Origin of the sequence: Paenibacillus sp. FSL K6-2393 (assembly GCF_038002545.1) — a bacterium.
Lineage (GTDB): Bacteria > Bacillota > Bacilli > Paenibacillales > Paenibacillaceae > Paenibacillus.
On sequence record NZ_JBBOCU010000001.1, the window covers coordinates 461,370 to 692,055 of the forward strand.

At 47.4% G+C, this 230,686-nt stretch carries 182 protein-coding genes and 1 riboswitch (2 of these 183 only partly in view); of the genes, 141 read left to right on the forward strand and 41 right to left on the reverse strand.

Features of this window, described 5'->3' with window-relative positions; all coding sequences use genetic code 11:
* Positions 1-1,503 carry the 3' portion of an adenine deaminase C-terminal domain-containing protein gene (locus MHI14_RS02030; RefSeq protein ID WP_341129787.1) on the forward strand. It extends 237 nt beyond the left edge of the window, so only the last 1,503 of its 1,740 coding nucleotides appear in the window; its start codon lies off the left edge, out of view; the stop codon is at positions 1,501-1,503.
* 293 nt (positions 1,504-1,796) lie between these two features.
* Here the strand turns inward: MHI14_RS02030 and MHI14_RS02035 are convergent, their stop codons facing one another.
* Positions 1,797-1,970 carry a hypothetical protein gene (locus MHI14_RS02035; protein ID WP_289390576.1) on the reverse strand — a complete coding sequence of 58 codons (174 nt, stop codon included), beginning with the start codon at positions 1,968-1,970 and terminating at the stop codon, positions 1,797-1,799.
* Positions 1,971-2,192: 222 nt separating this feature from the next.
* Here MHI14_RS02035 and MHI14_RS02040 point away from each other — a divergent pair, with 222 nt between their 5' ends.
* The gene (locus tag MHI14_RS02040; protein WP_133386173.1) at positions 2,193-2,930 is read left to right on the forward strand and encodes an HAD family hydrolase; all 738 of its coding nucleotides are present in this window, start codon (positions 2,193-2,195) and stop codon (positions 2,928-2,930) included.
* 59 nt (positions 2,931-2,989) lie between these two features.
* Here the strand turns inward: MHI14_RS02040 and MHI14_RS02045 are convergent, their stop codons facing one another.
* The gene (locus MHI14_RS02045) at positions 2,990-3,352 is read right to left on the reverse strand and encodes a cupin (protein WP_341129788.1); all 363 of its coding nucleotides are present in this window, start codon (positions 3,350-3,352) and stop codon (positions 2,990-2,992) included.
* Positions 3,353-3,712: 360 nt separating this feature from the next.
* Between MHI14_RS02045 and MHI14_RS02050 the strand changes: the two genes are divergently transcribed.
* From MHI14_RS02050 to MHI14_RS02060, 3 genes are all read left to right on the forward strand, one after another.
* On the forward strand, positions 3,713-4,192 hold the full coding sequence (locus MHI14_RS02050; protein WP_341129789.1) for a Dps family protein: 480 nt from the start codon (positions 3,713-3,715) through the stop codon (positions 4,190-4,192).
* 127 nt (positions 4,193-4,319) lie between these two features.
* A complete protein-coding gene (locus tag MHI14_RS02055; protein WP_341129790.1) occupies positions 4,320-5,531 on the forward strand; it encodes a nitric oxide synthase oxygenase in 1,212 nt (403 codons plus the stop codon).
* A gap of 155 nt (positions 5,532-5,686) precedes the next feature.
* On the forward strand, positions 5,687-6,154 hold the full coding sequence (locus MHI14_RS02060; RefSeq protein WP_249912742.1) for an NUDIX hydrolase: 468 nt from the start codon (positions 5,687-5,689) through the stop codon (positions 6,152-6,154).
* A 209-nt stretch (positions 6,155-6,363) separates the two neighbouring features.
* On the opposite strand, the gene MHI14_RS02065 is transcribed toward MHI14_RS02060, so the two are convergent.
* On the reverse strand, positions 6,364-7,722 hold the full coding sequence (locus MHI14_RS02065) for an MFS transporter (protein WP_339311204.1): 1,359 nt from the start codon (positions 7,720-7,722) through the stop codon (positions 6,364-6,366).
* A 255-nt stretch (positions 7,723-7,977) separates the two neighbouring features.
* Here MHI14_RS02065 and MHI14_RS02070 point away from each other — a divergent pair, with 255 nt between their 5' ends.
* The 4 genes from MHI14_RS02070 to MHI14_RS02085 are packed head-to-tail and all read left to right on the forward strand — an operon-like array spanning position 7,978 to position 11,764.
* Positions 7,978-9,087 carry an ABC transporter ATP-binding protein gene (locus MHI14_RS02070; RefSeq protein ID WP_062836830.1) on the forward strand — a complete coding sequence of 370 codons (1,110 nt, stop codon included), beginning with the start codon at positions 7,978-7,980 and terminating at the stop codon, positions 9,085-9,087.
* Positions 9,077-9,910 carry an ABC transporter permease gene (locus MHI14_RS02075; RefSeq protein ID WP_017691799.1) on the forward strand — a complete coding sequence of 278 codons (834 nt, stop codon included), beginning with the start codon at positions 9,077-9,079 and terminating at the stop codon, positions 9,908-9,910. Before MHI14_RS02070 ends, MHI14_RS02075 begins: the two co-directional genes overlap by 11 nt.
* A complete protein-coding gene (locus MHI14_RS02080) occupies positions 9,885-10,694 on the forward strand; it encodes an ABC transporter permease (RefSeq protein ID WP_062836831.1) in 810 nt (269 codons plus the stop codon). The genes MHI14_RS02075 and MHI14_RS02080 overlap by 26 nt, the downstream gene beginning before the upstream one ends.
* Positions 10,691-11,764, forward strand: a complete 1,074-nt coding sequence (locus MHI14_RS02085) for an ABC transporter substrate-binding protein (protein WP_341129791.1) — start codon at positions 10,691-10,693, stop codon at positions 11,762-11,764. The genes MHI14_RS02080 and MHI14_RS02085 overlap by 4 nt, the downstream gene beginning before the upstream one ends.
* Positions 11,765-12,098: 334 nt before the next feature.
* On the opposite strand, the gene MHI14_RS02090 is transcribed toward MHI14_RS02085, so the two are convergent.
* The 5 genes from MHI14_RS02090 to MHI14_RS02110 form a co-directional block, all read right to left on the reverse strand.
* The gene (locus MHI14_RS02090) at positions 12,099-12,599 is read right to left on the reverse strand and encodes a hypothetical protein (RefSeq protein ID WP_017691802.1); all 501 of its coding nucleotides are present in this window, start codon (positions 12,597-12,599) and stop codon (positions 12,099-12,101) included.
* Between the two features lie 252 nt (positions 12,600-12,851).
* On the reverse strand, positions 12,852-13,853 hold the full coding sequence (locus MHI14_RS02095) for a cation diffusion facilitator family transporter (protein WP_091036009.1): 1,002 nt from the start codon (positions 13,851-13,853) through the stop codon (positions 12,852-12,854).
* 143 nt (positions 13,854-13,996) lie between these two features.
* Entirely contained in the window at positions 13,997-14,593 is a 597-nt protein-coding gene (locus MHI14_RS02100; RefSeq protein ID WP_341129792.1) for an SMI1/KNR4 family protein, read from the reverse strand.
* A gap of 421 nt (positions 14,594-15,014) precedes the next feature.
* Positions 15,015-15,785 carry a DODA-type extradiol aromatic ring-opening family dioxygenase gene (locus MHI14_RS02105; protein WP_341129793.1) on the reverse strand — a complete coding sequence of 257 codons (771 nt, stop codon included), beginning with the start codon at positions 15,783-15,785 and terminating at the stop codon, positions 15,015-15,017.
* A 7-nt stretch (positions 15,786-15,792) separates the two neighbouring features.
* A complete protein-coding gene (locus tag MHI14_RS02110) occupies positions 15,793-16,458 on the reverse strand; it encodes an alpha/beta hydrolase (protein WP_341129794.1) in 666 nt (221 codons plus the stop codon).
* Between the two features lie 227 nt (positions 16,459-16,685).
* Between MHI14_RS02110 and MHI14_RS02115 the strand changes: the two genes are divergently transcribed.
* Positions 16,686-17,051 (forward strand): glyoxalase superfamily protein, encoded by a 366-nt coding sequence (locus MHI14_RS02115; protein ID WP_249912737.1) that lies wholly within the window; start codon positions 16,686-16,688, stop codon positions 17,049-17,051.
* 67 nt (positions 17,052-17,118) lie between these two features.
* On the forward strand, positions 17,119-17,658 hold the full coding sequence (locus MHI14_RS02120) for a helix-turn-helix domain-containing protein (protein ID WP_017691808.1): 540 nt from the start codon (positions 17,119-17,121) through the stop codon (positions 17,656-17,658).
* A gap of 292 nt (positions 17,659-17,950) precedes the next feature.
* Here MHI14_RS02120 and MHI14_RS02125 read toward each other — a convergent pair whose 3' ends face one another.
* The 5 genes from MHI14_RS02125 to MHI14_RS02145 all read right to left on the reverse strand — a co-directional run bounded on the left by MHI14_RS02125 (position 17,951) and on the right by MHI14_RS02145 (position 22,400).
* Positions 17,951-18,670 (reverse strand): 3-ketoacyl-ACP reductase, encoded by a 720-nt coding sequence (locus tag MHI14_RS02125; protein WP_133386164.1) that lies wholly within the window; start codon positions 18,668-18,670, stop codon positions 17,951-17,953.
* A gap of 77 nt (positions 18,671-18,747) precedes the next feature.
* The gene (locus MHI14_RS02130; protein WP_341129795.1) at positions 18,748-19,647 is read right to left on the reverse strand and encodes a DUF4097 family beta strand repeat-containing protein; all 900 of its coding nucleotides are present in this window, start codon (positions 19,645-19,647) and stop codon (positions 18,748-18,750) included.
* Positions 19,644-20,237 carry an HAAS signaling domain-containing protein gene (locus tag MHI14_RS02135; protein WP_341129796.1) on the reverse strand — a complete coding sequence of 198 codons (594 nt, stop codon included), beginning with the start codon at positions 20,235-20,237 and terminating at the stop codon, positions 19,644-19,646. Before MHI14_RS02135 ends, MHI14_RS02130 begins: the two co-directional genes overlap by 4 nt.
* Entirely contained in the window at positions 20,230-20,559 is a 330-nt protein-coding gene (locus MHI14_RS02140) for a PadR family transcriptional regulator (protein WP_091036026.1), read from the reverse strand. The genes MHI14_RS02135 and MHI14_RS02140 overlap by 8 nt, the downstream gene beginning before the upstream one ends.
* Positions 20,560-20,855: 296 nt before the next feature.
* Positions 20,856-22,400: an FAD-dependent oxidoreductase gene (locus MHI14_RS02145; protein ID WP_341129797.1), complete on the reverse strand. Its 1,545-nt coding sequence runs from the start codon at positions 22,398-22,400 to the stop codon at positions 20,856-20,858.
* A 369-nt stretch (positions 22,401-22,769) separates the two neighbouring features.
* On the opposite strand from MHI14_RS02145, the gene MHI14_RS02150 reads away from it, so the two are divergent.
* On the forward strand, positions 22,770-25,592 hold the full coding sequence (locus tag MHI14_RS02150) for a glycoside hydrolase family 3 C-terminal domain-containing protein (protein ID WP_133386161.1): 2,823 nt from the start codon (positions 22,770-22,772) through the stop codon (positions 25,590-25,592).
* A gap of 96 nt (positions 25,593-25,688) precedes the next feature.
* Here the strand turns inward: MHI14_RS02150 and MHI14_RS02155 are convergent, their stop codons facing one another.
* The 3 genes from MHI14_RS02155 to MHI14_RS02165 form a co-directional block, all read right to left on the reverse strand.
* On the reverse strand, positions 25,689-26,528 hold the full coding sequence (locus MHI14_RS02155; protein WP_036612816.1) for a methyl-accepting chemotaxis protein: 840 nt from the start codon (positions 26,526-26,528) through the stop codon (positions 25,689-25,691).
* Between the two features lie 216 nt (positions 26,529-26,744).
* Positions 26,745-27,254, reverse strand: a complete 510-nt coding sequence (nrdG, locus tag MHI14_RS02160) for an anaerobic ribonucleoside-triphosphate reductase activating protein (RefSeq protein ID WP_091036035.1) — start codon at positions 27,252-27,254, stop codon at positions 26,745-26,747.
* Positions 27,251-29,212, reverse strand: coding sequence for an anaerobic ribonucleoside triphosphate reductase (locus MHI14_RS02165; protein ID WP_133386160.1), 1,962 nt, complete (start codon positions 29,210-29,212; stop codon positions 27,251-27,253). Before MHI14_RS02165 ends, nrdG begins: the two co-directional genes overlap by 4 nt.
* 479 nt (positions 29,213-29,691) lie before the next feature.
* Here MHI14_RS02165 and MHI14_RS02170 point away from each other — a divergent pair, with 479 nt between their 5' ends.
* Positions 29,692-31,329 carry an ATP-binding response regulator gene (locus MHI14_RS02170; protein WP_133386159.1) on the forward strand — a complete coding sequence of 546 codons (1,638 nt, stop codon included), beginning with the start codon at positions 29,692-29,694 and terminating at the stop codon, positions 31,327-31,329.
* Positions 31,330-31,485: 156 nt separating this feature from the next.
* Positions 31,486-32,424 (forward strand): aldo/keto reductase family protein, encoded by a 939-nt coding sequence (locus MHI14_RS02175; protein WP_047840782.1) that lies wholly within the window; start codon positions 31,486-31,488, stop codon positions 32,422-32,424.
* Between the two features lie 135 nt (positions 32,425-32,559).
* Here MHI14_RS02175 and MHI14_RS02180 read toward each other — a convergent pair whose 3' ends face one another.
* Complete coding sequence (locus MHI14_RS02180; RefSeq protein ID WP_133386158.1) at positions 32,560-33,672, reverse strand: GGDEF domain-containing protein; 1,113 nt, start codon at positions 33,670-33,672, stop codon at positions 32,560-32,562.
* A gap of 272 nt (positions 33,673-33,944) precedes the next feature.
* Between MHI14_RS02180 and MHI14_RS02185 the strand changes: the two genes are divergently transcribed.
* From MHI14_RS02185 to MHI14_RS02300, 24 genes are all read left to right on the forward strand, one after another.
* Positions 33,945-34,340: a Fur family transcriptional regulator gene (locus MHI14_RS02185; protein ID WP_036612807.1), complete on the forward strand. Its 396-nt coding sequence runs from the start codon at positions 33,945-33,947 to the stop codon at positions 34,338-34,340.
* A complete protein-coding gene (locus MHI14_RS02190) occupies positions 34,316-35,122 on the forward strand; it encodes a winged helix-turn-helix transcriptional regulator (protein WP_091036048.1) in 807 nt (268 codons plus the stop codon). The genes MHI14_RS02185 and MHI14_RS02190 overlap by 25 nt, the downstream gene beginning before the upstream one ends.
* A gap of 237 nt (positions 35,123-35,359) precedes the next feature.
* Positions 35,360-36,823, forward strand: a complete 1,464-nt coding sequence (locus MHI14_RS02195) for a catalase (RefSeq protein WP_289392915.1) — start codon at positions 35,360-35,362, stop codon at positions 36,821-36,823.
* Between the two features lie 209 nt (positions 36,824-37,032).
* A complete protein-coding gene (locus MHI14_RS02200) occupies positions 37,033-37,449 on the forward strand; it encodes a BlaI/MecI/CopY family transcriptional regulator (RefSeq protein WP_091036054.1) in 417 nt (138 codons plus the stop codon).
* Between the two features lies 1 nt (position 37,450).
* Complete coding sequence (locus tag MHI14_RS02205) at positions 37,451-38,311, forward strand: M56 family metallopeptidase (RefSeq protein WP_036667841.1); 861 nt, start codon at positions 37,451-37,453, stop codon at positions 38,309-38,311.
* Between the two features lie 50 nt (positions 38,312-38,361).
* Entirely contained in the window at positions 38,362-38,775 is a 414-nt protein-coding gene (locus MHI14_RS02210) for a DoxX family protein (protein ID WP_091036057.1), read from the forward strand.
* A gap of 199 nt (positions 38,776-38,974) precedes the next feature.
* On the forward strand, positions 38,975-39,676 hold the full coding sequence (locus MHI14_RS02215; protein ID WP_091036060.1) for a pirin family protein: 702 nt from the start codon (positions 38,975-38,977) through the stop codon (positions 39,674-39,676).
* Between the two features lie 44 nt (positions 39,677-39,720).
* Positions 39,721-40,056, forward strand: coding sequence for a hypothetical protein (locus MHI14_RS02220; RefSeq protein WP_091036061.1), 336 nt, complete (start codon positions 39,721-39,723; stop codon positions 40,054-40,056).
* Positions 40,057-40,304: 248 nt separating this feature from the next.
* The gene (locus MHI14_RS02225) at positions 40,305-41,258 is read left to right on the forward strand and encodes an ABC transporter permease (RefSeq protein WP_289390560.1); all 954 of its coding nucleotides are present in this window, start codon (positions 40,305-40,307) and stop codon (positions 41,256-41,258) included.
* Positions 41,255-42,223 carry an iron chelate uptake ABC transporter family permease subunit gene (locus tag MHI14_RS02230; RefSeq protein WP_283945790.1) on the forward strand — a complete coding sequence of 323 codons (969 nt, stop codon included), beginning with the start codon at positions 41,255-41,257 and terminating at the stop codon, positions 42,221-42,223. The genes MHI14_RS02225 and MHI14_RS02230 overlap by 4 nt, the downstream gene beginning before the upstream one ends.
* Positions 42,217-42,975, forward strand: a complete 759-nt coding sequence (locus MHI14_RS02235; RefSeq protein WP_091036066.1) for an iron ABC transporter ATP-binding protein — start codon at positions 42,217-42,219, stop codon at positions 42,973-42,975. Before MHI14_RS02230 ends, MHI14_RS02235 begins: the two co-directional genes overlap by 7 nt.
* Positions 42,976-43,018: 43 nt before the next feature.
* Positions 43,019-44,005 carry a siderophore ABC transporter substrate-binding protein gene (locus MHI14_RS02240; protein WP_133386154.1) on the forward strand — a complete coding sequence of 329 codons (987 nt, stop codon included), beginning with the start codon at positions 43,019-43,021 and terminating at the stop codon, positions 44,003-44,005.
* A gap of 175 nt (positions 44,006-44,180) precedes the next feature.
* Positions 44,181-45,776, forward strand: a complete 1,596-nt coding sequence (locus MHI14_RS02245; protein WP_091036071.1) for a spore germination protein — start codon at positions 44,181-44,183, stop codon at positions 45,774-45,776.
* Between the two features lie 4 nt (positions 45,777-45,780).
* Positions 45,781-46,980: a Ger(x)C family spore germination protein gene (locus MHI14_RS02250; RefSeq protein ID WP_091036074.1), complete on the forward strand. Its 1,200-nt coding sequence runs from the start codon at positions 45,781-45,783 to the stop codon at positions 46,978-46,980.
* Complete coding sequence (locus MHI14_RS02255; RefSeq protein ID WP_091036077.1) at positions 46,973-47,194, forward strand: hypothetical protein; 222 nt, start codon at positions 46,973-46,975, stop codon at positions 47,192-47,194. Before MHI14_RS02250 ends, MHI14_RS02255 begins: the two co-directional genes overlap by 8 nt.
* A 56-nt stretch (positions 47,195-47,250) precedes the next feature.
* Positions 47,251-48,453, forward strand: coding sequence for a GerAB/ArcD/ProY family transporter (locus tag MHI14_RS02260; RefSeq protein ID WP_165980304.1), 1,203 nt, complete (start codon positions 47,251-47,253; stop codon positions 48,451-48,453).
* A 130-nt stretch (positions 48,454-48,583) separates the two neighbouring features.
* Positions 48,584-49,414, forward strand: a complete 831-nt coding sequence (locus MHI14_RS02265; protein WP_091036083.1) for a uroporphyrinogen-III synthase — start codon at positions 48,584-48,586, stop codon at positions 49,412-49,414.
* 138 nt (positions 49,415-49,552) lie between these two features.
* Complete coding sequence (locus MHI14_RS02270; RefSeq protein WP_289390558.1) at positions 49,553-51,052, forward strand: cobyrinate a,c-diamide synthase; 1,500 nt, start codon at positions 49,553-49,555, stop codon at positions 51,050-51,052.
* A gap of 181 nt (positions 51,053-51,233) precedes the next feature.
* Positions 51,234-51,953: an SDR family oxidoreductase gene (locus MHI14_RS02275; RefSeq protein ID WP_133386153.1), complete on the forward strand. Its 720-nt coding sequence runs from the start codon at positions 51,234-51,236 to the stop codon at positions 51,951-51,953.
* A 42-nt stretch (positions 51,954-51,995) separates the two neighbouring features.
* On the forward strand, positions 51,996-52,634 hold the full coding sequence (locus tag MHI14_RS02280) for a ThuA domain-containing protein (RefSeq protein ID WP_036667831.1): 639 nt from the start codon (positions 51,996-51,998) through the stop codon (positions 52,632-52,634).
* Positions 52,635-52,706: 72 nt separating this feature from the next.
* Positions 52,707-53,087: a phasin family protein gene (locus MHI14_RS02285; protein ID WP_091036091.1), complete on the forward strand. Its 381-nt coding sequence runs from the start codon at positions 52,707-52,709 to the stop codon at positions 53,085-53,087.
* Positions 53,088-54,758 (forward strand): ABC1 kinase family protein, encoded by a 1,671-nt coding sequence (locus MHI14_RS02290; RefSeq protein WP_091036093.1) that lies wholly within the window; start codon positions 53,088-53,090, stop codon positions 54,756-54,758. It abuts the gene before it with no gap.
* 509 nt (positions 54,759-55,267) lie between these two features.
* Positions 55,268-56,719 carry a SulP family inorganic anion transporter gene (locus MHI14_RS02295; RefSeq protein WP_341129798.1) on the forward strand — a complete coding sequence of 484 codons (1,452 nt, stop codon included), beginning with the start codon at positions 55,268-55,270 and terminating at the stop codon, positions 56,717-56,719.
* A 1,364-nt stretch (positions 56,720-58,083) separates the two neighbouring features.
* Positions 58,084-59,691 (forward strand): DEAD/DEAH box helicase, encoded by a 1,608-nt coding sequence (locus MHI14_RS02300; RefSeq protein WP_074092592.1) that lies wholly within the window; start codon positions 58,084-58,086, stop codon positions 59,689-59,691.
* 481 nt (positions 59,692-60,172) lie between these two features.
* On the opposite strand, the gene MHI14_RS02305 is transcribed toward MHI14_RS02300, so the two are convergent.
* Together MHI14_RS02305 and MHI14_RS02310 are read right to left on the reverse strand one after the other, a co-directional pair.
* Entirely contained in the window at positions 60,173-61,105 is a 933-nt protein-coding gene (locus MHI14_RS02305) for a hypothetical protein (RefSeq protein ID WP_091036100.1), read from the reverse strand.
* Positions 61,106-61,107: 2 nt separating this feature from the next.
* The gene (locus MHI14_RS02310; RefSeq protein ID WP_165980303.1) at positions 61,108-61,251 is read right to left on the reverse strand and encodes a hypothetical protein; all 144 of its coding nucleotides are present in this window, start codon (positions 61,249-61,251) and stop codon (positions 61,108-61,110) included.
* Between the two features lie 262 nt (positions 61,252-61,513).
* On the opposite strand from MHI14_RS02310, the gene MHI14_RS02315 reads away from it, so the two are divergent.
* The 20 genes from MHI14_RS02315 to MHI14_RS02410 all read left to right on the forward strand — a co-directional run bounded on the left by MHI14_RS02315 (position 61,514) and on the right by MHI14_RS02410 (position 94,966).
* Positions 61,514-63,307 carry a vWA domain-containing protein gene (locus tag MHI14_RS02315; protein WP_341129799.1) on the forward strand — a complete coding sequence of 598 codons (1,794 nt, stop codon included), beginning with the start codon at positions 61,514-61,516 and terminating at the stop codon, positions 63,305-63,307.
* A gap of 280 nt (positions 63,308-63,587) precedes the next feature.
* Positions 63,588-66,977, forward strand: coding sequence for a tubulin-like doman-containing protein (locus MHI14_RS02320; protein WP_091036105.1), 3,390 nt, complete (start codon positions 63,588-63,590; stop codon positions 66,975-66,977).
* A 13-nt stretch (positions 66,978-66,990) separates the two neighbouring features.
* Positions 66,991-69,426, forward strand: a complete 2,436-nt coding sequence (locus tag MHI14_RS02325; RefSeq protein ID WP_341129800.1) for a transcription initiation factor TFIID — start codon at positions 66,991-66,993, stop codon at positions 69,424-69,426.
* 85 nt (positions 69,427-69,511) lie between these two features.
* On the forward strand, positions 69,512-70,795 hold the full coding sequence (locus tag MHI14_RS02330) for a vWA domain-containing protein (protein WP_133386147.1): 1,284 nt from the start codon (positions 69,512-69,514) through the stop codon (positions 70,793-70,795).
* A gap of 19 nt (positions 70,796-70,814) precedes the next feature.
* Positions 70,815-71,462 (forward strand): beta-mannanase, encoded by a 648-nt coding sequence (locus MHI14_RS02335; protein WP_076209731.1) that lies wholly within the window; start codon positions 70,815-70,817, stop codon positions 71,460-71,462.
* 90 nt (positions 71,463-71,552) lie between these two features.
* Positions 71,553-72,812 carry a TRAFAC clade GTPase domain-containing protein gene (locus MHI14_RS02340; RefSeq protein WP_024632789.1) on the forward strand — a complete coding sequence of 420 codons (1,260 nt, stop codon included), beginning with the start codon at positions 71,553-71,555 and terminating at the stop codon, positions 72,810-72,812.
* Complete coding sequence (locus MHI14_RS02345; protein ID WP_341129801.1) at positions 72,809-76,012, forward strand: GAP1-N2 domain-containing protein; 3,204 nt, start codon at positions 72,809-72,811, stop codon at positions 76,010-76,012. The genes MHI14_RS02340 and MHI14_RS02345 overlap by 4 nt, the downstream gene beginning before the upstream one ends.
* Positions 76,013-76,497: 485 nt before the next feature.
* Positions 76,498-77,382 (forward strand): ABC transporter ATP-binding protein, encoded by an 885-nt coding sequence (locus MHI14_RS02350; RefSeq protein WP_341129802.1) that lies wholly within the window; start codon positions 76,498-76,500, stop codon positions 77,380-77,382.
* A gap of 239 nt (positions 77,383-77,621) precedes the next feature.
* Complete coding sequence (locus MHI14_RS02355) at positions 77,622-78,101, forward strand: glutathione peroxidase (protein WP_047840764.1); 480 nt, start codon at positions 77,622-77,624, stop codon at positions 78,099-78,101.
* Between the two features lie 512 nt (positions 78,102-78,613).
* The gene (locus MHI14_RS02360) at positions 78,614-79,975 is read left to right on the forward strand and encodes an FAD-dependent oxidoreductase (protein WP_341129803.1); all 1,362 of its coding nucleotides are present in this window, start codon (positions 78,614-78,616) and stop codon (positions 79,973-79,975) included.
* Between the two features lie 375 nt (positions 79,976-80,350).
* On the forward strand, positions 80,351-81,202 hold the full coding sequence (locus tag MHI14_RS02365) for a formate/nitrite transporter family protein (protein WP_341129804.1): 852 nt from the start codon (positions 80,351-80,353) through the stop codon (positions 81,200-81,202).
* 441 nt (positions 81,203-81,643) lie between these two features.
* Positions 81,644-83,707, forward strand: a complete 2,064-nt coding sequence (locus tag MHI14_RS02370) for a molybdopterin-containing oxidoreductase family protein (RefSeq protein ID WP_341129805.1) — start codon at positions 81,644-81,646, stop codon at positions 83,705-83,707.
* A gap of 192 nt (positions 83,708-83,899) precedes the next feature.
* Positions 83,900-85,123 (forward strand): MFS transporter, encoded by a 1,224-nt coding sequence (locus tag MHI14_RS02375; RefSeq protein ID WP_339312676.1) that lies wholly within the window; start codon positions 83,900-83,902, stop codon positions 85,121-85,123.
* A 210-nt stretch (positions 85,124-85,333) separates the two neighbouring features.
* Complete coding sequence (locus MHI14_RS02380) at positions 85,334-86,248, forward strand: class I SAM-dependent methyltransferase (RefSeq protein WP_341129806.1); 915 nt, start codon at positions 85,334-85,336, stop codon at positions 86,246-86,248.
* Positions 86,249-86,518: 270 nt separating this feature from the next.
* Positions 86,519-88,066 carry a response regulator gene (locus MHI14_RS02385; RefSeq protein WP_341129807.1) on the forward strand — a complete coding sequence of 516 codons (1,548 nt, stop codon included), beginning with the start codon at positions 86,519-86,521 and terminating at the stop codon, positions 88,064-88,066.
* A gap of 341 nt (positions 88,067-88,407) precedes the next feature.
* The gene (locus tag MHI14_RS02390; protein ID WP_235193717.1) at positions 88,408-89,268 is read left to right on the forward strand and encodes an ABC transporter permease; all 861 of its coding nucleotides are present in this window, start codon (positions 88,408-88,410) and stop codon (positions 89,266-89,268) included.
* 15 nt (positions 89,269-89,283) lie between these two features.
* On the forward strand, positions 89,284-90,153 hold the full coding sequence (locus tag MHI14_RS02395) for a carbohydrate ABC transporter permease (protein WP_076209737.1): 870 nt from the start codon (positions 89,284-89,286) through the stop codon (positions 90,151-90,153).
* Positions 90,154-90,180: 27 nt separating this feature from the next.
* Positions 90,181-91,830, forward strand: a complete 1,650-nt coding sequence (locus MHI14_RS02400) for an extracellular solute-binding protein (protein WP_249912710.1) — start codon at positions 90,181-90,183, stop codon at positions 91,828-91,830.
* A gap of 92 nt (positions 91,831-91,922) precedes the next feature.
* Complete coding sequence (locus tag MHI14_RS02405; protein ID WP_341129808.1) at positions 91,923-93,698, forward strand: sensor histidine kinase; 1,776 nt, start codon at positions 91,923-91,925, stop codon at positions 93,696-93,698.
* Positions 93,677-94,966, forward strand: a complete 1,290-nt coding sequence (locus MHI14_RS02410) for an ABC transporter substrate-binding protein (RefSeq protein WP_341129809.1) — start codon at positions 93,677-93,679, stop codon at positions 94,964-94,966. Before MHI14_RS02405 ends, MHI14_RS02410 begins: the two co-directional genes overlap by 22 nt.
* Positions 94,967-95,111: 145 nt before the next feature.
* Here the strand turns inward: MHI14_RS02410 and MHI14_RS02415 are convergent, their stop codons facing one another.
* The 3 genes from MHI14_RS02415 to MHI14_RS02425 form a co-directional block, all read right to left on the reverse strand.
* Complete coding sequence (locus MHI14_RS02415; protein WP_341129810.1) at positions 95,112-96,824, reverse strand: ABC transporter ATP-binding protein; 1,713 nt, start codon at positions 96,822-96,824, stop codon at positions 95,112-95,114.
* Positions 96,825-97,066: 242 nt separating this feature from the next.
* Entirely contained in the window at positions 97,067-98,095 is a 1,029-nt protein-coding gene (locus MHI14_RS02420; protein ID WP_341129811.1) for an ABC transporter substrate-binding protein, read from the reverse strand.
* A 110-nt stretch (positions 98,096-98,205) separates the two neighbouring features.
* A complete protein-coding gene (locus tag MHI14_RS02425) occupies positions 98,206-99,852 on the reverse strand; it encodes an AraC family transcriptional regulator (protein WP_341129812.1) in 1,647 nt (548 codons plus the stop codon).
* Positions 99,853-100,380: 528 nt separating this feature from the next.
* On the opposite strand from MHI14_RS02425, the gene MHI14_RS02430 reads away from it, so the two are divergent.
* Both MHI14_RS02430 and MHI14_RS02435 read left to right on the forward strand, forming a co-directional pair.
* The gene (locus MHI14_RS02430; protein ID WP_091012843.1) at positions 100,381-101,370 is read left to right on the forward strand and encodes a LacI family DNA-binding transcriptional regulator; all 990 of its coding nucleotides are present in this window, start codon (positions 100,381-100,383) and stop codon (positions 101,368-101,370) included.
* Positions 101,371-101,532: 162 nt separating this feature from the next.
* Positions 101,533-104,925, forward strand: a complete 3,393-nt coding sequence (locus MHI14_RS02435; protein WP_341129813.1) for a GH36-type glycosyl hydrolase domain-containing protein — start codon at positions 101,533-101,535, stop codon at positions 104,923-104,925.
* Positions 104,926-105,007: 82 nt separating this feature from the next.
* On the opposite strand, the gene MHI14_RS02440 is transcribed toward MHI14_RS02435, so the two are convergent.
* Positions 105,008-106,204 (reverse strand): methyltransferase domain-containing protein, encoded by a 1,197-nt coding sequence (locus MHI14_RS02440; RefSeq protein ID WP_341129814.1) that lies wholly within the window; start codon positions 106,202-106,204, stop codon positions 105,008-105,010.
* Between the two features lie 264 nt (positions 106,205-106,468).
* Between MHI14_RS02440 and MHI14_RS02445 the strand changes: the two genes are divergently transcribed.
* Together MHI14_RS02445 and MHI14_RS02450 are read left to right on the forward strand one after the other, a co-directional pair.
* Positions 106,469-106,969, forward strand: a complete 501-nt coding sequence (locus MHI14_RS02445) for a GNAT family N-acetyltransferase (protein WP_091036161.1) — start codon at positions 106,469-106,471, stop codon at positions 106,967-106,969.
* Positions 106,970-106,995: 26 nt separating this feature from the next.
* Positions 106,996-107,784: an SDR family oxidoreductase gene (locus MHI14_RS02450; RefSeq protein ID WP_091036164.1), complete on the forward strand. Its 789-nt coding sequence runs from the start codon at positions 106,996-106,998 to the stop codon at positions 107,782-107,784.
* A gap of 118 nt (positions 107,785-107,902) precedes the next feature.
* On the opposite strand, the gene MHI14_RS02455 is transcribed toward MHI14_RS02450, so the two are convergent.
* Both MHI14_RS02455 and MHI14_RS02460 read right to left on the reverse strand, forming a co-directional pair.
* Positions 107,903-108,451 (reverse strand): GNAT family N-acetyltransferase, encoded by a 549-nt coding sequence (locus MHI14_RS02455; RefSeq protein WP_124116580.1) that lies wholly within the window; start codon positions 108,449-108,451, stop codon positions 107,903-107,905.
* 32 nt (positions 108,452-108,483) lie between these two features.
* Positions 108,484-108,747, reverse strand: a complete 264-nt coding sequence (locus tag MHI14_RS02460) for a DUF2164 domain-containing protein (RefSeq protein ID WP_076253656.1) — start codon at positions 108,745-108,747, stop codon at positions 108,484-108,486.
* Between the two features lie 259 nt (positions 108,748-109,006).
* Between MHI14_RS02460 and MHI14_RS02465 the strand changes: the two genes are divergently transcribed.
* Together MHI14_RS02465 and MHI14_RS02470 are read left to right on the forward strand one after the other, a co-directional pair.
* Positions 109,007-110,740 (forward strand): glutamine--tRNA ligase/YqeY domain fusion protein, encoded by a 1,734-nt coding sequence (locus MHI14_RS02465; protein WP_341129815.1) that lies wholly within the window; start codon positions 109,007-109,009, stop codon positions 110,738-110,740.
* A gap of 262 nt (positions 110,741-111,002) precedes the next feature.
* Positions 111,003-111,560, forward strand: coding sequence for a stalk domain-containing protein (locus tag MHI14_RS02470; protein WP_341129816.1), 558 nt, complete (start codon positions 111,003-111,005; stop codon positions 111,558-111,560).
* A 217-nt stretch (positions 111,561-111,777) separates the two neighbouring features.
* On the opposite strand, the gene MHI14_RS02475 is transcribed toward MHI14_RS02470, so the two are convergent.
* The gene (locus MHI14_RS02475; RefSeq protein ID WP_341129817.1) at positions 111,778-112,971 is read right to left on the reverse strand and encodes an MFS transporter; all 1,194 of its coding nucleotides are present in this window, start codon (positions 112,969-112,971) and stop codon (positions 111,778-111,780) included.
* A gap of 162 nt (positions 112,972-113,133) precedes the next feature.
* On the opposite strand from MHI14_RS02475, the gene mobA reads away from it, so the two are divergent.
* Positions 113,134-113,763: a molybdenum cofactor guanylyltransferase gene (gene mobA / locus MHI14_RS02480; protein WP_341129818.1), complete on the forward strand. Its 630-nt coding sequence runs from the start codon at positions 113,134-113,136 to the stop codon at positions 113,761-113,763.
* Here the strand turns inward: mobA and MHI14_RS02485 are convergent.
* Positions 113,733-114,704 (reverse strand): AraC family transcriptional regulator, encoded by a 972-nt coding sequence (locus MHI14_RS02485; RefSeq protein ID WP_341129819.1) that lies wholly within the window; start codon positions 114,702-114,704, stop codon positions 113,733-113,735. The genes mobA and MHI14_RS02485 overlap by 31 nt on opposite strands.
* Positions 114,705-114,952: 248 nt before the next feature.
* Between MHI14_RS02485 and MHI14_RS02490 the strand changes: the two genes are divergently transcribed.
* The 6 genes from MHI14_RS02490 to MHI14_RS02515 all read left to right on the forward strand — a co-directional run bounded on the left by MHI14_RS02490 (position 114,953) and on the right by MHI14_RS02515 (position 123,461).
* Positions 114,953-116,956, forward strand: coding sequence for a beta-galactosidase (locus MHI14_RS02490; RefSeq protein WP_341129820.1), 2,004 nt, complete (start codon positions 114,953-114,955; stop codon positions 116,954-116,956).
* 290 nt (positions 116,957-117,246) lie between these two features.
* Positions 117,247-119,037 carry a sensor histidine kinase gene (locus MHI14_RS02495; RefSeq protein ID WP_133386125.1) on the forward strand — a complete coding sequence of 597 codons (1,791 nt, stop codon included), beginning with the start codon at positions 117,247-117,249 and terminating at the stop codon, positions 119,035-119,037.
* The gene (locus MHI14_RS02500) at positions 119,034-120,143 is read left to right on the forward strand and encodes a response regulator (RefSeq protein ID WP_341129821.1); all 1,110 of its coding nucleotides are present in this window, start codon (positions 119,034-119,036) and stop codon (positions 120,141-120,143) included. Before MHI14_RS02495 ends, MHI14_RS02500 begins: the two co-directional genes overlap by 4 nt.
* 147 nt (positions 120,144-120,290) lie before the next feature.
* Positions 120,291-121,571, forward strand: coding sequence for an ABC transporter substrate-binding protein (locus tag MHI14_RS02505; RefSeq protein WP_339311118.1), 1,281 nt, complete (start codon positions 120,291-120,293; stop codon positions 121,569-121,571).
* A 181-nt stretch (positions 121,572-121,752) separates the two neighbouring features.
* Positions 121,753-122,637, forward strand: coding sequence for a carbohydrate ABC transporter permease (locus MHI14_RS02510; RefSeq protein WP_017691891.1), 885 nt, complete (start codon positions 121,753-121,755; stop codon positions 122,635-122,637).
* Positions 122,634-123,461: a carbohydrate ABC transporter permease gene (locus tag MHI14_RS02515; protein WP_133386124.1), complete on the forward strand. Its 828-nt coding sequence runs from the start codon at positions 122,634-122,636 to the stop codon at positions 123,459-123,461. The genes MHI14_RS02510 and MHI14_RS02515 overlap by 4 nt, the downstream gene beginning before the upstream one ends.
* Before the next feature lie 159 nt (positions 123,462-123,620).
* Here the strand turns inward: MHI14_RS02515 and MHI14_RS02520 are convergent, their stop codons facing one another.
* Entirely contained in the window at positions 123,621-125,114 is a 1,494-nt protein-coding gene (locus MHI14_RS02520) for an aminotransferase-like domain-containing protein (RefSeq protein WP_341129822.1), read from the reverse strand.
* Positions 125,115-125,249: 135 nt separating this feature from the next.
* Between MHI14_RS02520 and MHI14_RS02525 the strand changes: the two genes are divergently transcribed.
* On the forward strand, positions 125,250-125,858 hold the full coding sequence (locus MHI14_RS02525) for a LysE/ArgO family amino acid transporter (protein WP_341129823.1): 609 nt from the start codon (positions 125,250-125,252) through the stop codon (positions 125,856-125,858).
* A 208-nt stretch (positions 125,859-126,066) separates the two neighbouring features.
* Here MHI14_RS02525 and MHI14_RS02530 read toward each other — a convergent pair whose 3' ends face one another.
* The 3 genes from MHI14_RS02530 to MHI14_RS02540 all read right to left on the reverse strand — a co-directional run bounded on the left by MHI14_RS02530 (position 126,067) and on the right by MHI14_RS02540 (position 130,630).
* Positions 126,067-126,903, reverse strand: coding sequence for a methyl-accepting chemotaxis protein (locus MHI14_RS02530; protein WP_036612668.1), 837 nt, complete (start codon positions 126,901-126,903; stop codon positions 126,067-126,069).
* 380 nt (positions 126,904-127,283) lie between these two features.
* A complete protein-coding gene (moaA, locus tag MHI14_RS02535; RefSeq protein ID WP_341129824.1) occupies positions 127,284-128,285 on the reverse strand; it encodes a GTP 3',8-cyclase MoaA in 1,002 nt (333 codons plus the stop codon).
* A gap of 119 nt (positions 128,286-128,404) precedes the next feature.
* The gene (locus MHI14_RS02540; RefSeq protein WP_341129825.1) at positions 128,405-130,630 is read right to left on the reverse strand and encodes a methyl-accepting chemotaxis protein; all 2,226 of its coding nucleotides are present in this window, start codon (positions 130,628-130,630) and stop codon (positions 128,405-128,407) included.
* A gap of 524 nt (positions 130,631-131,154) precedes the next feature.
* Here MHI14_RS02540 and MHI14_RS02545 point away from each other — a divergent pair.
* From MHI14_RS02545 to MHI14_RS02595, 11 genes are all read left to right on the forward strand, one after another.
* Complete coding sequence (locus tag MHI14_RS02545) at positions 131,155-131,979, forward strand: ABC transporter ATP-binding protein (protein WP_341129826.1); 825 nt, start codon at positions 131,155-131,157, stop codon at positions 131,977-131,979.
* Positions 131,960-132,772 carry an ABC transporter permease gene (locus MHI14_RS02550; RefSeq protein ID WP_091036204.1) on the forward strand — a complete coding sequence of 271 codons (813 nt, stop codon included), beginning with the start codon at positions 131,960-131,962 and terminating at the stop codon, positions 132,770-132,772. Before MHI14_RS02545 ends, MHI14_RS02550 begins: the two co-directional genes overlap by 20 nt.
* Positions 132,769-133,707 carry an ABC transporter permease gene (locus MHI14_RS02555; RefSeq protein WP_249912692.1) on the forward strand — a complete coding sequence of 313 codons (939 nt, stop codon included), beginning with the start codon at positions 132,769-132,771 and terminating at the stop codon, positions 133,705-133,707. Before MHI14_RS02550 ends, MHI14_RS02555 begins: the two co-directional genes overlap by 4 nt.
* 83 nt (positions 133,708-133,790) lie before the next feature.
* A complete protein-coding gene (locus MHI14_RS02560) occupies positions 133,791-134,855 on the forward strand; it encodes an ABC transporter substrate-binding protein (RefSeq protein WP_433582208.1) in 1,065 nt (354 codons plus the stop codon).
* Positions 134,856-134,874: 19 nt separating this feature from the next.
* Positions 134,875-136,248 (forward strand): aspartate aminotransferase family protein, encoded by a 1,374-nt coding sequence (locus tag MHI14_RS02565; RefSeq protein WP_341129827.1) that lies wholly within the window; start codon positions 134,875-134,877, stop codon positions 136,246-136,248.
* A 109-nt stretch (positions 136,249-136,357) separates the two neighbouring features.
* The gene (locus MHI14_RS02570) at positions 136,358-137,647 is read left to right on the forward strand and encodes a M20 family metallo-hydrolase (RefSeq protein WP_341129828.1); all 1,290 of its coding nucleotides are present in this window, start codon (positions 136,358-136,360) and stop codon (positions 137,645-137,647) included.
* A 4-nt stretch (positions 137,648-137,651) separates the two neighbouring features.
* The gene (locus tag MHI14_RS02575) at positions 137,652-138,533 is read left to right on the forward strand and encodes a nitrilase-related carbon-nitrogen hydrolase (RefSeq protein WP_289390531.1); all 882 of its coding nucleotides are present in this window, start codon (positions 137,652-137,654) and stop codon (positions 138,531-138,533) included.
* 50 nt (positions 138,534-138,583) lie between these two features.
* A complete protein-coding gene (locus MHI14_RS02580; RefSeq protein WP_341131667.1) occupies positions 138,584-139,951 on the forward strand; it encodes an NAD(P)-dependent oxidoreductase in 1,368 nt (455 codons plus the stop codon).
* Between the two features lie 693 nt (positions 139,952-140,644).
* Positions 140,645-141,940 (forward strand): NAD-dependent dihydropyrimidine dehydrogenase subunit PreA, encoded by a 1,296-nt coding sequence (gene preA / locus MHI14_RS02585; protein WP_341129829.1) that lies wholly within the window; start codon positions 140,645-140,647, stop codon positions 141,938-141,940.
* Entirely contained in the window at positions 141,937-143,382 is a 1,446-nt protein-coding gene (hydA, locus tag MHI14_RS02590) for a dihydropyrimidinase (RefSeq protein ID WP_133386117.1), read from the forward strand. The genes preA and hydA overlap by 4 nt, the downstream gene beginning before the upstream one ends.
* The gene (locus MHI14_RS02595; RefSeq protein WP_062836929.1) at positions 143,382-143,609 is read left to right on the forward strand and encodes a hypothetical protein; all 228 of its coding nucleotides are present in this window, start codon (positions 143,382-143,384) and stop codon (positions 143,607-143,609) included. Before hydA ends, MHI14_RS02595 begins: the two co-directional genes overlap by 1 nt.
* Before the next feature lie 16 nt (positions 143,610-143,625).
* Here MHI14_RS02595 and MHI14_RS02600 read toward each other — a convergent pair whose 3' ends face one another.
* From MHI14_RS02600 to MHI14_RS02635, 8 genes are all read right to left on the reverse strand, one after another.
* Entirely contained in the window at positions 143,626-145,266 is a 1,641-nt protein-coding gene (locus MHI14_RS02600) for a PucR family transcriptional regulator (protein WP_341129830.1), read from the reverse strand.
* Between the two features lie 378 nt (positions 145,267-145,644).
* Entirely contained in the window at positions 145,645-148,869 is a 3,225-nt protein-coding gene (locus MHI14_RS02605) for an efflux RND transporter permease subunit (protein ID WP_341129831.1), read from the reverse strand.
* 33 nt (positions 148,870-148,902) lie between these two features.
* Entirely contained in the window at positions 148,903-149,850 is a 948-nt protein-coding gene (locus MHI14_RS02610) for a TetR/AcrR family transcriptional regulator (protein ID WP_124116559.1), read from the reverse strand.
* 213 nt (positions 149,851-150,063) lie between these two features.
* On the reverse strand, positions 150,064-150,195 hold the full coding sequence (locus MHI14_RS02615; protein ID WP_276324001.1) for a hypothetical protein: 132 nt from the start codon (positions 150,193-150,195) through the stop codon (positions 150,064-150,066).
* 300 nt (positions 150,196-150,495) lie between these two features.
* Complete coding sequence (locus MHI14_RS02620) at positions 150,496-150,810, reverse strand: DMT family transporter (RefSeq protein WP_017691901.1); 315 nt, start codon at positions 150,808-150,810, stop codon at positions 150,496-150,498.
* Complete coding sequence (locus tag MHI14_RS02625; RefSeq protein ID WP_091036235.1) at positions 150,810-151,151, reverse strand: DMT family transporter; 342 nt, start codon at positions 151,149-151,151, stop codon at positions 150,810-150,812. Before MHI14_RS02625 ends, MHI14_RS02620 begins: the two co-directional genes overlap by 1 nt.
* Positions 151,148-151,771 (reverse strand): TetR/AcrR family transcriptional regulator, encoded by a 624-nt coding sequence (locus tag MHI14_RS02630; protein WP_341129832.1) that lies wholly within the window; start codon positions 151,769-151,771, stop codon positions 151,148-151,150. Before MHI14_RS02630 ends, MHI14_RS02625 begins: the two co-directional genes overlap by 4 nt.
* Before the next feature lie 126 nt (positions 151,772-151,897).
* On the reverse strand, positions 151,898-153,373 hold the full coding sequence (locus MHI14_RS02635; protein WP_341129833.1) for a phospholipase D family protein: 1,476 nt from the start codon (positions 153,371-153,373) through the stop codon (positions 151,898-151,900).
* Between the two features lie 267 nt (positions 153,374-153,640).
* Here MHI14_RS02635 and MHI14_RS02640 point away from each other — a divergent pair, with 267 nt between their 5' ends.
* The 10 genes from MHI14_RS02640 to MHI14_RS02685 all read left to right on the forward strand — a co-directional run bounded on the left by MHI14_RS02640 (position 153,641) and on the right by MHI14_RS02685 (position 168,191).
* Complete coding sequence (locus MHI14_RS02640) at positions 153,641-154,585, forward strand: MerR family transcriptional regulator (protein ID WP_133386113.1); 945 nt, start codon at positions 153,641-153,643, stop codon at positions 154,583-154,585.
* Between the two features lie 265 nt (positions 154,586-154,850).
* On the forward strand, positions 154,851-156,401 hold the full coding sequence (locus MHI14_RS02645; protein ID WP_341129834.1) for a phytoene desaturase family protein: 1,551 nt from the start codon (positions 154,851-154,853) through the stop codon (positions 156,399-156,401).
* Entirely contained in the window at positions 156,398-157,861 is a 1,464-nt protein-coding gene (locus MHI14_RS02650; protein WP_341129835.1) for a phytoene desaturase family protein, read from the forward strand. The genes MHI14_RS02645 and MHI14_RS02650 overlap by 4 nt, the downstream gene beginning before the upstream one ends.
* A complete protein-coding gene (locus tag MHI14_RS02655) occupies positions 157,858-158,730 on the forward strand; it encodes a phytoene/squalene synthase family protein (RefSeq protein ID WP_237177388.1) in 873 nt (290 codons plus the stop codon). The genes MHI14_RS02650 and MHI14_RS02655 overlap by 4 nt, the downstream gene beginning before the upstream one ends.
* On the forward strand, positions 158,730-159,497 hold the full coding sequence (locus MHI14_RS02660; RefSeq protein ID WP_341129836.1) for a carotenoid biosynthesis protein: 768 nt from the start codon (positions 158,730-158,732) through the stop codon (positions 159,495-159,497). The genes MHI14_RS02655 and MHI14_RS02660 overlap by 1 nt, the downstream gene beginning before the upstream one ends.
* A complete protein-coding gene (locus MHI14_RS02665) occupies positions 159,466-160,227 on the forward strand; it encodes a lysophospholipid acyltransferase family protein (RefSeq protein ID WP_341129837.1) in 762 nt (253 codons plus the stop codon). Before MHI14_RS02660 ends, MHI14_RS02665 begins: the two co-directional genes overlap by 32 nt.
* A gap of 1 nt (position 160,228) precedes the next feature.
* Complete coding sequence (locus MHI14_RS02670; protein WP_341129838.1) at positions 160,229-161,377, forward strand: glycosyltransferase; 1,149 nt, start codon at positions 160,229-160,231, stop codon at positions 161,375-161,377.
* Positions 161,374-162,855 carry a phytoene desaturase family protein gene (locus tag MHI14_RS02675; protein WP_341129839.1) on the forward strand — a complete coding sequence of 494 codons (1,482 nt, stop codon included), beginning with the start codon at positions 161,374-161,376 and terminating at the stop codon, positions 162,853-162,855. Before MHI14_RS02670 ends, MHI14_RS02675 begins: the two co-directional genes overlap by 4 nt.
* A gap of 328 nt (positions 162,856-163,183) precedes the next feature.
* On the forward strand, positions 163,184-164,251 hold the full coding sequence (gene fni, locus MHI14_RS02680) for a type 2 isopentenyl-diphosphate Delta-isomerase (protein ID WP_341129840.1): 1,068 nt from the start codon (positions 163,184-163,186) through the stop codon (positions 164,249-164,251).
* Positions 164,252-164,942: 691 nt separating this feature from the next.
* Entirely contained in the window at positions 164,943-168,191 is a 3,249-nt protein-coding gene (locus tag MHI14_RS02685) for an S-layer homology domain-containing protein (protein WP_341129841.1), read from the forward strand.
* A 127-nt stretch (positions 168,192-168,318) separates the two neighbouring features.
* Here the strand turns inward: MHI14_RS02685 and MHI14_RS02690 are convergent, their stop codons facing one another.
* Positions 168,319-168,753 carry a hypothetical protein gene (locus tag MHI14_RS02690; protein ID WP_289390518.1) on the reverse strand — a complete coding sequence of 145 codons (435 nt, stop codon included), beginning with the start codon at positions 168,751-168,753 and terminating at the stop codon, positions 168,319-168,321.
* Positions 168,754-168,968: 215 nt separating this feature from the next.
* Between MHI14_RS02690 and MHI14_RS02695 the strand changes: the two genes are divergently transcribed.
* Both MHI14_RS02695 and ychF read left to right on the forward strand, forming a co-directional pair.
* A complete protein-coding gene (locus MHI14_RS02695) occupies positions 168,969-169,439 on the forward strand; it encodes a GNAT family N-acetyltransferase (protein ID WP_341129842.1) in 471 nt (156 codons plus the stop codon).
* A gap of 192 nt (positions 169,440-169,631) precedes the next feature.
* Positions 169,632-170,732, forward strand: coding sequence for a redox-regulated ATPase YchF (gene ychF / locus MHI14_RS02700; protein WP_062836948.1), 1,101 nt, complete (start codon positions 169,632-169,634; stop codon positions 170,730-170,732).
* Between the two features lie 140 nt (positions 170,733-170,872).
* Here the strand turns inward: ychF and MHI14_RS02705 are convergent, their stop codons facing one another.
* On the reverse strand, positions 170,873-171,727 hold the full coding sequence (locus MHI14_RS02705) for a carbon-nitrogen hydrolase family protein (RefSeq protein ID WP_341129843.1): 855 nt from the start codon (positions 171,725-171,727) through the stop codon (positions 170,873-170,875).
* 522 nt (positions 171,728-172,249) lie between these two features.
* On the opposite strand from MHI14_RS02705, the gene prfA reads away from it, so the two are divergent.
* The 46 genes from prfA to MHI14_RS02935 all read left to right on the forward strand — a co-directional run.
* Entirely contained in the window at positions 172,250-173,317 is a 1,068-nt protein-coding gene (prfA, locus tag MHI14_RS02710; RefSeq protein ID WP_091036276.1) for a peptide chain release factor 1, read from the forward strand.
* 24 nt (positions 173,318-173,341) lie between these two features.
* Positions 173,342-174,226, forward strand: coding sequence for a peptide chain release factor N(5)-glutamine methyltransferase (prmC, locus tag MHI14_RS02715; RefSeq protein WP_341131668.1), 885 nt, complete (start codon positions 173,342-173,344; stop codon positions 174,224-174,226).
* Between the two features lie 85 nt (positions 174,227-174,311).
* Positions 174,312-175,532, forward strand: coding sequence for an FtsW/RodA/SpoVE family cell cycle protein (locus tag MHI14_RS02720; protein ID WP_341129844.1), 1,221 nt, complete (start codon positions 174,312-174,314; stop codon positions 175,530-175,532).
* Positions 175,533-175,760: 228 nt separating this feature from the next.
* A complete protein-coding gene (locus MHI14_RS02725; protein WP_133386102.1) occupies positions 175,761-176,981 on the forward strand; it encodes an FtsW/RodA/SpoVE family cell cycle protein in 1,221 nt (406 codons plus the stop codon).
* Positions 176,982-177,899: 918 nt separating this feature from the next.
* Entirely contained in the window at positions 177,900-178,565 is a 666-nt protein-coding gene (gene spoIIR / locus MHI14_RS02730; protein WP_341129845.1) for a stage II sporulation protein R, read from the forward strand.
* A gap of 181 nt (positions 178,566-178,746) precedes the next feature.
* Positions 178,747-179,985 (forward strand): L-threonylcarbamoyladenylate synthase, encoded by a 1,239-nt coding sequence (locus MHI14_RS02735; protein ID WP_445670322.1) that lies wholly within the window; start codon positions 178,747-178,749, stop codon positions 179,983-179,985.
* Between the two features lie 175 nt (positions 179,986-180,160).
* Positions 180,161-180,721, forward strand: a complete 561-nt coding sequence (locus tag MHI14_RS02740; RefSeq protein WP_017691925.1) for a manganese efflux pump MntP — start codon at positions 180,161-180,163, stop codon at positions 180,719-180,721.
* A gap of 58 nt (positions 180,722-180,779) precedes the next feature.
* Entirely contained in the window at positions 180,780-181,352 is a 573-nt protein-coding gene (locus MHI14_RS02745; protein WP_036612575.1) for a low molecular weight protein arginine phosphatase, read from the forward strand.
* Positions 181,353-181,448: 96 nt separating this feature from the next.
* Positions 181,449-181,530, forward strand: a riboswitch (ZMP/ZTP riboswitch).
* Positions 181,531-181,671: 141 nt separating this feature from the next.
* Positions 181,672-182,265, forward strand: a complete 594-nt coding sequence (locus MHI14_RS02750) for a TIGR01440 family protein (protein WP_076254013.1) — start codon at positions 181,672-181,674, stop codon at positions 182,263-182,265.
* 256 nt (positions 182,266-182,521) lie between these two features.
* The gene (glyA, locus tag MHI14_RS02755) at positions 182,522-183,769 is read left to right on the forward strand and encodes a serine hydroxymethyltransferase (protein WP_165980299.1); all 1,248 of its coding nucleotides are present in this window, start codon (positions 182,522-182,524) and stop codon (positions 183,767-183,769) included.
* A gap of 423 nt (positions 183,770-184,192) precedes the next feature.
* Positions 184,193-184,822 carry a uracil phosphoribosyltransferase gene (gene upp, locus MHI14_RS02760; protein WP_017691929.1) on the forward strand — a complete coding sequence of 210 codons (630 nt, stop codon included), beginning with the start codon at positions 184,193-184,195 and terminating at the stop codon, positions 184,820-184,822.
* A 38-nt stretch (positions 184,823-184,860) separates the two neighbouring features.
* Positions 184,861-186,018, forward strand: coding sequence for a non-hydrolyzing UDP-N-acetylglucosamine 2-epimerase (gene wecB, locus MHI14_RS02765; RefSeq protein WP_341129846.1), 1,158 nt, complete (start codon positions 184,861-184,863; stop codon positions 186,016-186,018).
* Between the two features lie 186 nt (positions 186,019-186,204).
* Entirely contained in the window at positions 186,205-186,459 is a 255-nt protein-coding gene (locus MHI14_RS02770; protein WP_024632723.1) for an AtpZ/AtpI family protein, read from the forward strand.
* On the forward strand, positions 186,452-186,829 hold the full coding sequence (locus MHI14_RS02775) for an ATP synthase subunit I (protein ID WP_062836961.1): 378 nt from the start codon (positions 186,452-186,454) through the stop codon (positions 186,827-186,829). The genes MHI14_RS02770 and MHI14_RS02775 overlap by 8 nt, the downstream gene beginning before the upstream one ends.
* A gap of 45 nt (positions 186,830-186,874) precedes the next feature.
* Complete coding sequence (atpB, locus tag MHI14_RS02780; protein ID WP_091036293.1) at positions 186,875-187,693, forward strand: F0F1 ATP synthase subunit A; 819 nt, start codon at positions 186,875-186,877, stop codon at positions 187,691-187,693.
* 78 nt (positions 187,694-187,771) lie between these two features.
* Entirely contained in the window at positions 187,772-187,996 is a 225-nt protein-coding gene (gene atpE, locus MHI14_RS02785; protein WP_017691934.1) for a F0F1 ATP synthase subunit C, read from the forward strand.
* 113 nt (positions 187,997-188,109) lie between these two features.
* Positions 188,110-188,598 (forward strand): F0F1 ATP synthase subunit B, encoded by a 489-nt coding sequence (gene atpF / locus MHI14_RS02790; RefSeq protein WP_036612568.1) that lies wholly within the window; start codon positions 188,110-188,112, stop codon positions 188,596-188,598.
* Positions 188,595-189,143, forward strand: a complete 549-nt coding sequence (locus MHI14_RS02795) for a F0F1 ATP synthase subunit delta (RefSeq protein ID WP_091036296.1) — start codon at positions 188,595-188,597, stop codon at positions 189,141-189,143. Before atpF ends, MHI14_RS02795 begins: the two co-directional genes overlap by 4 nt.
* Before the next feature lie 16 nt (positions 189,144-189,159).
* Complete coding sequence (gene atpA / locus MHI14_RS02800; RefSeq protein ID WP_047840700.1) at positions 189,160-190,674, forward strand: F0F1 ATP synthase subunit alpha; 1,515 nt, start codon at positions 189,160-189,162, stop codon at positions 190,672-190,674.
* A gap of 129 nt (positions 190,675-190,803) precedes the next feature.
* Positions 190,804-191,676 carry an ATP synthase F1 subunit gamma gene (gene atpG / locus MHI14_RS02805; protein ID WP_076209796.1) on the forward strand — a complete coding sequence of 291 codons (873 nt, stop codon included), beginning with the start codon at positions 190,804-190,806 and terminating at the stop codon, positions 191,674-191,676.
* A gap of 95 nt (positions 191,677-191,771) precedes the next feature.
* On the forward strand, positions 191,772-193,175 hold the full coding sequence (atpD, locus tag MHI14_RS02810) for a F0F1 ATP synthase subunit beta (RefSeq protein WP_047840699.1): 1,404 nt from the start codon (positions 191,772-191,774) through the stop codon (positions 193,173-193,175).
* Between the two features lie 62 nt (positions 193,176-193,237).
* The gene (locus MHI14_RS02815) at positions 193,238-193,642 is read left to right on the forward strand and encodes a F0F1 ATP synthase subunit epsilon (RefSeq protein ID WP_091036299.1); all 405 of its coding nucleotides are present in this window, start codon (positions 193,238-193,240) and stop codon (positions 193,640-193,642) included.
* A 607-nt stretch (positions 193,643-194,249) separates the two neighbouring features.
* A complete protein-coding gene (locus tag MHI14_RS02820; protein ID WP_017691941.1) occupies positions 194,250-194,507 on the forward strand; it encodes a DUF1146 family protein in 258 nt (85 codons plus the stop codon).
* A gap of 521 nt (positions 194,508-195,028) precedes the next feature.
* A complete protein-coding gene (gene murA, locus MHI14_RS02825; RefSeq protein ID WP_082762960.1) occupies positions 195,029-196,375 on the forward strand; it encodes a UDP-N-acetylglucosamine 1-carboxyvinyltransferase in 1,347 nt (448 codons plus the stop codon).
* A 469-nt stretch (positions 196,376-196,844) separates the two neighbouring features.
* Entirely contained in the window at positions 196,845-198,185 is a 1,341-nt protein-coding gene (spoIID, locus tag MHI14_RS02830) for a stage II sporulation protein D (RefSeq protein ID WP_341129847.1), read from the forward strand.
* A gap of 39 nt (positions 198,186-198,224) precedes the next feature.
* Positions 198,225-198,380: a hypothetical protein gene (locus tag MHI14_RS02835; protein ID WP_341129848.1), complete on the forward strand. Its 156-nt coding sequence runs from the start codon at positions 198,225-198,227 to the stop codon at positions 198,378-198,380.
* 849 nt (positions 198,381-199,229) lie between these two features.
* The gene (locus tag MHI14_RS02840) at positions 199,230-199,967 is read left to right on the forward strand and encodes a M23 family metallopeptidase (RefSeq protein WP_133386097.1); all 738 of its coding nucleotides are present in this window, start codon (positions 199,230-199,232) and stop codon (positions 199,965-199,967) included.
* A 170-nt stretch (positions 199,968-200,137) separates the two neighbouring features.
* Positions 200,138-200,425, forward strand: coding sequence for a sporulation transcriptional regulator SpoIIID (gene spoIIID / locus MHI14_RS02845; protein ID WP_024632710.1), 288 nt, complete (start codon positions 200,138-200,140; stop codon positions 200,423-200,425).
* 219 nt (positions 200,426-200,644) lie between these two features.
* On the forward strand, positions 200,645-201,643 hold the full coding sequence (locus tag MHI14_RS02850) for a rod shape-determining protein (RefSeq protein ID WP_133386096.1): 999 nt from the start codon (positions 200,645-200,647) through the stop codon (positions 201,641-201,643).
* Between the two features lie 102 nt (positions 201,644-201,745).
* A complete protein-coding gene (locus tag MHI14_RS02855) occupies positions 201,746-202,630 on the forward strand; it encodes a flagellar hook-basal body protein (protein ID WP_341129849.1) in 885 nt (294 codons plus the stop codon).
* 352 nt (positions 202,631-202,982) lie between these two features.
* On the forward strand, positions 202,983-203,822 hold the full coding sequence (locus MHI14_RS02860; protein ID WP_133386094.1) for a flagellar hook-basal body protein: 840 nt from the start codon (positions 202,983-202,985) through the stop codon (positions 203,820-203,822).
* A gap of 12 nt (positions 203,823-203,834) precedes the next feature.
* Positions 203,835-204,059 (forward strand): DNA-directed RNA polymerase subunit beta, encoded by a 225-nt coding sequence (locus MHI14_RS02865; protein ID WP_133386093.1) that lies wholly within the window; start codon positions 203,835-203,837, stop codon positions 204,057-204,059.
* A 487-nt stretch (positions 204,060-204,546) separates the two neighbouring features.
* The gene (gene fabZ, locus MHI14_RS02870) at positions 204,547-204,978 is read left to right on the forward strand and encodes a 3-hydroxyacyl-ACP dehydratase FabZ (RefSeq protein WP_036613058.1); all 432 of its coding nucleotides are present in this window, start codon (positions 204,547-204,549) and stop codon (positions 204,976-204,978) included.
* 110 nt (positions 204,979-205,088) lie between these two features.
* On the forward strand, positions 205,089-206,810 hold the full coding sequence (locus tag MHI14_RS02875; RefSeq protein WP_341129850.1) for a phospho-sugar mutase: 1,722 nt from the start codon (positions 205,089-205,091) through the stop codon (positions 206,808-206,810).
* Positions 206,811-207,027: 217 nt separating this feature from the next.
* On the forward strand, positions 207,028-209,049 hold the full coding sequence (locus MHI14_RS02880; RefSeq protein ID WP_341129851.1) for a DUF5693 family protein: 2,022 nt from the start codon (positions 207,028-207,030) through the stop codon (positions 209,047-209,049).
* Positions 209,025-210,206: a polysaccharide pyruvyl transferase CsaB gene (gene csaB / locus MHI14_RS02885; protein ID WP_341129852.1), complete on the forward strand. Its 1,182-nt coding sequence runs from the start codon at positions 209,025-209,027 to the stop codon at positions 210,204-210,206. Before MHI14_RS02880 ends, csaB begins: the two co-directional genes overlap by 25 nt.
* A 7-nt stretch (positions 210,207-210,213) precedes the next feature.
* Positions 210,214-210,972, forward strand: coding sequence for a WecB/TagA/CpsF family glycosyltransferase (locus MHI14_RS02890; RefSeq protein WP_341129853.1), 759 nt, complete (start codon positions 210,214-210,216; stop codon positions 210,970-210,972).
* 398 nt (positions 210,973-211,370) lie between these two features.
* Positions 211,371-212,498, forward strand: a complete 1,128-nt coding sequence (locus MHI14_RS02895; RefSeq protein WP_036667762.1) for a glycosyltransferase family 4 protein — start codon at positions 211,371-211,373, stop codon at positions 212,496-212,498.
* A 163-nt stretch (positions 212,499-212,661) separates the two neighbouring features.
* Positions 212,662-216,633: an S-layer homology domain-containing protein gene (locus tag MHI14_RS02900; RefSeq protein ID WP_341129854.1), complete on the forward strand. Its 3,972-nt coding sequence runs from the start codon at positions 212,662-212,664 to the stop codon at positions 216,631-216,633.
* A gap of 206 nt (positions 216,634-216,839) precedes the next feature.
* Positions 216,840-217,181, forward strand: coding sequence for a hypothetical protein (locus tag MHI14_RS02905; RefSeq protein ID WP_036612519.1), 342 nt, complete (start codon positions 216,840-216,842; stop codon positions 217,179-217,181).
* A gap of 519 nt (positions 217,182-217,700) precedes the next feature.
* Complete coding sequence (locus MHI14_RS02910; protein ID WP_341129855.1) at positions 217,701-221,321, forward strand: S-layer homology domain-containing protein; 3,621 nt, start codon at positions 217,701-217,703, stop codon at positions 221,319-221,321.
* A gap of 132 nt (positions 221,322-221,453) precedes the next feature.
* Positions 221,454-224,105, forward strand: coding sequence for a hypothetical protein (locus MHI14_RS02915; protein ID WP_341129856.1), 2,652 nt, complete (start codon positions 221,454-221,456; stop codon positions 224,103-224,105).
* 135 nt (positions 224,106-224,240) lie between these two features.
* Positions 224,241-224,834 carry a hypothetical protein gene (locus tag MHI14_RS02920; RefSeq protein WP_339298311.1) on the forward strand — a complete coding sequence of 198 codons (594 nt, stop codon included), beginning with the start codon at positions 224,241-224,243 and terminating at the stop codon, positions 224,832-224,834.
* Positions 224,835-224,982: 148 nt separating this feature from the next.
* Positions 224,983-225,255: an alpha/beta-type small acid-soluble spore protein gene (locus tag MHI14_RS02925; protein ID WP_017691962.1), complete on the forward strand. Its 273-nt coding sequence runs from the start codon at positions 224,983-224,985 to the stop codon at positions 225,253-225,255.
* 255 nt (positions 225,256-225,510) lie between these two features.
* A complete protein-coding gene (metK, locus tag MHI14_RS02930) occupies positions 225,511-226,713 on the forward strand; it encodes a methionine adenosyltransferase (protein WP_315937583.1) in 1,203 nt (400 codons plus the stop codon).
* 208 nt (positions 226,714-226,921) lie between these two features.
* A protein-coding gene (locus MHI14_RS02935) for an S-layer homology domain-containing protein (RefSeq protein ID WP_341129857.1) crosses the window boundary here: on the forward strand, positions 226,922-230,686 show its 5' portion. It continues 57 nt past the right edge of the window; 3,765 of the gene's 3,822 nt are visible here — the first part of the coding sequence; its start codon is at positions 226,922-226,924; its stop codon lies beyond the right edge, outside the window.

The following is a 230,686-nucleotide window of genomic DNA, read 5'->3' on the forward strand; positions in this document are numbered from 1 at the left end:
GGTCTGATTGGCTGCGGGGTAACATCCATTGTCGCAGAACCGCATGAGATGGCTAATGTATTTGGGCTGGAGGGTGTGCAGGAGATGATGACTGCGAGTCGGGAGACGACGGTGGACATGTTCTATGCGATTCCAAGTTCCGTTCCGGCAACCCCAATGGAGACAACAGGTGGTTCGATTGAAATCGAAGATATGGACGTGTTGCTCGCCACTGGCGAGATCATTTGTCTGGGCGAGATCATGAACTATGTCGATGTCATCCGTGATCCGGAGTGTAAGACAAACCAGATTTTACAGCATATCCGCAAAAACTATCCCGATCTGGTGATCGAAGGTCATACACCGAAACTGCTTGGACTCGATCTGCATCGACTGATCTACGCAGGTATCGATTCTGACCATACTCATCAGAGCATTGAGGGATTGCAGGCGCGGATTGCGGCAGGCATGTTTATTGAAATTCAGGAGAAATCAATGACACCGGAAGTCATGGAGTACCTGATTCAACATGATGTGGCACAGCACTTCTGCTTTGTAACAGATGATGTGATGCCGGATTCACTGGTGGAGCATGGTCATCTGAATCATATTGTACGTAAAGCGATTCAGATGGGGATGCGTCCGGAAGATGCGATCTACGCCGCAACATCTACCCCTGCTTCCCGAATGAAAATGACCGATCGTGGCAGCGTAGCCCCAGGCAAAGTGGCCGATTATGTGTTGGTATCCAACCTGGAGGAGCTCGCTATTGATCAGGTGTACAAAAACGGCCGCAAAGCTTATGACGATTACGAACCGTATAAGCAGGAACGCATAACCGGGCAGTTCCCACCTCACTTCTATAAGAGTGTACAGTTGGAGAAGTTGGGCGTAGCAGATTTTGCAATTCAGTTGTCAGACCCAAAAGTCAGTGGATCAGGTGTTGATTTCGCTGGTGAAGGTGAGTACCCATGCCGTGTCATGATGGTGAAGGATGGTTCTACTTTTGTAGAAGAACATATTGCACCGGTTCAGTCTTCGGATGGTGAATTGTTATGGGAAGAAAGCGGATATGCGCAGATCGCGACCTTTGAACGTTATGGCGTGAACGGCAATCGTGCACATGGTCTGATTGGTGGAGACACCATCAAGCGTGGGGCCATTGCAACGACATACTCACACGACAATCACAACCTGCTGGTTGTAGGACGTAATCGTGAAGATATGATATTGGCAGCTAACACGGTAATTTCGAGCCAAGGTGGCTTCTGTGTGGTGGAAGACGGTAAGGTACTGTCCCATCTGGAACTTCCCGTAGGTGGCATTTTGACGGAAGAACCACTTGCAGTGGTGTCCCATCAAGTGAAGGAACTGAGAGCAGCGATGTTGTCTCTTGGATATGTACATTACAACCCGATCATGTCGATCAGTACTCACTCCCTTGCGGTAAGTCCGGCGCTGAAAATTACGGACCATGGCCTGATTGATGTGAATGCAGGTAAGGTTGTATCGTTAGTCATCTAATTAGAATACACACATTCTGTGATGTATCTCCAATTAGATCGTTTGATAGTGGAGTAAATTTGGATTAGAAAAAGAAGGGCACCTCAGTTCACTACGATTTATGTTGTGGAAGGGGGGTGTTCTTTTTATATAAAAGAGCCACCAGCTTTCTTTCAAAAGCTACCCGCTCGATTTCGCCTATCCTTATTTGACCCGCGAGAAGAATTTGCCCTCATAAAATAAAAAAATCGCTAATTTAGCGATTTTCATTGGGCTATGTTTGTAGCTCTTATACAAATTGCTTCATCGTCAAATTATAATAATTTCTCCGGGTTTTTCACTTTAATTGAAACAACCTCTCCGCAATCCAAACAAACCGTGAATACTCTTTCGGAGCCAAGCGCCAATTTCTTATCCATTGGACGAAGATTGATAAAATCCGTTGCTTGTACGAAAGACGTTCCTCCACAATCAGTACATTTCTCCATATATTCATCCCACCTTTTAATCTTTAATAGGTTCTTTAATATATTATATTCCATTAACTGGAACAAGACAATTGCTTATATACCTGTTTGTGTAGGCTTCGCTCATATGCAAAGATCTGATCGTCTATAGTACGATGTTTCATTGTTTGGACGGGACAAATGAATACATATATAGTAAGAAGAGAATGTTTGGACTCAAAAGCAGGAGGATAGACAACCATTATGAATGAAATAAATAATGCTAAAACCATATTTTTCGACGTGGATGACACCTTATATGATCACTTGCAGCCGCTTCGTGGCGCGTTGCAGGACGTTCTCGGCCTGCCGGATGATTTTCCTTATGCTGAGGCGTATCACCGCTTTCGTTATTACAGTGACTGGCTGTCTGCACAAGAAGATCTGTCCGCTGTACCAGAACCGGATGCAGTAGAGCGAATGCGCCGTCGGAGGTTTGAGATGACGATGGAGGAATTTGGACTTCCCCTACAACTGGGACAGGCTGAAAAACTGCAAGCACAGTATCTGAGCAGACAGTTCGAGATTGTGCCTTTTGAAGGAGCGTATGAGCTGATCAGAAAGCTTCAGGCAGAAGGCCATACTGTTGGTCTAATCACCAATGGAGAAGGAGAACATCAGCGGCGCAAGCTTGAAGCACTGGATGTGCTTAGTCTCGTGGACGAGCATTTGATCTTCATCTCCGGTATGACTGGTTATGCGAAGCCAGATCGCAGGTTGTTTGAATATGTGAGTCAGCAGGCCGGGACAGATGCCCGTTCCAGCTATTACATCGGAGACTCGTGGCGTAATGATGTGGTAGGTGCAGTGGATGCGGGCTGGACAGTTATCTGGTTCAACCATCGGGAGGCGCTGCCGGAATCTGATCATCAACCTCATTTTGTAGCACGTAGCTATGAGGAAATCAGTTCTATTCTGACATTTGAACCTGTTCGAGTTTAAGGAGATTTATGTTTAAAGGAGCAGTCCTGTTACCGGCTTAGGTGCAGGTCTGCTTTTTTTTATACAATAACTTCTAAAGGCGTCAATAATGAAGTGTCTAACTCTTCGCTTTCAATTACAATTGCCATGAGTCCAGTTTCTGTTTTGGTTTCGTGCCATTCATGTTTATCCCAGAGAACCGCTTCGCCACAACGAACCTTGATGTATTCATTTGCTTCACCTCTAACCCAACCCTCTCCACTTACGATCAAAAGGAGTTGAGGAACCACAGCTTGGTGATAACCTACTACTCCACCTTCAGCTAAATGCATACATCCGATATGAGCTGCTTTGTTGGTCTGCGTAATACGTGACATTACAAAATTAGAATCAAATTTGGTTATCTTTTTTCCTGACTCTTGTTTAAATTGAAACATCCTCATGTTTACCTCCGCAATAGTGACTAAGTTAACTTCCTATAATGGTAACTATCTTTATGATGGGTATCATCCTATTTCACTAATTTATGGATAATCCAATCAGATGAGTCTATCATAGCTCCAATCGTTTAGGAACAATTTGCTCACATTCATCATTTTGTTAATTGTCTGTGCCAACGTTTCTATGAAGCTCTGCTTCATGAAATCTTCATTCGAAAGAGTAGTTCAGAGCCTTCCCAAATAATATATACGGTGTTATAATTAAAACAAGATTTAGATTAAGTCTAAATTAAAATAACGAATTAAAGCAATCCATAACAATCATTCAAATTCTATTTTTATATTCGAGAGGGGATAAATTCCATGAACACAATCCAAACTAGAAACAACACTTTTGCTAACAACGCCACAGCACTTCAAGAGGTTCTGAACCGTCAGATCGCAGGCTGGTCTGTACTGTACACGAAAATGCATAACTTCCACTGGTATGTTCAAGGACCTCATTTCTTCACACTGCATGCCAAATTCGAAGAGCTGTACAACTTGGCTACGGCGAATATGGACGAAGTTGCAGAACGTTTGCTTGCTATTGGTGGACGTCCGGTAGCTACGATGGGTGAACAGTTACGTCTGTCTCCAATTGAAGAGGCACAAGGCCAGTTGTCAGCTGAGCGTATGGTAGAGTCGGTGATTACTGATCTGCGTACAATGGTGGAAGTGATTCATCAAGGCATTCACGAAGCGGGAGAAGCAGAGGATAACGCAACGGAAGATATGCTGATTGGATTCACCGCTGCCCTGGATAAAGAGGTCTGGATGTTAAACGCATTTCTGGGCAAATAAGCAAAGTCACCCTACATCCTGACAACGATATGTAGAGTCCGTGAACAAAGTGTCCGTTCGCTTACAAATCCGGTGCGCTTGCCGTATAATGATGGCATTCATGATGTACAGAATGGTGGAATGAACAATGCGGTCAGACCTGGAACAATTGCAGGAAGAAGCTGAACGGTTTATATATACATGTTATGAAGAGCTGGGTCATTCGCGTGAAGACGCGCAGGCCCGGCTTGTTGCTGTTATGGGAGAGATCGAAGTAACCGGTACTTATGTGCATACCACAGAGGAATTGGAGCAGGGTTGTAAAATGGCATGGCGGAACAGCAACCGCTGTATCGGGCGGCTGTTCTGGGATAAACTTCGGATCGTGGACGCCCGTCACGCCGATACGGCAGGAACGGCAGCGGAAGCTGTGCTGAATCATATCCATGTAGCATCCAACGGTGGCAAAGTAATCCCGATGATTACCATTCTTCCACCGGATGGGCCGAATGGAACTCCGGTACGCCTCTGGAATCATCAGCTTATTCGTTATGCGGGATATGAGACAGAGCTAGGCATTGTTGGAGACCCTGCTTCGGTGGAACTGACCAAGGCGGCGATGTCACTTGGCTGGCAAGGGGCAGGTAGCTCATATGATGTGTTACCGCTTATTATTCAGGCACAAGGACAAGCTCCAGAGTGGTATGTTGTACCCGAAGAAGAGATTGTGGAAGTGATGATCGAACACCCGGAGCGGGATGAGATTGCGGGGCTTGGCATGCGCTGGTACGGTGTGCCGATGATTGCTGATATGCGACTGGAGATTGGCGGCATATCTTATCCAGCAGCGCCATTCAATGGTTGGTATATGGGTACAGAGATCGGCGCCCGTAATCTGGCGGATACGTTCCGGTATAATATGCTGCCTGCGGTGGCGGCAGCATTTGGATTGAATACGTCGAGTGAAACGACATTGTGGAAGGACCGGGCGTTGGTGGAGCTGAATGTGGCTGTGCTGCATTCGTTCAAAAAAGCAGGCGTGAGCATTGTGGATCACCACACGGCGGCAGCGCAATTTGCTATGTTTGAACAGCGGGAAGAGAAGGCTGGTCGAGAGCTGACCGGGGATTGGGTGTGGCTGATTCCGCCAGTGTCTCCGGCGACAACGCATATTTTCCACAGCTCCTATCGCAATGAGATTGTGAAGCCAAACTTTTTCCGTCAGGATCAGGCGTATACCCTGAAAGATGGCGTGGCATCTGCCGCAGAGCCGCGAAGTAGCGAGCAGCAGAATGCACAGGTAGTGAATCCCCAGCCACAGGCCGGAGATGCACCAATGAAATGCCCGTTTGCACATTAAATTGTGCAGACGGGTTATTTTTTGTAATCCTTTTTTATCCAAAAGAAGGACTTAAAATAGGAAAAAAATGAAAAGATTCTTTCTCTATATGGAAATATATAACACGCCTATAATGAAGCCATGACTTTGACTTCACATAGGGGAGGGAACAATCCATGGGTTATATTGAAACGTTGCGAGGAATGGTTGGCAATGCTCCTGTTATTTTGGTGAGACCGAGTATATTGATCTTGAATAAGACAGGTGAGATTTTATTGGTTCGACATCTGGATGATACGTGGGGAGTACCGGGTGGAAATATGGAACTCGGCGAATCGGTGGAAGAGTCTGCAATGCGAGAGGTCAGAGAAGAGATTGGGATAGAGATCAAGAAACTTCATCTGTATGGCGTCTTCTCAGGAAAAGAGTTATACACGAAATTAAGAAATGGGCATGAATACTACAATGTGGTCATTGGTTATATCTGCACGGAGTATGAGGGAGAACTGAAGCCAGATGGGGTTGAAGTTCTTGAAGCAAAGTTTTACAAACCAACAGAATTACCTGACACGACCGATCCTTACTTAAAAAGAAAAATCCAAGAAAATGCAGTGCACATTGCAACATTATTGGGCAAATCATAATTGAGAGGTTGCCATCGAGATGGTTTCTCTCACGAGTTGTAGAGCTAACGAACCGAGCGCGCCTTATAGAACGGATTACTATGGAACTTTTAATTTAACGAAGTAGAAATTGAAGCAATAACACTTGTGCAGTTCGTTAGAAAAAAAGTATGCCAAAGAGGGATGTCCTCCGTCATGTTCGTGACTTGTGGGACATCTCCCTTTTGCTTTTACACCCGTCTTGTCTTATACCGACTTCGCATAGCGGCCTGAACTACAATGGCAACAGCAATCAACACCAGATTGAACACAAACACGGAGTAAAGCGATCCAACTTCCATAAGCAACGCAGCAACCAGTGGAGATACGATGGAGCCGATCTCGGCAGCTGAGACAATTTTGCCTATGACAGAACTTCGACTCTCGTCCGGGATATGATCACCAATATGAGCAAAGAACGAATCCATGTAACATGCTCCGCCCACCCCGCCAATCAACATGCCAACGTAGACCCATAGATGGGAGGACGTGCTTAGAAATACAGCAACTTCGATTCCAATGAGAAACATGCCGAGCATACAGAGTAACAGACGATCGCCCATCCGGTCAGAGAGATAACCAACAAAGGGAGCAGCAGCAAGAGTAGAGATCCCGGATACAGTGAAGGCGAGACTGGTTGCAAACGGGTCCCAATGCATGATGTGAGCTGCATACAGTGCGAAGTAGGTGAGAAACACCGCATAGGCACTCATCTCCAGAAAATGCACCGTACCGTAGCCAAGTAGTTGTTGCCGCTGTGTGAGCCTTGTAGACAAATCTTGAGTATGCTTTGCATCAGACCGTGATGAAGATAAAGGAAGTTCAGTCGATACAGTAGTATTAGGGTGGGAGTCACTTGTGGTGGAATCTACAACAACTTCATCCGTGGAGAGCACTGAATTTGTTAAGTTGTCCAGAGGTTCTTGTGTCACCGTCGCAGAAGGATCTTCTATTAGATGATCACTTAACGTACTCCCAGACTCATGAGTAGCTCTAGCTGGTGCCGTCGTCTTCATCCCCATCGCAGCGACCACGGCCATCAGACAACATACGGTAACGAGTAAAAAAGGCACCGACAAGGGCCAATGCAATGCGAGCCAGCCACTAATGACTGGGCCAAGTACCATACCGCCGCCCTCACTGCTGCTGATATATCCATTGTACAGGCCGCGGTTGTCTACATTGCCCCCATCTCCGATGATGGAACGCACGACCACGGTAAGGCCGGTGGAAGCGAGTCCTTGCAGCAGTCGGAGCAGGCCGAATAATACCGCAGCAGAAGACAATGCGAAGCCGCCCATACAGACAGCGAGCAGGATCAGCATCAGGATGAGCGCATTTTTCCCTCCGAGCTTTCTATAAATTGCCGCTGCAGGAATGCCCCCAATTACTTTTCCTACATAAAAGAGTGCAAAAATAACCCCCATCATCCAGCCGGACAGGCCGAATTCCTCGATAAACAAAGGAAACAGGGGCAGGATCATGAATCCGCCCATCTGACTGAGGAAACAAATGGTCATCAGCAAAGGCAGGTTACGACGAATATCCAAGAGCCAAGACTCCTCTCACACATAAAATGGAATCCTAAAAATCCTTCAATTACTACATATGGGTACGTATTATCGACATTACCTGTAATGTATGCAGAATTTTAAACAATAAGAAGAAATGACATGCGGCGTTTACATCAAAACCATTGCGGATATACCTGAATCATATATAATAGATGGGTTATCTATAAGGATGCATGAATGAAAGTGTACAGAATTAAGAGGTACCTCAAGTATAAGGGGGCGATGTGAAGCATGTCAGAACAACAACCGATTATCCGCTTTGAAGCGGTGACTCAGCAATACGATCAGGATGAAGCCGTATTGAAGGCAGTCAGCTTTGAGATTGAGCGGGGTAAATTTTATACGCTTCTTGGCCCATCGGGCTGCGGGAAAACAACGATATTGCGGTTGATTGCCGGTTTTGCGGAGCCGACACAGGGCAGTATTTATTTTAATGGTGCGCTTATCAACCGGGTGCCTGCCCACCAGCGGCAGGTGAATACCGTATTTCAGGATTATGCGTTATTTCCACATTTGAATGTATTTGAGAACGTAGCTTTTGGTTTGCGGATCAAAAAGATGAAAACGGCTGAAATTCGCAGCAAAGTGTTGGAAGCCCTCAAATTCGTCAATCTGTCCGGTTATGAGAACCGTGAAATTGGCGAAATGTCTGGTGGACAACGACAACGTGTTGCGATTGCACGCGCCATTGTGAACGAACCTGAAATTCTGCTGCTGGACGAGCCGCTCTCAGCACTCGATCTGAAGCTGCGGACCGAAATGCAGTATGAATTACGGGAGCTGCAACAGCGACTGGGCATCACGTTTATCTTTGTTACACATGATCAGGAAGAAGCCTTGGCGATGTCCGACGAGATCTTTGTCCTGAATGGCGGCGTGATCCAACAGAGCGGTACACCGAATGATATCTATGATGAGCCGATTAACCGCTTTGTGGCAGACTTTATCGGGGAATCGAACATTGTATCGGGCAAAATGAAGCAGGACTTTGTGGTGGAATTCGCTGGCGCACAGCACGAGTGTGTCGATCAGGGTCTCCAGCCGGACGAGCCGGTAGAGATTGTCATTCGCCCAGAGGATCTTGAGATTACAACCGAAGAACAAGGTAAGCTGAAGGTCAATGTGGACTCCCAGTTATTCCGCGGAGTGCATTACGAAATATCCACGTACGACGATGCGGGCAATGAGTGGCTTGTTCATTCAACCAAGAAAGCTGTTGTCGGCGCGCGGATTGGACTGTATTTCGATCCGGAAGCGGTACACGTTATGCGCTTTAACGAGACCGAAGAAGAGTTCGACAAACGACTCGAAGCCTATCAAGAGGCCGCTCATGCAGACTAAGGCCAGCACACGCAATGCGTATCTGATTCCATATGTACTATGGATGGTGTTGTTTGTTGTGGCGCCGGTTCTGCTGGTCATCTATTATTCATTCTTCGATGTGGAGGGTAACTTCACGTTTGGCAACTACGCCCGCTTCTTTACGCCGGTGTACTTGCAGATGACGCTCAGTTCGTTCTGGTATGCATTTCTGATTACGGCGTTCTCGCTGCTTATCTCGTATCCAACGGCGTATATGCTGACCCGGACGAAGCACAAGCAGCTGTGGTTGCTGCTGATCATTCTGCCAAGCTGGATCAATCTTTTGTTAAAAGCGTACGCCTTCATCGGCCTGTTTGGCACGTACGGTCTGACCAACTCCCTGCTTGAAGTCGTGGGTATTGGCACACAGCAGATTTTGTTCACCGATTTCAGTTTTATCTTTGTCTCGGTGTACATCTTCATTCCATTCATGATTCTGCCGATCTTCAATGCGCTGGAAGAGATGAATCCATCGTTGATCTACGCGGCGCGGGATCTGGGTGCCTCATCTTGGCTGACCTTCCGCCGGGTTATCTTTCCGCTGACGATTAGCGGTGTGAAATCAGGCTGTCAGGCTGTATTTATTCCAGCGCTGTCTCTGTTCATGATTACCCGCCTTATTGCGGGGAACCGTGTAATTACGCTGGGAACAGCGATTGAACAGCATTTTCTCGTCACCCAGGACTGGGGGATGGGTTCAACGATTGCCGTCTTTTTGATTATTGCGATGGCGATTATTATGTTCCTGACTGGATCAGGCAAGAAGGAGGTGCGTAATGGGAAGAAACGGAAAGCTGTCTAACGTCTATCTAGCCGTTGTATTCGCCATATTGTACGCACCGATTGCGTATCTGATCTTCTACTCCTTCAACAGCGGCGGTCACATGCGCAGCTTCGAAGGATTCACACTTGAATGGTACAGAGAGGTGTTCGCTGATACTCGGCTACTCATCATTGTGCTGAATACATTTATCATTGCGCTCCTGTCATCAGCGATCTCAACGATCCTTGGTGTTGCAGGAGCACTGGCGATCTACCATGTGCGTCGCAAACGGACCAAGAACACGCTGCTGTCACTCAATAACGTGCTCATCGTGAGTCCCGATGTCATCATTGGTGCATCGTTCCTGATCCTGTTTACCATGATTGGTATCAAACTGGGCTTCACTTCGGTCCTGCTGTCTCATATCGCATTCAGTGTACCAATCGTTGTGATCATGGTACTGCCGAAGCTGCAGGAGATGAGTCCAACACTGATGGATGCAGCACGTGATCTGGGCGCTGGTTCATGGCAGATTCTGACGCGTGTGGTGCTGCCATACGTGAAACCGGGTATTTTTGCCGGATTCTTCATGGCGTTGACGTACTCACTCGATGATTTCGCAGTAACATTCTTTGTTACGGGTAATGGATACTCCACACTCTCGGTAGAGATATACTCCAGAGCAAGGCAGGGTGTTTCGTTGTCCATCAATGCTCTGTCTACCCTGTTATTCCTGCTCACGGTGCTGCTGGTGGTTGGATATTACTTCATTAACCGCCGTGCAACACGGATACCACCCGGAGGAAAGGGGCTGCGACCATGAAGCAACTGGTACGGACATTTGCGCTTGTTTTTGTCGCCGCGTTTGCCCTGATGATCCTGGCTTCGTATCTGAATAAGAGTCAGGGGTATTCTGGCGGAAACACGCTGACCATCTATAACTGGGGCGATTATATCGACCCGGATCTGCTCAAGGAATTTGAGGATGAGACAGGCATTAAGGTCATCTATCAGACGTTTGATTCCAATGAAGCGATGCTGACCAAGATTGAGCAGGGCGGTACTACGTTTGATGTGGCGATTCCTTCCGAATATGCGATTAGCAAAATGAAAGAGGAAGACCTGCTCGTTCCAATTGATCACAGCAAATTGACTAACCTGGACAACATTGATCCGCGGTTCTTGGACTTGTCCTTTGACGAAGGCAACAAGTACTCGATCCCTTATTTTTGGGGAACAGTGGGGGTTGTGTTCAATCCCGAACTGGTGGATGGATTGACGTTTGATAGCTGGAACGACCTGTGGGACCCGCGTCTGAAAAACCAAATCCTGCTCCTTGATGGCGCACGCGAAGTCATTGGGATGGGATTGAACAGTCTCGGGTATTCTCTGAATGATACCAACGAAGACCATTTGCAAGAAGCGCTGAAGAAGCTGTCTACATTGACACCAAACGTCAGAGCAATTGTGGGTGACGAGATCAAGATGTTACTCGCCAATGAGGAAGCGGCAGTTGGACTTGTATGGTCCGGGGATGCATCCGAGATTATGGATGAGAACGACAAGCTGGATTACATGGTGCCAGAAGAGGGATCAAACCTCTGGTTCGATAACATGGTTATTCCCAAAACAGCGAGTAATATTGAAGGGGCACACCAGTTTATCAACTTCATGCTGGACCCAGATCATGCGGCCCGGAATGCGGAATACGTGGGTTACTCCACGCCGAACGCCGAGGCACTGAAGTTACTGCCAGAGGACATCTCGGAGGATGAACGGTTCTATCCAGACGAGACACTGACAGGTAAGCTGGAGGTCTACGATAATCTGGGTAAAAAAATGCTCTCGCATTATAACGACCTGTTCCTGGAGTTTAAAATGCACAGTAAATAACCGCCAATAACGTGTGCACAGTTCGTTAGATTATGAAAAAAACAAAAAGGGTTGCTGCTCGTCATTTCATTTGAATGACGAGCAGCAACCCTTTTTTATTACCTACTTCAGAGCAAAAACGCTTGAAGTGCCATGTAAGATGAACATTACAGGGCACACGTTAACGGAGCGGGCAGAAATAAGCTATAGAAGCGGAGCGTTCGCCTTTATCACCGGATTTTCCCATTGTAAAAGGGAAATCAAAAAATCCGGGGATAACAGCGATCGAAAGATTATTCTGCACGTGGAGTGGCTCAGTGTGAACCCGTACCTTATTCATCTTATATGAATGACACTACATGCGCTTTTTGCGACCCACCATGATCCAAGCCCCACCCATAATCAGCACAATCGCCACGAACGGTTGAATAAAGCTCAAACTGCTCAGCATCGTACCAATCGACATCACGGCAAAGAACAGCAGGGAGATAACCGTTAGAATGTTGATGGGGATCAGCAACCATTTGTTCCGACCACCGAACCAGTATAATTCGAACAAACCAACAGCTACAGCCAGAATGAAGCCCGGCCACATCGTACCCCAGTTGTTAAACAGCATAGCGATCTGACAGACGATACCAACAGTGAGTAACAACCCACCGGGAACCAGTAGTCCAACCCCTCTGCCAATCATGGAGAAGTACAGCCAGTGGAAGAACAGTCCTAGTGGAATCACGAACAACGTGGGCCAGAAAGTCGCAAAGATCGTACCCGGACCGAGTGAACCTCCCTGGTTCAGAATCAGGTACACGCCCAGCAAAATGAGAACAGGCGCAAGGATCGTACGTTTAGCCATAATATCTCTCCTTCTTAATACAAGATCAATTTCCGAACGGTTGTATGTAGAGCAATACTTTCGTTATTCACAGCATACCATGAACTGGAAAAGTCTATCCTCCGTCTTTGGAGTTAAAGTGAACCTAGACCAAAGTCTAGGTAAGTATTTGGGCAACTACTTCTTTGTAGATGAGCGTGTAGTTGAACATGCTAAAAACCCACTCTGTTGAAGAGTGGGTTCTGTCATTCTATTTATCCAAAACGAAGCTTGTTATTTCACCACATCCGAATGTTTCTTGCCCCAGCTGTTCACACCGTCATCCTCAATAATGGAGATGGCAGCGTCGGCAATATCGGGGTTCGTCATCAGTTTCTCCTGAATACGGAACTTGATGTCATCCGCATCAGCTAGGCTGAGTCCTTTGGTCAACTCAATGAGACCTTCCACATGATAATAACGGCCTTCCTGAATAATACGCATCATCTGAATGTCAGCAACATGTGTATCTGCCAGAATGGTTTGGGACACTTTGTCCTCAATATCCTGTGGAGCCGCAACACCAATCAATCCGATCATATTATCGTAACCAACCCGGAAGGCTACAGCGATCATCAGACATCCAATAATCGTTGTCACAATGCCATCGAGCAATGCAAAATTGGTTAATGCAATGACTACAACGGAGATCAAGGCGAGTGTTGCACCGAGTACTGCTACAACATCTTCGTAGAATACGAGACGGGTTGGTGGCGCAGCACGGCCTACATTTTTGATAGCAGCAGGGACCAAGGCAAATCCGGCGGCTTTGGGTGCGCGTGCTTCTTTGAGGATTTCCTTCATGGCTTTGATCAGGATGGCCCCGTCAATGACAATGTTCAGAACAAGCACTCCGATGTTAATCCAGAGACCGCCGGTATGACCAACAGGATGCTGGAGCAGGTGAATCCCCTCATGAATGGTCTCATAGGCCATAATCGTCACGACAATAACGGCGATCATACAGAAAATGTTGATGACCCGTCCGAATCCGGTCGGGAAGCGGCGTGTAGGTTTTTTCTCGGACAACACACTTCCGACAAAGACAAACCCTTGGTTAATGGCATCAGCGAGTGAATGCATCGCCGAAGCGAACATGGCACCACTGCCACTGAATAGGAAGGCTCCTCCTTTGCACACAGCAAGTACGGCATTACCTGCCATCGCTACGGCGGAGGATGTGTTTCCTTTTTTGACGAGAGACATAAAGCTCTCAGACTTTGGTTGTTCAGCCACTTCGTATGTTCCTCCCAGATCAATGTATTAGGTGTAGAAAAGGCAGTTTATCTATACAGCATGTGCATTTCCACTAAATGTTATTATAACCGCTTTGACATATCCCAGCATTATGCAAAAAAGGTCATATCATCATGCGCATTTCAGTACTCAATGGCCTCCAAGGCACGTAGGTTCCGGTTGGACTGTTCCAACAGTTCCGTAAACGTCCCAGCGACATAATATACAAAATCCGGATCATGTACGTACATAATAATCTGCCCATATGTTCCTTGCTCTGTCGGATCAAAGTCGAACATCAGATACAGCGACCCGCCTCCAAGCTTGCCAAACGTAACCCATTTCTTTTGAAAAAGGTAGGGTTTGATTCGAGGATCAAGCTCACGGATCTCTTCTTCGGTAAAATAATCATCCATGCGGTTCTCCACCAGCGTGGACTGCTCCTTTTGAATCTTTTCCAGGGATAACAGGTAAAATGGCTCGGACTCTCGTCCTTCCTCGAGGCTTGGATACAAGACGTGAAAGGCATAACCACTCCCATTTTTACGTTTATAAAACGCACGAAAATCAGCAGGTAATCGAATACCGTGTTCCTGCTCGAATGCGTCAAGCTGCTCATCTGTCACGCCTTCAAACTCGCGATACGCCTCCATGAGCTCCCGGTTCTCCTCATCCTGTACCTTCTCCTCCAGCAACATATCCAGTTCATCCATCAATTCATATATACGCTGTTCTGGCATCCAATTCCCTCCGTATGAGCTATTCAGATAATATAGTGAGTGATATGCGAGCAAACTGTGCCTGATTTCACCTCATATTATAGATATAATCCGGAAAAGCACACAAGAAACCGGAGTCCTTGCTTACATACTACAATGGTCTCATTATTCAAGGACGGTAACAACAAATAAAGCGTGAGCAACAGGGGCATTCCCTGTAACTCACGCTAATTATTTATCTACTATATAAATAAAACTAATCTTTTACACGAAAACGTAGAGGGCAGAAAGAACCTGAAGAAGCGAAGTGTTCGCCTTTATCCCCAGATTTTCACCTTTATATAAAGTAAATAAAAAAATCTGGGGATAACAGCGATCGGAAGGTTGTTCTGTCATCGGAGTAGCGAGTGTAAATACTTTAGTTCGTTTTATATAGTCCTCTTTAATCAAACTTCCAGCAGGACAAACTCAGGTTGCCATACTGATAGGCTTTGAACAGGAGCGATGCCTGTTTGTTCTGATGCCCCGCACCCATAGCGAGCAACAGTGGTACAAAATGCTCCGGCGTAGGCACGGCGGCTTGAGCTGAAGGTGCCAGTGTATCATAGGAAAAGAGAGACTCCGTATCCCAACTCACCAGCTTGTCATGCAGCCAGTTGTCAAACTCTGATGCCCACGGGTCAACACCGTTACTTTCCCAGTTCAATCGACGTAGATTGTGGACGGTTCCGCCGCTACCGATCACGAGAATGTCTTGCTCACGTAAGGAAGCGAGCGCTTGTCCAACCTGATATTGCTGCTCACCTGTCAGATAGCGATTCACGGACAAGGCAATTACAGGAATATCCGCATCTGGGTAGAGCAGGCGTAGAACGACCCAGGCGCCGTGATCCAGGCCACGAACATCATCCGTTTGTACTGGAATCCCGGCTTCTGCGAATAGGCGCTCTACCTCGGCTGTGGTCTCTGACTGTCCTTGAGCCGGGTACTTGATCTGATACAGCTCGGGTTGGAAACCACCGAAATCATAGATGGTCTCGTAATTGGCTACCGAGGATACAAGCTGAGTGGTGGATTCCCAGTGAGCAGAGAACAATACGATTGCTTTAGGTTTTGGCAGTTCCTGTCCGAGTTTCTGCAGAAATTCGGTGTACACATTCTCCTCCAGTGCAAGTGACGGGGCACCGTGAGCAATAAACAGAGATGGCATCATTTTGAATTCAGTCCTTTCGGTCTTCGGTAGTCAGATTTGCATCCGTCCGAAGCCAGTGTTGAAATTGTTGATATAGATCGGGGGTCACCTGGTGTCCACCGTTGTAAGGTACATATGTGACGTGATTGGTGTGTTGACGGAAGAAATTGGCGTTATCTTCGCCCAGTTGCAGCGGGAATAGATGATCCTGATCTCCATGTGAGATGAACACAGACAGCTCCGAATCGGGTTGCAGCTTGTAATCATCTTTCACAAATTGCGGGATGTACCCACTCATCGCTACAATGCCTTTAATTGCATCTTTCATCACCAGCGATAGGGTCATTGCCATAATAGCGCCCTGGCTGAATCCGGCGATATAACGCCGCGTGGGATCAATCGCATATTGGGCGGACAGATCAACAATCAACTGTTGCAGTCCCAGCACGGAGGCATCATACAATTCGCGGATGGGGTTGCCAATGCTTTTAATCTGAAAATAAGCATAACCACTACCCTGAACGATAGGCCCACGGATGGCAACAATAATAAAATCAGACTGCATAGGCTCCATTAAACGAAGCATATCCTGTTCATCTGATCCCATGCCATGTAAGGCGAAGATTACAGGGTAACGTTGATCTGCATTGTAATGGGACGGTAAGCGGACTTCATGTATATAAGAAGAATTCATTGAAAACACCACCTGATGAGGAATGAGTTAATATATCGCTTTGATGATAAAGTTCACTAATATGAAATAAATATTCTTATTTATGAACAAAATTTATCATGGTTTCATTGTAGGGTCAATACTTTTTTTGTATGATGAATATATGTTGTTTATTAAAAATCTTGAATGTATCTACAATAAATGCCGCTGCGAATGGTTTATATCTTATTCCCGAGGACGTGATCAGGATGTTAAAAAGTATCGTGCCTATTTTGAGAATATTTGATGAAAATAAAGCTAGAGAGTTCTACCTTGAATATCTAGGGTTTCAATTGGATTGGGAACATCGATTTGAGCAAGATATGCCCTTATATATGCAGGTTTCGCTCGATTCCATCGTGATTCATCTGTCCGAACATCATGGAGATTGTACACCTGGAGCTGCCTTGCGCGTGGAAACAGATAACTTGGATACATTCCATGGTGCACTTCGTCAGAAAAAGTACAAAAATGCGAGACCAGGTATAGAGGAGACCCCTTGGAATTCAAGAGAAATGACCGTGACAGATCCGTTTGGTAATCGGATTATATTTGTTGAGGCAAGCGCCGAATAGTTAACCTGAAGAAGCGACGCGTACGACTGGTGTCTTAGATAGATCAATAGAAGGGGAGGGACGCAATATGGATATTGGCTTGGCTATTCGTACGATCCGCAAGCAGAAACAGATTACGATCATGCAGATGTGTGAGGGCACGGGGTTGTCCAAAGGTTTTATCAGCAACGTGGAAAATAACAAAACGTCACCTTCCATTGCTACGCTTGAGAGTATTGCGGATTATCTGGAAGTGCCACTTCCCTATTTACTGCTGACACCGGAGCAACGGATGAATGTGGTACGCAAGAACGAGCGCAAGGAAACAACGGCGGGAAGCGGACAGATCAAAGTGCAGCAGCTTACAGCCAAAGGTGCGATGCGTATGTCCATTGTGGAGTTACCGCCAGGTGCTTCAACCGGGGTGAGCAAACATGCCGGAGAGGAAAGCCATCTGGTGTTGCAGGGCAAGATTCGTGCGGAGCAATGCGAGGATGTGGAAGTTCTTGAAGTGGGTGATTCGTTTACCTGGAATGCGATCGTGCCCCATGAAGTGACCAATATCGGTGAGGAGCCTGCGGTGGTGCTCATTGCAGTGTCCAAAGAATTGGGTCTGGATCATTTATAGAATAAAAAAAGGACGGCTCCCAAGTCATGAACATGCGAACCTGCATACATGTACAATGGGAAACGTCCTTTTATATTTCTAACGAACTGAGCGAGCCCTATTAGGTGATTTAAAGCAGATATCGAGATGTAACGAATCTCAGACGCTTTAGTTCACTGCTGTGCGTGTATTTGGCTACATTTCACAAGACTTCTGGCGAAATAACGTCGCAGAGATTCGTTACGTTTCTCATTTCCTGCAAAAGAGCACAATAAGGTGCGAGAGATTCGTTAGAAAGGTCAGAAGCACCTGTCTATTGTGGATTAGTCGTCCAGATGCCTGCTGCTTTAACGAAGACACGGTCGGACAGCTTGAGCGTTGCGAGTGCAAGTTCAGCTACATCTTCCGCTTGCATCATGCGATCTTCGTCGCCAATTTTCAGTCCGGCATTGGTCGCAAGCTCCGTATTAACGGTGCTTGGTGTCAGTGCTGTTACACGAATGTTGGACTTGCGCACTTCCTGCATCAGAGATTCGGTCATGCCAAGTAGCGCAAATTTGGATGCACAGTATGCCGAACCTGTAGCGAATCCGCGTTCACCTGCAGTGGAAGCAATATTGATGATACTGCCGCTACTTTCCTTGATCATGCTTGGAAGGACAGCACGTGTGACGTAATATGTACCCATAACGTTAACATGCAGAATGCGTTCCCACTCTTCCGGGTCCATATCCAGCAATGTGCCGAAGCTTGCGATACCTGCATTATTGATGAGAATATCCACCGCGCCGAGTTCCATCTCAATGGCTGCTACAGCGGCTTCCGCCTGTGTGCGATCCGAGATATCTGCTACAGCACTGGTTACTTTCACACCGTATTCTTGACTAAGTGACTGTTGCAGAGCCTGAAGATCGGAAGCGGTACGTGCGATAAGGCCAAGGTGCACACCTTCTTTGGCAAGGGCTTCAGCGATGGCACGACCGATACCTTTTCCGGCACCTGTGATGACAGCTGTTTTATTTTTAAGTTCCATGTGGATAATTCCTCCTTAGAATTGGACTGGCATTTGATTATACTATATTACCCACAGTTCGGAAATTTGCTTCATCACTATTTGGTAATCTCGATGCTGCCAGAGGAGGTACGGGCCTTGATTACTTCCCGGCTTACCATTGGGGATTCAGGTACATCCACACTTCCGGAAGTAGCCTTAGCATCGTAGATCCCGTCAAAATCAGGTGCAGCTTGAATGAAAATATCTCCTGATGTTCCAGACGCATTAATTGGGGCGGAATGGGACTGTTCAATATGAATGCTACCCGAAGTGAATTGAACATCGGCTGCGCCGTTTAATTCAGTGATTTCAATATCTCCTGATTTAATCTTACTGTTTACTTGACCAACTACCTGATCAGCAGTGAAGCTTCCCGATGTCTGTTTCACGGTCATGTCTCCATTAATCATGGAAGCGGTAATGTCCCCCGAAGTCAGAGCCAACTCAATATTGGGTACCTTGATGTTTGCCAGACGTATGGAACCTGAGGTGTTATTCAGCTCAAGCTGATTGGCACTCAGATCCGTTAGATCCCAGTCACTTGAAGAAGAGTCCAACTTAACCTCATTTAATTGGTGTCCTTCAGGCAGGGCAACGGTTATTGTGGAGTCTTGATCATTCCAGTACAAGGTGAAAAATTGCAATCGATCACGTTCTGTCTGCGCCAGTTGGAATGTGCCGTTGGATAAGGTGGCCTGTTCGAAGCTTTTGACTACAGCAGGGTCCCATTTGCCATCCACTTCGATATAACCATTCGAATCCGGGCTTACAACAAATTCAATATCTGCACTGAAATTAGCACTCATGATAATGTTCTGCAATTCATCTGCTTTGAAATCCCATCGTTTGGAATAATGCTCCCGTTCATCCCCGAACTGAACGCCATAGATGGATGTCCCAAGTAAACCTATTCCGATACATATCACGGCAAGCGCAAGCCATTTTTTAGTGCTCATGCGGAAACATCTCCTTTCATCGTGTTTTTATTCCATCTAATATATTGAAGAGTGACGATTTTGAAGGCTCTAAAGACATAATTCGATGTGATGGCAAACAAAATGCCGACACCGAAAGCGCCAATCGCAACGAAGATCTCTGCTTTATCGAGTTGGCTCAGGAATAAGAAATCCACAACCGCTGCCACAGGAGCCAATACCAGCAAGGAAAGGCTGGCAATAACAAGCCATACCGACCACATCATGAGACCAAGGGGGATGCCAAGAATCAGATTCAGGAATAACAGGCCGATGGCTGTGAAAAATTTGCGAGTGGCTCTGGTGCTGTTTCTGGATGACCGCATTTCGCGATACGTCGGTGCATAGAACGCATCTGAACCCGGCGTATGAATGTCATAACGATCACCGAGTGCTTCCTTGGCGATTTCTTCCGGCTGTCCGAGTTCCCGAGCGATCTCTTCTTCCAGCCTGCCTTCTCGTAGTCCAAGCTCGAAATGTTGATCATAGTCGGCGAGCAACTCAGCCCGTTCGAATGGGTCCATTGGCCGTAGATGAACTTCCATGGCTTTCATAAATTGTTGTCTATTCATTAGGGGTTCCTTCCTCAATCAGATTTGCGACATTGCGCACAAATTCATTCCATTCTGTCGTCAGTGCCGTCATGTAGTCGCGACCTGTATCGGACAGTCGGTAATACTTGCGCGGCGGGCCTTCAGTTGATTCTTGCAGGTAGGTGGTGCAGTAACCGTCATTCACAAGCCGGCGAAGCAAGGGATACAGTGCACCTTCAGCAACTTCGATATGTTTGGAGACAGCCTGAGCCAGTTCGTAGCCATACCGATCCTGGCGGTTAATTAATACCAGGACGCACAGCTCCAATACTCCTTTTTTGAACTGGATGTTCACATTCACACAGGTTCCTCCTTCGTAGCTTCATTTATAGCTATTGTATATTGTTCAGTAGTGGTGAAGTCATCATAGCATCCAGTACTGTTTAATGCAAGGTAGTGATTTTAAAATAGTTCCGTATCACGATTGATCGATAATAAGTTCGTTTAATACTGATGCTTAGCTGAAGCTGTCTGTTTAGCTATAATTCAGCATACGCAAAAACCGGATCGGTTACTTCCGTCTGGAGGCGGATTCCGATCCGGTCTGTGAGATGAACTTTTGTTTCTTTGGTTTACAGGTTAATCGCTAAATGTCGGTTATCCTTGTGCATCCAGAACTTTAAGGTCTTCCACAGCAGGGCCCTCAATGACATGGCCTGCATAATCGAAGCGGGAACCATGGCATGGGCAATCCCACGAACGCTCGCCCTCGTTCCATTCGACTTCGCACCCCAGATGAGTACAGGTGGTATCCACCAGAAACAGCTTGCCACTGGTGTCCTTGTAGGCGCCAGCACGTTTGCCATTATGACGAACGACGGCTCCTTCGTCTTCGCCAATATCACTAACGTTTTTGTGCACAATACCTACTTTACCGGAGATTAATTCCTTGGCTACATTCACATTTTCCACAATAAAATGTTTCATGCCAGGATCGGCCTTGAATCTTGCCGGATCGAATACAGCGGCATGAGGATTGTCACGTCCACTGATGCGATCCGCAAGAATGTGTCCTGCCATCGTGCCAGTTGTCATTCCCCATTTGGCAAACCCGGTCGCCACATAGACACGTTCATGTCTTCCGGTAATCGGTCCAATGTAAGGCACCTTGTCAATAGAGATCAGATCCTGGGCTGACCAGCGAAAAGGAATGTTGCGAATGCCAAATGTCTCCGCTGCGAACTGCTCCAGACGTTCATAATGACCGAAGGTGCAGATGCCTTGTCCGGTTTTGTGATTTTCGCCGCCAAAGAGGATAAGTTCCTTACCGTCATGCAAGACGGTACGCAAGGAACGGTACGGTGTATCGTCCGAGATGTACATGCCGCCCGCATAGGGTTTCTCCGGTTCGACTAATACAGCGTAGGATCGTTCGGCGTGTAATCGTGTGAAATAAAACCCGGGATCATAGACGGGAAAATGAGAAGCCACGACAACATGTTCCGCTGTTACGGATGGGCCATCTCCATAAGTTCTGACATGTAGTGAAGCGTCTTCCTCTACATCCGTAACTGTCGTATGCTCGTAGATCTGTACCCCTTGTTTCACAGCGGAATCGAGCAAGTAGTGCAGGTAGGCCAGCGGATCAAAGCGTGCCTGACCCGGCATGCGGATACCCGCTCTGGCGGGAACTGGAATAGGGAGTGGATCTACCCACTCACCAGGGATATTGAGTTTGCCATAGGCGGTCAGCTCGATCTCCAGTTTTTTAATGTTTTCCTCTGATTGAATATAGACGTAGGCATCTTCCTCTGCCCACTGGCAATCAATCTGTTTTTCCTTCACCAGATTGCGCATCCACTTGGCAGCATCGGCATTGCCTTCATAGTACATCCGAGCCTGTTCTTGTCCGAAGTGATGCATAATTTCATCAAATATGACGCCGTGTTGTGTAGATACCTTGGCAGTGGTATGACCGGTCGTGCCATCCAACACTTTTCCAGCCTCCAGCACGACTACACGCATACCCGTCTGCGCGAGCAGATAGGCTGTAGTAATCCCGGCGATACCGGCACCGATAATCGCTACATCCGCGGTGATATCTTCGGTCAGTTTCGGATAGCTATCGAATTCATGCGTAGCACGCCACAGTGATTCGGGGACCGGGGGCAGACCCGTCTTGGGCTGCTGATTGTCGCTCATTTGTTTTCCTCCTTGATCGTCTTCAATCTATCGAATGGGATGTTGTTCAGCGCACATCGTTGTACTCTTATTCATGATTGCCAGACTATGCCAGGAAAAAACGGTGTTGTTCAGATTTTGCAGAGGGGATGTTCACAATTTCCTGCGCAGAACCTCTGTTTTTTTTGTTAAACATGCTATATGATAAGATTACCGAAACCGTTTTAGGTTTTGAAAAGGAGATCAAGTTTTATACCTGTAAACGTTGATTATAAAAGGATTAATCTATCCATCTGAAGTAAGATTTTATCTGAATTAATCTCCGTTTTTTCATAAGATATGTATTCGCTATCATTTTAATTAACTACCGATAACCAAAGGAGATTCCATATGACGACCAACCAAACGAAATATCCGTTTCAGGATACAGCACTAGAGTTAGACACCCGTGTGAAGGACCTTGTATCCCGCTTGACGGAAGATGAAAAAATTGAATCCATGCTGCAATATCAGCCAGCAGTAGAACGCTTGGGTGTGCCTGCATACAAACACGGAACAGAAGCGGCACACGGCCTGGCCTGGCTTGGAGAAGCAACATCTTTCCCACAACCGGTGGGGCTAGCATGCACATGGGATGCAGATCTGATGAAGGAGATTGGCTCCGTGCTCGGAGACGAGGCGCGTGTATTTTATAAACGAAATCCGGCAGTGAACGGTCTTACGCTGTGGGCACCTACAGTAGATATGGAACGTGACCCGCGCTGGGGACGGAATGAAGAGGCGTATGGTGAAGATCCAGAACTGACAGCCGAGCTGACAACAGCATTGGTCAAAGGAATTCAAGGCGACCATCCGAAGTATTACAAAGCGGTTGCTACTTTGAAGCATTTTCTTGCGAATAATAACGAAGTGGATCGCGGAAGTGGTTCGTCCAGCATTGATCCGCGCAACATGCGTGAATATTATCTGAAAGCGTTCGAGAAGCCATTTAAGGAAGGCGGCGCACAGTCCATGATGACGGCGTACAACTCCATTAATGGTACGCCAGCGTTGTTGCATCCATTTGTGAACGAGATTGTTAAAGGCGAATGGGGCATGGATGGTTTCATTGTCAGCGACGCAGGCGATGTGATGGGCATTAAGAACGATCATAAATATTATGATTCCCATACACCAGGTACGGTAGAGTCTGTTAAAGCTGGAATTGACAGCATCACGGATGATGCCGATCTGTCCAAACAGGCACTGCGTGAAGGATTGGAACAAGGTACACTCACGATGGATGACATCGATAAGGCGTTGTTCAATACGTTCCGTGTGCGTTTCCGTCTGGGCGAGTTTGATCCGGAAGAAGGCAACCCGTACGCTGCTATTGGTGAAGAGTCCATGATGACAGAGAAAGCAAAAGAACTGTCGCTCAGAGCCGCAAGAGAACAAGTCGTATTGCTCAAAAACGACAAAGGCACACTGCCGCTGGACAAAACAAAAGCTGGTAAAGTGGCTGTGATTGGTCAATTGGGCGGAACCGTCTATCGTGACTGGTATGCAGGCACCATGCCGTATAACGTATCCCCACTTGAAGCGATCCGTGGCAAAGTAGGCAGTGATAAAGTATCGTTCAAGGATGGTAATGACCGTATTACGTTAACTTCTGTAGCCAATGGGAAGAAGATTGGACTGGCAGATGGTGAAAAATCACCTGTCATTGCTTCGGGAGAAGCGGAGACGTTCATGGTGTCCGACTGGGGCTTCGGAAGTTATACCTTGCAGGCGGAAAGCAACGGCAAATATCTGACCACAGATGAAGAGACCGTAACGGCTTCCGCAGATGAAGTGTACGGCTGGTTCGTGAAGGAAGTATTCCACCTGTTGCCACAAGAGGATGGTAGTGTAGGTTTGACCACATGGAATGGCAAAACGGTGACTACACCTAATGGCGGAAACGATGCATTTGCGGTGTCTGAAGAACTGAAGTCTTTCGGTGCTACAGAGACATTCAAGCAGGATGTGATTGTGAATGGACTTGAGGAAGCGGTAGCAGCTGCCAAGGCTGCGGAAACGGCGATTGTCTTTGTTGGTAACAATCCGCTCGTAAATGGTAAAGAAGAAATTGATCGTCCAAGTCTGGATCTGGCCGAATCTCAGCAACGTTTGGTTGAGGCGGTCTATGCCGCGAACCCGAATACGGTTGTGGTCATCGTGGGTAGTTATCCATTCACATCGAATTGGGTTCAGGAGAACATCCCGGCGGTATTGTACACTTCACACGCAGGACAGGAACTGGGTAACGCAGTAGCAGACGTACTCTATGGCGACTATGCGCCAGCAGGCCGTTTGAACATGACATGGGTACAATCAGCAGATCAACTGACCGACATCAAGGATTACGATATCATTCAATCCGGTCGGACATATCAATATTTTGAAGGTAATGTATTGTATCCGTTTGGACATGGTCTGACGTATGCAACGTTTAAATACAGCAATTTGGAACTTAGCCCAGCTCAAGTGGGTACAGAGGGCAACCTTACGGTAACTGTAGATGTGAGCAATACGGGTTCAATCGCCAGTGACGAAGTTGTACAGTTGTACGTTCGTGCAGGCAAATCCCGGGTGAAACGTCCACTCAAAACGTTAAAAGGATTCCGTCGTCTTCATATCGAAGCGGGAGCTACAGCGAAAGTCAGCTTCACCTTGCCTGTTCAGGAACTGGCAATCTGGGATGTAACTCGTGATCGGTATGTCGTGGAAAGTGGAACTTACTCCATCATGGTTGCCAAGTCATCCTCTGATGTCCAACTGGTTGCAGACCTGACGGTAGAAGGAGAGACGATCCCTGCCCGTAATCTAGGTGTGGCTACTCGTGCCGAGAATTATGATGCTTACCTGGGTGTTGATCTGGATGAGAGCAAAGAGGGCGGAAGTGCTGTCCGTGTAGTTGGAGAGCAAGGATGGATTGCTTTCAAGGATGCCGATCTGGGTAGTGGGGCAGCAGCAATTGAAGCGCGTGTCTCCGCAGAACAAGCAGGTGCTGTGTTAGAAGTTCGACTCGGTTCACCAGACGGTACGCTCGCAGGACGTGTGGAACTGGCGCAAGGTGAAGCCCAGCAGTGGTCTACCGTGAAGGCTGAACTCACAGGTGCATCAGGTGCGCAGGATGTATACATTGTGTTGTCTGCAGGCGTGCGCATCAGTCACTTCAAGATTCGTTAAGTCAAATAACTCATGAAAAAGCCTCCGAACTTATTCGGAGGCTTTTGTTTATTGTTTGCTATCAAACGCATTTTTTATTGTCCATTAAACGTATTTTTATTTTCCGTCAAACGTAATCATTTTTTGCACAAATTGCTTCAATTGTTTGTTGGTTTCATTCAGCTGCTCAATTGTGCTCATGAAATTGTTTACGAGTTCAGCCTGTTCTTGGGAGCTGGCCGTGATCTCACCAAGTTCATTCTCCATGCCTTGAATGGATTGCCGAACAGAGAGAAGAGAATCTTCAATACGGGCCGTTGCTTCTTTGGTATCCACAGACAGTTTGCGAATTTCTTTGGCAACAACGCCAAAACCTGCACCTGCTTCACCTACACGAGCAGCTTCAATGGCTGCATTCAAGCCGAGCAGATTGGTTTGTTCGGAGATTTCACGAATGAAGCTGGCGACTTGAGTTACATTGCCTGATTTCTGTACGGCTTGTTTGGAATTATTCCGGATCTCTTCGGTTGTGGCACTGAGTTCCTCGGAGTGTGCAGCTACATGCTGTACACTGTCAATTAACTGGTTGGTCAGATTTTCGGTAGCATCCATGAGCTGTTGCAGCTGGTCCTGGTCATCCATACTGTAGAGCAGGTTGAACAGGGCGATGACTTCACCTTTTTCATTTTTAATGGGGATAAAAGCCACGTCAAAAGGAACACCGAATAAATCTTTAGGGTAGTGATCGAATCGTTTGACGGTACCGCCGTTGAGATCAGCAAAATTTCGATTTCCATCCAACAGAGGGTCGCCGGGTTGATAATTCAGTTGCTTTAACGATTCCCCTGCTGAGAAATATAGGAATTTCTCATGATCAATAACGGAGAGGGTTACATCCTGACGAATCGTATCTCGAAAGAAAGGCATACATGTAATTAATGCTTGAACAATATCCATATAAAAGATGATTCCTCCCTGCTTACCTTATGTAAACGGTTAAATTTTAAATGCTAACTTAGTAACTACCTATATTATATATCGTCATGCAATAGAGAAGAAAATAGAGAGAATGGATAAAACCTATTTCTTAAAGCAGACCGCTATACGCCAACAAGACACGAGTCCGCTGGGGACCCGTGCCTTGTTAGTTGGTGAGGGGAATATAACCAATGTTTACAGCATACTGAGCTGTATTGTAACGATGGTTCGAGTGGCTAGTGTTGCACTGACATCAATCAAACGTTGATTCCGACTGCCGCGGAAGGGAAGGGAGACATCACGCTCCGCTTCAACGTATCGCCCGTCAATAATCACATCACACAACTGGGCAAGCTCCGCTCTCGCAGGGTCGGTAATCAGTTCTTCATATTCAAATCCCGTGTAGGCCCATACCGTCAGATCAGGACGTGCAGCTCGGAGCTGCTGGACCCAAGACGTACATTCTGCTGCCGAGAAAAAGGGATCACCACCACACAACGTAACGCCATCCAGCAATGGATGGCTCGTCACTTCATGCAGAATCTGCTGCTGCCGCTCCTCTGTAAAGGGCTCACCCGCTCGAAAGCTCCACGAATCCGGACTGAAGCAGCCTGGACAGGCGTGACGACATCCGCTGATGAACAACACAGCACGCAGGCCTGTCCCTTCATTCACCGATTCCGGGATGTAACCATATAGATTCACCGGTGCTTCACCCGATCCCGCACTTCGGCTTGCTTCGCAGCATTGAAGCGTACTTTGTAATCTCCGGTTAGATAGCCAGTTACGCGGCGTAACCGCTGGAAGTGCACATGGTTCTCGTGGGCTTCACAGCCTGGGCATACATCCCCAATGACGCCTTCATAACCACATGCAGGGCAGCGATCAATCGGATGATTAATAGAGAAATAACCGATATCCTGCGCCAGTGCATACTGCACAATTCGCAGGAAAGCTGCGGTGTTGGCCCGAACGTTTCCGTCAAGCTCCACATAGGAGATTGCACCCGCGTTACATAAAGTGTGGAACGGGGCCTCCAGTTCAATCTTCCGATAAGCTGGAAGAGTGTGGTATACCGGGATATGGAATGAGTTCGTATAATACTCACGATCATTAACCCCGGCAATGAGGCCGTATCGTTCTCTGTCGATCTTCGTGAATTTGCCGGACAAGCCTTCAGCAGGTGTGGCAAACAGGGTGATATTCAGGTTATGCTGCTCGCTCATCCGGTCACAGAACTCTCTCATGGTCCGAATAATGTTGAGCGCTTCGTGGTGTACATGTGGGTCCTGCCCATGATGGCGCCCATAGAGAGCTGTCATACATTCCGCAAGACCGATAAAACCAAGAGATAATGTTCCATGCTTTAATAGATCGGCAACCGCCTCGTTCGGGCCAAGCTGTTCTCCACCTTCCCATACACCCTCCCGCATCATGAAGTCCGATGCTTTGGCAGGCTGTGCTGTCTGAATTCGGTAGCGATGCAGCAGGCCGGAAGTGGCATTATGCATAACCGACTCCAAAGCAGTGTAGAATCCCGCACGGTCAGCGACAGCTCTGGCACCTTGGCAGATGCCAAACCGGATGCCGAGTTTCACGAGGTTAATGGTGTTGAAGGACAGATTACCTTTGCCACTTTGACGATTGCGACCAAACCGGTCAGCCAGTGTACGTGTGCGGCATCCCATAGTTGCGATGATCGTATCCGGATCTTCCGGATGATAGAAAGGCAGATTGAACGAAGCATCAACATTGACAAAGTTGGGATACATCCGCCGGGATGAACAGGTGACTGCGAGGCGGAACAAATCATAGTTTGGCTCTCCATGAGCCTGATTGATCCCCTGTTTACATTGGAAAATATGTTGAGGGAACACGGGAGTCTCCCCGTTGCCCAGGCCACGGATGGTTGCTTCGAGCAATGAACGCGATACCAACCTTCCTTCCGCTGAAGTACATAATCCATAGTTCAGTGAAGTGAATGGAATCTGACCACCTGCCCGGCTGCTCATTGTATTCAAGTTATGAATCAGTGATTCAGCAGCTTGTCCTGTCTCCAGCTCAGTCTCTTCATAGGCGAAGGCATATGCGCGCGGGCACTGATTTTTCGCTTCGATGCTGTCCAGATAAAGCAGTTCATCCTCAAGCAGGGCATGCTCACCAAAGAGGCGTTGCCCTTTGCGATAATGTTTGCGGAACGATCGCTGTACATAAGGGGCCAAATCCCAGTCAATTTTATTGGCCGATACACCGCCATATTGACTGTTCTGCTGGGATTGGAAGATGATCGCAACCAGGGCCATTGCAGACATGATCGTCTGAGGTGTGCGAACCGATCCGTTGCCTGTATTAAAACCCGCAGCAAGGAGACGGTCAAACGGGATAAAGATGCAGTTGGTCGTTCCAAGTGCATACTGATCCAGATCGTGTACATACAGATCCCCATTCTCCACAGCTTGGGCAAGCTCTTCTGGCAACACATGACGCAGAGCATGCCACTTGGCGGTCTCCGAACCGAGCCTGCTCATCTTACCGCTGAAGGAGTCCCCGTTCAGATTTGCATTTTCCCTCAGCGTATCGGCGTCTTCTGCGCCAATAATGCGTCTTCCCAGGTCGGATAATAGATCGGATGCCGGTGGAGTGGCATACTCAAGCATGTTCATGTAAGGTTCCTCCTAAAATGATTTGGTTATCATTTAATTCACGTTAAATACTATATGTAGATTCGTATTATCCATTTATAAACTATATGTGGTTTTTTGGGTGTGATAATGGTCACACAACGTAGTGGGCAAAGTGGACTTTCCTTTAATTGCTGCGGATAAAGGTTTCCAAAGTCTGAGTAGAAGCGTATAATTTCTAGTTATCTTGCAAGGATAATATTCGAAGTTGGACAAGATGGACTTTAATCAAGCTGAAAAGGCGATTTGCAGTACATTTTCAGTCTTTAACTATCAGTTCAAGACCTGCTTTTGTCCGAAAACGGGCTATCGGCAGGCAGTATGATTCTCTTTTACTTCTACGGTGTTAATCATATAAGTATAGATTGTGACAGCTATTCGGATTCTTGATGAGCCCTTGTACGTGATTAACATTCTGATATACAGATTAGAAAGTGCAGCTAAGACAAAAGGGGTGGATCATGGGGACGGCAGAAGGCATTACGAGAGGCTTCTATGAAGATATAAAGGAAGCTGCGGCCCATATCGTAGACGTATTAAGCGGTATATTGAAGGTCAATACCATCTTTGTTGCCACGAATGACGGTGTGACCAATGTCATTTTGGAGGCCTTTAATCGTACGGAAGAGTTAGTTGTTAAAGGCAGTGCACTTCCTTTTACGGATTCATATTGCAGCCTGGTATTAAGAGACAACGGTAGTGTTCTTACGATCCCGGATACATGTGAACATCCGATGACACGATCCATGGGCGTTACGAGCGGACTTGGCAATCGCTTCTTCGTGGGCGTGCCTATTATGAGAAGATCGGGCGAAACATTTGGTACCATATGTCTAATGGATGATCCTGGTTATGTGATCAGCGAAACCGATATGAAGACACTGAAGGCGATGGCTGTATTCCTGGGCTATGTTGTCGATTTGGAAAGCACGTTGCATGTTCAGGAGCGGAAATTGAGTGATTCGGAACAAATGCAAGAACAGCTCCAGGCAGAGAAAGAACGTGCCGAATCTGAGGCCATGACCAAAACACAGATGTTGAAATTGATGAGTCACGAGATTCGCAATCCCTTGAATGGTATTTTGGGACTGACAGATCTGATGCGCACACCGGATATGCCAGAGGAGCAGTCCGAATATGTGAACATGATTGAGACAAGCGGCAATATTCTGCTTTCCTTGCTGAATAATATGATGAATTTCAACATTAATGAAGCAGGTAAAACGGTTATACATGATGATCCGTTTGATCTGGTAGGCACCATTGAGAATACCGTGTATCTCTATGCCGGCATTGCGACGGGCAAGAACATTGAGCTGGGATTAAATCTCGAACTGAATGTATCACAAGTGTTCGTTGGTGATGAAGTCAAGATCGGACAGTTGCTTGCACACGTCATTCAGTATGCTCTCGATTCAACGCGTGAAGGTTCCGTTCTGATCACAGCAGTGGTGAACGGAGAAGAATTGGAGGAGACTGGTACACTTCAGCTCAAGGTGAAGTACACGGGTCAGATGTTATCGGAGAAGAAGACACAAACCTTTAACAGCCAAGATGAAAATTTGAATATCCAAAAACTGATTGGAAGCAATCTGGGTTTAGCTGTAAGCCAGAATCTTGCCATTCTCATGCATGGCCGTATTCAGGTGAGCAGTGTGAAGGAAAATGAGACGGAATTCAATATCTCCCTTCCGTTGCGCAGATACTGGGAGTTACCTCAACTCGCAAGTATTCAGCAGCGGTTAAAAGGGAAAAAGGTGTTACTCGCCAAGGACCCTGACATTTTGCAAGGCGTCTCTTCCCTGATGCGTAGGTGGGAGATGGATGTACACATGACCTCGGGTTTAACATTAGCGCATGATTGGATCAAGGAAGGATTCATGCCTGATGTAGCCGTGGTGGATATGGGATTACTGGAAGGCGGAGCGGTTGATTTTGTACATGAACTGAAACAGCTACTGGAAAATCTGCCCGTCATTGTTCTTGTTCCTTATGGTATGCACATTGAATTGCATGAAGCAGAAGCCTTTGATGCTGTTCTGACAAAGCCAGTCAGACAAGCTGATCTGTTGAATGCATTGAGCATTACTTTGCCTTAAATCATGATCAGAGGATAAATCTTTATTCGGCGCACCTGTTATAGGTGCGCTTTTTTTCATTTTCCATTTTCTGAGCCAAAGCCCTTTTATTCCGAGCTGGTTACGTTACAATAGAAAGTGAACTTCATCTTTATAACCAACAGAGGAGGATGTACATTGGATTATCGCAGATTAGGTGGAAGCGGACTGAAAGTTAGCGAGATCAGCCTGGGAAGCTGGCTGACGTATGGAGGGTATGTGGAACGTGAGAATGCGGTGAAATCAATTGAAACTGCATTTGATGAAGGCATTAACTTTTTTGATACAGCCAATGTATATGAACGGGGTGCAGCAGAAGAACTGCTTGGGCAGACGCTCAAAGCTTATTCCCGTGACTCTTATGTACTTGCAACCAAAGTATTTGGCAAAATGGGTGATGGTCCGAATGACCAGGGGCTGTCTCGCAAACATATCAAGGAGCAATGTGAAGCCAGCTTGAAGCGCCTGGGCGTTGAATATGTGGATATCTATTACTGCCATCGTTATCATACCGAAACACCAATTGAAGAAACACTCCGGGCGCTGGATGATCTGGTACGTCAAGGCAAAGTGTTATATGTCGGCGTCAGCCAGTGGACTGCGGCTCAGATGGAAGCTGCGTTGGGTACAGCAGACCGTCTGCTCCTGGATCGTATCGTGGTCAATCAGCCGGTGTACAACATGTTTGACCGTTATATCGAAAATGAGATTATCCCGCTCGGCGAGCGTAAAGGCATAGGACAAGTCGTATACTCCCCGCTTGCTCAAGGTCTATTGACCGGGAAATATACGTCCGTTTCCGATATCCCAGAGAATAGCCGTGCGGCCAAGCTAGGATGGGACGAAGGAAAGATCAATGCGGATCGCATCGGGAAAGTTCGTCAACTGATTGAAGTGGCGGACAAGCTGGATCTGAAGGTTGGCCAACTGGCCCTTGCCTGGATTCTGCGCCAGAACAATGTATCCAGTGCACTTGTCGGGGCGAGTCGTCCCGAGCAGGTAAAAGAGAACGCGGCTGCATCTGGCGTGAAGCTGGATGCTGCCATTGTTGAGGAGATTGAGAGCATCCTTGCTTAATCTCCTGTCAGCACACAAGCTGAGATGATATGCACTGATCCATAAAGCAAGGGATGTCCTGTGTGCCTGAATAGGCGAACGAGACATCCCTTTTTTGGAGAACGTTGAAAGGTTAGCTTATTGAAAGGCAAGATCTTACTGTGTAAGAGGCAAGGAACGAAAATTTAAGGCACACACACGGTTACGCCCTGTATTCTTGGCTTCATATAAAGCACGGTCGGCCTGTTCGAAGAAGTCGTCATCGTCATGAGCATCACAATGATCCGGATACACGGCCACACCAATGGAGATGGTTAGACGTGTTGTGTGTCCGTCGGGCAGAGCAAAATGGTATTTCTCTACTGCCTGCCGGATAGATTCGGCGGTAGCCACGGCCTGACGGTGTCCACAGTCGAGCAAGAGAATGGCGAATTCTTCCCCACCGTTTCGTGACACGATATCAGCAGAACGTGCGTGCTCAACGAGCAGTTGTCCAAGTTGCTTCAGGACCGCATCACCGGCGGAATGACCAAAGGTGTCATTTACCTTTTTGAACCGGTCAATATCAATGGCAAGCAAGGAAAGCTTTTGTTGGTAATCCCGCGCACGATGGAGTTCCAGTTGAAGTGATTTTTCGAACTGTCGTCGATTGCTCAGGTTGGTAAGATGATCGGTAGATGCTCTTTTTTCCAATAGAAATAACATTTCATTGGATTTATTAATGAATTCTGCGATGAAATAGATAAATATTCCACCAGCAAAGGAAATGGTCATTTGTAACGGATATATCTTCATTAATGAATTCATGCTGTCTGTATTCAACATAAGGATGATAAAGATTAATGTTATGCCAAGCAGATTCATTGTAATTATTTTGGTCAGTCTGGACCAGGGAGCATAGGCGAAGTATACACCGGACAGTCCGATCAGAGTCATGACAAATCCTGCATCTATAGCAGAGGATGATAAGCCGAACATCAGAATACGAAGGACCGAGATCATGAGTCCAGTAACGACCGAAGCCACTCCTCCCAGATATACCGCTGCGGTGACGATGGCCAGATGCCGTAGATCTACAATCGTAGTCTCGTTCAGAGGGAAGGAATAGTTCATGAGTACTGTGCCATATATACCGAATAATAAGCCGCCGATCAACTGAACACGTAACGAGGGAAAAGGCAATCGGATACTATAGAACTTCGCGATGATCCCGGACACATACATAAACGTAATCATGACACAGATATTAATGAAAAAAGTGCTAAACAACCGACATTCCCCCTTTTTACGCACATCCCTATATTTTATCTGAAAAGTGGTGCTGTAGCGAACCATATTATCCCAAATTTATGAGGGGATTGCTGGGAAAGATGTTTTATTTGCATATACAGGATGTTAGAGTGATATTGACTTCAATATACAATGAGATTTATACTTAATCTAAATCAAAATTTATTCCTTCTTTTTGGGAAGACCATCATAAGTAGAAGATCAGTGTCTGATTTCATATAAAATGGATCAATAATAAAGGAGAAATGGTTGTGAGAACTTTAAATCTGACGATACAACGGCAAGCGGTATATGATGTGGTGCGTCATTCGGAGGATCACCCGACAGCTGCTGATGTCATGAATCGACTCGTGGAACAAGGATATAATCTGGCCTATGGTACGGTGTATAATTCTCTTCGTTATCTGACGGACAAAGAATTGATACGGGAACTTAAACTCGGAGAGACAGCAAGTAGGTACGATGCCCGTATGGATGATCATCAGCACATTATGTGTGAAGTGTGCGGCAAAGTGGACGAGGTGATGACGGAGGTTCCTCCACAATGGATGAAACAGGTAGCTGAAGAAACTGGATATGCAATCGATCATGCTCATGTGGTCTTTGGAGGTGTCTGCGGGGAATGCAGAAACAAACGGATCAAGTAAAAATAAAACTGCCTGGCCGTCGTTTACCCCTTAGGGTTAAACCCGCCTTGTCCGATGCAGCGCCCCTTATGGACAATTGTCCTGTTACACGGCGTGTTATTCTGATCAGCCCGATGCCGGGGCAGGTTCATGAACTGGTAAAGGCCTTAACGGATAGCTGCTTTGATGTACTGGTGTTCCATCGCTGGGAACCGGATCTGCATGAGCGTCTTGTCTTTGATCTGTTGATCTATGACCTATCTGTTGCCGGAACGATCGATGCATTTGCCGGCATTAGCAGCCGATTGAATCGTGAGGCTGAGCATACAACCCCTTGTCTGTATCTGGTCGGTGAGAAGATGATTGGCAGCGCGAGTGGACCGATGCTTCAGGAGGAATTGCTGGTGTGGCCTGCACGCCCGCAGGAAGCTCTATATCGGGTGCAGCGTATGATTGGCAACAGCCCTGCTCTGCCCAAACGTGGGTTTTTGCCTGAGGAAGGGCAGCGTATCGGATTTAAGGATCTGTGGCTTGATCGGGAACGGATGAGTGTGCAGCGCGATAATAATCGGATTCATCTGACCAAGACCGAGTATGATCTGTTACTCAAGCTGATTGATGCCAAAGGTGCAGTCATTTCCCGTGAGGAGATGCTCAGCGATATTTGGGAGACAGACTTTACGGGTGGAAGTAATGTGGTTGATGTTCATATCAAAAGCTTGCGCAAAAAATTGGGCGATAACGCATCTTCGCCGCAATATATCGTAACAGTAAGAGGAGTGGGCTACCGCCTGGCGGATTAGTCCGCTTTTTTTTGCCCAAATTTATCGTTCACTTAGATACATGTTCATAGTTCATTCATGAAGTGTTGAAGAACCTCATCTTAATCTCATGTGAACCTCATGCAAGAGCAGAGTGGGACATGTTAGAATCAATTTAACAGTTAGATCAAGTCTAAATGTATATTTAAACCGAAGCCGAATATGATTTTAATAGTAGATATATAGCAGCCGTGAGACCCATTAGAGGAGGACGACATGATGACAGAACGTATGACTACGAATCAGGGAGCACCTGTAGGTGACAACCAGAATTCCCGCACAGCAGGCAGAAGAGGGCCAACACTGCTTGAAGACTACCATCTCATTGAGAAAATAGCCCACTTTGACCGTGAACGTATTCCCGAAAGAGTTGTACATGCAAGAGGAGCAGGTGCTCATGGTGTATTCACGCTAGAGCAGAGTATGAAGGAGTATACAACAGCGGACTTCCTGCAAGATCCGGGTACGGAGACGGATGTGCTGGTTCGTTTCTCAACCGTTATTCACGGTACGGGGTCACCAGAGACTGCACGAGATCCACGTGGATTTGCCGTCAAGTTCTACACACGTGAAGGCAACTATGATATTGTCGGCAACCATCTGCCTGTGTTCTTCATTCGTGATGCCATGAAGTTCCCTGACATGGTGCATTCCTTGAAGCCAGCTCCGGATACCAACATTCAGGACCCAGCTCGCTATTGGGATTTCATGACCCTCTCGCCGGAATCAACCCATATGATGACCTGGTTGTTCTCTGACCTGGGTACACCGGCAAGTTATCGGGAAATGGATGGATTCGGCGTACATGCTTTCAAATGGATCAATGCACAGGGACAGGTCCACTATGTGAAGTACAAGTGGGAGTCTGCACAGGGGGTTCGCGGCTTTTCACGTCAGGAAGCTGCCGAGGTACAGGGGCAAGACTTTAACCATGCTACCCGGGACCTGCATGAACATATCAAGAACGGGCAATACCCGCAGTGGAAGTTACAGGTACAGCTCTTGAAGCCGGAGCAAATGGATGATTTTTCTTTTGATCCGCTCGACCCGACCAAAACTTGGCCTGAAGATGTATTGCCGTTCCATACGGTAGGGACCATGACCCTGAATCGGAATCCACAAAACTTCTTTGCTGAAGTGGAGCAGGCTGCCTTTTCACCTAGTGCACTTGTACCTGGAATTGAACCTTCCGAAGACAAATTGCTGCAAGGACGTCTATTCTCTTATCCAGATACACAGCGTCACCGGCTTGGAACGAACTATTTGCAAATTCCGGTGAATTGCCCGTACGCACCCGTTCGTAATCATCAGCGTGATGGACTCATGAATGTGAATCAGGACCCATCTCCGGTGAACTATGAACCCAACAGTTCAGGAAACAGCCCGCAGGAAGATCCGGCATATCGGGACAGTCAGGTTCCATTGCAAGGGCATGTTACACGAGAAAAAATCGAGAAAACGGATGATTACACGCAGGCAGGGGAGCTTTTCCGTTCATTTACTCCTGTAGAGCAGCAACATTTACTTGATAATCTGATCAATGACCTTAAGGGCGTATCTGTTGATATTCAAATGCGTGCCCTGTGCCACTTCTTCCGGGCGGATGGACAGCTTGGCGGACGTTTGGCTCATGGACTCGGCGTGGATATTTCTGCACATATGCCGTCACAGGATGGCAAATAAAGTGCAGTTTGACCCTGTACTCATAACATCATACTGACTGATATTTGGTGAAGACCGGGAAAACCGTGAGCGTGCGGAATTTCCCGGTCTTTGGCCTTTTTTACTGAAATGGAAAACAAATTTACAAATCATTTACATAAAATAGCTGACATAGAGGTTGACTTCTCATTTGTTGGCACTACAATGGGTAGTGTGAGGGGTGTCATAACATGAGAATACACAATTTCAAAGTGGGTGAGCGTGGGCTCAACCGATTTTTTGGTCCGCTGGAGGCCAAGATCATGGACATTTTATGGTCTCGTCCTGGCAGCAGCATCCGTGAAGTGCAGACCGCACTTGAACAAGACAAAGACGTCAATTTTAATACAGTCATGACCGTGATGAACCGGCTCGTAGACAAGGGACTTCTCGGAAAGTCACAAAAGGGCAGAACATCTTTGTACCAACCGGTACAGAGTAAGGAGGAGTTTATGAACGACCAATCCAAGGAACTGTCACATGAGTTGGTGGATGAATTCGGAGCTCTGGCATTGAATCATATGCTGGATGCGCTGGACGAAGCAGATGCGGGTCTAATTGAACGCCTGGAACAGAAGATCAAACAATGGAAAAAGGATAGCGATTAAGATGTGGAAGACCCGCTCGAAACTTTTGTTTACCGTCGGGTTTGGCATTCCGTTACTCGTGTTCATGCAGATGTTCATGTACGCGATGTACAAAATTTTTGGCTGGGATATCCCGTTTAACCTGCTATGGCTCTGCAATCATTGGATGAGTCGACTGGGTTGGTTATCCGTGGGACATTTCCTGCTGGCACTGGTATTGCTGACTTTTGCGGGAACAGGTTGGTTGCTAATGGTGCGTATGATGAAAACCAGAGCCGCCGTACGTAAACTTCGCTCCATGGAGGTGCGTGCATTGTCTCGCGAACTGGAGTCCAAGTATCACCATCTCGGACAGCCAGGATTCATTGTGGTGGACAAGCATTCTCCGGTTGCATTCACAATTGGTTTATGGAGACCATGTATTGTACTCTCCACAGGGCTTCTGACGATGTTGGATGCAGAAGAGGAGACTGCAGTTGTGTACCATGAAGTCCATCACCTGTGGCACCGTGACCCACTGAAGACAACACTGCTATCGGTATTTGCAATCATGATGCCGTATATTCCCGTATTGAAGCATACTTCGAAACATTACAATATTGTTAGAGAAATTCTGGCAGACAATGAGGCCATTGAGCGTACAGGCAATGTGGCAGGCATTGGCAGTGCTTTGCTCAAGCTGCTCCGTGCTTGTCCTGAACCTTGGGGAGCCAAAGAACTGACCGTTCAGTCCTCATTTGCGGATACGTCGGTGAATGTCCGAATTTCACGTCTGCTGGACCCAGAACAGGACGTGACGCTGAGGTTGCCACGTTATGCTGTTCTGATGTCGGCTACTGTTTTTCTATTGCTGTCTATCTTGTTTGTTTGGTCCATCGGATAAATTAATTTGGCTAAATGTGAAGTCGAATATAACGAGGAAGGAAGATGAACATGAATAATAAAAGTGTAGAGATTGGATTATTTTTCTCAAGGATTATGATCGGTTTGATCTTTGTATTGCACGGCTGGAGTAAATTCGAAGGTGGAATCAGCGGTACAGTAGGTTTTTTCGAAAGTATCGGTATTCCCGGATTTCTTGCATCCGTTGTAGCCATTATTGAGTTGGTGGGTGGTGCAGCGATGATTCTGGGTCTGGGAACACGTGTGTTTGCTGCCCTGTTTGCCATCGTGATGGTTGGCGTTCTGTTTACAGCCAAAATGGGTGAGCCGTTCCTGAGTGGTACCGAGTTAGATTACCTGCTGCTGGCGGGTTCCCTGACACTGCTCTTCACAGGAAGCCGCTTCCTGGCCGTGGATTATCTGTTCTCCAGACAGGGGAGCGCTCGCCAGAATGTGAGTGCTTGAATTGACTAACGATTGCTAAAAAATAATGAAGTGCAGGATGAGTCCTGTAACGAGGTTCTTTATTGGCCAGGCCGGTTCGGGAATTGATTTGCGAACCGGGCTGATCAGTAGAGAGCTTTTTTCGTTTGGACGACATGCCTGAGGTTTGTTACAATGAGAATAAGTATGCTACTAAGAAAAAATAAGGAGGATGCATTTTATGATTAACGTCATTCCATCCGATGCCCGCTCCAGCTTCGATCGAGGCTGGCTCCGGGGGAGTCACAGCTTTTCTTTCGGAGAATACCAAGACCCGGAGAATACGGCGTTTGGACCCATGAGGGTAGCGAACGACGATGTGATCGCGCCTGGTCGCGGTTTTGGGGCTCACCCGCATAGTGACATGGAGATTGTATCCATCGTACTCAGCGGCAAGTTGCGACATGAAGATAACCTGGGGAATGTAGCCGTTACAAGCTTTGGTGGTATCCAGCGGATGTCAGCAGGCAGTGGCATGATTCATACCGAACATAATGCATCCGATACCGAAGAAGTACGTTTGCTTCAGCTCTGGTTCATGCCAAAGACAAGAGGGTTGGAGCCCTCCTATGAGACCACATCATTTGATCCAGCGGCATTGGCAGGAGCACTCGTGCCGATTGTATCCCCAGAAGGGGGCCCAAGAGTTGCGACCATTCATCAGGATATGACGATCTACCTTGGCCGATTAGCCAAAGACGAAACGTTAACCTTTAATCAGGATTCGGGCCGCCGGATGTACATTTTCTCCATCGAAGGCAAGCTGGGATTGGATGGAGAGTACCTGTTGAACGAAGGCGACACGGCTCGTGTGGAACAGCGGGATTCAATCGAACTGCAAGCAAACGAAGATACGTTCTATATGATTATTGATTTGCCGTAGATGGCTGATGAAATGAACTCCAAGATGAAGGAGGATATACACGTATGGCGCAACAGGAATGGTTTATGGTCAAACATGCGGTGACCGGGCGAGGATTAGCTAATAGCAAAACAGATTCCCTATCCTATCGGTTCCAACAGGAGGGTACAGGTTTCATATTTACCGTTACGGGTCTGGACGAGCAGATTGTGGAACAGATTATGGAGCTTAGACAGGAACTGAACGTATTTCGATTCGTCCAACGCAAGAATCAGCCCCTTTTGAAACACTGGTACTACGTAGAAGGTGAGCGGGTTGTGTACGACAGGGAGAGTCACACGCTAAGCATCTATGCGAAGTCGGAGATTCGTTATGTGCCTGAAGATTATTTTGCGGATTAACTACACGTTATAATAAATATTAAGCCTTCCACATGGAAGGCTTTTTTTCCTTATATATCATCAATCTTATAGTATATGTATTTCAGGTTGTTTCATGAAATTTAAGAAAAAAGAGCAACGGAAGGTTGACATGATGAATTTAATATCGATATAATTCACTTAATTGATAATGAGTATCAATATCAAATGATGCGAGGTAGAGCAACTACGAATGTTTTACGGCGATCGGTAAGGGGATTAGTAGAGAGATGAAGTTACGTTATATGTTGATCGTACTGGCTGTACTGTCTATCGTATACATATTTATTGGAAATTCAGACATTTCACCATTGGATATATTTCATTTGTCCTCAGTCCAGCTACAGGTATTACAAGTTAGCCGGTTTCCCCGCCTGATCAGCATCCTTGTCGCCGGAATCAGCATGAGTGTAATCGGACTGATTATGCAGCAGCTGACACGCAACCGATTTGTTTCCCCAACTACAGCAGGAACGATGGATTCAGCCAGATTGGGTATTCTTGTGACGTTAATGTGGTTCCCGGGAGCATCCCCTCTGCAAAAAATGTTGGTCGCTTTTGCCTTTGCTCTGGCGGGAACACTGATTTTCATGCGAATTCTGGAGAAAGTCAAGTTCAAGGATACGATATATATCGCTCTGCTAGGTCTTATGTTTGGCAACATTGTAAGCTCCGTCACGACATTTTTTGCTTACAAAAACGATCTGATCCAGAACATCTCGTCTTGGTTACAGGGTGACTTCTCCACCATCATGAAGGGACGTTATGAACTGATCTATATCAGTATCCCGTTGCTCATTATTGTGTACCTGTTCGCTAATCGTTTTACACTTGCAGGAATGGGCGAAGATTTCTCAACCAACCTTGGACTGGCGTATCGACGAGTTGTGAATGTCGGCCTGATCCTGGTGGCGATGGTTTCAGCAGTAGTGATTATTACTGTAGGTACAATTCCGTTTCTGGGCCTTGTCGTGCCAAATATCGTAACACTGTACAAAGGGGATAACTTACGTGATACATTGCCTCATACGGCAGTGCTTGGTGCGATCTTTGTTCTGGTCTGCGATATTCTGGGTCAATTAATTATTTATCCTTATCAACTTTCGATCAGTCTGACGGTGGGAGTTGTGGGAAGTGTATTATTCCTGTATTTACTGCTTCGAAGAAAGGCTTATGGATCATGAGAATGAAATATACGGCGAATACATGGAAGTTGGTCTTGTTAATTGCAGCGGCAGTGCTGCTGATTGGCGTATTTCTGGTCATTCAATCCGGAGGGAACTGGGATTACATATTGCCTCGAAGAGGGAAAAAGATTCTCGCCATTGTATTGACAGGTGCCTGCATTGCGTACTCTACAGCTATTTTCCAAACGATAACGAACAATCGAATTCTGACACCTGGCATCATGGGCCTCGATTCCTTGTATATGCTATTTCAGACGTTTGCCGTGTTTGTGTTTGGAAGCACACATATCAGCTTTGTGAACAAAAACCTTAATTTTGCAATATCTGTCCTGCTCATGACGTTGTTTGCTCTACTACTGCATCAGTTCATGTTCCGCAGGGAACAGGGGCGTAATATTTATCTGTTGCTGCTGGTGGGTCTTATCCTGGGTACGCTGTTCCAGAGCATGTCTTCATTCATGGAGGTACTGATTGACCCTAATGAGTTCCTTGTGCTGCAGGGCAAGATGTTTGCGAGCTTTAACAATGTGAATACGGATCTGCTGATCATCTCAATCGCTGCGATTATTCTTATCCTGCTGTACGCGCAGAAGTTTACCAAATATCTCGACGTACTGTCTCTCGGCAAAGATCACGCAGTGAATCTCGGGGTGGATTACGATTACATTGTGAAGAGGCTGCTGCTGGTGGTGATGGTTCTGGTATCGATCTCCACAGCGCTGGTGGGTCCAATTATGTTTTTGGGGCTGCTGGTTGTGAATCTGGCGCATCAGGTATTCCGGACACATCGGCATAAAGTGCTGATCTGGGGTTCGGTCATGATTGCAGTCGTTGCATTGGTTGGCGGACAACTCATTGTAGAGCGGGTGTTTACCTTTGCTACGACCGTTAGCGTCATTATAAATTTTATAGGCGGCGTGTACTTCATCTATTTACTGCTAAAGGAGAATAAGTCGTGGTAGAAGTCAGAAATGTTACAAAACAATACGGCGGCGTCCGGGTAGTGGATGACGTATCACTGAACATTGCCAAGGGAAAGATTACATCATTTATTGGTCCAAATGGAGCTGGGAAAAGCACCTTGTTATCCATGATTACCAGGTTAATCAGCAAGGATACAGGACAAGTCCTGATTGAAGGGCGCGAGATTGAAAGCTGGAAGAACAAGGACTTGTCGCGCAAAATATCAGTCCTTAAACAGTCCAATCACATCAACATTCGGTTAACTGTGGAGGATCTTGTGGCTTTTGGCCGGTTCCCGTATTCACAAGGAAGGCTCACACCTGAGGATCAACAGTGGATTCAGGAGGCCATCGACTATATGGAACTGGCCCCCTTCCGCAAGAAGTATCTGGATGAACTGAGTGGCGGACAGCGGCAGCGGGCATATATCGCCATGGTGATTGCCCAGAACACCGAGTATATTTTGCTCGATGAACCTTTGAATAACCTGGACATGAAACATTCTGTTCAGATTATGAAGGTGCTGCGCAGAATGGTGGATGAACTCGGCAAAACAATTGTCATTGTCATTCATGACATCAATTTTGCTTCTTGTTATTCTGACTATATTGTTGCGCTCAAGGATGGACGCGTAGTGAAAGAGGGAAAGACGGAAGACATCATCGATACGGATGTATTGCAGAGCGTCTATGATATGCACATCCCTGTGCAATGGATCGATGGACGTAAGATTTGTGTATATTTTGCGTGAGTGAGTAAGGTAGTCCAATATAGAGATCGAGAGGTGTTTATTCATGAAAAAGGGTTGGTTGTTTACGTTATTCGTGGTGTTGTCGGTTGTCCTGGCAGCGTGTGGTGGGAATAAGGCAGCGGATAATACAGGTGCAAGCAGTGGCACAGGATCAGAAGCTACTGCACCAGCAGATCAAGCAAGTGAAGAAGTGGTCATCAAACATAAACTGGGCGAAACAACCGTGAAGAAAAATCCGGAGAAGGTCGTTGTTTTTGACTACGGTGTACTGGATTCACTGGATCAGCTGGGCGTAGAAGTTGCAGGTGTTCCGCAGGAAGGCGTACCTCCTTATCTGGACAAGTATAATGATGCGAAGTACACCAATGTTGGTGGCTTGAAAGAAGCTGATTTTGAGAAGGTTAACGCGATGAAACCAGATTTGATCATAATCTCGGGACGACTCCAGGATTCGTATGAAGAACTGAGTGAGATTGCACCAACCATATATATGGCGGTAGATACGGCAGATTATATGAATTCTCTGACCAATAACGTGAAGACCCTCGGGGACATCTTTGGTAAAGAAAAAGAAGCAGAAGAAGCCATTGCATCGATCGAAACATCCGTTAAGGCACTACATGATAAAGTAACGGCTACAGGTAAAAATGCGCTAATCGTCCTGACAAACGAAGGCAAACTGAGCGCCTATGGTGCCGGTTCCCGTTTTGGTATTATTCATGACGTATTTGGTTTTACTCCATCAGATGCAAACATCGAAGTATCCACACATGGGCAGAGCGTTTCATTTGAATATGTCATGGAGCAGAATCCAGATTACCTCTTTGTCGTTGATCGCAGTGCCGTGGTTGCAGGTAACGGTGAGGCATCCCCGGCAAAACAAGTGATCGAGAACGATTTGGTGAAGAATACAACAGCATATAAAGAAGGACATATTGTTTATCTGGATCCGAATTACTGGTATTTGTCTGGTGGTGGGTTGGAATCCATTCAAGAAATGATTAAGGAAGTGGACGCAAGCATCAACTAAAGTGAATTAAACAATGCATGTGCTGGGTGTCAGGAAGGTCTCTGTTCAATACAGAGGCCTTTTTGCTGTATGAAAACTCAGAGAATTTAATCGTAATTTTGCAAAAAAGACCACATAATTCCCAGCTGTCTGGCACAAGCTACCTTGTATAAAAACAAGAACGGAGGGGCGGCATATGGCGGACAAAACATCTGGGAAAGACAAGTCCCGGCAACCGGGACGAGCTTCAGAAGAAAAAAAACATATTCCTTTGGGACTGCCGTCCCCGCCTTTTCTTCGGCAGCCGATTAGTGCAGTACATGAAACTCAGATTAAGGCGGTAAAGGAGATATTCTCCGATTGCTCGGATGTGGTTTTTCGCAACGTCATGATTACGCCTGAAGTGAAAGGACTTCTGGTCTATATCGAAGGCATTGTCAATTCGGCTGATATCCAGGAACACATGCTGCGTCCGATTATTCGAGGGCTGGTGCAGCAACGTACAGATGAACCTGATGTTCCACTGGATGATACAACCGTTGAGCTGACACAGGTGAAGCGAGTGGATACTTGGGCTGCTGCGACAGAAGGGGTGCTGGCATCCTCTGCCCTTCTGGTGGTCGATGGAAGTAACAAAGCCTGGATGTTCAATGTCAAAGGTGGCGTCAGACGTGGTGTGGAGGAACCGCAGACAGAATCCGTGATTCGGGGACCGCGGGAGGGATTTACCGAAACGCTCCGTGTGAATACGGCCTTATTGCGGTTCAAGTTGAAAACACCTGCTCTCAAGATGGTGAGTATGACCCTTGGAACAGACACCAAGACAGATATTGTGCTGACCTACCTGGAAGGTATTGCCGATCCAAAAACGATTCAAGATGTTAAGAAACGTCTGGAAAAAATCAATATTGATGGCATCCTGGAGACGGGTTATATCGAGGAATTGATTGAAGATCATCCGTATTCCCCTTTCCCTCAGATGCACTATTCGGAGCGGCCGGATACCGTTGCAGGCAATCTGTTGGAAGGACGCTTTGCCATTATGGTAGATGGAACCCCATTCTCGCTGATTGCTCCAGTCACGATGTGGCAGATGCTGCAAGCCAGCGAGGATTATTACGAGCGATTCTTCATCAGTAATCTGGTGCGGTGGATTCGCTTCCTGTTCGTAGCCATCGCTCTATTTCTGCCGGCGCTTTATATCTCCATCACTACATTTCATCAGGACATGTTGCCCACCACGCTGATTCTGAGTATTGCGGGTGCACGGGAAGCTATTCCTTTTCCGGCTTTGGTGGAAGCCCTCATCATGGAACTGTCGTTCGAAGCTCTCCGGGAAGCGGGGGTCAGGTTACCCAAGACAGTGGGTCAGGCAGTCAGTATCCTCGGTGCACTTGTGATCGGACAGGCCGCAGTTCAGGCGGGTATTGTATCGGCACCGATGGTTATTATCGTATCCATGACAGGAATAGCTTCCTTCACGATCCCGCGATTTAACTTCGCGATTACGGTGCGTCTGCTCCGATTTCCGATCATGTTACTGGCAGGTATGCTTGGATTATATGGCATCGTCATCGGCTTGGTCCTGATCTCGGTGCATCTGACACAGATGACTTCGTTCGGTGTCCCATATCTCTCCGGTCTTAGCCCGTACAGTAAAACAGATACCAAAGACATTCTCATTCGTGTGCCATGGTGGAAAATGATCAATCGTCCTTCTACGGTACATCGGGATCAGAAACGGATGACCGAAAAGATCAACGGTTCCCCTGAAGCTGAGGAAGGGTGGTGAACCCATGCAGTTCATATATAAGTACCGGGCAGTGATAGCGCTGTTGTTATGTACCACTTTTATTTCAGGTTGCTGGGATCGTAAGGAGATTAACGATGTTGCCTTTGTGATTGGTATTGCTGTCGATAAGGAGGGGGACAATTACAGATCCAGTCTTCAGATTGCTCTGCCGGGACAATCCGGTTCTTCCGGTAGTGAAGGAGGCGGAGGCGGCACGAGTGGGGATAAATCCTGGTTTATGTTATCCAATACAGCCAAATCATTGCATGGTACGTCTATTGAAGGTCAAAAGGAACTCTCACGAACAATCTATTATGCGCATCGCCGTACGATGCTTATTGGTGAGGAGCTTGCCAGGGATGGAGTCGCCTCCATGCTTGATCTGTTTACGCGGTATCCGCTGAACCGATTCTCTGCATTGCCAGTGGTCACAAAAGGTTCAGCATATGAGGTCATGGATACGGATGCACCTATAGAGAAGTTTCCATCCGAGATGGTGCGGGAACTGTGCTTCCTCAATATGCGTAATCCACGTTCACTTAAAACGTTTATAGATGCCATTCTTAGTGAGGGTGTCGATCCATTCCTGCCTGTCGCTTCGAAAGTGAGCAATGTTCCAAAAGGGTGGAAGGACGCCAAAACAAACATCAAGCTGGATGGGTTGGCCATTTTCAAGAAAGATAAGCTGGTTGGCATGATCGACAAAGCTCCAGCTGATGCCCTCATTCTTGCTATGGGCGAGGCCAATGCGCCGGAGATTATGGTTAAAGCTCCTGGCGGAGATGGAGATATGTTCATCAAGTTGAACGAGAACAACGCTTCACTACATCCCAGTATCAAGGCTGACAAGGTCACCGTGAATATTGAATTGTATGCCAAGGGAGTTCTCGTAGATAACGAATCCAATTATGGTGACCGGCGTGAGAATGAAATTCTGAAGTTACATGAAGCCATTCACGAGAAAATAAAATTGGATATCGAGGAAGGTGTCCGGTTGGTTCAGGGAAAATATCATGCGGACATCCTTGGAATCGGTCGATCCATTCATCAACATCTGCCGGCCAAGTGGGACACGATGAAAGATCGCTGGGATGACATATACCCTGAAGTCGAGGTGACGGTTACTCCCCATGTCATTATTGAAAACGTTGGGGTGAGCAATAAACCAATTGGCGTCGGAGAGGATGAAGTTGTACATGATTAAACCACTCTTATTTACCTACCTGGCCATGGTAATCGCGGTCATTTTGATGGATTTCAGACATTTGAAACAGGCAGCTGCCATTAATCGCTGGCTATCCTATAGTTTGATTGCATTGGGTACAGGCATTTGGTTCTATGTGACTAATCTAAGCAAAACCTTATTTGTGTCGGTATGGATAAGCCACGTTATCCAGCGCTTACTGCCACTGCCCTAGGTTGTGGACAGGATGCATTAAGTTTGCGGAATCACGAGAGGGAGAGGAGGTATTTCATGAATCAGAGAGTGACACACCGTCAGATGATCCTGCTCGTGCTGCTGCTCAGTGTTTCAGGTACGTTAATTCAGCCACATGCGCAAGCTATCTACTATGCGGAACAACACGCTTATCTCTCGTATATACCCGTAGTCGTAGTGATGATCGTATCGATGTGGATGTTAAGTCGTGTTCAGCGGAGATTTCCTGAGAAGGATCTGTTCGAGTCGCTCATCGGAAGATTCCCCTTACTGGGAAGATTAATGGCGTTTCTGTATATTCTGTTTTTTTTCTTTGTGTTTGCAAGAGATATTCGGTTAACAGGTGACTATATCAGTATCACATTGCTGGAGACAACACCAATCTCTATCATTGTGATGTCACTGATGATTATGGGCGTTTTTATCGTTCGGGGCGGACTGGGCTCCTTGATTGGAATGACGGAATTGTACGTCACTTTGTTCTTGTTGAACTCGGTAATTGTACCTTTCATGCTCATTCAACAAGTCGACATGGACAACCTGATGCCCTATTTTCATGTCGATGTTGCAGGCGTAGGTAAAGGGAGTTGGTACATATTTTCATTTTATGGCGAGATGATTGCATTGCCCTTTGTCATCAAGGGTAGTGATTTTCGTTTTAAGTCTGCCCTGGGGGGAATTATCCTCTCGGCACTGCTCATGATGCTGATTGTTGTGGAAACCATCACTTCTATTGGCGTTCCGATTGCTTCAAGACTGGTATACCCTTCCTATGAGCTGGCAAGACAGCTGCAAATTAGTGATTTTCTGGACCGGTTTGACCTTGCGCTCGCAGCGGCAACCTTGCCTACCATGATCACAAAGATTGCATTTGACCTGTACTTTGTCTGCTGGGGATTGAAGCGAATGATTCCGAACGTATCGGGAAAGGTATTGACAGGCCCGATTGCCCTCGTCGGATTTGTCTGTGCATTCTGGTTCTTCCGAAATGCCATTCAGCTCAATCGTTTTACTCGGGAATGGACATGGATTGCCATTATTTTTGAAGCGTTGTTCCCCATTGTGCTGTTTCTTTTCCTTCGTCCTCGCAAAAAGGATAAAAAAGAATCTACCCAACAGAGATCGGGAGACCTTTCAAAGAAAGAGAAACATGAGCCGGAACAAAAATCGGCTGATTCGGAGAAGGACGGAGAGAAAAGACGGAAAGATTCTCATGGCGGAGAACTCCAGCCTTCCTGATACATTCCATCAAAAATCCTTATAGATGAACGGGCAAAAAGAGGGGAAGCACAGTTTCCCTTCACAGAAGTACCCTGTATACTGTAGTCAGACTGATGAACATTCGGCTGAACTAACGGGGGGAACATGAATGGCTCAACATTTGGCAGGTGTGCGTGTAGCATTAACAGGACCACGAAAATCGAAAGAAATGTCCGTACTGGTTGAAAAAATGGGTGGAATCCCGCTTGTGCGACCGGCACAGGGGACCGTATTCCTGGATGATCGGAGTATCAGGGATGGGCTGGTATCTTGGATCTCAGACCCGCCAGACTGGGCGGTGTTAACTACGGGTATGGGATTGGATGCATTGTTTGAAATGGCTGAGGATATGGAAGTGGCAGGCCAATTGTTGGATGTATTATCGCAATCCTCCATTGCGGCAAGGGGATACAAGACGGTGAATGCGCTCAAAAAGCGCAAGTTAACACCGCTGGTACGAGACGATGATGGTAGTACGGACGGGCTCATTCGAGAATTCGCCCCACATGATCTCGCAGGGAAAAAGGTTATGTTGCAGCTTCATGGGGAGACAGCTCCCAAACTTGTCGCATGGTTGGAAGAACAAGGCGCACTCGTCAGACAAGTGCTTCCTTACCGCCATGTACCGCCAGAAGAGGCAGAGCTGGAACAGTTATTGAATGAAATTCTAAATTTCGAGGTAGATGCTGTTGCGTTCACAAGTGGACCGCAGGTCAGATTTCTGACGCAATATGCGGCCTCCCAGGACAAGCTTGAGCCGATGCTTGCAGCCTTTAGACAAGGCGTAATCCCTGCGTCTGTAGGTAAAGTTACAGCAAACTCCATGCGTGAAGAAGGCATTGAGGCACTGGTCATTCCGGAGGAAGAGAAGATGGGAGCACTCATCGTTGAGCTTGGACGTTACTTTGCAGCAGGGCGTGCGGCCAAGATTAGAGATTAGTGGCCTGCTTTTAGATCAGTTCGACAAAAAGCTTTTATTGTGTAAACATTCATTTCATGAATAAAGAGTATGCATTAAGCTTAACCGCATCGCTATATGATGCGGTTTTGTTATTTCGAAGAAAAGGTGGAAATGACGATGCCCATTGCAGATCGTAACGCCAGACCCCGACTGATCATTGCAGGCACCGGAAGTGGTGCAGGAAAAACGACAGTAACCTTGGGGCTAATGAGGGCACTCGCTCAGCGTGGGTTGAGTGTACAAGGGTTCAAATGCGGCCCGGACTATATTGATCCGACATACCATACCGCCGTCACGGGCAGACCGTCACGTAATCTGGATGCATGGATGACATCGCCTGAGTATGTGAGATATACGTTCGAGAAGGCATCGGTGGGACACGATATTTCCATTATAGAAGGCGTTATGGGCCTCTACGATGGCAAAGATCCGCTCAGCAATACAGGCTCAACTGCAGAGATTGCTCTGGTCACACAAACCCCTGTAATCCTGGTTGTGGACGTACGCAGTATGGCTCGCAGTGCGGCCGCGATTGTACTGGGTTTTCAACAGTTGGAGCCTGAATTAAATATTGCCGGAGTGATTGTCAATCGGTGTGGAAGTGCGGGTCATTATACCATTGTGCAAAAAGCCATTGAGCAGATGTGCGGCATTCCGGTGGTTGGCTGGCTGAAGCGGGACGAGGGCATGTCCATTCCTGAGAGACATCTGGGACTGGTGCCTGCCATCGAGCGCGGTGAACTGGAACCATTATTCCAACGTGCAGCCGATGTGTTAATGGAAGGCACCGATCTGGATCTTCTGCTGGAGCTGGCAGCAAGCGCCCCGCCTTTGAATGCAGAAGAAGTGAGTCCTGCGACTACTACCCACATGGATTCAGCTAATACTGAACCAGGCTCGAATTACGATCCACATTTCAATTCAGTGATCCACGTTAATAATCGACATGTATCATATGCGGTACAGCCTGTCATTGCCGTTGCGCGCGATGCCGCATTTAATTTCTATTATCCCGATAATCTGGAATTGCTCGAAGCAGCCGGGGCCCGATTACAATATTTCAGTCCGCTCGCTGGTGAAGGTATTCCAACGGATGTGGATGGCATCTATTTGGGCGGCGGATTTCCTGAGGAATTTGCAGCAGATATTTCCGGTAACCAAAGGTTTCTGGAAGGACTTCGACAAGCAGCACAATCCAACATGCCTTTATTTGCCGAGTGTGGTGGTTACATGGTGCTCGGGGAAACGTTGACCGACCGAGAGGGCGTTACTTTCGACATGGCGGGTATTATCCCCGCACAGGTGCAGATGCAGAAGAAGCGCGCTGCGCTTGGCTATCGTGAAGCGAGTAGCGTTCAGGATTCCTTTTTGCTGAAAAAGGGTGAAGTACTTCGGGGTCATGAATTTCATTATTCGACAATGACCTATCGTGATGAAGAAACGATCCCTTATGCGTATGAGACAAAGGGGTTGCGTGGATTGAAGCAAGAGGGATATGCCGCAGGCAACATCGTGGCGGGGTATACGCACGTTCATCTGGGCTCTTATCCGGCAGCTGCTCGAAGATGGGTGGAACATTGTTTAGCCTATCGGCAGGATCGATATATGCAGAGATAATATCAGCTTTTTATAGCTCAAATAGATAGCTGAATTCAATAAGCAAAATGGCTCTAATCTCGCTTTTACCTCATGAGTCTTTGGTCGTGAAGTTGGCGATCCCATTCTGAATTAAAGGTTTTCAGATGAATATGTGGAATGAATAAAAGACAGAATCATTATGCGAGGGAGGGACATCATGATGAGAACCGTATGTGTAACGGGAGCTGCTCGGGGATTGGGATTGGCTTTGACGGCACAGATGCTGAAGAGAGGGTATCTCGTGTATGCGGCCGGTCTGGACGTGGAAGATTCCGAGGGGATTCGTATGCTTGCAGAAGGATATCCGGACCATCTGCGCGCCATCGAACTGGATATCGCGGACGACCTGTCGGTAGCTCTGTTCACGGAGACATTGAAGCTGGATACGAATCATTTGGATATGCTGATCAATAATGCGGCTATACTAGGAAGTATTACGGATCATATCCGCGGGCCGATGAATATGGCGGAGATGGCTGAAGTATTTAATGTGAACACCTTAGGCACACTGCGTGTGACTCATTCCCTGTTACCCCTCCTTCTTCAAGGACAGGTCAAGCTGATTGTTGATATCTCTTCCGAGGCTGGAAGTATAGAGCAATGCAGTCGGGATGGGTGGTATGCCTATTGTATGTCCAAAGCTGCTTTGAACATGCAGGCCCGTCTTGTGCACAATGGTCTGAAGGATGAAGGCGGACAAGTGATGCTTGTGCATCCCGGTTGGGTACAGAGTTATATGAGGGGCGAATTGGATGTTGCTGCGGATCTCACGCCCGAGCAATCTGCACAGCATATCGCAGTACTTATCGACCGCCATGAACAGTTTAAAGGAGATCAACCCGCATATGTGGACTACAAGGGTGAGAAGCTCCCCTGGTAGTTGATTGATACAGTGAGGTGAACAAGAAAGGAGATTGATTGAATGGATCATCGTAAAAAAGCATTACTACTTGGCGATTATACACATCCGGATTGGCACCCGCTTCAAGGTGTGGATGCGGAGATTAGCCGAATTTTCCATGATACTATGACTGTGCAGTGCAGTGAGAATCGGAATATGCTGCTGCAAGAAAATATAACCGGGTTTGATGTATGTATCTCATACATGGACGATTGGAAAGGGAAAGTCTCTCCACAGCAGACAGCAGGTTTGTTGTCCTATGTAAGTAATGGAGGTGGACTGGTCATTATACATAACGGCATTTCGCTCCAAAATCGTTATGAGCTCAAACAGATGATCGGTGCCAAGTTCCTCCATCATCCGGCGTATGCACCGCTTGAATTCACTGTAACGGCGGAAAGCCATCCCGTGACGGAGGGCATTTCCAATTTCACAATGGAAGAAGAGCCGTATCAGTTCGAATTTGGTTCTTTTGCCGAGACGAAAATATTGCTGGAATATCAATCCGAGGAAGGACCAAAGCCTGCGGTTTGGGCTCATCGATATGGTGTTGGGCGTATTGTTTATCTGATGCCGGGTCACCATGTGCCGTCTTTTGCACACGAAACGTACCGGAAGTTACTTCTGCAAGCAGGCAAATGGGCTGCGCGTTACGTCTGATCGGACAGACATCTTTGCATGCAGAGTATAAGGGGTATAATATAGAGATCAACGAAGAGGAGGATGACAAAAATGAGCGATTTGTTCAAAAAGGCGATCTCGTTAGGGCTTGGTCTTACTGTCGTAAGCAAAGAAAAAATTGAGAAAACCGTGGATGATTTGGTCAAGCGCGGGGAACTTGCGCCCGGTGAATCCAAAGCTTTGGTTGAACGTCTGCTGGAACGGGGCGATGAAGAACAGGGCCAGTTCAAGAGAATGATTCAGGAACAGGTCAAGCGAGTGCTTCAGGAAGCTGGTGTGGCATCCGAAAGTGATGTAACCAGTCTGGAACAGCGCGTTGCTGTCCTGGAGAAAAAACTTGCGGAACTGGGCCAATCACCACAACTCCAACCTGATGAATCCCCAGCTCCACTTGAAGTTCCTCCTCCTCTCAAAGGAAACGAGATCGAGTAGATGGCAGTGCGAATCAAACATGTCGGCAGATACCGTGAAATTGCCATGGCGCTAGTGCGTCATGGCTTCGGTTATATGGTCGAGGAGCTGGGTTTGTTCCAGCTGCTGGCTCTGCCCAGACGGTGGATGTCGCGTGAAGCACACACCACCAAAACGCTGAGTGAACGCATCAGGCTTGTGCTGCAGGAGCTGGGGCCAGCTTTCGTTAAGCTGGGGCAACTCGCAAGCACAAGGGCAGATCTATTGCCTGAGTCTGTCATTCGTGAGCTGGTGAAGTTGCAGGATCAGGTCCCGCCGTTCTCTTCCGAGACGGCACGGGGTATTTTGGAACAGGAATTGGATACACCGCTGGAGGAGATCTTTTCCCGGTTCGAGGATACCCCTGTAGCTGCGGCCAGCATTGGACAGGTGCATCTGGGCAAACTTCGAAGCGGTGAGTCGGTAGCCATCAAGATTCAGCGGCCGGGTATATCGCGTATTGTGCAGCGTGACCTGGATATTTTGCGTGAACTGACAGCCATGGCCGAGAAGCGCTGGGACTGGGTGAAGCAATATCAGATTCCGCAAATGGTCGAAGAATATGCTCAGGCACTGATGGCCGAGCTGGATTATACGGTCGAAGGCCGCAATACGGAAAAGATTGCACAGCAATACCAACAGGACAACAAGGTGAAAATCCCGGCAATTTACTGGGATCAGACGTCGTCCCGTGTGCTCACGATGGAGTATATCGAAGGTATCAAACTCAATGATCGTGAAGAACTGGTCAGACGCGGTCATGATCTGAACAATATTGCTGAGCGGCTGGTAGACTCATTATTGAATCAGATCTTTATTCATGGATTCTTTCACGCTGACCCACATCCGGGCAACCTGATGGTATTGAAGGATGGACGTCTTGCCTTTATAGACTTTGGTATGGTGGGCAGTCTGAGTGATGAGATGAAACAGCAGCTTGCTTCGCTTATTATTGGGTTAATGCGCAAAGATACGGACAGTATGATCCGGGCAATTGAGAAACTTGGCATGATGCCAGATGACATGGATCTGCGTGGGCTTCATGTGGATTTGGACAAGTTGCGTAACAAATATTACGATATTCCCTTTTCCAAGATTAGTGTGGGTCAGGCGCTGAATGACTTGTTCGGCGTAGCCCAGAGGCACCGGGTTGTCATGCCTGCCGATATTCTGCTGCTCGGTAAATCGTTGCTGACGATGGAAGGTGTGATTGAACATCTTGATCCTTCCCTGAGCATTGTAGATATGGCTGAACCCTTTGGCCGTAAGCTGATCAAGGAACGTTTTAGTGCCGGAAGAATCAAGAATCGATTGTTCCGCAGTGCGGCTGATATGGCCGAGAGTGTCATTGGTCTGCCAGGGCAGTTAAGGCAATTATCATCCATTATTAGCAAAGGCAAGCTGAGGCTGGAGATTAGTGTCCCTGAACTGGATGCACTCATGCGCAGAATGGACCAGATTAGTAATCGACTGTCCTTCAGTATCGTGTTACTTGCCTTTTGTATTATCATGGTGGGCTTGATTATCGGTTCGTCGATCAGTCATCAATCCACGATGCTGTGGGATATTCCGGTCATTGAGATTGGTTTCCTGGTGGCGATTCTGATGGTGGCGTTCCTGCTCTATTCGATATTCAAATCAGGAAGATTCTAGCATAGTATTACATGAACACCCGTAAAGAGACTTTCTTCAAAGGATCTTTGCGGGTTATTTTTTGTGAGTAGAGAATTGGTGAGTAAATTATAGAAAGATTAAGATAATAGAAGGAAAGGTTCTATTTTTTCGCCTTAACTGTATTAGTACATATCCGGTCCTGTGACTATAATAATAGGTCAGTACATTAACGGACCCGGTTTTTCTGAGAGGGGAAAACCTATTGGCATCAGGATCAACTCCTGATGTGGCATGAGTAAGACAACTGAAGGTAATGGAACAATAGCGGTACACATTGGAACGGAAAAAACGTGAGTGCACATTAACCGTCAAGGATATACGGATGGTGAAGAATGATGCAATTCAGGCAACAGCATAGGCGAATGATGCGGAGAGGAATCCGTTGTTTTGTGCTGTCCTGGGTAGTTGGTTAGTGTGAACGGCTTCTGTTACTCTTCAGTAAGATTGTCCATTATGAGGAATACACGTAGGAGGAACGGCAAGAACATATGAATACTTTAAAACAACAATGGTTTGGCAACATTCGCGGAGACGTGCTGGCAGGCATTACGGTAGCGCTGGCGTTAATTCCGGAAGCCATTGCTTTCTCCATCATTGCAGGTGTTGATCCGATGGTCGGATTATACGCTTCGATTACGATTGCGATTGTGATCTCGATTGCTGGTGGAAGACCAGGCATGATCTCGGCGGCAACAGGTGCCATGGCGGTACTGATGGTTGGACTCGTCAAGGATTATGGCGTGGAATATCTTTTTGCAGCGACGATTTTGACGGGCATTATCCAGTTTCTACTGGGCATATTTAAGGTTGGGCGATTTATTACGTTTGTGCCTCATTCGGTACTGACCGGATTCGTGAATGCACTGGCTATCCTGATCTTTATGGCGCAGTTAACCCACTTCACGGGAGCGAACTGGATCATGTATGCGATGGTGGCGGGCACGTTAGCGATCGTTTATATTTTGCCACGGTTTTTCAAAGGCGTTCCGGCTCCACTGATTGCAATCATCGTGATGACGATTATTACCTTGGTGTTTCATCTGGACGTAAGAACGGTCGGAGACATGGGGAATATAACGAGTACTCTGCCGATGTTCCACTTGCCGAATATTGCATGGACTTGGGACACGCTAATGATTCTGCTGCCTTATTCATTCACTATGGCACTGGTTGGGCTATTGGAATCGCTGCTGACCGCAACCATCGTAGATGAGATGACCGAGACCAAGAGCAGTAAGAACCGTGAGGTGCGTGGTCAGGGTATCGCAAATTTCGTGAACGGCTTGTTTGGCGGCATGGGCGGCTGTGCGATGATTGGGCAGTCGGTCATTAATGTGAAGTCTGGGGGACGTGGAAGATTATCTACGTTTACTGCGGGTGCGTTTCTGGCAATCCTGTTGCTGTTATTTAGCGGTGTGGTGAAACAGGTACCGATGGGGGCGCTCGTCGGTGTAATGTTTATGGTGTGTATCGGAACATTCGACTGGAGTTCTATCAAAAATATTGCTCGCGTGCCGCGCGCGGAAGCCTTTGTCATGATCGTGACAGTGACAATTGTGGTCTATACCCACGATCTGTCGATCGGGGTTATGGTTGGCGTTGTGCTCAGTGTGCTGCATTTTGGCTGGAAACAGACCAAGATTCGCGTACAGGCGAGCCAAGAGCAAGGGCAGAAAGTATATCGGGTTCACGGACCGTTCTTCTTTGGTTCTTCGTCCCGCTTTGTAGATGAGTTCGATGCAGAGGCCGATCCGAAGGAGATCACAATTGATTTTGGAGGATCACATATCTGGGATAATACTGCGGTTGTGGCTATAGGCAAAGTGAAATTCAAATACGCGAAGCTGGGCAAAACGGTGCACCTGCGCGGTTTAAACGAGGAAAGCTCCCGTATTCTTGAACAGAGTGGGTTTGCCACAGCGGGCGGGCACAGTTCGTAACTTGGTTGTACAAAGATTGTTGTACAAAGGTACAATGTCGAAACGTAGTTACGCAGACAAGCTGAAAAATGAACGGCTTAGTAAATCTGGAATTAAGGATCTAAACAAGCAATGAAGTTATGAAGGCTACTGTCCTAAAATAGTGGTGAGCAGACATGCAACAGCCCTATGAAGTAGATAACATAAAAAGATACTTTTAATCAGCGGCGCACTTTTTCCCTAATGTAAGTCGGGGAGAGGGCGCCGCTGTTTTTTTTATTAGAGTGTGTGGTGTGTACAGTGAAGGAGAAAAAAGAACGAAGAAGAAGTAGTAGTTCTAATGGTGGTAGTGGTAGTTGTAGTAGAAGTTCTAGTAGAAGTTCTAGTAGAAGTATAGGTAGTGCTGGTTGTTGTTAGTTCTAGTATTTGTAGTTGGTGTTCTGGTTCTAGTAGATGTTGTTATTGCTGTAATCGATGTTATTGTGTTGGAGCTTGTGTCCTCAGTGTTTGTAAATTCTAACGAACCTGACACGTCTTATATGGGGTTATTTGCTATTGTCGTTATTCTAACGAATCTCAGACATCTTATTTTGCTGATTCCACCCATACTGATGATGTTTCGCGTGTATTTCCGAGTAATAAGGTGACGGGAGTTCGTTAGAAAATTCAAACGGCTTTGATTGGCGTAATAGGGTGTCCTGGATTCGTTAGAATTAGGGGTACGTGGGAATTGCATCGTTAGAGCTATTTTTGAACCGCGAGAAATCTTGAATCTTGATCTCAATGTAGAGAGTTGTGTAAGGACCTTTCAATTCCTGAAACTTTTGCAAAATAGCTCTCTTTTTATCTGTTTTCAGGATGACATAGAAGCATAACAGCTATCTCAACGATATCACTAAACTATCTTGGGTTATGAACATCACGATCCATTACATACTTCTCAAAAAGTACCATTAGACATATACCCCCGCTATGCCCTCCGCCTGACCACATGCAGTTCAATCCTCAACCCTCAACCCCATTCTACAGAGTCAGGGTCATACTTCAAGCTAGCGCTTTAGCTTGTTTCACTCATCACCATGCTCAGAGGTGCTTCTGTAGTTGCTCTCAAAACCATCCTCAAACTCACTTGGTCGATACAACTTACGCTGATCTTGGGATTTTGTGCTACAAGTTAGGGGTGTAACGCTGTATCCCCTTTTGTTTTGCTTGACTAACGTGTAAACTACAGGGTATGGAGAAGAAGAGCAACGAGTGGATTGCTTTTTAAAAAATTCATTTCATAATCATGATTGATATAAGGAAAACTAGTCTTGATGGCAGATACTGATACTAAGGTCATTATGAAATGGACTTATCTAAATGAATATACAGAGGTGTAACGATTGGCAAACTTTGAACAACTGGGCATTCGCCCGGAATGGTGCGAGATCCTGAAACATCAGGGCATCGCCGTGCCGACTCCGGTACAGGAGCGTTCGATTCCGGTACTGCTGGGTGGACGCGATATTATCGCCGAGGCACAGACAGGAACAGGGAAAACGCTGGCATTTTTGCTGCCGATTATTCAGAAAATTAACGTATCCGACCGTTCGCCACAAGCGCTGATTATTGCGCCTACGCGTGAGCTTGCGCTGCAAATTACGGAAGAAGCGAAGAAGCTTACTGCTAACGACGATAAACTGCACGTGCTTGCCGTATACGGCGGGCAGGATGTGGACAAGCAACTGCGTAAATTGCAGAACGGTACCCAGATCGTTATTGGTACACCGGGTCGTCTCCTGGATCACCTGCGCCGTGGCACGTTGAAGCTTGATAATGTGAAAAAACTGGTGCTGGATGAAGCCGACCAAATGTTGCACATGGGCTTCCTGGACGATGTGGAGACGATTCTTAGTGAGCTGCCACATAAACGTCAGACAATGCTGTTCTCGGCAACGATGCCAAAGGGGATTCGCAACCTGGCGAAGACCTACATGAAAGATCCGGAAGATGTAAAAGTATCTTCCCAATCTGTTATTCCGATCAAACAGATTCGCCAGCAAGTTCTGGAATGTACGGATCGCGGTAAGCTCGAAGCGCTTCGCGGCATGATTGATACGTATCGCCCTTACTTGGCGATTATTTTCTGCCGGACCAAGCGTCGTGCATCCAAGCTGAACCAAGATCTGCGTGAAGCAGGTTATGCAAGTGATGAACTTCATGGAGATCTGTCCCAATCCAAGCGTGAGAACGTAATGAAAGCGTTCCGCGATGCCAAACTGCAAGTGCTCGTTGCTACAGATGTAGCTGCACGTGGACTTGATGTTGAAGGCGTAACGCATGTATTTAACTACGATATGCCGCATGATGCGGAAAGTTATATCCACCGGATTGGTCGTACGGGCCGTGCAGGCGGTACAGGTCTTGCTGTAACGTTTGCAACAGAGCATGACAGACCGGAACTTGCACGTATTGAACAAGGTATTGACCAGAAGCTGTCCCGTATCCAGTGGACGAGCGAAGGTCCAATTGCTTCAACTGGAGCAGCTAGACGTTCCATCAACAGTCAAGGAGATGACGAACGTTCAGGCGGACGCTCTTCCGGAACTGGTAGTGCCCGTCGCGGTGCAGGCCGTAACGATCGCAGAGATGGCGGACGTGGGGGTCGTGGTTCCCGTGGCGGCGAAGGTGGACGCAGTGAAGGCGGACGCAGTGGTGGTCGTAGCGGTGGCCGCAGCAGCGACAGCAGTCGCGGTGCAGCAGGCCAAGGTGGACGCGGTGCGGGTCGCAGTGGCGACGAGCGCAGCGCAGGTCGTGGTTCCGCGCGCAGCAGCGACAGCAGTCGCGGTGCAGCGGGCCAAGGCGGCCGCGGTGCAGCTAGCAGCGGCTGGGCTGGCCGTAGTGCCGACAAGCGCACCTCCGGGCGCAGCAGCGAAGGCTCTCGCCGTCCGGAATCCGCAGGACGCGGACCGGCGAAGGGTGACCGTCGCGATTCTCGTCGCGGACGGTAAAGCCTTGGCGCAAGCGGCGATGCAGCCGCAATTGCGCAGGCACCATGCCATGCCACAGGGTTTGGCATGGCACATATGAGAGGGTTCGGGTACACATGTACCGAACCCTCAGATCAAGGGTCGCGACGGAACCACGTCGCGGCCCTTTTTCAACAGGATAGTTGATCATTTGCGCTTATTGTTTTTGTCGTCTGCGAGTGCCTGTTTGCGCGCCTGCTTCATTCCATGGGAAATGCCATTTGGGTATTTTTTCTTTGTGTCCGTGTACTGCGCATAGCACTTGGCAGACTGCCATAAACTTCAAAACACCTCATCCTAGACCTAAGGATGGGGTGTTTTTGGATTAATTCTTATATCATTAGAATCATAACCTTTGATCTGTGGTGCTGACGCGCATGCAGGGGTGGTTGAAATTCCATTCGTCTATATACACGGAGTGAGTTTGCACTAAATTACGTTTTTCTTTCTCAATATATCATTCCTATACATGAACATCTGCGTATTGATCCCGATATTTCTCGTTATACACCCGGCCTACCGACTCCGCCAGTCCCCCGCGTGCCTTGCTCGGATAGCGTTCAATCGTATGATAAAGTCTCATGAATCGATCCTTGGGCATAAAGCGGGCGTAGCGGGTAATAAGACTAGGGAATAACTCAATATATTTGCTCTTGCGCACAGCAGCAGCAGCTACCGCTGTAAGAATCTGAATTCCGTTGTGGAGCTGTAAAATGTTCACTTCATAGGTAGCGATATAACGAATCGCATCTTCCCGGATCAAATCCGGCTTAAGCCGTGCAATCTCACCGATATATTCAGCCAGCAGCCGCTCGAAGCTGCGTAGCAGCAAGGGCTTGAGCTGCAGATCCATATCACTGCGCAGGACAAAGGATTGTAACAGCGCAACCTGTTGCAGTCGAATCCGGTCATTGTAGACGAGGGAGCCGATCTCGCGGAGCATCTCATAGGCGAGTGCTTCATCCTGCTTTCGGGCTTCGGCGACCAGAGCCCAGTTGCGGTTGATGCCCTGGCGGATGAGTTCCTCGTCCTGTTGCAACATGCGCTTCAACTCGCGCTGCTGCTCTACCTCGAACGAACGTTTCTGCATGAAGATTAGTAAGGCCAGAAGCAGCAGGGAAACGCTGGCTGCCGCCATGGTCTGATCTATGGTCTCACCGAAATAGGTGGCAGCTGCACCGAACAATATCGTAATGAACAGGTCGCGTGCAATGCGGCGTTTCACACGGGAAGTTGCCTTCGCTTGGACGGAATTTAGGGTACCCCGGCCACAGGCCGTGCACTCCTCTTCCCACAGGCAGGTATACTGTCCACAACGGGTGCAGACTTGCAACTTTTCATAGGCATATGTCGTTCGTTGAAATGGTCGTATGGATACAACTAGTTTAGTACTCATGCTCAATCACGCTCACCATTCAGAATAGTGTAGAGGGTACGATCCGTGTCTTCGCGGGAGACCGGTTTCCGCCGATGAAGCTGGAGTGCAATTACCTTTATGATGACAAAAAGAAACAATATGGCGAGGCATCCGTATGTAACCATAATCCGTTCCCTTCTATGGCTTGGTAAACAAGCGCTGTTATATTGCAGTTTGCTGGCAATAACTATATCATATTTCCATAGTTGGTACTTTTGTGCCAGTTACAGGCATGAAATCGTCGATTTTTGTCAGTCATTACAAAACTGTAACTCAAGATAGGGGTGCTTTTCAGAATTTATTAGTAGACTGTTAAGATTTCCTTAAGGCTTGACGCCTATAATAAACTATTCCCATTTTAATCTCAAACGTGAAGGAGTACACCCAATGCTGCGGACACGCAAAATACGCTGGCTCAGTGGAACGATGGTTCTGCTGGCAATTCTAACGCTACTGTTACCTCAAGCGTTGCTGCCACAAGCTGCAGCGGCTCAGGCACAGACGAGCGGAATCGATGCGGTACTTGTAGCCGATGTAAGTAACTCAATGAATACAAGTGACCGTGACAAGATCAGTAATGAAGCCATGAAAATGTTTATTGATATGCTCCCAGTCCAGGGGGACAAGGTAGGGATTGTCGCTTATACCGATCAGGTGGAGCGGGAAAAGGCTATGCTGGAGATTCAGTCCGATGCGGACAAGAGCAGCCTGAAAGATTTTATTGATCAGCTCGGCCGGGGGCCATATACCGATGTCTCTGTTGGTGTCGCTGAAGCCGTGAACATACTGAATCATGGTGCAGACCCATCCCACTCGCCAATGATCGTGCTGCTGGCGGATGGCAACAATGACTTTAACAAAACCAAAGGCCGTACACAGGCACAATCCGATGCTGACCTGGCAAAAGCCGTGAAGGAAGCACAGGATCAGGGTATCCCGGTGTATACGATTGGACTGAACGCGGATGGCAAGTTGAACAAGGGTGCACTCGCAAACCTGGCCCAGCAGACCGGAGGCAAGTCATTCATTACCGATACGCCGGATGATCTGCCACAGATTCTGAGTGAGATCTTCGCCGATCATGCCAAATTGAATGTCGTGAAACTGCCCTCTGTAACGGGAAACGGCAGTTATCAGGAAGTTACCGTGAACGTGCCAAACGACAGTGTGCTGGAAGCAAACATTTCGATCATGTCCTCAAAGCCGGTAGAAGTACAATTGACAGACCCTTCCGGACAAGCCGTGGATTTGAACTCGGATGCAGCCAAGCTCTCAACGTCGAAGAGTTATTCACTCGTGAAGCTGTTGAAACCCCAAGAGGGAGACTGGAAACTTCGGGTAAAAGGGGCTCCGAAAGACAGCATCGATATCAACCTGTTGTTCAACTATGATCTTCAGCTTGTTGTGGACCCAATTAAGACCAAGTCCTATACCAAAGGGGACAAGGTTGATCTTGCTGCCAAACTGGAGAATGGCGGTCAGCCACTTCAGGATAATGATCTGTATGCAGATATGAAGGCCACGTTAGTTGTAAAAGATGTGGATACAGGCAAGAGTGAAGAACAATCGCTGGAAAACACAGGTTCTGGCTTTGCTGGTACATTTGAAGTACCGGACAATCATAACTATGAATTAGTCATCCGTGCGGAAGAAGACAGCTTCTACCGTGAAAGTGAGCCAATCACGATCAACGCGAGCGGAGCAGCCGGAAGTGGATCTCAACCAACAACGTCAGGCGGTGAACAGGACAAGCCGTTTCCTTGGTTACCTGTCATTCTGGGTGTTATAGCCCTGATTGTGGTCGGTGTTGGTGCCTGGTTCCTAATGGGCTGGCTGAAACGCAAAAACCGGGGATTTGTGGGTCAGATGATTGTGGAGATACGTGATGAGAACACGGGAGACAAGTCATATCCACAATATAAAAAGCTGGTATCCTTCCGGGGCAGATTCCATCTGCATCAGTTGTTGCAACTGGACCCTGAGTTGAAGGAAACCGAAAAATATGTATTTACGCCCAGCAATGGGGATCGAATTATAATCCGTAACACCGCAGGCGGTACGCTGGAGAAATCCGGTCGTGCAGTCGATGCAAGCTCAGGCGTTGAACTGAAGAACGGTGACCGACTGAGCATCCCGCTGCAACAGGCGGACAAGACCATTTTAATTGAGTATCTGGTGTAAGTTGATTGTTTGGTTTAAAAGGAATGCAAATTTAAGTTGGATATAATTGTTTACACGAGAACGGAGAGGACAGAGAAAACCTGAAGAAGCGAAGCGTTCGCCTAAGAGCTTTCTGAAAGAAAGCTGCATCGGAAGCATACGCTTATCCTCAGATTTTCCCCTTTAGAAAAGGGAACCAAAAAAATCTGAGGATAACAGCGATCGGAAGGTTACTCTGTCATCGGAGTGGCAAGTGTAATGAGTTTGTGCCCAACTGGTCTAACTAAAGGGAGGACATGGAATGAAGCCGATTGTTAGAGAACATATTCAGCAACTGGATGTATCACTTGGCGGAGGTATTGTCAGTGAGAAGATCAGAGTTGATACGATTGATAACCCCATTCTGATTATTGGTCTGGGGGGAACGGGGATTGACGCGCTGCTGCGTCTCAAATATCAGATTAACCGTCGTTTCAAGCTGCCACAGGACCCAGTTTCCAAGAAAAAAATGGACAAGCCGGACAATGTGGAGTTCCTGGCTTTTGAGACAAACGAACAGGATCGCGCCAAAAAGTATAAAGGGATCGGACTTGATCCGATCAATGAATTCGTATTGCTGTCCAATGCCGAGATCGGCGGACTTCTACAGAACCGCAGCGTGCTGGAGCCTTATATTACGGACTGGCTGTCTCCAGAACTGAGCATCACGGACGGCATGAACGGCGCCGCAGGTGTGCGTCAGGCTGGACGTCTGCTGCTGTTCACGAAGATTAATCAGGTCGTACAGGCCATCGACAAAAAGATCAAAACTTTATCCGTAGGCACCAACAAAAAATTGATGGTGTTCCTGCTGACAGGTCTGTCCGGCGGTACAGGTAGCGGCTGTTTCCTCGATATTTCCTATATTGTACGCGGCATTATTGAACGTGATCACGGCTCTGCCGGGATTGACCGTGTCAATACGCTTGGGTATCTGTTCACGCCAGACGTGAACCTGTCCAACAAAAGCTTGAGTGAACACACTCGTGAATACATTCGCAAGAACGGATATGCTGCGCTCAAAGAGCTGGATTACTGGATGAACGTGGATAGCCGCGGTGAGCGATTTACTCAGAAGTACGGCAATATTTTAACAGTTAACTCACCACTGCCGCCATTTAACCTGTGTCACCTGATCTCAGCGACGAATACCGAAGGCAAATTGCTGGAGAACGCCTACGACTACTGCATGAACGTCACGGCCGAGAACATTACCAACTTCATGGCAAGTGAGGAGAAGCAGTCGGGTGAGGAGTTTGCGATCCATGACTATATCAGCAACATTCGTACCAACATTGCACAGATGAACAAGGTGTACCCGGCGAACTATGATTACAACATCATTGGTGCATCATCGGCTGTACTGCCGATTGAAGAGATGACCACCTATCTGGCGTATCGCATGTTCGACAAAATGAACACGATGTTCTCCAAAGCACCGAATCAGGAGGATACCGAGAAGTTTGCCCGCAAGCTGGGCATTGATCTCGAAAGTGTGGTCAAATCCTTTGAAGCGCGCGTGCCAGAGCCGCTGCCTGGTTATCAGAACAGTGAGCGTTTATCCTATGGCAACGTGGTGAAATCACAGGTTGTGAATATGGATACCGAACTGGAGCAGAACTTCCTGGCTCGTGCTCGTGAAGAATATATCAAGGCGAAGAAACAGCTGCCGGGTGAGATTGCGGGTCAGTTCACTGAACAGATCCGGCGTATGTTTTTGCATCCCGAACAAGGTCCGTTCTATGTCTCTCGTCTAATTTATACGGAAAAAGGTTTCTGTGTACTGAAGATGATTCAGTCGTACATCGAAACGCTGCGTGAGAATGCCTTCCGCATTCCGCGTGATATTGAAGCAGCTCAGGAGCAGTCCGAAGAGAAACTGGGCGATGCGAAGAGTGCTTTTGTCTCCAAAGAGAAGAAAAAGAATGCTTATATTGAAGCAAAAATTCATGAGTACTGGCTGCACGCCGACGTGGAACGCAACGATCAGATGATCGAGTTCTATGAAGATCTGTATGAGTTGCTGAACCAGGAAAACAGCCGCATTTATAACGTATTTACCGAAACGCTGAACGCCCTTAGCTCGATATTCGCCAAGAATGGTGATTTGCTGACACGCGGTGAAGAACAAGCCGATCACAAAGGCAACAAAACATATTACTGGAACGTCGTAAGTGTACCGGATATCGTCAGTGTGGTGGACGGGCTGCTGGATAAGCGTGATACGGATGATCTGATTCGTGACTTCTCCCGTGAATTGCTGGAAAACTCCAGCCAGTGGGTGAAAGAGAACGAGATTGATATCGTCAGCTCCATCTCCGACTTCCTGAGTGAGAAATTCGGTGATCTGATTACGCGTTCCATGGAAGATTTCCTGGTGATCAAATATGGTCAGGATGAGTCGGTTGAGAAATTCGTGGAACGTTTCATTGCTGGCAAGCTGGATGATGAGGCCGTTCCGGTGTTTAATCTGAGCAACAGTACAGGCAGTCTGCATTTCCCTTCATGGGGATTTGTATCGGTACCGGCACAGGCGCCAGGCATTCTGAAAGGGATTCGTAATTATCAGAACAATGCGGTGGGCAAGTCTCATTTTACCGTCAAGGAAAGTGAAGTGCGTAACCGGATATTCTGGCTGAACACCCGCAACGGGGTACCACTCTTTGTGTATACACCGCTCAAGGTATATGAGGAAAGTTATGAACGTACCATTTTGGACAAAGAAGGCATTGGTCGTCACTTGGTGCAAACGGAGAAAAATAACTGGACCTATCTGCCGTCTCCGATTCCGGAGAAATCATGGGGAGATGTGTACGAGAACGCCCGCGTGAAGCAGTATAACGCCCGTGTACGTAACGAGTTTGAGCAGGCGCTCGGATACAACATTGTGACAGCCAAATCCATTGATGAGAATACAAGCAACCGGTATGCGATTGTGACAACAGAAGCGTTTGATTTGTCTGCCAAACTGGGAGCCTACGACATGCGTCTGACGTCCACCACGCCGAACCTCGGCGAAGTGAAGCGGGCCGTGATCGAGCTGAAACGTCTGCAATCCGAAGGGTTACCGCGTGTAGGCGTTAAGGATATTTTCGGAAGTATTAATGAAGATATGGCCAAAGAAAACCTGGTACGCTCTCCGCAGCTGATCGCACGTGTACGTGAGGAACTGGCAAAGATGAATGCCATCTCGGCCAAAGTCGCCGAACTCGAAGGCATTCTTGCCCAGTACCAAGACGAGGAGCAGTGGTATGACCGCTTCATCGAAGCGTTATATACCGACACCATCGTCAAAAAAGGGGCACTCTACGTCTATGACCGTGACCCGGAAGAAGACGCATGGGAGCCATTCGCAAACCTGATGAAGAGCCGTAACTTTGCCGAGTATGAAGTGTTTGGCAACTTCCGCGGTCTGGCGGAGAAGGATCGCAGTACATTGCTGCGCAAAGCCTCCCGCCGCGATAACGATCTGACAGCTTCAGAGGATATCACCCCACTGCTGACAAAGCTTGATGATCTGGCTGCGCTGTTCATGGAATCACGTGATCGTCTCGAATACGAGCGGGTAGAGCTGGCTAACGGAGAAGACATCTATCAGTTCTACAGAACGATGTCGTCCAAGCTGAACGACATTCGCAGAAGGCTGAAGTAAGATGGCGGCCGGGATGGAGTTCAATTCGAACAATACCCTGAAGCGTGATCTGGAGAAATATGCCGAGCAGTATGCAATAGAGCAGGAGCGTCAAGGCAGCCTGGGTGATGGTCGCAGCAGTATCCATTACCCGGCGCTGTTCCTGTTTGTGGGTGATCTGGTTGCACCTGCAGTGTCTGCCGTGCAGGAGATCAATCGGCTGAAATGGGATAATGGAGACGGTGTGGTCTACGTTCAGGTTGGTACAGAAGATCAGAAAGAGCATCCGGTTGAAACGAGGAATGGTGGCTCGTCCGATGATGGTCAGGTGACTCGTCACCGCTTGCCTTTGTCCGCTGGGCAGACGGAGCGTCCGTCCAAAACACGGCGTAAGGACGTACATCGTAGTTTCCACGAATCGGATCAGGCGCTCTTTGACCTGAATCGTACGCTTCGGCGGGTCAGTAACCGAATTGCCGAATATGGACGGTTATACTCGTCATTTGATCGGATTTACGTTACGGTGGTAACCAGAGCGGATGATCCGTTAAATGTATTGTTGCCAGAGCTCACCAAGCTGACGGAGACCATTTTGTCCCAAGCCTTCAAGTCGGTGCAGACGGATCTGCATGTATTGGTCAGCGAGATGGAACAGGTGGATTCCTTCGGGTATGCCAGCGCAGCAGGCCTCGCTTTTCTGCGGGAACTGGATTATATGCAGTCGCTGGACTACACGTTCAGCGGCAATCTGCTGGTGACGGAGGATGGTATCTCCATTCCCGTTACACATCCCGCGTCACCGTTGTTTGATCTTGTATATCTGTTGTCCGACAAAAATGAGCGTGGAACCGGCGTTCCCGGTGGTTGGATCGAAAATGCCGAGATTATCTGCCGCATCTGCCTGCTGAAGAACAGGAAACAGGATGGGAATCACTCGGGTACCGTTTCAAGCACAGGAGCGAACACGTACAACAATACATCCTTTAAAAACAATATTCGTACCACCTCTGATCAGCATGGTTATGCAAGCGCGGGTTTTGCCGAGATTAGGCGGCCAAACAAGCCGATTGCACTGGCGGTGTTATATCACATGTATCGGTATCTGCTTGCACGCATGCGGCAGGAGCCGGATTGGAGCATCAAGGACAAGCTCGCTTTCTTTGGACTGGACGCGGCCTCGGTAGAACGCAAAGTCGAAGGTCTGCTGCCCAATGAAGATCTGGTTAGTGGCATGAGCGGCATCATGACGCATAACGTCAGTTTCTCTGATCTGAAGCCGCTCTCCCTTCGTGAAGCAGAGAGAGCGTTGTTTGGACAAGGAGCTGAAGCGTACTTCCGCGATAACGTTGTCCGTCTTGTCGAAGAGCGTGTGCGCGAGCGTAGCTCTAGCGGTTCCCTGCGCCGTCAGGCTGAACATTCCCGCGCGGAGCATCCAGAGGTTGGTTACTTCCAGTGGGCGGCCTGGAGTGACAGTGAGCCTGGCAGTGTACGTGAAGCGCTGCTCGGATTGATTCGGGATAAATCGATGCAGCTTGAATCGGCACGTGCTCTTCTGGAGCAACGTCAGCAAGAGCGTGTGGAAGATCAGTCGTTCAAACGAGCGTTGTTCCGTGATAAACAGAATGTACGCAATCTGATTGACTGCATGCTGGAGCGAGTATATGTACCCAAGGTAGAATTATTGCGACTGGATAATGAATTACATCTGCTGCGCATCTACGATACGGAGATGGAAGAGCTTCACCGTTTTAGTCGCCACGTCACAGCAGCACTTGAAGCGCTGGAACGCACACTGCGCGAGACAGCTGCCCAAAGTATCGCCGCTGCGGATGAATACATCGGCCAGAACGTGATGGAGTACTACGGTAAAGTGACGGAAGAGCTAATCATCGACCTGGAAGCCAAGCGCGGACGGGACGTATGGTTTGAGGACCGTTACATGGGTGACATGAACCGGCTCGCAACGGAAGGCGATGACCGTCTGTTGAAACGGCTGATGGAGGTATGTCACTCGTTGCTGCTTACGGCCGAGCCGTTGCGATTGCCATTTGAAGAAGAGCTGTTGCAACGGGCCAATGTAACGATTGCCTACGGAGACAAAGACGTATTAACCCGGGATGATCTGTTCCGCAGGTTATACCATACGCTGGAGGATCAGGCGGTCGTTCGGGTAAGGGTATTCGATTATACACAGGAACATCGGTATGAAGAGAAGTATTTCTTTGGTGACCATCATAGTGCTTTCATGGACTACGCGGCGCATGCCGAAGAGACGTCACGCATCTACAAGCTGGGTGTGGTGTACGAAGAACGCAGCAGTGGTGTAGAGAAGCTCAATCTGATGGGAGGTTTCCATCTGGAGGATCTCATGGTGTATCGGAACGGTAAGGTATATTACGACTCGTATACGGAAAATGGCTATGAACTTCACCCCGCAGGTCTGGTGGAGAAGTTGTCACCCATCCGTTAAGATGTCTGGCGGTGTCCTATACCCAGCACCAATTTTGTATTAACTCAGCCTGCTTAGGGCTGGTATGGAAAGGATGCATGTAGACATGCAGCGAAAAATCAATCTTCTCCTGGTCCTGTTCAGCCTGATTGGCGGGGCAGTGGGCTTTGCGGCAGGAGAAATCATGCTGCGTCAATGGCTTGGGGAGATGCCACGTCTGTTGCTGATGGGATTATACTTTGGCGTACTGGCGTTGAGTGTGGGATTGTTCTGTTTGATCGCAGAGATGATCTCACCCAAGCTGAATGGCGCTTCATGGAAGCTCCGGTATCTGGGACTGTCGTGGAAACTGCTTGTTCCGGCAACACTCGCTCTGTTGTTTGTTGTTGGACTCGCCCTGCAATTGTTGTATCAGATCAATCCGGGCGGTGTGAAGCAAGTGAAAGACATCGTACTAATGATCGACAACTCGGGCAGCATGAGCGAGACAGATCCGGATAACGGACGCTTTGAAGCCGCCAAGACACTGATTAGCCAAATGGAGAGTGACAAACAGGTGGCTGTCATTACGTTTGATGACCAGCCGCAGTTGTTGCAACCGTTTATTGCGCTGGATAGTGAAGCGGCCAAGAATGAGGTTTATAGCAAAATCGATGGCATTGTTACAACTTCGGGCGGCACCAATTTTGATGCCGTTTTGCGGGAAGGCATGGAACAGATTCAGGGCAAAGACGACCCGAAACGCGGTACAGTTGTCATCTTGTTATCTGATGGCTTCAGTGAAGCGGATACGGCAGATATTTTGTCCCAGTATACCAGTGAACAGATATCGATCAATACGGTCGGCCTAAGCCTGGTGGACCCATCAGGTACGGATCTGCTGCGTAATATTGCCCAGCAAACGGGTGGCATGTACTATGATGTACCGGATTCCGGTGGTCTGAATCTGGCATTCCAGCAGATCTACGATACGATTGATGAACGGACGCTGGTAACGGAGCGTACAGGCATGATGGAGCATAGCGTTTATCTGGCGATTTTCCGTGTTGTTGCCGTACTGCTAATTGGAGTAGCACTGGGTGTGTCACTCGGACTTGTGTTTGATAATCGTCATCTCGCGCTCAGCTTTGGTATTGGTGGTGCGGTATCGGGTCTACTGGCAGGGTTGCTACTGGAATGGGGCCTCGACGGTTCGAACGTGGGTGATACCTTTGTACGACTCGGAGCGATGCTCATCTTGTCAGGTGTATTAACCCTCTTCTCATGGATTGTTCCGATTAAGGAGAATACGCCGCGGAAGAGCCGAGGTCGTCGTGAAGCTGGCGGCGGAACTTCTTCTGCCGAAGGGTTTGGTCAGAGACCAAGAGATACACGCAGCAAAGGATTCTAACGTCGGGAGGTCAATGGAAATGCGGTTTACGGATGCAGACCCTTCGACACCCTTGATTCGAAAACTGACACTTGCGGTGGACGAAGGACGTTGTACACTTCGCTGGCTCTGGCCGGAACGGGTAGAAGCTGTGTATGTGGAACGGCTGGAGCTGGATATGATGAGCGATGATCGTACCGGGGAAGAGCCTGCACAGGGCAAGCTGAAGCTGTACACGAGAGAGGAATATAAGGCGAGCAATGGTTACACGGATCGGATCACAGGTTTTGGTGCCATCAAATACACGGTGTATGTGTGTCAGATGGAGGAAGAGGGACCTGTACTGATCCGTCAACGAGACGAGGACAACATGGTGATTGCAAGCGCAGGGAAGGCGGATATCCGCTTTTCCATTCGCTACAAGAGCGGTTTTTTTCAGAAACGAAAAAGTGTGTTGATCACCGTCACAGCGGAAGTACCTGTTCCAAAGGAAGCCCTCTGTTATGTTCGCAAGCAGGGAGGAGTTCCGCTGAATAAAGAAGATGGTACGGTGTATCCTTTTGTGAGTGATTTTGCTCCCGGAAGAAATGAGATGCCGCCCGTTGAAGTTGCCAAGGATGATTATGTGCGATTATTCTTCACGGACGGACCGAAATATGGAGCCGCCTATCGGCTTATATCAGACTAGATAGTTGGACTAGCGATTGGAAGGTTACTCTGTCATCGTAGTGCAAGTGTAAATCACCTTAGTCTGACTGATCAGGGGAGGGGAGTGGCTATGAGCTTTTTTAGTCGGTTTTTGAAGAGACAACAGCCGGAGGAACGTCCGCTGTTTTACGATATTGTATGCCCTTATTGTTTCAGTAAGTTTTCACCGGAAGAGGTGGTGTTCCGCGCCGCCCATCACCGCGATGATGATGAGGACTACGCACTCGGGGAAGATGCAAAGTTGAATCGGTATCGTGAAAGATTCGGACTCGACACGGTATTTGATATGGAGGCCGTATTGGCTCCGCATGATGTACCGGAGGAACATCGTATTTATTCCGATAACATCGTGATGGGTCTTAACGATCGGTATGGTGTCGTTACACGCCGCCGGTTGTGTCCGCAATGTCATAACGAGCTGCCTGTTACGGCAGGTAAAGCACCGAGTAACATCATTTCTATCATTGGTGCATCCCAGGTGGGAAAATCCGTCTACATGACTTCACTAATTCATACATTGCAGCATTATACGGCCGATCATTTTGACGCCGCTTGCATGCCATTGAATGCGGAGATCAGCCGCCGGTTCCGTGCGGATTATGAAGAACCCTTGTTCGAACGGGGAGATCTGCTGGATTCCACACAGAAGGAAAAGTTGCAGGAGCCGTTTATCTTTCAGTTTGTGTTCAAGGACGAAGATAAAGCGCCGCTGACACTGGTTTTCTTTGACGTTGCGGGTGAAGGTATGGTGGAGCAGGACTATCTCGGACTTCACGGGCAACACATCAAGAACTCGGCAGGTATCCTGTTCATGGTGGACCCACTTCAGATTCGTTCGATTCGGGACAAAATCCGCATTAACCTCGGCAATGAGCCGGGAGAGTGGACACCAAGATATGATGAGCCACGTGACGTGGTACTGACGATGTTCGGAGATTTTATCGCGTATCAGGATAAAGCCAAGACCAATATTCCAACAGCCGTTGTGCTTACGAAAAGCGACATGCTGCATTCCCTCAAGGATGAAGAGGGGGATTATATCAAATCGAACAGTAATGTCTTCCGCAACATGGTGCATCGCGATTGGTTCGACTTAACCGAGTTTGAAAATATCGACGGGGAGATCCGGCGTTTTATCGAGAAGGTTGATCGTCCGTTCAAGGGTACGATGGATGTGTACTTCAAGGATACAGCCTATTTCGCAGTCTCTGCGCTGGGCAGCAATCCGGTGGATATGAAATTGCAGGGTGTGGTTAGCCCGATTCGCGTGGATGAACCCTTCCTGTGGTTGCTGTACAAGCTGAAGTACATTGAGGGGAGAGTGGGATGATGCGTTCTTCCGTAACCCCGCCCATTGAACAACAATTGTATACCCGAGAGCGGCGCGGGGTGTTTCGCACAACAGAGGGGTTTGATACGGTTGCGGCATCGCCGGGACTGGACCCTTCTTTTATCAAAAAAGTGCTTCACCCCTACTGTGTCTATGACGCTCCAGCGGAGCTCACAGGCCGTAGCGAGAAGGACGAGACGAAGTTTCCGGCTTCCATTCACCTGCTTCATCTGGAGAGTGGGGAGACGATCCTTGGGCAAAATGTGTACCAGTCTGCGGATTTCACGGGGCTGCGCAGTGCCTTTTTTGCTCATAATTACGTCTTGTCTCCCGAACGCTCGGAAGAACAGATGAAGCAAGGCGGCTGGCTGGATGCCGTGTTCGCCACGTCCTATGACATCGAACAAGGTACAGTACTGCCGGCGCTTGCTGAATTGCCCATCTCACCGGGAAGTGGTCCTGATTCATCACCAACCCAAGTGCTGAGCGCCTTGAAAATGAACGAAGTGCTGTTCAAGCGCTTGCTCTACGCCGTAATGCAGTCTGTAGCAACACGTAGAAAAGTATACATTGCGCTGGACCTTCCCGCAGAGGAAGTGACCGCAGGGGCCAAAGGATTGCTGCGTTTGCTGTACACGGCTTTACCATACGCATTCCGGCGGCAGCTGGGATTCATGACGTTTGCCAAGGAGCCGCAGGCCAAGAAGGGCATCCACGTCCAGTTTGTAGAGCGAGGAACGTTACGTCCGAAAGACCGGAATACGGAGAAGGATTTCACCTTTGATCTGGTATCTGGCAGAGTGACACATGCGGATGCATCTGTGGCGAAGTTACCTTACGCGGAATTCGCCTGGGCTTTATTGCAGGAACCTCGTGCTGCGGATGCGTTCTATACGTTTGCGGATGAGATGCTGTCCGGCATGGAGCCTGGACGGGAACTTTCCATTGAAGCCTATGGCGAACTTGCGGTATTCTATGGTCTTGAACAAGGCATGGAAGACCTCTATCTAGATAGCAAAAGTCATGTCCTGAGTGGCTTGCTGACCTATCTGAAGCCGGATGGTGGATCGCAGCAACGTTCCCGTCTGAACGAGCTGTTCCTGACCTTGCTCAGCAGGGAACTGGACAGCGTGAAGCGTGAGAACGTACCCGAAGAAGATGTCGCAGCTCGCATTGGAGAATATTTCAGTGTTGCCGCACCCGTGGTACAATCCCGGATTGTGGACTATTTCATCTATGGTGTGAATAATGCTCGCGCCCAGAAGCGTATGCGTGCTGTACAGGAATTGTATGCTGTGCTGGATCGGGATCCGCAGCTGAATCGAGCTTTCTTTGATAAAGTGCTGGCCAATGAATCGCTCACCAAGCTGTTGTTCGAGCCTTATCTGGACAATCAGCTGAAACGCACGGAATCGGCAGCGAACGTTGTGGAAGTGATCCGAAGATGGGTTACGTCCCATCCATCTGCGATCCACTACAGCTTCTTGCAGGAGCGGACAGCCAATGAGCTGCGTGAACGGTTATGTTCTGCGCCTAATCCGGTACAGTCTGCGAATGGAGCCCTCCAGCGTGTTAGCATACTGGATCGGGTATCCGCTGATGTCACCTATGATATAGGCATTACGGCACGAATTGGTCAATCTGAAGCTACAGCCCGCCCTAATCGCAAAGGGGGATCTCCGTCTGCCAGTCAAGATTCGGCATATCAGGAGGAGTTAACCCGCCTTGCAGACAAGCTTGCTTATGTCATTAACCTGTTTATGATTCAGGATCTGGATCTGGATCGGGTTAACCGTGAACAGCTATTAAGCATTGATATTTTGCAGCATGGCAATGAGGTTCGGGATTGGGCGGCACGTCAGGGCTCTGATGTATCCGCTCGAACGAACATGATGCTGGCTGCAAGAGCGTGGCTTAGTGGCGAGGGGAATGAAGAAGAGGCATTGGAGGCACTTTCCCTGGCAGAACGCAATGAACTTCAACGCTGGACGCGTCGCTGGCTTGCCGGAGAGCTGCAGGCTCATCCGGGGATCGCGGCATATGAAGCTTTGCCGATGGCTTTTTATCGGGGAGGAAGCGGCAGCAATCGGTTGGATTATCCTGGCCTGATTGAATTCATCCGCACCAATGCAAGTCGTGCTGAAGGGCTGTATCCATTCTTCGAATGGTCAGGAGATCATCGAATGTTTGTCCGGGGTTCCAATGCGCATAAAGGATATGCGGATGCCATCGTGGCGTATTTCAAAGCCCATGATCGTGAAGCATTCAAGTCGAAGTCAGCTTTCAAACCGTATTACGTGAGAGCCAGCAAGACAATGAAGCCGGTCTATGACCGTGCGAAGACGGAATTGTCCTCTCCACTGGTGCGGATGCTAACGGGTAAAAGGAAAAATCTGTTCGGATTACTCCTATTGATCCTGGTTCTGGGTATTGCTGGCGGTACATATGCATGGATGAAAAATTCTGTAGAGCCGCCGGCGGCATCCCCTCCATCCACCCAGGATCCTGCCATTCCGGCTGAACCTGAGGTACAGCTCGCGGAGCAGATTGCTTATATGATTCCTGCGAGTGAACAGGAGGGTACGCAATCACCTGCTCAACTGGTGATCCGTTTCAGGAACGATACGGGAAGCACTGAGTTTGAGCAAGGCAAACTTCAATTGACGATGAAAGATGGCAGTACTCAGGAGTTGGATACCACAGGCAAGTGGGAGAGCTTTAATCGGAATGAGGAGCCAGATAACCAAGTTCCTTCCGATAGTAGTTCAGGAAGTACTTCCGAAGGGAGTACGGATGGGGCGTCAGCGGGAAACGCGGGGAACGTAGAGCAGACGGAGGATGGCGATCAGCAGGTAGATCTTTCAACATCGGGTGATTCCACTTCAGATCCTGCTACCGATACAACAACGGATACAACAGGTACGAATGAATCGTCTAATGCTGCGAGTGGAGACACGGATCAAGGTACGGATGCCGATCAAGCTACTGGTTCCACATCGCCTGACACATCTGTATCCAATGAACAGGATGCGGATGCGACGACTTCTTCACAGATGTCTATTGGAGAGGTAGATCGTCTCTATCCGTATGGACTGCAGATCGATCTTCCAGCAGATATTGATGCCGAGAATATTGCCAGTGTGCAGAGCACTCAGGGTGGGATGACTGTAATCCAATTGATGCCACAGCCGAAGCTGTAAGTTATTTTATATGAACATGTTGCATAGATTCATTAAGTGTCTTTTGATCCAATAATGAAAATGCTGACTTCATACCTTATTAAACGATCGTATGTGAGATGACCTTGAACTTGAATTTCAAGGTCATCTTTTTTTATTTGATATGGCGGATATAGCAAACGCATGAAAAAACTCACACATTCACAATTCAGACACAAAGTTTGCGATTCAAGAGTTTGAAAAACAGTCAGAAGTGATAAAGTGCGCGGAATGAATGAGAAAAGGTCTCATGTTTACTTGAGAAAAGAGGGGGGATTACTGCTACAGAAAGACCAAATAAAGCACGAAAAGAGAAGAAAATTTGGTTTTTTATGTTGACAAATGATAATGATTATCAGTATCTTTAGTGTAGAAGATATTTGCGTCGGAAATCACAGAATTACAATTTCGTTTTTATTGTCATAGCCGGATTACATAACCGGGATAAATGAGAGAGGGATGATCGCATGTTTCGTCTGGAGACGACCAAGCTGGATATCGCTTATGAGGAAAGACTAATTGTAGAGGATCTGAATATTCAGATTCCCCAAGGAAAAATCACAGCACTTGTTGGAGCCAATGGTTCAGGGAAGTCAACCATCCTGAAAACGATGGCACGTATTATGGCTCCAAAAGCAGGTAATGTATTGCTCGACGGGAAGTCCATTCATAAACAGTCCACACGTGAAGTTGCCAAGCAACTTGCGATTTTGCCACAGAATCCAACAGCCCCTGAAGGTCTTACCGTTACTGAACTGGTATCGTATGGTCGCTTTCCTTATCAAAAAGGATTTGGCTCCATGCGTGCGGAAGACAAACGCATGATTGAATGGGCTATCGAAGTGACAGGCATGACAGAATTCCACGATCGTCCGATTGATCAACTGTCCGGTGGACAGCGTCAACGTGCCTGGATTGCCATGGCCCTTGCTCAAGAGACAGATATCCTTTTCCTGGACGAGCCTACAACGTTCCTGGATATGGCTCACCAGCTTGAAGTACTGCAACTGCTGGAGCAGCTGAATGCCACAGCTAACCGTACCATTGTTATGGTTGTACATGACTTGAATCATGCTTCCCGTTATGCACATCACATGATTGGTATCAAAAAAGGTAAAGCCATTGCTCATGGTTCACCTGTGGAAGTTATGAACTCGGATGTGCTTCGTGAAGTATTCAACATTGAAGCAGATATCGTGATTGATCCGCGTTCGGGTGTACCACTCTGCTTGCCTTACGCGCTTGCAGGTGAACGCCAACAAGCGAAGCCGCCGGAACAAATGGTCATGAACAATGCGATGGTTCATGCTGGAGGACGGACAGAACCACGTGTTCAAGCGACAGGAAGTTAACGAAATGGGCCATATGTGGTCCTTACATTATAGAATGAAGCCGCTGTGCGCTATCGCACGCGGCTCTTTTGCATTCAGGGGGAATTTGCAACTCATGGGAGCAATGGAATATGGCAGACCCGGGATTTGGTAATCGCATCGGATCAGGTCTATAATAATAGGACAGGCTGTGGGTTCATTGGTTATACCAACGTGCTCGCAACAGCCCAAACCAACATATGTCATGGGAGGAATCAGTCATGTCCGTATATTCATATCAGGCGGTAACCACCGCGAACCAAGAAGTCTCACTGGATCTGTATCAAGGTAAGGTATTGGTCATTGCTAATACAGCCAGCAAGTGTGGGCTGACCCCGCAATACGGTGAATTGCAGAAGCTCTATGATCGTTATCGCGATCAAGGCTTGGTTGTACTGGGTTTCCCTTGTAACCAGTTTGGAGGGCAGGAGCCAGGTACAAGTGAGGAAGCGGAATCATTTTGCCAGATTAACTATGGTGTGAATTTCCCGGTGTTTGCCAAGGTAGATGTGAATGGTGAGGACACTCATCCCCTGTTCCAATACCTGAAGGAGCAACAACCTGGCGTAGGTGAAACAAGCGACATCCAATGGAACTTCACCAAGTTCCTTGTTAACCGTGAAGGTGAAGTGGTAGGTCGTGTTGAACCAAAAGAATCTCCGGAGACAATGATTGCAGATATCGAGAAATTGCTCGGTTAATACTTGAACGTTTGAGAAGCCTGTCCTTGCATGTGCAAGGACAGGCTTCTTTGATTATTTTATATAGAGTGGCTACATTCTCTTCACAGGTAGGGGTTGGCTTCAGGTGCAATTTGTGAGCGTTTACCAATTTAAAAATTAACACTGTAGCGGAAATGGAATGCATTTATGTTGTACAAGTAAAAGATGAATGTGGGAGAGAACTCTAACTTTATACGTCCATACTGCGTTTATACAGGGATTGAGGAAGCCATTACATAGCATAAACCGACCCATATCCGGGGACAATGAATTCAATACAATGAAGGGAAGAAAGGCTTAAATACAGGGAAGTAACCTCTTTCGACAAAATTTTTTTGCACAACCTATTGCAATGTGAAAAAGATCACATTATAATGAGTGTATAAAGTGAAATAAATCACATACACAGTTTCGAATAAGAAGTGAAATATTTCACAACCGAAATAACGTTATATTCAAACTCATTTATATATTTCGAGGAGGAACTTTTAATGAAAATCGCAGTTATCGGATGTACACACGCAGGGACCGCAGCCATCGTAAATACCGCCAAATTGTACCCGGATGCTACCATCACCGTGTATGAGCGCAATGACAATATCTCCTTCCTATCTTGTGGCATTGCGCTCTACGTAGGTGGGGTTGTGAAAGACCCTGACGGTTTGTTCTATTCTTCGCCTAATCAACTGGCAGAGCTTGGTGTTGAGACCAAGATGCTTCATGAAGTAACAGCAGTAGATGCCAAGGGCCATACCCTTCAGGCTAAAAACCTGAAAACTGGGGAAGAATTTGAAGATACGTTTGACAAACTGATCGTGACAACGGGGTCATGGCCTGTCGTTCCGAAGCTTGAAGGCATCGAGATGGATAACATTTTACTTTGCAAAAACTACAATCATTCCAACACGATTATTGAAAAAGCCAAAGATGCCAAACGTGTTACTGTTGTAGGTGCAGGATATATCGGCGTAGAGCTGGTGGAAGCTTTCCAGATGAACGGTAAAGAAGTTACCCTGATCGACAGTGTGGACCGGATTTTGAACAAATACCTGGACCCTGAGTTCACGGATGCGATCGAAGATACGTTGACTGGACGCGGCATCAAGCTGGCTCTTGGTCAAACGGTACAGAAGTTTACTGGTGAAAATGGCAAAGTGACTAAAGTGATCACGTCCAAAGGAGAGTTTGAAACCGATCTGGTTATTCTGTGCATTGGTTTCCGTCCAAATACAGAGCTGCTCAAAGGCCAAGTGGATATGCTGCCAAACGGCGCAATCATCGTGGATAAATATATGCAAACCAGTCAAAAAGACATCTTCGCTGCGGGTGACAGCTGTGCTATTCATTACAACCCAACAGGCAAAGCATCTTACATTCCGCTGGCAACCAACGCCGTACGGATGGGTACACTTGTAGCCCGCAACCTGGTTCGTCCTACGACACCATACATGGGTACACAAGGAACATCCGGTATCAAAATTTATGAGCAAAATATCGCAGGTACAGGAATGACGGAAATGTCTGCTGCTGACGAAGGTTTGATTGTGGAAGCTGTCTTACTGGAAGACAGCTACCGTCCGGAGTTCATGCCAACCGCTGAGAAACTGTTGCTTAAAGTGGTATATGAGCAGGCTACTCGTCGGATCGTTGGAGCACAGGTGATGTCTCAGGTTGATCTGACCCAATCGATTAATACGATCTCGGTCTGCATCCAAAACAACATGACCGTAGATGAGCTGGCCTTCATCGACTTTTTCTTCCAGCCACATTACAACAAACCATGGAACTTCCTGAACACGGCTGGTCTGCAAGCACTGCCACCGGTAGAAGTAAAAGAACCAGCAATGGTGTAAGCAAGCAGAATAGATGGTTGAACAGCGAGCATGATAAACGCCATACAAAGATAAGTCATGCTTGTCCGTAAATATGAGGTGTACAATAACTGCCAGGATTACGAAACAAGGCGGACGATTATAAAGGAAAAAGAAGACTGGCGAGTATATCGTCAGTCTTTTTTGTGATTTTTTAGCTTCAAAAGGTCTTACTATACTTTGCTGTCATAACTATTCCAGGACACTCTTAAAGCATATTTTTAAATGACATTGTGATAATTTGCACAAAGTTATGTTGATGACCGAGATACAATTAGGATATGGTATTCAACGCATAACTAATGAATTTCAAATGGTTTTATCCAATGATGAACAATGAAGGAGAGGATGAATGATATGGCAGCAAAAACACCTCTTGAGGTTGCACAATATACGGCGCAAACAGGCATGAAGAAGGCTCAATATCCGGCGTCTTCTGTACTGGTGCTTAGTTTTCTGGCAGGGGCTTTTATTGCGCTGGGTTTTCTACTGGATATTCGGGTGATTGCATCTGCTCCTGCAGAGTGGGGAAGTCTGGTTAATCTGATTGGTGCAGCAGTGTTCCCGGTGGGACTAATCATGGTGCTCATCGGTGGTGGCGAGTTGCTGACAGGTAACATGATGGCAGTTCCACTCGCGACGATTGCTCGAAAGTTATCCGTAGGTAATATGTTGAAAAATCTAACCTTAGTAACGATGGGTAACTTTGTTGGAGCTTTGTTTGTCGCATACGCGTTTGGACATGTGCTTGGTCTGACCGGAGAGGGTGTATATCTGGCGAAAGTGGTGGATATGGCTGGACACAAGCTGCATGACGGATTCCTGCAGGCTTTTATCTCAGGCATCGGCTGTAACTGGCTGGTCGCGCTGGCGGTGTGGTTATCTTATGCATCGGATACGATGAGTGGCAAGGTACTGGGCATTTGGTTTCCAACGATGGCGTTTGTCGCGATTGGATTCCAGCACGTTGTGGCCAATATGTTCCTCATCCCGGCGGCAATCTTCGAAGGACATTATTCGTGGGGCCAATATGTGATGAATTTCATTCCGGTATGGCTCGGGAATCTGACTGGTGGTGCTCTGTTTGTAGCTGCAGCCTATTGGGTGGTGTACCTGCGCCAAGCTGAGCCGAAAGTGAAACCGGAGGTAGCCACGTCGAACGAAGCTGTGGAGACGGAGGCCAGAGCGATGTGGAGCAAGCAGGCGTAGCGGGGCATATATACACGTATGTATACATGGGTAATGGAACATTCATGTAGAAGAGAAGACGATTCTGGTCTTGCTCGGTTCATGGCGAATATGCTGTGATGGAGCAAGGCGGGATCGTTTTTTTGTATGGGGTCCTTGTTGGAGTTTAACGCAAAATAAATTCGCCATGACAAGGTTCGGGGGAACGAAACCTGTTCATGGCGAATTTCGGGAGTGGTCCATGATAGGGCATGAGGAGGAAGTGGGGAAACACTAGCCTAATGCCTTATTTTTAATTTACCCCTGAATTCTGAAGTTGAATCAAACTCAAAAATATTTTTTTGATAATATTTTGACGCCGCTATAGCGGTGAATATGAAGCAAAAACATACTGTTCTCTTTACGCGCTAACCTCGAAGAAGATATGATATAGGGATAGCTTTTAAAGAGGGGAGCCTTACGATGATTGATCAGGAGAATGGTGTATTTGCGGCGGTGTGCCCGCTCGACTGTCCGGACACTTGTGGTCTGTTATTACATAAAGAGAACGGCAAAATTGTGAAGGTGGCAGGCAATCCGGATCATCCGATAACCAAGGGTGCCATCTGTAATAAAGTTAGAAATATGACTGAGCGGGTGTATCACCCCGAGCGTCTACAATATCCGATGAAACGTGTAGGAGCCAAAGGTGAAGGCAAGTTCGAACGAATCAGTTGGGATGAAGCGATTCACGAGATTACGACCAGATTCACTGCATTGTCCGAAACTTACGGCCCGGAGAGCATCCTGCCCTACAGCTTTTACGGTAACATGGGCATTCTCGGCGTAGACGGCATGGACCGACGTTTCTTCAATGCGCTTGGTGCGAGTGTACTGGAGCAGACGATCTGTAACTCTGCTGGAAATACCGGCTGGAAATATACGATGGGCGCCAACCGGGGTACGGTGCCGGAAGATACGGAGCATGCGGATCTCATCCTGGTATGGGGCGGTAATATCGTCAGTACGAATATGCACCAGGTCGTTTTGGCGGAGAAAGCCCGTAAGAAAGGCGCCAAGATCGTCGTCATCGACGTTCATCGCAATCGTACGGCTCAATGGGGCGACTGGTTTATTCCTTTGTATCCGGGCACGGATAGCGCACTGGCGCTGGGATTGATGCATGTGCTGTTCGAACGGAGACTAACGGATGAAGCGTTTATGCAAAAATATACAGTGGGTCATGAGGCACTACGTGATCATGTCCGCAGTTACACCCCTGAACGTGTTGCACGCATTACGGGCGTGCCGGAGGAAACCATTGTGGAGCTGGCCGAACTATACGGCAACGCACAGGCAGCCCATATTCACATCGGCAATGGCCTCCAGCACCATGATAATGGGGGAATGAACGTGCGTAGCGTTGCTTGTCTGCCTGCCATTACAGGGCAATGGCTGAAGCAAGGCGGCGGTGCTGTTCGCACGAACAGCTACGCGAGCACGAATAGCGACGCGCTGGAACGTCCGGAGCTGCGGCAGAATCCGGAGCCGCGAGTAGTGAACATGAGTCGGATTGGTGAAGCGTTGCTGGAAGCAGAGCAGCCAATCCGGGCGATGATGGTCTACTGCAGCAATCCACTGGTGGTGGCACCGGATACTGAGCGGGTGGAGCGAGGTTTTGCACGGGAAGATCTGTTCACGGTTGTGCATGATCTGTTCATGACGGATACGGCGAAATATGCAGATATCGTATTGCCAGCCACATCTTCATTTGAAGCGACGGACCTGTACACCTCCTATTGGCATCAGTACGTTCATCTGCAAGAGCCGGTAATTGCACCGATTGGGGAGAGCAAGAGCAATGTGGAACTGTTCTCACTGCTTGGGCAGGCTATGGGGTACGATCCTGCAATCTTCGGAGAAACGCCGGAACAGATGATTGAGGACGCACTCCAGGACACAGGTAACCCCTACATGAATGGAGTCACGTTGGAGGGACTGAAGCAACACCGATTCGTGAAACTGGATATGTCGCCACATGCTGCGTTTCTGGATCAGCTACCCACACCTTCAGGCAAAATTGAATTATATTCGGAGACGATGGAACAGCGAGGTCTTCCGCCGCTCCCTACCTATAACGCTCTGGTTGAAGGATATGATGGGGAGAATCCGGCTGGACCTGTCGATACGTATCCATTGATGTTCCTATCGCCGCCAAACCATAATTTCCTGAACTCCACCTTTGGTAATTCAGCCAAACATCAACGTTTGGAAAAGATGCCTCTATTGCAAATGCACCCCGAAGACGCTGCCCGCAGAAACGTGGAGGATGGAGATGCAGTGGTGGTATGGAATGATCGTGGGCGCATCGAACTTACCGCCAAGGTGAGTGAAGCTATGCTGCCGGGAACCGTCATCAGCCAAGGTTTATGGTGGGATGGTGATGGCAAGAAGCAGCGAGCCAATTCACTCACGTCCAACCGATTGTCTGACATGGGTAACGGGGCGACCTTCTTCTCGGCCACTGTCGAAGTGAAGCGTCAATGAGTGTGCTTGCAGCATGATTTTTTTGAGGTAAGATGAACAAAGGATAAAACTTGAGCAGGATCTAAAGAGCAATACATGTGACACTTCATAAAACCTTCGCTCTGGCTGGTTATGGTTATGCCGTCAGGGCAAAGGTCTATTTTTTATGGTTATTTGTTTGTGCAGAGGTACTAAGGAGAATGAATTAAGATGATGAGATGGCTGGATAACTATCCAAAAGAAGTGAGAATATTTTTATTAGCAAGTCTGGTTAACGCAACAGGCAGTGCCTTGATGTGGCCGCTGACCACGATGTATGTGTTTGATGAGCTAGGACGGACGATGGCTAACGCGGGTTTTGTAATCCTCATTCAGTCCCTGGGTGGTATCTTCGGACAACTGCTTGGAGGTTCGTTGTATCACCGGGTGGGCGTGAAGAAGCTGATCATTGGCTCACTGGCGCTTAATGCGTTAGGTTTGTTTGCGTTGCCGTGGATTAGTGCGTACTGGGTCGTATTTATATGTGCCATGGGCTGGATTGGTCTGTTTAGTTCATTGTCGCTGCCAGCGATTCAGGCCTTTATTGGCTTCAGGTTTGCGGAGCGACGCGGTGAATTATTCAATATTATCTATGTGGCGAACAATATCGGGGTGGCGATTGGTACGGCGCTGAGTGGTTTCCTGGCTGACTTTTCCTATCACCTCAGCTTTGTACTGAACGGAGTGACCTCAGCCGGATTTGCGATATTCTTCTGGTATTATCTGTCGCGAGTCGAACCGGATCAGGCAGAAGTGCATCTGACCAAACGCAAAACCGTTTCCGATGGGCCGGGCGTCTGGGCTCTGCTGGGCAATACCCGATTATATCTGTTTATGAGCTTGGGCGTGCTGTTCCTGTTATTCGGCAATTCCATCTGGAACACAGGTGTGTCCCCATATATCATTTCTGAGGGTATGGAAAAAAGAATGTACGGTCTGCTCTGGACCCTGAACGGGGTGCTGATCTTTGTGGGCCAACCCTTCACCAGCTGGGTTAAACGGACCATGGCCCGTACCTCCACTGCCCAGATGACCGCGAGTGCGGTATTCTATGGCATGGCCTACATTGTCATGATTACCATGTACAGCTATCCTGGCATGGTGCTCGCCATGGTACTTGCCACGTTTGGGGAGATGTTGATCTCCCCTGCAACACCTGCATTTATCTCGGAGCATGCCGGCAGGGCGGCACCTTTTTACATCGGGATATCGGGTGGAATCGGTGCGGTTGGACGGGTTATAGGCCCCTATGCGATGGGGGTCATGTATGACAAGCAGGGACTTATTCCGGTAGCGTGGCTGGCAACAGGCACAGCGGCGATTGCGGTACTTGGTTTTGTGCTGCATGCGGTGTTGAACCGTAATCGTGAAGTGAAGGAGTATGGGATGGACGCCTAGCCTTTGTGGGCTGAATCGTATGATGAAGGGAGAGGACAGGTTATAGTGGAGGAGAAAAGAAAGCTACTTTAACCTGTCAGATCATCCCGTTGATTTATATTGACAAAAAAATCTTTTTATGCTATAATTTACATATTAAATCTCTTCGTATATACTAAGGTTCTCCTGGCCAGGGGGAATCTTATTTTTGTTTGTACGGGAGGAATAGGTATGAAGCAAAATGAATCCAGTATTACATCTTTGATTTCGGCTTTTGGCCGAGCCTATCATTGCCAATATGATACACCTCTTATTTTCAATGATTTTATAGCCAGTGCGCTTATCACTCCTCAAGAGTTTTCAGATATCAGCAATAACATGGTTAGAGGCATTCATTTTTTCAACCCGGATATGGCGCACCAGCTCAAGGACGACCCGGAAAAGGTTCTAAAATGGATTACCCAGGTACAATTATCTCCAATAACTCTGGCTCGGGCCGTTTACTGTGAGCATGTACTTTTGCATGAAGTCGCGTTGGGATTAAAGCAAGTAGTCATTCTTGGCGCCGGGATGGATACGTTTGCTTTGAGGCATCCGGAATTGGAGGACACGCTGGATATCATTGAAGTAGATTATCCGGCTACACAGCAATTCAAGAAGGAGCGGCTGAATCAGGCCGAGCTGACTATTCCGGACAATCTTCACTTTGTACCCATGGATTTTACGCGTGAGCTTTCGAATGACAGCTTGACTCTTGAAGGTTTGAAGAAACGGAAGACGTTGGCTAGTCTCCTGGGTGTTTCGTATTATTTGCCCAAAAATGATCTGTTTAACGTGATTCGTCATGTGTTTGCGAGCCTGCCAACCGGAAGCTCTATAGTTCTGGATTATGCAGATGAGCATCTTTTTGAGGAAAAAGGACTGTTTAATCGGGTTGAAAATATGGTTAAATTGGCTGCAATGGGTGGTGAGCCGATGCAATCCGGGTACGCATACGCGGAGATGGAGGCCTTGCTTGATGAAGCGGGGTTGCTTATCTATGAGCATCTGACTCCGGAGGCGATTCAGGAACAGTTTTTCCAGGATCGAACCGATCATCTAAGGGCATTTGAAACGATACATTTTATTCACGCGGTAAAAAAATAAATCGATCCGGGCATGTATGGTCACTTATATAGCCCGCATTTGCATAACAACGACCAACCTTCACCCTGTGGCAGGGTGAAGGTTGTTTGGTTTGATCAAAGGACCAGCACAAACCATGATTCTGTAGCCAATAATATCACACGTGATACAAATGTTTAGAAATCAGACTTGTTAGAGTGCATTCCCATGTCATTCAACGTTCTCCCCTCTATTTGTGCATAATGCCCATATAATAGAATGGAACTGGTTAAAGGCAGGGGGACGCATACGATGTACAAGGTTTTGCTGGTTGATGATGAATTTATGATCTCGGACGGGATCTCCAGTGTGGTGAACTGGTCCCGATTAGGAACAGAACTGATCGGCATTGCCCAAGATGGATTGGAAGCGCTTGCTTCAATTGAGCGGCAACGCCCGGATATCATCATCTCGGACATCCGTATGCCGGGAATGGATGGGTTACAGCTGGTTGAAGCTGTGGCAGAGAAGTATCAGCATATCTCGTTTATCATGCTCACGGGTTTTACGGAGTTCGAATATGCGAAGACCGCCATGCAGTATGGGGTGAAGCACTACTTGCTCAAGCCCTGCAGTGAAGAGCATCTCGTACAGGCTATTAGTGAATTGGTCAGTGAGAAGCGGGAGTTGACCGATCAGGAGCGTTTTGTACAGACGATCCAATATAATCTGGAGCGTGTACTGCCACATGCCAAGGAATATTTTCTGAAAGAGCTGGTCACGAACAGAACATACGGGGTCAAGGAATGGAAGTATTTCGAGGAATTATTCGATGTACAGTTTCAGGATCAACGTGTGCGGTTGCTGCTGGTAGAGATCGAGGGGGATCATGAGTATTTGCACTTGTTCGCAGTCAAGAACATTGCCGAGGATATTTTTCACAATCCGATCTTAAGTGCCACGGTTGGAGGTCATGTGTTACTGATGATGGAGGACAAGTTGTCTGAAACACAGTTGTTCCATAATATCGATGAGATTCGTGCCACATTTACCCGATATTACCATGATGATCTCACGATTGCGCTGAGCGAGCCAGGAGATCTTTCGCAGGCACGCCATTTGTACATGCAGACGCTGGTTTATCTCAATTACCGCTTTTACCTCGGTGAGGGCAGTCTCATTATGGAGCGGGATGTCTACTCTCCCGGAGAGCGCATTATTCCTGAATTCGAATACGATCCGGAACGGATGGTTACTGCAATCAAGGCGGGGCACTGGCAGGAAGTGGGATCAGAGCTGAACCGGATGTTTCAGATGCTTGCCAGCTTGCGATACGATATATCCCAAACAAAGTCCTATCTTATTCAGATGTTTATGGAGATGATTCGACTCAGCGGCTCTGCCGAGATGAAAAGGTATATGGACCAGTTGCCGGGCATGATTGAATCCAGCACGCTGCATTCTTTTCAACAGTTTCTGCTTGCCGTCGCCAAGGAAATCACGCTGCGCCGCTACGAACAACACCGCTCCAGACAATCGCAGATGGTAGGTAGTGTGAAACAGTTGGTAGAGAAACGCTACAAGGACGAGACATTAACACTCCAGTCCATTGCTGGGGAAATATACATGAATCCAGACTACATCGGCAAAATGTTCAAAAAAGAAACCGGTGAGAAATTTACGAACTATGTGTTAAGCTACCGAATCCGTAAAGCGTTGGAGCTTCTGGAGCAGGATGGGAACTGCACTGTATCCTCGCTTGCCGAACAGACAGGCTTTGGTGCCAACTGGCCGTATTTCAGCAAAATGTTCAAGAAATACACGGGATTCTCCCCTTCCGAGTATAAAAAAGTACCCTAGGACAGCCTTGCTGTCGCTTCTACATAGCTTCCTGATATCCGATCTATATCCGATCTACATCTAATCTGTGATCGGGCCCTGTACGCCATTCATCGGCAGCAGGGTCTTTTTTTGTCGGACGGAACTCGGTTTTGAACATCCATTTAACGGAAATGAGCATGGGAAGAAAAGGCGCTCGCTTCTATCATTAGAAGTGTCATGTTAGTGAATCAATACCGAGAGTGGAGGTTGAGTGGATGGAGCTGAATCGAAGCCGGGGGATCGAACCTGGGCGTTTGAAGCCAGCTGGCAAATGGAGTTCGGTGAAAAAGGAACTTGTCCGCAACAGATACGTCTATCTGATGCTCGTTCCTGTGGTAGCCTACTATCTGATTTTCAGCTATGGGCCAATGTACGGGCTACTGATGGCATTTCAGGAATCCTACAACCCGATCAAAGGAATCTTGGCAGGCGAATGGGTCGGATTTGACAACTTCACCATGTTTTTTGAAAGTTATTATTTCTGGCGACTGATTAAGAACACACTGATTTTGAGTTTTTACAGTATTGTGTTTGGTTTCCCGGCTCCGATTCTACTAGCACTGTTGCTGAATGAAGTCCGGAAAAAGTGGTTCAGAGGCGCAGTACAGACCATTAGTTATATGCCGCATTTCATCTCGGTTGTCGTCGTGGTTGGAATGTTGAAAACGTTCTCATCTCTGGACGGTGGGTTATTTAACGTCATTCGTGACTTTTTCGATCTGCAGCCGATTATGTTTTTGGCGGAAAAAGATATGTTCCGTCCGATGTACATCCTGTCCAACATATGGCAGGGAGCAGGCTGGGCCTCGATTATCTTTTTGGCAGCACTTAGTGGGATTGATCCACAGTTGTATGAGGCTTCCAAAATTGATGGTGCAGGCCGCTGGAGACAGCTATTACATATTACACTGCCGGGCATTATGCCAACGATTGTGATCATGTTAATTCTGCGTATGGGGGCGGTCATGAACGCGGATTTTCAGAAAATATTGCTGATGCAAACGGCACCGACCTATGAGACATCGGATGTCATATCCACCTTTGTTTATCGATCCGGTATTTTGGAGGGGAACTATACGTATTCAACCGCCATCGGACTATTTAACGGCGTCATTAATTTCGCGCTGCTCATTATCGCGAACGCGATCAGCAGAAAGCTTAACTCAACCAGTCTATGGTAATCGGAAGGTGAAGCGATGAAACAGTCTATAGGGGAACGACTTTTTGATGTATTTAATACACTGCTGCTCTTGGTGATCATGGTTTTATGTTTTTACCCGATGCTGTACGTGTTCAATTCCTCAATCAGCGACCCGGACCAGATGCTGCGTTCCCGTTCACTGATGCTCATTCCTGAAGGTTTTCAGCTGGGAGCGTACAAGTCGGTATTTCAAGATACTCGCATCTATACGGGATATATGAACACCTTGTTCTATGTTGTGGTGGGTACCGCCATCAATCTGCTCATGACTTCGCTGGCCGCCTATGGGCTGTCACGCGGTGATCTGATGGGCAGAAAAACGCTGATGAAGTTAATTACGTTCACGATGTTCTTCGGCGGGGGTATGATTCCGACTTTTCTGTTGATTCAAAATCTGGGCATGGTGGACACCCGCTTTGCGCTTATTATTCCGGGTGCCATCAGCACATTCTATTTCCTCATTATGAAAACAAACTTCGAAGGCATTCCGATCAGTCTGATCGAATCGGCGAAGCTTGATGGCGCCAATGACTTTCTGATTTTGTTCCGAATTGTACTGCCTTTGTCAAAGCCAATCCTGGCGGTCATGATGCTGTATTATGCGGTTGACCATTGGAATGATTATGTCGGACCGATGCTCTACCTGCGCAGTCAGGAGTTATATCCGATCCAGATTATTATGCGTGATATTCTGATCAGCAGCAGTACAGAGGCTATGGGCGCTGGCGCTGATACCGGCTTTGCCATTGGGGAGAACATCAAATATGCAACCATCATTATCTCCACGCTGCCGATTATGCTGGTATATCCGTTCATCCAACGTTATTTTGTTCAGGGCGCTCTAATCGGTGCTGTGAAACAATAAAAAATGTATCCTATGGAGGCGAATTACGTGAAAAAAAGAATGGGGTCCATCCTGTTGTCATCGCTACTTACCATGTCTTTACTGGCGGGCTGTACGGGTGATAATGAACCAGGTAACGCAGAGCCAGCAGAAGGAACAGAACCTGCGGTGCAGGCATTAACCGAGATTCCGCTACCGATTACAAGTGAGCCATTTACCATTGACTACTGGCGCGCCAATGATGCCAAACTGACAGCTTCCTTGAACAATTTTGGCGATATGGCGTCTTACAAGGAAAAGGAGAAATTGACGGGAATCAAAGTGAAGTTCACACATCCTCCGCTTGGACAACAACGTGACCAGTTCAATCTGTTGATCTCCACGAAAGAACTACCGGATGTCATTTATTATAACTGGGCGGATGCCGTTGGCGGACCGGAAAAAATGATCAAGGATGGTCGAATCATTCGATTGAACGAACTGATCGACAGTTATGCACCGAACTTAAAGCGGATTATTGAATCCGATCCGGATGTGAAGAAACAGATTGCACTCGACGATGGCACGATCTATATGTTTCCGCTGCTCAAGCTGGATGCATTGAAGCTGAATGCCACTTCCGGTTTAATTATGCGCCAGGACTGGCTTGATAAATTAAATCTCAAAGTACCTACCAACATTGATGAGTGGTATACGGTGCTTAAGGCATTCAAGGAACAGGACCCCAACGGCAACGGCAAGCCAGATGAGCTGCCATTCACCGGAAACTGGGGACCGGGTAACCTGACTAAGCTCCATGATTTTGCCGCGGCCTTTGGTGTAATTGGTGGCTTCCAGATGAATGGAGACAAGGTGGAGTTTGGACCGATTCAGCCGGGCTACCGTGATTTCTTGGAGACCATGGCCAAGTGGTACAAGGAAGGGCTGATTGATCCCGAGATCATGACCAATGACGGTAAAGCTTTCGATTACAAGGTCACCAGCAATCTGGCAGGCGCATATCAGGGTGGTGTGTTCAGCGGCATGGGGAAATACTTCAATCTGATGAGAGATACGGATCCGAACTTTAACGTGACTGGTGTACCGTGGCCTGTATCTCCGGATGGAACGTCCTATGCGACATTTAATCTGGACGCTAAAGTGTTGACTTATGGTGAGGCCATTACGGCTTCCGCAGACGAAGACAAATTGAAATATATTGTTCAGTGGATGGATTACAACTATAGCGAAGAGGGTAGTGATCTGTTCAACTTTGGTATCGAAAATGACAGCTACGTTCGTGATGGGGAAGGTGTCAAATTCACAGATACCATCATTAATAATCCGAACGGTCTGACGTATGATCAGGCACTCGCTTCCTATGCCTTATCCATTATGGACGGTCCGATCAATCAGGATAGCCGTTACCTGGATGCATTATTATTTGACGACGGACAACGTGCGGCGAATGCGGAATGGATGAAAGCAAGCTCTGCATTAACGCTTCCTCCAATTCGTTTGTCAACAGATGAGGTGACCACAAGTACGTCCATCATGAGCCAGGTGAATACGTATTTGAATGAAACGATGACTGCCATCATTAGCGGACAGAAGCCGATCACCGAATTTGACACGATGGCCGAAACAATCAAGAGCATGGGCATTGACCGGGCGATTGAGGTTCATCAGGCGGCCTATGACCGATATCAGTCCAAATAATACGTGAGGCATCGAGCGCTAAAACTTTGGGAAAACCTTCCTGCATGTGATATACCTAGTAGTATCACGTGGTTCAAAGGAGCGCTTTGGTCATGACAGCCTACCGCAAACTCAGCATCAAAATGAAAATGTTTCTGATGATTATGTTCATGATGGCGTTTATCATCATCCTGGCGTTTGGGTCCTTGTATTATACGTACTCGGTGTATGACAAACAGCTGTTTGATAAGTCATCCCGACTTCTGAACCTTTCTTCGTCTACAGTGGATGTTGAACTTCAGAAGTTGGAAGCGTTATTATTAAACATGATCTCCGATACTCAGATTCAAAGAGCCTTGAAGTCGTTGCTGGATGACGATAGCGCATATTCAAGCTTTATTGAACGAAAGAAGATCACGGATCGGCTATGGGAGCATATTAGTGGGGCTGCACGTTATGTGCAGTCCGTTCATTTGATTGATTCCAGAGGAAGAGTCAATAAATATGGCGAGACACTGACCGTATCCCAGGAAAAATATGATCGGATGATTGCGGCTGCGGAGCAGGCCAATGGTGCAGTACGCTGGTTATACCCGGATGACGATGACCCGATGCTGGTTATGGTCCGTCAGGTGAGAGCCTACGAACCGATGACCCTGGAACCGGTAGGCATACTGTTTCTGCGTATTAATATCGAGCGACTCGTTGAGGAGTATGCGGGCATTGATAGCCAGGACAGTGACATTATTTTAAAAGCAGGCAGTGAGGTGGTCTATCCTTATCGCCAGCTTCCAGAAGCGGTGTCCACGGGGCTGAATCCACTTCCAGGCAGTGGGGGATATGAGATCAAAAATCTGGATGGGAGGGAGATATTTCTTTCCCAGAAGAAATCCGCATACACCGGCTGGGTGTATTATAATATGGCCTCTTATGATGCAATTTTTGAACGTATTATATGGTTGAAAAATAGTTTGATCGTCGTTTATCTTATCGCCATTCTGGTTGTTCTCGCGCTTGGTATGGTGTTCGCACGAAGTCTGACAAGGCCCATCAGGCAGCTCATCAGTCAGATGAAGGAAGTACAGTATGGGGATCTGGAGAATATGGATGCCAATCTGTCTATTCCAACACATCAGCACATGGATGAACTGGGGTTATTACAGCGTACGTATCGACTGATGATTACACATATTAATACATTAATCAAAGAAAATTACGCAAGCCAGCTGGTCATTAAAGAAACGGAGTTCAAGGCGCTGCAGGCGCAGATCAATCCTCACTTTCTGTATAATGCGCTGGACTCGATCCATTGGCTCGCCAAAAAGAACAGGCAGGAGCAAATCTCCAGTATGGTGCTGTCACTTGGCTATTTGCTGCGTTCCTCCATCAGCTTCAAGCAAAATATCATTACCATTGCCGAAGAACTGGAGATCGTCAATCATTACATCACCATTCAGACCTACCGTTTCCGGGAGCGGCTGGATTTCCGTATGGATGTGCCTGCTTCTTATCTGGGTTGTGCCATTCCCAAGTTGACCCTACAGCCGCTACTGGAGAATGCCATTCAATATGGTTTGGAACCACAGGTTGGATCATGTCTGATTCGAGTGTATGCCGAGATATCAGGTGGCAAGCTGGCCCTTATCGTGGAGGATCACGGTCCCGGCATGGAACCCGAATATGTGGAACAGGTGCTGCGCGGTGAAGTGAAAACCAGAGGCACAGGTATTGGTCTGCTGAATATCAGGGAGCGGGTACGTCTGGCTTTTGGCGAAGAATATGATGTTCTGCTGGAGAGCAATCCGGGGCTTGGAACGAGAGTAACGGTGCTGCTGCCACCCCCATCACCAGGTAAGGAGGAGAAGCTATGGGAAGATGGATGCGAATGATAGGCATGCTCTGCCTTATGCTGACTCTTCCTGGCTGCGTGAACCAGTTGGATCAAAGGCCAGGCATGATTGTGGAAGAAGAGCCGATAACGCTGCGAATCGCTTGGTGGGGTGGGGAGTTTCGCAACAATGCAACGATAGCTGTTATCGACCTGTATGAGAAGTTGAATCCACATGTAAACATTGAATACGAATATAGCAGTTTCAACGAATACTGGAGAAAACTTGCCCCACATGCAGCAGGCAATGCGTTGCCCGACATTATCCAGATGGACATCTCCTATCTGTCCCAGTACAGTTCGCTGCAACTCTTGGAAGACATGACGCCGTACATGCAGAGCGGGCTGATTGACACGACAGATATTGAGAAGGAACAGCTGGAGAGTGGTAGCCTGAATGGAAAAACCTATGGTCTCAGTTTGGGGGTTAACGCCATGCTCAGCATCTATGATCCGGAAGTGTTAAAGGCCAATGATATTGAATTGCCAACGGATACGTGGACATGGGCGGATTTTGACCGGATGGGCGAGCAATTGCTCGGAAAAGGCATCTATCTGGGAACCTATTTCACGCCGGAACAGTTTTTCGCGTATTACTTGAGACAGTACGGTTCCAAGCTGTACGCGGAGGATGGAAAGGGATTGGGTTATGAAGATGATGGGTTGTTTATTGAATACTTTGGCAGGATGCAGCAGCTCGCGGAGAAGCAGCTTATTTTTGCACCTGATATCTGGACATCAGATATTGGCCAGCCTGATAACGACCCGTTTTATCTGGGAGAGGCTTTGTTTAGCTGGGGGTATTCCAACCAATTTATCAGCACCGCTCAGCGTTATGGTAAACCCTTAACCATCTCCCCAATGCCTGGGCCAAACAGCCAGGATGGATTGTTTTTGAAGCCAGGCATGTTTTTCTCCATGGCGGGCAATTCCAGACATAAGGAGGAGGCGGCCAAGTTCATCAGCTTTTTTGTTAATGATTTGGATGTCAATCTGCTGCTCAAAGGAGAGCGGGGTGTGCCCGTCTCATCCAGTGTCAAAGAGCGGATGAAGCTGGTGGTTGAACCGGAGCTGGCGCAGGTGTTTGACTATATTGATTGGGTTGCGGATAACAGCACTCAGATGGACCCTCCTGATCCCGTAGGTGCGCCAGAGGTCACTGCGGTATTGCGAGAGTTGTATGATCTGCTACTGTTTGGCAAAATTACGCCTGAGCAGGCGGCGGTGGAATTTCGTGAGCGAGCGAATGCCATTTTGGGTGGTAAGTGATATAAATTGAACTAAACGTCATTTACACTTGCCACTCCGATGACAGAACAACCTTCCCTCTTGTACAGAAGGAAGGTTGTTTTGCTGTTGTAGTGACTTATTTGTATAACTCATATATTGAACTTAAAGCGTTTAAGCCCTGCCTTTAACCAAACTGGGCTTGATGCAGTCGGCTGTACGAGCCTTTGCGCGCGAGTAGTTCTTCATGACTTCCTTGTTCAGCGACGGTGCCGTTCTCCACGACTACGATGCGATCCGCGTGTCTTATGGTTGCCAGACGATGGGCGATCACCAATGTCGTACGTCCTTGGGCCAGCTCGGACAACGCCAGTTGAATGGCAGCTTCCGTCTCGGTATCGAGTGCGGAGGTAGCTTCATCCAGAATGAGAATTGGCGGGTTTTTCAGGATCATTCTTGCGATGGATAGACGTTGCTTCTGTCCGCCGGACAGTTTCACGCCACGTTCACCAATCATGGTATCGAGTCCATCTGGCTGGGATTGTACCAGCTCTTCCAGTTGGGCCCGGCGAATGGCTTGCCAGATTTCCTCATCGGAAGCATTCAGCTTGCCGTATGCAATATTTTCACGAATCGTTCCGTCAAACAGGAAAATATCCTGCTGCACAATCCCGATATGGGAGCGCAGTGATTCCAGCGTCATGTCCTTCACCGGAATGCCATCAATGGAGATATGTCCCGCATCCACATCGTAGAAACGTGGGATCAGACTGCATAACGTCGTTTTACCTCCGCCCGAAGGTCCAACCAGAGCAACCGTCTGGCCTGCCTGAATATCCAGATGGACCTGAGACAGCGTAGGTTTGTGTTCTCCATAAGAAAAGGTAACGTTATGGAAGGTAATATCGCCTTTGACATTCGGAATCGGTTTCGCCTGAGGAGTATCTTCTACATCTGGTACAGCCTCAAGCAACTCCAGGTAACGTCTGAATCCGGCGATGCCTTTGGGATACGTCTCGATGACGGAGTTAATCTTCTCAATCGGTCCGAGGAATACATTGGATAACATCACAAAAGCGATGAATTCTCCGTATGTCATACTGCCTTGAATGACAAACCAGGTTCCACATACCAGTACAAACAGCGATACAAATTTCATCAGGATAAAACTGAGTGAAGAGTTCCAGGCCATAATGCGGTAGGTGATCAATTTGGTGAGTCTGAAACGTTCGTTGTTCTCAACGAAACGTCCTACTTCATGCTTTTCATTGGCAAAAGCTTGTACCACACGGATGCCGCTCACATTGTTCTCTACCCGTGCATTATAATCGGCGATATCCGCAAACATGCGCTTGAACGCCTTGGACATTTTGCGACTGAAATACAGTGACAGGTAGATCATCAGCGGAACGATGATGAACGTCATCACAGCGAGCTGCCAGTTGATCCCCAGCATAATCCCGAAAGCTCCGGCCAGTGTCATGAAGGCGATGAATAAGTCCTCGGGTCCGTGATGTGCGATCTCACCAATATCCATCAGATCGTTGGTCATGCGGGAGACCAGATGTCCGGTCTTATTGTTATCGAAGAAACGGAAGGACTGCTTCTGTACTCGCTGGAACAGTTCACGCCGCATATCGGATTCGATGTTAATGCCAAGCTTGTGGCCCCAATAGGTCACTGCATAATGGAAAAAGGAACTGAGCAGGTAGATGCCGAGCAATCCGACACACGCAGCCAAGATCATGGACCAATTGCCAGCCGGAAGCAGTTGATCGACCACCCGGTTAACGGCGAGTGGAAAGGCCAGCTCCAGCAGAGCGGCGGCGATGGCACAGGAGAAGTCCAAGATAAAGAGCCTTTTGTAAGGGCGATAATAAGACATAAAACGGCGAAGCATATGTAAGTCCTCCTCGATATGACACAAATGCCCGAGCAGGCTAATCAGGGCGTGTCTCAAAACTCGCTGAAGTGCATCTTTTACCGCCTTTTCGCCCCCTGCTGCGTCACTTTCCCTTGACGTGCCTCCCGGCACGCCTGCGGAAAACTTTCTTGCTTGGAACGAAAATTCGGCAAAATCTGCTTCCTTCGGAGTTTTCAGACGCGCCCTAGCCTGTCCGGACACCTGTATTCATGCTTATGTTATTTACGGTTTTGCTCGGCACGTTCTACGATCATATCGGCGAATTCCTCAGCCTGACCTTGAATCGCAATCGGGTCGAAGTACCAGTAACGGTCTTCCAGCAGCTCATACACCTGATTGTTTTTTACAACCGGCAGGGATTGCCAGATGGAGTCACCTTGGTAATTTTTATTGTTCTCTCCAACGGTTAAGAAGATATGATCCCCTGCATAATCACCAACAACTTCACGCGAAATTTCTTTCCATTGGGTATCACCCATCAGTTCTTTTTTGGTGATTTCGAGTGGGGCAAGTTGCAAAGCACGGTAAACCGCTTGTCCTCCTCGACCAAAATTGTCTCCATATCCATAATAACTTTTGTCGGATACTTCAAGGATGGAGAAGGTTTCCTCCGGTTTAATGACTGTTTTCACTTTAGCGCGAGCGGCTTCAATCCGTTCATCGTACGTTTTCAGCCAAGCTTCGGCTGCTTCGGATTTGTTCATCAGCTCTCCGAATCCCCGGATTTCGTCATGCACATTGGTGAATGTACCATACGGAATGACCACGGTAGGTGCGATTTTTTTATAACTTTCAATCTCTTCGGCTTGATCAGAGTAGGTAATGATCAGATCCGGGTTCAAGGCAACAACCTTCTCCATGGATACTGCCGCCCGATCACCGATACTCTCTATGCCCGCCACCTGATCCGCATAGAACGGGTTTTCCAAATAATATTGAACAGCACCAACAGGTTTCACACCCAGTGCAAGCAGATCACTTACGTACATATCGGTAACGATTCGTTTCGGTTCAGCCGGAATTTCAACATCTCCGCTTAATGACTTGTAGGTCCGTGTAGCATTTGAATTGTCTGAACCGGACGACGTGTCTGTGTTCGTCTCTGAAGAGGCTGTTGTCGTTTCGGTTCCCGCTGCCGATGTCTGTTCAGTGGCGGTTGAGCCTGTTCCGCTGCTACATGCAGCCAGAATCATAATGATGGCGAGCATAAGAAGCAAGCCGGAAAAGCGTTTTTTTGCAGCAAACATATTTTTGTTCCCCCTGTGTATAATCAATAATGATTATTATTCTCATTAATAACATAGAGGAAGATGGGATATTTGTACATGGACAACTATGATCACTACTGCATGGACAATTATGATGTCAGGTGATGCATGATATGCTGCAATTGCTCCATAACGGACAAGGGATCGAATCCATAGAACATGTCGGCATCAATCTCGTATACACGTCCTTCACGAACGGCGGAGAGGGTCCCCCAGGATTCCTGATTCAGCAGGTTATCCAGCATTTCTCGTTCGGCAGGTTCCTCAGGGAAGGCGACAAACATGTGATCTGCTGCATACAAGTGAATCTCAGACAACGGAACATGAACGTACCCCGTGAGTAACTGCCCATCCTGCTCCATCCGTGACGGTGGGGTGAAGCCCAGCGATTGATACAGCACATGAGAAGCTCTGCCCCAGCCATGGCCATAGATATATGCACCGTCCTCTCCAATCATAAACATGCAAACAGCTGACCCACGTGTCCCTTCCATCCATTGATCCAATGTATGATTGGCCTCTTGTTCAAGTTGATGATATCGATTTAACAACGTCTGTGCATTGGACTCAAGCCCGGTGATTCTGCCCAAATGAAGAAGCTGCTCCTGCCAATCGAGTTCCTCAAAGGGCATCAGAATGGTCGGTGCGATCAGACGTAGTTCATCGGAAGCGGGATGCGGTGCATATCCGACAATGACATCGGGCTGAGCGTTTGCAATCAGATCCGTATGTTTAACCAGCTCGTATTCGGAATGTTGCTCAAATTGCTCATGACCATCATAACCATGTTCACCACGTTTTTCTTCCATCCAGCTGGCGACGGCACCCATGTGGGGAGTGAGGCCCAATGCCAGAAGTGAGGCTGTATAATTGTAAGTCAAAGATACAATCTTTTTGGGCATTTTCCGGTAGTGTGTTGGTGCCGATCCAACCATCTGTTTGAATTTGCGGCTCAGATAGAATGTGTCCCTGTAGCCTGTCAGTTGTGCAATCTCCTGTAGTGTAGGGTTCGCGAACAACAGATGTTCTTGAGCCATCCTGATTCTGAGACGAGTCACATATTCAACAAACGTAAGACCAGTATGTTTCTTGAACTCCCGTGAAAAATGCTCAGGGCTCACATTTGCATCCCGTGCCAATTGTTCGCGGCTTAACGGATGGGTATACATCTGATGGATATGTCTGAGCACGGCATCGAGCCAGGAGTGATCTTCATGAGCAGAGTGAGCCACATGATCCCGCAAAATATCCAGTAACTCATAGAAAAGCATATGTGGCCTGAATGGGCTGGAATCATGGCCCTTCGAACTTGCTTGAACCAGCTCTAGTGCCCTATCGGTGAGAGTACGACTCGCAATGGGAGCTGGTATCCCGAACGGCCAGAATAGCTGTTCATTTTCAGTGAAATCAAAAGCAATAGCAATGCCCTGTATTGGCGACAGAGTGCCGCGCTTGTTCTCGTGCTGAAGCAGGCTTCCAGCTTGCCGAACGACTGCACAGCCTGCATTTAATGTCAGTTTACCCTCTTCACTAATCAGCCTGGCCTGGCCAGCAGTAATGACGTATAGTACGTGAAGTGTGCTCCACATCTCATCTATGCGGGAGAATGCCTCGCGGTCGTGAAGCTGCACCAGATGGCACAGCTTGAAAAGGGCAACAGGTACGGACTGAATCTTCTGCAAGGAAATGGGACGGGACAGCGATTTTTTATGGTAAATGGGCTTGGAAATATTCATTAGATAACTGTCTCCTTACATAAGTCAGCAAAGGCATTATTCGTCTCATGCCCCTGGTGTACTGGCGTAATTCTCGGATCTCGACTATTATGCAGTATATACTATAAACGAAGTGACGTGGATGGACAGATTGAACAAATCAACTTTTTCTATGAAAAATAGATAAAGTGGTTGAAATCGCTATCAACACCGACTATAATGAAAATGTCGAAACGTTTCAATCTGACGTTTACTGCTAGTTTCATTGTGTTAGGCACAAACTGTTCAGGGGGCGTCAGATTGAAAGACGCGTCATAACCATCATTAATGGTACGGATTGGAATGAGGTACTTCAACAGTGGTACCGGAAGGATCGAAACAAGGATTTTTTTTGAGAATACCTCGAAACGTTTCGATTGACATCCATAGCTATGATATGTACAAAGATTAATGAACGATAATGAAGGATTTAGTGGTTGTTCTAACCATGTATCGTATAGAATGTAGATAACCTTGAATTTGTTTTAGTTTAGAAGGAGCGAACGTGGAATGGCAACGATTAAGGATGTGGCAAAGCTGGCAGGTGTAGCACTCTCGACTGCTTCCTATGCGCTGAGCGGGGATAGCAAGGTTAGTGCCAAGACCAAGGCTAAAGTGCTTGAGGCAGCACGAGAACTGAATTACCGCAAGAACGGCTTTGCCATGGACCTGAAACGGAGCCGGACGAACACGATCGCTTTGATCCTGACCGATCTGTCGGGCCCGTATTACTCGGAGTTGATCCGTAGTGTACAGGATGTAGCCCTCGCGAACGGGTATGACCTAATTGCTTGCAGCTCCATGGGTGGACGGGATTCAACGGCAGTGCGATTCTTGCGTGAAAAAAGAGTAGATGGAGCCATCATCCTGGCGCATAACATTCATGATGATATTCTGGTAGAATCTGCCGGTCATCGTTTTCCGATCATTGTGATGGATCGTCAGCTGTCGAGTGACCATTTGGTCAACGTGCTGGTGGATGGAGAGCAGGGCGGTTACCTTGCAACCCGCCACCTGATTCAGGCAGGACATCAGAAGATCGCTTATATCAGTGGCCCATCCAACTCGTATGACAACGCGCTCCGTTACCAAGGGTATCTGCGAGCGATGCGGGAAGCGGGACTTGAAGAAAAGTCCAAATGGCGTCTGAACGGTAACTTTGTGCGTGAGGGCGGATACAGTGCAACCAAAATGATGATCATGCAGGGCGAGCTTCCCTCAGCGGTATTTTACGGTAACGATGAGATGGCGATTGGCGGCCTGAAAGCATTGGAAGAGCGTGGTATATCGGTGCCGAATGATATTTCCGTGATCGGTTTTGACGATATTCAGTTGTCCGAATATGTGCATCCACCGCTGACAACGATACGCCAGCCGAAGCATGAAGCCGGGTCGCTCGCCGGACATCTGTTATTCCAGATGCTCAATGGCGAAGCGGTTGACCCTTCATATACGTTAACGATTAATATGATCGAGCGCAGCTCTGTACGTTCGGTTTAGACCGAGTCTGAACAACAAAGAACTGCCTGCATGCTGGAAGTAAAAGTTTAATGATGGGGTTATCGTCCGGACGGGCTGTAAAAAGCCGGTTTGAAGAGGCCCCTATTCTTTTTCAAAATTATCGAAACGTTTCGATTTTAACTAATTCAAGGAGTGAACCTTATGACAACGATGATTAATGAACCGATCCGCTTAAGTGCCGGAGAGTTATCTTTTACCTTTTTGAACAGTGGCGACCTATACCAGGCTACATCCGGTACAACCATGCTGAACCAGTTGCTCAGCAACCAGATTGATGGATCTCTGAACAACCTGTACCTGCGTGTACATGAGGGGGAGAATATCAGCTCGTTCCCGTTGCTCGGTGTACGTTCGAACAGCAAGGTGATTACAAGCAAAGCACAGTCCAGCAACCAGTTGATCTGGGAGGGCACAGTCCAGCTGGAAGGTAGCGAACAAGGCATTGGCTATCAGGTCGTATTTACGGCTACACCGCAAGGTGTATGGTTCTGGGATGTGAAGCTCACAGGACAACAACATAACGTAGACGTGGTGTACGGACAGGATGTAGGTCTTGCTGATCCAGGTGCGGTACGCAGCAATGAAGCTTATCTTTCACAATACATTGACCATACGGTGTTTGAAGATGAAGCGAAAGGTTATGTCGTTTGTTCCCGTCAAAACCAGCCTCAGGGCGGTGCATTTCCTTATATGCAACAAGGTTCCCTGACGAAAGCAGTCGGTTACTCCACAGATGGATTCCAATTCTTCGGTCTGTCGTACAAGGAAACGAATCAACCAGAGAGCTTGAAGCGCCCAACGCTGGCAAATGAGACGTATCAGTATGAATTTGCCTACACGGCGCTGCAATCTGAACTGCTGAATCTGAACGGAGAAGCACAGGTGGTCTTTTATGGACTAGCGAAGCCTAATCATGCGGAAGGAATCTCTGCACTGGAATTCGGAGATGAAGTTACAGCAGCATGGAATGAAGTACAGGCTCTGACTGTGGAAAACGGAGATACGTTGGAACAGGTAAAACTCTCCTCTTTCTTGGGCGAACCGCTGGTTACACTTGATCTGACACAAGATGAGATTCATGATCTGTTCCCTGATCGTCATCAGGAAGAGCACAGCGGTGAGGAACTGTTATCCTTCTTCACAGGCAGCTATGAACATATCGTTCTGAAAGCAAAAGAATTGCTCGTAGAGCGTCCGCACGGTCACATTCTGATGAGTGGTGGCAACGTGCAACTTGGAGCACAGGTTATTACGACAACATCGTATATGTACGGTATTTTCAACTCACAACTCGTTATTGGTAACACCAATTTTAATAAAATGATCAGTAATGCCCGCAATGCATTAAACGTGCCGAAAACGGCGGGACAACGCATTTATGTGGAAATGGACGGACAATATCGTCTGCTGACGATGCCTTCCCTGTTCGAAATTGGCTTTAACTATGTACGTTGGATCTACAAAACGGCATCCGATACGATCATCGTGACCAATTACACAGGCGCACATACTACGGAAGTAAGCATGAACGTACGCTCCACAAGTGGCGCGGCATACCGTTACCTGGTAACAAACCAGATTACGATGAATGTGAATGAATACGAGTATCCACTGCATATGACGCAGGACGGCGATACATTGATCTTCAAGGCTGATCCACAAGCGATTAGTGCTGGAACGTATCCGGATCTGCAATACCGTATGTCGGTGGATGGCGCGACTGTAAATGTAGGTGACGAAACGTTGCTGGCAAGTGGTATCCGCAGTGGTTCCGCATCACTGGTTACCCTTAGTCTGGAAGCGAGTGCTGAATGGACGCTGAAGGTACAGGGGGTATTGGAAGGTCAAGCGGATAGCGGAGTGGTAGCAGGTTCAAGCCTTACTTTTGAAGAGGAAGTGCAGGCATACCGCGAGTTCTTCGCAGGTGTGATGAACGGGTTCCGTTTGTCCCGTGGAGAAGGTCAGAGTGCTGAGGATCTGTTCAAAGTAAATGCGCTGGCTTGGTGGTACACCCACAACATGCTGGTTCACTACTCCGTGCCTCACGGTTTGGAGCAGTACGGCGGTGCAGCTTGGGGTACACGGGATGTATGCCAAGGTCCGGTGGAGTACTTTATGGCAACGCAAAAATATGAGCAAGTTCGCGATATCATCAAAATGGTTTATACCCACCAATATGAAGATGATGGCAACTGGCCGCAATGGTTCATGTTTGATAAATACTTTGCGATCCAACAGGAAGAGAGCCATGGCGACATCATCGTATGGCCGCTGAAAGTGCTGGCGGATTACCTGACAGCGACTCGCGACTATGCAATCCTGGATGAGAAAGTACCTTATACGGTTAAACATAGCTTCGGGTTCACGGAAGAAACAGCAACGGTACTGGATCACGCGAAAAAAGAGATTGAATATATTCGTTCGCACTTCCTGCATGATACGTTCCTGTCTTCCTACGGAGATGGCGACTGGGATGATACGCTCCAACCAGCCAATGCACAGCTGAAGCAATACATGGTGAGCAGTTGGACGGTGGCATTGACGTATCAGTCCGTGAATGTGCTCTCGCAAGCGCTGAAATTCAAGGATGCGGACTTTGCACAGGAGCTGGACGTGCTGGCTCAAGGCATTCGTGAGGACTTTAACCGTTACATGCTGGGCACAGATGTGATTCCAGGTTTTGTATACATGGAAGAAGCCGACCAAGCGAAGCTGATGCTTCATCCAACGGATACAGAGACAGGCATTCAATATCGCCTGTTGCCAATGACGCGCAGCATGATCGGTGAATTGCTGAATGCGGAGCAAGCAGAATCGCATTATGCATTGATCCGTGAACAGTTCCTGTGCCCGGATGGCGTGCGTCTGATGAATCGTCCGGCTCAGTATGCTGGCGGAGTAAGCACACACTTCAAACGTGCAGAGCAAGCATCCAACTTCGGTCGTGAGATTGGTTTGCAATATGTACACGCCCATATCCGTTACGTAGAAGCGATGGCGAAGCTCGGTAAGACAGATCAGGTGTGGAATGGTCTCGCGATGATCAACCCGGTTGGTATCGGCGAGGTTGTACCTAACGCAGAGATTCGCCAAGCGAACTCATACTTCAGTAGTTCGGACGGTAAGTTTAATACGCGTTACGAGGCACAGGAGCATTTTGACCAGCTTCGTAAAGGTACTGTACAGGTGAAAGGCGGATGGAGAATCTACTCCAGCGGCCCTGGAATCTACATGAACCAGCTGATCTCCAATGCACTTGGCATTCGTCAAGAGGGCGGCGATCTGGTCATTGACCCGGTATTGCCAGCTGAGCTGAACGGCATGCAATTCGAATTTGAATATGCAGGTGAGCCGGTGACGTTTATCTATCACTTGAACGAAGGTGCTGTGAGCCGTGTAGCGGTGAATGGCAAGGACATTCCTACCGAGCGTACAGCGAACCGTTACCGTCAGGGCGGTGTAAGCATCTCGCTTGATGAGTTCAGACAAGCACGGAGTGCAACTGAGCGCACGATTGTTGATATCTATATGTAATCTCATAGCATGATGTACACCAAGGTCATCCTCCTTTATTCAAAGGCGGGATGGCCTTTTTGCCATACGCTCTTACGATTGCTTACCGCAGTGGAACTGCCAGCAACGTATGTAACAGCTCATTATGCCGCACATGCTTTGTTACGTAGCCCTGTTGTTCCAACCAGCCGCATAGCTCACTGAGTAGAGGGAAGTGACGTTCGCGCAAGGCGCGCAGCTGTTCCTCGTGTCCTGTGGTTTCTGCCTGTCGAATATAGGAATCACGGTGAGTCGCATCAACAAACATCAGATCGGTTAGACCGATACGTCCGCGCGAGGTTAATACCCGCTGCATCTCCTGTAAGGCCAGTAGTTGCTGGTCTGGACTCAGATGATGGAAAGCAAAGCTGGATACAACAAAATCGAAGGAATGATCGGCAAAAGGCAGCGCCAGAAAATTCCCAAGTTTTACATGCATCTCGGGATATTTGATACGACATCTGCGCAGCATCTCCCGGGATTGGTCGATTGCAGTCATGTCTGCGCCGTGCTGTAGCAGTTTCCCAGCCAGATTACCTGTGCCTGTACCAATATCGAGTCCTTTCTCACCAAGGGCGGGAGAGATCCATTGAGCCGTCTGTTCGAGCGCTTCCTCATAGTTGTGATACAGATAAAAGGAAGACTGTACCGTATCATTGGAATCGCTTGGCGCGGAATGATCTGCATCCTGGTGTGGATGTGAAACTTCATTCTCATCGCTTATAGGCGAGGGGGTGGCTGAATGATGCCTGCCCTCTATGCTGGGGTGTTCAGTACTGACTCTGCCTTCTGCCTGCACTCGTTGATCATGGATGGCTGCCTGCGTGTCATAATTCCACCGATCATGCCAGTTCTGCCGGGCTTCGCGCAGGCGACGCGCACTGTCCGCGAGATCGTGTAGATGGCTGACATCCAGCGGTCCGTCCTGACGATTCAGGTCAATCATGCGCTGGGTTGTATCCATCATACGTTTCAACTCAATCCACTGGGCATACATGACGGCCTGTTGCAGCTCCAGATATTCTTCCAGCCGCTGCTGATTCCCTTGATCAATCTCTCCGAGCGCGTGTGTTATATCCTGTAGGGACATGCCAATCTCACGCAGCGCAGCAATGGTCTGAAGCCGCCAGATATCATTCTCGGTATAGGTACGATACCCGTTACTGGACTGTTTGGCGGGGAGAATTAATCCTTTTTCTTCATAAAAACGAATGGCTCTTGCCGATATACCAAGCCTGCTTGCTGCCTCTTTGATATTCATCATGCATCCCCTCCTTATCGGACCAGTATAAACCATGACGTTACGGCAAGGTTAAGTGTTTTTCTCATTTTGCTAAAAGGTTCAAGACCGAGCGGAATTTTAGTCAAAGCTGAGGCTATGCTACAATATATAGAACGAACATATGTAAACAATGAAGCAAACGAACAACTTATTTCTAAGTTTCTCAACGTTCTTAAATCTCTTAACTTTCCTGACGTTGTAATGTACAGCGTTGTCGACTATAGCACGAAAGGTTGAATTATTATGCTTACCAGCCATACATTTACGATTCGTCCATCGGAGATTAAAGATGCAGCCCAGCTAATGGGGTTGGATGCCCTGGTATGGGACAAATACACCTCTCCTGCACCGATGCAATGGCGTTCTAGACAACAATATCTGCAGCATTGCCCGCCAGGCAGTCAATTGATTGCGGTGCAGGGAGAGCGGGTATGTGGTTATGTGGGCTTTCAGCCAGCCACAGGTATGCCGGTCAACCGTCATGTCTACGAGATTCATATTGCAGTTCATCCTCATGATCGGCGTTGTGGCATTGCCACAGCTTTGATGGATGCCATCAAGCAGCATGCGGCCCAACAAGGTGTTCGCAAGCTCAGGCTGCGCGTGCTCTCCAGCAATCCGGGAGCCATCACGTTTTATACACAGTGTGGATTTGTGAAGGAAGGCAGGTTGGTTTCCGAGTTTTATATCGGAGGCAAGTATGTGGACGATATTCTTATGGGTTATTTTATCCAGACCAAATAGAAACTAGCTGAGGAGGAGGAACAACGATGGACATGGGACTTCAAGGTAAAAAAGCGCTGGTGTTGGCTTCCAGTCGCGGGCTGGGCAAAGCGGTAGCCGCTCAATTGGCAGCAGAAGGTGCTGACGTCATGCTTGCCAGCCGGAGCGAAGAAAAGCTCGCAGCAGTGAAGCAGGAGCTTCTGGCGCTTGGTGGTGGTGGACGTGTGGAATATTGTGCAACCGATGTGACACGGAAGGAAGATATTGAGGCTTTGATTCACAAGACAGCGGAGCTGTTTGGGCAGATTGATATTCTGGTGAACAATTCGGGTGGCCCGCCATCGGGTTCATTTGAGTCACTGACGGATGAAGATTGGGAGCGTGCATTTGAATTAAATGTACTCAGTTATGTAAGGCTGATTCGCGCTGCTCTTCCTTATATGAAAGAAAGCGGAGGACACATTGTGAATATCGCTTCAACTTCGGTGAAGCAGCCCATTCCGGGTCTGGTGCTGTCCAACACGTTCCGTACCGGCGTGTTTGGATTGGCGAAGACCTTGTCTCAAGAGCTGGCTCCATACGGAATTTTGATCAACACGGTGGCGCCAGGTCGTATTGCAACAGACCGCATTCGTGAGCTGGATGCAGCACGGGCAGAGCAGAACGGAGTCAGTGAGGACGAAGTCTCTGAACAGTTCCGCAAGGAGATTCCACTGGGCCGTTATGGTCAACCAGAGGAGTTTGCCAAAGCGGTGGTGTTCCTGTTATCCGGGGCCAATACGTACATTACCGGAACCTCATTGATCGTGGATGGTGGCATGGTCCGAGCCCTATAAAAGTCATTGAATACAATAACATAAATACCCTCTGTCACCACAATACGTGGAGATCGAGGGTATTCGTGTTGATCTATTATGTTGGGAGAGATCACTCCCGATTCATTATGTAAGCGAATTAGCGCAAGAGTTCCCATTCATGCTGAAGCATGCCGTATACTGCATGGTTCACGTAACCTTTAGGCAGCTTCTCTGCCTGGCGAATGACACCTTCGAGAACAAATCCGAGTCTTTCTGGGATAGCACGACTCCGTTTGTTGTTTGTTGCCGAGCGAATCTCGACGCGATTTAGATCCAGTGTGACTAGTGCATAATCAACCAGAACGCGACAAGCACTTGTCATCAAGCCCTGACCCTCAAAACCTTTTCCAAGCCAATATCCGATGCTTACCGAGCGGTTGGTCCAGTTAATTTCGTGGAATCCGATGACGCCTGCGAGATCGCCTTTTAACCATACGCCGGCGGTGAAGCCGCCATTTTCAGCACCTTGTTTTAACGCGTTAGTAATGAAGTTTGAGGTGTGTTCCACTTCTGTCACATGATCCACCCACGGCAACCAATGTCTCAATTGATCCCGCGAGCGATCCGTCAGTTCAAACAGCGGTTTGGTATGTTCCATGGCCAGTGGCCGGAGTTCGGTATATTCATCCAATGAATAGGTAAACATGAATGCAACCTTCTTTCTTTATAAATTAGTGATTAACGGGAAGTCTTGGGTAACTTTTGCTCCAGTGCAAACAGGTCTTCTTCCATTGAGGCCATGCGTTGATTGACTGTTGTGCGTGCGTCACGGAGTGCCTGATTATATATGTAGGGAGCGAGCTGTGTCATGAACAGGTCGAGGACACCCCAAGCGGCCAGATCGCCGAGTTCTTCGCCACGTTCTTCTTCGAAATACGACTGTATGGTGCGAATGGCTTCATCCTGCTGTTCTTTGGTCAGTTTAAGCGAGTTCGATGGAATGGGAAACCCTCCCTTTAATTTGTTTTTACTATCATGCTACATGATTCGAGCGAACCCGTCAAAATGGTTTTGGGCCTATTTATGCACGGCTGATCCTGACTTTGGTGCCGTTCTTTATTGAACTCCTCCCCCGTTAAAGGTATATTTAAATGAAACGCGTACGAAACTTTCCAAGAAAATAGATTTTTTCAGGAAATGACTTCGTTATTAAGGAATTATAGCCGGAATTGCTGCAATTCCCGAAGGCTCCAATCCATTCATGAAAGGTTTGATACCTGTGGACAATCGTACAACCCCACCTAACTTTATCAAAAATATTATTACCGAAGATCTCCGGTCTGGGAAAGTCCAGGAAGTTATTACCCGTTTTCCTCCGGAACCGAACGGTTATCTGCATATCGGCCATGCCAAGGCGATCTGGATTAACTTTACGCTGGGCGGCGAATTTGGCGGCAAAACGAATCTGCGCTTTGATGACACGAACCCGGTCAAGGAAGATGTAGAGTACGTTCAATCGATTCAGGAAGACGTGAAATGGCTCGGATACGAGTGGAATGAGAAACGTTTTGCCTCGGATTATTTTGACGAGATGTACAACCGTGCTGTCTTGTTGATTGAAAAAGGTAAAGCCTACATCGACGACCAAAGCGCCGACGAAATCCGTCAAATGCGCGGAACGCTAACGGAGCCGGGCAAGAACAGCCCGTACCGTGATCGTTCGGTGGAAGAGAATCTCGACCTGTTCACACGTATGCGTGCAGGCGAATTCAAGAACGGGGAGAAAGTGCTGCGTGCCAAGATCGATATGTCTGCACCGAATATCAATCTGCGCGATCCGGTGATTTACCGGATTTCACACGCACACCATCATAACACGGGTGACAAATGGTGTATCTATCCAATGTACGCCTTCGCTCACCCGCTCGAAGATGCGATTGAAGGTGTAACGCACTCCCTTTGTTCGCTGGAGTTTGAGGATCAACGCCCATTCTACGATTGGGTTATTGCGGAATGTGAGATGGAGAGTAAGCCGCGTCAATACGAATTTGGCCGCCTGAACCTGTCCCAGATGGTGACAAGCAAGCGGAAGCTGAAACTGCTCGTGGACGAAGGCCATGTGGATGGATGGGATGATCCACGTATGCCGACAATTTCGGGTCTGCGCCGCCGGGGATATACACCGGAAGCCATTCGTGATTTTGTATTCGAAACAGGCATTTCCAAGAGCCAAGGGGTTATCGACCTGCAAACGCTGGAGCACTTTGTACGTGAAGACTTGAAACTGAAAGCTCCGCGCACGATGGCTGTCTTGCACCCGCTTAAAGTGGTTATTACCAACTACCCTGAAGGACAAGTGGAATGGCTCGAAGCAGAGAACAATGTGGAGAACCCAGAGATGGGTAATCGCCAAATTCCGTTCTCCCGTGAGATTTATATTGAACAAGACGATTTCATGGAAAATCCGCCGAACAAATACTTCCGTTTGTTCCCTGGCAACGAAGTTCGTCTGAAACATGCATACTTCATCAAATGTAATGATGTGATCAAGGACGCAGAAGGCAATGTGACCGAGATTCATTGTACCTATGATGTAGAGACGAAGAGCGGCAGTGGATTCACAGGCCGTAAAGTTAAAGGTACGATCCACTGGGTAGAAGCGACTCAAGCGGTACCTGCTGAATTCCGTCTGTATGAGCCTTTGATCTTGGATGAAGCACCGGAAGCAGAGGTGGAAGTGGCAGTAGCTGGAGCTGAAACTGAGGTTGTGGAAGAGCAACCGGAGAAAACGTTCCTGGATCAACTGAACCCGAACTCCCTTGAGGTTGTTCACGGGTATGTGGAGCAAGAAATGAAGGAAGCGAACGCGCAGGATAAATTCCAATTCTTCCGTCATGGTTACTTCAGTGTAGATCCAAAACATTCCGAGCCAGGTCGTCCGGTATTTAACCGGGTTGTATCCCTGAAAAGCTCATTCCAACTGCCGAAGGCATAATGTGAAGCGTATAGGTAGGATGATAGGTTAGCAGTAAACTTAAATCTATGAACGTAAAAGGCGTCTCCAGGGCAATAAGCCAATGGAGACGCCTTTTTCTTGTGCGCCTGCAATTGCTAAAGAAGGTTGTACTGGTACAAGTCCTGGTTCTGTGTGGATACACAAGAAAATAATTATTAATACAACGGGATACTAAAATGAACATTTTTCCAACTTTCGACGTTTAAGTTAATGTGAACAATAATTCCAAGGAGGAATCAAGATGAAGCGATTTGTTTCTTTATTGTTGATGTTAACTTTAGTTGTCTGTGTAGGATCCGTTGCATCTGCTGCTTTGGACCAATCCCTAATGGATCTCCCTTTTAAGGAACGTGCGGCAAATGTGTATAATTCATCACTAAAAAAAGTTGAACTAAGTGTCATTAAGGAAGGAAAGTCAACAAAAACAACTTATAATTCCATTTATATCCCAGTGAAAGATGTTTTTAAACGATCCGGAGCAACGTTTGAATGGGATGGAAAGAAAAAAATCACCACGATTAAAAATGAAGGACAAGAACTGATTCTTAATTTCTCTGGCAAAGAAATCACAGCGGGTAAAAATCAAGTTGTGCTCCCTCAAGAGTGGGTACAGTTGAAAAACGGGGTCTCGAGTATTGATGCTTTTGTCTTAGTATATATTTTTGAATATGCTGCTGACGATTCCGATCAGGAAAGATTGGAATGGGAAGAAAAACTCAATTTTTTGGAAATCAATGAAACGACCGGACTTCCAGGATTAGATAAGTATATGCATGTGTTTGTTCAGTTTAATGATTAGTTAAAATCGTGTATTTTCTTTTGTTCAACTTTAAAATCTATAGAGAAACTAGCATAGTATTCATATTGTGATAGAACGAACTACAGCTCCGCTATATCCCCGGATTTCACCCTTTGAAAAGGGAATCAAGAAAATCCGGGGATAACAGCGATCGAAAGATTGTTCTGTTCTCGTAGTGCTCCAGTGGAAATCTCTTTCAACTTTTTCAAACAAAAGATTATCTGTCCTCATCCATATTACCCATCTCCGTCAATACAACTGGCTGATAGCCGTTACGTCGATTCGATAACCACATGATGCCAAATCCGACCGCGCCGATGAGCGAGAAGAATACGCCGATGCTATACATGATTTCCGCACCGAAGCTCTGGAACAACCAGCCGCCGAACAGACCGGCAATCACGCCGGAGAGACCGCCCCAGGCCATCGTATACACCGCTTGACCGGAGGAACGGTAAGGTCTTGGAATAAACAGCATGGTCAGTTGCGTACCCACATAGAAGTACCCACCAAACGTAATGGAGTGCGTCAACTGAATGAATACAATCTCCAGCGGGTTGTTAGCCAGTGCCATGAGCTGCCAGCGCAGTGCAAACAGCAAACTGATCAAAATGAGAGATGCCAAGAGCATGCTCATCTTGCGTTTGAGTAGGCGGTCGAGCAGCAGGAATACGCCGACTTCGAGAATGGATGAGGTGAAGATGGCCCAGCCGACCATCTGTTTGTCGCCACCCATTTCTACAATATATAGTGACATAAAAGTACTGTTCATCGCATTAGGCACCGATACGAGTACACCCAGGCCGATAAATGCCATAAAATACGGATTGAACATGACTTTGCCAAACCGCCGAAAAGTAACCACGGGTGTATCCGAAGCAATCGGCTGTCTGGGTAGAAATACGGATAATACAAAGGTGGTGGCAATCATGCACGCAAATATAATGGATACACTGCCGATGCCAAAACGGTCAATGAGCGGTCCGGCTGCGACGGCAGTCAGTGCCCAACCGAGTGAACCCCAGAGCCGGAATGACCCAAATTTTTGGGTTGTACCATCGATATATCCGAGAATCAGGCTGTTCGTTTGGGCGAATAATGGACTTTGAAAAAAATAAAAGAAAATCATGGCTACATAGATCCATGTATAAGTGGGCGCATAGAATACACCCTGGGCGAGCACAAATGTACCTCCCATCATAATCATCAGAATGATGCGAATGTTGCGAGATTTATCGCTCCAGAAACCCCAGAATGGGTTGGCAAACAAGGATACAAAGGGTCCAATCGCCATGAGACTGCCAATCTCCAGCTTGGTCATGCCGATCTCTTGCAGGTAAAGCTGCAGGAATCCGGCGAAGATCGAGATGGCTCCATATATGAAAAAGTTATATAGTTTCAGAGAAACCAATGAGGGATTGCCTCTTGAAGGTGCAGGTCTGTCCAATTAAGCCATTCCTTTCAAATGCATATTGTTCAATGTATCATTTGTTGAAAGGGGATTCAATGCATAGTGAACGTTTTGAAATTGATGCAGTCAAACACATATCGTGATCTGAAGGAGGATAACAACATGAACACGAGGGAATGGACAGGCATCATATTGGCAGGAGGTTTATCCAGCCGCATGGGGACCAACAAGGCCATGCTGGAACTGAACGGTTCCCTCGTACTGCAACATGTCACGAAGGCCATGAGACCCGCCGTATCCCGTATCATCGTGGCTGCCGGACCCAATGTGACAACCTACGGTGCAATGGGCTACGACTGCGTTCATGATCACTATCCGGGGAAGGGGCCACTCGCCGGTCTTCACGCGGCACTGGAAGCTTCCGATACAGACTGGAATCTGGTATGCGCCTGCGATATGCCGCTCCTGCAAACGTCTTTTTTTGATGGAATAAAAAAGCTGGTCGAATCGCATAATTCTTATTCTGCTATCGTTCTACGCGTGGATGGACATGTCCACCCTCTTGCAGCGGCTTACCACAAACGAGTGCTCCCTGATCTTGAGCAGCGTCTGATTCAGGATCATCTTCGAGTCATGCGATGGCTTGAAGAGATCGGTTGCCGATATGTCGAAGCCGAAGAGCTTGAGAGAGCGGGTGTTCATCAAGTTGCGATGCAATTGAGTAATATGAACACGCCGGAAGAATACAAGCGTATCCGTAATCAAGTTTCTGGGCTCGATTCCGATCTGTAGGATACAGGATCACCTGATGCATCTGCATGATGATTGCGATATTGAAGCGGGCTTTGGCCTGTCCAACGTTTGAATTGTCTGCTGAAATGGGACAGATGGGTGTAACCGAGCTTCCACGCAATTTCCCCGAGCGACAGCTCTGGCTGTTCGATCAGTACTTTGGCCTCCTGCAACTTCAAGCTGGACAAGTAAGCCCTGGGCGACCGCCCGTACACCTTGCGAAAGACCTGTAGACCATATCCCGGGCTGATGCCAAACGAGGATATAATCTGCTCTACTTTGACCGTGGATACACTGCTTTCCTTGGTTCGAAGCTGGGCATGGAATGCCTGCTTGATTGCCTCCGCTATAGCTCCCGCATAATGCATGGCTGTTGGAGCTGGTGCATGTGAAGCAGCAACGGAAGTGGGGGTCTCCGGTTCATTGTCAGCGGCTTGGGACAACAGGGCGAACAGTTCAAACATGCGGGCCTGCATGATCATTTTGTCAGTAGACGTGTAGGCTTCAGATACGTTAATCATCCCCATCCAACTCTCCAGCACAACGCGCAACTTCCTATTATCTGCCGTACCTGCTGCGTAGATTTGGCTATGCTGTGACATCAGCTTCAGGGTGAAGACTGGATCATCCACATTAAAGTGAGCGCTAAAATAAGTCATGCCTCCCGTGGATACACATTGATTTGTATGTTTGAACCCTGGAGGAATGAGAAGAATGGAACCTTCCTCCACGGTATAGGTAAAACCATGAATCACACTCTCCTGCGTACCTTCGATGATCAACATAATCTCAAAGCCCGGATGTGATTCCTCCGGCATCGCCCATCCATAGGGTACTTGTTGGCTGTGCGCACCATAGAATTTGATGTTACAGTCGATAATAGGAAGCCAGTGGGCCAGCGTATGGTGAGGCATTTCTCGGAGCTGTGATCGCATATCCATCATATTCACCTCGGAAAAGGGTAAAAACAACTTGCCTTATACAATCGGCACCCGTAGTATACTTCATTATAATCAGTTTAACGCAAGCATGGATAATCCATGGCACGTATCAGCGTTTGAAGTGGTTGCTGAACAATCCAAGTTCTTCAATCGATAATAATGTAAACGCTACCATTATGGATTGGAATATGTCAACTCTTGCACACGTCAAGATCATTATATTTTCCACCTAAAAAGGAGATTAAATCATGGACAAATTATTATATGGTGTAGCTTACTATGATGAATATATGCCTTACGAAAGATTGGACAAGGACATTCAGATGATGAAGGATGCAGGTATCAATGTGGTCCGCATTGCAGAATCAACCTGGAGTACCCATGAACCGCAGAATGGCGTATTTGACTTCTCTTCCGTAGACCGTGTGCTGGATGCCATGCATGAGGCGGGGATTCAGGTTATTGTAGGAACACCAACGTATGCTGTTCCAACATGGATGGTTAAGGAACATCCGGACGTGCTGGCTACCACCTCACAGGGACCTGGCAAATATGGTGCAAGACAGATTATGGACATTACTCATCCAACCTATCTATTCTATGCCGAGCGAATCATACGCAAGCTGATCTCTCGGGTGAGCACACATCCAGCGGTAATTGGATATCAGACAGATAACGAGACGAAGCATTACAATACGGCCGGAGATAATGTCCAACTGCAATTCGTAAAATATATGCGTAACAAGTTCAGCTCCCTGGATGAGCTTAACAAGGAATTTGGTCTCGATTACTGGAGCAATCGAATCAATAGCTGGGAGGACTTCCCGTCTGTGGTAGGAACGATCAATGGCAGTCTTGGTGCTGAATTTGCCAAATTCCAGCGACAGCTGGTAACCAACTTTTTGGCTTGGCAAGTGGGAATCGTGAATGAATACAAACAGGAAGGACAGTTTGTTACCCAGAATTTTGACTTTGACTGGCGTGGGTATTCCTACGGCATTCAAGGGGATGTGGACCATTTTGCCGCATCGAAACCTTTTGACATTACCAGTGTGGACATCTACCATCCTTCCCAGGATGATCTGACGGGCATCGAGATTTCATTCGGAGGGGATGTAGCGCGTTCCACCAAACAATCAAATTACCTTGTACTGGAGACCGAAGCGCAGGCGTTCTGGCATTGGGTTCCCTATCCGGGACAGCTACGTTTGCAGGCATTCAGTCATCTGGCATCGGGAGCGAACATGGTCGCTTACTGGCACTGGCATTCGTTGCACAATTCGTTTGAGACGTATTGGAAAGGTTTGCTCAGTCATGATTTCGAACCGAATCCGGTGTACAACGAAGCAAAGACCATTGGCAGGGATTTTGCCCGACTCAGTCCAAAGCTCGTTAATCTGAAGAAAAAGAATCGGGTAGCTGTGCTGTTCAGCAATGAGGCGCTCACATCGATTAAATGGTTTGGATTTAACTTCACCAGTGACAAGAACTACAATGACGTGGTGCGCTGGATGTACGATGAATTGTACAAGATGAACATTGGCTGTGACCTGATCGATCCATCGGTTGAGAGTTATGCGGGGTATGATGTGCTCGTTGTACCTGCTCTGTATGCAGCTTCGGATGCATTGTTGGAAAAATTAAATCAATTCGTACAGGATGGCGGACATATCGTCTACTCGTTCAAAAGCGGATTTGCAAATGAGCATATCAAGGTACGCTCTACCCGCCAGCCCGGCCTGATCAGTGAGGCATGCGGGATCAGCTATAACCTTTTTGTAGAGCCCAAACATGTCTCGCTGCGCGATGATCCATTCGAGGTTGGTCAGGAGCAGAACCAGATTCACACCTGGATGGAACTGATTACACCAACAACGGCTGAAGTACTTGCTTGGTATGATCATCCACATTGGGGCGAATATGCGGCAATTACCCAGAACACCTATGGAAAAGGCAAAGCAACCTATGTCGGATGTTATACCAGTTCTGCGGTGATCCGTAAGGTGTTGGAACGTGTCATGAAGGAAGCGGGCGTATGGGGAGCTGAGCAGGAGCTGGCTTTTCCTATCATTGTGAAGACAGGTGTGAACGATCAAGGAAGCACGATTCGCTACTATTTCAATTACGCGGATGAGGCAACATCCTTCGTGAACGCCTATGGCGAAGGGACCGAACTCCTGGCAGGAACCCCGATAGCTGCGGGAGAGAAGATCGAACTTGAGCCATGGGGCATACGGATTATCGAACAATAATAGGAAATAATAGAGTAGGCAATGGATGCTGAACTATAAATTTACACAAAAACGGAGATGACAGAAATAACCTAACGAAGCGAAGCGTGCGCCTTTATCCCCGGATTTTCCCTTTTCAAAAAGGGAATCAGAAAAAATCTGGGGATAACAGCGATCGAAGGTTGTTCTGCCATCGAAGTGTCCGTGTAAATAGCATTAGTTGTAACATTTCCAAACGAATATAAAGACCAAAGCGCCCTCGGCTTCCATGCTGGGGCGTTTGTCTATTTTAGCTCAGGAGTGGATGCGCTGTGTTTACCGAATGTTATCGGAAGCTGACAGATCCTTTCAAACGCAGCATTCGCAATAAATTGATTCTTACCATGACGCTGCTGGCCGTTCTGCCTGTCATTGCCATGACCGCTATGGCAGCCGAGAATACCCGCTCTTCCATGGAAGAGGAGATTATGGAGACCAACCGAGCCAATATGAACTGGGCCTCCATCTATCTGGGTGAACAGTTCGCTCGCATGAACAATATTATCTATTCGATTCAGATCAGTGACGAATTGCATCAATATCTGGCGTTGAACGAGGAAGCGCCGGCAGCCAGCCGATTCGACGAACAGAAGGCCATGTTCAATATGCTGAACAGTGTATACTATTCTGCCGGCAATTATGTATTTGGCGTTGAACTGTATCTGAAAGAATTGGACACCCTGTTCACCTTCAACTCCATGGATTCTCGCATCAAGGCGGTATCGGAAATACCGGAGGGGTATCATGAGCTTTTTGCACAACATAAAGATTTTACGATTATCAATGATCCGGACGATCCGCAAAAGTTTCACATGACCCGTAGTATGAACCGCTTCGAGGATCAGGCACAGATCGGGGCCATCAGTCTGGAGGTCAAGTGGGCTGAGTTCAACCAGACCCTGGAGCTGCTGGATAGCCGGGGAGACTATGCGGTATACATTGCTGATAGCGCGGGTAGTCCGGTCTATCAACCAAACCAAGAGATTCAGCCGTCTGCGGAAGCAATGGAGAAATTGGCAAGCACGAAAGAAAGTTCGGGCTTCATACGGACAGCCAAAGAATATGTATTCTTTCACTCCATCGAGCCGTCAGGATTGCGTGTGATCAAGATTGTACCTGCCCATGTCGTTAACGAAAGTGCTTTGGACACGATGAAATACGGACTGGTTGTGGGTGGCCTGGCAACCGTCATATCTGTGGGACTGGCTGCGCTCGTGGCCTGGCGTACATCAAAGCCCATTGTCAGACTGGCGAATTCCATGAAGGGTATTCAGCTGATCAAGGACAGGGAAGTGGTACGAAGCGGCCGGGTAGATGAGATTGGTCTGCTGGAGAAAAATCTGCACGGCATGGCTAGTCGTATTCGGGAACATATTCGCGACAACTACCTAATGAATCTTGAGAAGCAGACGGCCGAGCTCAAAGCACTGCAATCCCAGATCCATCCGCATTTCCTGCAAAATACGTTGCAGATGATTGGCGGCATGGTCTACTCGCAAAAACCGGCAGACAGTTACAAAGTCATTCGAGCCTTAAGCGAGATGTTTCGTTATATTGTGCGCGCGCCGGATGGACTTGTCCCTCTACAGTCTGAACTCGATCAGTTGGAGCATTATATGCTGATTCAGAAGCAACGTTTTGCCGGCAGGCTTGAATATACCCTGGAGATTACCGGGGAACTTCGGGCATGTTATATTCCCAAGTTGTCTTTGCAACCCATTGTGGAGAACGCATTTTTACATGGATTGGAGAAGAAACCGGGCGAGTGGAAGCTGGGCATTGAAGTCGTCTGTGAACCTACAGATGTAACCATTCGAATTCGTGATAACGGCGTGGGTATGGATGCTGAGAAACTAACGGAGATGCAATCCAGACTGGAGCGGCTTACCTTGCAGGCAGATCGGGTGTGGAGTTCAGGTACAAGTATTGGACTGGTCAATGCTGCCTCACGAATTATAATGCATTTTGGACCTGAATATGGGATGAGCATGGAAAGTGAATACGGACAGGGGACGAGCGTTACGGTACGAATCCCCTGCAATACAGGAGGCGAAGCCTTGTGAACAAAGAACTGTACAGAGTGCTGCTAGTAGACGATGAACCGTGGAACCGGGATATTTTGCGCAACCTGGGAGATTGGAATGAACTCGGCATGACCGTTGCAGGTGAGGCAGAGGATGGTGAGCAGGCCATACAACTGGTCAAGCAGCATCAGCCTCACATTATCATTACGGATATGCGCATGCCCGGTACAGACGGTGTGGAGCTGTTACAGACGCTGAGCGGACAGTACCCACAGATCAAGGTGATCGTGGTGAGCGGATATGACGACTTCAATTATGCAAAACATGCAATCCGCCATCGGGCTGCAGATTATCTGCTCAAACCGGTGAATCCGGATGAACTGAATGGTGTACTTGCCAAATGTGCAAAAGAGTTGGAAAAGGTTGAATCAGCGCCTGAATCATGGGAATCGTATCCTTCTACGTTCGCAGGTGAGTTCTCCCTGTTTCAGCAGCAGGCTCGCTTGCGGTTTAATGACCTGAACGTTCAGAGTCTGCGTGAGTGGTTCCAACAATTGCAGCAGAAGCTGGAACGATGCGAGATTAACAGACCTCGGCAGCTTGGAAGGGTGGCTCATGAACTACAGGCTTTGTTGGATGAACTGTGCGTCTCCAATGGCTTGTACGAGCGGCCCGAAGCAACGGCGCTACCTCCTTCAACAGCGCTGGCTTCCATCGAATCCACGATCACATGGATTTCGACTCCATACTACCAGGCTTTGGAGCAGCTGATTGCGCAGCGTAAATTCAAGAACAAGCTGAACCTGAATGAGGTAAAGCAATACATTGAGCAGCACTGTATGGAGATGATTACGCTGGAGCAACTCGCCCAGATCTTTTTTGTCAGTAAGGAATATCTCAGCAAGGTATTCAAGAAAGAGTATGAGGTGAACGTGACTGACTATGTTATCCAATTACGTATGACGAGAGCGAAGGAATGGGTGATGGATGAACAGATTCCGTTCAAGCATGTTGCCGAGATGGCGGGTTATGAAGATGTGTCCTACTTCTATCGGGTTTTCAAAAAGCATTTCGGAATATCTCCAGGGGAGATGCGGAAGGGACAACCTCGTATGTCAGGCAATTCAAGCAGTAGCACGGAATGAGCCGTTCGAGAGAGCATTTGTGGCAGGATTAAGGTTTAAAATAATCCAATACACAAGTCTAATTTTGTCCAATGAAGCGCTTTCATTCTCTGATATATAATGAGCCTATGAAAGACAAACCAGTTACACACCGGGAGGTCATAAGAGATGAAAGTATGGAAAAACGTAGCAAGTGCGGTACTGGTCAGTGTTCTGCTCGCAGGTTGCGGTTCCAATGCAGGAACGGACAATGGGCAGGAGGAGTCGGCGTCAGGCAGCACGGTATCACTCAAAGTATTCGTTGCACAACCTCGGCTGAAAGAACATTACGATAAATATATAGAACAGTTCAAAGCCAAGGAGAAAGCAGAGAAAAACATTGAGGTGAACGTGCAACTGGAGATGCCGCCTGCGGACAATGCGCCTCAGATTCTGAAGACACGACTCGCCTCCAATGATGCACCGGATGTGTTCGCCTTGCATGCGGTCAATGAGATTCCACCGTTCAGCAAAGCTGGTTATCTGGAAGACCTGTCGGGCCAACCTTTTGTCGATAAGCTGCTGGATTCGGTTAAACCTTCCATAACGGATGCGGAGGGCAAAATCGTAGCTGTTCCATTGGAAACAGTATCATGGGGCTATCTGTACAATAAAGATATTTTCAAAGAGCAAGGACTGGAAGTGCCAACGACGTTAACGGAAATGAAAGCGGTCGTGGAGAAACTCAAAGCAGCCAACATTACACCGTTTGAACTGTCCTACAAAGAAGCCTGGATTCCGCAATTATTCCTGCCACTTACCGTGGGTGCATTAACTCAGTCTGAGCACAAAGACTTCGTGGAGAAGATGAATCAGGATCAGGGCTCCTTTTCCGATATGAAAGCATTGTTCGATATCTTCGATCTCGTCAATGCCAATGGAACAGACAAAGCGCTGGAAGTGGGTGGAGATGATGGTTCAGCAGCCTTCGCATCAGGAAGCGCCGCGATGTGGATTCAGGGACCATGGTTTGCCGAAACGATTCTGAAGTCCAACCCGGACTTTAACTTTGGTGTAGCACCAATGCCGATCAATGACAATCCGGATGATACCAAAATCAATCTGAGCACCTCCACTTCACTGGCAGTATCGTCATCTAGCAAAAACAAAGAAGTGGCACTCGATTTCGTGAACTATATTCTCGATGACAAGGATTCAAGCGCATTCTTCGAAGCGCTCAAATTCAATCCGATTGCCAAGATCCATGACTTCAAGAGCTTCCCGTGGGTAGACGATGCCCAGAAATATGTGAGTGAAGGTAAAGCTTATGAGGACCCATCCCTTCCTCAAGCGGTGAAAGACGAGTCAGGCAAAGCGTTGCAAGGCTACTACTCTGGACAACTAAATCAACAGCAGGTTATCGATGCGCTCGACAAGGCGTGGAAATCCTACAACAAGGTCAACAAGTAAGGAGTTGCGAGAAATTTAGTACCTGCTTTTGTTGGCAAAATCTCAACGGTTTTGGGAGTTTTGTCAACAAATTAGCGGTACTTTATTTCGTCGCAGTCTCCAAGCAGATGATATGGCAGGCAGAACGTTCTTTGTTCCCTCGTTTACAATCATCCGCTTCGAGTGAAAAGGGGGAGAACCAATGGCTACGAATGTGTTCAAGAAGTATCTGTCACTGCTCGCGTTCACTGCGCCTGCCTTTGTCATCTATGCGATTTTCCTGCTGTATCCCACGTTTAGTGGCATGTTCTATAGTCTGACGGATTGGAACGGACTCAATCGGGATTACAGCTTTATCGGTCTGGGCAACTTTGTGGAATTGTTCAAAGAAGATCCCGACTTTCTGAACTCCCTGTGGTTCACGATGAAATATGTAATATTTATGCTGATTCTGCAAAATGGAATTGCCTTGTTACTCGCCGTGTTGATAGAGTCACGGACGCGCAGCAAAGGGCTTTTCCGGACGCTGTTCTTCATGCCTAACATGATCAGTACAATCATCAGTGCTTTCATGTGGACATTCATCTTCTCTCAGGTGTTACCACAACTCGCAGAGAAACTGGCTTTTTCGTTCCTCGACCAGCAGTGGCTGGGTGATCCGAAGTTTTCATTTTACTCCATTCTGATCGTATCGCTCTGGAACGGTGTAGGGTATATGATGATCATCTATCTGGCCGCTCTCCAGGGGGTGCCAAAAAGTCTCAAGGAAGCGGCTGTTATTGATGGGGCCAACGCATTCCAGGTACTGCGCAATGTGGTGTTGCCGATGATTACTCATGCCGTGACCATCTGTTTCTTCCTGACATTGAACGGAGCATTCAAAGTGTTTGAAGTGGTGTATGGACTGACTGGTGGTGGACCGGGTCGGGCCACGCAGGTTATCACGATGAACATCTATGAAGAAGCGTTCTCCAATAACTTCAGATACGGCTATGCGAGTGCCAAATCGGTTGTGCTGTTCATCATCGTGCTCATCTTTACACTCATCCAGATCACCGTCATGAAGAAGAAAGAGGTGGAAGCATGAGGATGCAACGACTGAACAGTTATCTGATTCGACTGCTGCTGATTCTGGGTTCTCTCGTCGCCATGCTGCCGATCTATATGGCGGTGGTGAACTCTTTCAAAACACAGGGTGAGATGTTCGAATCTTTTATCGCGCTGCCGACAACGCTTCACTGGGAGAATTATTCGGACGCGTTTAACAAAATCAATCTGTTGGGCAGTTCGATGAACTCGGCGATTGTATCCTTTCTGGGGATCGGGGGAATTGTCTTCTGTGCCTCACTTGCGGGATACAAGTTGTCACGTACCTCCGGCCGCTTGAGCAACCTGATCTTCTTCCTGTTTGTTGCATCCATGCTGGTACCGTTCCACTCAATCATGATTCCGCTGACACGGGTAGCCAAAGGCATGGGGGTGCAAGGAAGCACCTACGGATTGGCCCTGATCTATATCGGGCTTGGTGTGAACATGGCAATCTTCCTCTATCACGGGTTTGTGAAGTCCATTCCGCGTGAATTGGAGGAGTCGGCTCAGATTGACGGATGTAATGAGTTCCAGACGTTCTTCCAGATTATCTTCCCGCTGCTGCTTCCGATCACAGTCACCATCGCAATTCTGGACTTCCTGTGGATCTGGAATGACTTCTTGCTGCCACTGCTCATGTTGACCGATGTGAATCGTTATACGCTGATTCTGTCCACGAACATGCTGTTTGGTGAATATAACAAGGAATGGCCGTTGATTCTGTCCTCCCTGGTACTGACTGCGATTCCGGTTATTCTGATCTATGCGTTCTTCCAGAAGTTTATCATGGAGGGGATTGCGGAGGGTGCGGTCAAAGGGTAAAACATTCAAAGGTATCCCGCAGCGCAGCTGGTATTTGCCCGTACTGGTATTCGGACAAACTTACGAAACTTACGCGAATAGCCTTGATCTGAAGGACATGGTCCTTCCAGGTCAAGGCTGTTTTTTTGTGGTGAAATCAGGAAACAGTATTCGTCGAAGTCAGGAGCTAGAGTCTATAAGTCTGTGGACGGCCTCTGCGAGGCATTGTATTCCACGTTCCATCTCATCAGGTGAAGCATACGCGTATGAGAGCCGAATGTGACTCGCGTCTAACCGGTCATACAGATAGCCCGGGTGGATAAGTACATTTTGCTCCAGACAGGTATGGAACAATTGGCGGATGGAGAGAGGGGATACAGTGAATTGCAACCAGATATAAAAGCCCCCAGCGGGTATTTCCCACTCCGCTATGCCATGAAAGTGCTGTTGCAACAGATCCAGCATGAAGTCTCTTCGTTTGCGTAACTCAGGGCGAAGGCGTTCCATATGTCCTGCATGATGTCCTTCGGCGAACCACAGGGCAGCAGCTTCTTGGGCGAGTGAACTGGTGCCATAATCGGTCTGCATCTTGATATCTGCGAGACGGCGAATGACCGGCTCTGGCCCAACTAGCCATCCGAGGCGCAGACCGGGACTGACTGCCTTTGACAGGGTACCCATATACAGCACCCGTCCTTCCTGATCACGCGCCTTCAGTGATGACGGAGGAGGTGTATCCAGCCATAGATCACCGTAGGCGGCATCCTCCAGTATGGAGATGCCTAGTGTTCGAGCGGTGGTCATGAGTTCTTCCCGGCGGTGATCACTCATGACAGAGCTGGTGGGATTGTGAAAGCTCGGGATCGTGTAGAGAAGCGAGATATGATCTTGATCTTTGACATGCTGCGCAGCATCCTCCAGGCGTGCAATGTGTAGGCCTTCGTTATCCATCGGGATACCACTCATTTTCAACCCTGCTGACTGAAAGGCGTGAATGGAATAGAGATACGACGGTTTTTCCAGCAGAACCGCTGATCCGCGAGGGAGCAGTCCGACCGAAATCAAGTGCAGCGCCTGAAGAGAACCGGATACAATCAGTATGGAATCTGGAGAGGCCTGAATGCCGGTAGTCTGCAAATGGACGGATAAAGCCTCACGAAGCTCCAGGCTTCCTTGAGGTTCCAGGTAGTTCAGTGTACGAGAACGATGGGACAGGGCATACAGAATGTCGTTAAAAGCATCCTGAGGCATCAGCTCCGGGGCAAGCTCCCCTGTACCAAGACGTATGATGCCAGGCCTGAATTCAGCCTGATTAATCTGCTGGATCTCGGGCAGGTTGGGATAATACCAACCCTCCTCGATGGCTTCATTCCAGTTGGGCATCGCTCCGTGAGCCATGCCATGCCAACCGGAGCCGGAAATATAAGTTCCCCCGCCATGTCTGCCTTCAAGCAGACCCGCGGCGGCCAGATTATCAAGGGCAGTGACCAATGTACTGCGGTTTACTCCCATGGACTCAGCCCATATTCGCTGTGATGGGAGACGGTATCCTGCGGACCATTCGCCCGTTGTGATTTTCTGCCGGATATAGGCTTCAATCTGGCGATATAAGGGCAAGTCGAGAGAAGGATTTGGCTTCCAACCCATGTTTAGCCGGGAATCAGAGCGTTCCATAACCGGCAGAATCACCTCCGTTTTTCTTTGTAACAAACACTATATCATTTGGTTGGGTCTGATGCCATCCAAGTGGTTGGTTACGTCAGTTATCATCTGCCCTAATATGGAGGACAGAGATAAGGGGGAAGAACGATGGAGGTTGTTATTCATGCAGTGGTTCTGGCGTTTGGCCTGATCTTGCCACTGGGTGTGCAGAATGTATTTATTTTTAACCAGGGCATGAGCCAGAGGCGTTATATACATGCCCTGCCTGCTGTAATAACGGCAGGGGTCAGTGATACGTTGTTGATCGGGGCAGCCGTCGGAGGGGTGTCGCTCATTTTGCTGCAATGGCCTTTGCTGGCGAATGTGTTGTATGGCGCAGGAAGCTTGTTTTTGCTGTATATGGCATGGAGTATCTGGAGGTCATCCGAATCTGTGGAAGGTTCGGGGACGGTAATGTCAGCGGGGCGACAGATTGCGTTTGCCGCATCGGTGTCTTTACTCAATCCGCATGCTCTGCTGGACACGGTTGCTGTGATTGGCACCAGTTCACTTCAGTATGACGGGGTGGAGCGCGTCTATTTTGCCCTGACAGCCGCGGTAGTATCTTGGATATGGTTCTTGGGACTTGCAGGTGCAGGCAGGGTGATTGGGAGAACGGATCGAACTGGACGCATCAGTCTGGTGTTTAATCGGTTGTCCGCTGTGGTCATGGTTGGGCTGGCATGTATGATGCTGTGGAAGCTCATCTATTCCTAGAAGGACTGCGATGTGGCTGGTACAACTTGTTAAAATAAAAAACTCCCCGTGACGTTAATCGCACGAAGAGTTCAATGTGGATGCTGAAATTGGTGATCAGCATAGTCTGGTGATCTATTGAGTTGGAACATGTAGTGCTTGATAACGCTTTGGTGTAGCGTCTCTTATATATGGTTGCTCATTTGAGTTAAGGTCATCGTAATCGGATTTATTCTGCCTTCAGTAACATGGATTCAATAAACACTTTCAGATCACGGCTTACACTGTTCAACTGATCAATGACCTCGCTGAACTCGGTTACCAGCACCGCTTGTTGGTTGCTAGACTGTGAGATGGATGTGATCTCTTGCTCCATCTGCTGAATGGAATGCTGAACATCCTTCAAAGAACGTTCGATATTCACCGTAGCTTCTTTGGTACCTGTAGAAAGTTTACGCACTTCAGATGCAACGACGCTAAATCCGGCGCCTGCTTCGCCGGCTCGGGCTGCTTCGATGGCCGCATTCAGCCCCAGTAGATTGGTCTGTTCTGAGATTTCACGGATGAATGCGGCGACCTTATTAACTTCGCCTGAATTCTGTACAGCCATGCGGGTATTATCCAAAATCTGCGTGGAAGATGCCGTCAACTGCTCGGACTGGGCAGCTACCGTCTGCACCATATCTGTTAATTTTCCGCTGATACCGCCGATCAATTCAGTGAAGTACTCCAGTTTTTCCTCATTCTGAAGAGAGAAACCAATGGCAAGTGTACCCACGATATTTCCTTGCTCATCCCGAAGTGGGGTGGCCGCCGAGTTGATTGATGTGCCATAGAATTTTGCATCAATTCGGTTCGCTGAAGTTTCCCCATGTATAAGTGCCCGGCGGAGTGTAGGGTCATCGAGAGAAACGGGGTCTCCTGCCTTGATGCCCAGATCAAGCTCGTTGCTGGGAACATAATACCAGAACTTCTCCGTGTCAGTTACTGCAATCATGATATCGTGTTCTTTGAGCATAATTTTAAAATACGGACTCGCTGCAACGAGTGCTTCAACAATGTTCAATAAGGTTCAGCTCCTATAGTGTATGTGTGCATATCATCTAGATGTATGTATATACATCGTCAGAATTATCGGAATCTTGAAGACCTAACAAGGGCAATAAGGTATATTAATTAAATTTTTAACAAATGAAACAGGAGAATTGATGATTTTCAGGAATTTATGAAAACATAACGAAAAAGCAGGCGAGAACAATCAAGTTCTCGTCTGCTTTGCTATCCACTTATCTGTGCAATGCTCCATTTCCCGTGATCATGCTGATTTACGTAAGGGTTCACCTCATCAGCGTTACCTCATGAGTTGTGTGTAGAGGTCATCCTGACGGTACAAATATGTACCGTACGTACGCAGTAATACGCGGTTGTGTTATATGCGTACTGTTGTTATCCGCCAATCTGGGACATGCGCCGTACAGTCGGCGTATGAGATTGCATTTTTTGTTCCAAAGCCAGAGCCATCTCATGGTTCTTTGGTTTCGTACCTAACGCTTTGAGGAAAAGTGCCGCCATGGCATCTGGATCATCCACGAAGCGACGAACATTATACTCATCCGACCAGTAGAGGCAGGCTTTGATATGTCCGTCAGCGGTCAGCCGAAGTCGGTTACAATTGTCACAGAAATGATCACTCACGGGATGAATCAATCCAAATGTGCCTTCGGAGCCCACAATTTTCATATTGCGTGATGGGCCATTGCCCGCAGGGCCTGTTGTATTTTCTACCGTCCAGCCTGCTTCAGCACATACATCTGTCACGGCTTCCAGCGGCAAATAAGATTTGCGCCATGAATCCGAAGCCTGTCCAATCGGCATATATTCAATAAAACGCACATGAAGAGGTTGATTAATCGTCATTGCAATAAAATCCTTGATCTCATCATCGTTAATGCCCTTCATCAGCACGACATTTAGCTTGATCGGAGCAAGGCCAGCGGCTGTTGCAGCTTTAATGCCTTTCAGTACCTTGTTCACATCTCCGCCCCGGGTAATCATGGAGAAGCGATCAGCCCGCAGTGAATCCAGACTGATGTTAATTCGGTTCAATCCAGCGTCTTTCAATGCCTGAGCTTGTTTATCTAGTAGAAGAGCGTTGGTTGTGAGTGCAATATCGTCAATCCCGTCGATCGCCGAGATCATGCCGACGAGCTTGTGCAGATCCTTGCGCACCAGCGGTTCGCCCCCAGTGAGCCTAACTTTACGCATACCCATCGGAGCAAGCACCTTCAGCACCTGTGCGATCTCTTCGTAGCTCATAATCTCATCATGTGGAGCAAACTCCATACCCTCTGCAGGCATGCAATACACACAGCGTAAATTACAGCGGTCCGTAACAGAAATACGGATGTAGTCATGTATCCGGCCAAATGAATCCTGAAGCAGTTCCATGCAGACCACCCTTTCATCGGTTCAGATTGGAAATCTTCTATTATAAATGATACGACAATTTCAAAAGGAACAGTTGCATCAAATTTTAGCTATTTCTCCAATCCGCGTCAACGATAACGTCAGATGACAGCATTTTTGGCGGGGTGGTTCAGGTGGAATTGTCCCACGAGTTGTTGCAGAAAGACCGTGATGGCTTCCACGTTATGCGAAGAATGCTGAACCTGTAACATATCACGGATCAGCTCCATCATCTCAGCTTCTACCTCAGCAGAAGTCGCCCGATTTTGATGGCTGATTGCAGCAATATTCTCCATCAGCATGACCACTTGATCCACGACTTGTGTGCGCTCAGGTTCTTCAGCCGTAGCATTTTGCAGAAGTTGCGAAGCGGCCTGAACCAGTGTTGTTCCTTCAGCCAGTACCTGATCACCCTCTGTGATTAATTGAGATGCAGCTCCTGCTGCCGTTGAGATTCGGTCCAGAATCTGATGGATATTTTCCGTAGAAGAACGGGATAATTCGGCCAGCTTGCGGATTTCCCCTGCTACGACCGAGAAGCCTTGACCATGTTCGCCCACGCGTGCAGCCTCAATGGTAGCATTGAGAGCCAGCAGGTTGGTCTGAGCTGAAATTTCATCAATGACAGCCAGTGCACGGTAAATCTCTTTCATGGTATCCATGAAGGACAGGATGGTACGGTTGGTATCGGACACCGCTCCTGAGATTTGGGTCATTTTGTCGCCGATTCGTTCCACTTCCTGCTGAGCCACGCTGATCTGTTCGGTAGCAGAGGTCTCCAGTTGTTGCAGCGTTATGCGCATGTGATCAGCAGCAATCTTGGCCTGGTCGAGATCTTCCAGTTGGGTGCGAATGGCCTGAATCATCGAACCAAGCTTGTGGTTCACACGCTCAGTCGTACCCTGGGTTGTCTCTGTTGAAGTTCGCATCTGATACTGGTTGTCCATAACGTCTACCGTGGCAAGTTGTACCTTCAGCATAATGCCTTCCAGAGAGTCAATCATGTTGTTGATCCACTTCGCCAGTTCACCCGATTCGTCTTGGGCAAAAGCAGACGTGTCTAGACGTTGGGTCAGATCCCCCCTGCCTTCGGCGTTAATTCGAATAAATCGGCTGATGCGGCGTAAGTCTTCATGAACCCGTCGATATTGGCTACGATGCAGCTGTAATGCAGTGAAGAATCCGAATAACACATTAAAAGCGGCCATTGCTGCCGCACTCCAACCACTACCAGTGAGGGCATAGACAAGAGCGGCTCCTGCAACGCCTGACAAAAGCGTGAAGAGACTGTGCTGCTTGAACTGGCGCCAGCCGATGCTTCGTATCCGATACACTTCCTCCAGATCCCCTTCACACATCATGCCCCAGCGATCAGGACAGTGTGGCAGCTGGAAGGTGATGCCTTTACCGATCACAGAAATATGGCGATAATCCGAGTAGCCGGGAAAGGCTACGAACAGATTGGAACCATTCTGAATGGTGTTTGCTACTCCGGGGTGTAGTTCTCCAGTCGATGGATCAGTGAACATGAGTTCCAGTTCGGTATGCTCCTTGACGGAAACGATACCCCATTCGGTGGTGACACCATCTTTGAGGTTTTCCCCATGCGTAAAGGTGCGGTCTTCGAAGCGGCTTCGGGATAAGGCGGTACCGGGTTGCAGATGGGGCCGTAATATTGACTCAGCCATAAAGAGATAATTGTCACCAGAATCGGGATAGATATGACCTGATTCTCGTTGGATCAGGTCACCGAGTACATCCCCGGGTACTCGGCTGCATAATGAACCGACATATCGACCTTCCTGCAGGATTGGGGAGATAAACAGCAAGGTGACATCATCGTGAAAATTGGACGAGCGTGGACCAATATCCAACGTCAGTGGATCAGAATATGGACCATACAAGCATTTTTTGCCATGACGATCTGCTCTGGAGTATTTCAATCCTGGTCCAATTAAAGCTTCGTAATCTTCATAAATCTGTCCAATATGTTTCTTATATGTAGAGAATACCACCTGATTCTGTTCGTTCAGCATGAATAGCTCCGTACTGTCTACGGCTCGAATATAACTGGATTGAAACCATGCATCTAGTTTGCTTAGTTGCTGTGAACCTTGTAATACATCCTGTAATTGGACCGACTGTATCTGTTGAAGCAAACGATCCAGGTGATTCCATTGTTCATCTGCCCAGTCCATCATAAGCTGCCGTCTCGTTTCGGCAATCCCCTCAAAAATCTGTTCCACATCTTCTTTCATATGTGCGTTCAACCGATACGATCGCCACAGCGGCAATCCTTTTCTCCATCCCAGCCAATCAAACATCATGACCACCCCGATTTCTGGATTTGAAAGCTTCGTTCTACTGATCTTTGGATAGACCTATATATGTGATTTTCAAAGTGATATGTGACAGAGGAATCCAACCTGCGTGGTGATTGATCCGGAACAGTGATACCGCCTTCATCATTCAGGATCGTTGACTCACGTTGAGGTGGAAGCCCTTGTACGTCTATTCAATCTTTATACAAGAAAACGAACAAGAATACGAGGGGATATGTCATATTTTCCGAATATTTAATCAATAAATACAAATGATTGTGCGCTTGTTGTTAGGTGAATTGAATGTTAGCTATCTACGAAGAAAACTCACATGGATGTATCTGAGAATCCATCTCATTTTACATTGTGTAACATGAACAGGCCCATACTCAAAACACACTGTATAATGTAATCCCCGCCCAAAGCGATATAGTATTATCTAACAAGCAAAACCTGTTACGTTCGTGTATATAAACCTCCCATTCAGCCTTGGTGTGTAATGAAAATAACTTCCACAAAGGAGAATGCCCATGTCCTCCGCACCCTCAGCTACAGTCCCCGAAGCCTGCCATATTGATGTAGATCATGTGTCCGTTGTTTTTGGCACAGGTACACAACAGGTCACTGCTTTGTCGGATGTTACATTCCAGATCCAGTCCAATGAGTTTGTCTCTCTGCTGGGCCCTTCCGGCTGCGGCAAGTCGACCTTGCTCCGGCTGGTGGGTGATCTACTTCAACCTACCTCAGGCAACGTACGCATTGCAGGTCAGGAGCCTGAGCGGGCCCGGCTACAGCGACAGTTCGGCATTGTCTTCCAGACACCAGCCTTGTTCGATTGGCGCACCGTTCGTCACAATGTGGAATTGCCCTTGGAACTGCTGGGTACCCGCCGTAAGGAGTGCCGCCGCATTAGTAGTGAACTGCTTGAAATGGTAGGACTAACTCGCTTCGCCGACCATTATCCATGGCAACTCAGTGGAGGGATGCAGCAACGTGTATCCATTGCACGAGCCCTTGCGCTTGATCCGCCATTGCTGCTCATGGATGAACCCTTTTCCGCCCTGGACGAATTCACCAAAGAAAAACTTCAATTGGAGCTGCTTGAGATCAAGCGCTCAACAGGCAAGACCTTCCTCTTTGTCACACACAGCATCCCCGAAGCCGTATTTCTGTCCGACCGGATCATCGTACTCTCGGCGCATCCGGGGCAAGTGCACTCCATTCATTCTGTTAATCTGCCTTCTGACCGCCATAGTGAACTGAGAGAAACGGAAGCTTTCTACCACATGATCACAACCATTCGCAATTGCTTCTACGAGGAGCGTGATGAATCTCATGTCCCTGAGGTTCTTTAAACCAGGATATCGATCTTGGATCGTCATCTGGATTGTATCCGTATTGATGCTGTGGGAAGGAATCGCCTGGATGCTCCAACTGTTCCTGTCACCCCAGCAGGCGGCGTCTCGCCTTCCTTATCTGCATGATGTCCTTGTAGCCTTGTTTCGTTACTCGGGTACGCTGGCAGAGCAGGGGGCTGTCACCTTTGGCAATGCAGCCATTGGTTTTGCAGGGGGAACGCTGCTTGGTCTGGGTCTGGCTCTACTCATGAGTGGGGCTATCTGGCTGGAGCGCACGTTATCGCCATATGTTGTCTCCTCACAGATGGTTCCGGTTATTGGTCTCGCACCAATCGTGTACGGCATCATCCACAACGCGGAGTGGGCCCGAATTGTTATGGCGGCGTATGTCACCTTCTTCCCGATCATTATCCATACGTTAAAAGGATTGAAAAGTGCAGCACCAGAGCATCTGGAACTTATGCGTTCCTGTGGAGCTTCACTGACCGCACGATATATCAAATGTCTGCTGCCCTCAGCACTACCGGGACTATTTTCTGGTATGAAAATAGCTGCTCCGCTCGCGGTGACTTCCTCCATCGTTGTGGAATTGATGGGCGCTCCCGACGGACTCGGCGTCCTGATGGTCAGTTCGTTATATTACGGCCATGCCCAAGTTGGCATGTTCTGGGCCACCATCATGCTTAGCATTGGCATTGGCCTGATCTCGTATCTGGTCATCAGTCTGGCTGAACGTTGGCTAACCCCCTGGCAGCCTGAGTTCAGGGCCAAAGGAGGTGATGCCACATGAGTGAAGGTAGAGTTTTGCAACGGAAGCGTGATGAAGGTGTGGCAATTGCTGCTGTAACTGGAGCAGCTACGCCCCTCACGGGTTCACAGGTGACATCTGCCCCTGGATCGGAAATTCATGGACAACAGGGACAAGCCGAAAAGGCCAGATCGGGAACCAGCGTTCGCGGGCGCTCAATTGTACTGAGCATGCTTCCTTGGGGGGCAGGTGTGATGTTTCTCGCTCTCTGGCAGCTCAGGCTGTTTCATTGGATATTCTCGCTGGAAAGCTACCAACTGCCTGTGCCTTCCGCGATTGCGGCATCGATACAGGAAAATGCTAATATGCTCTTTCGTTATGCGGTGTACAGCGGAGCCGAAATGCTGGGAGGTTTCTTGCTCGGCTCACTGCTCGGCGCTCTGGCAGCGGCAGGTGCATCGTTCTTCCCAACAAGCGGCAGGGCGGCGGTTACGGTTCTGTCTGCACTGAACGCTGTTCCGATCGTGGCTCTTGCCCCAATTATGAACAATTGGTTTGGAGACGGGATCTGGTCCCGTATTGCTGTTGTCACGGTGATTACGATGGCAGCAATGGCTGTCAGCCTGTTCAAAGGACTGACTTCCATTCAGCCGCAGTACAGTGATCTGCTGAGTGGCCTTGCTGCGAGCAGGATGCAGTTTTTTTGGAAACTAAGACTGCCTCACGCGCTGCCTTCCCTCTTTGCAGGACTGAAGATCAACATGTCCACCAGTATTATCGGGGCCATTGTGGGTGAATTTTTCATAGCCTCACAAGGGCTCGGATACTTGCTCTCGGATCAGATTCGACTGGCGAACATGCCCTTGGCCTGGTCCTGCATTGTCATCGCCGCCGCGCTCGGTATTGTGTTGTATGAAGCGGTTGTCCTGGCAGAAAAACGACTCATTCCGTGGAATCGTGCACGCACAGATCACTAACGTACATCAGGGTAACAACCATAGATTCATAGATCGTAATACCTGATTGAAAAATCGTATATAAACAGGGGGTTGTTCTGTACATGTACAAAACGTTGAAGCCGGGTTTGCTGGTATTGGTCCTGTTGGTTGTTACGATGCTGGGCGCATGTTCTACGAAGTCCGAGCCGGCTACTGAGCCTGTTGCTGCGAGTTCAGGAGGAGCGGGCGAAGCAGATCAACCTTTAACCAAAGTGAAAATCCAACTGAAATGGGTGCCTCAGGCGCAATTTGCCGGGATTTACGCAGCGAAGGAAAAAGGTTTTTTTGCAGATGAAGGCATTGATGCCGAGATTATTCCAGGTGGGCCGGATATCGTGATTGAGCAGCAGGTGGTCAATGGCGCGGCCGATGTGGGGATCACGGGAGTAGACAGTCTGTTGGTCAGCCGGGATAACGGTCTGCCGCTCGTCTCGCTCGCCCAGATCTCACAGAAGAGCAGTTATCGCTTGATTGCCAAGAAGTCTCTAGGTATTACCGATCCCGCTCAGATGAAAGGAAAAAAGGTCAGTACCTGGTTCGGCAGTCAGCAGTTTCAGGTGCTCGCGTTCATGGAGAAGAATGGCCTGGATCCAAAGAAAGACATTGAACTGGTGAAGCAGGGGTTCACGATGGATCAGTTTTTCAATGATCAGGTAGATGTGGCGACGGCAACGATCTACAACGAATATCACGTGGTGCTGGAAAGTGGAACAAAAGAATCCGATCTGGATGTATTCAACATTGAAGATGCCGGTGTTGGCATGCTGGAGGATACGCTGATTGCCAAGAAGGAATGGGTAGACAGCAACCGTGAGCTTGCGGTTAAAGTGACCCGTGCCATTTTGAAAGGCTGGAACTACGCCATTGATCAACAGGATGAGACGGTGGATATCGTGATGAGTAATGTGACGGAGGGCAGCACCACTCGTGAACATCAGGTCACGATGCTCGAAGAGATTGCAAAGCTGATTCGCCCGGAAGGATTTACGGAGCAGCAAGTCGGTAGTTTTGTGGATGAGTCATTTACCCGAACTGCGGATATTGCACTGAATTATGGTTTGATCAAAAAAGCCGCAAATCTGGATGAGGCGCTGGAGAAAAGCATCTATGAAGAAGCGGTGAAATAAGCGTTGAGGAGGATGACGAATGAGTTCTGTAGATCAGCAGCCGCAGCCGCTTGGCGGTACGAAGGAAGAATGGCTGGAGAAGGATCGCAAATACGTGTGGCATCACATCTCGCCTCATAACGATCATCCGATGATTGCAGTAAGCGGGGAGGGCAGCTGGATCACCGATCAGGATGGTACACGTTATCTGGATGCGATGTCCGGACTCTGGTGTGTGAATGTGGGGCATGGGCGGGAGGAGATTGCGAGAAGTGCCTACGAACAAATGAAAGCACTCGCTTATGTCCCGATGACGCAGAGTCACGAACCGGCGATTTTGCTGGCGGAGAAGCTGAATGACTGGCTGGAGGGGGAATATCGAATATTCTTCTCCAACTCGGGTTCAGATGCAAATGAGGTGGCTTTCAAAATAGCCCGTCAGTATCACCATCAGAATGGTGAGCCTACTCGGCACAAATTCATCTCCCGTCACCGTGCCTATCACGGCAACTCCATGGGCGCGCTGGGCGCGACCGGGCAAGCCGCTCGCAAGATCAAGTACGAGCCGCTCGGCGTAGGTTTCTCTCATGTTCCGCCACCGTATTGTTACCGCTGTCCGTTTGGACGGAACAAAGATGGATGCGGACTCGAATGTGCAACCATCTATGAAGAGGTGATTCGTTGGGAAGGTCCTGAGACGGTTGCCGCAGTAATTATGGAGCCGGTGATCACAGGAGGCGGCATGATTGTGCCCCCGCCGGATTATATGCGCACCGTGCAAGAGATCTGTCAGCGCTATGGAGTGCTGCTCATTGTAGATGAGGTAATCTGCGGTTTTGGCCGCTCGGGGCAGAAGTTTGGTCATCAGAACTATGGCGTACAGCCAGATATTGTAACGATGGCAAAAGGCATGACCAGTGCTTATTCGCCGCTCTCAGCAACGGCCGTGCGAGCCGATCTGTATGACACGTTCCGGGAACCCGGACCGGATGCCCATTTTCGCCATGTGAATACCTTTGGCGGGAATCCCGTTTCCTGCCGGGTGGCACTGACGAATCTGGAGATTCTGGAACGAGAGAATTTGGTCAGCCGCGCGGAGGAACTGGGTTATCTGCTTCGTGAGAAGCTGGAACCTTTGCTAGAGCTGTCCATTGTGGGGGATATCCGTTCATTCGGATTCGCCTGTGGGGTGGAATTGATTGAAGCAGATGGTTCTCCTGCGGAAGCGGATAAAGTAATGAAGGTGCTCGCCAGTTGTAAAAGGGATGGCATTCTGATTGGCAAGAACGGTGATACCGTGCCGGGGTTTGCAAACATTTTGACGATCTCCCCACCGTTTGTAACCACCGAGGAAGAGCTGGATCTGATCGCGGGTAGCTTGCTCGTTGCACTACGTAGTCTGGACGCAGGTTAGTTGCCATAGATGGATAATACACAGGTACGACAGACGTTTACGGTTTAGCAAGCGAGCTGGAGATTTTCATATCATTACGCGATAAATAAGCGAAAGGAGGCGAGGGAGGATGCAGACCACAACAGGCAAACTCATTAATGAGCTTCGGTTGAATGAACGAATTGAGCAGTTATCACGCATTGGCCGAATCGCGGAGACGGGTGTCTGCCGACTTGCCCTGACCCCGGAAGATATGGACGGCATCATTCAGGTTCGTCTCTGGATGGAAAAGGCCGGTCTGACGACACGACTTGATGCCTTCGGCAATCTGATTGGTCGTCTGGAAGGCGCGGATCAGGCGCAGCCGATCCTCATGATTGGTTCCCATATCGACTCTCAGCCCTATGGCGGTCGATATGATGGAGCGATTGGTGTGCTCGGCGCACTCGAAGCGGTGCAATGCCTGATCGAAAATGGCATTCAGCCCCGTATGCCGATTGAGGTGATTGCTTTTTGCGATGAAGAGGGTTCCCGTTTTAACAAAGGCCTGTTCGGCTCACGTGGCATAACCGGTCAGTTGGAAGAAGGCGAACTGGATCGGCAGGATAAAAACGGAGTGACCCGCCGGGAGGCACTGGAAGCCTTCGGCTGTTCTCCTTCGGATTTTGAAGAAGCGATCTATCCGCCAGGTTCCATCGGCAGTTATCTGGAGCTGCACATTGAGCAGGGGCCTGTACTGGAAGCACTCAATGCTCCTGTGGGTCTGGTGACGGGCATCTCGGGCCCGCTATGGCTTACGGTGACGATGAAAGGTATGGCGGGTCATGCTGGCTCCGTTCCAATGGCAATGCGACATGATGCTTTGGTAGGCAGCGCCAAAGTCATTGCGGCTTTTGACGACATGGTGAGAGAAGACCCGGAAGCTCCAACCGTAGGTACGGTGGGTAGTCTGAGGGTGTTTCCAGATTCGCGGAATATCATCCCGGAGGAAGTCAGTTTCACGGTTGATTTACGAGATATGCAGATGGAGCGCAGGAACCGGCTTGAAGCCCGATTGATGAACATTTTGGATGACGTGAGTTCCCGATATGGTCTAACCTACTCGCTGACAGAGGATACGAACAGTGAGCCGCGGTATTGTGCAGAGCCAATCATGTCGGTGATTCGTTCAGCCGCGGAAGAGATCGGGGTTACTTTGCCAGAACTGATGAGTGGTCCGTTCCATGATGCGTTGGCCCTTTCTTTTGTGTGTGATTATGGCATGATCTTTGTCCGCAGCAAGGACGGCATCAGTCATCATCCCAGCGAATATTCCTCCCCGGAGGATATTGGATTGGGTACGGAAGTATTGTATCGCACTATTCGGAGGATGTGCAGTGGAGAGAATGGACCAACCATTTTACCTGAGGAGGCGTTGTGACGTTATGGGCAAAATTAGCATCGGATTAATCCAGGCTTCTCATGAGATTGAAGGTTCGGCTCCCGTTGAGGTACACAAAGAAGCTGCGGTTCAGAAGCACATAACGCTGGTCCGTGAAGCTGCTGCACGAGGGGCCAAGATCATCGGATTGCAGGAAGTATTCTATGGCCCGTACTTTTGCACAGAGCAGAATCCAAAATGGTATGCATCCGCTGAACCGGTGCCGGAAGGGCCAACGACCAGACGTTTTCAGGAACTGGCGAAGGAACTTGCGGTGGTGATTATTTTGCCGGTGTATGAGGTGGAGGGCATTGCTTCGTATTACAATACGGCAGCTGTCATTGATGCAGATGGTTCATATCTGGGCAAATACCGCAAACATCATATCCCGCATGTGGAAGCAGGTGAGGGTACAAATGGGTTCTGGGAAAAGTATTATTTCAAACCAGGTAACCTCGGGTTTCCGGTTTTTGATACGGCCTACGCCAGAGTCGGCGTGTACATCTGTTATGATCGTCATTTTCCGGAAGGCGCACGATTGCTCGGGTTGGCGGGGGCAGAGATTGTTTTCAATCCTTCAGCTACGGTTGCGGGTACATCGGAATATCTGTGGAAACTGGAACAGCCCGCTCACGCGGTAGCTAACGGCTATTATGTAGCGGCCATCAACCGGGTTGGCGTGGAAGCGCCATGGAATATGGGTGAATTTTATGGACAGTCGTACCTGGTGGATCCGCGAGGCAGGATGGTAGCGATCGGCAGCCGGGATCAGGATGAGGTCGTCATTGGCGAGATGGATACGGAGATGATTCGTGAGGTGCGTAATGTGTGGCAGTTCTACCGCGATCGCAGGCCGGAAACGTACGAACATCTGGTTAGTTTGTAAAAGTAGCTGGAAACTAGCCCGGATCAAACTTCAGGAGGTGCATGACATTGATGAACAGCTCAGGAACAACGTTATCCGATTATGGGTGGGAGAGTCGTTTTGCCGAGATGAAACCCGCCATGACAGGTAAGGAAGCGATGGAGGAATCAAACCGCTGTCTGTACTGTTACGATGCACCTTGTATCAAGGCCTGTCCAACCGACATTAATATTCCTTCTTTTATTAGCAAAATATCAACAGGGCACCTGAAAGGATCGGCCCGCACCATCATGGATGCAAATCCGGTTGGAGCCAGCTGCGCACGTGTATGTCCCACGGAAGAGCTGTGTGAAGGCGCATGTGTGCTAAACGAATCGTCAAAGCCGATTCAGATTGGTGACTTGCAGCGTTATGCCACCGACTGGGCACGGGCGAAGAATGAGCCGTTATTCCAGGCAGCACCTGCCAATGGGAGAAATGTTGCTGTTGTGGGAGCAGGTCCTGCGGGACTGTCGGCTGCACGTGAACTGGGGCGTGCAGGGTATGAGGTGACGATCTATGAAGCCAAACCCAAAGGCGGTGGGCTGAATACGTACGGCATCGTATCCTTCCGTCTGCCCGAATCGGTTGCGCTATGGGAAGTGGAGCAGGTAGAAGCGCTTGGTGTACAGATCCGTTATGGGGTGCGCATTGGTGTGGATATCCCTGCTTCGCAGTTACTGGAGCAGCATGAAGCGGTCATTCTGGCCTGTGGCATGGGTTCAGTACCTATGATAGGCATTGAAGGGGAAACCCTGGAAGGTGTGTATGATGCGATTGAACTGGTGGAGTCTACCAAGCAGGGTGTTCCGCCCGCGCTGAATGGTCTGAAGGTTGCCGTTATTGGCGCGGGCAATACGGCGGTAGATGCAGCGACCTGTTCGGTACGTCTTGGTGCCGAGCGGGTGCAGATGTTATATCGACGCGGGGAAAGCCAGATGACGGCGTATGCGTTTGAATATACTTTTGCCAAGCAGGAGGGTGTGGAGTTCCGCTGGTTTACGATGCCGCAGCGTATTATTGGAGACGAGAACGGTCGGGTTCAGGCTGTGGAATGCGTGAAAATGGAGCTGATTACCCCGCTTGGTGGTGGGCGCGCGTTGCCTGTGCCTGTGGAGGGATCGGAGTTCACGATTGAATGTGATACGGTCATTCGGGCGATTGGGCAGCATCGTTTATTACCATTAATCGAAGAGTTCGGGCTGCGTCACCACTGGGGCGTCGTTGAGATTGAGCCGCATACGTACCGTACCTCGCATCCTCAGATCTATGCGGCAGGCGATGTTATTTTTGGTCAGGGCCCGGGTGAGGCGATGGTTGTCTCGGCCGCACAGCAGGGTAAGCTGGCTGCTGCCGCAGTCATGAAGGCATTCCCTGGACAGGTGGAAGAGACGGCGTGAGCAGTGAGGGAGACAAAGAAAAGTGGAGATTACACGGAAAGCGTGCAATGAAAGGGTGTAAGGAGAGAGTACGGGTGTGAGAGCGCAAGGGGATCGCGAGAGTGATAAGGAATAAAGTTGAGCAAGAGGTGTGGATGTGCTTCAAATTCTCGTGTTCCTGACGCGCTAACGAACCTTACACACCTTATAGTGGCAATTATGGAGGATTGGAAAATCTAAGGAATCTCACACGTCTTATTTTGATAAAAATCGTTGAAATGAAGCCGAAATGAGCTGATACAGCAATATAAGCTTTCTACGATTCGTTAGATTTTGAAAGTCCCGCAAATGAGTCCAATAAGAGCTGTATAGTTCGTTAGAATTTAGTTGCGTGCTATCTAGAACCTATTACTACGCAGAGATCCTGAGCACGACCAAATATCCAATACAACGATATACATTGAACTAAACATTTACACGAAACGGAGAGGACAGAAAGAACCTGAAGAAACGGAGTTAAAAGCTTTCTGAAGGAAAGCTGCATCGGAAGCATAAGCTCGCCTTTATCCCCGGATTTTCCCTTTCGGAAAAGGGAATCAAAAAAATCTGGGGATAACAGCGATTGGAAGGTTATTCTGTCATCGTAGTGTCAGTGTAAATAATCTTTAGTTCAACTTATATAGTAAGTTCAAACAACACCAAGGAGGGATCGTTATGGCTGACTTATCCATTAATCTGGCAGGTATTCGATCACCCAATCCATTTTGGCTGGCTTCTGCACCACCGACCAATACGGGATATCAGGTTCAGCGTGCATTCGAAGCGGGTTGGGGTGGTGCGGTGTGGAAGACGCTGGGTGAGCCAATTATCAATACATCCTCGCGTTTCGCGGCGGTCCATTTTGGTGGACAGCGGGTGGCGGGGTTTAACAATATTGAATTGATATCCGATCGTCCGCTGGAAGTGAACCTGCGGGAGATTGCCGAGACCAAGAAGCGATTCCCGGATCGTGCGGTTGTCGCTTCACTGATGGTGGAACCTACGCGGGAGAAATGGCATGAGATTGTGAAAAAGGTGGAAGCCGTCGGCGTCGACGGGCTGGAGCTGAACTTTGGTTGCCCGCACGGCATGGCCGAACGTGGTATGGGAGCCGCCTCTGGTCAGCAACCTGACCTCGTAGAACTCCAGACGATGTGGGTGAAGGAAGTGGCAACCACACCGGTGATCGTGAAGCTTACGCCGAATATCACGGATATTACGGCAACCGCCCGGGCAGCAGTACGAGGTGGCGCGGATGCGATCTCCCTGATCAATACCATTAACTCTCTCGCAGGTGTGGATCTGGATTCGTGGAATACCGTGCCCCATGTGGGCGGCAAAGGAGCACATGGCGGTTATTGTGGCCCAGCGGTGAAGCCCATTGCACTGAACATGGTTGCCGAGTGCGCCCGTAATCCGGAGGTGGGTGTGCCGATCTCGGGTATTGGTGGCATATCCGACTGGCGTGATACGGCAGAGTTTCTGCTCATGGGTGCTACAGGGGTTCAGGTATGTACCGCAGCGATGCATCATGGATTCCGCATTGTGGAGGACATGATTGATGGGCTGAACGATTATTTGGATGAAAAGGGTCTGAGCAGCGTTGCAGAACTGGTAGGTCAGACGGTTCCGCGTTACTCCGATTGGGGCAATCTCGATCTGAACTACAAAGTCGTCGCCCGCATCAACCGTGATATCTGCATCAATTGCAACAAATGCCATATTGCTTGTGAGGACACCTCGCATCAGTGTATTGATATGTTGACCGACCCGTCCGGCTCCTATCTGGAAGTGGTGGAAGAGGACTGTGTTGGCTGTAATCTGTGTTCGATCGTTTGCCCGGTGGATGGGGCGATTGACATGGTTGAACTTGTACCTGAGCAGGAACCTGTAACCTGGAATGAACGTCAGTCTGCGATTGCCATTTTGCAATCCGTTAGAGATCAATCAACCAAGGAGGCGATATCATGAGTACCCGCAAATTGATTCGTAATGGTGTGTTGGTCACAGCGTCAGATACCTTTGAAGCAGATATTTTGATCGAAAAGGGTAAAATCACACAGATTGGCATCGGACTGGTGCCTGACGAACGAACGGAAATTGTGGATGCAACGGGCTGTTACGTCATTCCGGGCGGGATCGACCCGCATACGCATCTGGATATGCCATTTGGTGGAACGGTAACGGCGGATGATTTTGCGACGGGAACAACAGCGGCAGCCTTTGGTGGTACAACGACGATCATTGATTTCTGCCTGACACAAAAAGGCCGCCCGTTAATCGAATCCCTCCAGGAGTGGCATGCCAAAGCCGAGGGTAAGGCCGCCATTGACTACGGTTTCCATCTCATGATTGGGGAGATGAACGATCAGGTGCTGGAAGAGTTACCGCAGATCATTGAAGAAGAGGGTGTGTCATCCTTTAAGGTGTTCATGGCGTATAAAAATCAGTTTCAAGCCGATGACGGGATTCTCTTCCAGACGTTGCAAAAGGCGAAAGAATACGGCGCACTCGTCATGGTCCATGCCGAGAACGGGGATGTCATTGACCTGCTGGTTCGACAGGCGCTCGCCGAAGGGCGAACGGAGCCGATCCATCATGCGTTGACTCGTCCATCCATGCTGGAGGGAGAAGCGACAGGCCGGGCGGCACGTCTGGCTGCACTTGCGGATTCACAGTTGTATGTGGTGCATGTGACCTGTGCGGAGGCTGTGGAGCAGATTGCGCGTATGCGTGAAATGGGTTACCGAATCTGGGGGGAGACCTGTCCTCAGTATTTGACGTTGGATCAGTCGATCATGGATCAGCCAGACTTTGAGGGTGCAAAGTATGTTTGGTCACCACCGCTGCGGGAGGCAGCTCATCAGGAAGTGTTGTGGAATGCATTGAAAAGCGGTCAGTTGCAGACGATCGGCTCCGATCATTGTTCGTTTAATTTCAAAGGGCAGAAGGATCTGGGTAAGGATGATTTCAGTAAAATTCCGAACGGCGGGCCTGTCATCGAAGATCGCCTCAGCATTCTGTATTCGGAAGGTGTAGTCAAGGGGCGGATTACACTCAATCAGTGGGTCGATCTATGTTCGACAAGAGCGAGCAAGTTATTTGGATTATTTCCGCAGAAAGGGACTCTGGCTGTAGGGACAGATGCCGATATCGTTATTTTTGACCCATCTGTAAACAGGGTGATCTCGGCAGATACGCATCATATGAATGTGGATTACAGTGCATTTGAAGGTATGCAGGTACAGGGTTGTCCGGTGACGGTGTTGTGCCGCGGGGAGTATGTCATTCGAGATCGGCAGTATGCGGGAACAGCAGGGGCAGGCCAATATGTGAAGCGCAACAAGTATGATGCAGGCGCACCTATACCGATGAAACAGCCTGTGACGGCAGTGAATGGAGGGAGAAGCTGATGTCGGATCATGATGTGTTTGAGGCCGAGAGGATCGCCATAGAGCGAATGGTTGCACAGGGTTATCGGATCTATGCGGTACGGGAACATCTGGAGGGTGCTCACGTCATATGGGGGCACCCGGATCTTCCCGAAGAGAAACAAGAGCAATACGTGGGCACGGCGTCTGGACGGAAGTGGTTCAGTCACATCCTGATTCGCCAGCTTCAGGAACAACGGGGAGCGTAGACCATGCTGAAGCTTTTCATGCGATCGGGCCGTGTACGTATTCATAGGCATAGAGTGCAAGTTCGATCGCTACCCGCTTCTCTGGGAGGATATAGTCTTCTCCCAAAAGGACTTCGATTTTGTCCAACCGGTGATACAGGGTCTGTCTGACGATATATAGAGCGGTGGCGGTCTCTTGCTTGGAGCAGCACAGGACCAAATATTGCTTGAGCGTGCGAAGCAGCTGACCTCCTTTTTCTACATCGTAACGGATGAGCGGCCCCAGATATTCTTCGATGAAATCATCCAGATTGCCACTCTGCTTCATACTGGCGATGATGCGGTAACAATGAAGATTACTGTAAAAGGGCTGTTGCATCACACCGATGTCCTTCTGGATTCGCAGTGTCTCCTTCGCAGAATCCAGGCTGTCCTTGAGACGGGAGAGGTCCGTGCAGCTATGACCGATACCGATCAGGCCTGAGAATAGGCAGTGGGTCTGTTCCTGCTCGTGCTGCTGCAGCTGTTCGATGCAGCGCCAGAGACTGCTTTTGCGCTGAGATCCAGGGAGTGGGTCGAGAATGATAAGAATGATCTGGTGGTTCAGAACGGTACTGTAGAGGGTGAAGTTCTCCCGAGTGAACACGGAACGGGCAACGATGTTGCGTTGGATCAATAATTTCTGAAGTTTGAGGCTGTCTGTGTACGCGGGGTTGCTGTCGAATAAGATTATGGTGGCTTTGCTCGTTGCAAGAAGGGGATTAACGGTAGATACATAAACATGGATTTCCTTCGTGGAGTGATGTCCGTTAAGCCAGTCAATGACCCACATATCTTCCTTGTAGCGGCGTTTTTCTTCCATGTATTTGGTTCGCATCCAGTCCTGGGCAATCGCGGCCGCGCAACGTTCCAGTGCCTGAATGATGAATTCATCTGAGGGTTTGATCGGTATGCTTGAATCGTGATCCGGCAGCTTCTGATGCATGAGTACAAGATCGGCAAAGGTGTAGTCTAACGCTCGAACAGGCATGCTGAACGCATGCAATATGTTATCTGACAGCCGCATTAAATTCGGAATATCCTCTCCCGCCAAATGTTCCCGCTGCAAAAACCAATCCTGCCGACGAGTCTCCAGCTCCTCTGGAGGGCAGTAGGGAACGGCACTTGCTTCCCCTTCAAGTGGATATAATGCCACGGCACATCCGGTTGTTCGTGACAATAATCGAAGCAGAGGTTGTACGCCATCTCCATTCAGAAGAAGCTGGTTAAATGAGGTGGTGAGACTATCGAGTTCAGCGATCATCCGCTGATGACTGCGAATCAGGGTGAAATGCAGATCTTGCGTAATATCAATATAACGGACTTGTTCGTGGAACCAGATCAACGGGAAATCCGCTGCGACTGCAATTTCCTTCATGGCACCGAGCTGCGACTTGGTGTGATCCCCCAGTTCCATACAGAGTCCGGCAGCCCCGCGTGCAATTAACTGACGCAGAAAAGACAGACCTTGCTGTTCACCTTCCTGCCAGCCAATGCCTGTCGTCAGTACCAATTCCCCGCCATTGAGCAAGTCCCCTACTTCAGGAACCTCCATAATATGAACCCAGCGAACATACCGCTCCAGTGCACGATCACTGGCCAAAACTTCCGCCTTGCGAAACACGGGACGTTTTAACATGTCTCTGACTTGAATATGAAGCGTTGTCTCCCCCACACAACCACCATCCTTCCCCAATCACATGTGATCTATCTGGAGTCTGGAATCCGTCAACTTGCATAATTAATCCATATTATAAGTCGATTTACAGACGATGAGCTGAAATCTGACGTTCATTTGTTTCAAATGACAATCGAGACTATTCTTTTTGTAATTTTGATTAAAATGAATTGTTTATATGTCATTCTATGTGACATTATTTCGACTCAAATAAAAAAGCCCCTTAGCATCACATCGGAATTCAATCATTCCAATATGGGCTAAGGGGCGAGAAGCTAAATATTATAGTTTGTATTTAAGTTGTACTCAAATCTTTACATGAGCACGACTAACTACTTCTTAATCTTCGATTCTTTTCTTTTTAAATTTCATCAGGAACTCATATACAATCGGTACGATAACCAGCGTGAGCAACGTGGAGCTGATCAGACCGCCGATTACGGTAATTCCCAATCCTTTGGAGATGATACCGGCACTCTCTTCGAGGCCCGTAACCAGTGGCAACAGGGCACCGATGGTCGCGAGAGCGGTCATCAAAATTGGACGCAGACGAGTTGCACCGGCTTCCAGCAAGGCTTCACGGGTAGGCATACCCTCTTTTTCCTTGTGAATAACACGGTCGATCAACACGATGGCGTTGGTGACCACGATACCGATGAGCATCAGTCCACCCATCATGGCGGAGACATCAAGCGTACCACCAGCGATGAACAGACCTACCATAATACCGATAACCGTAAATGGCAGGGAGAACAGGATTGCGAATGGTGCCAATCCGCCGCCGAATGTAACAACGAGCACGAAGTATACAATGGCGATGGCCGCCAGCATGGCGAGACCCAGTTGAGTGAATGTATCATTAATCTGTTCAGTTGTACCGCCGAACTTCACTTCAACGCCATCAGGCAGATCCAGTTTGTCGATCTCAGCCTGTAAGTTACTCGAAGCTTTCGTTACATCCGAAGCCAAGATGTTGGCTGTAACTTGCACAACAACCTTACCATCAATTTGCATGATGGAGTTCGGGGACGTACCTTCTTCCACTTTGGCAACATCTTTGATTGGTACTTGGATGCCAAGCGGTGAAGTGACGGTTTCATCCTCAATTTCTTTAATGCTGCTGAATGTTTTATCGTCTGTCTCTACATATACTTTGTACGTTTTATTATCGATATCAACTTCCGTGAGCACAGGACGTTCCCGTGTCGGGCTCAGTGCCATAGCCAGTTGTCCTGCAGTCAGGCCCAAGGAACTTAGTTTCTCCTGATCTGCAACGAGCGTATACTGCCCGTAGGTGTCAGCAAGTGTTGTGTCTGCTTTTTCAAAATTATCCTTATCCGCTTCAACCAGTTTCAGAATTTCATCCGATACAGGTTTGAGTTGCTCTACATTATCGCCATAGATGGAGAGGCTCAGTCCGCTGCCACCCAGACCCCCGGACATATCAAGCTCACTCCAGGTTCCTACGCTAACTTCCTTCTTCAGACCTTCTACAAGCTGTTCCTTCACTTGAGTAAAGTCTTTCGTATCTTCGTTATATTCAATATAGAATAGAGCCGAGTTGGAACCACCGCCACCCATACTGCTCAGTGGATTACTTCCGCCGATGGAATATTGCATTTTCTCCAGACCCGGTTGTTCCAGCAACCACTTCTCGGCAACGAGTGCTTCTTTTTCTACATCTTCACGCAAAGCTCCGGTTTGTGGGCTGTACGTAATGGTCACATATTTATCTTGTTGTTCCGGCAAGAAGCTTGCACCGATGAACGGGTACAGGAATAAACTGCCGACCAGCAGGATCACTGCAATACTGACCGTGATGAGTTTGTGAGACAGTGTCCAGTTCAGCAGGCGTTTGTAACCTTCCGCCATTTTGCCTGGTTTTTCTTCATGATTCTGCTTATTCTTCAACCCTTTACGGAACAGGGTATGCGCGAGCATCGGCACAATGGTAATGGCAACGATCAGGGATGCCAGCAAAGCGAATACCATTGTCAGTGCAAATGGTGTGAATAGCTCACCAACCATACCGCTTACCAATGCCAGTGGCAGGAATACAGCAATTGTTACGATGGTGGAAGAAAGAATTGGAATGAACATCTCGCGAGTTGCTTCGCGGACCAGTTCACGGCCTTTCAATCTCTCGCCTTTGAGTGTTAATCTGCGGTAGATGTTCTCGATAACAACGATGGAGTCATCGACAACCCGTCCGATGGCAACCGTCATGGCACCCAGCGTCATCATGTTCAAAGTAATATCCATCATATTGAGCGCAGTCAATGCCATCAGCAAGGAGAGCGGGATCGAGATAATGGAGATAATGGTTGAACGAATATTACGCAGGAAGAGCAGGATGATCAGGATGGCAAACAAGGCGCCAAAAACGGCTTTGCCCAGCATCGTGTTCACCGAGTCCTGAATCGGCTTACCTTGGTCGAGCAGTACAGTCAAATCAGCATTTTTGAACTGCGATTGCAACTCTTCCGCTTTATCTTTGACTGCGTTAACGACATCAACCGTGTTGGCATCGTTGGATTTTACAATGGAAATACCAATCGATTCCTTGCCGTCTGTCCGGGAAATGGATTCTGCTTGACCGATGACTTCGATCTTGGCAATTTCACTTAATTTCACTGTAGGGATACCAGCTGCGTTGGCAGCGCCCGAAGGACTACCCAAGCCGGCATTACCGCCAGCAGCCTGGTCCGTTCCTTGTGAAGCACTTGGAGCGGTACCTTGACCTGCTTCGCCAGTTGGTGCTCCAGAGCCTTGTGGGGTTGCGCTTGCACCATTACCTGCAGAAGCGCCAGCACCGCCGGGTACGACTGGAATGGCAAGGTTTTTCAGATCATCGATGTCGACGATGTTTCCATCTATAACAACGGCCTTCTGGGATTTATCCAGTTCAAACAGTCCAAGGGGCACACGAATGGATGAACCTTGAACGATGCCGTTTACCGTATCTTCGGTCAGGCCCAGCTCGGCCATTTTGGCTTGGTCAAACTTCAATTGAACTTCTTTTACATATTGACCAGACACCTGAACCTGAGCTACACCGTCAATATCTTCGAGTGCAGGCTGAATATCCGATTCAACCAATCGTGTCAATTGCTCCAGGTCACCACCGTCCTTGTCGGACAGGCTTAGAGATACAACCGGGAAAGAGTTAATGCTGAACTTGGAAATGGTCGGCTTCTGCACGCTGTCAGGCAATTGAACTTCATTCAGTGCCTCACGAACGGTTGCAGTTGCGTTGGTCAGATCTGTTCCATAATCAAATTCGAGTGTAATGGATGCTGCATTCTCCATGGAAGTGGAGGTCACCGTCTTCACGCCATCTACATTACGTAGTTTTACTTCCAGCGGCTTCGTGACATCCTCAACAATTCCCTCCGGTGCAGCCCCCGGATCAATGGCAGTGACATTCAGAAACGGTACGTTGATGTTCGGGATTGTCTCTTGTTTCATCGTCAGTCCGCTGTACAGACCTGCAAAAGAGATGATAATTGTCAGAATCCAAATCGCAAACTTGTTGTTCAGTGAAAAATTAATAATACCTTTCATACGATGGTTTCTTCTCCTCTCTGTTTCTCCTGTTTATATGTGTGACGAGTCAGCCTGGATAAACCGGCTATACTTGGCATCCAGACTGTGCTTAAGCTCAGAGTGCAAAGGTTTGATGGCAGATACGCTCTCCAAATTGTGCATCATGCCGAGAATGATGGCACGCCGAGGCGTGAATTCCATCATCTCCTGTCTGAGAATGGCGATAGTTTCGAGCACATCATTCTTTGTTTGCCCTGCGGGCAGTTCGGAACCAGCGATATCCTGCATTTGCTTGATGATGTGAATGGGATGACGCATCACAGTGGAGTCTGTGTTTGGATCACTATTCCATGCGGGCCAGTCTTCCAACAAAATCAAAGGCGCAGGGCGCTGATCGAGCAATCCGTAAGCTGCATAATCAATCATTTGCAGCATATTGGTTGCCATTTTGGAGACGGTAAGGGAAGGCATTTCGGTAAACCAGATCTTAACGTAGGAGAGGAACATACCCTGTATGAGCAAAATAAGATCTATCGTATAGGGTTCAATCTCCGGTCCGTACATATCTTCCAGTTTGTCCTTGAAACCGTGTAGGGTAAGGATCTCCAAATCTTTATGCTGCGGGCTGCATTTTTCCTTGCGATGTGGCTCATCATTCATCATCATGCTTTGCATCTGTACACGCAAAAATTCCTTTAGCTCGGACACATGGCCCAGCAGTGTCTCAATCTGTTTGTGTGAACGTTCTCTCGGAGTAAGGTCAGCTTCATGTTCGATCTGGGATAGTTCGTCTATGAGCGTAAATAAGCAGTACTCCATCGTGCTGTCTTCCAATTCCTCTTTGGATTTGAATATAAGGTAGAGGCTTCCCTTAGACATCCCGCATATCTCTGCAATCTCCTGCATGGAGGTTGCGGCACTGCCTTTTTCCGAGAATAGCTTGAGTGCTGTAGTAATGATGAGTTTTTTCTTCTCATTCATCTCATGTATAGGGTTCATTAACGATACTTTCACCTCATCAGGGAACTTATGAGTTCTTGAATTGACTCTAGGGTCAAACTTAGTATAAACGATCTGGTTGAAGGAATTCAAATGGGAGTAAATTGGAAAATTAGAGCGGAGAAAAGAGGTTGATCAAATGAAAGTAGAGACGGCAAGTAACAAGGTGTAGCTTGTATGTACGTTATGGATAAGGTATTAAGAATGGATAAGTTAGTTTACTCCGGCAAAGGCGTACAAGGCGAGTATAATAATGGCGACAAAAGCGATGAGATAGAAGAGGGCTATGCCGATTAGAAGGGTATACCCTGTATAAGAACCTATCCGTGCCAATAATTTTTTCATGATTACGACATCCTTTCTTACGTAGCAGATTGTAGAGAGGTTCCCTATTTATATCATATCCCAAAAAAGACGACTTCCTGATCGAAGTCGTCTTTTTATATTACAGAATTTAATAGATATCATAATGGAGGCTAAGAATTACACGATAACGTAGATTGCAGAACCAACTTGAAGAAACGAAGTGTTCGCCTTTATCACCAGATTTATCCCTCTTTAAAGGGAATCAAAGAAATCTGGGGATAACAGCGATCGGAAAGTGGTACTGCAATCGGAGATATAAAGTGTAATTCAGTTGTTCCGTTATGTGATCAGTTTCAGACCAACGGCTGCCACCAAAATCATCGCGATAAACAGGATACGCTTCGCTTCTTTCCGTTCACCGAACAGGAACATGCCTGTTAACGTACTGCCGACCGTCCCGATCCCCGTCCACACGGCATACGCTGTGCCCATGGGAATGGACGTCATGGCGTAGGACAACAGCGAGAAGCTGAACACAAACGACACCAGCATAAGTACGATGTATGGCCATCCTTTCTTGGTGGAAGCACCATTAATACCGATTACGCCGAAAATTTCACATATCCCTGCACCTACAATTGCCATCCAAGCCATTACGCTGCACCTCCTTGGGCTTCTTGCTGATCCGTAACCAGCTTCAGTCCGATTACGCCGCAGAGCAGCAGCCCGATGAGCAATACTTTGGCCAAGCGGAACGGTTCACCGAACAGTACCATTTCCGTAAGGACGGTACCCGCCGTACCAATTCCCGTAAAGACGGCATACACCGTACCCACAGGCAGTCTTTTGGAAGCGGCAATGATCAGTCCAAAGCTGATCACGATGGCAATCCCCGTTAAAGTCCACTCCCAGGCATTCGAGGCATGTTTCAGCCCGCTTACCCAGACAATCTCAATAATTCCACCGATAAATACATATAACCAGTTGCGGTTCATGTTGTTAAATCTCCTTTCGGCACAACGCTTTGTGCCTCTTCGTTCAAATGATGAATGCCATGCCAAAAGACAGGCCAGGATGCTTCCAACCGTCTCTTGTACCGACGTGAGCTTCCATAGATAATTTCCACGGTAATGCCGTCGAGGAACGTCATAAATGCAATGGCGGCTTGTTCCGCGGGAAGGGGCGGTATATCTCCATTACGCATTGCCCGTTGCAGCAGACGATTCAGTGCACGTTCCATGCCATCGATAAACGGATACACCTGATCCATCACTTCGCCATACAGAGAAAGGGGTGGATAAAAACAATTACGCAACATCAATCGAGCCGAAGCATGGGCATTGTATTCTTGTTCGAACCAGATCAACAAGCCTTTCAGCCTCTGCTCCAATGGCATATCCGCATGATCGCGGAAATATTCCAGTGTGTGCCGTTTTACCTCGTGAAAAGCAAAGGCCAGAGTGTGCAAAAACAAGTCATCCTTGCAGCTAAAATGTGCATATATGGACGGTTTTTTAATCCCGACTTCATCAGCAATAGCTCTCAGAGAAGCTCCCTCATAGCCATCTCTCGCAAAATGGAACAGGGCAGCATCCCGAATGGATTGTGCAGTCATTCAATCACCTTCCTAACGGTCGTTAGGTAATTATATTTTCACACTTCACATCGCCTGTCAAGATGAAAATATCCGCCTGCACAGTAGAGTACAGGCGGATATAACAGGTATGAATGTGGTTTTTGATCAAAAGGTCGTAAGACCCAGAATCAGCTGCAGCTTATATAGGATACCTTTCAAAAACGTAGTCTTCTCCTGAAACTCATCCAGGTTTAGCGTAAACTCCGCATCATCATTATTCCAAATACGCTCGAAATAATTCGCGATATCAAGCGTGAACTTATTGTCTGGAGGAGCAGCAATCCATAAGTCATTCTCCAAATTGTAGTCATTCATGTTTCGGGGTGTGAAATTAGTTGAACCTCCCAGGACAATATGATCACCGGTTGCTTTGGCAAGATAGATCATCTTGGTATGGTATTGCTCCTTGGTGGTGTTATACCAGCGGATCTGAATTTTACCGTCGGATTTATCATGCAATTCAGCAGCGACAGGACGGTTCGGAATGCCGATCTTTTCCTGACCAAAGGCATTTTCATTTGGATCAAGTACAAGCCGGATCTCGGTTCCTCGTTTTGCGGCTTCCAGCAGGGCTTCCAATACTTTTGGAGAGGCCACATAGAACATGCCCATCCATAAGGTGTCACCTTTGCCAGCCTGATTGATCTCATGGAGTACAGCGTCATTCACTTTGCCTTCCGTTAAATAGCGTATTCGTATATCTCCCGTGTTTGTATTCGTGGAAGGGGCTGTGTATGCAGGAACCTGACCTCCGCCTGAGATGTCGAGAACCGCTTGCTCTGACTGAAGAATATCGCCAATGATTGGACCTGTTACTTCAAATGCAATGTTCGAGTGGTAGGCACTCGCATCATGAATATTGCCAGAAGAGACAATGGCCTTCTTCTCACTAACAACAACTTTGCGATGATTGGCCTTCACATTGAGCAGCTTGAGATAGGAACGTACAGTTACATCTGGACCATCGGTGGCCATCAGGTTTTTGATCCAGCCATCTCCAGATTGGCCAAACCATTGGAAGAAGGTCCGCCAGACCGCAGAGTATACTGGAGTTGAATCACGCAAAGGGTCCACATCCGTGATGACCACATGAATGCCTGCCTGTTTCATTTGTTCCAGCAACGGATTGGGTGCTGAGTTATAGTTGGTATTTACTTCATCTGTAATAAACCAGATGTCCATATCAGGATGTTGATTTTTTTTGGCGACCAGCGCTTCGGTGAATTCAGTACTCACGGGAGGAAAGTTCTGTCCCTTGTGCTGATAATTATTGAACAGGAACATATCCACCAGGATAAACTGCTCTGCTTCCTCCACAATTTGCATCATGCGCTGGAAAATCTGCTGTTCGTGCTCCATCTGTCCGTCGGAGGAAGGATAAGTGAGGTCATGCAGGAACTCGACTTGATCTACACGATACTCCGGACTTTCGTAGGAAATGCCCGTTGGTAATGGTTTGTAGGTCTGATAGAGCATGACGGCGATGAGCCATAGGACCAATAGGACGATTCCTGTGCGTATGTATGGAAATTTGCCGCGTGAAGACTTGCGGTCTGATGTATGGCGGCGTAATGAGGCCAACGGTGGACTCCCCCTTCTGTACTTGCTGACTTCTATTACCACACGGACGATAACGTTGACGCAGGAGAACCCACCAGCATAAGGAATGTAGCGGTAAAATGCATATGGCAAAATTGGCAGTATGCAATCGACAGGTGTCTGAGCGTTGTGTATAATGAGTGTATTATTTTTGTAGAATGTTAGGGTTTTTATATGCCTGACAAGGACGGGGAACCAATGATATAACCTTTGAAATCTGGACATTTAGGAAAGAAAGTGGGTAATAAGGTGTATTCCATCAAACAAGTCGCTGCCATGCTCGGTATCCCGACGGTGACGCTCCGGGCTTGGGAGAATCGGTATAGTGCGGTCACCCCTGAGCGGACGGAATCGGGTTATCGAATGTATACCGAAGAGAATGTTGCGGATCTGCGCTGGTTGAAAGAACAGGTTGAGCTACATCAGACCAATATTTCGGAAGCGGTACGGATGTTGAAAGTAAACAAATTAAATCCGCCCGAGGCTGTACCCACGCCGATCATGGCTCCGGTGCCTACGATGGAAGAAGCCTACGCACGCATGGCAGATCAGATCTATGACTCGCTCTACAACTTTCAGGGTGAACGTGCCAATGGTTTGATTGATTTTGGGTTCACCATGTATGGGTATGACTCGATGTTCTATCATGTGTTGGTGCCCATTCTGGTTCGGGTTGGAGATGCATGGGAGCAAGGCAGGGCTTCGGTGGCTCAGGAACACTTCATGACACAGTTGATTTCACAGCGGTTTTATCAGTTTTTCCATCTGTTCCCGATCTATCCGCATCTGCCCAAAGTTCTGGCGTTGTGTCCGGAAGGGGAGCACCATCAGGTTGGATTGCTGCTGTTCTCTCTCTTTATGCGTAAAAATGGAGCGGAAGTACTGTATCTCGGTGCGAACACGCCAGAAGAAGGCCTCTTCCCGATTATTCGGGAGCAAAAGATCAAGTTGGTCTGCCTTTCAATCACAAGCCCAGGGCTTCTTGAACGGTGTGATCAGCTTATAGAGCGAATTAAAAACGAGTTTCCACATATTCGCTTCGTACTTGGTGGAAAGGGCTATGAGCGTGCAGAGCATGCTCGTTACCCGCAATGGATTATGCCAGAGGATTCAGCGGATTGGCAGTCATGGATAGAACGTGAGTATCTCGCAAATCGACCAACTGGTGCGAGGTTTGGACAGGCAAATAACTAAACATAATCTCAAATGATATGAATAGGTTAGTGAATACAGGACATCCTTTGACGAAAGTGATCAAGGGATGTTTTTTGTGTTTATAAAAGGAGTATTCTCGTATTTTGACCAGCGGGTCATTTTTTGGTTTACAAGGTCGTATAATATTTGTATTATATTTGTATAATGTTTTTGCTAGTTACCGCTTAAAGTGTTCTTGGGCGGTTTAATAATAGGTTAGGGGCTAGAGAACTATAGGAATTCCCTACATAGAAAGGTGAGTGGCATGATACCGAATCAACAACGCAAACGTGCAGCTGTCATTGGCGCAGGTCCGGGTGGACTTGCAGCAGCGATGTTATTGTCCGGTCAGGGGTACGAGGTAGATGTGTATGAGAAACAGCCAGTCATCGGGGGGCGTTCTGCCAGATTGGAACTGGGTGAGTATCGATTCGACCGGGGTGCTACATTTTTGATGATGCCCCAGCTGATTGAAGAGATGTTCGACGTGGTGGGACGTAAGTTATCCGATTATGTGCATATGAAAGAGTTAACCCCACTGTACGCACTGAACTTTGGTGATAAGGTGTTCATGCCTTCTCGTAATCGGGAAGATACAGCTGCACAGATTAAGAAATTGTTCCCGGGCAATGAAGACAATTACCTTCGGTTCATGCAAGAAGAGGAAGTGAAGTTTGGCAAAGTCATGCCTTTGCTCCGTCGTCCTTTTGGCAAGCTGACTGACTATTTGCGCAAAGATGCGGTAACAGCTCTACCCAAGCTTGATGTCCACAATACAGTCTATGGAATCTTGTCTCGCTATTTTACAGATGAGCGTCTACGCTGGGCATTTACATTCCAATCCAAATACCTTGGCATGTCTGCTTGGGATTGTCCGGGCACCTTTACCATACTATCGTTTATTGAGCATCACTACGGATTGTTCCACCCCATTGGCGGCGTGAATCGGATCTTTCAGGCCATGGCTGATGTCGTGGAAGAATACGGAGGACGAATACATACTTCCACCCCGGTGAAACAGGTCATCGTTCGCAATGGTCGTGCAGAAGGTGTGTTGCTTGAGAATGGTGAACGCATCGAAGCAGACCATGTGGTGGTGAACGCCGACTTCGCACATGCGGTGAATCATCTGTTCGAACCGGGCGTACTTAAGAAATATACCCCTGAGAAAATGAAACGCAAAAAGTATTCCTGCTCTACAGCAATGCTGTATCTGGGTGTGGATGGTGAGGTGGACCTGCCGCATCACTCGATCTATTTTCCCGAGGACTACCGGTTGAACGTTGATGAGATTACGAAGCATAAAATGTTATCAGCCGATCCATCTCTATATATTCATAACCCTTCCAGACTTGATTCGACGCTGGCACCGGAAGGGAAATCTGCTTTATATGTTCTCATGCCTACGCCTAACCTTACCGCAGACATTGATTGGGAGGCAGAACGGGAGAATGTGCAAGAGGCCATGATGAAACGTATGGAAGGCATTCCTGAGCTGGCAGACATACGCAGTCGCATTGAAGAATGTATGCTGTTCACTCCACTTGATTGGGAGACTGAACTGGATGTGTATCGCGGAGCAACGTTTAATATGGCACATAATCTGGGTCAGATGATGTACCTGCGTCCCCATAACGAGTTTGAAGAGTTGAAAAGTGTATGGCTGGTAGGCGGCGGAACACATCCGGGCAGCGGGTTGCCCACGATCTTCGAATCGGCACGGATCAGTGTGAGACTGATTCAGGAAGAGGACGCGCGCACACGCTCCAAACCTTCCTCGTATGTGAAGACGGCAGAAGCTGGAGGACATTCATGAAGCGGGCCGCTATCGTAGGCGCAGGGATTGGCGGACTTACTTCTGCACTGTTATTGAACCGTCAGGGATGGGATGTCACCGTGTATGAACGGGGTTCCCGCGTTGGCGGACGAATTGGGTATGAGCAGGAAGGGGAGTACCGGATCGATCAGGGGCCAACCATTGTGCTTCTGCCTGAGATGTTACTTGGTATATTGGAGGAAGCAGGCGTAGATCGTTCGAAGATTGAGTTGCTTCGCTGTGATCCGCTATACAGAGTGCATTACCACAGTGGTCGGGTCATGACCAAGATGACGTCACGTGAAGAGCAGACGGCGGAGATTGAACGTTTGTTCCCGGGAGAAAGCCGGGGATTCACACGATTCATGAAAGATATGGACACGTTGTTTCCGGCAGGCCGGGCAGCGTTCCTGGAAAGGGCTTTTCCGCGCAAAAGGGATTTCTTCACACCATCTCTCATGTCACTCATGGGCAGATTGCGCGCACACAAAAGTGTCCGGAAAGCGGTAGGTGATTATTTTCAGCACGAGGAATTGCTCGACGCTTATTCTCTGCAAAGTCTGTATATCGGTGGATCACCGTTCGGGACCCCTGGCATCTATTCCCTTTTGCCTTATGCAGAGCATGAATATGGAATCTGGATGGTCAAAGGCGGATATGCAGCATTACCGGCCATTCTGGAACAGGAGCTGACATCGCGTGGTGGGCGTGTTGTGCTGAATTCGGAAGTTACCGGGCTCACGATTAAGAATGGTGTATGTGAAAGTATAGAAACGGCAGCAGGCGCAGAAAATGTGGATGCAGTTATCTACAATGGTGATTTCCCCCATCTATCAGGTTTGCTTGGACAGTCACCAGAGGTAGCGCGCAAAAGAAAGCCGTATCGTCCCTCCTCCGGATGTGTACTGCTCTATGTGGGCGTAGATAGAACCTGGGAAGATGCAACGACACACCAGTTCTTCCTGCCACCGAGTCTTGAAGGTAGTTTGCAGGAAGTCTTCAATCAGCGACGCATTCCGGCAAAGCCCTCATTTTACGTATTTAATCCGGTCGCATTGGATGAAACTGCAGCGCCTCAAGGACAGAGTGTTTTGTATTTCCTCATTCCCGTACCAGATGCCGCAGGTGTCGACTGGGATCAGGAGAGCGAAGCATTGGCAGAACGGGTACTGGTAGAAGCGGAGCAACGAGGATTCCCGGGACTTCGTGCAGCGATCAAGTGGAAAAAGGTACGTACACCCGCTGACGCAGAGCGAGACGGTCTCTATGGGGGCGGAAGCTTCGGTATAGCACCTGTATTGTTCCAGTCCGGTGTATACCGACCACAACCCAAACCATTCCCTAATATAAAGGGATTATATGCCGCAGGAGCATCTGTACATCCAGGTGGCGGAGTGCCGATTGTGATGCAGAGTGCACGTATGGCCGTCAATCAACTCATGAAGGAGATGGGAACATGAATGAAGCGATTTTGAGCAGGTGTGAAGAGTTGATGCAAAAGGGTTCTTCCTCCTTTTATCAGGCCTTTAGAGGGCTGCCTAGTCCACGTCGGGAAGCGGTATATGTCATTTATGCCTTCTGCCGCATGATTGATGACAGTGTAGACGAGCCGGAACATTCGCCCTATACGATTCACGAGATCCATGACTTGTTTGATCGGCTAGAGGAAGCGGAAGGACACTTTATCTGGCCAGCACTGAGATGGTTGTTCAGCAGTTTTCCTCATCTGGATAAGGGGCCATTTTTCCGTCAGATGGAAGGGCAACTCACAGATCTTAAAGTAACGCATTATGCAACGATGCAGGAACTGGAGCATTATTGTTATCTGGTAGCCGGAACCGTAGGCGAGATGTTGTTGCCTGTATTGCGGGATGATAACGGCGCGGAAGTAGCCATGAACGGGATCGCTTTGGGTAAAGGGATGCAGATCGTTAATATTATTCGGGATGTTGGTGAAGATCGGGCCAGAGTGCGCCGGTATGTTCCGCTGGAGATCATGGAGAAGCATGGTTACACCGAGCAGGACTTTGAAGACGGGGTCGTGGACGAACGCTTTATTGCCATTGTTCATGAATTAAAAGCTGCAGCATTGAACTGGTTCCGTATTGGCATGGATCGTCTGGATACGTACCCAACGGAAAGTGCGTTTTCCATCGAGCTGGCAGCAGCCTTTTACTCCACCATTCTACACGCGGTTGAACGCAACGACTATGACGTATATACCAAACGGGCATATGTTAGCGATGAATTGAAACTGGAGATGCTGGGTGCGATTGTGAAACGTTACCCGATGCTGGCCTATCAAGCCTCCCGAACGGCGGTATCCTGATGATCCAGTGGCTTTACTGGGCGTGGTATGTCATTGGAGCAACCTTAATGCTAACGATCGGTGTGCCTGACGTATTGTCTTTTTCAAATGGTTTATTTCTAATCTTTTACGCATTGTATGTGCTGGATCTAATCTATCAAGGGCGTAATCGGACAGACCTGTCCGACCAGTCAGTCATCTGGCTGAAACCCGGACTTTGGATATCCTCTGTGATCATCTGGCTTGGAGGAATGGGCGTAGAGTGGGTAGGAGTGCATACGCATTGGCCCTTTGGTGAATATGCTTACTCAGACTTCTTCGGGATTCATCTGTTCAGTGTGCCGGTTACGCTGGGTTTCGCCTGGATCGCAGTGGTTGGTAACTCGGCGCTGTTAAGTGGTGGCGGTTCAACCTGGACTGGCAAATTGCTTCGAGCAGTGAAGACCGGGTTCTGGGCGATTGTTCTCGATCTGGTACTCGACCCTGTTGCGCATGCGAGAGGATTCTGGGAATGGCAAGCTCCAGGCGGTTTCTACGGTGTTCCGTGGACCAATTACATAAGCTGGTTTATCATGGGTGCATTCCTGTCCCTCTTCCTTCCGGCCATGCCTGGTGACCGTAGCTCATTGCTGCGTGCAAAATGGCTGTATCAGCTGTTTATTCTTTTGTTCGGCCTGCTTGCCCTAAAGGAAGGGATTACAGGAAGCTTTATCATCGCCATTGCTGGGGTGCTTCTTGCCGAAGGGAGCTGGCTCTATGATTCGCGCCGTAAAATCAAAACCGTTTAATCATATTTTTGCCTTATACAATCATTATTATCTGCTGCGTCGGCGCTTCCGCTCTTTCACGCTCACAGGGTCACTGGACCCGCAGTTGGATATCAGGGACAACTCCCCGATTGATCCGGCTCGTCCGGTGATCTATTTCATGAATCACAGTTCCTGGTGGGATGGTCTGCTGCTCTATCATGCGGCTAGGCAGACATCGCGGGGTGATCATTATGTGATGATGGAGGAGCAACAGCTTCAGCAATATGCTTTTTTTCGTAAATTGGGTGCGTATTCGATCAATAAGGAGAGTGCGTCCGGTATTCGGACCTCTCTACAGTACACCAGTGAATTATTGGATTCGGGTAAAAGGGTCTGGATTTTTCCGCAAGGAGAAATATTGCATCAGGAGGCCAGACCTATTCAGTTCCGTCCAGGCATCGGATTGTTGCTTCGTCGTTCTCCGAATGCCATCGCCGTACCGGTAACCTTGTGTCATGGGATGGTCCAGCATGACCTACCGGAAATATCGATGCAGGCGGGCCCGGCTGTGATGGAAGACTGGAAGGCATGGAAGAGTGAAGAGATTGCCTCCAGACTTGGCCTTTTGTTGGAAAAGCAGTTAGACGATCACAGATCAGCGCTTGTACGGATGGGCCAGGGAAGTTTGCCAGATGCGCTTCCGCTGATTCGTCATGTACGTTCGACAAGTGAAAAATACGATGCGGCACGAAAGCGGGTGAACCGTTAGCATGAATGCATCTGAAATCTTCTGGACTGTGCTTACAAGCATATTGGGTATCCAGTTGCTGTTCGCTCTATGGAATGTCTCCTGTCTGCCCAAAGTACGTTCATTCCGAGCAGACCGAATACAACCACCAGACCTGCTGGTTTCGGTGCTGATTCCAGCCAGAAATGAAAGACTACATATTGAAGGATGTCTGGAAAGTGTACTCGCGAGCGAGACGTCGGGATTCCGGATGGAAGTGCTGGTGCTGGATGATCGCTCCGAAGATGAGACAGCGGCCATGGTACAAGCGATTGCGGATCGCGATGCACGTGTGCGTCTGCTGCATGGCGTCGATCTTCCCGAGGGCTGGATGGGGAAATCCCATGCGTGTCACAGATTGGTTCAGGAAGCCAAGGGAGAATGGTTTATGTTTGTAGATGCGGATGTGCGTCTCGAGCCAAGTGCCATTCGGCAGACGCTTGCGGCAGGATGTGAGCAGAGCGGTGGTCTGGTAACGGGTTTTCCTTATCAGGTAACAAAGACATGGATGGAAAAGCTTGTTGTGCCCATGATGGTCTTCACCATCATCAGTCATCTGCCCATTTTCATGATACGCAGATCATCCAGTCCGATGTTTGTGGCCGCTACGGGGGCTTTTTTGCTGATTCATCACTCCAGTTACGAGGCTTCCGGTGGTCATGCTGCCATTCAGGCGCATCTGGTGGATGACATGAGTCTTGCCAAAGCGGTCAAGCGTGCAGGTCATCCGGTGATGCTGACCGATGTGCATGACGTAACAAATACCCGCATGTATCAGAACGGGGCAGAAGTATGGAACGGATATAAGAAAAATATGTACGAAGGTATGGGACGTAAAGACGTACTGCTGCTTGGCACGATGTTCATGTATACACTGATGTATATTGTGCCCCCGCTAGGCTTGATTATTGGAATTATGATGGGTAGTTCGGTGTCCATTCTGTATGGATTGATAGGAACATTACTTGGTATGGCTGTGAAAAGAGTAGCGGATCATGCTGGCGGACAACCCTGGTGGCTTGCCTTTCTGCAACCGGTCAGCATGGCCTGTGTCATTGCCATCGGACTCGCTTCCTGGCAGGCAGGCCGCTCCGGCAAGGGGTATGTATGGAAAGGTAGGCGGTACAGTTGAGAGGTAACGTCATTATAATCGGTGCAGGATTTGGAGGTCTGTCGTGTGCGATACGACTGGCTTCTCAAGGTGTGCAGGTAACCATTCTGGAACGGCAGCAACACGTAGGTGGCAAGCTGCAGCAGATTGAGCGGGACGGGTATCATTTTGACCGGGGACCGAGCACAATCACGATGCCATCCACCTTTCGTTCAGTCTTCGACCATGCGGGAGTAGCAATGGAAGATTACGTACAGTTATATGAGTTAGAGCCCCGCACGCGTAATATATTCGCAGATGGCACAGTGGTAGATTTGTCAGGCAATCGCGGGTGGATGAAAGAGCAGATCGCGACGTACAGTCCGGAGGATGCGGCTCGTTATGATGCATTTATGGATGAATCTGCTGCACTGTATGCGGAAGCTAATCGTCATTTTCTCGGTAAGTTGCTGCTGTCTCCTTCTGACAAATACAATCTCCAGATGCTGCGCAGCCTGCTCCGCGTGCGGCCAACGGTGAAGCTGGATAAGTTACTGCGTTCGTATTTCCAGCATCCACATACGCTGGCTATGTTCGGACGGTACGCGACCTATGTGGGATCATCGCCGTATCAATCGCCCTCCATCTTTGCAATGATGGGTCATGTGGAAGCAGAAGTGGGCATCTACGGAGTCAAAGGAGGAACCTATCAACTGATCGAAGGAATGACTCGTCTGGCACAGGAAAAAGGCGTACAAATTATTACCGGCATAGAAGTCCGGCAGATTGCTGTTCGGAATGGCAAAGTAGCTGGCGTGGATACGGATCAAGGCTTCCGGGAAGCCGATCAGGTGGTTGCCAATGGAGATGTGCTTAGCGTGAATCGACTGCTGCTTGCACCGGAACATCGGAAAGAGATGAGCGATGCCCGCATACGGAAGTATGAGCCCTCCATTTCGGGATTTGTGACGCTGGCGGGTGTGCGAAGACAATATGATGCACTGTTACATCATACGGTTTTCTTCCCGGAACGGTATGAACCGGAGTTTGACCATATTTTCCGTGAACGCAAAATGCCCGAAGATCCCACGATCTACATCTGTTATTCCGGTTATTCGGAAGCAGGTATGGCCCCGGAGGGAGCCAGTAACCTATTCATTCTAGTCAATGCCCCCTACTTGTCGGATTCGTGGAATTGGGAGCAGCAGACGGAACGTTACGGTGCGTTTGTACTGGAACGATTGGAGGCGCGAGGAATTACCGGGTTGAACCAATCTGATGTGCTGATCCGATACACGCCGCGAGATATCGAACGGGATACCTTGGCGCATCAAGGTTCAATCTACGGTATCTCGTCCAACTCCGTGAAGCAGACCTTTATGCGTCCGGGCAACCGAAGCAAAGATGTACAAGGACTCTGGTACGTCGGCGGAACCACGCATCCAGGCGGCGGAACCCCGATTGTGACGTTGTCCGGACAGCTTGTTGGTGAGCAATTGGCATCGGAAATCTTGAGATAAGTTTGTTGTGTGGGATGATGGAGTGGAAGTGCATTCTGTTGATCCACACCTATGTGTGTCGTCTGTGCTAATTAACTTTGAAGATGCCACGGATGATCCGTGCTTTTGCGTAGGTATAAAATAGTGGTGCTCCGAGATTTAAGTGAGACATTTGGTGTCGGGGCATCCTTTCAATAGATGATTTGGAACGTTATACTGGATAGAGTTGAGCTGTAATGCTTATTTACTAAATGTTTTGTCTTTTTTAGAAAAGACTTATATACATAGAAGCTAGGAACAGGCAGGTTATCCTGTCGATCCGCACGATTCTCACATAGGAGGTCTCATCATGAATGAACAAGAGCGAGCCGGCGAACGGCTGCTTCCCGAAGTGGCTACGGGAGAACGGAAGCTGGAACACGTGCGCCTCTGTCTTGAGGAGAATGTGGCAGGAGAAGGGGTAACCAGCGGTATGGAGCGGTTTGCTTTTCGCCATCACCCACTGCCGGAACTGGATTTTGAAGAGGTGCATCTGGAGACTTCGTTTATTGGAAAAAAAGTACGCACACCCTTGCTCATCAGTTCGATGACGGGTGGAAGCAAAACAACAGGCGCCATCAATGAGCGCCTCGCCCGAGTAGCAAACGCCAGAGGCTGGGCGCTCGGCGTAGGTTCGATCCGGGCTGCCGTGGAACAGCCAGAACTGGCAAGTACCTTCGATGTGCGGCGCTGGGCACCGGACATCCCGGTCATTGCCAACCTGGGCGCGGTGCAGCTGAACTATGGTTTCACAACAGCTGACTTCCAACGTGCAGTAGATATTGCGGGGGCGGACATGCTTGTCCTTCATCTGAACACGTTGCAGGAAGTTTTCCAGCCGGAAGGCAACACCAACTTTAGCGGATTATTTCAGCGGATTGAGAACTTGTGTCGCGAGCTAGAAGTACCTGTTGGCGTGAAAGAAGTAGGTTTTGGCATCGATGGTGTGACGGCTCAACGCCTATATGAAGCGGGTGTCGCGTTTATCGATGTAGCCGGGGCAGGTGGTACAAGCTGGGTACAGGTGGAGAAGTACCGCAACAATAACCCGGTACGCCGGGCAGCTGCTGAAGCTTTTGCCGACTGGGGCATTCCCACAGCGGAGTGTATTCAGGAAGTGCGTGCGCTGAACCCAGCGGGTGCACTTATTGGTAGTGGTGGACTGTACACGGGCGTAGATGCGGCCAAAGCCCTCGCGCTGGGTGCGGATCTCGCAGGCTTCGGTCGATCTCTGCTCGAATCCGCAGTAGCGTCCGATGATGCGCTGAATGAGCGGTTAGAACAGGTCGAATTCGAGTTGCGTACCGTGATGTTTGGCATTGGGGCTGGGCGGATTGAAGATTTGAAGCAGACGTCACGTCTGGTGGAACGGCGTTAGATAAAACGAGAGATGACGTCTTTCTGAACAGCTTTGACTTGTGAGAGTATACGCTGGGTCTGATGGAGCAACTTCCGCTAACGAACCTGTAACACCTTATATGGCCATTTAGGCGTTAGTTGGGAATTTAACGAATCTCACACACGCTAATGAGATAGAAAACTGCGATTTGCAGCGGATGACGCCAAAGAAAGAGTAAATAACGAGTCTATAGTTCGTTAGATTTTCAAAACGCAGGAAAAATGCTGAATAGTGTCTCTTGGGTTCGTTAGACTGTGAGGAAAACGTGGAAATGTTCATTGAATGGACTTGGCACTTCAACTTTGGACTGCGACAAGTCAATTGATTAATATTGGTGTATTACTTTTAGCATGTCGATAATCAACGGCATGCTTTTTTGTAATGTATAACAAGATGAAGATTTAATTCAAAGTAAAATTTATTATTGTTTGTTAATACATTACACATTATGATTGATGAGTCTTAAGGAATGGTTTTTAATAATTTTATAGGCATGAAGACTCACTTACAATTAAGAAAGGATGGATTGACTCACGACTAGAAGTTAAAATTTTGAAATTATAAGTATATATTTAAGTTTTACATATCCAAAGTAATAAAGCAGGTTTGTTAAGATCATACATATGAGATATGAGGCATTAAACACAATTTCCTTAGAGGTGATACTTACATGAAGTTCAAGAACTTATTAATTTTCATGCTAGTTATTAATTTATTGTTGGTTAATATACTGATTTCAGGAGTAGGGACAGAAGTAGCTCATGCGAATGACGAGCCTCGTACAGATAAAATAACTACGGAGTCTTCCAAGTCGAATGATAACTCTGTCGACTTGTCTGAGAGAAACACTTCTATATTGTCTACATCGTCTGAAACGATAAGTGATACCAATACTAAGTCATATTTGCCGAAACCTAACGTAACGGTAACCACGACGGAAAACTCCATAACGTTGTCTTGGGATGAAGTTCCCGGAGCAACTAAATATGCTGTTACTGTCAATCGAGAAGTTGCTATGGATAAAAATATAAGAACGTACACAATAACAAGAGTTGCATCAGATGAAACATATAGGATCGGAGTTCTCGCTTATGACGGAGAAAAATACGGAGAACAAGAGTTACTCTTCGTTAGATTGAAGGGACCTGCGCCAATTTACGATGATGTGGGTAGAATTGATTTTACGGGGAAACTTTCAGGTGAGTTAGAAGATGTAAATGGCGCTTTCACTTATGTAAACTGGGGGCTTGTGAATGGCAATGCGATCAGTCTGTTTTACAAGCAAGATGCCAATGTACAGGCAGAGGTGTACGTCAATGACGTGAAAAATACTGATCTGAACAGCCAATCCAGCTCAAGTGCTCTCATTAATGGTTTGAAACAAGGTGAGAAAAATGTAATCAGGTTAGCTTGGACGAATCCTACAGACTCCACTCAACGTTCATTAGAATTTATAATCACGCCTCCTGCAAAGGATGCTTATACTTTAGGAGTTTCCAAGGCGGGGTTTGGATCAGTCGTTGATCTTAAGCAATACGGTAAATGGTACCTCGTGGATAATCAAACCTTAATCTCTCAGAATACCGTTTCTAAATATATTGATACACAAGGTGATAGTGCTAGATGGAGAGTAGACCTGTATTCCAAGTTCGCAGATAGTGTGGGCTATGAACTAAATAAAATTAAAGAAGACAAGCAGTCTCCTTTTAACACGCTATGGTGGAATGTCAATGCGTTTGATACAGGGGAGTACGTTAATGGCTATTCATCTCCTGTAGGGATCGTTACCAAGGAGGATTTAGAGAAATATACAGGGGTTGTTCTAAATGATCCTAATCGTCCGAATCAGATGATATCCAGCCTGGCTTTGGCTAATCCTAATACATATGAAAATGCAAAACATGGTAATAAGGGGCCTGTTTTTACGGAGATAGCCACTGGATCTGATGCATTCCCAAATAATCATATAAACTCTGTTGCAGCAGGCAGCGCGGTACAAAACTTCAAATATAAAGCCTTCTTAAAAAATAATGTGGAATTTAAAGGACAGGGGACTCCTGAAGATCCTTACGTTATTCCGACCCTAGCTGACGGGGAGCCGGTGATCACAAAACTCGACAAACCTAGATATTACTACTCGGGTCCTGGCGGTAACAATGGTATTCAGTTGAAGTGGTACGCTGTGGAAGGTGCTGAACAATATATACTCAAGCGTGGTTCCATAATCCTTTATGAGGGTCCGCTTGTAGAATATATAGACGAAGGTGTGAATTTTAATGCTGTCACTACGTATACATTAGTAGCTCGCAAAGGCGAAATTTACAGTGAGGAAACGAAGTACACCATCGGAAATGTACCTCATATTCCATATCCACCAGATTTCCGAGCAGAAGCACTGAATTCCACCAAAGTTAGACTTACGTGGAGCAAGGTAGACCATGCAGTAGAGTATGTGATCACCCGTAATGATCAGCCTTTGGCGGTAACCAAGTCAACTTTATACGAGGATGTAAATGTAACACCTGACACCACATACATCTATAAAGTGGTTGGCAGGGACGGAGACAACGAAGGTTCAGCTGCAGTTAAAAGTGTGAAAATTCCTAAAGTGACTGAGGACGAGGCACCGAAAGGCCAAATTAACATCAGAGTCAATCGAGTGTACGATAATAGAGTGGACCTACAATGGAATCTGGTGGAGGGCGCAACCCAGTATGAGATCTACCAGGATCAAGTGAGTAAAGTATGGTCAGGTCATTCAAATACGATGATCGCATACACGCTCCAACCAGGAAGAACATATACCTATCGGGTTGTAGCGAGTAACAAATACGGAAAGGTTGAATCTAGTACAATCGAAGTGCAGACGGCGGGCATACCTCAACCGATGAATGTGGCTCCAATGAATGCCTCAAACGCAACGATTGCCTTTGAATATCAACCTATTGAAGGAGCAGTTCATTACGTTGAACGTAATCCACAAACGAAGTACGAACCTCTAGGAAACGGTGTTTACCGTAAGACGTATTTGAATACTGCCACTGGAGAAACACGTGATGAGGGTATGGTGACTGCTGTGAACGGTAAGTTGCAGTTTAGTGAAGTGGGCGTCGAACGAAATAAATATTATGAGTATAATGTCATCGCTGTTCGTGTCAGACCTGATGGATCAGAAGAGGTCATTGGCAAACAGACGGTTGCTGTAACAACTCCAGCAGATGGAAGTGGTGCAACGGTATATGGATATAATTATCCTATTCCTCCTTACCATAATGTTAATAATACCCCTATCCCTAGTGTGGTTACGGGGGAAAACGACAGCATTACAATTGATACTCAAGTTGTGGGTTCGAATGGAGAAGTGAAAAATCCTGCAAGTGTTACTTTTAGAGATATAGAAAAGAGTTATGCGAAGGAAGCTATTATCTACTTGGCACAGAAGGGAATTGTCAAAGGCTATTCCGATGGTTCGTTTGGTGGACATCAAAAAGTGACGAGAGCCGAATTTGCAATCTTCTTACAACGAGCCCTTGGATATAATTCTGTGGTTCCTTATATTAATGAATTCAACGATGTTCAATCTAACTCTTGGTACTATTCGGAGATAACTCCTGCATTACAACAAGGTATACTTAAAGGATTCAATGATGGTTCGCTTAGACCGAATGTGGACGTTACGAGAGAAGAAGCATCAAGTATGATTGAGAACGTAATGAAAAAACAAGGTTATGTATTATCATCATTCACACTTTACGATGACAACCAAATGATTTCCAATTGGGCTAGAAATAGTATCAGTCTTGTAACTCAAGAATCTGTTATGAAAGGATACCCCGATCGGAAGTTTATGCCTAAAAAGCAGCTAACCCGACAGGAGGCTGCAATGATAATCTATAACCTATTGCATAGCAAGAAGTAAAAGGCCCGAAAAGTTCTTTTTACTAACTAATAACGGTGATAAACGATGTTGAATAAAATAGGACCCTAACATGCAATCTTCCTAAAGGGAGATTGCATGTTTATTTGATGATTGACTGATCTACCTTTTACATACATTCATCTTTCACGGTGATATTCCCATTGGTTACAGTAACGTAGGAATTGCCTGACAAGTATTCCGTATAACCGCAAACCATTTTGTTATAGGTTTTGCCGCGGCTGTCCGTAAACGCCAAGGAGATGGCGCCCTCGCCGGAAAGTTTCAGCCGTGGGGCGAATTTCACGTTTGTTCCACTGGGAATATCCTTATCAAATACGTAGGTGGAGCCACTCTCGTTGTTGTTAGATGAGTTGTCGCCTTGGACTAGGCTAGCCTGAATATTGGTGAGATCATAGTCGGACTGGTTGTGGATCGTGATCCTTAAATGGCGAAAGGGATCGACTGCATTCAGCAAGCTCTTAAAGGCGATGATGCCTATGACGAGTACGATGGCGGACATGATAATAATTTTCTTTTTTGAGAATCGGCGACGTGTGTTCAATGTGATCCACTCCTTTCCTTCATGAGGTATAAACGATGGGAAGAGATCAAAAGTTATAATTAAAATGGATAAATATGAAAATTGAAATCCAAATCGTCAGAATAACTTCATGCGCTAAGCGGAAGAACAGGATACAATAAGATACTAGTAGTGCAAAAAGGGCTGCACAGAGATCATACATAATCAAGATCACTCGAAATAAGGAGGGGAAAAAGTTGAAAATTTCTCCAATGAATCAGGAAGATTATGCGAGTTTTCGCATTCGATCGATTAAGGATTTTGCACAGGAAAAAGTAGAAGCGGGCACCTGGGCTGAGGAAGAGGCACAGCAACTGGCGGAGGAATCTTATGAACGTTATCTGCCAGAAGGCTTGAACACACCTGGAGCGTATCTCTACAATCTGGTGCACCCTGTGGACGGCAACGTGGGGTATATCTGGTTTAATATCACGGATAATCGCCGTGGAAAAGATGCTTTTTTGCTGGATATTGTGGTTGAAGAAGCACACCGTGGTAAGGGATACGGAACAGAGACGATGCAGGCGCTTGAACAGACGGCCTTGAGTCTTGGCGTGGATCGCATTGGTTTGCATGTCTTTGGACATAATGTGCGGGCGAGCAGCCTGTATCGCAAGATGGGATATGAGGTAACGGATCTGACGATGTATAAGGAAATCAAAGGGTAAACCTAATAGCGGATATTCTAGGCAAAACTTAAGATCTGCGCAAAACGAATTATCTGCATTAACCGGGGATTTCGGGAAGCGGATGGGACTCTGGTCGAATTGGCGAAGTTCCTTGATGCCTTGAGGTTTGTCATATATAATGTATAGGATTATCCATACCGAACAAGTAATCAATGAGGAGTTGTCATATACATGGCTTTGAAAGCTGGAATCGTGGGTTTGCCTAACGTTGGTAAATCTACATTGTTTAACGCAATTACACAAGCAGGTGCCGAATCGGCAAACTATCCGTTCTGTACGATTGACCCTAACGTGGGGATCGTTGAAGTACCAGATGAGCGTTTGGACAAACTGACAGAACTCGTTGTACCTAAGAAAACAGTACCAACGGCGTTTGAGTTTGTAGATATCGCTGGTCTTGTTCGTGGTGCGAGCAAAGGCGAAGGTCTTGGTAACAAGTTCCTTGCCCACATCCGTGAAGTAGACGCGATTGTACACGTGGTACGTTGCTTTGTAGATGAGAACATTACACACGTTGATGGCAAAATTGACCCGGTAAGCGACATCCAGACGATCAATCTGGAGCTGATCCTGGCCGATATCGAGAGTGTTGAGAAGAAAATCGATCGCTCCAAGAAAAACATGAAGGGCGGCAACAAGACTGCCTCTCAAGAAGTAGAAGTATTGGAGAGAGTGAAGGCTGTTCTGTACGATGACAAGCCGGCACGCAGCATGGAACTTACCGATGATGAGCTTCTGATCATACGTGATCTGCACTTGCTTACCCTGAAGCCTGTTCTGTACGCAGCCAATGTAGCTGAGGACGAAATCGGTGATGTGGCAAACAATGCTTATGTGCAAAAAGTAAGGGAATTCGCAGCTGCTGAAAATGCAGAAGTGGTGCCAATCAGCGCGAAGGTTGAAGAAGAAATTTCTGAGCTGGAAGGCGAAGATAAACAAATGTTCCTGGAAGAACTCGGTATCGAGGATTCCGGTCTGAACCTGTTGATCAAAGCAGCCTACAAATTGCTCGGTCTGTACACATACTTCACAGCAGGTGTGCAGGAAGTTCGTGCTTGGACAATCCGTAAGGGTACTAAAGCACCAGGCGCAGCGGGTGTTATTCACACTGACTTCGAACGTGGATTCATCCGTGCTGAAGTTGTTTCCTACGACGATCTGGTTGCAGCGGGTTCCATGAACGGTGCCAAAGAGCGCGGACAACTTCGTCTTGAAGGTAAAGAGTACGTTGTAAATGACGGCGACGTTATGCACTTCCGTTTCAACGTATAAGTTGTTACACCTTTATATGTAGATTCAATAACCAAAACCCTACGATCTTCTCCTGAAGATTGTAGGGTTTTTAGTATCGATGTATGGGGCCACTTCAATCGTAATGTACTTATGTACGCTTCAATTCATACGAGGTTTGCTTAATTACTGACAATAGTCTTGAAAGAATAGTGTTCTTTATTTATATCAAACGAATCCGCAAGCATTCTTTCGCCATTTCTAGCTTGATTAAGAAGATCGGGGTCTAATTCAGCTATGAGCAACTCAACGTTGTCTTGCGAGGCATCAATTATATTATCACCTAGAGGGTTCCATACACCGCTATGTCCACACGTATCCCAGACTCCGGTTGTTCCAACGTGATTACACATCGCTGTAAATATCGTATTATCCAGAGCGCGGGCAGGAAACCATACTCGTGACTCTTTGTACCCCATTCCTTTACTAAAAAGAGAGCTACCCATATATAAATGACAGCCATTTTGTGCTAAAAGACGAGAATGTTCAGGAAAACCTGCGTCATAACAGATGGCCATCCCAATACTCCAGTTCTTTAATTTGATGATGACCTGCTCATTATTGGTTGAAAAGATTTCCTTTTCGGTCTGAAATAAATGAGACTTGTCATAAACACCTACTTCATTGCCATTGGAATCTATTATAATTGAAGAGATGAACACATCCTCGCCTCTTCTTAAAGGGGTTCCGATGATTGACCAAATGCCGTACTTTTTGCATGCTTGACGCAACTTTTCAATCCTCGCATCATTAATGGATAGTGTATATTCAGTTAAATTGGATTCTACGATTTCTGGCACATATCCCGTCAGGTATTTTTCTGGAAACATGATAATATCGGCATGCTCTTTTCCAGCTTCTTCAATCATCTCATAAGCCCTATTAACGTTCTCTTCAATATTTCCGTCGATCGAAGAACATTGTGCCAAAGCAATCTTTAATTTTTCTGTTGGAAAAATAGCTGGTGTTAAGTTCATATCATCCATTCCCTCCTAAACTAAAATATCAAAACTATGAATTATAGAGTCCCTTGTATATATTTTACAACATCAGAAATAAACTGGAATGATCTATTTGTTACAAATATTTTCGGTAGGCGAATCCATCAGCGGGATGGCAACGAGTGAAAGTTGAGAAAAATTGCATTATAAAAATTAGTTCATCCGCCTGCGGAATAGTTACTATTCAGAACCGTAAGAATATGCTATAATTAAGAGTCGTATACCACGTTAAAATTCGCGCTTGAACAGATGAGCTGAAGCGAGTTTCATACAGGGTACACGATTTCTTGATATCACTTTAAAAGTAAAGGATTTGATGACGTTGTAGCGATGTTATACGTCGATCATACATGAATGTGAATACATGCTGCGGTCAGGGGATTCGGTGAGAATCCTGTGCGTTGTGGAATATAGATTATAGATGTAATTAATGTTGAATTGAAATAATTATCGAAAATATGATGTGCTTGGACAAAATAATGCGTGAGGTGACTATACATGTTGGATAAATTACAGGCGTTAGCCGACCGTTATGACAAGTTGAGCGAGCTTTTGTGTGACCCGGATGTGGCAAGTGACAACAAAAAGTTGCGGGAATACTCCAAAGAACAATCCGATCTGCAACCGACTTATGAAGCGTACAATGAATACAAACAGGTAAGTCAGGATCTCGAAGCTGCGAAGGAAATGCAGGGTGAGAAACTGGATGATGAGATGCGCGAAATGGTCAAAATGGAAATTGACGAACTGAGCACTCGCCAGAAGGAATTGGACGAATTGATTCGTGTACTCATGTTGCCAAAAGATCCGAATGACGACAAAAACGTTATTGTTGAGATTCGCGGAGCAGCTGGTGGAGATGAAGCAGCGTTGTTTGCAGCAGATCTGTACCGCATGTACACACGTTATGCAGATGCACAAGGCTGGCGTGTAGAGCTGATGGACGTGAACACAAATGATCTCGGTGGATTCAAAGAGGTTGTTTTCTTGATCAACGGACGTGGCGCATACAGCAAAATGAAATACGAAAGCGGCGCACACCGTGTACAGCGTATTCCAACAACCGAATCCGGCGGACGTATTCATACGTCAACTTCAACGGTTGCAGTTATGCCTGAAGCCGAAGATTTCGATATCGAAATTCATGATAAAGACATCCGTGTTGATACGTTCTGTTCCAGTGGTGCCGGTGGACAATCGGTTAATACGACGAAATCCGCAGTACGGGTAACGCACGTTCCAACGGGAATCGTGGCGACATGTCAGGATGGAAAATCACAGAACTCCAACAAGGAAAAAGCGTTGCAGGTTCTGCGTACACGTATCTTCGATATGAAACGTATGGAAGAGGAAGCAAAGATCTCTGTTGAGCGGAAGAGCAAAGTGGGAACGGGCGACCGCAGTGAGCGTATTCGTACGTACAACTTCCCGCAAAGCCGTGTGACCGATCACCGCATCGGCCTGACAATGCACAAGCTGGATCAGGTGATGAACGGAGAGATTGAAGATATTTTGTCTGCACTGACCATTGCTCAGCAGACTGAGATGATGGATAGAGGAGAATAATCTGTGACCCGCGCGCAGTTTGTCATGACGCCGGAACAGAGCTGTCGGGAAGCCTTCGTGGAGGCTTCCTCTTTTTTGGAGAAGTGCGGCGTGTATGAGCCGCAAAACAATGCCCGGCTGCTGCTGGAACATGTACTCGGCGTTTATGGCGCCGCGTATTACATGATGCAGCCGGAGCCCTTTCCCAGCGAGCATCGCAGCCGCTGGGAAGACGCCGTCACGCGCAAGGCTGCGGGTGAGCCGGCGCAATACATTATCGGCAGCCAGGAATTCTATGGGCTGCCGTTCGAGGTCACGCCGGCCGTGCTGATTCCGCGGCCGGAGACCGAGCTGCTGGTCGAGGCTGTGCTGCGCGAAGCCGACCGCGTGTTTCCTGACGGCGCTCCGTTCGCCGTCGATATTGGCACGGGCAGTGGCGCCATCGCGGTGACGATGGCTTCACTACGCCCGCGCTGGCAGGTAGGCGCCGGAGATCTCTCGGCGGCTGCCCTGCAAGTGGCCGCGCGTAACGCGGCCGCGAACGGGGTACAGATCGACTTCCGTGAAGGCGATCTGCTGGCCCCGTTCGCCGGGGCTCGGGTGGACATCTTGGTGTCCAACCCGCCATATATCCCGGCGGCGGATATAGCCGGGTTACAACAAGAGGTGCGCGATCATGAGCCGCGCATGGCACTGGACGGCGGTCCGGACGGGCTTGCACCGTACCGTATCATGCTGGAGCAACTGGCGCTGCTGCCTGCGCCGCCGCAGATCATTGGTTTTGAACTTGGCCAGGGGCAGGCTCGCGACATCGCGGATCTGCTTGAAACGGCGGGACATTGGCCGAAAATTATCATTGTACCGGACCTTGCCGGAATCGAGCGGCATGTCCTGGGTGTTCGTACTTCGGAACAGGTGACGAAAATGTAAGGTTCCGCGGGTTTTCTTTTTACCGTGAAATCCTCTACAATGAGATATACCGAAGATTTCTGAATGCTTGGGGGAACATAATTACATGCTGCACAAATTTAAAAAGATAGACTATTCTATTGTCTTTATACTCGTTATTCTGATGGGTATCAGTATTTTATCGATTTACAGTACAACGTTTGGTCGTCCAAGATGGGAATCCTATCCCCAAAAGGCAGGGATTTTCTATATTATAGGTTTCATCGTATTCTTCGGAATGTCCATGATTAACTATAAAGTGATCATCAAAAACTATTTATATATCTACGGTGTGGGCTTACTGCTACTCGTCATCGTTAACTTTTTCGGTGTTACGTATTATGGAGCTCAAGGTTGGTTATCCATATTTGGCCTGAGTTTGCAGCCTGCGGAATTATTTAAGCTATGTTTAATCGTTTTCCTGTCTGCTCTGCTTGCGAGAAAGAAAAACAGACCCTTATTCTTCGGGCGGGATGTCATTCCGATCGCACTGTGCGTTTTGCCTCCCTTGTTGTTGGTTCTACTTCAAAATGACTTGGGGAATGCTTTGAGTTATGTAGTCATTCTTGTCGGCCTGTTGTGGATTGGCAATGTGAAATTCAGCCATGCATTGATTGGTTTTGTGATTGCTGTCGCTGCCTTTATTGGTGGAACACAGGCCTATATTCATTATCATGATGAAGTTGCCAAGTTCCTCAAGGATATTGGACGTGCTCACTGGGCTGAGCGGTTTGACCCTTGGCTCGTGCCAGAACAGACATCCAGAGATGTATTGTGGCAGACCTATAATGCCAAGTTAGCCATCGGTTCCGGAGGAATCAGTGGTAAAGGGTATCTCGAAGGTACGACAATCCAGTCCAATCGAGTACCGCTCGCATACGCGGATTCCATCTTTGTGCAGATTGGTGAAGAATTCGGTTTTGTTGGAGCCTCGGTATTGTTACTGCTCTACTTTATTCTGATTCACAGGCTGGTGTTGATCGCACTGGAGTGCAAAGATCGGGCTGGGCCGTACCTGATTGTAGGTATTATTTCGATGCTGCTATATCAGATTTTTGTTAATATTGGTCCGTTTATCGGTCTGATGCCATTAACAGGGATCACACTTCCATTTATCAGTTTCGGTGGTACCTCTCTTGTGCTCAACATGCTCAGTATGGGTGTTGTCATGAGTATTAAAGTTCACACGGAAGAAAATGAAGATATCCTGGGTTCTTCAGAACAACTCAGTATCACTGAGATGGTCATGAAGTTGTTCAGACGGAAGCCGTCGCAGCAAGAGCAATAACTCTCGTGAACAGAACGTAAGATATATGCGTATAAGCGTAAATAGCGATATAACTATAGAACCCTGGAACAGGCCTATCCCAGTCACATTGGGATAGCTGCTCCGGGGTTTTTTGTTTGTTCCTGTGAAGATTAGGATTTCCATTTTATTATCCAATTATATACAATGGTAATATTGAGTTTAATTGGAAATCATAGAATGCTAGATTTCAGGGGGATGGACGGAGTCATGTTGAGAATGCTGAAAAAGATGGACGGTGTTATTCTTTTTGTAATGCTGTTGCTCATGATTATTAGTGTATTTGCGATTTACAGCGGAACGCAGACAGATGCCAAACTGGCGAATCACCATGTCAAAACAATTTATTTCTATGTGGCCGGGTTCATTGCGGTGCTTGTGATCGGGCTTGTGAATTACAAGTTATACGTGAGATATGCGTTTTATTTGTATGGCTTGGGAATTATACTGCTGATTCTGGCTAATGTCCTGGGAAGTTCGATCAATAACGCCAACGGTTGGCTGAAGCTTGGCGAGAATTTTTCTTTTCAACCGGCAGAGCTGTTCAAGATGATTCTGATTCTGTTTCTCGCCCATTTGATTGTGAAGAGACAACGAGGCACGCTGAAATTTTGGAGAGATATTGTGCCGATTGGCTGCTGGGCGTTTATTCCGTTTGCACTTGTTATGGCTCAGAATGATCTGGGAAATGCGCTGGGGTATGTGGTGATTCTGGCTGCGGTATTCTGGATCGGAAATATGAGGCTGAAGCACGCATTGATTGCACTGGCGATCGTGGGGGTAGCGTTCTTTGGTTTTGTTAAAGCCTATACCTTCTACCATGATGAAGTATTCACTTTTCTTGAGAAGATAAAACGTGAGCATTGGGCAGAGCGTATTGATCCCTGGCTTGTACCGGAAAAGGCTACCTCCAAAGCTTCCTGGCATACGAAAAATGCAGGTTTAGCCATCGGTTCAGGCGGCATCATTGGCAAAGGTTATTTGCAAGGAACATCCGTTCAGAGTGGACGAGTCCCCTATACGTATTCTGATTCCATTTTTGTTGTGATCGCAGAGGAGTTTGGCTTTGTTGGTGCATCCGTACTGATTCTGTTGTACTTTATTCTGATTCAACGTATGGTGCTGATTGCTCTGGCATGCAGAGATCGCGCTGGACCCGTCATCATTGTAGGTATTATCGGAATGTTGTTGTATCAGGTGTTTGAGAACGTGGGGGCGTTCCTCGGACTGATGCCACTCACAGGTATTACGTTACCGTTCATCAGTTACGGCGGCACCTCCTTGCTCATTAATATGGCTTGTATCGGTGTAGTCATGAGCATTAAGTTGTATGGACAAGAAGAGGAAGATGAACTTCTCATAGGGGAGCAGCAACCTCGGTTGTCGGAACGTTTATGGAATATGCTCAAGAAAGAGAAAAGTGCTGTGTAGCTGTTGAGTCGCTGTAGGTGAAAAGTAAAGCGGTGAGTGTATAACGTGATCTTTCGTAGGAATAAAGAGGTTGATTTGTCCTGTAATCAGGTGCAGATCAGCCTTTTTAACATGATAGGTGAGAATGATTGAATGAGAGATGATTGAAGCAATGCAGAGGTGTCTTCGAGCCTGCTGTAGGCTGAGGCGCACCTGAAAGAGTTGGAAATAGAGTGTTGAGCATGATGTGACGATTCAAGTGCCAGCTGTTAGGGGGTTAGGAGTTAAGAGTTAGGAGCTAACGAACCTGACGCATCTTATTCAGGGATTTGAAGTGCCTAGAGAAAACTAAGGAATCTGAGACACGTTATATCAGCATAAACAGCCTTTTGTAGCGTGTTGATCAGATGATTTTGGGAAATAACGTGCCTCATGTTCCTTACAATTTCAAAAGAAGACCTGAAGGGCAAATATGACGTCCTCGGTTCCTTAGAACATTGACTGGTCATTCGCGAGAGTCATTCGCCTAGGGTCAGCCAGTACAGTCTTCAAGTCTTTTTGGACGCTGATATTTGTCATCGTATAACTTGCCTGGGTTTAAACACACATTCTAGTAGTACGTGTTCAAAAAGTTGGGTTTTCAGTACCGAGAAGATGATGAGGCTAGAAATGGAGTAATGGAGCGAAGGATAAACTACGCGAGCAATCAAAATATTTCCTTTGGAAACAACCTTCGTAAGCCTCCCGCTTATTTTGTCTGAATTTCATATTCAACGTTGATGATGCAGCTAGGCATCCTTCGTAATCAAAAGCAGACTTTTGAACAAACTCTAGTAGATTTATTGCAAATGCTAGGTTTACTTCCGGTTCTCCCGGGCATACTGATAGACATGAGAGAGTTGCAGGTAGCGTGATCAGAGAGCCGAGGGGGAGAACGGAATGAGCAGAAGAATTGTAAAACAAATTGGACTTATTATTGTATGTCTTATGATGATTATCATGATGTGGGAAGGTCAGAAAACGGATGCAGCTGTGGCGGCCACAGCAATTCCGGAACAATCAATTCGTTTGCGTATTCTAGCAAACTCGGATGCACCGGGAGATCAATTGGTGAAACGTGAGATTCGGGATGCTGTCGTTGCTCAGATGGGCGAGTGGGTAGCCGAACTGGAGAATCCGCAAAGTCTGGATGAAGCGCGCAAGGTTATTCGTGAGCATTTGTCCGAGATTGAGAATAGAGTAGGAGAAGAGTTGGCCAGTCGCGGTTTAAATTATGAATATCAGGTAGAGCTGGGTTCCGTTCCGTTCCCGACCAAGCTGTATGGGGGTACCGTCTATCCTGCCGGAGATTATGAAGCGGTTCGGATTACGCTGGGCGAAGGAAAAGGTCAGAACTGGTGGTGTGTGTTGTTCCCGCCGTTGTGCTTCATTGATGCAGGGACCGGGGATGCACTGGCGAAACCTTCAACGGTATCGGCCGCAGCGGCTGAACCAGGAGATGCCGAGGCATCTGTGCAGGGAGATACACCGGCACCGGAAGCAAGATTCTTTCTGTGGGATATGGCTGTGAAACTGTGGAGTTGGGTAACTGGATTGTTCGCATAACAACGTATTTATATTATAACAGAGGGCGACTTCGATTCAGGGAGCTGCCCTCTTAATATGAATTAGTGGTGAATTTCCGGGCGAAGTTTGAAGGGCATCCGAGTTGGGACAGGTATGTTATAATTACTTATATTGAATATGGATATGAACTAACCTACTTGAAACTTAGGAATGATGATATATGAGCAGAGAAAACGAACCTGTGCAACACACCTCTGAGTTGAGGAATATTAGAGAAGATCGCGAGATGAAAACTCCGGGAGAGCTGGTCACCGAGATATGGGATGTACGTGTTTTGTTGGCCGCGGAGAATGATCATGGAATGGGTAATATTGAATTGTTGGGTATGAAAAAGGGGAGCGCCGATCAACAGGCGCTCGCCGACTTGCAGGCTGCCGCAGCCTGCATTCGTCAAGGTCAGACGGTGGCCTTTCCGACCGAGACGGTCTATGGCCTGGGTGCTAATGCGCGTAGCACAGCAGCCGTGGAGGCTGTATTTGTCGCCAAAGGCCGACCTTCCGACAATCCACTGATTGTGCATATCGCGCACCGTGACCAGTTGGATGCGCTGGTCACGGAAGTGAACGAAACGGCGGAAGCGCTGATGGCGGCCTTCTGGCCGGGACCACTGACGCTGGTGCTGCCGGTTAGGCCGGGGGCGGTGTCCCCACGTGTCACCGCCGGTTTGGACACGGTGGCCGTGCGCATGCCGGACCATCCGGTGGCCTTGCAGTTGATCGCGGCGGCGGCGTGCCCTGTGGCTGCGCCAAGCGCCAATCGCTCCGGGCGGCCAAGCCCGACACTCGCGTCTCATGTGCGCGAGGATCTGTATGGCCGCATCGGCGGCATTGTGGACGGCGGCCCCACCGGGGTGGGCGTCGAGTCCACTGTTGTGCAGGTCGGTGACGACGGTACCGTCACCATCCTGCGTCCTGGCGGCATTACGGCGGAACAGCTGTCCGCCGTTGCCGCCCGTGTCGCCACGGACCCCGCGCTACTCGCGGAGGGGACCGATGGCGTGGGCAGCCCGGCGCCGCGCTCGCCGGGCATGAAGTACACGCACTACGCACCCGCAGGGGCGCTGTGCGTGGTAGAAGGGCCGCCCGCAGCGGTGGCGGCCTGGATCAGCGCCGCCCTCGCAGAGGCGGCGCAGCGCGGAGAGCGCACCGCGGTGCTGGCATTCGCCGAGCACGCGGAGCAGTACCGCGCCGATGCCGTGTTCTCGCTGGGCGACGCCAGCGAGCTGGAAGAAGCAGCGCGCCGGCTATACGCCGCGCTGCGCAGCTGCGATGAGCAAGGCGCCACATATATTGTGGCTGAAGCCTGCTCACGCGAAGGGCTGGGAGCAGCCGTTATGAATCGGCTGCTCAAGGCTGCGGGTAACCAACTCATACAAGTTGGCAACCAGCAATCCTTTTAATCTCTCCTGATCATACAGTCAGGAGAGTAATCACTCTTTTTCCAAAACAAAATCAAGATTCTATAAAGCCAGCATCCAACCATAGAAACGTCGCCGTTTGCCTTTCATCGGTCATGTTTAGGTCCTTGTCCGCATATCGTGTACAAGAACCTTTACGTGACTTGGGGGTATGGGGATGTGGGATGTGTCTGCCCATGTAGGGCAGTTGGTAACCATTTTGATCATGGCTGTTGCGCTTGGCCTCGATGCGTTCTCACTCGGAATCGGAATTGGCATGAAGGGCATTCGGCTGCGGGATGTATTGCGAATCAGTATTGTAACAGCGCTATTTCATATCATCATGCCGCTCATCGGCATGTATATGGGCAAATACGTCAGCTCCCTGCTCGGCGACATTACGACGTATGCGGCAGGTGGATTGCTTGTTTTGCTGGGTGCTCATATGATTCTGAATGCATTCCGTGAAGGCGATACAAAGCTGGTGGACCACCGTTCCCTGCTCGGCGTTGTTTTGTTCTCCCTCAGCGTAAGTGTGGATTCGTTCTCCGTTGGCGTTTCCTTAGGGATGTTTAGCAGTGATCTGATCTTAACCGTACTTGCTTTCGGCGTTTGTGGCGGGGTGATGTCGGTTATGGGTCTGCTATTAGGCCGTCGGGTGAGCCAGAATCTTGGGGATTACGGCGAAGCTATTGGTGGCGCAATCTTGCTTGCGTTTGGACTTTTGTTTATATTTTAGAATAAAACTTGAGATATCATATCATTTGCATCATATGTAAAATGGGGAGGCTAACACAATGAAACATATTTTATTCGTATGTACAGGAAATACGTGCCGCAGCCCCATGGCAGAGGGGCTTTTGCGAAAACTGGCATCAGAGCGTGGCATTCAGGTAGAGGTTCGCTCTGCAGGTGTGGCAGCAACGTCGGGTATGCCGATCTCCCGTCATGCGGAAGCAGTGTTGAGAGATCATAACGTTGAAGGTCCACCTCATTCCACACAACTTAGCTCTAACCTGGTAGGTTGGGCCGATCTGGTTCTAACATTAACACGGAGTCATAAGCAACATGTCATGCAGGTATTTCCCGATTCAGTCCACAAAACCTATACATTGAAAGAATATGTGGAGGATGATGAACAGGTATTAAGTGATGTTCAGGAGTTGGACAGCCTGTTTGCAACGCTGGAGATGAAACGTGCCCTTGGGCAAGAGATCCTGGCATCGGAGCGTGAACGAGCCATTGAGATTAGACAACGAATCCCAAGTTTCGACATCTCCGATCCATTTGGGGGAAGTCGTGATGATTACAATATAGCTGCAGCTGAGATTCGGACTGCATTGGACCGGCTTTTGGATAAGCTGGGATAATTCTGATCCTGCGGGGCAGGTTATAAAAATAGGACATGTGATGTAAATTAACCGTTGATTTTAGACGCGGGTTGTTTTATGATGAAGGGGAAAACAGGGATCCGGTGTAACTGGCGACGAAGTGGGCATAACCACGATGGAGCACCGGAACAAACGGCCGGTCGCCTGGGCAAAAGAGCAATTCTGCGTTACCCGCAGACTGCTCTTTTTTTCGTCTTTCATCTGATTATTCGCTATAATAGTACCTGAGATGCCGTGCAAGAATACGAAGGACAACCAAGAGACAGCGGGCATGATTTTATCGGGAGGCGATGATAGGATGACTATAGAGTTAGATTCGGAACAACCCGGATTGCAGGAACAGACCGCGTCTATTCTGCATGAACTGGCGCTTGCTGGACAGCTTGGGCCTGGACAGATCGTTGTGATCGGTACAAGCACAAGTGAAGTCGCAGGCGCTCGGATTGGTACGAGTGGTGCCATTGAAGTGGCACAGCAGCTTCTTGCGGGTATACGCGAGGTGCAGGAGGAATTCGGTTTTGATACGGTATTCCAATGTTGTGAGCATCTGAACCGTGCGCTGGTAATGGAACGTTCTGTGCTTACTCGTCTTGGATTGACCGAGGTTGGTGCAGTACCCGTGCCCAAGGCCGGAGGTTCAATGGCATCCGCAGCATATCGTTCGCTGACCGATCCATGCCTGGCTGAACATGTGCAGGCCCATGCGGGACTGGACATTGGGGAGACGATGATTGGGATGCATCTCCGGCATGTAGCCGTACCCTATCGTACAGCGCTCCGCTATGTTGGAGATGCACGTGTGACCACAGCGTTGACTCGTCCGAAGTTGATTGGCGGCGAACGCGCGGTGTATCGTATGGAAGAACAACCAGATTCGACATTTTGTGACTAACATATAAAGCGAGACTAATTGGGTTACACTCCTGACTTTGATTGCATCACCATCTTCCGATCGCTGTTATCTCCAGATTTTTTTATTCCCTATTTGAAGGGGAAATCCGGTGATAGCCTATGCTTCCGGAGTAGCTTTCTAAAGAAAGCTTTTTGGCGACTACTTCGTTTCTTCAGATTGGTGTTGCACTCGCCGTTTTTGTGTAAACATTAGTTTCACTTTATAAATTCACTTATAAACTGGGAGGAATTTAATCATGGAACAATTGCGCAAGAATGACCCGGCAGTACTGGAAGCGATGAATCTTGAACTGAAACGTCAACAGAACAACATCGAACTGATTGCATCCGAGAACATCGTAAGTGAAGCAGTAATCGAAGCATTGGGATCTGTTCTGACCAACAAGTACGCTGAAGGATATCCAGGCAAACGTTACTATGGCGGTTGTGAGCATGTGGACATCGTTGAAGACATCGCGCGTGATCGTGCAAAAGAATTGTTCGGAGCAGAACACGTGAATGTTCAACCTCACTCCGGTGCACAAGCGAACATGGCAGTTTATCTTGCAGCGTTGAAACCTGGTGATACTGTACTTGGTATGAACCTTGCCCATGGTGGACACCTCACACACGGTAGCCCGGTTAACGCATCCGGTTTGCTGTACAACTTTGTAGCATACGGCGTACAGGAAGATACATTCCTGATTGATTATGATGAAGTACGCAAAGCGGCTTTCAAACACCGCCCTCGTCTGATCGTTGCAGGTGCAAGTGCATATCCGCGTACCATTGATTTTGAAAAGTTGGCTTCCATTGCCAATGATGTAGGTGCTTTGTTCATGGTGGACATGGCTCACATCGCAGGACTGGTTGCTGCTGGTTTGCATCCAAACCCGGTTCCACATGCGCATTTCGTAACAACAACAACACACAAAACGCTGCGTGGACCTCGTGGTGGTATGATTCTGTGCCGCAAAGCGTGGGCAGCAGCGATTGATAAAGCCGTATTCCCTGGTTCCCAAGGTGGACCTCTAATGCACGTGATCGCTTCCAAAGCGGTAGCATTCGGAGAAGCTTTGCAACCTTCGTTCAAAACATATGCACAGAACGTTGTGAAAAACGCACAGGTTCTGGCTGAAACACTGATCGCTGAAGGATTGAACATCGTATCCGGTGGTACAGATAACCACTTGATGCTGATCGACACACGCAGCGTGAACATCACTGGTAAGGAAGCTGAGCATGTGCTTGATTCCATCGGTATTACCGTGAACAAAAATGCAATTCCATTCGACCCTACAAGCCCGTTTGTAACGAGTGGTATTCGAATTGGTACACCTGCTGCAACTTCCCGTGGCATGAACGAAGAAGCTATGGTAGCGATCGGTAAGATCATTGCCAAAACACTGAAAAATCCAAAAGATACAGCGAAGTTGGATGAAGCTCGTGCAGAAGTGACTGCACTGACAGACCAATTCCCGCTCTATACAGATCTTAAATACTAAAAAACTTTGCTCATGCTGCTTTCTTTTGAGTTTTGATAAATTGGAATACAAAAGACGAAGCTGGCAGAATGCAACCGGAGAAGCGAAGCGCTCGCCTTTATCCCATGATTTTCTCCTTTTATAGGAGAATCAAAAAAATCAGGGGATAACAGCGATCGTAGGTGCAATCTGTTTGCGGAGCATCACTTGTATTCATATTTTTCCCACTCAATGACATAACAGCATGAGCAAAACAGGACCGGATGATCATTTTCCGGTCCTGTTTTTTATAGGATTCGGTAATCTGTAATGATTGGGTGCCCTTTGATGGTGTAATTCGTTGTTGGTGATGATATAATATACAGGATTTATCGAGCCCATGAATGGTGGCTAGGTATATTTGGAAATGCTTAACATGAAGAACTTACCGGAGGGACAAATTAGATGGGAAAATTAGTAATATGTGATCACCCTTTGATTCAACACAAACTGACGTTTATACGCGACATGCGTACGAATACGAAAGATTTTCGTGAATTGGTGGATGAAGTAGCAACGTTGATGGCTTATGAGATTACAAGAGATGTTGAACTGGAGACGATTGATGTACAGACACCTGTAGCTGCAACACAAGGTAAAGTCATCTCTGGACGTATGCTTGGACTGGTGCCGATTCTGCGTGCAGGACTCGGAATGCTGGATGGTGTTGTGAAATTGTTGCCAGCGGCAAAAGTTGGACATGTTGGTCTGTTCCGTGACCCGGAAACACTGCAACCGGTAGAATACTACACCAAACTGCCTACAGACGTAACAGAGCGTCAATTGATTGTAATTGATCCGATGCTGGCAACGGGTGGTTCGGCAATTGCAGCTATTGACGTGCTCAAAAAACGTGGCTGTACCCAAATCAAAATGATGAACCTGGTTGCAGCACCGGAAGGCGTAAAAGCTGTGCAAGATGCACATCCCGATGTGGACATCTATGTAGCAGCATTGGACGACCGTCTGGATGATCATGGTTATATCGTTCCAGGGCTTGGAGATGCAGGAGACCGTCTATACGGCACTAAATAAGCATATTGCATGCGGAGTAGAAAAGGGGCTTTGCTCGAATGTCCAACAAAATTAAAGTCATGACGATCTTCGGGGTGCGTCCGGAAGCCATTAAGATGGCTCCGCTTATTTTGGAATTGCAAAAACACCCTGAGTCTATTGAATCTATTGTTTGCGTAACTGCGCAGCATCGCCAGATGTTGGATCAGGTACTTGAAGTTTTCGACATTAATCCCGATTATGATCTGGATGTGATGAAGGACCGTCAGACATTGAATGAAATTACAATTCGTGTACTGGGTGGTCTGGAGCCGGTATTGGCTGAAGCGAAGCCGGATATTGTACTGGTTCACGGGGATACATTAACTACCTTTGTGGCGAGCTACGCAGCATTCTTGCAACGGATTCAGGTAGGGCATGTGGAAGCGGGGCTGCGGACGTGGAACAAGCTGTCTCCATATCCGGAAGAGATGAATCGTCAGCTGACGGGAGTACTGGCTGATCTACACTTTGCGCCTACGGATTGGTCTTCTTCCAATCTTGCCAAAGAAAATAAATCGGAGTCTAGTACGTACGTCACAGGCAACACGGTAACAGATGTGTTTCAATATACAGTACGGGAGGACTACACACACCCGGTACTTGATTGGGCCCAAGGCAAACGCCTTGTGCTGATGACAGCTCATCGCCGTGAATCTCAAGGCGAGCCTCACCGCAACATTTTCCAGGCCGTCAAACGGATTGCCGACGAATTCGAAGATATTGCCATCGTGTACCCGGTGCATCCAAGTCCTGCTGTGAAGGAGCCGGCTCACGCGATTTTGGGGAATCATCCCCGTATTCAATTAATTGATCCACTAGACGTGGTGGATTTGCATAACTTTTACCCGCACACTCACTTGATTTTGACCGATTCAGGCGGTTTGCAGGAAGAAGCGCCTTCGTTTGGTGTGCCTGTGCTCGTATTGCGCGATACAACAGAACGCCCGGAAGGTATTGAAGCCGGAACGCTGGAATTGGTAGGTACCGAAGAGGAACGTGTGTATGAACGGACCAAAGCTCTGCTTACAGACAAAACCCTGTATGCAAGCATGAGTCAGGCTGCCAATCCATACGGTGATGGACATGCTTCGGAAAGAATTGTCAATGCGATTTTGCACCATTTTGGTGTAAATAGTGAGCGTCCGGAATCATTTCACAGAAAATTCAAAAAATAATACATTTTTTCTGACGGATTTATAAAGGGCATAGCATACAGTTAAACTGTACGGTTTACGCGGGTTTATGGGCTTTGAGGGTCTGTATTCCCGTCGTTTTCCCCTTTAAAACGCTAAAATCATTCAATTGACAAAGGCTCTCATCATTCAGTAAAATTAACTGGGATTGCAAGGGTGGCGTGGAAAATGGCCGATTCGAACAAACCAAATTCATCCCGTAACCATGACGATAATGTATGGAAAGCGATGGGACTCGTGACAGCTTTTGGGATCGAGATTGCCATTCTCGCTGTTGCCGGATATTACGCTGGCTCCTGGTTGGACAAGACCATCGGAGGTAACGGAATATGGATCGCCGTAAGCGTTCTCTTTTTTCTTGCGGCAGGCGGTGTAAGCATCTACTTTATCGCGAAAAAATTCATGGGGGAAAGTGATGAGTGAACTAACCAGATACCGCAGATCGATGACTGTTTTCATCATGTACTTTCTTATGATTTGTTTTCTCGCAGCGGCCTTTATGCCACGTGTGGAGACAATTGCTTTGGGACTGGCCCTGGGTACAGGAATTAGCTGGATCAATGCATTTTACTTGGGCTACAAAGTAAGGAAAATGTCTGATGATGCGGCAGAAGGTAACTTGAAGCGTGTGAACCTGGGATTTTTGACAAGAGCGGCACTCGCTGTGCTCGGTATATTCATATCGATGCGCTTTCCGCAGTACTTCAATACATATGCGGTTGCAGGCGGTCTCGTCATTGCACAATTTTCCTTACTGATTATAGGGATTGTCCATTCCCGCAGAGCAGAATGATGTTAAGGGCTGCAGCTTTCAAGTCGAGAAAGGGGTGAGAAAAATATGCATGAAGCTCCAATTATTATGCTTGGCGGATTTCGACTGGATCTATCGGTTCTGTTAATGCTGGTAGTTACAGGTGCAATTGTTTTTATTTTTGCTGTACTGGCAACACGGAGATTATCCGTTGAAAATCCCGGCAAGCTGCAAAATTTTATGGAGTGGGCAGTAGAATTCGTCCGCAATCTGATTTCCAGCACAATGGATATGAAGAAAGGTAAACATTTTATCTCTCTCGCTCTTTCCATGATTATGTTCATTTTTGTAGGGAATATGCTCGGCCTTCCGCTCGTAGCTGTATCTGAAGTAACAGATGTTAGTCAGGCACAGGTATTCGGTAAGCCGATTGTTACAGCGGTGGAGGCGTTTGAAGAAGCGCATGCCAAGGACCCTGAAGCACACCCACACGTTGAACTGGCTTGGTGGAAATCACCAACAGCCGATTTGTCTGTAACGATGGGACTCGCTCTCGTAGCGTTCCTTGTATCTCATGGACTAGGATTGTTCCGCAACACAAAAGGATATCTCCAGCATTACCTGAAGCCATTCGCCTTGTTCTTGCCAATCAACTTGATTGAGACGGCATCCAAGCTGTTGACACACGGTATGCGTCTATTCGCGAATATCTTCGCGGGTGAGGTACTGATCGCAACGATCCTGAAACTGACCACATTTAAAGTGTTTGGTGCTATTGCAGCGATTCCGCTACTAATGGTGTGGCAAGGCTTCAGTATCTTTATCGGCGCGATCCAGGCATTTGTGTTTGTTATCTTGATGATGGTGTACATTTCACAGAGCATCGAGACGCACGACGAGCATTAAGTTTCAAGCCCTACGAAGATTTCTTCACCAGGCTGAACAATAAAAAATTCGATTTATCATTTTAAGGAGGATATACAAATGGGAGCAATGGCATTAATCGCAGCAGCAATTGTTGCAGGACTGGGCGCGTTTGGCGCAGGTATTGGTAACGGTATGGTAATCAGCAAAACGGTGGAAGGTATTGCCCGTCAACCGGAAGCAAAATCCACTCTTCAAACAACAATGTTTATCGGTGTAGGTTTGATCGAGGTATTGCCGATCATCGGTGTGGTACTCGCGTTCATGTTCTACGGTATGGCTTAATTAAATTTTAAAGGTTTGGCGGGGAAGGCCATAGCCATCCGCGCCTTCTTTTTAGGTAATGTCCGTTCTAACGGATGACGTTTCAAGGATACCTCCAGGAAGGAGTGAACAGATTGAGTTTCATATGGGAAAATACGCTTCTTGCGATTGTTGCATTTGCAATTTTATATTGGCTGCTTAGCCGTTATGCCTTCGGGCCTTTGTTCTCCATTATGGAAAAACGTCGTGAACTCGTGATGACGCAGATGAATGAGGCTGCACAGACTCGGGAACAGGCCATTGCCTATGTGGAGGAACAAAAACAAGCTCTTGAGCAAGCACGCCAAGATGCTTACGACATCATTGAACAGTCCAAACAAACGGGTGGCAAACAAGCTGAATCGATTTTGGCTGATGCAAAAGCTGAAGCTAATCGTCTGAAAGACGATGCAGTACGCGAAATCGAGAGCGAGAAGAACAAAGCAGTCGCAGCACTTCGCAGCGAACTGGGTACAGCTTCCGTTCAGATTGCATCCAAGTTGATCAAAAAAGAAGTTGAGAACGGTCCTGCACAAGAAGAGCTTGTGAACCAATACCTCAATGAGGTAGGAGGCCGACAATGAGCCGCGATACGATTGTTGCCAAGCGTTATGCGAAAGCATTGTTCGAAGTTGCTCTTCAGCAACAGCAGGTGCTTGAGGTTGAACAGGAACTGGTTGCAGTAGTCAGTGCATTGACGGGAGATGCAGATATCGAGAAATTTATCGTATCCCCTAATATTTCTGATGAAGCCAAACAGAAGGTGATTCACTCAAGTCTTGATGGCAAGGTATCCGATTCAGTCCTTCGTACAGTCTTGTTGTTAATTGAACGCGGACGCGTTGAATTGCTGGGAGACTTGCTGAATGATTATCGGAAGATCCAAGGTGAGTCGCTGGGCATCGCTGATGCACGTGTCTACTCAACTTATGCGTTGAATGATGAAGAAAAAGAAGCGGTAGCCCGTGAATTCGGTGGCCGTGTGAATAAAAAGATTCGTATCGAGAACATTGTTGATCCGACTCTGCTGGGCGGATTGAAAGTCGCCATTGGCGATACGATCTATGACGGCAGCTTGGCTGGCAAGCTCGAACGTCTTGAGCAGTCTTTTAACAGACGAGTACAGTAGATTGGGGTGAGGACACTTGAGTATCAAACCAGAAGAAATCAGTACATTAATTAAGAGCCAAATCGAACAATACAAGACCGATATCGATGTAGTCGAAGTCGGAACGGTAATCGAGGTTGGTGATGGTATCGCTCGTGTTTATGGACTTGAGAACGTCATGTCCAACGAGTTGGTTGAATTCCCAAGCGGTGTTATGGGACTCGCCATGAACGTAGAAGAAAGCAATGTCGGTGTCGTTATCCTGGGACCTTACTACGATATTCGTGAAGGTGACCAAGTGAAACGTACTGGTCAAATCATGCAAGTGCCTGTAGGCGAAGCATTGATTGGACGCGTTGTGAACCCGCTCGGTATTCCTGTAGATGGCAAAGGGCCAATCGCTACAACGGAATTCCGTCCAGTTGAAGGTAAAGCACCAGGTGTAATGGATCGTAAATCGGTTCATGAGCCGATGCAAACAGGGATCAAAGCCATTGATGCAATGGTTCCAATCGGTCGTGGACAACGTGAGTTGATCATCGGTGACCGTCAAACAGGTAAAACATCAATCGCGATTGATGCGATCCTGAACCAAAAAGGTAGCGGCATGAAGTGTATCTATGTGGCTATTGGTCAGAAACAGTCTACGGTTGCTCAAGTTGTGGAAACTCTTCGTCGTAAAGGCGCAATGGAGTACACAATCGTTGTAACTGCAGCAGCTTCTGATCCATCACCACTCTTGTACATCGCACCGTATTCCGGTTGTTCGATGGGTGAGTACTTCATGTACAAAGGCGAGCACGTTCTGGTCATCTATGATGACTTGACCAAACAAGCCTCTGCATACCGTGAGCTTTCCTTGTTGCTTCGTCGTCCACCGGGCCGTGAGGCTTATCCGGGTGACGTCTTCTACCTGCACTCCCGTTTGCTGGAGCGTGCTGCGAAGCTGAATGATGAACTTGGTGGTGGTTCTTTAACCGCACTTCCGTTCATTGAAACACAAGCTTCCGACGTATCTGCATACATTCCAACGAACGTAATCTCCATCACGGACGGACAAATCTTCTTGGAAGCTGACTTGTTCAATGCTGGACAACGCCCGGCGATCAACGTAGGTATTTCCGTATCTCGTGTCGGTGGTTCTGCTCAGATCAAAGCGATGAAAAAGGTTGCAGGTTCCCTGCGTCTCGACCTCGCTCAATATCGTGAGCTTCAAGCGTTCTCCCAGTTCGGTTCCGATCTGGATAAAGCGACTCAGGCCCGCCTGAATCGTGGTGCACGTATGATGGAAATCCTGAAGCAAGGTGTTAACCAGCCTCTGCCTGTAGAACAACAGGTTGTCAGCTTGTACACTGCGGTTAAAGGATTCCTGGATGAAATTCCAACAGGTGATGTTACTCGTTTTGAGCGTGAGTTCCTCGCGTTCATGGAGAGCAGCCATCCGGAGATTCTTGCATCCATCCGTGATACTAAAGAATTGACTGCAGACAACGAAAATGCACTGAAAGGTGCAATTGAGAAGTTCAGAAAGAGCTTTGCTGTCTCTGTCTAAATAAATGATTGCAGGTGCGGAGTTGTCTAACCGATTCCGCATGTCTGCATGTAATACTTTGACTCTGTCAAAAAAGATGATGCTTACGATGTAGTTTTGACTCTGTCAAAACTTTAAGGTGGTGAAATCATGGCAAAAGGCATGCGCGAAATTAAGCGGCAAATTAAAAGCGTACAAAGCACCAAGCAGATCACCAAAGCAATGGAGATGGTAGCTGCTGCAAAACTGCGTAAAGCGCAGGAAAAAGCGGAAGCAGCCCGTCCTTATTCGGAGAAACTGAAAGAAGTTGTAGCTAGTATTGCATCAAGCACGCAAGGGATACAGCATCCGATGCTGGAGAGCCGTCCGGTCAAAAAGACAGCTTACCTGATCATTACATCGGACCGTGGTCTTGCAGGTGGATACAATGCGAACGTTTTGCGTCAGGTTAATCAGACGCTCAAAGAGCGCCACAACTCCCAGGATGACTACGAATTGTTCGTCATTGGACGTAAAGGACGCGATTACTTCAGACGTCGTGAAATGGCGATGGCATCCACAACAACGGATCTGTCGGATTCGCCTTCATTTGCAGACATCAAATCCATCGCACACGAAGCTGTTCATGGGTTTGAACTGGCTGAATTTGATGAATTGTACATTTGTTATAACCGCTTTGTGAATGCGTTGACCCAGATTCCTACGGTAGAAAAACTTCTTCCGATGGAAACACCTGAGGTAACTGCTGCGGAAGGACCAACGGCAAGCTACGAATACGAGCCGTCTGCTGAAGCTGTACTGGAGGTTTTGCTTCCGCGTTACGCGGAAACGCTGATCTATGGTGCACTTCTGAACGGTAAGGCAAGTGAGCTCGGCGCGAAAATGACGGCAATGGGTAATGCAACCAAAAATGCATCCAAACTCATTAATGACTTGTCATTGACTTACAACCGTGCCCGTCAAGCGGCGATTACGCAGGAGATTACGGAAATTGTGGCAGGTGCCAACGCAGCACAAGGCTAACCGTTTTTTTATTAATGAAGGCTTGCAGAGCAAAGATAAACGAACGGTACATTATTTTTGCAAAAGTAGCAGGCTTGTAGGAGGGGAACGTTAAGATGAACAAAGGACGCGTTGTGAGCATCATGGGTCCGGTTGTTGACGTCGAGTTTGATCGCGGCGGTCTGCCGGAAATCCTCAATGCCATTACGATCACTACAGTAAGTGAGAGCGGCGTTAGTGTAAACCTTACACTCGAAGCTTCGAAACATCTGGGTGACAACCGAGTACGTTGTATTGCGATGTCCTCCACGGATGGACTTGTTCGTGGTATGGAAGCTTTAGATACAGGAGCACCAATCTCTGTACCCGTCGGAGAAGCAACACTTGGTCGTGTATTTAACGTACTCGGCGAAGCAATTGACACTGGCGGTGCCGTAGCTGCTGAGCACAAGAACCCGATTCACCGTTCAGCACCTGCATTTGATGAACTGACTACCCAAGCAGAGATGCTGGAGACAGGAATCAAAGTTATCGACTTGCTCGCTCCTTACGCTAAAGGTGGTAAAATCGGTCTCTTCGGTGGTGCCGGTGTAGGTAAGACGGTAACCATTCAAGAATTGATCAACAACATCGCACAAGAGCACGGCGGTATCTCCGTATTTGCGGGTGTTGGTGAGCGTACACGTGAAGGTAATGACTTGTATCACGAGATGAGTGATTCCGGCGTTATCAACAAAACAGCAATGGTCTTCGGACAAATGAACGAGCCTCCAGGCGCACGTCTTCGTGTAGCCCTCACAGGTCTGACGATGGCGGAATACTTCCGTGATGAAGAAGGCCGTGACGTGTTGCTCTTTATCGATAATATCTTCCGTTTCACCCAAGCGGGTTCAGAAGTATCTGCCTTGCTTGGACGTATGCCTTCCGCGGTAGGTTACCAACCTACACTGGCAACAGAAATGGGTCAGCTGCAAGAACGTATCACATCAACGAAAAAAGGTTCTGTAACATCCATCCAGGCCATCTACGTGCCTGCGGATGACTACACTGACCCGGCTCCTGCAACGACGTTTGCTCACTTGGATGCAACGACGAACTTGGAGCGTAAAATTTCCGAGATGGGTATCTACCCTGCGGTAGATCCACTGGCTTCCAGCTCCCGGATCTTGTCCCCTGAAGTTGTAGGTGAAGAACACTACAGCGTAGCTCAAGGCGTTAAACGCATCTTGGCACGTTACAATGAATTGCAAGATATCATTGCAATCCTGGGTATGGACGAGTTGAGTGAAGAAGACAGAGCGCTTGTATACCGTGCTCGTAAAATCCAACGTTTCTTGTCCCAGCCTTTCCACGTTGCTGAAGCATTTAACGGTATTCCGGGTAAATACGTTCCAGTTAAAGAAACGGTGCGCAGCTTTAAAGAGATTCTCGAAGGTAAGTATGATGATCTTCCGGAAGCAGCTTTCCTCTTTGTTGGTACAATTGAAGAGGCAGTGGAGAAAGCCAAAACACTGGTTTAGTCTGAATCCAGGATTGTCCTTATGAAGCGGGCTATCCTTCGGATATTTCAGGAGGGATGGAATTGAGCACCTTTTTGTTGGAAATCGTAACACCTGAGCGTTTGGTCTATTCAGAACAGGTGAATAGCATTACGGCTCGTGGTATTGAAGGGGAACTGGGCATTCTGCCCGGTCATATTCCTATGGTTACACCTTTGCAGATTGCACCGATCTATATCCATAACGGAAAAGAAAATAAACGAGTTGCTATCGGTGGCGGGTTTATTGAAGTACGTAAAGATAAGGTTGTTGTACTCGCAGAGAGTGCTGAATTCCCGGAAAACATTGATGTGGATCGTGCGCGTGCGGCGAAAGAGCGGGCAGAACGTCGGCTTGCAAGCCAAAGCAATCAGGACCACTTTGATCACCGTCGTGCAGAGATTGCGCTGCAAAAAGCGGTTAACCGGATTAATGTGTTCGGCAAATAAACGATTCTTGGAAGCCCGGCGGCTTAGTCTGCCGGGCTTTTTTGAGTTTGTTTGATAGAATTGTTTTATCGAACATATCAAAAAGGCTGACAACAAATTCCATCCTATCCCTTCAGTAAACAGAAGTATTTTAAGCAAATTATTCACCGATGATGAGGATTTGAATAGAATGTAGGACTAAAGTAGTGGGCGCATTTACCACTAAGAGAACCATTTTTTTCATGAATAAATATAAATTATTTCCGAGGAAATGACAGAATCGATATCGAAATAGCGCTCTTTTATGTCGTTTTAGTCACAAAATCCCGGCATTTTAAAATTAAAATATTTTAGAAGTGGAAATCAATGTAATTGACAATGTATGATGAAAGAGCCTATATTCCATAGAGTCAGCAGAAGCAGGAAGCTGCGTAGTAGATTCCATAGTCATGCACAGCCGCATTGTTGCTGCTCGGTGATTGGGCATCAGGAGATTCCTGCCTGGCAGGAGTAAATCTGACAGTACGCTCAGTATGTTGTGCTAAAGGCATTCCAGTATACTAACAAGTTATGGGTGCCGGGCATATGATATGCTGATTGCTGCAACAAATGTGGAGGTAAAGAATATATGGATACTGATCTGACGAATCAGGTGAACCAGGCGTTAAGCACCAATGGCTTGGTCTCAATCATCGTCTCCCTGTTGTGTATAGCATTGTCTTGGTGGGCTTTGACAAATCTCAAACTGGATTTAATCATCAGGCAACCACGAGGTGCTCAGGGAAGACTGTTGCATTTGTTGCTCGCCATCATTTTGGGGCATGCCGTTGCTGGCTTTGTCATTGACTACTTGTCCTGGACTCAAATGTTGCGTAATTTGTTTTAATGTTGAGATGGTTGGTTAATCATCTGTTAGGTTCTTCAAGCTGCTCATTGTCGAATAACATCGATTAATTGTGTTAACAATTAGAGTATGAGTTGTCGGTAAAGAAATTAAGAAAAAAATGTGACGTAAAATTGGATGAATTTGAGATGTTTTATGTAAAAATGCTTGTATCGTACAATTCAACAATGTTATGATGGAAGTTAGGGAATTCACAATTGTTCACTTATTTTGTAGTTATAAACGGGATATCCGGTTCATGCCGGCTAATAACCATCCCACTCTGTCTGTTCTGATGCTCTGCTGGCTTGTAAGACACTAATTTTACATGCTGAATAGCAAGATGCACGGCACATGGTATCATTGATATGGATTATAAAAACCAATTCTTTTCTGAACAGACATCTGTGGCAATATGCCAGAATATGTCGAAATTCCACACACAGCAACAGTCCTTTCTAGCATAGTGGGGCTTACGTATTCCGGAATGAAGAAAAGGGAATAAAAGCGCGGAGGGAACCATGATGAGCAAATTTATCGTCCGCGGTGGCAAAAGGTTGACCGGAAGTGTCAAAGTTAGCGGCGCTAAAAATTCTGTTCTTCCGATCATCGCTGCCTCTCTCTTAGGGGAAGAAGGACAAAGCGTTATTATTGACGCGCCTCCTCTAGACGATGTGATGACGATTAACAAGGTGTTGGAATCGCTGGGAGCGGGAGTTACATACCGGGACGAAGTGATTACCGTAAATGCGGAGAAACTTACTTCCTGTGAAGCCCCGTATGAATGGGTAAGTAAAATGCGGGCGTCTTTCCTGGTCATGGGGCCTTTGTTGACTCGAATGGGTCATACAAGAATCTCACTTCCTGGTGGATGTGCCATCGGTACACGGCCTATTGATCAGCATTTGAAAGGTTTTGAAGCCATGGGCGCAGAGATCAGCTTGGGCCAAGGTTATATCGAAGCTCGTAGCCAAGGACGGTTGCGTGGCGCGAAAATTTATCTGGATGTGGCTTCCGTAGGTGCCACTCAAAATATTATGATGGCTGCAACATTAGCCGAAGGTGTAACTGTTCTGGAGAACGCGGCAAAAGAACCTGAGATTGTGGATCTTGCCAACTTCCTGAATGGAATGGGTGCCATCGTACGTGGTGCTGGTACTGGAGTGATCCGCATTGAAGGTGTGGAGAAACTTACAGGCGTTACACACACAGTTATTCCGGATCGGGTAGAAGCTGGTACGTATATGGCTGCTGCTGCAATCTCTGGTGGTGACGTGTACATTGAAGGTGCAATCTCGGATCATTTAGGCTCCGTTATCGCGAAGCTTGAAGAGATGGGTGTAACAATCCAACCGGATGAGAATGGCGTGCGTGTAATCGCAGATCGTCCTCTTAAGGCTGTGGATGTGAAAACATTACCATACCCAGGATTCCCGACAGATATGCAATCCCAGATGATGGCACTCTTGCTCGCATCTGAAGGAACAAGTGTCGTGACAGAGACTGTTTTTGAAAACCGATTCATGCATGTGGATGAATTCCAATTGATGAATGCGGAGATCAAAGTTGAAGGACGTTCGTCCATCATCACAGGTAATGCCAAACTGAAGGGTGCCAAAGTAACGGCTACCGATTTGCGTGCGGGTGCCGCACTCATTATTGCAGGTCTTGTTGCTGAAGGTACAACGGAAGTGGGCGGTGTTCATCACATCGACCGTGGCTATGTACATCTCGCTGAGAAGCTTAACGGACTTGGCGCTGACATCTATCGGATCTCGGTTGATGAGCCTAAGCTTGAAGCAACCAAAGCACCTAGTGAAAAAGTGGAGAAAGAAGTACCGATGTTTAAGGTGCAACCAACTTTGGCTTAACACTGGATTGAATAGAAAAAATATGGTCCCCCTATGATGAGTCACACAGTTGTGTGGACTATGAATGCGAAGGAACGTATATTGTAAAAAATGATAAAGCTAAGCCATCTGGCTTGGCTTTTTTTGTGTTTACTTTTAAGAAGACAACGAGATATTTGATACCTGATTCTATTAATAGCTGGTCCTAACTTGTATAGCATAACATCGTATTCTGTATCGATTCTGAACCAAATGAAAGAGCGAACTTTATATAGGGTGTCGGATCCAGCTAAACACCGGTATTCAGCGACAGATCAACGTTTCTAAGAGGTACATAGCAAAAGAAAACAGGAAATTAAACAGAACGAATAGGGCCTCGTTTCTCTTAAATCAGGTTCTATCAGATCAAGCCAGCTCATAACCTAAACTATGGATTTGAACAACACGACCGGCACATGACCGGCCATAGATAACGGAGGGTTATATTCGAATGAAAGAAGCTCGTGTACAGGTAAAGGTCCCCCTTGTCCCTCGTCCAGGTATGCAAGAGCCGGAGGGAAATACCGTTTCTGGAGTGGAAAAAGACAAGCCTGCCCCATCGAACCTGAGGACTGTTCCATCACAGCCTGCAAGATTATCCAATCCAGGACGGGTGTCGACAGATGAACTGAACCGAAAGACAACCGAGCATATTCATATACCTGTTATTGAGCTGGACCAATTCCGCCGTGTGAAGCGTCGTCGAATGCGTACATTTGGACGAAAACCCCGATGGGGACGAAATACGACGCGATGGCAACCTGCTGCCGCTGTATCTGCCTTATTGGCAATGGCGTTGCTGATTCCGGTAATTTTGGTATGGCCGCGGACAAGCGAATCACCAAAGCCGATCCCTGCTCCAACAGATTCAAGCAGCACAAGAACCCCAGCTCCTGCGCCAGCCGTTCCTGTTACCTACCCTGAACCTAAAGTACGCGTATACCTGTCTGCAACAGGCACAACGATGAATCTGCCATTGGAAGACTATGTTACCGGGGTTGTGGCAGCCGAGATGCCGGCTGAATTCAGACTGGAGGCGTTAAAGGCGCAGGCAATAGCAGCTCGTACATTTATCGTGCGTAGGTTAGCTGCTAGTGATACAAGCGGTGTTCCATCAGGTGCGGCGGATGTGACGGATACGGTCAGCCATCAGGTGTTTATTCCGCCAGATCAGGTGAAAGCGGATTGGACTCGTCTAGGGAAGGCAAAGGAATGGGAGAAGCTGCAACAGGCTGTACGCGAAAGTCGAGATACGGTGATGACATATCAGGGCAAGGCGATCACCGCATCCTTTTTTTCCACAAGTAATGGGTATACCGAGAATGCCGAGGATGTATGGGGGAACGCTGTGCCGTATCTGCAAAGTGTAGATAGTCCGTGGGACAAAAATCTGGCACCAGGATTCAAGCAGACCGTTACCATGAAGCGTAATGAGATTCTGCAGAAGTTAAACTTGGATGCCATTCCGGTTACCGCCCAGAAGGGTGGATCATGGATGGAAGTATTGTCTACAACCAAAGGGCATCGGATTAAAGAAATGCAGATCGCAGGTGAAACATTCAGCGGACCCGAGGTCCGTAAGTTGCTTGGATTAAGATCCAGCCAGTTCAGTTGGAAGACCACAGGGGATGAGGTCCAGATTACAACGTTCGGGTATGGGCATGGGGTTGGCATGAGCCAATGGGGAGCAAACGGCATGGCGCAGGAGGGACACACGGCCACCCAGATTCTCAAACACTACTATACCGGCATTTCATTCGGACAGGCATCCAAGATGCTCGCATCGAAGTAGGAGAGATGAAGGCGGATGGATAGATGCGAATTGATTCGAATGGATACAAATGTGTGCGAATGTGTGCAAATGTATGGGGATGAGAGCAGTTTAGGTTTGTTTGGACGAAATGATCAGGCTTCCCATATAAGCTTTGGCGCGCTAACGAATCTGACAGACCTTATTGAGCGTTATCACAACGAATGGAAATTCTAACGAATCTCAGACACGTTATATCAGGGTATACCACCGAACTGATCCTTTACTAGCGCCCAAAAGAGTAATTAGCGTGTCTACGGTTCGTTAAAATTCCTAAGCCACGATTTCTCCGCCAATAAGGCCGCCTGAGTTCGTTAGGAAATATTTTATTATCTAATCATTAGCCAAATTGAGGGTGCTGTCATTCACTAGATGCTCATTCCGCAATAAGCAAGCTGAACCAAAACCAAAATCAGAACGTTGAGATCAATTTTCCAAGCCCTAAGGTTAAAAAAATGATTTTTGTTCCCTGTATACCGGGTAACTTCTAACTATACTGTAACCATTCATGATTCAGCTTCTTTCAAATCTAGATGTTAAATGGAACAGTCAGTAGTGGGGCGCCTTGTCTATCTCTAATCTCACATCTCACTTTAAAGAACCTGGGCGGTTAATTCTGCATTATCCAGTCACAACCTATATCATTTTGCTCTCACCGATAATTGCACTTCATAGAAGGATTGGCCTCTACAACCAATCCGGACCAGTCTACCAACACCCATTCCGGAGCTTTCGAGATTAGGCTATATATGCCGAGAGTGCTAGCGTATGGAGAGCGCAGGGGACAGAAAAGACCTGTAGAAACGAAGTGTCCGCCTTTACTACCGGATTTCACCTTTGAAGAAGGTGATAGAAGAAATCTGGTAGTAACCAGCGGTCGAAAGGTTTTCTGGCCCCGAAGCGGCGCACGTACTGACACTCACCCCACACATATATAGCACTCTCTGAAACCTCCGTGAAAATAATTAGAGTCGCGCGTGTATAAAAGAGTTGCACCCGGTAACACTTGTTACTGAGGTGATTAAGATGAATGAACAAAACAAAAAATCAGTCCAAGAAGAAACTCCTAAAACAACTCAAGGAGTACCGGCTAGTCAGCCCTCTTCATGGAAAAGAGCAATGTCCAAACGCTGGGTCTTCCCGGCAGCCTACATCGCAGCAGCAGGCATTATACTAACCTTAGTGTGGGTCTATCAGGGCACAGGCGACAAAACGCTGAACTCGGACCCTGCTAGCGGGGTAGTAGAAACAGGCGCATCGGCGGGTACAGAAGGAACAGCAGTAGGCGAAGAAGAAAGTGTGGAAGTTGTTGCAAAGTCGGAGAATTTTGTATGGCCGGTAGCGGTACCGTCCGAAATTTCGGTAGTGAAACCTTTCTATGATAGCGAAGCTTCAACCGAGGAACATGAAGCGGCGATGGTGCAGTACAATGATACATTCATCCCAAACACGGGTGTGGATCTGGCACGTGGGGATAATAAAACATTTGAAGTCAAAGCAGCGCTAGCCGGTAAAGTTACCCGGGTGGAGCAAAATCCGCTCACAGGTCAGGTTGTGGAAATCACACACAGCGATAACCTGAAGACGGTATACCAAAGCTTGGCAGACGTCAAAGTGAAACAGGACGACGAAGTGAAACAGGGAGATGCGATTGCATCCGCTGGCGTCAATGAATTGGGTAAAACGCTTGGCAACCACCTTCACTTTGAAGTGTACGAAGACGGACAGCCGGTTAACCCGCAAGGATATCTTCCGGAAAAATAAATGAATTTTACCGCAGCAACATGATGGGCAGAGGGTTGAACCTCTGCTCTTTTTGTGCTTTTCAGAAAATAATGGGACCTTCGAAGCTTGTCACACCTCTAAACCGCGAATATATAGGCATGCTCCTCATATAATGTACCAAACTATCCACACAGTAGGGAGGCGGGAGCGTGCACGATTACATCAAGGAACGGACCATCAAAATTGGTCGCTGCATTGTTGAGACGAGGAATACGGTCCGTACCATAGCCAAAGAATTCGGCGTGTCAAAGAGTACTGTGCATAAGGATCTGACGGAGCGTCTGCCGGAAATCAACCCTGATCTTGCTGACCAGGTGAAACACATTTTGGAGTATCACAAGTCCATCCGCCATTTGCGGGGCGGTGAAGCGACCAAAATTAAATACAAAAAAACGAGTGGCAAGAAACGTGAGGTGTTGGCTTCCGCCAAATCGTAAGCATCTTCACAAAGACGTAGGCCAAAAAGCTCACACATGCATTGAATCCCTCCCCTGAAGTATGATATGTTAAAAGCTGGTACAGGATCGAATTATGACATCTTATCAGCCCGATTTTTACATATATATGTTGCACTTTGTCGAACGAGCGGTGACGTGATAAGGGACTCTTTTTCACAGGATACGCTGACCAAATAATATCACTTTGGGGGCTCTTTTATGTTTAGCAAGGATATCGGTATTGATCTTGGCACGGCGAACGTGCTTATTCACGTGAAAGGAAGTGGGGTTGTCCTCGATGAACCTTCCGTCGTGACCATTGAAAGAGATACGAAGCGTGTCCTTGCTGTTGGGGAAGAAGCGCGTCGTATGGTGGGGCGTACTCCAGGTAACATTGTTGCCATTAGACCGCTGCGTGACGGCGTTATTGCGGACTTCGAGATTACAGAAGCGATGCTCAGACATTTCATTAATCGTGTGGGTGCAAGAAGCTGGTACAGCCACCCTCGGATTCTGATCTGTGCACCAACGAACATTACTTCCGTGGAGCAGAAGGCTATCCGTGAGGCGGCAGAACGCAGCGGTGCCAAAGAAGTGTTTCTGGAAGAAGAGCCGAAAGCGGCAGCGATCGGTGCGGGAATGGATATTTTTCAGCCGAGCGGCAATATGGTCGTGGATATCGGCGGCGGTACGACTGACGTTGCAGTCCTTTCTATGGGCGACGTGGTCACCGCCTCTTCTATTAAAGTCGCAGGGGACAAGTTCGACGAAGCCATTATCAAGTTTATCAAAGCCAAGTACAAGCTCATGATCGGTGAACGGACCGCTGAAGATATCAAAATTGCGATTGGTACCGTACATCCGGGTGGACATCAAACGGAGATGGACATTCGCGGACGCGATATGGTATCCGGTCTGCCTGTTACCGTAACGGTATCGGGAAATGAAGTACAGGAAGCACTTTGGGATTCCGTGCAATCCATCATCGTGGCAGCCAAATCGGTATTGGAACGTACCCCGCCTGAATTGTCAGCGGACATTATCGACCGTGGTGTTGTATTGACTGGCGGAGGTGCATTGCTGAACGGACTGGACGAGCTTTTGTCCAATGAATTACATGTACCGGTATGGGTGGCTGAAGATCCAATGCACTGTGTCGTGAAGGGGACAGGCATAATGCTTAATAATTTGGATCAGGTGGTTAAGAAAAAGTTCTAATCTGCCGATATAAATAGCAAAGGTTCGCCATGCTCGGAAAGCAGAACGGACAAGCAGCCAACCTGTGATGCAGGTCAAGCGCTTGAGGAGAGGGGTTAATTCATGTTAAGAGGTCTGTACACCGCTACTGCGGGAATGATTACGCAACAACGCCGCCATGACACAGCAACACAGAATATCGTAAATATGAACACCACGGGATACAAACAGGTGAACAGCGTAAGCCGTTCCTTCCCGGAAATGCTCATTACTTTGGTAGGCGGAGATGCAAATCTTCCAACAAAGCGGCTGGGCAAGCTGAACACGGGGGTGTTCGCGGAAGAAAGTTTGTCCATGAATTTGCAAGGGACCATTATGGAGACTGGGCAGAAAAATGATTTTTCCATTTCATCCAATATGACTGTCAATGATCCGCAGACTGGACAACCTGTCCCGTTTGACGCATCAGGCAAATTTGTACGGGCCGACGGCACGGTGACTTACCAGCCTCAGGCGTATTTTACAGTTCAGGATGCAGAAGGTAACACCGGATATACACGCGATGGTCACTTCGAGATTACAGGAACGGGACAATTGCTGAGTTCAACAGGTTCACAAGTGTTGGATAATAATGGACAACCTGTAGTGTTGACAGGTTCCGTAGAGCAATTTAAAGTGGATGAGCAAGGCCGTTTGGTGGATGCAGCAACAGGTGCACCGACAGGGGTTACTCTTGGCATCAGTGTCATTGACCAGCCGAATCAACTGGTTCGTCAAGGTGATGGCAATTTCAGTCTGAGTGATCAAAATGGGGCAACAGCCCGGATGATGGCTGCCGGTGATAATGTGCAGATCCGTCAAGGTTACCTGGAAGGCTCCAATGTTGATGCTTCACATGCAACGGTTGACATGAACGCTGCATACCGTGCGTATGAAGCGAACCAGAAGATCGTACAATTCTACGACCGCAGTCTGGATAAAGCCGTCAATGAAGTCGGGCGTGTATAACGCCGACGTTTAAATATAACCGCGCAGCGGAGAGCCAAACGTCCTTTGCGCAGCAATACCTGAGCGAAGCGACGGTCTCGACAGTCCTTTGCGGAGCAAAGCAAGGGAGAGACCCCGCGGAGCTACACGCCGCATAAAGAGCGTGCCGGGTTATGATTCAGCCATGTGAAACTATGGCGTTAATCATAGCATGGCAGTCGCGGCGCACACACACCACCGTCACTTAGCAAGATCGTACCCCACTTACCTAATCCGCCTGTTTCGGGAGTCCAGAGGGCAGCGCCATCTGGGGCCCTCCCTACTAGGGAGGGTTTGGGAGGGTGGACAGGACACAAGGGAGGGTATACCACCAATGAATAATTCCATGATTAGTGCCAAGGTTTCCATGACTGCGATACAGCAGCGTCTGGATGTCATTTCCGATAATATTGCCAACGTGAATACGGCAGGCTATAAGAGCAAGCAAGCGGCCTTCGAGGATGTGCTGACCCGGGTTCAACAACAACCGGACAAGTACAAACTGGATGGACGTTCCACACCGATGGGATATAACCTCGGTTTTGGTGCTCGTTTGGCAGATGTGACGAAGGATATGTCTCAAGGCCCCTTGAACGAGACTGGCCTTCCGACCGATCTGGCTATTGAGGGAAATGCGATGTTTGCAGTTGAAGCGAATGGGGAGAAAATGTGGACACGTCAGGGTGCATTTCATTTTGTACCTGATACAAGACCTAAGCCTACTCCGAATTCACCTGATATGATGGTGATGGTCAATGGCGAAGGCCACTTTGCCCTGGATCGTCAAGGCAATCGTATTACGGCACCGAATAATAGCAAAGTTGCTTTTGATGAAAATGGCAACCTGTTAATCCGACGCGGTAATGCGGCAAACGCAACCATTGGAGCACAGCTGCAAGTGGTAGACATTGAACGTCCTGAGGGGCTGGTACAGTATGCGGATAACCTGTTTGGTCTGGATGCGGGATTAACTGAGGATGATGTATTTGGCGCTAATGCAGCTACACGTCAAGCGACTGCCTTGATCCGTCCAGGTTATCTGGAGCAATCCAATGTAGATCTGACACAGGAGATGTCTTTGCTTATGCAAGGACAGCGGACATATCAGCTGGCGGCAAAGGCGCTAACTTCAAGTGATTCCATGTTGGGTCTTGCCAACAATATGAGAGCGTAAAAGGTGAATGTGATGACAGAAACACAGCAGCAGAACAGTAAGCCGGAGAAAAAGGAAGTCAAGAAGAAGAAGAGTGGATTGCGCATCGCAAGATGGTTCCTGGTCCCAGTCCTGCTTGTTCTTGCCCTCGCTGGCGGAATGGTAGCTGGATATGTGGTACTGGGCAAACAGGATATCGGTTCCGTATGGCAATGGAGTACATGGGAACATGTATACAATCTGGTGTTCGCTCCATAATGTAACGAGTTAAGCGAAAACTCCTGCGCAGGCAGGAGTTTTCTTTTTGACGTTGAAAACAGTATAATGATGGATGACGTTTGACGTCACAAAAGAGGCCTCCCCTGCGAAAGACATTCGTCATCGCGAAGAGAGACCCCTTATCTTAACCTTCACTACTGCAGTCATGAAGGATATAACTAGTGTTAACCGAAAATCTGCTTTCCATACAAAATTTAAAAATTAAAAAACCATTTATATGAGCTTCGACTTTGTCATGTGGGGGTTGACCTTGCAGCACCGAAGTAAGTGGAGGGAACGGAATCGTTCAGAAGAAGCGAAGCGCTCGCCTTTGTCACCGAATTTTGACCTCTCTGAGGTTGATCAAAAAAATTAGGAAACAACAGCGAACGAAAGAACGATCCGTAATCGTAATGGTCACCTATGCGCACATGAAAAATCCATGATGAAGAACGCTCATATAAACATCCCGAGAGGAGATTACACTGTGCTCGATATCAAACAGATTCAAGAAATCATCCCGCACCGTCCCCCGTTTCTGCTGGTGGACAAGATTCTAGAGATTGAGGATGGTAAACGTGCCGTTGGTTTGAAAAACGTAACCATTAACGAACCTTTCTTCATTGGTCATTTCCCAGAGTATCCGGTAATGCCGGGTGTACTGATTACAGAAGCGCTGGCTCAAGTTGGTGCAGTAGCTATTCTGAATTTGGAAGGCAACAAAGGCAAAATCGGCTTTTTGGCGGGACTGGACAACTTCCGATTCCGTGGACAAGTTGTGCCCGGAGATACGTTGATTCTGGAAGTGGAGATTACACGTCTGAAGGGTTCTATTGGTAAAGGTAAAGCAACTGCCCGAGTGAATGACAAAGTGGTCGCTGAAGGCGAGATTATGTTTGCACTGTCTGACCCAAGCTGATTACATACGTGAGCATTGACATCATGCAGGAACTTCGTTGGACCGAATGATGCAAGATGCTAGAGTACTCAGCACACCTGAATTTATATAGACGGAAGGGGTTTATCGGAATGGAACAGTTAAGCACAGCAGCAGCAGAGACGTTGCAGCAATGGTTGGAGGATGCTTCGATTGATGAAGCAACGAAACAAGAGCTTCGTGACTTGCAGGATCAGCCGAAAGAGCTGGAGGAACGTTTTTACAGAAACCTGGAGTTTGGTACAGGGGGATTGCGCGGAGTCATTGGTGCGGGAAGCAACCGGATGAACCGTTACACCGTAGGTCGGGCAACGCAAGGATTTGCGCGTTATTTGCTTGAGCAGCATGGTGACCAGGAAGGTAAACCTTCTGTTGTCATAGCTCATGATTCCCGTCATTTCTCACCTGAATTCACACTGGATGCTGCGCTTGTACTGGCTGGAAACGGCATTGTAGCCAAGCTGTTCCCATCCCTGCGTTCAACTCCTGAGTTGTCATTTGCGGTGCGTAATCAGAAGGCTACTGGCGGAATCGTCGTAACAGCGAGCCATAACCCACCGGAATACAACGGATATAAAGTTTACAATCATGAGGGCGGTCAATTGGTACCGGCTGAAGCGGAAAAAGTCATTCAGTACATCCAGGAAGTGCCTTCCCTTGCTGACGTGAAGAAACTGACGCAAGAAGAAGCAGAAGCTCAGGGACTCCTGATCTGGTTGGGTGAAGAGCAAGATCAAGCGTTTGTGGATACCGTAGCAAGCCGCAGTCTGAGCCGTGAACTGATCCAATCCGGCATAGGTCGTGATTTCAAAATCGTTTACACACCGCTTCACGGAACAGGCAACATCCCTGTACGTCGCGTGCTGGAACAGATCGGATTCGAGCAACTGCACATTGTAGCTGAACAGGAACAGCCGGATGCTGAGTTCTCTACCGTGAAATCCCCTAACCCGGAAGAACGCGAAGCGTTTACGCTTGCAATGAAGCTGGGAGAATCCGTTGGTGCTGACATTCTGATCGGAACAGATCCGGATGCAGACCGTATGGGTGCTGTGGTGAAAGACAACGATGGCAAATATTTCGTCTTGTCCGGAAACCAGTCTGGTGCCATTATGGTACATTACCTGCTCAGTCGCCTGCAAGAGACCGGAACACTGCCAAGCAATGGTGCGGTTGTCAAAACAATCGTAACAAGTGAGATGGGTGCTGTTATTGCTGAACATTACGGTGCAGAAGTGATGAACACACTGACAGGTTTCAAATATATCGGTGAAAAAATGAACCAGTTCGAAGCAACAGGCAGTCATACATTCTTGTTCGGATATGAAGAGAGTTATGGCTACCTTTCAGGCAACTATGCCCGTGACAAGGATGCTGTCCTTGCCTCGATGCTGATTGCTGAAGCAGCTGCGTATTATAAGAGTCAAGGAAAGACGTTGTATGATGTCTTGCAAGAGCTGTACAACCAATTCGGATATTTCTTGGAGAAGCTGGAGTCCCGTACGCTGAAAGGCAAAGACGGCGTAGCTCAGATTCAAGCCAAAATGACGGACTGGCGTTCCAATCCGCCACAAGAAGTAGCGGGAAATGCTGTACAAGATGTACTGGACTACTCCCTTGGTCTGGACGGTCTTCCGAAGGAGAACGTACTGAAGTTCATTTTGGCAGACGGTTCATGGTTCTGCTTGCGCCCTTCAGGGACAGAACCAAAGATCAAAGTATACTTCGCCGTGCGTGGAGAGAATTTGGAAGATGCGGAAAGCCGGATCGAGCGTCTGGTGACTACCGTGATGTCGCGTGTAGACGCACAATAATACGAATGCAACAATGAGCAAGAACATGAGAAGGCCTCTCCGCACCGTAAGGTTGGTTGGCGGAGGGGTTTTTCTTTGAAATAAAAGTGTAGATGGTTCTAGCATATAAGAGGGCTTGTTGACACAAGCTGTTTGTAACCTATTGTAAGAATGTTAAATGAACGAATTACTTGAGCTGAACGTGCATTTGGTTCCAACACTTGAGGAGGTACATGTAGTGCGTCAAAAATGGCTTTATTGGAATAACGCTTCTCGGAAGTGGTTGTGGCTCGTCGTTATCATCGGTCTGGTTGCGTCCATCCCTGTAATCAGTGATCGGGTGCAGACAGAATCTTCTGCCAAAAAGGTGGAGCTTGTCTTCAACTATCGAGGTCTGCTGGATATCTCAGCGTATCAGGCACATCCGCAAGATTTCATGAATGAACAATTGACTCGTCTAAAAGATGCAGGCGTAACAACGATGGCTGTGTTCGAAAGTACATTGGACGAGCTGAGAAAGACACGCCGACTAATGGTGTACAATGGCCAAGATCTAGCGAACTTGACCAAAAATGTGATTCCTTCTAATGAAAATTACACGTATGTGTTATTTACATCGGAGGAAAACGCACAGACGTATACCCCTATTATTGAACAAACGTTCGCTGATCGGCAGATTCCGGTAGTACCATGGGAATATGAAGGTCGTAGCGGCTTAATATTGCAGACTCCTCCGGAGAATGCCAACATGCAGCCTTTGCAGCCCGATCCGGTTGCCGTGAAGATGCTGCGTGATAAAGGGTTCTACATTTTGCCGCGGATCTCGGACAGTGTGCCATACAGCCAGGAATCGATGGAGCGCTTGCTTACCTTCTTCGAAGAGAATGGCGTAAAGCGCATCTTGTTTGATGGTGATGCTGTGAAAGGGTACAATGATAATGCAGAGATGAAAAGTCTCGACCAATTTGCACAGTTGCTGAACAAGCACAATATTGGTCTTGCAGCCATCGAGAACTTGAAGAAACCGCAGTCTGGGTTCCAGACCCTTGCGTATAAAACGGATTACAACGTTACGCGTCTGTACTCGCTTAGTGATGGAGATGCCAATCTGGACGTAGACACAATTGCTGACCGTTTTGTTCTCGCAACCAAGGATCGCAACATTCGTATGCTCTATATGAATGCATCACCAAGCCGGAATACAGCAAAGGCCATGATTACAGATCCAATTGAGAATCTGATCAACAGCTTGGGTGAGCCGGGTCATGCGGTAGAACGCATGGCGAAGCATGGATTCGAGCTAGGACAAGCTGAGGCATTTACAGTTAAGGATTCTTCGATTCAGCGTTATGCCAAGCTGGTTGCTCTTGTTGGTGCAATTGCCATGATTGCACTTATGGTTTCTTATTTTATCCCACTGCTGACTTTGATCGCATTTGTGGTTGCTCTGGTGGGCAGTGCAGGATTGTTCCTCTTGAAACCAACGCTGCTGGAGCAAGGAATCGCCTTGCTTGTGGCAATCTCCGCGCCGACTATAGCAATGGTGCTGGCCGTTCGTACAGTGAACTATCAGCAACAGCGTCAACCAGACGCATCTGCGGGTCGCCGTTTGAAGCAAACGTTGGTGTTATATGTAAGAACTTCGATTCTGTCATTCCTGGCGGTACCTTTTGTCATCGCATTGCTTAACAGTATTACGTACAGTCTGGTCATTAACCAGTTCCGTGGCGTCAGTCTGTTGCACTTTGCACCTATGGCACTGGTAGCGATCTACATTGTGTTTTATCGTGGTTCGGGATCGTTCTCTATTAAACAAATTAAGAATATTCTTCGTACACCGATTACCGTTGTAATGGTAGTACTTGGACTTGTTGCTGCCGTTGTTGGATATTACTATTTAAGTCGTACAGGCAACTCGGGTTCGGTTACACCATTCGAGATGTTCCTTCGTGTTGTGTTGGAAGATACGTTCGGTGTACGTCCGAGATTTAAAGAATTTATGCTGGGACACCCGCTGTTTATCGTTGGCGTGTTCGCCGCTTTAAAATATCGTAAAGTCATCTTTGTGCTCATTATTGCAGCGATTGGGCAATTGTCCATGGTGGATACGTTCGCGCATATCCATACGCCGGCTGTATTGTCACTCATTCGTGGAGTGATGGGATTGGGACTTGGCTTAATCTTCGGTATCATTGCTGTGGGTGTGTGGCAAGTAGCGGAAGGATGTTGGAAAAAATGGTCACCACTTCTCAAAAGTTAGTCATCTCGGGGTATTACGGATTCCGCAATAGCGGAGACGAAGCGGTGCTAAAGTCGATTTTGACAGCGCTGGAAGAGGAAAGCCAAAGGTCGAACATAACCATTGAACCTATTGTTCTCTCGGGTGATCCCGAGTCGACAACCGCCATGTACGGTGTGCGCTCTGTGCATCGTATGAAATTGAAGGAAGTCCGTGAAGCACTCAAGGAGAGTGACGGGTTAATCAGTGGCGGAGGAAGTCTATTGCAGGATGCAACTGGACTGAAATCCATTCCTTATTATCTGGGTGTAATCAAGCTGGCCCAGTGGTTGAAAAAACCAACATTTATCTATGCACAGGGGATTGGCCCTGTGAATCGTAAAATTTTTAATCCGATGATCAAATCGGTCTTTAAGGCCTGCACCTATGTATCCGTTCGGGATGAACAATCTGCAGACTACCTGCGTGGGCTCGGGTTACAGTGGAATCAGATCCATGTTGTACCTGACCCCGTAATGGGTTTGCCATTACCTGAAACAAAAGTTGAGAGGAGCGCAGGTGCTGTCTCAGCAAATGCTGCTAACCAAGCTAATCGAGTGGAACCTTCAACTGGAGGACATACCAAGCTTCCTGTGATCGGCGTATCGGTACGTTTTTGGGAATCAGACCGGAAGGAACTTACGGCTATTGCCGCAGGATTGAAAAAACTGTGCTCCAAAAGAGCCGTGCACTTGCGTTTTCTGCCATTTCATTTGCCAGTGGATGAACAGGCATCACGTTTCCTTATGGAAATGCTCGGTGATGTGACCAGCAAAGGCAGCGAGATTAGCATCACAGAAGATCTGACCGACCCTCAGCTTATGCTGGAGGAAGTCAGCAAGTGTGATCTCGTCATCGGTATGCGTCTGCACAGTCTGATCTATGCAGCTTCGCAATATGTGCCTCCGGTGGGCATCTCGTATGATCCCAAAATTGATCAATTCCTGCTTCGCCTGGATAGTGAGCCAGCAGGTAATACGGATACACTCGATGGCGACAAACTCGCGAAGACTGTTGTTGGACTGCTGGATCAACGTTCACAGTGGCTGAAGGAACATGAAGAAGGCATCACTGAACTGAAGCAGGAAGCGAGAGTACCTGCACAGCAGATTATTAACTATTTAGGCCGCAAAGGATGAGATAAAGATGAGTCAGACCGGATCAATACCTACCGTTTCAATCTACGGCATTCCTTTTTCCAAACTGACGATGAAAGAAACGGTAAAGGTTCTCCAGGAAGCTGTGCTGTCCAAGAAACCACACCAAGTCATTACAGCTAACCCGATTATGGTTATGGCTGCGCTGGAAAATCCCGCAATCATGGAAGTCATGCAAGCTGCGGATTTGATTGTTCCTGATGGAACTGGTGTCGTATGGGCTGCAAACTATTGTGGAGATCCTGTAGCTGAGCGAGTGCCGGGTTTTGAGCTGTTACATGAATTGCTGCGTGTTGGAGAAAACTATCGATGGGGCGTATATCTGTTGGGTTCCACCCCTGAGGTGATTCAAGAAACGGCAGTTCGGTTACAACAGCAGTATCCGGCGATTCGAATTGTGGGTTATCGCGACGGTTATTTTGGTCCGGCTGAGGATGAACAGGTTGTCGCTTCCATACGGGAAGCAGCACCTGATCTGTTGTTTGTAGCACGTGGGGCCGACACTCAAGAACCGTGGATTCACAAACACAAAGATGCACTGCAGGTTCCCGTAACCATGGGCGTTGGCGGCAGCTTTGATGTGATTTCGGGTAAAACGAAACGTGCGCCTATGCTGTTCCAAAAGTTAAGACTGGAGTGGTTCTATCGCTTATTGCGTGAACCAAGCCGGGCTGGCCGGATGCTTGCGCTTCCGAAATTCGCTGTTAAGGTGATGCGTGACAAAGAAAACGTGACGAAAGTCGGTTAAAAACAGGTAATTGCGAGATAAATGCGTGTTTTTGCTAGAAATTGAGGATGGCTTTTCGGGTGTGATGAGCGTATAATTCATTCCGGATTACATGTGTGCCACTCCATGAAAGCAGAAGCTGTGTCACAACACGAAAACAGAACCGTTACACTTGCCACTACGATTACAAGGCAACCTGTCGATCGCCGTTATCCCCAGATTTCCTTTTACCTTTTTCAAAGGATGAAATCCGGTGATAAATGCGAACGTTACACTTCTCTAGGTTTTCCTTGCACTCTTCGTTATCGTGTAACAGAATTTTTCATCAAAAGTGACTAACAAATAATTTTTATATATAAAAAGAGATCAGGGGATTTATAATTTCGTACAGGTATTATAATTGGGGGTCGAATGTTCAAATGGTAGCGATCTTTATCATTGGATTTATCGTGTCAATGGGACTGGCTCTTGCCCTGACACCACTTGTCAAAAAGTTCGCAGTCCGCATTGGCGCAATGGATACGCCGAATGCACGTAAAGTACACACACGGATCATGCCACGTCTTGGTGGTCTGGGGATATTCCTGGCCTTTATTATTACAGTTGCTGCATTGCTTCCGTTTGTATCGGCATGGTTCACGACTCGGGATATGAGTTTTGTCAGCGCGTTTCTGATTGGTGGAACAATTATCGTACTGATCGGCGCACTCGATGATCGGTTTGAACTATCGGCCAAAGTGAAGTTGCTTGGTCAGATCGTTGCTGCTTCTGTCGTTGTATTCGGATTTAATATCCGGGTAGATTTCGTTAACATTCCGTTTCAGGATTCCTACTCTTCACTTGAAGCTTGGGTATCCATACCGCTGACGATCTTCTGGATTGTTGGTGTAACCAATGCGATTAACCTGATTGATGGTCTGGATGGTCTGGCAGCTGGTGTATCTGGTATTGCCATTGGTACCATTGCCGTGATGTCCTTCCTGATGGGTAACATGATGATTGCCTTGATGTGTCTTGTATTGCTGGGTAGTATTATCGGATTCCTGTTCTTCAACTTCCACCCGGCCAAGATCTTCATGGGGGATACCGGATCACTATTCCTTGGTTTCTCTCTGGCGATGCTGTCCATGCTCGGATTCAAACAAATTGCTATCGTGTCCTTTATTACACCGCTGATCATTATCGGTGTGCCGCTCTCGGATACCTTCTTCGCGATTATCCGTCGTGCGGTACAACGGAAACCGATTTTCGCACCGGATAAAGGTCACCTGCATCACTGCTTACGTGAACTTGGATTCAGTCACCGTCAGACGGTACTGATCATTTATGGAATTGCCGCATTCTTCGGAGTTCTGGCGATTATCCAATCTTCTGCTGCCATGTTTGAAGCGAATTGGGTAACGTTTGTGGTCATCTGTATCATGATGTTCTTCCTCCAAGTGGGAGCAGAAGTTATCGGGCTTGTTAGCAAAACGAGAAGACCGGTTATTAACTTCCTGATGCGCATGCGCGTTAAGTTGAATCCGGAGACTCGTTCGAAATCATAAATAGATAAATGTAATGGTTATAGCTATTCTTGAATATTATTCCAGACCCAACCTTATCCCTCGTGGATAAGGTTTTTTGTTTATTTTGAGGTTTTTACTAAATAATTGGAACCTTTTGCCGATATATAAAGGTAACTGACTTAAAAAGAGGAGAGATGATTGAATGCAACGTACGAAGAAGCCGTTAATCTGGCTGATGATGGTGGCACTGGTTGTATCTCTAATACCAGCTGGCCTTGCACCAGTCGCATCGGCGGCGGGACAGACGAGTTATTTTACTCCTGATAATACGACACTGAAAAGCACTGTAGGTTTGTTGTTGGAAGGAACCGATACAGATACCAACAAACTGACTCGTGAGAGAGCATACAGAGTTACTAACAAAGAAGAGGCTGTTTCTGGTACATTCGTCAATGTATCGGGGTCAACTCTAGCCGTTAATGTTCAACAATTGAATCAAGATGGGGGTAAATGGGTTGAAAGTACAACACGTGTAGCTCCTGGCTTCATCACAGCTGATCCAGAGAGCCCGGATAATCGCTTCAATGCTACACTGACCCTATTTCCGGGAATGAACAAAGTTACATTCACTGGTTCACAGGGACCTAGTGAACGTTCAGAGACTTTCTACATTTTATTCGATCAAGTCCCATATTTGCAGGACGTACAAATTATGGGCGGGTCTTCTAATTTGAATTTGAATGATGGTTCAAAAGTAGTTGTTAACGCGAAGGCTGTTACGATTCAGGGTACAGCGATGAATGCATCCAAAGTCACCGTTTCAATGAATAATGGTGAAGCACTCCCAACCTCACTTTTGGAAGATGGGTCATTCTTTACACCACAGATGCAGCTTAACCCGGGAGAGAATAAGATCAAACTGATTGCCCAAAATGGGCAGGATACACTGACGTTCAACTACTCTCTTTTGTATTATGATATAGACAATCCTGTTGTGGGATTAGACTTGGTTGGACAGGATTCAACTCAGAATTTGCTAGGAACTCGTCCTTCCTATACAGGGGATAAGGATAAAGCATTAGTTAAAGTGAAGGTCCTGATTCCGGATCAAGGCGGACAATCATTCATTGGAAACGCTAATGTAACGGTCAGACCCGTTATAGAAGGTGCAACAACGCCTCCACCAGCAGTTACAGTGCCGATGCCTACTCAAGCAGATAAGCAAATATTTATTCCAAGTACAGCTACGAACACACCTTCTTATTATTTGGTTGAATTTGATATTGATCCTTTGAAACTTGCAGAGGTCTCAAATGATGCTATTGAGAATCAAGAACATACACTCACGATTCAGTACGGTACTCAAACTATAAACAAAACATTCAGATTCCTGTATCAACCAGGCCAAGTTGCTATTACGGGGCTGCAATACCTGAAAGGTTATAGTGAGGGAGGAAACATTCCAGCTGGCCAGCCACTTAATGGCGCCACTATTGATAATGATGAGTTTTATATTGCAGTAGAGACAAGCACAGCAGTTGCCGACCAAGGTGAAAACGGTGCAAATAAAATCATAGCCAAATATCTTCCGTTAGGAACCAGTGCCATTAATATTAAATATATTATGGACGTGCCTGTACCTGCGGGATCTACTCAAAATCCAAAATATATTTATAAAATTACAGGATTTAAGAATGGTACACAAACAGTCAGATTTAATTACAATATTGGTGGAAATGAATCGAAAGCCTATAGGGATGCAACCATTTCATTTGCATCGAAAAACTACATTTATATTGAAAATGTAAATGATGGTGAGACTTATGATGTGAACTCGAAAGAACCAAAACCATTTAAAGTTTCAGGACAACTCGTTGGTTTTGGAGATATGTTAAAAAGCGACTTTTTTGTATTTGATGTATTCGCTAATGGAACAAAGTACTATAATTATGCAGATTCAACAGCTTCTAAAGACTTAACATTTAATAAAGAAACGGGTACATTTAGTTTTGAATTAAGTATTGATGGAGAAAAAGGACCGCTATTCTTCGGAGAAAACAGACTCGTCTTAACTGCTACAGGAAAAGATGGAGAAAATCAGACTAGCGAGATCAAAAAGGAAGTTCGTTTCTACATTAATGATAACAACGTATCGACAGTGAAGAACTTCCAACCTACGTTGGTTAGAGGCAGACAAGATCTTCCGACACCGTATAATTCAGATGATGCAATCATCAAAAATCTGTTCAATCTGGCACCTGAATTTACACTCAAAGATAATGTATATACAACAAGTCAGAAGACCTTTGATATCGCAATTCGTGGAGCCGGAGCAGAACGCATTAATTTAAATATGGGAACCAAAAACATTTTCACGTTGAAAATTCCACAAAATCAGGATAATCAAACTGCGGTGACCTGGGAAACCCCTGAATTCTCAACAGAATTCAAGAAGGATCCGCCATATGTAGTAGATCGGATTGGTTCTCAAGATGAGTTTGTCGTACGTCTTAGAGATCTTCCGTTAGAGACACCAGGCACATACATCTACACTCTGGAGTTAATCAATAAAACAGGTGCTAAAACATCTCAAAAGTTGGAGATTGTAAGAGAGTCAACAGGTTATCGCCTATTGTCTCCACAACCAACTTCCGGCGATAAGATTGTAGTTAATAAAAACTTTGTTCATATTGATATCGAGGCAGAAGGTGCAACCCAGGTCCTCATAGGGAAAGAACCAGCTGTACGTCGTACAGACGTGGGTGAAGATCGCTTTATGTTCGATTACGTAGGACTGAAACAAGATAAGTCCACAGCAATCAAAATTACTGTAGAACGGCCAGGATCAAATCTCACGGATACCATTAACGTGTTCTACACAGGGACTGTAGGAGTAGACGCGCAGTACATGGCACCGAAAGTGGCTACGAAGTACACCGTGTTCAATAAGCAATTGCAACTGAATTTTCCAAAAGGTACTGTGATGCAAAGCACGGATACTAAAGGGATCGCGAAGTATTACCCAGATACCAAACTGTTATTCGGTATTGCTGACCCGGTTCGTGGCGTGGTTGAACGTCGTAACGACTATGGTAATGTGATTGGCTTCATCAACACGGGCGAAGAGAGTGGCCTTCCAACGTGGCAGATCCAGGATGAATACTATACACGTTTTGGTTCCACAGCAGCTTCAACGAACTTCAGTCCGATCTCTGAAGTCTATTGGATCAATGGAGGTATGGGGGAGACTGGCGACAGAGGAACACAAGGTTACAAAATGCCAACCAACGGACTTCCACCTTATAGTAGTGAAGCATTATTCGGTGATCCTAACATTCCGTCAGAACGCAAAATTACGCCTTCACAACGAGGCACATTAACACTTACGTATGACTCAAATGTAGTTGATGATGCAGGTTCGACGATTACTGTATTCCGCTATAATTCCAAGCGGGAGTGGCAGAATATCGGTGGTGAGGTAAATACCAAGGCTCATACAATTACGGTGCCATTTGATGAATTTGGTTATTACAAAGTTATGAAGTTGAAACGTAGTTATAATGACATCATTAATCATAACTGGGCAAGAAATGTGCTGAATGGTTTGTATTCGAAAGGATTCATGAATAATCTTCGATTCGAACAGTTTGGTACGGATGATCGCACTACGCGTGGAGAATTCGCCACGTTACTGGTTAAGGGGCTTAATCTGCCAATCAATTCAGACAGTAACAACACGTTTACGGATCTGAGACCAGGTACAAGCTCAACGACATGGGATTACGACAGCATTGAGACTGCAGCAAGAGCTGGTATTCTTTCAGGACTTAGTAACGGTGTTGTAGGGGCTGATCGACCATTGACACGTGAACAAGCAGCTGTAATGATTGCTCGCGCACTGCAGCTGAAGCTATCAGCAAATGATGCTAAACTTGAGGCAGCAGTGGCAAAAGGATTTGTTGATTCAGGTAGCATAGAGAAGTATGCTTTACCGGCAGTTCAAGCGGTATCCAAAGCCAAAATTATGGAGGGTGCAGCTATTACAATCCCTGGTCAGAAGAAACCGCAATATAACTTTAATCCGAAAGGAAATCTGACCCGTGCTGAAGCAGGTAAAATTGCAGTAGAGTTGCTCAAGAAGAGCACCAAAGTTTTCCCTAAAACCTTGAGTTAATTCAATTGATACAGCAGTACAATTTAGAAAGGACCTGTCCCTTACTCTAAAGGGGCAGGTTCTTTTTATGATCGTCAATGAATGGACATAGAATACATTTATAATAGAAGGAAACAGTTTTTTACCAATAACTATTTTTGTAATTTGCTAGAGTTTAAGATACAATAACGGTAAATACACAATGATCTAGAGGGTGAAGTTAGCTAATGAAACCGATTTATTCGAAAGCCCAGCTGGGCTACATGAAGGCAAAGACACAGTTTGAGAAGCAGGCAGTCATTCTGGAGAAAAAGTTGGAAGATACACGCAAGACTCAGGAGATCTCTCAGGAAGTTATGGAAGGGCTTGTACAGTCCACTGGCTTCCATGATGCGTATAACAATCTGGTTCTGGCTGAGAATGAGTTGATTGAATGGTCTCACACAACGATGAAGCATGAGAAAACGTACCGTGAGAACAGACAACCAATTGACGATATGTATCTGAGATTGAACAGTGATCCAAATATGCGTGCTCAAATCATTGAACTTGCGATGAAGATTAAATAACTTATATTTCCAGAACTGCACCAGAAGCATCCCAATAGGGGTGCTTTTTTATTTTATTTTTTGTGAATTTTGTCGCTTCATAGGTTGAAGTTGCGGGTATAAATAAACGTTGGTAGCACAGACAAACCAGAGATCACCATTCCAGATTCACTGCTGTATCAACGGTTTGAAAAGGTTTTGAATGGCTTCAATACCCGCACTGTACCTATACATAAAAAAAATCAAAACTTTTTTTTGTGCAATCCGCAACTTTTTGAAATCTACTGCGTTTAAAGTGTAGAGTCGAAAACATTGGGCCTGTTACCAAGAATGACCTCGTGAAGAATCTTGTCTATTTTTTAGAAAAAATTGCTTTACGGCACGAGAGACCCATTGTATAATACGTAAGGTAGGATTAGGAAACTACTCTATTTACGTGTGATTCTGCTTTATTAACTAGTTTACAAGTTTCTGTGATATGCTCACAGACATCATTTATATTAACTTGCTCACAACTCTGGAAAGGGGGTGCAACAATATATGAGGAATACGAGCGACCCTATTAAAAAAGAAAATTCAAATGTTATGAACGCCCAAGGAGGAGAAAAAAAGGTTATGAAGAAAATTTTATCCGTAGCATTGTCTACAGCAATGGCATTCTCAATGTTTGCATCTGTAGCATTCGGTGACACAGCAGTTTCCCCGCAACAACAGTTTGATGCATTGAAAGCAAAAGGTATCTTCAACGGTTATCCGGATGGTACAGCAGGTCTTGACAAAGACATGACTCGCGCTGAGTTTGCAAAAGTTATCACTAAATTGCTGGGTCTGAAAGAGATCACTGGAACTCTTTCTTACACTGACAAAAACTACACAGCTAAAAACTGGGCTGTACCTTACATCGAAGCAGTAACTGCTGCTGGTATCATGGAAGGTAAAAACGTTGAGAAGAAAATCTTCGACTTCAACGGTAAAGTGACTGTGTCCGAGATGGCTACAATCCTGACTCGTGCATTGGATCTTGAAATCCCAGCTGAAACAAACAACACTGCTCCAGCTTGGGCTAAAGGTTATGTTCAAGCAGCAATCAACGCTGGTTTGGTTGATGCAAACACTAACTTCACAGCTAACGCTTCCCGTGAATTGCTTGTAGGCGCTGCTTACTCAATTGACCAAGCGCAAAGCTTGAAAGTATCTTCTTACACAGTAACTGAAGGTGGAAAAGTTGTTGAATTCAAAATCAGCGACGGCGAAACTGTAAAAGTTACTTTGGATAAAGCTCTTGAAGCTAACAAAGAAACTGAAGTGAAATTTACTTACAAAGATAAGAACTTCACTGAAAAAGTTACTTATGTTGTAGAAGCTGCAACTAAAGTACAATCCGCTTCTTCTGTTAACTTGAAAGAAGTTGACGTTGCTTTTGACGGTAAAGTAGACAAAGCTACTGCAACTGACAAAAACAACTACACTGTTGATAACAACTCCCGTAAAGTTAAATCTGTAACTTTGTTGGAAGATGGTAAAACAGCTCGCATCTTGTTGGATACAACTTCTGCTGGTGCATTCACACAAGGAACAACTTATAAAGTATCTGTGAAAAGCGTGAAATCTTCTACTGGTACTGTATTGCCACAAGGTGAAGTTTCCTTCACATCTGCTGACAATGTTCTGCCAACAGTAACAGAAGTTAAAGCTCTGGGAACCAAAGCAATCAAGGTTACTTTCTCTGAGCCAATCAAAGCTCCAACAAGCAGCAACTTCCAATTGGATGATAAAGCATTTGTTGGATCTGTAACTTTGGGTGCTAATGAGCGTGAAGTAATCCTGCGTGACTACACAGGAACTATCTCCGCTGGAGATCACAAGTTGACGACTTCTTTGGTTGAAGATTATGCTGGCCTGAAATCTTTGGCAGCAACATCTGACTTCACAGCAGCAGTTGACACTGAAGGTCCTAAAGTGACTGAAATCTCTGCTACTTTGGAAAAAGTAACTGTTACTTTCGATGAAGAAGTAGATCCAAACTCTGTAACTAATGAAAGCTTCTACTGGTTGTCTGGTACAACTAAGAAAACTGGTAAAGCTACACAAATCTCTGGTAATGTATACGAAGTAGACTTCACTGCTAACCGTCTTCCAGGTTACGAAACAAACTTGTTTGTTGATGTGAAAGACTACTCCGGTAATGCAAATGCTACTAAAGAACATAAAGTTACTGCGACAGTTGACCTTGTTCAACCTAAAGTAGTAGACGCAACTTATGGTAGTGACGTGACTGATGAATTGACAGTTCGTTTCGACAAAGCTGTTGACGCTGCAAATATCAAATTCTTCACTGTTAAAAAAGGTAACGATGTAATCCCGGTTAAGAGTGTTTATGCAAAACCAGGTTACGATAACAAAGTATTCAACGTTACATTCTATTCCAAACTTTCCGGTTCTTACAGCTTGAAAGTAGCTGACGTTAAAGACTTCACAGCTTTGAACAATACTTTGGTAACATATGAAGGTACTTTCTTGGCAAGTGATAGTGCTGCTCCTAAACTGGCAGACTTTGGTGGCGTAGATGTTAATCGTTCGGAGCGTAAAGTTGCACTTACATTCGACAGAGAGATTGATCTCGCTACGTTGAACAATCGTGCTAACTATTATGTGAAATTTGTGAAATCCGGATCTTCTGTAGCACAAAACATCTCTCTTCCAACTGATGTACAAGTGAATGTAGCTAACAATGGTAAATCTGTTGTTCTGGTATTCCCACAATACATCGAAGGAACACTTGTTTCGTTCCCAGGATCTGTTCAAGAAGTTAGCATTGCTGGATTGAAATCTAAAACAGGTCAAGCAACATCTTGGATTGAGTCCGGTACTTTGAATGAGTCAATTATTGCTACACCTACAGCAGAACAAAAAGATGCAAGAACAATCGAGTTGACTTTCAGCCAAGCGATTGCTCAAGCTTCTGTGAATGATTTCACTGTATCTGGCAATAACACTGTGAACTCTGTATCAATTGACAATAACAAAGTGACGCTGAAAACATCAGCAGATCTTGCTAACAGCACTAATGTTAACATTTTGAACAATAACAGCATTCAAACTTATGCTGGTCATAAAATTGCTGGAGTTCAGTTGACTACTACTGGAACAGTAGCTCCACGAGTTAAACTTAATTCCGGTGATACTCTTTCACAAAATGACCGAGTAATTGTACTTCCATTTACTGTAGCTCTTGATGACACAGTAGATCCTGCTGGTGTGGCAGCAAACCTTTTGGTTAAACGTGCTGACAAAGCGTCTGATAGCGATGCATTGGTGCCTGTAACTGATTACACAGCGAAAGTTGTAGGTAGTACAGTTGAAATCACTATTAAAGACACTTATTCCAACCCTAGCAATATTGAATATATTGTTAGTGTGAAAGACAATGCAACATTTATTCGCACTACTGATGGTAAGTTTGCTGCTAAATCGGATGCATTCAGAACATCCGCTAATGTAACTTCACCAACAGGTGTTACTACTAGTGCAGTTTCAACTGTTAGAGAAGGCGCTGTTCAAGACAATGGTGCAAAACAAGTAGCAGAATTGACTCTGACAGGAACACCAACTGTTGGTGATGATGTGGTTGTAGTATTCAATGACGGTGCTGCTAAAAGTGTAACTCATACCGTAGCTACTGGTGAGACACTGGCTGATATTGCTACCGATGTTGCTGGTGAATTTGCTACTGCATTGACAACTAACTACGTTGTAACTAACAACGGTGCAAAAGTTGTATTCACAGCTAGAACTGAAGCTGCAAGCAAACCAATTGGTGCTACTGTGACTGGTGCTGCATTGTCTGGTTCTGTACGGACAACGACTGAAGGTAAAGCGCCAGTGACTGCTGCTGCACAACAAGTGAAAATTACTGTAACGAACAAAGCAAACAGAGATGGAAGCAACACAGTGAAGTTCACAGATGGAACAATCACTAAAGAAGTAAAAGTTGATGTTCAAACAACTGATGCTACAACTGATATTGCTGAAAACATCAAAATTGCTTTTGATGGAGAACTGACTGGTTACACAGTAACTCGTACAGCTTCTGATGTAATCTTCACAGCAGATAATGCTGCTGCAAGCAAAACAATCGTAATTACAACTTCTGCTAACTAATCTTATATTAGTTAAGAAAAAGCTTACCCTAATGGGTAAGCTTTTTTCTTTTTTTACAACAACATCGTAACTTCCTTTCCCTCTTAAACGTTTATACTATATAGCAACAAGCAACTTATGGGAGGTTTGGAAGTGGATCATAAAAAGGTCATAACGACTGTGATAACTAGTATATTATTCATCAGTTCAAGTGGAGGTTTAGTAGCTGCTGCTGCAAATACACCAGCTAACTCAGGTATACCTGCTACAAATAACAGCTCAACAACAAAGAAGCAACAGTCTACACCCACGAATAAAGTCGTACATACCCTGGCTAAGGTGCCTGCGGTCAAAGTAACTGCACGGAGTACCGTGAAGCTAACCGACGTCAATATCTTGTCTCAAGACGACGGGAATACGGTGACGTATACACTGACGTATAAAAATAATGACAGTACACCGATGATGATGCTCGATTATTGGAGCAAAGTGAAAACAAAAGGCGGAACAAGCTTCTCTCCGAAACTGATCGCTAAGGATCAGGAGAAAAAGACGGTATCTCCGGGTTCTACGGTGGAGCTCACTTATGTCATGAAGGTTGGACGTGAAGTGAAATTAAGTGATCTGAACTTCCTGATTGTAAAATGGGATTTCAGTAAACCAAATTATGAAAGCACGTTGGGAAAATTCAACGTTCCCGCATCATATAGCATCACTACACCTGTAGGCAAAACCAAGACGGTTCGTCTGAGTGATTCAGCCGTCAAGGTTAAAGTCTCGGGTATTAAAGTGTATCCAGGTGAGAATAAGAAACAATACGTCAAAGTCGGCGTAAACCTGAATAATATCAGTTACAAGTTGTTGGATAATCCAAACATCAAGTGGATTCTACGTACACCGGGAGGTACGAATTATCCGTTGACTCCGGATAAGGATAGTACAGGTGTCAGTATTCAGGCACAGGCCAACAAAACGTTAAATTTAATGGCTTCTTTGCCTACAGCATTGAAACTAGAAAAGTCTGAATTACTTCTTGTGGAAGAACAAGGTGAAGAAAAGACTGCTCTGCCAGTGGCAGCACTACAGCTTCCTGAAGCTAGCCAAACGAATGTAAACGTAGTAGCGAATCAACCGAACATTATCTCGATTGATGGACAACCTGTATCGACTCTATTGGAATCTGCTCGTGTCCGTGGTGAGGATGGAGAGTTCGATCTAACGATGCAGTGGGTCATTAAGAACCAAGGGAAAAAAGAAGTTAAGGTTCCTAAATACGCATTAGAGATCCGTACAGAAGATGGTACTTCCTATCCGATCGAGACGAAGGCACTGGATGATCTGAAGTTGAAGCCAGGTGCAACCAAAACGATCAAGCTGAACTCTACGATCCAAGGGAATGGGGATACCAGCAAAATCAAATTATATGCGATGACACCTATAACCAAAGATGAGAGCAAAGAAGGGGATACGTCTGGCGGAGGCGCGAGTGGCTTTGAGTTCTCCTATCCGGTTGGCATCTATGCTATTCCTGAATCCGTAACAAGTGGAGATGGACTTACAACGGAAACGGTAATTAAGAATAGTAAAGGTACATTCGGTGTATCTGTAGGCTCCTTGCAACGGCTCCCATGGACAGACAGTGATATTATTGCTGCCAAGGTCACCATCCGCAATGCATCGGCCAAAACGGTTCAATTGCCTGAGTTGGAAGCAATGTTTACAATCGATTCTGCACGTATTGATGGAGATACGAAGCTGATTAGCGCGCAAGGGGGCAAGTTGCTTGGTTCTGGCATGGTCACCGAAGCTTATCTCTTGACGAAGATTCCATCCGAACTCAATATGAGCCGTCTGGAATTAACTTTGCAGGAGAAAGTAAGTGAGGAAGAAAAGAACGATTGGATTACTCTTAGTACGTCCGGTTTAATTCAGCCCCTCTCTTATGTAGGCGAAGGGAAAACCTATACTCAAGGAACTGCAGATAAAGAAACAGAGCTGGGCATACGCAGAACATATGTGTATCCGGGATCTTCGTCCGATATTGTATACACTGAATTCGAGATGACGAATAAGTCTCTGCGTCAGAGTGGCCTTGCGAAGTTGGTAGGATACTACAAAACAGCAGATGGTCAATACTACAAAGCAACAGCTAAGCAGGCAAACCGTGTACCAGGACCAGGTCAGAAGAGTATCGTTACGTTCTGGGCCAAAGTGCCGAAGAGTGTAAAAACATTATCTGATATGCGTCTGATTGTAGGTGAAGGGGTTGCTGATAACAAGTTTGTCACCGGTGAAGGTGATGCAACGGCTTATGTTAATGCCATGTCATTTGAAGTACAACCGAAGTCATTATCTGTTCTATCTTCTCTGAATGATATCGACTTGTATCCGTTCAAATTCTCGGGTAGCAATATTAAAGCTTACCTTACAGGTGGAACGGCAGTACAGATCGAGATGATCTACTCTTTAACACAGGAGGAAGCTGTGGATAGTGGAGAGTATGGACACAAGCTGATTCTGTCTCTAACCGATGGGTCAGGTAAAGTGTTTGATAAAGAGATCACACCAGGAACTGATCTGAAAACAGGCATTAACCAGACGCTGAACTGGAGTATTGATGATACGGTATTTGATAAAATACGTGGTGGCTCATATCGCGTAGCCTTGTATGATGTTTTCGAAGGTCAACGAATTCGTCTTGCAGAACAAGGCTATAGTTACGATGTATCCAAACTGCCTAAAGAAGAACCGATCATCCCGGAGTTCCCGGAAGAGGGTTCTAATAATCCCAATAATAATCGGTAATCTGAACGAGAATTAAGATATACTAAAGCTAAGACCTCGCTTCCACATCTGCGGAAGCGAGGTTTTGCTTGTCTCATATCTATTTATTCTCTATAGTTAAAGTTAATAGATTACCAGAGGAGGAAAATGATTCACATGAAACCTTATATGAAAGTATCCCTCGCTGCGCTGGCCATTGGTGTTGGCGTGTGGGTTGGGTCGGTATACAGTAATACAGCCATCGGTGCAGGTACAAGCCAGCCAGGAACAGCGGATGATCCGGTTGTAACAAAGAGTTATGTAGATCAGCAGATTCAACAAGCTTTGGGCGGTAAGATCCCGACAGGAAACGGTAGTACCAATACGGGAACAGACAGCAATGCAGGAAATGGTAACAACACCGGCTCTACAGGAACCGGGAACTCCGGTAGCACAGGTGGAGACACTTCGCTTCCTCCACTGGTGTCAGGTGCTTCTGATGCTGTTGAGATCGTAACGGTGAAGCCGGGTCAACAGCTGATCGGTAAGTCTGGCGCGGAGTTCATTGTACGTAGCGGTAAAGCTGTGATCGTCAGTGAAGGTACGAATGGTGTAGCTGATCTGACGGACGGGATTGACCTGACGAATGGACAGGCAGCGCCGACCAATCACCTGCTCTCTTTTCCAAGGGATGGACGGGGGATCACGGTATTGGAAGGAAACAAATACAGCTTAACTGTAATGGTTCGTGGTGGATATACTCTGAAATAGGATTTGTAGCTGTTAAAGGAATTATTCATTAGTTATACATTTCATTTGCTCAGATTACCCAGTTCTAACAAACATTAATACGGCTAGCCGGCCTTGTTCCTGCTCACTCTATAACTGTTGACAATCAATTAATGGAGGTGCAGGAACCATGGCTAGAAGCAATCGTAAAGTGGTACCCGAAAGTCGTCAAATGCTGGATCAGATGAAGTATGAGATTGCTGCAGAGTTTGGTCTCAATGTGGGTTATGGTGGCAGAGGTTTAGCTGGTGCGGATACAGAATTTGGATCTGAACTGGGTGAAGTAAGTGATCATTCTTATGGGCAATACAAAGGGTGGGGACATCTGACTTCCCGCGAGAATGGATCGGTTGGTGGAGAGATCACCAAAAGGCTAATTCGTCAGGCAGAGCAGCACTTATAAGGCTTTTTCCTTCCCCCAATTCGTTTGACACGTCTTGACAAATACGTTAAGATGGCATTTGAGGTATGCAACCTTTTCCACTAGGGAAAGGTTGATTTTCGTTTGAGGCAATTACCTGAAAAATCCTTATCTTCGGTACTGCGGACTCCGCGTCCTTATTCCTTTTTGGAAAGCTTCGAGGGTACAGTGAACGAATCGCTGTCATGTTTTGTTCGGGCAATCGCCATACTACTAGTTATGGGAGGTTGAAACTTCATGTCTGTTAAAGGCCGGCATCTATTTACATCGGAGTCTGTAACTGAAGGACATCCGGATAAAATCTGCGATCAGATCTCAGACGCCGTATTGGACGCGTTTCTCGCAAACGACCCCAATGCTCGTGTAGCTTGCGAAGTTTCCGTAGCCACAGGCTTAGTGCTTGTCATCGGTGAAATCAGTTCAGCTTCTGAATACGTGGACATTCCGTCCATCGTTCGTAATACAATTAAGGATATTGGCTATACACGTGCCAAGTTCGGTTTTGATTATAACACTTGTGCAGTTCTGACTTCTCTGAATGAGCAGTCCGCTGATATTGCCCAAGGCGTTAACGCAGCGCTCGAGAACCGTGACCCGGAACAAGTCGCTCGTGAAACAGAAAACATTGGTGCAGGTGACCAAGGTCTGATGTTCGGTTTTGCAACGAACGAAACACCAGAACTTATGCCTTTGCCAATCGCTCTGTCACACCGTATCGCACGCCGTCTGGCGGAAGTGCGTAAGAACGGTACATTGGAATATCTTCGTCCGGATGGTAAAACGCAAGTAACGATTGAATACGACGGTGACAAGCCGGTACGTGTGGATACAATCGTTGTGTCTACTCAGCACGCTGAAGAGACTACGCTGGAGCAGATCCAAAAAGACATCAAAGAACATGTAATCTTGCCTGTCGTTCCAGCTGAATTGCTGGATGAGCAGACTAAATATTTCATTAACCCAACAGGACGTTTCGTTATTGGCGGACCTCAGGGAGATGCAGGCCTCACTGGACGTAAAATCATCGTAGATACCTACGGCGGTTATGCACGTCACGGCGGTGGTGCGTTCTCTGGTAAAGATCCAACAAAAGTAGACCGTTCCGCAGCATATGCGGCTCGTTACGTAGCGAAAAACCTTGTAGCTGCAGGACTTGCAGACAAAGTGGAAATCCAGCTCGCTTACGCGATTGGTGTAGCCAACCCGGTATCGATCAACGTGGATACATACGGAACTGGCAAAGTCAGCGACGAGAAATTGGTTGAGCTTGTGCGTAACAACTTCGATCTTCGTCCGGCTGGCATCATTCGTATGCTGGATCTGCGTCGCCCAATCTACAAACAAACTGCTGCATACGGTCACTTCGGCCGTACAGATCTGGATGTACCTTGGGAACAAGTGGACAAAGTAGACCTTTTGAAAACTCAAGCAGGTCTATAAGTTAGGTGCAATAGTAATGAAGCCCTTGATTCCGATAAGGAATTAAGGGCTTTTTTGTGCTTCCATCGATTTCACTGCTTGTCATGGACAAAGGAAAAATTATGGAATAAATCCCCAAATAACTAAATGAAATCCCTTCTCTAACCGAAATACATAATGAGGTCTGTTCATCAGACAAGAGAAGAAATTCAGATAAGGGGGAAGATCAGTGAAATTGAAGAGAATTGCAAGAAAAGGCATACTTGGACTCTTGATCGTCATGCTAATAGCTCAAGGTTGGCTTACGGGTTGGAGAGGAATGGATCAAAGAGCATATGCTGGAGGTGAGTTAACTGCAAACGGAATAGTAAATACAGTTCCTGCGGTGAACGGCAAAAACGTCGATGGATCATCGCCTTTACGTATTGAATTTGCGAGACCCGTTTCAAAAGTAATCGGTCCGGAAAGTAAGATATCCATTAAACGTGTCAACGATGATTCTGAGGTTGTTTCTGTAGACGTATCCAGTGAACTGGTAACGATTGAAAGCACAGGGCCAATCACGAATCCTTCTGTACCTGTGAACGATACCGAACCGTCTACAGGAGAAGATACAGCTTCACCACCACCTGAAGGGAAATTTGTAAGCATCCAAATCCCAAAAGGGAATATTATTCCAGGTGGAACCTATTACGTTCAAATTGATACAAATGCATTTGCTTACACAGATGGTGAGAATCTTACTTTATTTCCAGGATTATTGAACAAAGCGTGGACGTTTAGTACTCAAAATATAGGCTTGCCGGCAGTTACAGGCAAGAGACCCCAGAACGCAGCAGTTCAGGTGAAGCCTTCGGATCATCTGACAATGTCGTTTAGTCTACCGGTTGTTGCTGGAGCAGGCACGCTTCAGATTTATCAAGGGAGCGTAACAGGAACTGCATTTGAAGCAATTCCAATCACGTCTAATGGATCATCCCGTATTTCAGGATTAGGAACTCAGACGATTACGATTGATCCTGTGAAAAATTTTAATAATAATAGTACATATTACATTGTAATACCTGAAGGTTTTTTGCGAGATCAGCAGGGAAATGACATCCGTGGAATCAGCGGCATGGATTGGGGATTCAATGTGCAGTCGGACCCAACTTCCCTGACGGTGTCCACGTTGTCTCCTACCAATGGCACCACGAATGCGCCTTTGTCGGGCAATCTAACGGTGACGTTCAACAAGGAACTGGACCGTAGCTTCCCAGGTCAAGCCATTCTCAAGAAAGCAAATGGAGCAACCGTTGGTTCGACGACAACCTTTAGTTCGAACAACAGACAACTGATTATTACGCCAACAAGCACATTAGAGAATAATACGAATTATGTTGTCGATATTCCTGCCAATACGTTTCGTGATCAAGCAGGTAATACTTTCGCAGGTTTGAATGGGTCTACATCGTGGGCTTTCAAAACCTTAAGCAGAGATACAACATTACCTGTAATTAAGAGTGCCAAGATGCACAGTAACAACACGATTCGTCTAACGTACGACAAGTGGCTTAGCAGCATCAGTCCACTGAGCAGCAGTTATACCGTTACCGTGAATGGAGAGAAGCGAAACGTTAGTTCCACTTATATTTCAGGTGACAGTGTATATGTTGTCTTGGATACGGGTGTAGCGGTAGGACAGGTTGTGCGGATCGCATATGCACCCGGTACTACAGGTAATCGTCTTACAGATCAATCTTCCAATGCTGCGGCTGCTTTTGGCACACGAGATGTGGAGAACGGTTTAGACTCTGTCATGTCCAAGCCGCGAGAAGGGAACGTGTATTACAGTACAATTACGTTGTACTACCCTGAGACGGTATATGTCACTTCAAGTGATGCAGCAAGACAATTCAGTGTAACTGCGGATCAGTATGCTGTAGGCATCAATAGCATATCGATCAATGGTAGCTCTGTGGTGACATTGAATCTTAGTCGATCCATTACGGATGGTGAAGTCGTTCGGGTTGCATACACGCCAGGTTCATGGCCTGTAAAAGATACACGTGGACAGGCACTTGCTGGATTCAGCGGCTTCTATGTCCGCAATTCAATTGATACCAAACCACCTGAGTTTAAGAGTGCTGAGGTGAGTGGTAACAAGTTATGGGTACGTTACAATGAACCACTGACCACGACGAATAAACCGCTCAACAGCCAATATTCTGTTCTGGTCGATGGTAAGCCAGTCTTCGTTAATGATTCCGAGATTGAAAATGATCTGGTCACGTTAACGCTGGCTTCAGCGGTGAAAGATACACAAAATATATCGTTATCATATGTACCTGGAGCATTGCGATTAACGGATCTGAACAATAACCCAGCAGGATATCTCAATCTGACTCCAGTGACGTACACATATGGAAATGGCAAAATCCTATCGGCTACGCTTCAAGGAGACACGGTTCAGATTAATTTCCTTGATTCAATCCAGTCTCAGGCTGCACTAACAGCATCTCAGTTCAGTGTAGTGATTGGTAATTCAACGACAACCGTATTGTCTGCTTCAGCTTCTGGCTCTGTGGTAACGTTGAAATTGGATACTTCAGCAGTAACATCGACAGCTACTCAGACGGGAACGGTGAGTTATGTACCTGGGGCTGTGCCGTTACGGGATGCGTCGAATGTCACGATAACAGCATTTGGTCCACTTACGTTGCAACAGACGAATAATAGTTCGAGCAATAATCAGTCGGGAAATCGTCCTTCCTGGTTGTCGGAATTGGATGCATCGAGCTATGGTCAGTCCTTACTTGTAATGAATAATACTATGGGTTCTGCTGTATCTGCGATGTCACATTATAACCGCCCTACTCGTCAATTCAACGTGGATGCAACCAAGTTGATTCAGTCCTTTGAATACGCTGGAGCAAATGGGAAAATGACTCAGCCGGTGGTATTTGAGATACCGGATAGTGAATCGGCTGCGTATGTTGGATTCCCATTAAGTGCACTGACTCAGATTGCTGCAAGTTATCGTACAGGCTCTATTGGTGTGAAATATGGAGATCTTCTCTGGACGGTGCCACTGTCTAATTTAGATATGGCGGCTATGAGTCGGAGTGTAGGAACGTCAAACACAAGTACAACGACAGGAGCAGCAGTTCCATCCTTATACGTTCAGTTAGAGACGGTACCTGTGTCTTCATCGGGGACGATGGAAGGCTTGATTGCAGGTGCAGGAGCACAGAAGCTTGGCAACTATACGGACGTATATTTGTATGCCGGTAACGGAACAAGCGATCAACGTGTGGATCAGAATATCAAAAGCCAACTGGCCATGCAATTGGCTGCCAATACCCCAAGTGTAACATCCGGATTTACGTATATCGATCCAGTTACGTTTAGGTTATCCAATGTACCTAGTTCCTTTAAAAATACGACAGGTGGTGTAGTTGTCCGAGGACAGCTGAATGGCAATCAGTCGGTAGTCCCTGTTAACAACATCGTTAGTTATCCGGATACGGCGTCACACTGGGCTAGTGAGGTCATTAAGGAGCTCTCTGCCAAATGGATTATTAACACACCGGGTGGTTCATTCTACCGACCGAATGAGAACATTACACGTGCAGAATTTGCTGAATTGGTCGCTAGAGGTCTTGGACTGAATGGAGAACCAACCGCAGCAAGTCGTTTCCAGGATGTTCGTAGTGGTAGTGTGACAAGTGCCTATATCGGTGCTGCAGCTGAAGCGGGAATCATTACGGGAAATACCGATGGTACCTTTAAGCCGGATCGCCCCATTACGCGTGAACAGATGGCACTTATGATGGTACGTGCGATGAACTACGGTGGGAAAACAGTCTCTCTTCAATCTTCGGCTGCTACCACTCTATCCAAGTTCAAGGACAGCAACAAAATCCAGTCCAAGGATTCTGTTGCCAAAGCGGTGCAGGAGGGAATTATTCAAGGCATGACAACCAGAACATTTGAACCTCAGGGAAATGCAACT

Bases quoted from the DNA above. Each gene is read 5' to 3' on its own strand.
- MHI14_RS02835 (WP_341129848.1), top strand. From the start codon at position 198,225: ATGGATACAAATGTGTGCGAATGTGTGCAAATGTATGGGGATGAGAGC.
- MHI14_RS02505 (WP_339311118.1), top strand. From the start codon at position 120,291: ATGAAAGTATGGAAAAACGTAGCAAGTGCGGTACTGGTCAGTGTTCTG.
- MHI14_RS02515 (WP_133386124.1), top strand. From the start codon at position 122,634: ATGAGGATGCAACGACTGAACAGTTATCTGATTCGACTGCTGCTGATT.
- MHI14_RS02150 (WP_133386161.1), top strand. From the start codon at position 22,770: ATGACGACCAACCAAACGAAATATCCGTTTCAGGATACAGCACTAGAG.
- MHI14_RS02360 (WP_341129803.1), top strand. From the start codon at position 78,614: ATGAAAATCGCAGTTATCGGATGTACACACGCAGGGACCGCAGCCATC.
- MHI14_RS02430 (WP_091012843.1), top strand. From the start codon at position 100,381: ATGGCAACGATTAAGGATGTGGCAAAGCTGGCAGGTGTAGCACTCTCG.
- MHI14_RS02250 (WP_091036074.1), top strand. From the start codon at position 45,781: ATGCAGTTCATATATAAGTACCGGGCAGTGATAGCGCTGTTGTTATGT.
- MHI14_RS02895 (WP_036667762.1), top strand. From the start codon at position 211,371: ATGGTAGCGATCTTTATCATTGGATTTATCGTGTCAATGGGACTGGCT.
- MHI14_RS02310 (WP_165980303.1), bottom strand. From the start codon at position 61,251: ATGGTTACATACGGATGCCTCGCCATATTGTTTCTTTTTGTCATCATA.
- glyA (WP_165980299.1), top strand. From the start codon at position 182,522: ATGGAACAATTGCGCAAGAATGACCCGGCAGTACTGGAAGCGATGAAT.
- MHI14_RS02055 (WP_341129790.1), top strand. From the start codon at position 4,320: ATGCGGTCAGACCTGGAACAATTGCAGGAAGAAGCTGAACGGTTTATA.
- MHI14_RS02130 (WP_341129795.1), bottom strand. From the start codon at position 19,647: ATGAGCACTAAAAAATGGCTTGCGCTTGCCGTGATATGTATCGGAATA.
- MHI14_RS02440 (WP_341129814.1), bottom strand. From the start codon at position 106,204: ATGAATATCAAAGAGGCAGCAAGCAGGCTTGGTATATCGGCAAGAGCC.
- MHI14_RS02555 (WP_249912692.1), top strand. From the start codon at position 132,769: ATGAGTGAAGGTAGAGTTTTGCAACGGAAGCGTGATGAAGGTGTGGCA.
- MHI14_RS02135 (WP_341129796.1), bottom strand. From the start codon at position 20,237: ATGAATAGACAACAATTTATGAAAGCCATGGAAGTTCATCTACGGCCA.
- MHI14_RS02745 (WP_036612575.1), top strand. From the start codon at position 180,780: ATGAAACATATTTTATTCGTATGTACAGGAAATACGTGCCGCAGCCCC.
- MHI14_RS02525 (WP_341129823.1), top strand. From the start codon at position 125,250: ATGGAGGTTGTTATTCATGCAGTGGTTCTGGCGTTTGGCCTGATCTTG.
- MHI14_RS02720 (WP_341129844.1), top strand. From the start codon at position 174,312: ATGCTGCACAAATTTAAAAAGATAGACTATTCTATTGTCTTTATACTC.
- prmC (WP_341131668.1), top strand. From the start codon at position 173,342: ATGACGCCGGAACAGAGCTGTCGGGAAGCCTTCGTGGAGGCTTCCTCT.
- MHI14_RS02375 (WP_339312676.1), top strand. From the start codon at position 83,900: ATGAGATGGCTGGATAACTATCCAAAAGAAGTGAGAATATTTTTATTA.
- MHI14_RS02240 (WP_133386154.1), top strand. From the start codon at position 43,019: ATGAAAAAGGGTTGGTTGTTTACGTTATTCGTGGTGTTGTCGGTTGTC.
- MHI14_RS02220 (WP_091036061.1), top strand. From the start codon at position 39,721: ATGGCGCAACAGGAATGGTTTATGGTCAAACATGCGGTGACCGGGCGA.
- MHI14_RS02100 (WP_341129792.1), bottom strand. From the start codon at position 14,593: ATGCCAGAACAGCGTATATATGAATTGATGGATGAACTGGATATGTTG.
- MHI14_RS02575 (WP_289390531.1), top strand. From the start codon at position 137,652: ATGGGCAAAATTAGCATCGGATTAATCCAGGCTTCTCATGAGATTGAA.
- MHI14_RS02315 (WP_341129799.1), top strand. From the start codon at position 61,514: ATGCTGCGGACACGCAAAATACGCTGGCTCAGTGGAACGATGGTTCTG.
- MHI14_RS02470 (WP_341129816.1), top strand. From the start codon at position 111,003: ATGAAGCGATTTGTTTCTTTATTGTTGATGTTAACTTTAGTTGTCTGT.
- metK (WP_315937583.1), top strand. From the start codon at position 225,511: ATGTCTGTTAAAGGCCGGCATCTATTTACATCGGAGTCTGTAACTGAA.
- MHI14_RS02040 (WP_133386173.1), top strand. From the start codon at position 2,193: ATGAATGAAATAAATAATGCTAAAACCATATTTTTCGACGTGGATGAC.
- MHI14_RS02385 (WP_341129807.1), top strand. From the start codon at position 86,519: ATGTACAAGGTTTTGCTGGTTGATGATGAATTTATGATCTCGGACGGG.
- MHI14_RS02465 (WP_341129815.1), top strand. From the start codon at position 109,007: ATGAAAGGTTTGATACCTGTGGACAATCGTACAACCCCACCTAACTTT.
- MHI14_RS02670 (WP_341129838.1), top strand. From the start codon at position 160,229: ATGAATGCATCTGAAATCTTCTGGACTGTGCTTACAAGCATATTGGGT.
- MHI14_RS02910 (WP_341129855.1), top strand. From the start codon at position 217,701: ATGAGGAATACGAGCGACCCTATTAAAAAAGAAAATTCAAATGTTATG.
- MHI14_RS02205 (WP_036667841.1), top strand. From the start codon at position 37,451: ATGTGGAAGACCCGCTCGAAACTTTTGTTTACCGTCGGGTTTGGCATT.
- MHI14_RS02045 (WP_341129788.1), bottom strand. From the start codon at position 3,352: ATGAGGATGTTTCAATTTAAACAAGAGTCAGGAAAAAAGATAACCAAA.
- atpE (WP_017691934.1), top strand. From the start codon at position 187,772: ATGGGAGCAATGGCATTAATCGCAGCAGCAATTGTTGCAGGACTGGGC.
- MHI14_RS02445 (WP_091036161.1), top strand. From the start codon at position 106,469: ATGCTTACCAGCCATACATTTACGATTCGTCCATCGGAGATTAAAGAT.
- MHI14_RS02705 (WP_341129843.1), bottom strand. From the start codon at position 171,727: ATGAACTTAACACCAGCTATTTTTCCAACAGAAAAATTAAAGATTGCT.
- preA (WP_341129829.1), top strand. From the start codon at position 140,645: ATGGCTGACTTATCCATTAATCTGGCAGGTATTCGATCACCCAATCCA.
- MHI14_RS02560 (WP_433582208.1), top strand. From the start codon at position 133,791: ATGTACAAAACGTTGAAGCCGGGTTTGCTGGTATTGGTCCTGTTGGTT.
- MHI14_RS02295 (WP_341129798.1), top strand. From the start codon at position 55,268: ATGAATACTTTAAAACAACAATGGTTTGGCAACATTCGCGGAGACGTG.
- MHI14_RS02455 (WP_124116580.1), bottom strand. From the start codon at position 108,451: ATGTTTACCTATTCATTGGATGAATATACCGAACTCCGGCCACTGGCC.
- MHI14_RS02335 (WP_076209731.1), top strand. From the start codon at position 70,815: ATGCGGTTTACGGATGCAGACCCTTCGACACCCTTGATTCGAAAACTG.
- MHI14_RS02415 (WP_341129810.1), bottom strand. From the start codon at position 96,824: ATGCTTCGCCGTTTTATGTCTTATTATCGCCCTTACAAAAGGCTCTTT.
- MHI14_RS02365 (WP_341129804.1), top strand. From the start codon at position 80,351: ATGGCAGCAAAAACACCTCTTGAGGTTGCACAATATACGGCGCAAACA.
- MHI14_RS02210 (WP_091036057.1), top strand. From the start codon at position 38,362: ATGAATAATAAAAGTGTAGAGATTGGATTATTTTTCTCAAGGATTATG.
- MHI14_RS02410 (WP_341129809.1), top strand. From the start codon at position 93,677: ATGGGAAGATGGATGCGAATGATAGGCATGCTCTGCCTTATGCTGACT.
- MHI14_RS02345 (WP_341129801.1), top strand. From the start codon at position 72,809: ATGATGCGTTCTTCCGTAACCCCGCCCATTGAACAACAATTGTATACC.
- wecB (WP_341129846.1), top strand. From the start codon at position 184,861: ATGTCCAACAAAATTAAAGTCATGACGATCTTCGGGGTGCGTCCGGAA.
- MHI14_RS02570 (WP_341129828.1), top strand. From the start codon at position 136,358: ATGCAGACCACAACAGGCAAACTCATTAATGAGCTTCGGTTGAATGAA.
- MHI14_RS02115 (WP_249912737.1), top strand. From the start codon at position 16,686: ATGTTAAAAAGTATCGTGCCTATTTTGAGAATATTTGATGAAAATAAA.
- atpG (WP_076209796.1), top strand. From the start codon at position 190,804: ATGGCAAAAGGCATGCGCGAAATTAAGCGGCAAATTAAAAGCGTACAA.
- MHI14_RS02395 (WP_076209737.1), top strand. From the start codon at position 89,284: ATGAAACAGTCTATAGGGGAACGACTTTTTGATGTATTTAATACACTG.
- MHI14_RS02200 (WP_091036054.1), top strand. From the start codon at position 37,033: ATGAGAATACACAATTTCAAAGTGGGTGAGCGTGGGCTCAACCGATTT.
- MHI14_RS02290 (WP_091036093.1), top strand. From the start codon at position 53,088: ATGGCAGTGCGAATCAAACATGTCGGCAGATACCGTGAAATTGCCATG.
- MHI14_RS02645 (WP_341129834.1), top strand. From the start codon at position 154,851: ATGATACCGAATCAACAACGCAAACGTGCAGCTGTCATTGGCGCAGGT.
- MHI14_RS02750 (WP_076254013.1), top strand. From the start codon at position 181,672: ATGACTATAGAGTTAGATTCGGAACAACCCGGATTGCAGGAACAGACC.
- MHI14_RS02540 (WP_341129825.1), bottom strand. From the start codon at position 130,630: ATGATGTTTGATTGGCTGGGATGGAGAAAAGGATTGCCGCTGTGGCGA.
- MHI14_RS02330 (WP_133386147.1), top strand. From the start codon at position 69,512: ATGCAGCGAAAAATCAATCTTCTCCTGGTCCTGTTCAGCCTGATTGGC.
- MHI14_RS02920 (WP_339298311.1), top strand. From the start codon at position 224,241: ATGAAACCTTATATGAAAGTATCCCTCGCTGCGCTGGCCATTGGTGTT.
- atpD (WP_047840699.1), top strand. From the start codon at position 191,772: ATGAACAAAGGACGCGTTGTGAGCATCATGGGTCCGGTTGTTGACGTC.
- MHI14_RS02265 (WP_091036083.1), top strand. From the start codon at position 48,584: ATGGCTCAACATTTGGCAGGTGTGCGTGTAGCATTAACAGGACCACGA.
- MHI14_RS02325 (WP_341129800.1), top strand. From the start codon at position 66,991: ATGGAGTTCAATTCGAACAATACCCTGAAGCGTGATCTGGAGAAATAT.
- MHI14_RS02390 (WP_235193717.1), top strand. From the start codon at position 88,408: ATGCTCGTTCCTGTGGTAGCCTACTATCTGATTTTCAGCTATGGGCCA.
- MHI14_RS02685 (WP_341129841.1), top strand. From the start codon at position 164,943: ATGAAGTTCAAGAACTTATTAATTTTCATGCTAGTTATTAATTTATTG.
- MHI14_RS02060 (WP_249912742.1), top strand. From the start codon at position 5,687: ATGGGTTATATTGAAACGTTGCGAGGAATGGTTGGCAATGCTCCTGTT.
- MHI14_RS02370 (WP_341129805.1), top strand. From the start codon at position 81,644: ATGATTGATCAGGAGAATGGTGTATTTGCGGCGGTGTGCCCGCTCGAC.
- MHI14_RS02875 (WP_341129850.1), top strand. From the start codon at position 205,089: ATGGAACAGTTAAGCACAGCAGCAGCAGAGACGTTGCAGCAATGGTTG.
- MHI14_RS02620 (WP_017691901.1), bottom strand. From the start codon at position 150,810: ATGGCTTGGATGGCAATTGTAGGTGCAGGGATATGTGAAATTTTCGGC.
- MHI14_RS02435 (WP_341129813.1), top strand. From the start codon at position 101,533: ATGACAACGATGATTAATGAACCGATCCGCTTAAGTGCCGGAGAGTTA.
- MHI14_RS02770 (WP_024632723.1), top strand. From the start codon at position 186,205: ATGGCCGATTCGAACAAACCAAATTCATCCCGTAACCATGACGATAAT.
- MHI14_RS02085 (WP_341129791.1), top strand. From the start codon at position 10,691: ATGAAGCAACTGGTACGGACATTTGCGCTTGTTTTTGTCGCCGCGTTT.
- MHI14_RS02050 (WP_341129789.1), top strand. From the start codon at position 3,713: ATGAACACAATCCAAACTAGAAACAACACTTTTGCTAACAACGCCACA.
- MHI14_RS02550 (WP_091036204.1), top strand. From the start codon at position 131,960: ATGTCCCTGAGGTTCTTTAAACCAGGATATCGATCTTGGATCGTCATC.
- fni (WP_341129840.1), top strand. From the start codon at position 163,184: ATGAATGAACAAGAGCGAGCCGGCGAACGGCTGCTTCCCGAAGTGGCT.
- MHI14_RS02070 (WP_062836830.1), top strand. From the start codon at position 7,978: ATGTCAGAACAACAACCGATTATCCGCTTTGAAGCGGTGACTCAGCAA.
- MHI14_RS02255 (WP_091036077.1), top strand. From the start codon at position 46,973: ATGATTAAACCACTCTTATTTACCTACCTGGCCATGGTAATCGCGGTC.
- MHI14_RS02125 (WP_133386164.1), bottom strand. From the start codon at position 18,670: ATGGAACTTAAAAATAAAACAGCTGTCATCACAGGTGCCGGAAAAGGT.
- MHI14_RS02610 (WP_124116559.1), bottom strand. From the start codon at position 149,850: ATGAACCCTATACATGAGATGAATGAGAAGAAAAAACTCATCATTACT.
- MHI14_RS02655 (WP_237177388.1), top strand. From the start codon at position 157,858: ATGAATGAAGCGATTTTGAGCAGGTGTGAAGAGTTGATGCAAAAGGGT.
- MHI14_RS02545 (WP_341129826.1), top strand. From the start codon at position 131,155: ATGTCCTCCGCACCCTCAGCTACAGTCCCCGAAGCCTGCCATATTGAT.
- MHI14_RS02485 (WP_341129819.1), bottom strand. From the start codon at position 114,704: ATGGATATGCGATCACAGCTCCGAGAAATGCCTCACCATACGCTGGCC.
- MHI14_RS02215 (WP_091036060.1), top strand. From the start codon at position 38,975: ATGATTAACGTCATTCCATCCGATGCCCGCTCCAGCTTCGATCGAGGC.
- MHI14_RS02190 (WP_091036048.1), top strand. From the start codon at position 34,316: ATGCAGAAACAAACGGATCAAGTAAAAATAAAACTGCCTGGCCGTCGT.
- MHI14_RS02225 (WP_289390560.1), top strand. From the start codon at position 40,305: ATGAAGTTACGTTATATGTTGATCGTACTGGCTGTACTGTCTATCGTA.
- MHI14_RS02580 (WP_341131667.1), top strand. From the start codon at position 138,584: ATGAACAGCTCAGGAACAACGTTATCCGATTATGGGTGGGAGAGTCGT.
- MHI14_RS02170 (WP_133386159.1), top strand. From the start codon at position 29,692: ATGGGGACGGCAGAAGGCATTACGAGAGGCTTCTATGAAGATATAAAG.
- MHI14_RS02665 (WP_341129837.1), top strand. From the start codon at position 159,466: ATGATTCGCGCCGTAAAATCAAAACCGTTTAATCATATTTTTGCCTTA.
- murA (WP_082762960.1), top strand. From the start codon at position 195,029: ATGAGCAAATTTATCGTCCGCGGTGGCAAAAGGTTGACCGGAAGTGTC.
- MHI14_RS02725 (WP_133386102.1), top strand. From the start codon at position 175,761: ATGTTGAGAATGCTGAAAAAGATGGACGGTGTTATTCTTTTTGTAATG.
- MHI14_RS02340 (WP_024632789.1), top strand. From the start codon at position 71,553: ATGAGCTTTTTTAGTCGGTTTTTGAAGAGACAACAGCCGGAGGAACGT.
- MHI14_RS02605 (WP_341129831.1), bottom strand. From the start codon at position 148,869: ATGAAAGGTATTATTAATTTTTCACTGAACAACAAGTTTGCGATTTGG.
- MHI14_RS02075 (WP_017691799.1), top strand. From the start codon at position 9,077: ATGCAGACTAAGGCCAGCACACGCAATGCGTATCTGATTCCATATGTA.
- MHI14_RS02740 (WP_017691925.1), top strand. From the start codon at position 180,161: ATGTGGGATGTGTCTGCCCATGTAGGGCAGTTGGTAACCATTTTGATC.
- MHI14_RS02280 (WP_036667831.1), top strand. From the start codon at position 51,996: ATGGATCATCGTAAAAAAGCATTACTACTTGGCGATTATACACATCCG.
- MHI14_RS02865 (WP_133386093.1), top strand. From the start codon at position 203,835: ATGACAGAAACACAGCAGCAGAACAGTAAGCCGGAGAAAAAGGAAGTC.
- ychF (WP_062836948.1), top strand. From the start codon at position 169,632: ATGGCTTTGAAAGCTGGAATCGTGGGTTTGCCTAACGTTGGTAAATCT.
- MHI14_RS02305 (WP_091036100.1), bottom strand. From the start codon at position 61,105: ATGAGTACTAAACTAGTTGTATCCATACGACCATTTCAACGAACGACA.
- MHI14_RS02165 (WP_133386160.1), bottom strand. From the start codon at position 29,212: ATGAACATGCTTGAGTATGCCACTCCACCGGCATCCGATCTATTATCC.
- MHI14_RS02860 (WP_133386094.1), top strand. From the start codon at position 202,983: ATGAATAATTCCATGATTAGTGCCAAGGTTTCCATGACTGCGATACAG.
- MHI14_RS02285 (WP_091036091.1), top strand. From the start codon at position 52,707: ATGAGCGATTTGTTCAAAAAGGCGATCTCGTTAGGGCTTGGTCTTACT.
- MHI14_RS02650 (WP_341129835.1), top strand. From the start codon at position 156,398: ATGAAGCGGGCCGCTATCGTAGGCGCAGGGATTGGCGGACTTACTTCT.
- MHI14_RS02035 (WP_289390576.1), bottom strand. From the start codon at position 1,970: ATGGAGAAATGTACTGATTGTGGAGGAACGTCTTTCGTACAAGCAACG.
- MHI14_RS02660 (WP_341129836.1), top strand. From the start codon at position 158,730: ATGATCCAGTGGCTTTACTGGGCGTGGTATGTCATTGGAGCAACCTTA.
- MHI14_RS02615 (WP_276324001.1), bottom strand. From the start codon at position 150,195: ATGAAAAAATTATTGGCACGGATAGGTTCTTATACAGGGTATACCCTT.
- MHI14_RS02595 (WP_062836929.1), top strand. From the start codon at position 143,382: ATGTCGGATCATGATGTGTTTGAGGCCGAGAGGATCGCCATAGAGCGA.
- MHI14_RS02900 (WP_341129854.1), top strand. From the start codon at position 212,662: ATGCAACGTACGAAGAAGCCGTTAATCTGGCTGATGATGGTGGCACTG.
- mobA (WP_341129818.1), top strand. From the start codon at position 113,134: ATGAACACGAGGGAATGGACAGGCATCATATTGGCAGGAGGTTTATCC.
- MHI14_RS02565 (WP_341129827.1), top strand. From the start codon at position 134,875: ATGAGTTCTGTAGATCAGCAGCCGCAGCCGCTTGGCGGTACGAAGGAA.
- MHI14_RS02925 (WP_017691962.1), top strand. From the start codon at position 224,983: ATGGCTAGAAGCAATCGTAAAGTGGTACCCGAAAGTCGTCAAATGCTG.
- moaA (WP_341129824.1), bottom strand. From the start codon at position 128,285: ATGGAACTGCTTCAGGATTCATTTGGCCGGATACATGACTACATCCGT.
- MHI14_RS02520 (WP_341129822.1), bottom strand. From the start codon at position 125,114: ATGGAACGCTCTGATTCCCGGCTAAACATGGGTTGGAAGCCAAATCCT.
- MHI14_RS02510 (WP_017691891.1), top strand. From the start codon at position 121,753: ATGGCTACGAATGTGTTCAAGAAGTATCTGTCACTGCTCGCGTTCACT.
- MHI14_RS02260 (WP_165980304.1), top strand. From the start codon at position 47,251: ATGAATCAGAGAGTGACACACCGTCAGATGATCCTGCTCGTGCTGCTG.
- MHI14_RS02110 (WP_341129794.1), bottom strand. From the start codon at position 16,458: ATGAATTCTTCTTATATACATGAAGTCCGCTTACCGTCCCATTACAAT.
- MHI14_RS02490 (WP_341129820.1), top strand. From the start codon at position 114,953: ATGGACAAATTATTATATGGTGTAGCTTACTATGATGAATATATGCCT.
- MHI14_RS02625 (WP_091036235.1), bottom strand. From the start codon at position 151,151: ATGAACCGCAACTGGTTATATGTATTTATCGGTGGAATTATTGAGATT.
- MHI14_RS02905 (WP_036612519.1), top strand. From the start codon at position 216,840: ATGAAACCGATTTATTCGAAAGCCCAGCTGGGCTACATGAAGGCAAAG.
- MHI14_RS02080 (WP_062836831.1), top strand. From the start codon at position 9,885: ATGGGAAGAAACGGAAAGCTGTCTAACGTCTATCTAGCCGTTGTATTC.
- MHI14_RS02450 (WP_091036164.1), top strand. From the start codon at position 106,996: ATGGACATGGGACTTCAAGGTAAAAAAGCGCTGGTGTTGGCTTCCAGT.
- MHI14_RS02855 (WP_341129849.1), top strand. From the start codon at position 201,746: ATGTTAAGAGGTCTGTACACCGCTACTGCGGGAATGATTACGCAACAA.
- hydA (WP_133386117.1), top strand. From the start codon at position 141,937: ATGAGTACCCGCAAATTGATTCGTAATGGTGTGTTGGTCACAGCGTCA.
- MHI14_RS02420 (WP_341129811.1), bottom strand. From the start codon at position 98,095: ATGTTTGCTGCAAAAAAACGCTTTTCCGGCTTGCTTCTTATGCTCGCC.
- MHI14_RS02245 (WP_091036071.1), top strand. From the start codon at position 44,181: ATGGCGGACAAAACATCTGGGAAAGACAAGTCCCGGCAACCGGGACGA.
- prfA (WP_091036276.1), top strand. From the start codon at position 172,250: ATGTTGGATAAATTACAGGCGTTAGCCGACCGTTATGACAAGTTGAGC.
- MHI14_RS02775 (WP_062836961.1), top strand. From the start codon at position 186,452: ATGAGTGAACTAACCAGATACCGCAGATCGATGACTGTTTTCATCATG.
- MHI14_RS02840 (WP_133386097.1), top strand. From the start codon at position 199,230: ATGAATGAACAAAACAAAAAATCAGTCCAAGAAGAAACTCCTAAAACA.
- MHI14_RS02380 (WP_341129806.1), top strand. From the start codon at position 85,334: ATGAAGCAAAATGAATCCAGTATTACATCTTTGATTTCGGCTTTTGGC.
- MHI14_RS02195 (WP_289392915.1), top strand. From the start codon at position 35,360: ATGACAGAACGTATGACTACGAATCAGGGAGCACCTGTAGGTGACAAC.
- MHI14_RS02630 (WP_341129832.1), bottom strand. From the start codon at position 151,771: ATGACTGCACAATCCATTCGGGATGCTGCCCTGTTCCATTTTGCGAGA.
- MHI14_RS02735 (WP_445670322.1), top strand. From the start codon at position 178,747: ATGAGCAGAGAAAACGAACCTGTGCAACACACCTCTGAGTTGAGGAAT.
- MHI14_RS02600 (WP_341129830.1), bottom strand. From the start codon at position 145,266: ATGTTAAAACGTCCCGTGTTTCGCAAGGCGGAAGTTTTGGCCAGTGAT.
- MHI14_RS02105 (WP_341129793.1), bottom strand. From the start codon at position 15,785: ATGATGCCATCTCTGTTTATTGCTCACGGTGCCCCGTCACTTGCACTG.
- MHI14_RS02795 (WP_091036296.1), top strand. From the start codon at position 188,595: ATGAGCCGCGATACGATTGTTGCCAAGCGTTATGCGAAAGCATTGTTC.
- MHI14_RS02230 (WP_283945790.1), top strand. From the start codon at position 41,255: ATGAGAATGAAATATACGGCGAATACATGGAAGTTGGTCTTGTTAATT.
- MHI14_RS02820 (WP_017691941.1), top strand. From the start codon at position 194,250: ATGGATACTGATCTGACGAATCAGGTGAACCAGGCGTTAAGCACCAAT.
- MHI14_RS02275 (WP_133386153.1), top strand. From the start codon at position 51,234: ATGAGAACCGTATGTGTAACGGGAGCTGCTCGGGGATTGGGATTGGCT.
- MHI14_RS02090 (WP_017691802.1), bottom strand. From the start codon at position 12,599: ATGGCTAAACGTACGATCCTTGCGCCTGTTCTCATTTTGCTGGGCGTG.
- MHI14_RS02425 (WP_341129812.1), bottom strand. From the start codon at position 99,852: ATGAATATTTCCAAGCCCATTTACCATAAAAAATCGCTGTCCCGTCCC.
- spoIID (WP_341129847.1), top strand. From the start codon at position 196,845: ATGAAAGAAGCTCGTGTACAGGTAAAGGTCCCCCTTGTCCCTCGTCCA.
- atpB (WP_091036293.1), top strand. From the start codon at position 186,875: ATGCATGAAGCTCCAATTATTATGCTTGGCGGATTTCGACTGGATCTA.
- MHI14_RS02120 (WP_017691808.1), top strand. From the start codon at position 17,119: ATGGATATTGGCTTGGCTATTCGTACGATCCGCAAGCAGAAACAGATT.
- spoIIR (WP_341129845.1), top strand. From the start codon at position 177,900: ATGAGCAGAAGAATTGTAAAACAAATTGGACTTATTATTGTATGTCTT.
- MHI14_RS02350 (WP_341129802.1), top strand. From the start codon at position 76,498: ATGTTTCGTCTGGAGACGACCAAGCTGGATATCGCTTATGAGGAAAGA.
- MHI14_RS02155 (WP_036612816.1), bottom strand. From the start codon at position 26,528: ATGGATATTGTTCAAGCATTAATTACATGTATGCCTTTCTTTCGAGAT.
- upp (WP_017691929.1), top strand. From the start codon at position 184,193: ATGGGAAAATTAGTAATATGTGATCACCCTTTGATTCAACACAAACTG.
- MHI14_RS02270 (WP_289390558.1), top strand. From the start codon at position 49,553: ATGCCCATTGCAGATCGTAACGCCAGACCCCGACTGATCATTGCAGGC.
- MHI14_RS02320 (WP_091036105.1), top strand. From the start codon at position 63,588: ATGAAGCCGATTGTTAGAGAACATATTCAGCAACTGGATGTATCACTT.
- MHI14_RS02145 (WP_341129797.1), bottom strand. From the start codon at position 22,400: ATGAGCGACAATCAGCAGCCCAAGACGGGTCTGCCCCCGGTCCCCGAA.
- csaB (WP_341129852.1), top strand. From the start codon at position 209,025: ATGGTCACCACTTCTCAAAAGTTAGTCATCTCGGGGTATTACGGATTC.
- MHI14_RS02355 (WP_047840764.1), top strand. From the start codon at position 77,622: ATGTCCGTATATTCATATCAGGCGGTAACCACCGCGAACCAAGAAGTC.
- MHI14_RS02850 (WP_133386096.1), top strand. From the start codon at position 200,645: ATGTTTAGCAAGGATATCGGTATTGATCTTGGCACGGCGAACGTGCTT.
- MHI14_RS02890 (WP_341129853.1), top strand. From the start codon at position 210,214: ATGAGTCAGACCGGATCAATACCTACCGTTTCAATCTACGGCATTCCT.
- MHI14_RS02405 (WP_341129808.1), top strand. From the start codon at position 91,923: ATGACAGCCTACCGCAAACTCAGCATCAAAATGAAAATGTTTCTGATG.